Source organism: Aporhodopirellula aestuarii (assembly GCF_023701485.1).
In the GTDB taxonomy this organism is placed as follows: Bacteria; Planctomycetota; Planctomycetia; order Pirellulales; family Pirellulaceae; genus Rhodopirellula; species Rhodopirellula aestuarii.
On sequence record NZ_JAMQBK010000031.1, the window covers coordinates 57,672 to 288,357 of the forward strand.

General features: G+C 57.2%; 193 protein-coding genes and 7 tRNA genes (1 of these 200 running past the window's edge). 105 read left to right on the forward strand and 95 right to left on the reverse strand.

Translation table 11 applies throughout. From position 1 onward, the window contains the following. Positions 1 to 391: 391 nt before the first annotated feature. From NB063_RS11940 to mgtE, 3 genes are read left to right on the forward strand one after another with little or no spacing between them, the layout of a single operon-like run. On the forward strand, positions 392 to 682 hold the full coding sequence (locus NB063_RS11940) for a hypothetical protein (protein ID WP_009095086.1): 291 nt from the start codon (positions 392 to 394) through the stop codon (positions 680 to 682). Continuing rightward, entirely contained in the window at positions 679 to 1,779 is a 1,101-nt protein-coding gene (locus NB063_RS11945; protein WP_250928958.1) for an agmatine deiminase family protein, read from the forward strand. The genes NB063_RS11940 and NB063_RS11945 overlap by 4 nt, the downstream gene beginning before the upstream one ends. A 40-nt stretch (positions 1,780 to 1,819) precedes the next feature. After that, positions 1,820 to 3,169, forward strand: a complete 1,350-nt coding sequence (gene mgtE / locus NB063_RS11950; RefSeq protein ID WP_250928959.1) for a magnesium transporter — start codon at positions 1,820 to 1,822, stop codon at positions 3,167 to 3,169. A gap of 73 nt (positions 3,170 to 3,242) precedes the next feature. Here mgtE and NB063_RS11955 read toward each other — a convergent pair whose 3' ends face one another. After that, a complete protein-coding gene (locus tag NB063_RS11955) occupies positions 3,243 to 3,824 on the reverse strand; it encodes an RDD family protein (RefSeq protein ID WP_250928960.1) in 582 nt (193 codons plus the stop codon). A 257-nt stretch (positions 3,825 to 4,081) separates the two neighbouring features. Between NB063_RS11955 and arfB the strand changes: the two genes are divergently transcribed. From arfB to NB063_RS11975, 4 genes are all read left to right on the forward strand, one after another. Further along, the gene (arfB, locus tag NB063_RS11960; protein ID WP_250928961.1) at positions 4,082 to 4,510 is read left to right on the forward strand and encodes an alternative ribosome rescue aminoacyl-tRNA hydrolase ArfB; all 429 of its coding nucleotides are present in this window, start codon (positions 4,082 to 4,084) and stop codon (positions 4,508 to 4,510) included. A gap of 183 nt (positions 4,511 to 4,693) precedes the next feature. Further along, complete coding sequence (locus tag NB063_RS11965) at positions 4,694 to 5,428, forward strand: UvrB/UvrC motif-containing protein (protein ID WP_250928962.1); 735 nt, start codon at positions 4,694 to 4,696, stop codon at positions 5,426 to 5,428. 1 nt (position 5,429) lies between these two features. Next, on the forward strand, positions 5,430 to 6,848 hold the full coding sequence (locus tag NB063_RS11970; protein WP_250928963.1) for an ATP-binding protein: 1,419 nt from the start codon (positions 5,430 to 5,432) through the stop codon (positions 6,846 to 6,848). Between the two features lie 173 nt (positions 6,849 to 7,021). After that, on the forward strand, positions 7,022 to 7,657 hold the full coding sequence (locus NB063_RS11975) for a response regulator transcription factor (protein WP_322975138.1): 636 nt from the start codon (positions 7,022 to 7,024) through the stop codon (positions 7,655 to 7,657). Positions 7,658 to 7,669: 12 nt separating this feature from the next. On the opposite strand, the gene NB063_RS11980 is transcribed toward NB063_RS11975, so the two are convergent. Both NB063_RS11980 and NB063_RS11985 read right to left on the reverse strand, forming a co-directional pair. Beyond that, positions 7,670 to 10,744 (reverse strand): VWA domain-containing protein, encoded by a 3,075-nt coding sequence (locus tag NB063_RS11980; protein ID WP_250928965.1) that lies wholly within the window; start codon positions 10,742 to 10,744, stop codon positions 7,670 to 7,672. Positions 10,745 to 10,826: 82 nt separating this feature from the next. After that, the gene (locus NB063_RS11985; protein ID WP_250928966.1) at positions 10,827 to 12,368 is read right to left on the reverse strand and encodes a nucleoside permease; all 1,542 of its coding nucleotides are present in this window, start codon (positions 12,366 to 12,368) and stop codon (positions 10,827 to 10,829) included. A 263-nt stretch (positions 12,369 to 12,631) separates the two neighbouring features. On the opposite strand from NB063_RS11985, the gene NB063_RS11990 reads away from it, so the two are divergent. Further along, entirely contained in the window at positions 12,632 to 13,414 is a 783-nt protein-coding gene (locus NB063_RS11990; protein ID WP_250929144.1) for an ATP-binding cassette domain-containing protein, read from the forward strand. Further along, entirely contained in the window at positions 13,411 to 15,783 is a 2,373-nt protein-coding gene (locus NB063_RS11995) for an ABC transporter permease subunit/CPBP intramembrane protease (protein ID WP_250928967.1), read from the forward strand. Before NB063_RS11990 ends, NB063_RS11995 begins: the two co-directional genes overlap by 4 nt. Here NB063_RS11995 and NB063_RS12000 read toward each other — a convergent pair. Then, complete coding sequence (locus NB063_RS12000; protein WP_250928968.1) at positions 15,778 to 16,761, reverse strand: alpha/beta hydrolase; 984 nt, start codon at positions 16,759 to 16,761, stop codon at positions 15,778 to 15,780. The two genes, NB063_RS11995 and NB063_RS12000, sit on opposite strands and share 6 nt — an antisense overlap. Positions 16,762 to 16,892: 131 nt before the next feature. Between NB063_RS12000 and NB063_RS12005 the strand changes: the two genes are divergently transcribed. Then, the gene (locus NB063_RS12005; RefSeq protein WP_250928969.1) at positions 16,893 to 17,378 is read left to right on the forward strand and encodes a hypothetical protein; all 486 of its coding nucleotides are present in this window, start codon (positions 16,893 to 16,895) and stop codon (positions 17,376 to 17,378) included. Here the strand turns inward: NB063_RS12005 and NB063_RS12010 are convergent. The 4 genes from NB063_RS12010 to NB063_RS12025 all read right to left on the reverse strand — a co-directional run bounded on the left by NB063_RS12010 (position 17,363) and on the right by NB063_RS12025 (position 22,015). Next, positions 17,363 to 18,250 carry an alpha/beta hydrolase family protein gene (locus NB063_RS12010; RefSeq protein ID WP_250928970.1) on the reverse strand — a complete coding sequence of 296 codons (888 nt, stop codon included), beginning with the start codon at positions 18,248 to 18,250 and terminating at the stop codon, positions 17,363 to 17,365. The two genes, NB063_RS12005 and NB063_RS12010, sit on opposite strands and share 16 nt — an antisense overlap. Continuing rightward, positions 18,247 to 19,314: a flotillin-like protein FloA gene (floA, locus tag NB063_RS12015; protein WP_250928971.1), complete on the reverse strand. Its 1,068-nt coding sequence runs from the start codon at positions 19,312 to 19,314 to the stop codon at positions 18,247 to 18,249. Before floA ends, NB063_RS12010 begins: the two co-directional genes overlap by 4 nt. 316 nt (positions 19,315 to 19,630) lie before the next feature. Continuing rightward, entirely contained in the window at positions 19,631 to 21,424 is a 1,794-nt protein-coding gene (locus NB063_RS12020; protein ID WP_250928972.1) for a helix-turn-helix domain-containing protein, read from the reverse strand. Positions 21,425 to 21,544: 120 nt separating this feature from the next. Continuing rightward, a complete protein-coding gene (locus NB063_RS12025) occupies positions 21,545 to 22,015 on the reverse strand; it encodes a hypothetical protein (protein WP_250928973.1) in 471 nt (156 codons plus the stop codon). A 270-nt stretch (positions 22,016 to 22,285) separates the two neighbouring features. Between NB063_RS12025 and NB063_RS12030 the strand changes: the two genes are divergently transcribed. From NB063_RS12030 to NB063_RS12040, 3 genes are read left to right on the forward strand one after another with little or no spacing between them, the layout of a single operon-like run. Beyond that, positions 22,286 to 23,815, forward strand: coding sequence for a MotA/TolQ/ExbB proton channel family protein (locus tag NB063_RS12030; protein ID WP_250928974.1), 1,530 nt, complete (start codon positions 22,286 to 22,288; stop codon positions 23,813 to 23,815). Next, on the forward strand, positions 23,812 to 25,980 hold the full coding sequence (locus NB063_RS12035) for a hypothetical protein (protein ID WP_250928975.1): 2,169 nt from the start codon (positions 23,812 to 23,814) through the stop codon (positions 25,978 to 25,980). Before NB063_RS12030 ends, NB063_RS12035 begins: the two co-directional genes overlap by 4 nt. Then, on the forward strand, positions 25,977 to 27,050 hold the full coding sequence (locus tag NB063_RS12040) for a hypothetical protein (protein ID WP_250928976.1): 1,074 nt from the start codon (positions 25,977 to 25,979) through the stop codon (positions 27,048 to 27,050). The genes NB063_RS12035 and NB063_RS12040 overlap by 4 nt, the downstream gene beginning before the upstream one ends. Positions 27,051 to 27,361: 311 nt before the next feature. On the opposite strand, the gene rplK is transcribed toward NB063_RS12040, so the two are convergent. From rplK to NB063_RS12085, 9 genes are all read right to left on the reverse strand, one after another. Further along, on the reverse strand, positions 27,362 to 27,787 hold the full coding sequence (gene rplK, locus NB063_RS12045) for a 50S ribosomal protein L11 (RefSeq protein ID WP_250928977.1): 426 nt from the start codon (positions 27,785 to 27,787) through the stop codon (positions 27,362 to 27,364). Positions 27,788 to 27,925: 138 nt separating this feature from the next. Further along, the gene (gene nusG / locus NB063_RS12050) at positions 27,926 to 28,639 is read right to left on the reverse strand and encodes a transcription termination/antitermination protein NusG (protein WP_250928978.1); all 714 of its coding nucleotides are present in this window, start codon (positions 28,637 to 28,639) and stop codon (positions 27,926 to 27,928) included. Next, a complete protein-coding gene (gene secE / locus NB063_RS12055) occupies positions 28,636 to 29,082 on the reverse strand; it encodes a preprotein translocase subunit SecE (RefSeq protein WP_250928979.1) in 447 nt (148 codons plus the stop codon). Before secE ends, nusG begins: the two co-directional genes overlap by 4 nt. A gap of 126 nt (positions 29,083 to 29,208) precedes the next feature. Then, positions 29,209 to 29,281, reverse strand: a tRNA-Trp gene (locus NB063_RS12060). 178 nt (positions 29,282 to 29,459) lie between these two features. After that, positions 29,460 to 30,656 carry an elongation factor Tu gene (tuf, locus tag NB063_RS12065; protein ID WP_250928980.1) on the reverse strand — a complete coding sequence of 399 codons (1,197 nt, stop codon included), beginning with the start codon at positions 30,654 to 30,656 and terminating at the stop codon, positions 29,460 to 29,462. Positions 30,657 to 30,894: 238 nt separating this feature from the next. Continuing rightward, positions 30,895 to 30,966, reverse strand: a tRNA-Thr gene (locus tag NB063_RS12070). 106 nt (positions 30,967 to 31,072) lie between these two features. Next, positions 31,073 to 31,143 (reverse strand) — tRNA-Gly (locus NB063_RS12075). 112 nt (positions 31,144 to 31,255) lie between these two features. Continuing rightward, a tRNA-Tyr gene (locus tag NB063_RS12080) sits at positions 31,256 to 31,337 on the reverse strand. A gap of 170 nt (positions 31,338 to 31,507) precedes the next feature. Next, positions 31,508 to 31,580, reverse strand: a tRNA-Thr gene (locus tag NB063_RS12085). A gap of 321 nt (positions 31,581 to 31,901) precedes the next feature. Here NB063_RS12085 and rsmG point away from each other — a divergent pair. From rsmG to NB063_RS12105, 4 genes are all read left to right on the forward strand, one after another. Next, positions 31,902 to 32,660, forward strand: a complete 759-nt coding sequence (gene rsmG / locus NB063_RS12090) for a 16S rRNA (guanine(527)-N(7))-methyltransferase RsmG (RefSeq protein WP_250928981.1) — start codon at positions 31,902 to 31,904, stop codon at positions 32,658 to 32,660. 228 nt (positions 32,661 to 32,888) lie between these two features. Continuing rightward, entirely contained in the window at positions 32,889 to 33,800 is a 912-nt protein-coding gene (gene cysD, locus NB063_RS12095) for a sulfate adenylyltransferase subunit CysD (protein WP_250928982.1), read from the forward strand. 135 nt (positions 33,801 to 33,935) lie between these two features. Then, on the forward strand, positions 33,936 to 35,879 hold the full coding sequence (gene cysN / locus NB063_RS12100) for a sulfate adenylyltransferase subunit CysN (RefSeq protein ID WP_250928983.1): 1,944 nt from the start codon (positions 33,936 to 33,938) through the stop codon (positions 35,877 to 35,879). Further along, on the forward strand, positions 35,876 to 38,089 hold the full coding sequence (locus NB063_RS12105; RefSeq protein ID WP_250928984.1) for a M3 family metallopeptidase: 2,214 nt from the start codon (positions 35,876 to 35,878) through the stop codon (positions 38,087 to 38,089). Before cysN ends, NB063_RS12105 begins: the two co-directional genes overlap by 4 nt. A 123-nt stretch (positions 38,090 to 38,212) precedes the next feature. Here the strand turns inward: NB063_RS12105 and NB063_RS12110 are convergent, their stop codons facing one another. From NB063_RS12110 to NB063_RS12130, 5 genes are all read right to left on the reverse strand, one after another. Then, a complete protein-coding gene (locus NB063_RS12110; RefSeq protein WP_250928985.1) occupies positions 38,213 to 40,069 on the reverse strand; it encodes a phospho-sugar mutase in 1,857 nt (618 codons plus the stop codon). Between the two features lie 142 nt (positions 40,070 to 40,211). Next, positions 40,212 to 41,138, reverse strand: coding sequence for an ABC transporter ATP-binding protein (locus NB063_RS12115; protein ID WP_250928986.1), 927 nt, complete (start codon positions 41,136 to 41,138; stop codon positions 40,212 to 40,214). A 167-nt stretch (positions 41,139 to 41,305) separates the two neighbouring features. Further along, on the reverse strand, positions 41,306 to 44,041 hold the full coding sequence (locus NB063_RS12120; protein WP_250928987.1) for a hypothetical protein: 2,736 nt from the start codon (positions 44,039 to 44,041) through the stop codon (positions 41,306 to 41,308). 38 nt (positions 44,042 to 44,079) lie between these two features. Continuing rightward, entirely contained in the window at positions 44,080 to 44,406 is a 327-nt protein-coding gene (locus NB063_RS12125) for a DUF6793 family protein (protein ID WP_250928988.1), read from the reverse strand. A 142-nt stretch (positions 44,407 to 44,548) separates the two neighbouring features. After that, positions 44,549 to 46,237, reverse strand: coding sequence for an RNA polymerase sigma factor RpoD/SigA (locus NB063_RS12130; protein WP_250928989.1), 1,689 nt, complete (start codon positions 46,235 to 46,237; stop codon positions 44,549 to 44,551). Between the two features lie 524 nt (positions 46,238 to 46,761). Between NB063_RS12130 and NB063_RS12135 the strand changes: the two genes are divergently transcribed. Together NB063_RS12135 and NB063_RS12140 are read left to right on the forward strand one after the other, a co-directional pair. Further along, positions 46,762 to 49,992: a [protein-PII] uridylyltransferase family protein gene (locus tag NB063_RS12135; RefSeq protein WP_250928990.1), complete on the forward strand. Its 3,231-nt coding sequence runs from the start codon at positions 46,762 to 46,764 to the stop codon at positions 49,990 to 49,992. Continuing rightward, complete coding sequence (locus NB063_RS12140; protein WP_250928991.1) at positions 49,989 to 51,125, forward strand: ABC transporter ATP-binding protein; 1,137 nt, start codon at positions 49,989 to 49,991, stop codon at positions 51,123 to 51,125. Before NB063_RS12135 ends, NB063_RS12140 begins: the two co-directional genes overlap by 4 nt. Positions 51,126 to 51,138: 13 nt before the next feature. Here the strand turns inward: NB063_RS12140 and NB063_RS12145 are convergent, their stop codons facing one another. The 5 genes from NB063_RS12145 to NB063_RS12165 all read right to left on the reverse strand — a co-directional run bounded on the left by NB063_RS12145 (position 51,139) and on the right by NB063_RS12165 (position 55,441). Continuing rightward, the gene (locus tag NB063_RS12145; RefSeq protein WP_250928992.1) at positions 51,139 to 52,428 is read right to left on the reverse strand and encodes a beta-ketoacyl-[acyl-carrier-protein] synthase family protein; all 1,290 of its coding nucleotides are present in this window, start codon (positions 52,426 to 52,428) and stop codon (positions 51,139 to 51,141) included. Between the two features lie 6 nt (positions 52,429 to 52,434). Next, positions 52,435 to 52,941 carry a 3-hydroxyacyl-ACP dehydratase FabZ family protein gene (locus tag NB063_RS12150; RefSeq protein ID WP_250928993.1) on the reverse strand — a complete coding sequence of 169 codons (507 nt, stop codon included), beginning with the start codon at positions 52,939 to 52,941 and terminating at the stop codon, positions 52,435 to 52,437. Between the two features lie 4 nt (positions 52,942 to 52,945). Further along, positions 52,946 to 53,335: an acyl carrier protein gene (locus NB063_RS12155; protein ID WP_250928994.1), complete on the reverse strand. Its 390-nt coding sequence runs from the start codon at positions 53,333 to 53,335 to the stop codon at positions 52,946 to 52,948. 34 nt (positions 53,336 to 53,369) lie between these two features. Next, the gene (locus tag NB063_RS12160) at positions 53,370 to 53,894 is read right to left on the reverse strand and encodes a 3-hydroxyacyl-ACP dehydratase FabZ family protein (protein WP_250928995.1); all 525 of its coding nucleotides are present in this window, start codon (positions 53,892 to 53,894) and stop codon (positions 53,370 to 53,372) included. 95 nt (positions 53,895 to 53,989) lie between these two features. Then, positions 53,990 to 55,441: a class-III pyridoxal-phosphate-dependent aminotransferase gene (locus tag NB063_RS12165; protein WP_250928996.1), complete on the reverse strand. Its 1,452-nt coding sequence runs from the start codon at positions 55,439 to 55,441 to the stop codon at positions 53,990 to 53,992. Between the two features lie 232 nt (positions 55,442 to 55,673). Here NB063_RS12165 and NB063_RS12170 point away from each other — a divergent pair, with 232 nt between their 5' ends. From NB063_RS12170 to NB063_RS12180, 3 genes are all read left to right on the forward strand, one after another. Next, the gene (locus NB063_RS12170; RefSeq protein ID WP_250928997.1) at positions 55,674 to 56,552 is read left to right on the forward strand and encodes a hypothetical protein; all 879 of its coding nucleotides are present in this window, start codon (positions 55,674 to 55,676) and stop codon (positions 56,550 to 56,552) included. Positions 56,553 to 56,570: 18 nt separating this feature from the next. Continuing rightward, on the forward strand, positions 56,571 to 57,977 hold the full coding sequence (locus NB063_RS12175) for an MBOAT family O-acyltransferase (RefSeq protein ID WP_250928998.1): 1,407 nt from the start codon (positions 56,571 to 56,573) through the stop codon (positions 57,975 to 57,977). Between the two features lie 91 nt (positions 57,978 to 58,068). Further along, complete coding sequence (locus NB063_RS12180) at positions 58,069 to 59,676, forward strand: sugar porter family MFS transporter (protein ID WP_250928999.1); 1,608 nt, start codon at positions 58,069 to 58,071, stop codon at positions 59,674 to 59,676. A 68-nt stretch (positions 59,677 to 59,744) separates the two neighbouring features. Here NB063_RS12180 and NB063_RS12185 read toward each other — a convergent pair whose 3' ends face one another. Then, the gene (locus NB063_RS12185; RefSeq protein ID WP_250929000.1) at positions 59,745 to 60,971 is read right to left on the reverse strand and encodes a DUF1559 family PulG-like putative transporter; all 1,227 of its coding nucleotides are present in this window, start codon (positions 60,969 to 60,971) and stop codon (positions 59,745 to 59,747) included. Positions 60,972 to 61,185: 214 nt separating this feature from the next. Continuing rightward, positions 61,186 to 62,490, reverse strand: a complete 1,305-nt coding sequence (locus NB063_RS12190; RefSeq protein WP_250929001.1) for an MFS transporter — start codon at positions 62,488 to 62,490, stop codon at positions 61,186 to 61,188. Positions 62,491 to 62,741: 251 nt separating this feature from the next. On the opposite strand from NB063_RS12190, the gene NB063_RS12195 reads away from it, so the two are divergent. Beyond that, positions 62,742 to 63,989 carry an MFS transporter gene (locus tag NB063_RS12195; RefSeq protein WP_250929002.1) on the forward strand — a complete coding sequence of 416 codons (1,248 nt, stop codon included), beginning with the start codon at positions 62,742 to 62,744 and terminating at the stop codon, positions 63,987 to 63,989. Positions 63,990 to 64,018: 29 nt separating this feature from the next. On the opposite strand, the gene NB063_RS12200 is transcribed toward NB063_RS12195, so the two are convergent. Then, the gene (locus NB063_RS12200) at positions 64,019 to 65,362 is read right to left on the reverse strand and encodes an MFS transporter (RefSeq protein ID WP_250929003.1); all 1,344 of its coding nucleotides are present in this window, start codon (positions 65,360 to 65,362) and stop codon (positions 64,019 to 64,021) included. 303 nt (positions 65,363 to 65,665) lie between these two features. Beyond that, positions 65,666 to 67,087 carry a PP2C family protein-serine/threonine phosphatase gene (locus tag NB063_RS12205; protein ID WP_250929004.1) on the reverse strand — a complete coding sequence of 474 codons (1,422 nt, stop codon included), beginning with the start codon at positions 67,085 to 67,087 and terminating at the stop codon, positions 65,666 to 65,668. Positions 67,088 to 67,317: 230 nt separating this feature from the next. On the opposite strand from NB063_RS12205, the gene NB063_RS12210 reads away from it, so the two are divergent. Continuing rightward, entirely contained in the window at positions 67,318 to 67,860 is a 543-nt protein-coding gene (locus tag NB063_RS12210; RefSeq protein WP_250929005.1) for a hypothetical protein, read from the forward strand. 122 nt (positions 67,861 to 67,982) lie between these two features. Here NB063_RS12210 and NB063_RS12215 read toward each other — a convergent pair whose 3' ends face one another. Together NB063_RS12215 and truA are read right to left on the reverse strand one after the other, a co-directional pair. Further along, positions 67,983 to 69,551 carry a serine/threonine-protein kinase gene (locus tag NB063_RS12215; protein WP_250929006.1) on the reverse strand — a complete coding sequence of 523 codons (1,569 nt, stop codon included), beginning with the start codon at positions 69,549 to 69,551 and terminating at the stop codon, positions 67,983 to 67,985. A 173-nt stretch (positions 69,552 to 69,724) separates the two neighbouring features. Then, positions 69,725 to 70,711, reverse strand: coding sequence for a tRNA pseudouridine(38-40) synthase TruA (gene truA / locus NB063_RS12220; RefSeq protein WP_250929007.1), 987 nt, complete (start codon positions 70,709 to 70,711; stop codon positions 69,725 to 69,727). Between the two features lie 134 nt (positions 70,712 to 70,845). On the opposite strand from truA, the gene NB063_RS12225 reads away from it, so the two are divergent. After that, positions 70,846 to 72,372 (forward strand): DUF58 domain-containing protein, encoded by a 1,527-nt coding sequence (locus NB063_RS12225; RefSeq protein ID WP_250929008.1) that lies wholly within the window; start codon positions 70,846 to 70,848, stop codon positions 72,370 to 72,372. A 109-nt stretch (positions 72,373 to 72,481) separates the two neighbouring features. Here the strand turns inward: NB063_RS12225 and NB063_RS12230 are convergent, their stop codons facing one another. From NB063_RS12230 to NB063_RS12250, 5 genes are read right to left on the reverse strand one after another with little or no spacing between them, the layout of a single operon-like run. Continuing rightward, complete coding sequence (locus NB063_RS12230) at positions 72,482 to 74,647, reverse strand: VWA domain-containing protein (RefSeq protein ID WP_250929145.1); 2,166 nt, start codon at positions 74,645 to 74,647, stop codon at positions 72,482 to 72,484. 5 nt (positions 74,648 to 74,652) lie between these two features. Further along, the gene (locus NB063_RS12235) at positions 74,653 to 75,735 is read right to left on the reverse strand and encodes a VWA domain-containing protein (protein WP_250929009.1); all 1,083 of its coding nucleotides are present in this window, start codon (positions 75,733 to 75,735) and stop codon (positions 74,653 to 74,655) included. Further along, a complete protein-coding gene (locus NB063_RS12240; protein WP_250929010.1) occupies positions 75,735 to 76,784 on the reverse strand; it encodes a DUF4381 family protein in 1,050 nt (349 codons plus the stop codon). The genes NB063_RS12235 and NB063_RS12240 overlap by 1 nt, the downstream gene beginning before the upstream one ends. Continuing rightward, positions 76,781 to 77,701, reverse strand: a complete 921-nt coding sequence (locus tag NB063_RS12245) for a DUF58 domain-containing protein (RefSeq protein ID WP_250929011.1) — start codon at positions 77,699 to 77,701, stop codon at positions 76,781 to 76,783. The genes NB063_RS12240 and NB063_RS12245 overlap by 4 nt, the downstream gene beginning before the upstream one ends. Next, complete coding sequence (locus NB063_RS12250; RefSeq protein WP_250929012.1) at positions 77,698 to 78,705, reverse strand: AAA family ATPase; 1,008 nt, start codon at positions 78,703 to 78,705, stop codon at positions 77,698 to 77,700. Before NB063_RS12250 ends, NB063_RS12245 begins: the two co-directional genes overlap by 4 nt. A gap of 184 nt (positions 78,706 to 78,889) precedes the next feature. Between NB063_RS12250 and NB063_RS12255 the strand changes: the two genes are divergently transcribed. Together NB063_RS12255 and NB063_RS12260 are read left to right on the forward strand one after the other, a co-directional pair. After that, positions 78,890 to 79,498 carry a peptidylprolyl isomerase gene (locus tag NB063_RS12255; protein WP_250929013.1) on the forward strand — a complete coding sequence of 203 codons (609 nt, stop codon included), beginning with the start codon at positions 78,890 to 78,892 and terminating at the stop codon, positions 79,496 to 79,498. Between the two features lie 81 nt (positions 79,499 to 79,579). Continuing rightward, complete coding sequence (locus tag NB063_RS12260) at positions 79,580 to 80,050, forward strand: hypothetical protein (protein WP_250929014.1); 471 nt, start codon at positions 79,580 to 79,582, stop codon at positions 80,048 to 80,050. A gap of 378 nt (positions 80,051 to 80,428) precedes the next feature. On the opposite strand, the gene thrS is transcribed toward NB063_RS12260, so the two are convergent. Then, positions 80,429 to 82,636, reverse strand: a complete 2,208-nt coding sequence (gene thrS / locus NB063_RS12265; protein WP_250929015.1) for a threonine--tRNA ligase — start codon at positions 82,634 to 82,636, stop codon at positions 80,429 to 80,431. A 326-nt stretch (positions 82,637 to 82,962) separates the two neighbouring features. Between thrS and NB063_RS12270 the strand changes: the two genes are divergently transcribed. After that, positions 82,963 to 84,459 (forward strand): EF-hand domain-containing protein, encoded by a 1,497-nt coding sequence (locus tag NB063_RS12270; RefSeq protein ID WP_250929016.1) that lies wholly within the window; start codon positions 82,963 to 82,965, stop codon positions 84,457 to 84,459. 40 nt (positions 84,460 to 84,499) lie between these two features. Here the strand turns inward: NB063_RS12270 and NB063_RS12275 are convergent, their stop codons facing one another. Then, on the reverse strand, positions 84,500 to 85,168 hold the full coding sequence (locus tag NB063_RS12275; protein WP_250929017.1) for a PilZ domain-containing protein: 669 nt from the start codon (positions 85,166 to 85,168) through the stop codon (positions 84,500 to 84,502). Between the two features lie 247 nt (positions 85,169 to 85,415). Between NB063_RS12275 and NB063_RS12280 the strand changes: the two genes are divergently transcribed. The 3 genes from NB063_RS12280 to trpA all read left to right on the forward strand — a co-directional run bounded on the left by NB063_RS12280 (position 85,416) and on the right by trpA (position 89,557). Beyond that, positions 85,416 to 87,338: a hypothetical protein gene (locus NB063_RS12280; protein ID WP_250929018.1), complete on the forward strand. Its 1,923-nt coding sequence runs from the start codon at positions 85,416 to 85,418 to the stop codon at positions 87,336 to 87,338. Positions 87,339 to 87,396: 58 nt separating this feature from the next. Continuing rightward, positions 87,397 to 88,620, forward strand: a complete 1,224-nt coding sequence (locus NB063_RS12285; protein WP_250929019.1) for a polysaccharide biosynthesis/export family protein — start codon at positions 87,397 to 87,399, stop codon at positions 88,618 to 88,620. Between the two features lie 85 nt (positions 88,621 to 88,705). After that, positions 88,706 to 89,557, forward strand: a complete 852-nt coding sequence (gene trpA, locus NB063_RS12290) for a tryptophan synthase subunit alpha (RefSeq protein WP_250929020.1) — start codon at positions 88,706 to 88,708, stop codon at positions 89,555 to 89,557. Positions 89,558 to 89,611: 54 nt separating this feature from the next. Here trpA and NB063_RS12295 read toward each other — a convergent pair whose 3' ends face one another. After that, positions 89,612 to 90,484, reverse strand: a complete 873-nt coding sequence (locus NB063_RS12295; RefSeq protein WP_250929021.1) for a cysteine peptidase family C39 domain-containing protein — start codon at positions 90,482 to 90,484, stop codon at positions 89,612 to 89,614. Between the two features lie 166 nt (positions 90,485 to 90,650). Further along, entirely contained in the window at positions 90,651 to 91,979 is a 1,329-nt protein-coding gene (locus NB063_RS12300; protein WP_250929022.1) for a S26 family signal peptidase, read from the reverse strand. 350 nt (positions 91,980 to 92,329) lie between these two features. Here NB063_RS12300 and NB063_RS12305 point away from each other — a divergent pair, with 350 nt between their 5' ends. Genes NB063_RS12305 through NB063_RS12325 form a run of 5 tightly spaced genes read left to right on the forward strand, consistent with a single transcriptional unit; the run spans position 92,330 to position 95,765 of the window. Beyond that, complete coding sequence (locus NB063_RS12305; RefSeq protein ID WP_250929023.1) at positions 92,330 to 92,752, forward strand: ATPase; 423 nt, start codon at positions 92,330 to 92,332, stop codon at positions 92,750 to 92,752. A gap of 1 nt (position 92,753) precedes the next feature. Continuing rightward, the gene (locus NB063_RS12310) at positions 92,754 to 93,296 is read left to right on the forward strand and encodes a flagellar basal body rod protein FlgB (protein WP_250929024.1); all 543 of its coding nucleotides are present in this window, start codon (positions 92,754 to 92,756) and stop codon (positions 93,294 to 93,296) included. Between the two features lie 2 nt (positions 93,297 to 93,298). After that, positions 93,299 to 93,718, forward strand: a complete 420-nt coding sequence (gene flgC, locus NB063_RS12315) for a flagellar basal body rod protein FlgC (RefSeq protein WP_250929025.1) — start codon at positions 93,299 to 93,301, stop codon at positions 93,716 to 93,718. 4 nt (positions 93,719 to 93,722) lie between these two features. Beyond that, positions 93,723 to 94,124, forward strand: coding sequence for a flagellar hook-basal body complex protein FliE (gene fliE / locus NB063_RS12320; RefSeq protein WP_250929026.1), 402 nt, complete (start codon positions 93,723 to 93,725; stop codon positions 94,122 to 94,124). Between the two features lie 6 nt (positions 94,125 to 94,130). Further along, positions 94,131 to 95,765, forward strand: a complete 1,635-nt coding sequence (locus NB063_RS12325) for a flagellar M-ring protein FliF C-terminal domain-containing protein (RefSeq protein ID WP_250929027.1) — start codon at positions 94,131 to 94,133, stop codon at positions 95,763 to 95,765. 166 nt (positions 95,766 to 95,931) lie between these two features. Here the strand turns inward: NB063_RS12325 and NB063_RS12330 are convergent, their stop codons facing one another. From NB063_RS12330 to NB063_RS12340, 3 genes are all read right to left on the reverse strand, one after another. Next, a complete protein-coding gene (locus tag NB063_RS12330; RefSeq protein ID WP_250929028.1) occupies positions 95,932 to 97,209 on the reverse strand; it encodes an NAD(P)/FAD-dependent oxidoreductase in 1,278 nt (425 codons plus the stop codon). Between the two features lie 118 nt (positions 97,210 to 97,327). Then, on the reverse strand, positions 97,328 to 98,032 hold the full coding sequence (locus NB063_RS12335) for a ceramidase (protein WP_250929029.1): 705 nt from the start codon (positions 98,030 to 98,032) through the stop codon (positions 97,328 to 97,330). A 555-nt stretch (positions 98,033 to 98,587) separates the two neighbouring features. Further along, a complete protein-coding gene (locus NB063_RS12340; protein WP_250929030.1) occupies positions 98,588 to 98,911 on the reverse strand; it encodes a hypothetical protein in 324 nt (107 codons plus the stop codon). Between the two features lie 327 nt (positions 98,912 to 99,238). Here NB063_RS12340 and NB063_RS12345 point away from each other — a divergent pair, with 327 nt between their 5' ends. The 4 genes from NB063_RS12345 to NB063_RS12360 all read left to right on the forward strand — a co-directional run bounded on the left by NB063_RS12345 (position 99,239) and on the right by NB063_RS12360 (position 102,158). Next, positions 99,239 to 99,976 carry an SDR family NAD(P)-dependent oxidoreductase gene (locus NB063_RS12345; RefSeq protein ID WP_250929031.1) on the forward strand — a complete coding sequence of 246 codons (738 nt, stop codon included), beginning with the start codon at positions 99,239 to 99,241 and terminating at the stop codon, positions 99,974 to 99,976. A 230-nt stretch (positions 99,977 to 100,206) separates the two neighbouring features. Further along, entirely contained in the window at positions 100,207 to 100,677 is a 471-nt protein-coding gene (ribH, locus tag NB063_RS12350) for a 6,7-dimethyl-8-ribityllumazine synthase (RefSeq protein ID WP_250929032.1), read from the forward strand. Positions 100,678 to 100,690: 13 nt separating this feature from the next. Then, positions 100,691 to 101,659, forward strand: coding sequence for a thiamine-phosphate kinase (gene thiL / locus NB063_RS12355; RefSeq protein WP_250929033.1), 969 nt, complete (start codon positions 100,691 to 100,693; stop codon positions 101,657 to 101,659). Further along, positions 101,652 to 102,158 (forward strand): glycine cleavage system protein H, encoded by a 507-nt coding sequence (locus NB063_RS12360; RefSeq protein WP_250929034.1) that lies wholly within the window; start codon positions 101,652 to 101,654, stop codon positions 102,156 to 102,158. Before thiL ends, NB063_RS12360 begins: the two co-directional genes overlap by 8 nt. Here the strand turns inward: NB063_RS12360 and NB063_RS12365 are convergent. Continuing rightward, on the reverse strand, positions 102,155 to 102,895 hold the full coding sequence (locus NB063_RS12365) for an OB-fold-containig protein (RefSeq protein ID WP_250929146.1): 741 nt from the start codon (positions 102,893 to 102,895) through the stop codon (positions 102,155 to 102,157). The two genes, NB063_RS12360 and NB063_RS12365, sit on opposite strands and share 4 nt — an antisense overlap. Positions 102,896 to 103,354: 459 nt before the next feature. Between NB063_RS12365 and NB063_RS12370 the strand changes: the two genes are divergently transcribed. Both NB063_RS12370 and NB063_RS12375 read left to right on the forward strand, forming a co-directional pair. Next, positions 103,355 to 104,059, forward strand: a complete 705-nt coding sequence (locus NB063_RS12370; RefSeq protein WP_250929035.1) for a glycine zipper domain-containing protein — start codon at positions 103,355 to 103,357, stop codon at positions 104,057 to 104,059. A gap of 296 nt (positions 104,060 to 104,355) precedes the next feature. Next, a complete protein-coding gene (locus tag NB063_RS12375; protein WP_250929036.1) occupies positions 104,356 to 106,455 on the forward strand; it encodes a mu-protocadherin in 2,100 nt (699 codons plus the stop codon). Positions 106,456 to 106,528: 73 nt separating this feature from the next. On the opposite strand, the gene NB063_RS12380 is transcribed toward NB063_RS12375, so the two are convergent. The 5 genes from NB063_RS12380 to NB063_RS12400 all read right to left on the reverse strand — a co-directional run bounded on the left by NB063_RS12380 (position 106,529) and on the right by NB063_RS12400 (position 115,469). Next, positions 106,529 to 108,094 (reverse strand): glycerol-3-phosphate dehydrogenase/oxidase, encoded by a 1,566-nt coding sequence (locus NB063_RS12380; protein ID WP_250929037.1) that lies wholly within the window; start codon positions 108,092 to 108,094, stop codon positions 106,529 to 106,531. Continuing rightward, positions 108,084 to 109,580 carry a glycerol kinase GlpK gene (glpK, locus tag NB063_RS12385; RefSeq protein ID WP_250929038.1) on the reverse strand — a complete coding sequence of 499 codons (1,497 nt, stop codon included), beginning with the start codon at positions 109,578 to 109,580 and terminating at the stop codon, positions 108,084 to 108,086. Before glpK ends, NB063_RS12380 begins: the two co-directional genes overlap by 11 nt. Further along, positions 109,577 to 110,536: a glycerophosphodiester phosphodiesterase gene (gene glpQ / locus NB063_RS12390; RefSeq protein WP_250929039.1), complete on the reverse strand. Its 960-nt coding sequence runs from the start codon at positions 110,534 to 110,536 to the stop codon at positions 109,577 to 109,579. The genes glpK and glpQ overlap by 4 nt, the downstream gene beginning before the upstream one ends. Before the next feature lie 296 nt (positions 110,537 to 110,832). Continuing rightward, entirely contained in the window at positions 110,833 to 114,411 is a 3,579-nt protein-coding gene (smc, locus tag NB063_RS12395; protein ID WP_250929040.1) for a chromosome segregation protein SMC, read from the reverse strand. A gap of 404 nt (positions 114,412 to 114,815) precedes the next feature. Further along, the gene (locus tag NB063_RS12400) at positions 114,816 to 115,469 is read right to left on the reverse strand and encodes a DUF456 domain-containing protein (protein ID WP_250929041.1); all 654 of its coding nucleotides are present in this window, start codon (positions 115,467 to 115,469) and stop codon (positions 114,816 to 114,818) included. A gap of 192 nt (positions 115,470 to 115,661) precedes the next feature. Here NB063_RS12400 and NB063_RS12405 point away from each other — a divergent pair, with 192 nt between their 5' ends. Beyond that, positions 115,662 to 116,264, forward strand: coding sequence for an HNH endonuclease (locus NB063_RS12405; RefSeq protein ID WP_250929042.1), 603 nt, complete (start codon positions 115,662 to 115,664; stop codon positions 116,262 to 116,264). A gap of 11 nt (positions 116,265 to 116,275) precedes the next feature. Further along, positions 116,276 to 116,692, forward strand: a complete 417-nt coding sequence (locus NB063_RS12410; RefSeq protein ID WP_250929043.1) for a hypothetical protein — start codon at positions 116,276 to 116,278, stop codon at positions 116,690 to 116,692. Between the two features lie 139 nt (positions 116,693 to 116,831). Here NB063_RS12410 and NB063_RS12415 read toward each other — a convergent pair whose 3' ends face one another. Next, positions 116,832 to 117,779, reverse strand: coding sequence for a hypothetical protein (locus NB063_RS12415; RefSeq protein WP_250929044.1), 948 nt, complete (start codon positions 117,777 to 117,779; stop codon positions 116,832 to 116,834). Between the two features lie 15 nt (positions 117,780 to 117,794). Then, a complete protein-coding gene (locus NB063_RS12420) occupies positions 117,795 to 118,901 on the reverse strand; it encodes a DUF1571 domain-containing protein (RefSeq protein ID WP_250929045.1) in 1,107 nt (368 codons plus the stop codon). A 350-nt stretch (positions 118,902 to 119,251) separates the two neighbouring features. On the opposite strand from NB063_RS12420, the gene NB063_RS12425 reads away from it, so the two are divergent. The 10 genes from NB063_RS12425 (at position 119,252) to NB063_RS12470 (ending at position 127,877) form a co-directional block, all read left to right on the forward strand. Next, a complete protein-coding gene (locus tag NB063_RS12425; protein ID WP_250929046.1) occupies positions 119,252 to 120,211 on the forward strand; it encodes a ThuA domain-containing protein in 960 nt (319 codons plus the stop codon). Positions 120,212 to 120,584: 373 nt separating this feature from the next. Further along, positions 120,585 to 121,064 carry a 3-hydroxyacyl-ACP dehydratase FabZ family protein gene (locus tag NB063_RS12430; RefSeq protein WP_250929047.1) on the forward strand — a complete coding sequence of 160 codons (480 nt, stop codon included), beginning with the start codon at positions 120,585 to 120,587 and terminating at the stop codon, positions 121,062 to 121,064. Between the two features lie 26 nt (positions 121,065 to 121,090). Then, positions 121,091 to 121,900, forward strand: a complete 810-nt coding sequence (locus tag NB063_RS12435) for an SDR family oxidoreductase (protein WP_250929147.1) — start codon at positions 121,091 to 121,093, stop codon at positions 121,898 to 121,900. A gap of 59 nt (positions 121,901 to 121,959) precedes the next feature. Next, complete coding sequence (gene ilvE, locus NB063_RS12440; RefSeq protein ID WP_250929048.1) at positions 121,960 to 122,823, forward strand: branched-chain-amino-acid transaminase; 864 nt, start codon at positions 121,960 to 121,962, stop codon at positions 122,821 to 122,823. Between the two features lie 74 nt (positions 122,824 to 122,897). Then, on the forward strand, positions 122,898 to 123,215 hold the full coding sequence (locus NB063_RS12445; protein ID WP_250929049.1) for a carboxymuconolactone decarboxylase family protein: 318 nt from the start codon (positions 122,898 to 122,900) through the stop codon (positions 123,213 to 123,215). Between the two features lie 420 nt (positions 123,216 to 123,635). Beyond that, positions 123,636 to 123,815, forward strand: a complete 180-nt coding sequence (locus tag NB063_RS12450; RefSeq protein ID WP_250929050.1) for a hypothetical protein — start codon at positions 123,636 to 123,638, stop codon at positions 123,813 to 123,815. 33 nt (positions 123,816 to 123,848) lie between these two features. Then, entirely contained in the window at positions 123,849 to 124,955 is a 1,107-nt protein-coding gene (locus tag NB063_RS12455) for a reverse transcriptase family protein (RefSeq protein WP_250929051.1), read from the forward strand. Next, complete coding sequence (locus NB063_RS12460) at positions 124,952 to 126,055, forward strand: ADP-ribosylglycohydrolase family protein (RefSeq protein WP_250929052.1); 1,104 nt, start codon at positions 124,952 to 124,954, stop codon at positions 126,053 to 126,055. Before NB063_RS12455 ends, NB063_RS12460 begins: the two co-directional genes overlap by 4 nt. 32 nt (positions 126,056 to 126,087) lie before the next feature. Beyond that, positions 126,088 to 126,978, forward strand: coding sequence for a M28 family peptidase (locus NB063_RS12465; protein WP_250929053.1), 891 nt, complete (start codon positions 126,088 to 126,090; stop codon positions 126,976 to 126,978). 176 nt (positions 126,979 to 127,154) lie between these two features. Continuing rightward, positions 127,155 to 127,877, forward strand: coding sequence for a class I SAM-dependent methyltransferase (locus NB063_RS12470; RefSeq protein ID WP_250929054.1), 723 nt, complete (start codon positions 127,155 to 127,157; stop codon positions 127,875 to 127,877). Positions 127,878 to 127,895: 18 nt separating this feature from the next. Here NB063_RS12470 and NB063_RS12475 read toward each other — a convergent pair whose 3' ends face one another. Continuing rightward, entirely contained in the window at positions 127,896 to 128,606 is a 711-nt protein-coding gene (locus NB063_RS12475; RefSeq protein WP_250929055.1) for a DNA alkylation repair protein, read from the reverse strand. Positions 128,607 to 128,667: 61 nt separating this feature from the next. Continuing rightward, on the reverse strand, positions 128,668 to 128,814 hold the full coding sequence (locus NB063_RS12480) for a hypothetical protein (protein ID WP_250929056.1): 147 nt from the start codon (positions 128,812 to 128,814) through the stop codon (positions 128,668 to 128,670). 191 nt (positions 128,815 to 129,005) lie between these two features. Here NB063_RS12480 and NB063_RS12485 point away from each other — a divergent pair, with 191 nt between their 5' ends. The 10 genes from NB063_RS12485 to NB063_RS12525 all read left to right on the forward strand — a co-directional run bounded on the left by NB063_RS12485 (position 129,006) and on the right by NB063_RS12525 (position 136,223). After that, positions 129,006 to 129,794, forward strand: coding sequence for an SDR family oxidoreductase (locus NB063_RS12485; protein ID WP_250929057.1), 789 nt, complete (start codon positions 129,006 to 129,008; stop codon positions 129,792 to 129,794). 216 nt (positions 129,795 to 130,010) lie between these two features. Beyond that, positions 130,011 to 130,415, forward strand: a complete 405-nt coding sequence (locus NB063_RS12490; RefSeq protein WP_250929058.1) for a PEGA domain-containing protein — start codon at positions 130,011 to 130,013, stop codon at positions 130,413 to 130,415. Positions 130,416 to 130,600: 185 nt separating this feature from the next. Further along, positions 130,601 to 131,431: a phytanoyl-CoA dioxygenase family protein gene (locus NB063_RS12495; RefSeq protein WP_250929059.1), complete on the forward strand. Its 831-nt coding sequence runs from the start codon at positions 130,601 to 130,603 to the stop codon at positions 131,429 to 131,431. Positions 131,432 to 131,676: 245 nt separating this feature from the next. Then, complete coding sequence (ychF, locus tag NB063_RS12500; protein ID WP_250929060.1) at positions 131,677 to 132,768, forward strand: redox-regulated ATPase YchF; 1,092 nt, start codon at positions 131,677 to 131,679, stop codon at positions 132,766 to 132,768. A gap of 30 nt (positions 132,769 to 132,798) precedes the next feature. Beyond that, entirely contained in the window at positions 132,799 to 133,389 is a 591-nt protein-coding gene (locus NB063_RS12505) for a hypothetical protein (RefSeq protein WP_250929061.1), read from the forward strand. Positions 133,390 to 133,436: 47 nt separating this feature from the next. Continuing rightward, positions 133,437 to 133,772: an amidohydrolase gene (locus NB063_RS12510; RefSeq protein ID WP_250929148.1), complete on the forward strand. Its 336-nt coding sequence runs from the start codon at positions 133,437 to 133,439 to the stop codon at positions 133,770 to 133,772. A 430-nt stretch (positions 133,773 to 134,202) separates the two neighbouring features. Then, positions 134,203 to 134,658 carry a hypothetical protein gene (locus tag NB063_RS12515; RefSeq protein WP_250929062.1) on the forward strand — a complete coding sequence of 152 codons (456 nt, stop codon included), beginning with the start codon at positions 134,203 to 134,205 and terminating at the stop codon, positions 134,656 to 134,658. Between the two features lie 194 nt (positions 134,659 to 134,852). Then, positions 134,853 to 135,335 carry a pyridoxamine 5'-phosphate oxidase family protein gene (locus NB063_RS12520; RefSeq protein ID WP_250929063.1) on the forward strand — a complete coding sequence of 161 codons (483 nt, stop codon included), beginning with the start codon at positions 134,853 to 134,855 and terminating at the stop codon, positions 135,333 to 135,335. Positions 135,336 to 135,702: 367 nt separating this feature from the next. Continuing rightward, positions 135,703 to 135,882, forward strand: a complete 180-nt coding sequence (locus tag NB063_RS32605; protein ID WP_407652615.1) for a zinc ribbon domain-containing protein — start codon at positions 135,703 to 135,705, stop codon at positions 135,880 to 135,882. 5 nt (positions 135,883 to 135,887) lie between these two features. Further along, complete coding sequence (locus NB063_RS12525; protein WP_250929064.1) at positions 135,888 to 136,223, forward strand: DUF4235 domain-containing protein; 336 nt, start codon at positions 135,888 to 135,890, stop codon at positions 136,221 to 136,223. On the opposite strand, the gene NB063_RS12530 is transcribed toward NB063_RS12525, so the two are convergent. The 5 genes from NB063_RS12530 to NB063_RS12550 form a co-directional block, all read right to left on the reverse strand. Continuing rightward, positions 136,202 to 138,295 (reverse strand): ABC transporter permease subunit/CPBP intramembrane protease, encoded by a 2,094-nt coding sequence (locus tag NB063_RS12530; RefSeq protein ID WP_250929065.1) that lies wholly within the window; start codon positions 138,293 to 138,295, stop codon positions 136,202 to 136,204. The genes NB063_RS12525 and NB063_RS12530 overlap by 22 nt on opposite strands. Then, positions 138,292 to 139,047 carry an ATP-binding cassette domain-containing protein gene (locus NB063_RS12535; RefSeq protein WP_250929066.1) on the reverse strand — a complete coding sequence of 252 codons (756 nt, stop codon included), beginning with the start codon at positions 139,045 to 139,047 and terminating at the stop codon, positions 138,292 to 138,294. Before NB063_RS12535 ends, NB063_RS12530 begins: the two co-directional genes overlap by 4 nt. Before the next feature lie 99 nt (positions 139,048 to 139,146). Then, a complete protein-coding gene (locus tag NB063_RS12540) occupies positions 139,147 to 143,076 on the reverse strand; it encodes a hydantoinase B/oxoprolinase family protein (protein ID WP_250929067.1) in 3,930 nt (1,309 codons plus the stop codon). A 47-nt stretch (positions 143,077 to 143,123) separates the two neighbouring features. Then, entirely contained in the window at positions 143,124 to 144,470 is a 1,347-nt protein-coding gene (gene trkA, locus NB063_RS12545) for a Trk system potassium transporter TrkA (RefSeq protein ID WP_250929068.1), read from the reverse strand. Between the two features lie 4 nt (positions 144,471 to 144,474). Beyond that, on the reverse strand, positions 144,475 to 144,666 hold the full coding sequence (locus NB063_RS12550; RefSeq protein ID WP_250929069.1) for a hypothetical protein: 192 nt from the start codon (positions 144,664 to 144,666) through the stop codon (positions 144,475 to 144,477). Positions 144,667 to 145,170: 504 nt separating this feature from the next. On the opposite strand from NB063_RS12550, the gene NB063_RS12555 reads away from it, so the two are divergent. The 3 genes from NB063_RS12555 (at position 145,171) to NB063_RS12565 (ending at position 147,573) form a co-directional block, all read left to right on the forward strand. Further along, on the forward strand, positions 145,171 to 145,401 hold the full coding sequence (locus NB063_RS12555; RefSeq protein WP_250929070.1) for a hypothetical protein: 231 nt from the start codon (positions 145,171 to 145,173) through the stop codon (positions 145,399 to 145,401). Positions 145,402 to 145,476: 75 nt separating this feature from the next. Then, entirely contained in the window at positions 145,477 to 146,250 is a 774-nt protein-coding gene (locus NB063_RS12560; RefSeq protein ID WP_250929071.1) for a TIGR00266 family protein, read from the forward strand. Between the two features lie 48 nt (positions 146,251 to 146,298). Beyond that, positions 146,299 to 147,573 carry a M48 family metallopeptidase gene (locus tag NB063_RS12565; protein ID WP_250929072.1) on the forward strand — a complete coding sequence of 425 codons (1,275 nt, stop codon included), beginning with the start codon at positions 146,299 to 146,301 and terminating at the stop codon, positions 147,571 to 147,573. Positions 147,574 to 147,600: 27 nt separating this feature from the next. On the opposite strand, the gene NB063_RS12570 is transcribed toward NB063_RS12565, so the two are convergent. Beyond that, positions 147,601 to 148,380: an alpha/beta hydrolase gene (locus NB063_RS12570; RefSeq protein WP_250929073.1), complete on the reverse strand. Its 780-nt coding sequence runs from the start codon at positions 148,378 to 148,380 to the stop codon at positions 147,601 to 147,603. Then, positions 148,377 to 148,862: an alpha/beta fold hydrolase gene (locus tag NB063_RS12575; protein ID WP_250929074.1), complete on the reverse strand. Its 486-nt coding sequence runs from the start codon at positions 148,860 to 148,862 to the stop codon at positions 148,377 to 148,379. Before NB063_RS12575 ends, NB063_RS12570 begins: the two co-directional genes overlap by 4 nt. 97 nt (positions 148,863 to 148,959) lie before the next feature. Here NB063_RS12575 and NB063_RS12580 point away from each other — a divergent pair, with 97 nt between their 5' ends. Both NB063_RS12580 and NB063_RS12585 read left to right on the forward strand, forming a co-directional pair. Then, a complete protein-coding gene (locus NB063_RS12580) occupies positions 148,960 to 149,481 on the forward strand; it encodes a zinc ribbon domain-containing protein (protein ID WP_250929075.1) in 522 nt (173 codons plus the stop codon). A gap of 18 nt (positions 149,482 to 149,499) precedes the next feature. Continuing rightward, positions 149,500 to 149,934 carry a GNAT family N-acetyltransferase gene (locus NB063_RS12585; RefSeq protein WP_250929076.1) on the forward strand — a complete coding sequence of 145 codons (435 nt, stop codon included), beginning with the start codon at positions 149,500 to 149,502 and terminating at the stop codon, positions 149,932 to 149,934. Between the two features lie 150 nt (positions 149,935 to 150,084). On the opposite strand, the gene NB063_RS12590 is transcribed toward NB063_RS12585, so the two are convergent. Beyond that, positions 150,085 to 150,171 (reverse strand) — tRNA-Ser (locus NB063_RS12590). A 252-nt stretch (positions 150,172 to 150,423) separates the two neighbouring features. On the opposite strand from NB063_RS12590, the gene NB063_RS12595 reads away from it, so the two are divergent. The 3 genes from NB063_RS12595 to xerC all read left to right on the forward strand — a co-directional run bounded on the left by NB063_RS12595 (position 150,424) and on the right by xerC (position 153,144). Next, positions 150,424 to 151,662 carry a hypothetical protein gene (locus NB063_RS12595; RefSeq protein ID WP_250929149.1) on the forward strand — a complete coding sequence of 413 codons (1,239 nt, stop codon included), beginning with the start codon at positions 150,424 to 150,426 and terminating at the stop codon, positions 151,660 to 151,662. Positions 151,663 to 151,797: 135 nt separating this feature from the next. Then, the gene (locus NB063_RS12600; protein ID WP_250929077.1) at positions 151,798 to 152,046 is read left to right on the forward strand and encodes a hypothetical protein; all 249 of its coding nucleotides are present in this window, start codon (positions 151,798 to 151,800) and stop codon (positions 152,044 to 152,046) included. Positions 152,047 to 152,241: 195 nt separating this feature from the next. Next, a complete protein-coding gene (gene xerC, locus NB063_RS12605) occupies positions 152,242 to 153,144 on the forward strand; it encodes a tyrosine recombinase XerC (protein WP_250929150.1) in 903 nt (300 codons plus the stop codon). Here xerC and NB063_RS12610 read toward each other — a convergent pair. The 3 genes from NB063_RS12610 to NB063_RS12620 form a co-directional block, all read right to left on the reverse strand. Then, the gene (locus tag NB063_RS12610; protein ID WP_250929078.1) at positions 153,089 to 155,380 is read right to left on the reverse strand and encodes a SulP family inorganic anion transporter; all 2,292 of its coding nucleotides are present in this window, start codon (positions 155,378 to 155,380) and stop codon (positions 153,089 to 153,091) included. The genes xerC and NB063_RS12610 overlap by 56 nt on opposite strands. Positions 155,381 to 155,651: 271 nt before the next feature. After that, positions 155,652 to 155,978: a hypothetical protein gene (locus NB063_RS12615; protein WP_250929079.1), complete on the reverse strand. Its 327-nt coding sequence runs from the start codon at positions 155,976 to 155,978 to the stop codon at positions 155,652 to 155,654. A gap of 252 nt (positions 155,979 to 156,230) precedes the next feature. Next, on the reverse strand, positions 156,231 to 156,941 hold the full coding sequence (locus NB063_RS12620; RefSeq protein WP_250929080.1) for a lysophospholipid acyltransferase family protein: 711 nt from the start codon (positions 156,939 to 156,941) through the stop codon (positions 156,231 to 156,233). 267 nt (positions 156,942 to 157,208) lie between these two features. Here NB063_RS12620 and NB063_RS12625 point away from each other — a divergent pair, with 267 nt between their 5' ends. Beyond that, a complete protein-coding gene (locus NB063_RS12625) occupies positions 157,209 to 158,459 on the forward strand; it encodes an MFS transporter (protein ID WP_250929081.1) in 1,251 nt (416 codons plus the stop codon). A 10-nt stretch (positions 158,460 to 158,469) separates the two neighbouring features. On the opposite strand, the gene NB063_RS12630 is transcribed toward NB063_RS12625, so the two are convergent. The 13 genes from NB063_RS12630 to NB063_RS12690 all read right to left on the reverse strand — a co-directional run bounded on the left by NB063_RS12630 (position 158,470) and on the right by NB063_RS12690 (position 171,801). Beyond that, positions 158,470 to 159,213, reverse strand: coding sequence for an ABC transporter ATP-binding protein (locus NB063_RS12630; protein WP_250929082.1), 744 nt, complete (start codon positions 159,211 to 159,213; stop codon positions 158,470 to 158,472). Continuing rightward, positions 159,210 to 160,421, reverse strand: coding sequence for an ABC transporter permease (locus tag NB063_RS12635; protein ID WP_250929083.1), 1,212 nt, complete (start codon positions 160,419 to 160,421; stop codon positions 159,210 to 159,212). The genes NB063_RS12630 and NB063_RS12635 overlap by 4 nt, the downstream gene beginning before the upstream one ends. Further along, positions 160,418 to 161,578, reverse strand: a complete 1,161-nt coding sequence (locus NB063_RS12640) for an efflux RND transporter periplasmic adaptor subunit (RefSeq protein ID WP_250929084.1) — start codon at positions 161,576 to 161,578, stop codon at positions 160,418 to 160,420. The genes NB063_RS12635 and NB063_RS12640 overlap by 4 nt, the downstream gene beginning before the upstream one ends. Continuing rightward, positions 161,575 to 162,705, reverse strand: a complete 1,131-nt coding sequence (locus NB063_RS12645; protein WP_250929085.1) for an FAD-dependent oxidoreductase — start codon at positions 162,703 to 162,705, stop codon at positions 161,575 to 161,577. The genes NB063_RS12640 and NB063_RS12645 overlap by 4 nt, the downstream gene beginning before the upstream one ends. After that, positions 162,705 to 163,244, reverse strand: coding sequence for a rhodanese-like domain-containing protein (locus tag NB063_RS12650; RefSeq protein WP_250929086.1), 540 nt, complete (start codon positions 163,242 to 163,244; stop codon positions 162,705 to 162,707). The genes NB063_RS12645 and NB063_RS12650 overlap by 1 nt, the downstream gene beginning before the upstream one ends. Before the next feature lie 63 nt (positions 163,245 to 163,307). After that, entirely contained in the window at positions 163,308 to 163,901 is a 594-nt protein-coding gene (locus NB063_RS12655) for a c-type heme family protein (RefSeq protein ID WP_250929087.1), read from the reverse strand. A 92-nt stretch (positions 163,902 to 163,993) separates the two neighbouring features. Continuing rightward, positions 163,994 to 165,100: a DsrE family protein gene (locus tag NB063_RS12660; protein ID WP_250929088.1), complete on the reverse strand. Its 1,107-nt coding sequence runs from the start codon at positions 165,098 to 165,100 to the stop codon at positions 163,994 to 163,996. Positions 165,101 to 165,114: 14 nt separating this feature from the next. Further along, positions 165,115 to 165,594: a bacterioferritin gene (locus tag NB063_RS12665; RefSeq protein WP_250929089.1), complete on the reverse strand. Its 480-nt coding sequence runs from the start codon at positions 165,592 to 165,594 to the stop codon at positions 165,115 to 165,117. Positions 165,595 to 165,672: 78 nt separating this feature from the next. Beyond that, positions 165,673 to 167,103 (reverse strand): MBL fold metallo-hydrolase, encoded by a 1,431-nt coding sequence (locus NB063_RS12670; RefSeq protein ID WP_250929090.1) that lies wholly within the window; start codon positions 167,101 to 167,103, stop codon positions 165,673 to 165,675. 31 nt (positions 167,104 to 167,134) lie between these two features. Then, the gene (locus NB063_RS12675; protein WP_250929091.1) at positions 167,135 to 167,959 is read right to left on the reverse strand and encodes a sulfite exporter TauE/SafE family protein; all 825 of its coding nucleotides are present in this window, start codon (positions 167,957 to 167,959) and stop codon (positions 167,135 to 167,137) included. Beyond that, positions 167,947 to 168,492 carry a rhodanese-like domain-containing protein gene (locus tag NB063_RS12680; protein WP_250929092.1) on the reverse strand — a complete coding sequence of 182 codons (546 nt, stop codon included), beginning with the start codon at positions 168,490 to 168,492 and terminating at the stop codon, positions 167,947 to 167,949. The genes NB063_RS12675 and NB063_RS12680 overlap by 13 nt, the downstream gene beginning before the upstream one ends. Positions 168,493 to 168,933: 441 nt before the next feature. Beyond that, positions 168,934 to 169,719 (reverse strand): YggS family pyridoxal phosphate-dependent enzyme, encoded by a 786-nt coding sequence (locus NB063_RS12685; RefSeq protein ID WP_250929093.1) that lies wholly within the window; start codon positions 169,717 to 169,719, stop codon positions 168,934 to 168,936. An 87-nt stretch (positions 169,720 to 169,806) separates the two neighbouring features. Beyond that, entirely contained in the window at positions 169,807 to 171,801 is a 1,995-nt protein-coding gene (locus tag NB063_RS12690; protein ID WP_250929094.1) for a hypothetical protein, read from the reverse strand. A gap of 135 nt (positions 171,802 to 171,936) precedes the next feature. Here NB063_RS12690 and NB063_RS12695 point away from each other — a divergent pair, with 135 nt between their 5' ends. The 3 genes from NB063_RS12695 to NB063_RS12705 are packed head-to-tail and all read left to right on the forward strand — an operon-like array spanning position 171,937 to position 175,840. Then, positions 171,937 to 173,208, forward strand: a complete 1,272-nt coding sequence (locus NB063_RS12695) for a YdjY domain-containing protein (RefSeq protein WP_250929095.1) — start codon at positions 171,937 to 171,939, stop codon at positions 173,206 to 173,208. Beyond that, the gene (locus NB063_RS12700) at positions 173,205 to 174,458 is read left to right on the forward strand and encodes a 3-hydroxyacyl-CoA dehydrogenase family protein (protein ID WP_250929096.1); all 1,254 of its coding nucleotides are present in this window, start codon (positions 173,205 to 173,207) and stop codon (positions 174,456 to 174,458) included. Before NB063_RS12695 ends, NB063_RS12700 begins: the two co-directional genes overlap by 4 nt. Before the next feature lie 8 nt (positions 174,459 to 174,466). Further along, a complete protein-coding gene (locus NB063_RS12705) occupies positions 174,467 to 175,840 on the forward strand; it encodes an amidohydrolase family protein (protein ID WP_250929097.1) in 1,374 nt (457 codons plus the stop codon). Positions 175,841 to 175,844: 4 nt separating this feature from the next. Here NB063_RS12705 and NB063_RS12710 read toward each other — a convergent pair whose 3' ends face one another. Further along, positions 175,845 to 176,495, reverse strand: a complete 651-nt coding sequence (locus tag NB063_RS12710; protein WP_250929098.1) for a hypothetical protein — start codon at positions 176,493 to 176,495, stop codon at positions 175,845 to 175,847. A 127-nt stretch (positions 176,496 to 176,622) separates the two neighbouring features. On the opposite strand from NB063_RS12710, the gene aroB reads away from it, so the two are divergent. From aroB to NB063_RS12745, 7 genes are all read left to right on the forward strand, one after another. After that, entirely contained in the window at positions 176,623 to 177,774 is a 1,152-nt protein-coding gene (gene aroB / locus NB063_RS12715) for a 3-dehydroquinate synthase (RefSeq protein ID WP_250929099.1), read from the forward strand. 253 nt (positions 177,775 to 178,027) lie between these two features. After that, positions 178,028 to 180,205 carry an SH3 domain-containing protein gene (locus NB063_RS12720; protein ID WP_250929100.1) on the forward strand — a complete coding sequence of 726 codons (2,178 nt, stop codon included), beginning with the start codon at positions 178,028 to 178,030 and terminating at the stop codon, positions 180,203 to 180,205. Positions 180,206 to 180,420: 215 nt separating this feature from the next. Beyond that, positions 180,421 to 181,911, forward strand: a complete 1,491-nt coding sequence (gene nusA, locus NB063_RS12725; protein WP_250929101.1) for a transcription termination factor NusA — start codon at positions 180,421 to 180,423, stop codon at positions 181,909 to 181,911. 313 nt (positions 181,912 to 182,224) lie between these two features. Beyond that, entirely contained in the window at positions 182,225 to 185,194 is a 2,970-nt protein-coding gene (infB, locus tag NB063_RS12730; protein ID WP_250929102.1) for a translation initiation factor IF-2, read from the forward strand. Positions 185,195 to 185,422: 228 nt separating this feature from the next. Further along, a complete protein-coding gene (rbfA, locus tag NB063_RS12735) occupies positions 185,423 to 185,917 on the forward strand; it encodes a 30S ribosome-binding factor RbfA (protein WP_250929103.1) in 495 nt (164 codons plus the stop codon). Positions 185,918 to 185,986: 69 nt separating this feature from the next. Continuing rightward, positions 185,987 to 187,093 carry a hypothetical protein gene (locus tag NB063_RS12740; protein WP_250929104.1) on the forward strand — a complete coding sequence of 369 codons (1,107 nt, stop codon included), beginning with the start codon at positions 185,987 to 185,989 and terminating at the stop codon, positions 187,091 to 187,093. Between the two features lie 27 nt (positions 187,094 to 187,120). Then, positions 187,121 to 187,855 carry a YebC/PmpR family DNA-binding transcriptional regulator gene (locus tag NB063_RS12745; RefSeq protein WP_250929105.1) on the forward strand — a complete coding sequence of 245 codons (735 nt, stop codon included), beginning with the start codon at positions 187,121 to 187,123 and terminating at the stop codon, positions 187,853 to 187,855. An 8-nt stretch (positions 187,856 to 187,863) separates the two neighbouring features. Here NB063_RS12745 and NB063_RS12750 read toward each other — a convergent pair whose 3' ends face one another. Together NB063_RS12750 and NB063_RS12755 are read right to left on the reverse strand one after the other, a co-directional pair. After that, the gene (locus tag NB063_RS12750; RefSeq protein WP_250929106.1) at positions 187,864 to 188,892 is read right to left on the reverse strand and encodes a GNAT family N-acetyltransferase; all 1,029 of its coding nucleotides are present in this window, start codon (positions 188,890 to 188,892) and stop codon (positions 187,864 to 187,866) included. Positions 188,893 to 189,007: 115 nt separating this feature from the next. Beyond that, on the reverse strand, positions 189,008 to 191,056 hold the full coding sequence (locus NB063_RS12755) for a thioredoxin domain-containing protein (RefSeq protein WP_250929107.1): 2,049 nt from the start codon (positions 191,054 to 191,056) through the stop codon (positions 189,008 to 189,010). Between the two features lie 206 nt (positions 191,057 to 191,262). On the opposite strand from NB063_RS12755, the gene NB063_RS12760 reads away from it, so the two are divergent. From NB063_RS12760 to NB063_RS12795, 8 genes are all read left to right on the forward strand, one after another. Continuing rightward, positions 191,263 to 191,679, forward strand: coding sequence for an S-adenosylmethionine decarboxylase family protein (locus NB063_RS12760; protein WP_250929108.1), 417 nt, complete (start codon positions 191,263 to 191,265; stop codon positions 191,677 to 191,679). Further along, a complete protein-coding gene (locus NB063_RS12765) occupies positions 191,676 to 193,292 on the forward strand; it encodes a DUF4178 domain-containing protein (RefSeq protein WP_250929109.1) in 1,617 nt (538 codons plus the stop codon). The genes NB063_RS12760 and NB063_RS12765 overlap by 4 nt, the downstream gene beginning before the upstream one ends. A 1-nt stretch (position 193,293) precedes the next feature. Further along, complete coding sequence (locus NB063_RS12770) at positions 193,294 to 193,461, forward strand: hypothetical protein (RefSeq protein ID WP_250929110.1); 168 nt, start codon at positions 193,294 to 193,296, stop codon at positions 193,459 to 193,461. Positions 193,462 to 193,564: 103 nt separating this feature from the next. Further along, positions 193,565 to 193,858, forward strand: coding sequence for a DUF350 domain-containing protein (locus NB063_RS12775; protein WP_250929111.1), 294 nt, complete (start codon positions 193,565 to 193,567; stop codon positions 193,856 to 193,858). Positions 193,859 to 193,863: 5 nt separating this feature from the next. Next, on the forward strand, positions 193,864 to 195,489 hold the full coding sequence (locus NB063_RS12780; RefSeq protein WP_250929112.1) for a polyamine aminopropyltransferase: 1,626 nt from the start codon (positions 193,864 to 193,866) through the stop codon (positions 195,487 to 195,489). Between the two features lie 110 nt (positions 195,490 to 195,599). Continuing rightward, positions 195,600 to 196,508, forward strand: coding sequence for a UDP-N-acetylmuramate dehydrogenase (locus tag NB063_RS12785; protein WP_250929113.1), 909 nt, complete (start codon positions 195,600 to 195,602; stop codon positions 196,506 to 196,508). 57 nt (positions 196,509 to 196,565) lie between these two features. Next, positions 196,566 to 197,531: a cell division protein FtsQ/DivIB gene (locus tag NB063_RS12790; protein WP_250929114.1), complete on the forward strand. Its 966-nt coding sequence runs from the start codon at positions 196,566 to 196,568 to the stop codon at positions 197,529 to 197,531. A 243-nt stretch (positions 197,532 to 197,774) separates the two neighbouring features. After that, entirely contained in the window at positions 197,775 to 199,334 is a 1,560-nt protein-coding gene (locus NB063_RS12795; protein WP_250929115.1) for a bifunctional GNAT family N-acetyltransferase/carbon-nitrogen hydrolase family protein, read from the forward strand. A 56-nt stretch (positions 199,335 to 199,390) separates the two neighbouring features. Here NB063_RS12795 and queC read toward each other — a convergent pair whose 3' ends face one another. Further along, positions 199,391 to 200,101: a 7-cyano-7-deazaguanine synthase QueC gene (queC, locus tag NB063_RS12800; RefSeq protein ID WP_250929116.1), complete on the reverse strand. Its 711-nt coding sequence runs from the start codon at positions 200,099 to 200,101 to the stop codon at positions 199,391 to 199,393. Beyond that, positions 200,089 to 201,045, reverse strand: coding sequence for a 3'-5' exoribonuclease YhaM family protein (locus NB063_RS12805; protein WP_250929117.1), 957 nt, complete (start codon positions 201,043 to 201,045; stop codon positions 200,089 to 200,091). Before NB063_RS12805 ends, queC begins: the two co-directional genes overlap by 13 nt. Before the next feature lie 267 nt (positions 201,046 to 201,312). Here NB063_RS12805 and NB063_RS12810 point away from each other — a divergent pair, with 267 nt between their 5' ends. The 7 genes from NB063_RS12810 to NB063_RS12840 all read left to right on the forward strand — a co-directional run bounded on the left by NB063_RS12810 (position 201,313) and on the right by NB063_RS12840 (position 210,772). Next, the gene (locus NB063_RS12810; protein WP_250929118.1) at positions 201,313 to 203,175 is read left to right on the forward strand and encodes a serine/threonine-protein kinase; all 1,863 of its coding nucleotides are present in this window, start codon (positions 201,313 to 201,315) and stop codon (positions 203,173 to 203,175) included. A gap of 173 nt (positions 203,176 to 203,348) precedes the next feature. Then, a complete protein-coding gene (locus tag NB063_RS12815) occupies positions 203,349 to 204,251 on the forward strand; it encodes a hypothetical protein (protein WP_250929119.1) in 903 nt (300 codons plus the stop codon). Between the two features lie 294 nt (positions 204,252 to 204,545). Continuing rightward, complete coding sequence (gene flhA / locus NB063_RS12820) at positions 204,546 to 206,597, forward strand: flagellar biosynthesis protein FlhA (RefSeq protein WP_250929151.1); 2,052 nt, start codon at positions 204,546 to 204,548, stop codon at positions 206,595 to 206,597. Beyond that, a complete protein-coding gene (flhF, locus tag NB063_RS12825) occupies positions 206,597 to 207,790 on the forward strand; it encodes a flagellar biosynthesis protein FlhF (RefSeq protein ID WP_250929120.1) in 1,194 nt (397 codons plus the stop codon). Before flhA ends, flhF begins: the two co-directional genes overlap by 1 nt. A 280-nt stretch (positions 207,791 to 208,070) precedes the next feature. Continuing rightward, positions 208,071 to 208,310, forward strand: a complete 240-nt coding sequence (locus NB063_RS12830) for a hypothetical protein (RefSeq protein ID WP_250929121.1) — start codon at positions 208,071 to 208,073, stop codon at positions 208,308 to 208,310. A gap of 132 nt (positions 208,311 to 208,442) precedes the next feature. Then, a complete protein-coding gene (locus tag NB063_RS12835; protein ID WP_322975133.1) occupies positions 208,443 to 209,261 on the forward strand; it encodes a FliA/WhiG family RNA polymerase sigma factor in 819 nt (272 codons plus the stop codon). Positions 209,262 to 209,383: 122 nt separating this feature from the next. After that, entirely contained in the window at positions 209,384 to 210,772 is a 1,389-nt protein-coding gene (locus NB063_RS12840; RefSeq protein WP_250929123.1) for a glycosyltransferase family 4 protein, read from the forward strand. A gap of 139 nt (positions 210,773 to 210,911) precedes the next feature. Here the strand turns inward: NB063_RS12840 and NB063_RS12845 are convergent, their stop codons facing one another. From NB063_RS12845 to NB063_RS12860, 4 genes are all read right to left on the reverse strand, one after another. Beyond that, a complete protein-coding gene (locus NB063_RS12845; RefSeq protein WP_250929124.1) occupies positions 210,912 to 211,157 on the reverse strand; it encodes a hypothetical protein in 246 nt (81 codons plus the stop codon). 59 nt (positions 211,158 to 211,216) lie between these two features. Next, positions 211,217 to 212,905, reverse strand: coding sequence for a TlpA family protein disulfide reductase (locus tag NB063_RS12850; RefSeq protein ID WP_250929125.1), 1,689 nt, complete (start codon positions 212,903 to 212,905; stop codon positions 211,217 to 211,219). Between the two features lie 212 nt (positions 212,906 to 213,117). Beyond that, positions 213,118 to 213,333, reverse strand: coding sequence for a hypothetical protein (locus tag NB063_RS12855; RefSeq protein WP_250929126.1), 216 nt, complete (start codon positions 213,331 to 213,333; stop codon positions 213,118 to 213,120). 284 nt (positions 213,334 to 213,617) lie between these two features. Further along, positions 213,618 to 213,995, reverse strand: coding sequence for a hypothetical protein (locus NB063_RS12860; RefSeq protein WP_250929127.1), 378 nt, complete (start codon positions 213,993 to 213,995; stop codon positions 213,618 to 213,620). Between the two features lie 208 nt (positions 213,996 to 214,203). Between NB063_RS12860 and csrA the strand changes: the two genes are divergently transcribed. Further along, positions 214,204 to 214,407, forward strand: coding sequence for a carbon storage regulator CsrA (csrA, locus tag NB063_RS12865; RefSeq protein ID WP_250929128.1), 204 nt, complete (start codon positions 214,204 to 214,206; stop codon positions 214,405 to 214,407). A gap of 334 nt (positions 214,408 to 214,741) precedes the next feature. Continuing rightward, a tRNA-Glu gene (locus NB063_RS12870) sits at positions 214,742 to 214,814 on the forward strand. A 277-nt stretch (positions 214,815 to 215,091) separates the two neighbouring features. Here the strand turns inward: NB063_RS12870 and NB063_RS12875 are convergent. The 7 genes from NB063_RS12875 to NB063_RS12905 form a co-directional block, all read right to left on the reverse strand. After that, entirely contained in the window at positions 215,092 to 215,832 is a 741-nt protein-coding gene (locus tag NB063_RS12875) for a cysteine hydrolase family protein (protein WP_250929129.1), read from the reverse strand. Positions 215,833 to 215,835: 3 nt separating this feature from the next. Further along, positions 215,836 to 217,074, reverse strand: coding sequence for a Zn-dependent hydrolase (locus NB063_RS12880; protein ID WP_250929130.1), 1,239 nt, complete (start codon positions 217,072 to 217,074; stop codon positions 215,836 to 215,838). 2 nt (positions 217,075 to 217,076) lie between these two features. Beyond that, entirely contained in the window at positions 217,077 to 218,996 is a 1,920-nt protein-coding gene (asnB, locus tag NB063_RS12885) for an asparagine synthase (glutamine-hydrolyzing) (protein WP_250929131.1), read from the reverse strand. 60 nt (positions 218,997 to 219,056) lie between these two features. Beyond that, positions 219,057 to 220,142 carry an aspartate/ornithine carbamoyltransferase family protein gene (locus NB063_RS12890; protein ID WP_250929132.1) on the reverse strand — a complete coding sequence of 362 codons (1,086 nt, stop codon included), beginning with the start codon at positions 220,140 to 220,142 and terminating at the stop codon, positions 219,057 to 219,059. Positions 220,143 to 220,278: 136 nt separating this feature from the next. Then, positions 220,279 to 221,691 carry a sodium:solute symporter family transporter gene (locus NB063_RS12895; protein ID WP_261367356.1) on the reverse strand — a complete coding sequence of 471 codons (1,413 nt, stop codon included), beginning with the start codon at positions 221,689 to 221,691 and terminating at the stop codon, positions 220,279 to 220,281. Between the two features lie 65 nt (positions 221,692 to 221,756). Continuing rightward, complete coding sequence (locus NB063_RS12900; RefSeq protein WP_250929134.1) at positions 221,757 to 222,161, reverse strand: hypothetical protein; 405 nt, start codon at positions 222,159 to 222,161, stop codon at positions 221,757 to 221,759. 935 nt (positions 222,162 to 223,096) lie between these two features. After that, the gene (locus NB063_RS12905) at positions 223,097 to 223,267 is read right to left on the reverse strand and encodes a hypothetical protein (protein WP_250929135.1); all 171 of its coding nucleotides are present in this window, start codon (positions 223,265 to 223,267) and stop codon (positions 223,097 to 223,099) included. A 522-nt stretch (positions 223,268 to 223,789) separates the two neighbouring features. Between NB063_RS12905 and NB063_RS12910 the strand changes: the two genes are divergently transcribed. The 5 genes from NB063_RS12910 to NB063_RS12930 form a co-directional block, all read left to right on the forward strand. Further along, a complete protein-coding gene (locus NB063_RS12910) occupies positions 223,790 to 225,652 on the forward strand; it encodes a sulfatase-like hydrolase/transferase (protein ID WP_250929136.1) in 1,863 nt (620 codons plus the stop codon). Positions 225,653 to 225,789: 137 nt separating this feature from the next. Then, positions 225,790 to 227,103 carry a glycoside hydrolase family 117 protein gene (locus NB063_RS12915; protein ID WP_250929137.1) on the forward strand — a complete coding sequence of 438 codons (1,314 nt, stop codon included), beginning with the start codon at positions 225,790 to 225,792 and terminating at the stop codon, positions 227,101 to 227,103. 24 nt (positions 227,104 to 227,127) lie between these two features. Then, positions 227,128 to 228,954: a sulfatase-like hydrolase/transferase gene (locus NB063_RS12920; RefSeq protein WP_250929138.1), complete on the forward strand. Its 1,827-nt coding sequence runs from the start codon at positions 227,128 to 227,130 to the stop codon at positions 228,952 to 228,954. Positions 228,955 to 228,974: 20 nt separating this feature from the next. Continuing rightward, positions 228,975 to 230,495: a sulfatase family protein gene (locus NB063_RS12925; protein WP_250929139.1), complete on the forward strand. Its 1,521-nt coding sequence runs from the start codon at positions 228,975 to 228,977 to the stop codon at positions 230,493 to 230,495. An 81-nt stretch (positions 230,496 to 230,576) separates the two neighbouring features. Beyond that, on the forward strand, positions 230,577 to 230,686 hold the beginning of the coding sequence (locus tag NB063_RS12930) for a sulfatase-like hydrolase/transferase (protein WP_250929140.1). 1,318 nt of this gene lie beyond the right edge of the window; the window shows 110 of its 1,428 coding nt (coding positions 1-110); the start codon lies at positions 230,577 to 230,579; its stop codon lies off the right edge, out of view.

The following is a 230,686-nucleotide window of genomic DNA, read 5'->3' on the forward strand; positions in this document are numbered from 1 at the left end:
TTCATCTGAAATTGATCACGGATCAATAGTGTGATGACCGCGGGAGGGTAAACTACAGCCTAGCCGAATCCAGGCGTCTCGAATAGCGATACTAGGGGTCATTTTTGCTCACGAGGGGAAATTCTGTCGCAGGTGGATGGTGAGATTGCGAGAAATGGGGCAGTCTTGGCAATATTTCTCAGAACTTTTCTCCGCCGCGTCCCCATGACAAAACGGACTGCAGCGGATAACCTTCGTGATCTATTTCATCCTGGCTCCGTGATCGTTTGATTTCCCCCTCACTCCGCCGCTTCGCCTGTCGGGCAGTGGCTGACTCGTAAGGGGCGAATCCGATCCCGCTTCGGGTGGATTTTCCATGAACCCCATCCACTAACCCCCACAGCTGAGATTTATGGCTCGGAAGGTCGTCAATCGGCAGGCAAAAGCAGCCGAAGCAGATGCTGCTGAAAAGCTGGCAGCCGAGGTCAAACGCAAGAAAGCCTCCAAACGCAAAACCAAAAAGGCTGCCGCTGATGTGCGGCTGCGCCTCTATTGGGGCGTTTTCAGCCAAAATCTGAAGCGGGTCGCCGTTTTTGATTTTGACAAGCAATCCGAGGCCGTTAAGCGAGCCGAAGAATTGAGCAAAGGAGGCAAGTCGCCTCACTTTGTCCAAAAAGTCAAAGAAGAGATCAAGCCGGAGTGAGTCCGGGCGAACCCCATTCTTCTGCGGGAGAAGGCGCGCCTTCCCGGCCACTGCGACGGTTCCCCGCGCAGTGGGAACCCTGCGACGCCGTCTGGCTGGCTTGGCCGCACAACCTCGAAACGTGGCCTGGCCATTTCGAAGGAGTCCCCGAAGCTTTCGCGGTCTTTGCCCACGCGATCGCGGAGTCAACGCCCGTCAAAATTCTCGCGAGTGGGGACCTCGCCGGCCAGTGCCGCGAAATCCTGCGATTGACCGCGGCGGGCCGAAAACCACAGCAATTGCCGCGAGAAATCGAAATCGTGGACATCCCCACGAACGATTGCTGGATCCGTGACTACGGGCCGACGTTCGTCCACGAAGGCGACTCGCTATTGGCAGTGAAATGGCACTTCAATGCCTGGGGTGGGAAATACTTTCCTCACGACCTCGATGCTGCCGCGGGAGCACAGATCGCCCGCGCCGCAGGGCTGAGGCTCTTGCGGGCAGACCTCACGCTGGAAGGCGGTGCCCTCGAAACCGATGGTGCGGGCCGATTGCTTCTGCACGCCGCGTGTGTACTCGACCCCGCCCGGAACCCTGGCTTGACGGCCCAGCAGTGCGCCGAGCGTATGCACCAATATCTCGGTGTGGAAGAAATTCTCTGGATCGATGGTGGACTGATCCCCGGCGATGATACCGATGGGCACATCGATCAGATTGCCCGGTTTGTCGATCGTGAAAATGTCGTTGTCGCGGTTGCCGAAAATAATGAAGTGCCGTTTGCCGAGGCGCTCGAAGCCAATTTTCGTCAGGTCAAGTTATGGGGCACCGAAACGAACCCGGGCGTGACGGCGCATCGCCTGCCGGTCCCGCCGCCGCGAACGATCGACGGGCATAGCGTTCCGCAGAGCTATTGCAATTTCCTTCGGCTCGGGCCAGATCGGATTCTCGTTCCCACGTTTGCGGTGCCGGATAGCGATGACCGGGCACTCGGCATTTTGCGCGATCTCTGCCCCGGGGTAGATATCCAGGGGATTCCATGCGAGAAGATTGCCTGGGGACTGGGTGCGTTGCACTGCGCGAGCTGTCATCAACCCGCCGTGCCCCGCATCGGCTAGAGACGCCCTATCGCATTCATTCCATCTCTGGAACTTTGACTTGGTCAACACACTTTTCCTGCCTGAAATTCGCGAGATGCTCGCTTTTGAGCAGGAGGGCGAACTGCGGGAATTTTGTGTCGCTTTGAATCCGGGGCGGACAGCCGAGTTCATGGAGGGACTCGACGACCATGAGGTCTGGAGGGTGCTGCAATACGCGGAGGCCGACCGGCGAGCGGAGATTTTCAGTTACTTCGACGAAAGCCGTCAACTCGCGATGCTTGCCAACGAGCCCGCGGCCGAAACGGCAATCCTGATTGAAGAGATCCCCGAGGATGATCGAGTCGACTTGATTCAAGGTCTGCCGTCCGAAGCGGTTGATGGGATCTTGAAATTGCTGCCGGCGAGCGAACGCCGGAACATCGAGCGTTTGCGTTCATTCGCCGAAGGCACCGCGGGCGCCCTGATGACGACCGAGGTGGCCAAGTTAGCCGAACGGCTGACGGTCGCTGAAGCTTTCGATGAGCTTGCCAAACAGGCAAGCGACCTGGAAACGATCTATTATCTGTACGTCGTTGACGATAACAATCTGTTGCGCGGAATCGTTTCCACACGGCAATTGGTGTCATCGTTAAAAAACAAATCGATCACGCTCGGCCAGATGATGGAAACCGATGTCGTTGTTGCCCTCGCCGGCGAGGACCAGGAATCGGTTGCTGAGAAAGTCGAGCGGTTCAACCTGCTGGCGATCCCCGTGATCGACTCGGGCCGCCAGATGCTCGGCATTATCACGCACGATGACGTGATCGACGTCGTCCGTGAAGAATTGACCGAAGACGCGCAGCGGATCGCCGCGGTCGCGCCCTTGGAAGGTGATTTTCTGCAGATCGGATTGATGAGCCTTTCTTACAAGCGAGGGCTGTGGTTAACGATCCTATTTTTTGCCGCGTTGCTGACCGCGTTTGCGCTGCGTCACTACGAAGCGGAATTAGCGGTGCATGGTTGGTTGGTTTGGTTTATCCCGCTGATCATCAGTTCGGGCGGTAACTCAGGCAGCCAATCAGCGACACTGGTCATCACAGCGATGACCGGCGGCGAAGTGAAGCTCACTGATCTCCCCAAGGTGCTTTCACGCGAAGTTTGCGTGTCGTTATTGTTGGGTGGGTTTTTGTCGCTGATCGGTTTTATGGTCGCGATCTTTGTCGCGCCAACAGCGCTGGCAGCCACGGTGATTCCGATCACGTTGGTGTCGGTCATCGTTTGCGGGTGCCTTTGCGGGGTGACGCTGCCAATCACCTTTAAGCGACTGGGGCTGGACCCGGCATTGATGAGCAATCCGTTCGTGGCGGGGATCGTCGATATTCTTGGGATTGTGATTTACATCAACGTCGCCCGGATGGTGCTGGGCTAGAAACGTCCCACGGCGTCCTGGCAACCACAGTCTGCACCGGAAAGCGGTCTATTTCGCTTAGCGGTCGGTTCGACTAGGACTCGATCGAGCCTTCCTCAGTTTGATTGCGAGTCATGTCGGGATGCACCGGGCGTGGGTAGGCCAGCGTTAAACCGGCGCCGCAGTAGCGAGTCAGATGCAGAGGCGCAGTCCCGATGGGGCGGGCGTCTTGCCGAATGACGTAGGTGCCGGCCAAGCAATCGCGGATGGTTTGGTGGTCGCGATCAGCGGCGATCCAGACGAGATCCACCAGGAAATTCACGGGACCGAATGCCCATAACAGCATGCGAAACGTCATCTTCAGCAACGACGGACGATCGCCCTTGATGGACGTGATGCGAACGTCCGCCAAGCGATAGCCGATCGTGCGAAGTCGAGAGCGTTTCACGACCGTGAGATACAGCCAACTGATCCCGACTGCGATCAAGATTGCGTATGTCGTCAGGTCCTCGTCCACCCAGAACGTTTCGACCATCGTTTGCGCGACCAACAAGCCGGACGCGAAGAAAAGCAAAACGGTGGAGTCGATCATCATGACGACAACCCGGCGGGTAAATCCCGCGTAATCCTCAGATCGAAAAAAGACGCCGTCGCCTAGCGAGTGATCGACAGCCATGGTTAATGAAGCATCGGTGGGGTGAGTTGATATGCCAAGGGCGATTTCATCGTAGCAAGGACGGCTTTGGTGGAGTATCGTTTCCGCCTCCAGGTTCTCGCGTTTTACGCAAGCGAACATTTTTCCTGTAAAAAGTGTCACTGGCGAAACGGTCCGAACGCTCGCGGAGTGCGAAACACCTGAACGGACGAAGATCTGTTTAACTCCTTCAAAACGTTTCGCCGGAAAAAAAGCTCGATCGCTAACATCAATTCTCCATGTCTGATTTGCACGTCACGAAACGATTCACGATTCCGGAGGCTGAGCTTTCGTGGTCGGCAACGCGGAGCAGCGGTCCTGGCGGCCAGAATGTCAACAAGGTGAATTCCAAGGTGACGCTGCGATGGAAGCCAAAAACGCAAATCGGATTTGACGACGCTTGGCGTCAGCGATTTGAGTCGCGATTCTCAACCCGTATCAACCGCGAAGGTGAACTGGTGCTGCATAGCGACAAGACTCGGGACCAGATTCGCAATCTGGCCGATGCCCGATCGCGACTCGTTGCGATGCTGCTGGAGTGCCGCGTGCCACCTAAAACCCGCACGCCAACGCGTCCGACACTGGGCAGCAAGAAACGTCGCGTGGAAGGAAAAAGACGGCAATCGCAAAAGAAACGCTTGCGTGGGAATCCCGGACGAGACGATTGACGCGACTGAACAAGTGTTTGGGAGCGATGATTGAAGGTTCACCTACGGCCGTACGCTGATATACTGATAAATGGGGCTGGGCGATCTAATTAACAACGTTGCGGTCCCCCCCGGCTGATGACTGCGTTTCGACGCAGGGGCTTTTATTTCAGAAATCACTCCGCACTCTCGAATAATTCATTCATGAAACGCCCACGGCACCTGGACGATCTGTTGAAGCGATGGGCATTTGACCCAACAACTCTCAATGTCCGCATGATCAAAGGCAAAGACGATCGCGACGTTTTGCAGATGCGGGTGGACATGGGGGTGTTGCAGCTTGAGACGACCGGGCGGCCTGATGGGGAGTTGATCGAAGGCTCCGAAAGCTACCTCGAACATTTGAACTTATGCCGCCTCAATGACCCCGACTACCAACTTTCGGAAAAGGACTTCAACGAGATCGACCGCGAGTTCATGCAGTTTTATCACCGGCGTATCTGTTGGCTGCGGCTGCAGTTTTATCATCGCGCGGTGATGGACGCCGATCACACGTTACGATTGATGGATTTGTGCGAAGAACTGTCGGATGATCCGGAATGGTCTTCGACACACGAACAATATAGACCGTTTGTGTTGTTCCATCGCACTCAAGCTGAGGCGCTCGGCGAGTTGGAAGAGAATACTCCCGAGGAAGCGATTCAAGCGATCAACCGCGGGCTAGAAACATTGCGTGCGTTCTTTGTCAAACACGATGCTGAGGAGCACTTCGACGAAGACGAGTTGATCGTCCGGTTGGTCGAACTGCGTGAATCGTTGCGAACCGAGTACTCGGTTGGACAAACTCTGCGTGAACGGCTCGAGCATGCTGTCGAGCAAGAGCACTATGAGTTGGCCGCTAAATTGCGAGATGAACTGACGAGACGAGAAACGCACTGATATGGCGTTGATCTCGCACGCCCCTTTGGGGTCATCGACGTGGTTGTTGCGATTGCGTTCGTTCGCAAGCATCGGGCAATTGATCGCGATCGTTTTAGCCAACCCGGTAACGTCGACATCGCTGCCGCTCGTACCGTTGCTCGCGTTTGTTGCCCTGACTGCGTGCACCAACTTTGTCTATGGATGGTGGCTTTCACGCTACGAGCAGGGCGTGGTCGATGACGCGAACAGCGTAATCCCGTTGCGGGTGGCGTTTGCGTTGATGGCGCTCGACCTCGTCACGTTGACGGGAATGTTGTATTTCAGCGGCGGGGCCGACAACCCGTTTTGCTTCTTTTACTTCGTCAACTTGGCGGTCGGTGGCGTGATGCTGCAGCCTGCAGCGGTGTGGACGTTGACCGGGCTCGCGGTGCTCGGCTATTCAGTGCTGCTGCTCGAATCGTGGCCAGTCCGTGGGTTGAGCGTGCAGACGATCGATCCTTCGACGGTTCAACTCGGTGTGCTGGGGATGCGCGACATCGCATCGCTGATCGCGTTTGTCGCGTGCGGTACGGTGATCACTTACTTTGTGGCGCGGACGTCGCGGCAACTGCGAGACCGCGAGGAGGATTTGCGGCGCAGCCAATCCGAGCGGGCCGATGCCATGCGGCTTGAAGGGCTCACGACCTTGGCGGCCGGCGCCGCCCATGAATTGGCGACGCCTCTTTCGACGATCGACATCGCTTGCCGTGAGCTGACGCGGCATCTCGAATCGATCACCAAGCCTGCTTCGATCGATGAGGACCTGAGGTTGATCGACGGGCAGTTGCAGATGTGTCGTCAGATTCTTTCTCGAATGCGTGCCGCGGCGGGCGATGCGGTTGCTGATCAGTGGAACCAAACAACGCTTGGCGATTTGATCGACACGACACTCGACGGGATCCGTGACCCCCACCGGGTCGAGATTCTCGAACCGGAAGAATTGTGGATTCCCGAGCCGGTGTCAGAGGACGACGCAACCGGTTCCACTGACGAAGATGCTGATTCAGATACACCCGCGTGGGAACGCCAACCGATGTGGCTTCCCGAAGAGGCGGTCGCACAGGCGATACGCAATTTGATCCACAACGCGCTCGACGCGAGCAGCCCGGACGATTCGGTGACGGTTCAGGCTCGACGTCGCGGCAGGGACGTCATTCTGTATGTGGTGGACCAAGGGCACGGGATGTCCAGCGATGTGATCGACCGCGCCGGCGACCCATTCTTTACCACCAAGGAACCGGGCCGAGGCATCGGTTTGGGGCTGTTCTTGACCCGCAACGTGATCACCCGACTCGGGGGCCGGTTGACCTTCGACAGCGTGCCTAGCGAGGGGACAACCGCTACGGTCGTGTTACCGCTCGCCGGAACCTTGAAGTCCCGCTCGCAATATCGCGATTGAATGCACCGTTCTGGTCATTGGGGTGTTGAAAAAGTTGCTCGCGACGACGATGCTAAATGCACGTGCAGTTGCTTCTCTCCACTTATCATGCGGCGTTGCTTGTGAGTTTTTCCCCTGAATACCCAGACCCATCCGATGCATGCACCGCCGAAACGGTGGGCGCAAAGTCGATCATGCTGGTCGACGACACGGAAGTTCTCAGAGAGCGGCTCGCGATGGCGATGCGAAGCCGTGGTTTCGAAGTTCGCACGGCCGGGAATTTCGACGAGGCCGTCAGCGTCTTCACCCACGCCCCGACCGATTTAGCGGTTCTGGATCTGAGGATGCCAGGACGCAGCGGCTTGGATTTGCTGCGAAAGCTTTTGCAGATCAAACCTGATTGCAGGATTATCATGTTGTCCGGGTTTGGAAGCATCCCGGCCTCGATTGATGCCGTCCGAGCCGGCGCGGTCAACTTCCTCAGCAAACCGGCGGACGCGGACGACATTTTGTCGGCGTTCGTGCGAGGTGAAGAACCCTTGGTTCCCGAGGGCGGCCTAGCCTTCCCTGCTCCTTCGCTGGCGCGAAATGAATGGGAACACATCCATCGAGTACTCGCCGATTGCAACAACAACATTTCGGAAGCGGCCCGGCGGTTGGGAATCCACCGTCGGTCGCTCCAACGGAAGCTTCGCAAACGCGCCCCGTTAGATCCGAAGTTGCCGGGTGCCGACGAGTTCTTCGAAGGGGAAGAAGGGTACGACGACCACGACGATGAAATGCTCGACGGCCAAGACGACGACGGTGCTGCCACCGACTCGGACGACTGAAACACCGGGCCGCTATTGTTTGCGTGCCCGCCGTTTGGCTTCGAGCAATCGCTCGGTATAGCTCGCTTCCGGTTGGGCTGTCGCGTCTGATTGAGGCGTGTCCCGTTTGAGATCCGCTTTTCCGGGAGTCACGACTTCGGATAGCCCACCGTCATCCTTCACATCGAGTGTGACGGAGGTGGGTTCGAACCGGGTGTCCGAACGCCTCGCCGCACCGGACGCATTAACCGCGTGCTTTTGTTGCCTCAGCTGATCGAGTCGGGCAACGGTGGCAAGCTCGGGTTGGCCCTTGCCCATCCATTCGTCCCACCACGTCTTCAAGAAGCCGAAGCGGATCGCGACGCGGCGGATCAACACGTCGGTGAAAAATAAACCCGCCGCAATCAGGACAAACCAAGGCCAAGCGTCGCGAATACGTCGTGCCAGCGGGAGTCCGCTGCGGAAGGCATCGCTCTCGAGGACCGCGTCGGATACTTGCTCACCCAACGGTGCCGTGACCTCCCCGGGTTTTCCGCCCTCGGGGCTCAGGGATGCGAGTTGTGCCATCAACGTTTGATTCGATTTTCGATAGCGAAATTCGTCGCTGTACGGGACAGTTACTCCGGTACTCAGTGGTGCGTTGCCCGATCCGGGAAGCACATTAACGAAATAGGTACCCGCTCGATCAATCGGAAAACTTCCGGAGTAGCGTCCCGGGGCGACCTGTTCCATGCGAAGAGGCAACGGTTCGAGCGACGGGTCGAGTACGGACCCGGCCACTTCGAGAAAGTTAAGGAATTGGTCATCGTCCGTCAGCGCTGTCACGATCACTTCGACGCGTCCGTCGTCGACTTTGGTTGCCAACGAAAACTGACCGGTGTCACCCGTTGGGCGCATCAACCATCGGATAAGCTGCGAATGGAGTTTTTCGTATCCCGGCCACTGCACCCACTCGGCCGCCCATCGTTGCCCGGCGTCGGTCGTTAACACGGCGGTGCGCCCGAGTCCGTAGTTCCACGTTGCGAGGATGGTTGCGTTCTCGGGAGTATCTGGTTTGGGAGACCGCAATACGACTTGAGCCAATGGGCTGGACTTAGTTTGCGTCAACACAAATCCGCGGATCGCGGGCAAGGACGTGTCGATACCATCCAAGACCACATGCGGAAACACGACCTCTGGGAACGCACCGCCGTTAGGTTCATAAACAAGCGGACGCGATACCCGGCGGGCTTCACGCTGGAAAATCGCCGGCAATGCCCGCCCCGATTTGACTTCGTAATACTTGCCACCTGTTGATTGAGCGATTCGCCGCAGTTGGGTGCTGCCGGTCGTGCCGTGCGATTCCACAGCCACGGTGCTGACCGTGATGCTGTTGTCTTTGAACGCTTTGATGACGCCCGACGAAGGAGGGCTCGGGTCGCCATCGCTGATGATGATGCAGTGCTTCATGGCGGCGCTTGTGCGGGCGAGTCCGGCAACCGCCATTCGCATTGCCGGGTCGAATTCAGGCATGTCGCCCGGTGTCATCCGTCCGAGCGACGCAAGCATGGCTTTGCGGTTTGGGCCGACTTCAAGCAGCCCTTTCGATCCTCCCCAAAGCCACCGATCACCGCTCGGCGACCAGTGCAAAACACCAGCCAGGTCGGAGCCGCCGAGCTGGGTGATCGACGCCTCCGCGATCTTCTTTTGCCAGTAGTTGCCTTGAGCCATTTCGCTGGCGTGCATGATCAGCGCCAAAGCGCCGACGGCGTTGACCTTGGCGTTGCGAATTTTGAAATCGACCGGCATCGCCTTTTCGATTTCTGTCCCCGTCCATCCACCCGCGCCGAGTGCATCGGGACCACCAATCATTAAGAGGCCGGCGCCGAGTTGTTGCGTATTGCGAACGAGCATTTCGATATGCTCATCGGTAAATGACGAAATTTTATTCGCGCTGTCGCTGTCGACTCGCGGTACACCGGCGAGAATCACAGCATCGTAAGGCTGCAATTCGGCAATTGACCCGAATAGGCGTTCGGTGGTCATCGGCGTGACTTCGATGTTCGCATCACGCAGCGCCGACATCATCGATTCATAATCGCTGAGCTTATCGGGCGAATGGATCAACAGCACACGGCCTTTTCCGCGCACGTAGGTGTATCCCGTTGCGGAGTTGTTTTGCGAGAGGGCGTCGTCGTCTTCGGAATCCGGAATGAATTCGGCTTCGTAGGTGTATGCGGCCGGTTGTTCGATCGTGTGCCGCATCGGAAACACATTTTTGCCCGGTGCCAATTCGATCGTCTGTTCGAGCAGCAAGGACTCTTCGCCGGCGACTTTTTGTTTGACGCGAAGTCGCCCCCGAACGGGAGTGTCTGCGGCCGCGTCGCTGCCGTCGTTGCCCTTGCCGGTGCCGGTGCCACTGCGATCGCCTTGACGGTCGATCACGATTCGGGCTTCGAAAGGCTGTCCTTTGCGGATGTTCGATGGCAAATCGATTTTCTCGACGAGTACTTCTTCACCGGCTGCAGTCATCACGGGAACGATATCGATACCGATACCGGCTGCAGTCAAACGGCTGGCCATGGACCGCGCCTGTCCAATGTTCTCATTGCCATCGGTAACGATGACGATTCGCCGCGAAGTATCTTCGGGCATCGATGCTTGAGCGAGGTTCAACGCAGCCTCGAGGTTGGTCGCGTCGGTTCGTTCGAGCAGACTCTCCAGACGTCGCATTGGCGGGACGTCGTCGTCGTAGGGAGGGATCTCGATCGTCGCGTCTCGGCCAAACACGATCAGCCCGGCGCGGTCGCCGCGGGCATCGTTACGATGTTTTGAAACAGCGGCGATGACAAAATCCAGCATCGCGGACCGTTTGGCCTCGGGGATGCTTTCGCTCTGGTCGAGGACGTACATCACAGTGACCCGGTCGCTCGTCCAAACCAGCTGCACACCTGCAAGCGCCGCGACGATGCCCGTCCAAACCAACGTTCGGGCCAGCAACGCGACCCACCGACGCACCGGTCCCAGGACACCGAGGTGCCGCAATCCCAAGTACCAAATCAATGGCAGCACGGCCAGGAGAACAAGATATCCTGGGGACTCGAACCCGATTCGGAACGGCAGAGACAAGGTGATACCGAATGTGTGAGGCAAGGGAGACGGGCGGGCACCTTCCAGTGTACCGCTTTAGCGTCGCGAATTGGCGTCCAACTTATGCCTCCGTTTTGGTGCGATCCCAGAACGACACGGCAAACAAAACAAAAATAGCGGCGGCCATGATCGCCGGTGACAACCAAAAATCTCGCCACTGAGCCATCGTTTCCGCCAAAATCCCTGGATCAAGGGATTCGGGCAGATCACGCGTGAACATTTTGGAGAAGGTTTGCAGGAACGAGCTCGATGTGGATTCCCCCCTCGCCGCGCCGAGTGCTTCGACGTACTGCGGCGCCGCAGTGACCTGATTGCCGTAGTTGCCAAAGGTCAAGTTCAAAGGGATGAAACCGAACAGATTGCCACCCGCCATGATCCGATACCCAAAGAACATGCCGATCCCTTGTGTTAGGAACACAAGCAAACCTTGCGCCTGGCCGCGAATCGCCTTGGGTGCCTTGGCGTCGGTGTACATGAATCCGGTGACAAAGAAAAAGTCGTAACAGATTCCATGGAGGGCCACCGCGAGCAGCAACATCCAAGTGGTTTGATCCGCGGCGCCGATGGCGAATAACAGGTAACGAACGAACCAACATGCCATCCCGATCAAGATCATTATTTTCACGCCGAGCCGACGGAAGAAAAACGGGATCAGCAACATGAAAAAGATCTCTGACATTTGGCCAATCGTCATCGTCGCGCCCGGCTCAGCAAAACCGGTCTGATTCAAATACGTTGCCGTCATCCCGTAGTAGTATGCGAGCGGAATGCAAATCAACGTGGAGCAAACAGCGAAGACAAAAAAGTTCCAATTGCCGAGCAGTTTAAAAGCATCGACCATCAACAACGAACGAACGTCCATCGGTTGGCCACGCAGCGGGGGCGGTGTGTTGGGCAAGAAAAAACACAGCACACCGAGAGCGAGCGAACTGGCGGCGCCCATCCAAAAAATGTTGTAGGACGCGGACCACCCGAGAATGCCGAGTGTCAGTCCGGCGACGATCCACCCGATGGTTCCCCAAACGCGAATCTTTGGAAATTCATCTTGGCTAGGGATATGAGTGAACGCGATTGTGTTACCGAGCCCCAGTGTTGGCATGTAGCACAACAGGTACGCGAGGATCATCCAAACGAGCGTCTTGCCGGCGGCGTTTTCTTCCGACTGCATCGTTAAGAACGCGGCGGCGTCATAGGTCCCATTCGCCCGCATCTCCGCTGCTGACTCGGCCGCGAATGTGGACGCCGTTTCAGCGAGTCCGGGGATGATCAACATGATCACTCCGCCGATGAGCATCAGTGTTCCCATCACTTTTTCAGATGAGAAAAAACGATCCGCCACCAAACCGAGGAACAACGGTGCAAAGATTGCCGCAATCGGTGCCGACTCATAGGCTCCTCCGATAAACGCGCCGAGCAAGTGCGTGTCCATCGCAGCCGAGAGCGTGGCGAACCAAGATCCCCACGCAAAGAACTGCAGAAACATCATCACTGAGAGCAACCAGATGATGGTCGATGGTGACAACGTTGTCAGTGGTGCAGGGGCGTCGTTGTCGTCCTCAGCAGGCGTTTCGGAAGCGGTTTGTTCGGGCGGAGTATAGGGCATGCGAGGGCCGTATGGGTGGGTATGGAGATGCGAGAGGTGGGCCCGTGAGTATAGCAGTATTTTGAGAAAAGCGGCACGTAGTCTGATCGCTCCTATCCGTCGTAATTCCTACAACCCGATCGCGGCGCAGGATCATCTCGCGGGAGCCTCATTGTCGATGCAACAATTTGTTCACGATCTGTTTTTTCGGCTTACGGTTGCTCAGAGCGACTCTCGTTATGCACTCGCACCAGTCCGCCGCTTCGCTAGTACTGCCGGCTCATATGATTCAAGTTCAACATCTTACGAAAACCTACGAAGACCTCCGTCGAGGCCGATTCCGAGCTGTCGATCAAGTCAGTTTTACTGTCCGGCCGGGGGAGATCTTCGGCCTGCTCGGGGCCAACGGAGCGGGCAAAACGACCGTCTTGCGTATCCTGTCCACCGTACTGCGTCCCACCTCCGGAATCGCGACCATTGACGGTTACGACGTCGCGCACGAGCCCGCCGAAGTCCGGCGTCGCATCGGTTTCGTCAGCAACAACACGGCGATCTATGACCGCATGACGGCGTGGGAAATGGTCGAGTACTTCGGTCAACTCCACGGGATGACCAATGACTCGCTATACCAGCGCTTGGAAAAACTCTTCGATCAATTGCGAATGAACGAGTTTCGTGATGTCCCAGGCGGCAAGATGTCGACCGGCATGCGTCAGAAGGTTTCGATCGCCCGTGCGTTGGTCCATGACCCCCCGGTGCTGATCTTTGATGAAGCCACGTTGGGGTTAGACGTCTTGGTCGCCCGCAACCTGCTCGCGGTTATCCGTGAACTCCGCGAAGCCGGCAAATGCCTGATTTTTTCGACCCACATCATGAGCGAGGTCGAACGACTGTGTGATCGCATCGCGATCATGCACAAGGGGCGTATTCTCGATTCGGGAACGCTCGATGAATTGACCGGACGGCACCAAGAAACTGATTTCGAGGAGTTGTTCTTCTCGTTGCTCAGTTCACATGAGGACGCCACGCACACGATCGACGCGAAGGAAATGGAGGTGGCAAGATGAGCCTGTCGTCCAAGGAAAAACGAAAAGCCGCGATGCGTGCCGGGCGTCCCCGGTTCAGTGCAATCCGTTTGATGTACACGCGTGAGATGCGTGATCAACTGCGCGATCGCCGGACTCTGTTCACGATCGCAGTCCTGCCGATGCTGCTCTATCCGTTGGTCGGCATGCTGTTATTGCAGATCGCTCAGTTCACCCGCCAACACACGATTTCGGTCTGCGTAATCGGTGTCGAGCATGTCACCGACGACGCGGAGCATGCGGAAACAAACACCTTTGTTTCGCCGCTGTTGGTCACCGTAGAGGACGAAGAGGAAGCGAGCCCGTCTCGGTTGCAACCTCTTGGCGTGAGTGAATCGACACCTGTTCGGTTCTCGAAAACACTATGGGATTCCGATTCGAACATTGACGTTTACGCTTATTCGGCGGCCGAATTGTCGCGTTCGGGTGACTTGGAAGAACGTGCTCAAGATTGGGTGCGTGACCAGGTATTCGACTGCGTCGTTTGCGTTCGGCAACCACTCGGCGTTAACGGCCCGGTGATCATGCAGGACAACCAGGAAACCGACGCCGCTGGTGCATCCGTGGGGTTGTATTACAACGTCGCGTCGGATCAATCGATGATTGCGAAAGACCGCATGGTCTCGATCTTAAATCGCTGGCGCGGTAGCTGGGTTCGAACTCGGTTGTCCGATGCGGGTGTCGAATTGTCGGTGCTGGATCCCTTCAAGATTAACGATTGTGACATCGCCCCCGAACGAACCCGCGAAGCGGCGTTCTGGAGCAAGCTGCTGCCGTTTATCATGCTCGTGTGGGCAATGACGGGTGCGTTTTATCCCGCGATTGACCTGGTCGCTGGAGAGAAGGAACGCGGTACGCTCGAAACGTTATTGTGCAGCCCCGCGCTGCGTAGCGAAATCGTGTGGGGCAAACTCGGTGCAGTTATGACGTTCAGCATGATGACGGCGTTACTGAATGCCTCGTCGATGCTTGTCACCAGTTCATTCGTATTCAATCAAATTGGTGTCGGGCCGGCTGGTTCGTCGATGGGCGCACCACCACTGATCCCGATGCTGTGGCTGCTGGTCGCGCTTATTCCACTGTCGGCTCTGTTTAGCGCATTGGCACTCGCTGTTGCCGCCATGGCACGTAGCAGTAAAGAGGGCCAGTATTATCTGATGCCACTGATGATGGTCACCCTGCCACTGGTGCTTTTGCCGATGTTACCGGGCACGACCTTGAATCTCGGCACCAGCCTGATCCCGGTGACAGGCATGTTTTTATTGGTTCGTAGTTTGGTCGAAGGCCAACACATGGAGGCACTCACCTACCTGCCGATGGTGGCGGTGGTGACGTCGGTGTGCCTGAGCCTCGCAACACGTTGGGCGAAGCGACAGTTCGAGTCTGAATCGGTGCTCTTCGGCGACGGTGACCAGTGGGAACTTGGTGCCTGGATGCGACACTTGTGGCGTGACCGGCAACGAGCCGCGACACCGACAATTGCGTTTGGTTGTGGTGCCGTTATTCTGGTGGCGTTATTCTTCGGCAAGCTCGCCGTGACGGAAATGCCAGATACGTTTGGCGGCATCGCCAAATTGATCTTCTTGCCACAGTTCGGCTTGATCCTGGCCCCGACCCTGCTCATGGCAACGATGATGACCACGTCGCTGCGAACGAGCCTTCGTTTGAATACGGTCAATTGGCGGATCTGGTCACTCGTCGCTGTTTTAGCCGTGATGCTGCATCCGCTGTACATGCAACTCGCCGGATTGATCGGTCAGATGTATCCGCTGAGCCCTCAGGCACTCGAGGCGATGCGGCCATTCGGCGAACACATCTCATCTGCCCCATGGTTGTCCGTGATCCTCTTGATGGCGGTTGTGCCTGCGATCTGTGAAGAACTCGCCTTTCGCGGATTCATCTTCGGGGGATTGGTGCGGAACAACAGCCCCGTGCGTGCCGTTCTGGTTACCGCGTTCATGTTTGGAATTTCACACGGTGTTCTGCAACAGTCGATCTCGGCGACCTTCATGGGAATCCTGCTCGGCTGGGTTGCCCTCCGCACCGGGAGTGTTCTGCCGGGGATTCTGATTCACTTTGGCAACAACGCCCTGTCAGTTTCGCTCGGACGGATTGCTGAATTGCAACTGCCGGGGATGCAAAACTTGATTTCGGTCGATGCCGTCAGTCAGGCTCCGCAGTACCATCCGATTTGGACGGGGTGTGCGTTGTTCGTTTCGGTCGCCTGCTTGATCGGGATGTACCGAATCACCGCCGACATGGACGTGATGGAAAATAACGATGTGCTCGCCGACCGAATCATTTCGGATCAACCGGTGCGAGATCCATCACTCAAGCAGTACGCGTCATAACGGACCGGATAGTGCCGATTGGTTCTCAAGCTGTCTGAGACCTTCAAGCTTTCTAAGCTCCTCGAGTGCCCGCTCGAGGGGCTGTTTTGATATCGGATCGTTGTGATACAAGCCTGGAACTTCGACCCAGGCTTTGTAACGCGTTGCCAGCGAATCAAACAACTGTCGCCCATTTTTCATCGGCACGATCCGGTCCGGTGTGCCGTGGATCTGGACAACGCAGCCTTGAAAGTCGCTTAGTCGCGAGGAACTGTCGAATCGATTGCGCATCAACCACTGAACCGGCAGCCACGTGAACCGGTCCGCCCCCACATTAACGGTACTATCAAAGGTGCGATCGAGGACCAACGAGTGTGGCGGCGTGTTTCGCTCTTGCAGCAGCTCGACGAGTCCCGCGGCAATGCCCCCACCGAGCGACCGGCCATAGATCGTAATTTGCTCGGGTGGCACCCTCGTTAACTCGGACAGGGCATCCATTGCGGACAACGCGTCCGATACGCAAGTCGATTCCGTCGGTGTGAAACCTTCGTTCTGGAACCCACGGTACTCGGCCGTGAAGACGCTCGCGTTCATCGCATCAGACAGCAACCGCGTCCAACCATCCATGTCCATCGCGCGGATTCCGTTGCCGTGTAAAAACAGAATGACACGGTCGGCGTCAGAGCGGATGAGTAATCGACCTTTCAGTTCAGCCTCGTCGACCGCCCGATAGGCGAACGTCGTGATCATGTTGGTGATAGGTGCGTCGGGGTCGAACTGCGGCCCATTATCCGAAGATGGCGGCCCCATGTAGGCCCCCGGAAACACCAATCGCGTTTCCAGCAGGACCATCGCGACGCAAAGCACCCCATAGGCCACTGCGATGGACGTGATCGCCCTCCGCGTCCGGTGCCATAGGAAACGGACAGGAGATTTGGCTGATTGCGCGGATGATTCAGGTTTTGCCGAGGTGGCTTCTTCCATGAGGGACGCTTTCATCAAATGAGATCGGCGATTGACCGTTGCTGTCGCTCGCCGGGTGCTAGGTTTGAACGTACAAATGTAGCCGAATTCGCTGGATTTTGGACTGCCCGCTCGATCGAGCGAACCTCCCACCACCGACGACAGTGATGTTTCCCCGTAACCGATTTACCGACATTCAATCGCAGTCAACGTCAATCGCCGCGATCACCCGTGGACGTATCATCATGCGAGCCGGCCGATTGGTCGCGATTGAGCAACATTGGTTGCGCAGCCCGGTTTCGGTGGCTCAGATTTGGTGGGAGTCGAATCATGGGCGGTTGCGAGGTGATGAATGTTTGCTGGATTATCACATTCCGCGTGGTCTGCCATCCTTCATTACCCTCGATTACATCCGCAGCGGCAGCGAAACGCAATACAAAACTTTCATCGGTGCCTGCCACATACTCAACGAGGTCGCACGGCTGCGTCGCGCCGACGCGATCGTCGCTCACGTCACCAACGTACGTATCAGTGACCGATTGCTCCAACGTTTGGGGTGGCAACGTCACTTGGAGCACTGGAAAGGACGTCATTACATCCGTCGATTCTATGACGGCTACCCGACGCTACCGAACAGTTACTGCGGCGCGTAACGTTTCAAAAAATCAGCGGTCACGTTGGCGACATATTCGGCGTCACCCGGATGGTTGACGAGCAGATGGTCGGCGCCGCTGAGCGTGATCAAACTGCAACCGGGTAATCCGTCTTCGTCTTCGACGAGGCTCGCGATTCGCAGCGCGTGATCATAGCCGAGGGTTTGGTCCACCGGCGAATGGAACGCCAACACTCTGCTGCGGATCCGATTCAGGTGATCGGCGAGTTGGTGGGACCGAAAGTCCTCCACCATTTTCCGAGGTATCGTCCAGGTGCGGCCACCGATGACGACATCGCCTCGTCCGCTGTGTTCAATTTCTGGGTTCATGCGGGTGAGCAACTCCGCAAGATGCTGGGTGTCGCTCGGCGCCGCGATGCTCACGATGGCGGCGATTTTTTCGCGAACGGAATCTGCAATCGGTTTGTGTACATGCCCTGGCATTCCCGCCGCTATCGCCAGCGAGGCCGCTCCGCCAAAGCTGTGTCCGATCAGCCCGGTTACGGTACCGATTGATTCCGTTGCGAACGTGATCGCCGCCGACAAGTCGGCGAGGTTGGTCGAGAAATTGGTGTCGGCAAAGTCGCCTTCGCTTCCTCCGAGGCCCGTCATGTCATATCTCAGAACCGCGATGCCGGCTTCTGCCAAGCTTCTTGAAATCCGCGTGATCGCTTTGAGGTCTTTATTGCAGGTGAAACAATGACTGAAGACCACCACGGGGACCGCGGTGGATTCCAAGCTCGGCTTATCAGAGACAGGACGCACGGGCCGATCGATAATGCCGGCCAGTGCAAACCCGCATCCGCCTTCAAAGCGAACCCGATACGATCGGCGTTCGAAACGATCTGCCTGTGACATGGCAGCTTCGCTCACGTCGATTGATCCATGGGGAGATTGGAATCTGTCGAGCCGATGCGTCCGGCTTGAAACGCTTCGGCCATCGCTTTGGGAACTTCCGCTTCGGCAAGAACGAGTCGCGATCGGTTTTCCGAAACGCGGGCCTTCATTTGTTGTTCCTCGGCGATCGCCTCGGCACGTCGACGTTCGGCTTGAGCTCTCGCGACACGCGTGTCCGCTTCCGCTTGATCACTCTGCAACCGGGCGCCGATGTTCTCACCGACGTCGATGTCGGCGATGTCAATCGATACGATCTCGAACGCGGTTTGTGCGTCGAGGGCGCGTGACAGCACGACGCGGGTGATCATGTCTGGATTTTCGAGGACGTCGAAGTGCGATTCGGCTGACCCGATCGAGCTGATGATTGCTTCACCCACCCGGGCGATGATGGTGTCTTCGGTCGCTCCACCGATCAGTTGTTCGATGTTGGTTCTCACCGTTACACGAGCCCGTACCCGCAGTTCGATACCGTTTTTTGTGATGGCGCTGAGGGTTGTTTTGCCACTGCGTTTTGGGTCGGGGCAATCAATGACTTTGGGATACACACTCGTTTGGACGGCATCGAGCACGTCGCGGCCAGCCAAGTCGATCGCGGCGGCTTGATCGAAGTCCAACGGAATGCGAGCACGGTGGGCAGCGATGATCGCATGGATCACGTTCATGACGTTGCCGCCGGCGAGGTAGTGTGCCTCCAGGCGATGGGTGCTGATCCCGTCACCGCGGCTGATGTTCAGTTTCGCTTGTGCTGCCATCACTTTGGCCTGCACGATCACGTTCGGATTGACCTTGGTGAAGTGCATGCGGATCAGATTGGCGAGCTTCACGTCGGCTTCCGACATGAACGCCTGGAACCATAGTTTCCCGTACTGGATCAGGAAGAAACCGAGGATCGCCGCAAACGACAACGCGATCAGGATGCCGACAATAATCGCAACGCTATAAAGGCTGAACGGTGTTTCAGCCTCCGCGAGGAGGCTGGCGGCGAAGGTCGAATGCAAGGTGGCGGCGTGACCAAGGATTGGTTCGAGTGCAGCTAACATGAGAATCGGTCTGCCGGAATGGGATTCGTAAAGCAATATCGCTTGAAACGCGTCTGCTGAGAGATCCCATGGTAGCCGATAACTCAGTGACTTTGCACATGGCAGGAAACGAAATCCGATCGCCCGACCACGGGAGAAAAGATGCGTGTTTGGTCACCAAGACGCGACGGCGGCAGAATCGCACAGGAACGTTTTGCCGCGAAATCGGGTTGAGTGCACTCGCCAACGCGGCACAGGACGCGAGTCGCGGGAGCCGCGCAACCAAACTTTGCTGCTGGCTCTTCACTCGTTCGCAAAGTAGCTCGTCGGGCTCGGCCTATTTGCCCCAGCCCGCGACGTCGATCAACATGTCGGTGAGCGAACTCACCGGGGCCGCCGGTTCGGTGTAGCTCCACATGTTGCGGACCAAATCGGTCATCAACATTCCGCCCAAACTCATCACCATCAAGATCAACATCAAGCCAACGGTTTGCAACAGCGTGAAGGGGATTTCGTATCCCGCGACGCCACCCACCGCGGCTGCGGCCGGTCGTTCGTACGCACTGTCATCCGGGGTAAACGGCTCTTCGGCATGTTCGACGCCTTCGTCGATCCCTTCGACACCCCCAAAAACGTCGCCGCCTTCCTCTCCGAAGACCTCGGCGTCTTGGACCACCGCTTCTTCGACGAATGCCGGCTCGTCAAAGCCGCCACTGCCGAAGGAGTCTGAGTTCTCGACATCGATCTCTTGTGATTCGCTCTCGTCGGACGCTTCGAGCTGGATCCCGGAAGGTGAGAGTTGGAATTCTTCATCTGAGGGGAAGTCCAGGTTCGCGCCGCTGCCGTCCTCGGGAATCAGCCCCGATCCGTAACCGCTGCTGCCCGACCCTGAGCCACTGCCACTGCCCTCAACCAGTTCCGCACCCAGATCGAGTGCCGAGATACTGCTGCCGGCGAGATCCAATGGCTCGCTCTCAAGCGACAAACCACTGTCCGACGGGCTCATGAGATTGATACCGCTGTCACCAGCGATAGAAATATCGCTCCCCGCACTGCTGACGATCAGATCGTCGTCGTCGTCGGAGATGACCAAATCGTCGTCGTCCGCCAAGGCGTCATCAACGCCCGAAGATCCACCTTCGTCGGCGCCGAGCAGTGAGCTGCCCAAGAGGTTTTCGCTATCACCGCTGAGTAAGCCGCTGCCGACCGAATCGCCGGCGAGCAAATCGAGTTCGCTGAGCACGTCACCACTGACTTTGCCGACCCCACCGACACCGCTGGCGCTGTCTTGAAGATCGAGGTCCTCCATCATTTCGAGGCTGCTCGCTTTTTCATCATTGCCGACCATGCCAAAGTCGATATCCGAATCGCTGCCGAGCAACACGTCGCCCGAATCCGGAGCTGCAACATCTACACCGCTAATGTCGTCAGAGCCTGGCCCCGCGCCCTTGCCGACTGAAGAAGACGAGCCGCCCTCAATTTCGAGGGCCGGTGAATCATCATCGCCTTCGAGATCCAGAACACTGCCGAGATTGAACTCGTCACTGTCTTGCGCCGAACCGGCGGTGGGAGCAGGTTTCTTGCCAGCTGCGGCGGCTTCTTTGGCGGCCAAGTTGAGTTCGCCGCTATCGTGCGAAATGGCCGAACCGGCGAGATCGAGTTCGTCCAAATCGATCGGCAAGCTGCTGCCACTGCCGCTGCCGCTACCGATCGACGAACCGCCCTCGCCACCTGGAATGATTAAGACATCGCTGCCACCTGAACCGTCGCCGGCGATCAAGTTGACGTCGCTATCGCTGCCCGAACTCGAACCTTCCATTCCGAGTTCGATGCTGCTGCCTCCGCTGCCATCGGCGTCGAGGTTGATTTCATCGAGTTCGATGCCGCTGCCGTCGCCGCCGATCACCTTACCGACTTTTGAGCCAGGGCCGTCGGCACCGAGAACCCCTGATCCGAACCCAGATAAATTGGGCAGTTCTTCACGCAGGCGGGCAATTTCCGATTCCGGAAATTTCCAACTCGAACCGTCGCGGAATCCGCGAACTTGGCCCTGAGAACGCAAATCGATCAGAGACTGCGTGGGAATGCCGAGCTGTTTTGCGGCTTCTTCGAGCGAGAGATAAGTGGCCATGGCAACGCGAGGTTTCGAAAAGGGGCGTTAAGAAAATTGGCGAATTCGTACACCCCTTTTCCTACGTGCCGTTCTTTCGAATCGATCGCGTATGCGGTCTGACGTCCGAGCGTCGATCGATTAATTCGATCGAGGCGGGAGTCCTTGCATCCGACGGATTTGATCGGCCAGTGGCGGGGTGACGTTCAGTTCTAGGGTGAAGTCGGCGGCAATTTCGCGGCTGCTGACCAGCCGGATTTTGCCTTCAGAACCAACATGATACACCGCCATCCATCGTTTTTCCGCATCTACGATCGTAATTACTTGAGTTCCCGAGTCGTCAACGTGGGAAAATCCGATCAAATCCCCCGAACCGGCAACATCACGCCCGTCGCGAGACTCGATCACCGTCACTTGGCTCCCAGCCACCTCCCCGAATTCGGGAGCGACTGCCCCCAATTGTTGGGGCACCGAGGAATATCCAGGAGTTTGTGCCGTGACCGATGGGGAACTCCCCGAGGCCCAGATCGCGCCGATCAGGATTCCGAGGGCCAAAGGCAGCAGGCTCGGCGCAATTCGTTTGAACCGCGAAGGAAAGAGGGAAGGATTCATAGCGGGGGTCCAAAGAGTTGGAAACGGATTCGCAATCGCGAAATGTGCGGCAGTTCATCCTGCAGCCCCTCCTTTACCTGGGATCGAAACCCGGTCGCAAACCCGAAATCATAGCGATTTGGTCAAGTTTGACGGTTGTGTCGGTCGATCTGGTTGTTCGTACGCACTCCATGATATGGTCGCTCACGTACGCGTCGGAACCTCTGCGCGGGCATACGACAAACCACGCCTCGGCCCAGCGGCCTCCATCTCGATCGGAAAAGGAGTCCCATGACTCAACCTCCCGAACCCGTTTCAGTAAGCCATCAAATGTTCATGCAGGATTCGCCGGCTCGGAAATCACCAGCGATGGCGTTGGTCACCAAGCTCACGCCCCTGGCAATCGGGCTGGCTGGCGGCTGTGCGTTTTATGCAGTCGTGCTGGCCGTCGATTGGGCACCTCTGAACCGATATTTTCTCGGTCACCCCGTCGCCGTCGCCGCGACGATGTTGTTCGCCGTGGCCGTTTCGATTCTCGCGTTCATGACGCTCGACACCGCGTCGCAGCAACGTTCGATGCGTCTGCTCCGCGACGCCGATTTAATGCCGCCGCCGGCTCAGGAAGACAAACCGCTGTCGCCGGCGCAGCGTTGGCGAGACGAAAACGATGCCGGGCACGCGGCTCGAATGTGGCGAGTGGGACTGAGCAAATTACCCGCCGCGACTCGTAGCAGCGCCCTCGTGCGACGTCTCGATGAAGTCCTCACGCGGCAATCGCATCGCACAACGACGGGTGAATTGCCGGAAGATCTGAGAGAGTTGTCGGTTCGCGACGCGGATGCCGCACACGATTCGCTCGGATTGATTCGGATCATCGTGTGGGCGATCCCAATGCTCGGGTTCCTCGGTACCGTGATCGGGATTACGCAAACTCTTGGCGGGCTCGACTTCACCGACGGGACCGCCGCGGTGGACCGGCTCAAAAGCGGTTTGTATGTGGCGTTCGACACCACCGCGTTGGGACTCGTGCTTTCCGTTGTTGCCATCTTCTTGCAGTTCCCGGTCGAACGAGGGTTGCAGAGCTTGCTGGTCGATATCGACGAACGGGTGCGAGATTTGGTGTCGTTGGGATTGCCCAGCGAAAATCCGGCAGATAACCAAACGGCCATGATCACGCATCTGTGCCGAGGGATTGAAACCGCGGTCGCTGAATCGTTGGCCACCCAGGCGAAATTGTGGCGGGAAACGATTGAGGAAGCCCAAGAAGCTTGGCGCAGCCAGCACAACGAGGGCGCCGAGCAGTTCCGTCAATTGCTGCAGTCCGCGATGAAGCCGGCCCTGACACATCACGCCGACCGCATCGACGCCTCGATCGGCCGACTCGATGGGGCCGCCCATTCGGTCGAAAATGCATTGCGGGAACAGACCGCGGTGTGGCGTGGTGCGTTGCAAGAAACCGCATCGGAAGTGCAAACGCATCGCCGAACTCTGTTGACGCACACCGAGGCGATGACGACGCTCGCGACACGCCAAAGCGAACAAGATGCCTCGCTTCGAGACGCGTTGAAACGCGTCGTTTCCGATCGCAATTCAAAGAGCGAACCCAAGTCCGCTCCGGCACTCGATCCCGCGGTAACCCAAGCCATGACGACGCTCGCACGGGCCGTCGATCTGCTTTCGACCCGTTTGCCGCTGCCGCCAGAACGGCCCACGCGAACCTCCGCAGGTCCTGGCCGCGGTGCCAGAGCGGCCGGCAACTCGAATGCCGGTACGAGAGCCAATGGTGCCGCCGATCGTGACTCCCTAGGACGTGCGGCATGAGTCGGCGCCGCGCCGGAATTTCACCGTCGCTTTTCCCGTTCCTGGCGGTGTTGATTTGCACGCTCGGGACGCTGATTTTGCTGCTGGCGTTGGTCGCTCAACAAGCCAACGACGCTGCTGTTGCGCAGGTCGAGCAGGAACGTCGGGAGAAACTCGCGTCGGCGGCTGACAAAGTCAATGCGCCGGTGGCCTCGGCGACGCTCACGTCTCCGGTCGCTGACGAGGATGACGCTCCGCCCGCGATGACAGCATCGGCGGCGCAGCGGTTGATCGCGCAGGAACAATTCCGCGTCAGTCAGCTCGTCTCGTTTCGTAATGAGCAGACCGCGGAACTCGAGCGAAAACGTGACGAGATCACGCAAATCGAGTCGCATATGCGAAAGATCAAGGCACGCCTCGCCGATCTCAACGCCGAAGTCGAAATGGCCATGACGGAGGGTGAAAATCCGGTTGAGGTCGCTCAGACGGACGAAACAACGCTCGTGTTGATGCGCGAGGAAGCCGCCAAATTGCGTGCCGAGATAGATGAACTTGAGTCGAGTGAACGCGGCAGCAAGCCGCGTGTCGTGATTGTTCCACACCGCGGACCGAACGGTACCCAACGACGACCGATCTATGTTCTCTGCACCGCCGATGGTTTGGAAATCCTCCCCGAAGGTGCACGCATCACCAAGGCCCAGGCCCTCGCGGCAACTGAATCCGATAATCCACGCAGCAATCCGCTCGGGGCCGCACTCCGCACCGCACGGATGCACGCCATGCAGCAGTACGGCGACCAACTCCCGCCGTATCCCTTGCTAGTCGTTCGCCCCGATGGCATCTACATGTACCGCGTCGCGAGCGCTTTGATGAAAGATTGGGACGACCAGTACGGCTACGAACTCGTGCCGAGCGAAGTGGACTTGGCTTTCCCAGGCGGCGACAACGTGCTGCGAAGGAACATGGAGCTCGCCATCCACGAGGCCGCCGCACGCAACTTCCACTACGCCTCCGGAAGAGGTGGTGGCGGTCATGGCAACGGAAGTGGCTATGGGTCTTCGTCCGTTCCAGACGCTTATCGGGGATCGCCTGACCAGCAACCGGGATCGTACGCCGCGGGATCGTACGCGGCTGGCCAAGACGGACCAGGACAAACAAGCTCCGGACAACCTTCCGGGGGCCAGCCTCCGAATCCGGGGTTTGCCTCCACGGGACAAGCCCCAAGGGGTGCGGGAACGTCACGAACGCCGGCGCGGGCGCTGCCGACGTTGTCAGCCCGCGATCTGGATCGGCAGGCGCAATCCAACGGTTTTTCGCTCGCTCGCGACCAGCAATTTAGCGCCATGGGCAATGTCTTTGCCGAGCCACCCGGTTCGCATGGAGGATCCTACGGCGCCGCCGGTTCGGTCAAATCGCAATCCGCAGCTCTCAACGATTTCCTAGCAGGCAAAACGCCTCCCGGCCTCGAAGATTCCGCGCAGTCGGACAACCCAGGCGGTGAATCAGGCGGGACGGGAAGCTCAGGAACGGATTCGCCGGGCAGTGGTACGCCGGACAGTGGTACGCCGGGCCAATCCGATCTTGCAGGGACCGGATCTTCGGCCGGGACGTCGTCGCAACCGCCACCTCCTGGTGCACAACCGGGACAGATGAGCTCGTCCGCAATGTCACAGTCTGCAATGTCGCAAAGCCCGAGCCAGATGAGCGGGGTCGCCATGGCGCTCAGCAATCCAGGCCAACCTGGTTCGCCAGAGTCGTCTGCCAATGGATCGTCGTCGGAGTCGGGACAAAGCTCGTCACAGTCGCCACAATCACCGCAGGTCGCGCAAAAGATGGTCCGCCGCGAAGGTAAGGATTGGGCGTTACCGGAAGCGTTTCGCGGAATGGGAGGCACCGAATTTGTGCGTCCGATTTCGATGCGGTGTCACCACGACCGTTTTGAGTTGATCGAACAGGGACAGGTCGTCCAAACCTTCACCTTTGACCAGCAAGACGTTTATGGCCCGACTCTGCAACTCGCTACGGCGATCCGTGACCGCGTGATGGGATGGGGGGCGACGATGCAGGGTGGCTACTGGAGACCGCGTCTGGAGGTCAGTGTGGGCCCACACGCCGAACAACGCTTTCATGAATTGCAAACGCTCATGCAAGGTAGCGGCGTCGATGTGGTTAGGAGATCACCATGAGCGGAAGACGCCGCAGCACACTTGAGCTCGGTCACGATGCCTTCTTGGATATCGTGGCTAACCTCGTCGGTATTCTGATCATCCTCGTGGTCGTTCTGGGGACGCAAACTCAACGGATCACAGAGCTGATGCGTGAAAACGTCGAATCGGAAATGCAACTCGCCGAAGACGACCTACCACAGGTCGATGCGACTCCAGATCAACCGGTCGAAGCCGTCGCGTCACGGGCTCAACTCGATCAACTCGGTGAGATGGCCATGCGGGCCGCCTCGGCCCAACGGGACTCGATGCGGATCGAAGCGAACCTGCGCCGCTACAACCAGCAAATTGAACAACTCTCCGAAGCTCGCGGAAGATTGCTCGACCTGATGAGTATCGCCGAAGCAGCGTGGGAAGAGAAAAAGTCTGAACTCGATCAATCCAAGGTCCTCGCGGCCAAGTATCAACGTGAAATTCGCGAGGTGGAATCTGAAATAGCAACCCTCGCGGGGACCAAAGAGCGGTTGGCCAATGAGGAGGCTCCGCTCGTTGCCGTCGAGCACCTGCCGACGCCGATGGCGAAGACTGTTTTCGGTGACGAAATCGATTTCCGCTTGAAGGGCGGACGATTGTCGCTCGTTCCCGTGGAACCGTTGATGAAGGAAATCAAAGAGGACGCGCAGCGCATGACGCCCAAACCCGGCAAGGACGCTTCGACCGTCGGCCCGATTCGGGACTACATTGCCAACTATGTCGTCGAGCGAGAAATCGGTCGCATCACACAGAACGGCAAGACCGCCATGGCGATGGCCACGCGGCTTGGTGCGGTCGCGTTTGAGCCGCTCGACGAATCCGTCGGCCAACCCGTGGGACAAGTATTGCGAGACCGCAGTTTCTTAGACATCGAACTCGCCGGCCGCGACCCGCACTCCACCACGATCACGGTCTGGGTTTACCCGGATAGTTTTGGTGAATTGCGTCAGCTCAAAGAGCACCTCTATCAGCGAGGTTTTGCAACCGCGGCTCGCCCACTGCTGAACGGTCAAGCGATCATCTTCAGCAGCAGCGGCACGCGTTCGAAGGCGCAGTAGTTCGCCACCGGCTTGATGGAAGGTCGTTCGGCGGCAACCCGCCAAATCGAGCGTTCCGGCGACATTTCTCGCCACCACACAGAGTCACCTAGCCAGCTCGCAACCGGATAGACTCAGGGTAGCTTCCGAGAGGCGACGCTCCCGCGCTTCATCTGGCCCACTCAGCGGGAACGGTGAAGCAACGACCGACTTATCGCGATGTTGCCACTTCCTCGATACGGCGGCAGCGCACGAAAAAGGGAGAGCCGATGCTCTCCCGAAATCGCTTAGATCATCGTGTCGCTCCAGGATAACCCCGTTGCGAGAGGACCTTAGCCTTCGACGACGATGCCCATGCTGCGGGCGGTGCCTTCGATCATCAGCGCCGCTTGGTCGATGCTGCGGGCGTTCAAGTCTTCGAACTTCTTCTGCGCGATCTCTTCGCACTGGGCGCGAGTAACTTTGCCGACTTTGTCCTTGTTAGGCACGCCACTGCCCTTGGCGATGCCAGCGGCGATCTTGAGCATCGAAGCCGCTGGTGGGCTCTTGGTAACAAAGTCAAAGCTGCGATCGTTGTAGACGGTCACGATCACGGGGATAGGCGTACCGTTGTACTCCTTGGTCCGGTCGTTGAACTGCTGAACGAACTGGCCCAGGTTGACGCCGTACTTACCGAGCGACGTACCAACAGGAGGGGCCGGAGTCGCTTGGCCACCGGGAACTTGAAACTTGGCTTGGCCGGTTACTTGTTTTGCCATGGGAAAAAGCTTTTAGCTGTTAACGATTAGCGATGAGCTTAATCGAGGATTGTGAGTGGATATGGTAAAGTAAATTGCGAGGCGGAGATCATACAATCGAAACCGCAGTCGGGCGACCGAATGTTCGCCCGGTGTTGCCTACAGTGGTTCGACTTGCCAGTGATCGAGTTCCATCGGGACGCTGCGACCGAAAATATTGATGATAACGGTGACACGTCCGTTGGCTTCGTCGACCACGTCGACTTCCCCTTCTTGATTCTCGAAATTGCCTTCCTTGACTCGAACTCGATCGCCAACTTTGAACGGGATCGCAGTTTTGATCGGAGTATCGTCTTCGTCATCGACAAGCGGACGGTTAATGAACCGTTCGACGTCGTCCGGTTCCATCGGCATGGGTTTGCCCGCGGCACCGGTGAAGTCACTGATTCCGGCGGTTTCCCGCACTAAGAACCAAGTGTCATCATTGATCGACATGTAGACCATGATGTAGCCGGGAAGCAATTTGCGTTTGGTAACACGTCTTTTGCCGTCGCGGGTGAAGGTGGCGACGTCTTCGGAAGGCACCACAATGTCGCCGAAGTATTCTTCCATGCCTTCCATCTTGACGCGTTTTCGCAGTGCGTCGGCGATGGAGTCTTCGCGGTTAAACGCGACCTTGAGGATATACCAATCCATCGGCGACTCGTCGTTCACCTCAGGCTTGGGCGGAGCGTTCGGATCAACCGGTGCGGCTGGTGGCAACGAGGGAGCAGCGGGCGCGTCGCTCGAGGCAGCTTCAACAGCAGCCTCATCCGTAACGGCGGACTCCTCTTCGCTGGCAGTTTCGTTCTCGGTAATTTCGTTTTCGCTCACGAAGTGACTCTGAGGGTGCTAAAGATGAACTGCCAAACGACGTCAAACGCAAACAGCGTGATGGCGAGGAAGAAAATGGTGAAGATCACAACGACCGCAGCTCGCTTTAGTTCATCCTTGCTGGGCCAAGTCACCTTGTTCATTTCGGCTTCGACGGCGATCAAAAAGTCCGCGAAACGCGGCCAGTTGACGACCCGGAACCCGAACCATAGCCCTGCGGCCAACAACACTCCGGCGATGCTGCGGGCGACGATCACGTTTTCCATCATGGTGGGGAGGAACGTGTATAAACGCCAGCATCCCAAGGCGACGATCACGAAAACCGCCAGCGCAGTCAATTGCCGAACGATACGGCCTTGATTCGGCTTGTAGACGTTTGTGTGGAACAGCTCGCTCGCCAACGGTGGGCCAGCTGCGCCTGATTGAGTTAGATCTTTTGACATCCCTTAGGTCCTTCCCGGCCAATCATTTCGGCAGGATATGAAAACTCGTCCCGTTGGCGTCCTGCGAACGGAATTGCAATGACCTACTCCGTCACTGCGGGCTCGGTCCGGATATTTGATTCAAAGCAGGGGCGGCGAGAGTCGAACTCACAACCGCTGGTTTTGGAAACCAGTGCTCTGCCAATTGAGCTACGCCCCTGTGAGAAACCGGTCGAATACGATGCCAGTGGCAACCTATCCAGGCTAGATTCTCTGAACGACATGTTAACGAATTGCCGAAGCCCTGGATTGCGATCAAATCGCGATCCAAGGCTTTTCAGGCAGATTCTAACGAATGGAGGCTGAAAGCTAAATGCTAAAAGCCAGCCGAGGCCATTCTATTCGATGATCTTGGTCACAACGCCCGAACCGACGGTACGTCCACCTTCGCGGATAGCGAAACGAACACCATCGTCCATTGCGATCGGCTTGTGCAATTCAACGGTAACTTTGACGTTATCGCCAGGCATGCACATGTCGGCATCGACCAAGTTTGCGGTTCCGGTCACGTCGGTCGTGCGGAAGTAGAACTGAGGACGATATCCGCTGAAGAACGGGGTGTGACGGCCACCTTCGTCTTTGCTGAGGCAGTAAACTTCAGCTTCGAACTTGGTGTGCGGGTTGATGCTCTTTGGTTTGGCCAAGCACTGACCGCGTTGGATGTCTTCACGTTTGACACCACGGAGCAAGCAACCGACGTTATCGCCAGCACGACCTTCGGTCATTTCCTTGCGGAACATTTCGACACCGGTGCAAGTCGTTTTGACTGGCGTTTCGGCGAGACCGACGATTTCGACTTCTTCGCCAACCTTGACAACACCGCGTTCGATACGGCCCGTAGCAACGGTACCACGACCTTCGATCGAGAACACGTCTTCGATTGCCATCAAGAATGGCTTGTCGTCTTCGCGGGTTGGTTCAGGAATGTACTCGTCCAACGCGTCCATCAGTTCCGAGATGCCCTTGCTGGCTTCTGGGTCGGATGGGTTGTTGTACGCAGGCAACGAACTGCCCTTGATGACAGGAACGTCATCGCCAGGAAAGTCGTACTTGCTGAGCAATTCGCGAACTTCGAGTTCGACCAATTCGAGCAACTCTTCGTCGTCGACGAGGTCGCACTTGTTCAGATACACGACGATGTAAGGCACACCAACCTGGCGAGCCAACAGCACGTGCTCTTTGGTTTGCGGCATTGGGCCGTCGGCAGCCGACACGACGAGGATTGCACCGTCCATTTGGGCGGCACCCGTGATCATGTTCTTCACGAAGTCAGCGTGACCTGGGCAATCGATGTGGGCGTAGTGCCGGCTTTCCGTTTCATACTCCACGTGGGCAACTGCGATCGTCACCGTCTTCGTCGCGTCACGAACCGTACCGCCCTTAGCGATATCGGAGTAACCCTTCGCCTTAGCTAAGCCCTTAGCCGCTTGAACGGCGAGGATAGCACCTGTCGTGGTCGTTTTACCGTGGTCAATGTGGCCAATCGTCCCAACGTTAACGTGGGGCTTGGTCCGTTCAAATTTGTCCTTAGCCATGCTGATTCACCTACAATCGCGATCTGCACCACTACTCCCGCTGAGATACGCTCTGCGAAAGCCCTCCTCGCCCGCGACCGTGTTCACACCCACGGTGGACCGCTGACGACTCGGCCGTGCCGATCGCATTCGATCTATAAAAATCGAAACGAAACGGAAATGTTTGGACGTCCCGTATCTGAAAAGACCGGCCACGTGTTTTGCACGCTAAAAAAGCCAATCTGCCGGACGTCCCGAAAGCTGCTGATGGGATTTGAACCCATGACCTCATCCTTACCAAGGAGGCGCTCTACCCCTGAGCTACAGCAGCAAAAAAAGCTGCTAGCGATTGGCTTTCGCGGTTAGGTCGGACAGGACGCCGAGGCGTCGCGGTGAACGGCTAATCGCCAAAAGCGGATCGCTAGTAGCTTCTTTAAAGCGGGTGAAGGGAATCGAACCCTCGTATTCAGCTTGGAAGGCTGCTGCTCTACCATTGAGCTACACCCGCAGGAAAACGCTTCGCTGTCGGCTAAAAGCAAATCGCCTACTTCAAAGGGGCAGGGGTCCTGGCCGTTTGCTTGAGCGAATTGCAGCTAGCGGACTGCTAGTCGTTTCTGCAATGGGGGCTACAGGATTCGAACCTGTGTAGGCATAGCCAGCGGATTTACAGTCCGCCCCCTTTAACCACTCGGGCAAACCCCCAAAAAATCGATTCGTTAGTTATTTCGTGGCGACCAGGTCAATGCCATCTGCCGCCGCGTGCATCATAAAGAACTCTGTGTGTCTGTTAAATGTCCGTCTAAATCTCATCCAAATTGTCTTCGGTCGGCACCCGCCAGAAACATCTTGAATGATGTTTGCAATGTTCTAAGAGCCAACGGAGGGATTCGAACCCACGACCGGCTGATTACAAATCAGCTGCTCTGCCAACTGAGCTACGTTGGCCGCTGTTGCCGACCAGGGAAGGCAGAGTGTACCGATCCGCCGGTTGGGAACAAGACGGAATTGAACCAAAATAGCGACTGAAAAACAAAAAAAACGGTTGTAACGGGCTGCCAGCGAGCAACAGACCGGTCCTCGCAACGCGGGGTTCGCTTTTCAGGGCCGCTGCGCCCCCGATACAGGGCCACTGAACACGCTATCCTCGGGGCGTTTGGCGAGTTGGCAAGTTTGATAGCGGCGATTTCGCGATCGCCTGTTAAATTAGCAGGCTCGCACACATCGGCACCTTTTCCACTACCGCACGCCTTGGTATCACCTTCGAGAATGACTGATCCAACCGAAATGAATGACCTCGAAGACACTTTCGAGTCCGCGCTCCTGCGATACGGGATGCAGCTTGACGGGCCCCTCGCAGATTCGCTGAAACGGTATGCGGAGTTGATGTGGCGGTTCAACGAACAGCTGAATCTCACCCGGCATACGACCTGGGACCTCTACGTGGGCCGCGATTTGCGGGATTGCCTGCAACTGGCACACCTGATCCAGCCCGATGAGGCCGTCCTCGATCTGGGCAGCGGCAACGGCGTCCCTGGCATCCCGCTGGCGATTCTTCGCCCGGATGTGGAGGTGTCGCTGGCGGAGTCAGTGGGCAAACGCGCCAAAGTTCTCGACGAACTGGTCACCGAACTCAACCTGAGCGTCCCCGTCTATTCTTCGCGTGGCGAAGATTTACTGGAAGATTTTCGCTTCACCACCATCGTCAGCCGGGCTGTCGGAAGCCTGATGAAATTTTGCCGATGGGTGGAGCCGCACTGGGGCAGTTTTGACCGCCTACTGCTGGTCAAAGGGCCGCGATGGGTCGAAGAGCGGGCCGAAGCGAGACACTACGGGGTGCTGAAGAACTTTGACCTGCGTGTCATCGCGAGCTACCCGCTCGGTCTGCCAAGCGAAGAAGTCGCCGAGGTGGCGACTGCTGCGGCCGCTGAAGGCAGTGAGGGAGAGGTTGGCGACGACACCGATCTCTCCCATCTGGAGGGGCAAGGGGTGATTTTGCAGTTGTCACGCAAGGGACGATTTGCCTAGCCATGTTGCCCGGCTGTTGAATTTTCAGCAGGCAACTATACTTTCACGCCATGCGGGCTCGGGGATTTGCGGCTGCTCGGTGGATTAGGTAAAGGGACACACGGGCGCAGTGTGCTGTTTGGCTCGAGGCCAAAGCCCCACTTCGCTCAAATCCATGCCGCACGAAACCCGGTCCCGACCACACATCGTTTCCAACCCACATTACTCGCCTCCGGCTCAACGGTTCCCATGTCAGACTACAGCCTCACCCACCTGAGACAGCTCGAGGCCGAGAGCATCCATATTTTCCGCGAAGTTGTCGCTGAGTTCGACAAACCGGTCATGTTGTATTCGATCGGCAAAGACTCAGCGGTCCTGCTGCGACTGGCGCTCAAAGCGTTCGCACCCGCGAAGTTGCCCTTCCCGCTGCTGCACGTCGACACGACGTACAAATTCAAGGACATGATCGAGCATCGTGAAAAATACGTTCGCGGTGAACTCGGCCTGGATGTTCTCGTTCACATCAATGAAGAAGGGCTGAAGCTCAATATCCCACCTTGGGAAGACAGTGAGCGGCACACCGAATTGATGAAAACCGACGCATTGAAAGCGGCGCTCAACAAATACCAATTCGACGCCGCCTTTGGTGGTGCTCGTCGCGATGAAGAAAAAAGCCGTGCCAAAGAGCGTGTCTTCAGCTTCCGTGACAAGGCACACCGCTGGGATCCCAAGAACCAGCGACCTGAGTTGTGGAACCTCTACAACGGACGGGTCAACAAAGGCGAATCGATTCGCGTGTTCCCGATGAGCAATTGGACCGAACTGGATGTTTGGCAATACATCCATCTGGAAAACATCCCGATCGTCCCGCTGTATCTCTCGGCACCTCGCAAAGTCGTGCGGCGTGATGGGATTTTGCTGATGCGAGACGACGACCGCATGCCATTGCTGCCCGGCGAAGTCGAAGAGACGAAGATGGTTCGGTTCCGCACCCTCGGTTGCTATCCGCTTTCGGGGGCCGTCGAAAGCGAAGCCACAACGCTTCCGGAAGTCATCCAGGAAATGTTGTTGACGAGAACCAGCGAACGCCAAGGCCGCATCATTGACCAAGACGAAGGCGGCGTCGGCATGCAGAAGAAAAAAGAACGTGGCTATTTCTAGCCACCTAGTGGCAGTCTCTCGCTGACAGCAGTTCGCGACCGCTCGAGAAAGCGGACGAACTCCCCTCGAACCCGTCTACCCTCCACTCCAGCTAGCAGCCAGACGCTAATAGCTGACCGCCAAAAGCTCTCTTCCATGTCGCATCAATCAGATCTGATCGCAACCGATATCGACGCTTACCTGAAACAGCACGAGCAGAAACAACTGCTGCGTTTCATTACCTGTGGCAGTGTTGATGACGGCAAGAGCACGCTCATCGGGCGTCTGCTCTACGACTCCAAACTCGTCTACGAAGACGAACTCGCGAAAGTCCAAAGTGATTCGGTTCGCCAAGGTTCCGTCGCCGGAGGGTTCGATCCGTCGCTATTTATGGACGGCCTCAAAGAGGAACGCGAGCAAGGCATCACGATCGACGTTGCCTACCGCTACTTCAGCACGGCGAAACGCAAGTTCATCATCGCCGACACCCCCGGCCACGAGCAGTACACGCGCAACATGGCGACCGGGGCGAGCACGGCGGACCTAGCGATCATCCTGATCGACGCCCGGCATGGCGTGCTCACCCAAACCCGCCGTCACTCTTTCATCGTCTCGTTGCTCGGCATTCGCCACGTCGTGGTTGCGATCAACAAAATGGACCTCGTTGACTACAGCGAGGACCGCTTCAACGAGATTTGCACCGAGTACCGAGCCTTTGCGGCGCGACTCGATTTGCCGGACCTGAACTTCATCCCGATCAGCGCCCTCAACGGCGACAACGTGGTCGAACGCAGCGAGTCGTTGTCGTGGTACACAGGGACGACGCTGATGAATTTCCTCGAAACCGTTTACATCGGTTCGGATCGCAACCTGCAGGATTTCCGGATGCCGGTGCAGTACGTGAACCGGCCTAACCTGAACTTCCGTGGTTTTTGCGGCACGATCTCCTCAGGCATCATTCGCCCCGGTGACGAGATCATGGTGCTACCGAGCCGCCGGAAATCGAAGGTCAAACAGATCGTCACGTACGAAGGCGAACTCGAAGAGGCGTTCGCTCCTCTGTCGATCACGCTGACGCTCGAAGACGAAATCGATGCCAGCCGTGGTGACATGATTGTCCGTAGCGGCAACCTGCCCCGGAGCGAAGCGAGCGTCGAGGCAATGTTGGTGTGGATGGGTGAAGACGCCATGGTGCCCGGCAAGACCTACCTGATCAAACACACCACGCAAACGCTGCCCGGCAGCATTCAGACATTGAAATACCGTGTCGACGTCAACACGTTGCACCGGACCCCCGCCCCGACTCTCGAACTAAACGAGATCGGACGTGTGGCGATCGAGCTGTCCGCTCCGATTCACATGGACCCGTATCGACGCAACCGATCCACCGGTGCGTTTATCTTGATCGACCGTATCACCAACTCCACCGTTGCGGCGGGGATGGTTCTTGACCGCGGTGCGACCGGCAAGACTCGCTCGGTTTGGGATGACGATATCGAAGCAGCGGCTCAAGACGATAGCGTCGAGGTCTCTGCGGTGTCCGCGGAAGACCGTGTCGCACGGTTTGGCCAGAAACCCGTCACGGTCCTACTCACCGGATTGACCGGAAGCGGCAAGACTTCGATCGCCCGATCAGTCGAACGCAAACTGTTTGATACCGGTCGCGCCGTTGCCGTCATTGATGGCGAGCAACTTCGCCGCGGTTTGAGCCTCGACCTGGGCTTCACCGCCGAAGACCGAAGCGAAAACCTGCGCCGCGGTGGTCACGTCGCTCAAACGCTCAATGACGCTGGTTTGATTTGCCTCGCTTCGATGGTCGCTCCCGCCGAAGACGTGCGGCAGAAGGTTGGCAAACTGATCGGCGGCGAGCGGTACCTCGTCGTCCACGTCGCCACACCTCTGGAAGTCTGCCGTCAACGCGATACGAAGGGACAGTACGCGAAAGCAGACGCGGGCGAATTGCTGAACTTCCCCGGCGTCACCGCCGAATACGAAGCACCGGAATCACCGGACCTCGTCGTTGATGCGTCGTCGTCCTCGATTAGCGAATGTGCGGACGCGATTGTCGAGCTGCTAAAGTCTCGCGAGTTCATTAAATGAAGTCTCTTTTTCGCACCTCGTTTCTGATGTTGTCGGCCGGCGTTTTGGCGGCGGCGGCACCAACCGCTTCATCCGCACCCAATGAGCCTCTCGTGACCGCCTCTTCTGAAACCGTGATGGAATCTCCGCTGCTGGCTCCCTGGACCGGACCGTATGGCGGCGTCCCACCGTTCAAGAGTGTTCGGGTCGACGAGTTCACCGCCGCGTTTGACTTTGCCATCGACGCAGCCAAGCGTGAGATCGAAGCGATCGCCGATAATCCCGAACCACCGACGTTCGAGAACACCCTGCTGGCGCTTGAGACCGCGGGCAAAATGCTCGATCGGCTAGAAACCGTATTCGATGTGCACGCCTCGAACCTGAACGTCGGGCCAATTCCAGATATCGAGCGCTCGGTCAGCCCCAAGCTCTCTGCGTACGCCGACTCGATCACGCAAAACCGAAAGCTGTTTGCACGGATCGAATCGGTTCACAAAGACGTTTTCGAAACGCAAACCGTTGAGCTGGAAGACGATGCGAAGCGTCTGCTCGATGAGACGTACAAAGATTTCATCCGGATGGGAGCTCGTCTTTCGGAAGAAGACAAGGCGAAGCTGTCGCAGATCAACGCCAGACTCGCTCGTCTGTTCACCGATTTCAATCAAAGTGTGCTCGAGGAAGAAAAGCGACACGTCACTTGGATCGATGACCGCAATGACCTCGCTGGATTGTCTGATTCAACAATCGACTCCATGGCGGCGGCCGCGAAGGAAAAGGGCGGGAAGGCAGCTTATGCGGTCACCAACACGCGTTCGTCGATGGACCCCTTTTTGACTTACGCGGAAAACCGCGAACTGCGCGAGATCGTCTGGCGAAACTTCTATTATCGCTGTGACAACGGGGATGAGTACGACAACAAAAACATCATCCGAGAGATATTGCATCTCCGTGACCAGCGTGCCGATTTGCTCGGCTATCCTTCGCACGCACATTGGCGAATGGAATCCACGATGGCCGCCCAGCCCGAAGCGGCGATGGACCTGATGATGAAGGTATGGCGTCCTGCGGTCGCACGAGTTGCCGATGAAGTCGCCGACATGCAGCGGATTGCCGACGCGGAAGCCGAAGCCGCCGGCACCCCCAAGATCAAGATCGAACCGTGGGACTATCGCTTTTATGCGGAGAAGGTTCGTAAAGAAAAATACGATCTCGATATGGCCGAAGTCCGTCCGTATTTGCAACTCGACAAGATGCGTGAGGCGATGATGTACTGCGCCTCTCGGCTGTTCGACTTGCAGTTTGAACGGGTCTCGGGACTGCCGACGTTCCATCCCGACGTCACCGTTTATGAAGTCACGCGTCATGGCGACCACGTCGGTTTGTTCTACCTCGATCCGTTTGCCCGCGAAGGCAAACGAAGCGGAGCGTGGATGACCGATTACCGCGAGCAATCCGGCATCGGGCTCGCCGCTGGCGAGAGTAATATTCCCGTGAGCACGCCGATCGTTTCGAATAACAGCAACTTCATCCCATCCTCCGGAGATGGTCCGATCTTGATCTCGTGGGACGACGCGACGACGCTGTTCCATGAGTTCGGCCACGCCCTCCACGGACTGTCCAGCCGCGTTCGATACCCTTCGCAATCGGGTACCAATGTGGCCCGCGACTTTGTTGAGTTCCCGTCGCAGATTCTGGAACACTGGCTATCGACTCCGGATGTCCTCAGCAAATTCGCGACTCACTACGAAACCGGTGAGCCGATGCCGGCGGACTTGCTAGAGAAGATTCAGCGTTCGTCGAAGTTCAACAGCGGATTCGAAACGACCGAATATCTCGCGTGTGCAATCCTCGACATGAAACTGCACGCGGCGGACGCTAAGGAAGTCGACATCAAGGAGTTCGAACGCGAACAGCTCGATGCGATCGGGATGCCCAGCGAATTGCCGATGCGACACCGACTGCCGCACTTCAGCCACCTGTTCAGCAGCGATGCGTACTCAGCGGGCTATTACAGCTATCTGTGGAGTGACGCGTTGACGGCTGATGCCGCTGAGATGTTCGAACAATCCGAGGGTGGCTATTTCGACGAAGGTGTCGCGAACAAACTGCGAGACCATGTGCTCAGCGTTGGCAACACGATCGATCCGGCGGAAACGTATCGAGCGTTTCGAGGCCGTGACGTTGACACCGCCGCGTTGCTGAGAAAACGCGGTTTTGAGGCGGCTGAATAGGCCGTTGTGGGCAGACGTCGGATCACTCGGCTGAACCGACGCTTTCGAAATCAGACCTCCGCTCACGCGGAGTAATCGGTCGACCATTGATTCAATGGTCGACCCGATCAACGCTCTGGTAGCTTAGGCCACGCTGACTCGGGCGAAGTCGCGGACATCGTCTTCGATCGCTCGGATGCGATCGGCCAGCTTTGTGTTGGCGACTGCTAGGTCCTGCGACTCCGCGGCTTCGAGTCGAGTGAAGATGTAAAACTTCACTTTTGGCTCGGTACCACTTGGCCGGACGGCGACGTAGTTGCCCTCTTCTTCCATGTCCATGATGACCATGTTCCCGACTGGCCCGTCGAGCGGTGAGGTCTCAGGCGTATCGGAAATGGCCGTGACGGTTTGGTTTTGATAATCACGAACTTGCTTGATCGGCATTCCCCCGAGGCTCTTGGGAGGTGCTTCGCGAAACGCTTTCATGAGTGATTTCATTGCGGCCATCCCTTCGCTGCCTTCCATGAAAACGTTGATCAGGTTTTCGCGATGGTATCCGTGGCGTTTGTACAATTCACCGAGGTGATCATGCATCGACTGACCTTTGGCCTTCAGATCAGCCGCCAATTCGCTGGCCAACATGCAGGCGACGGCACCGTCTTTGTCACGCGAGTAGGTGCCGACCAGGTAACCGTGCGATTCTTCACATCCGTAGAGAAAATCCTCAGGGCCTTCGCGGTCCATCGCCTCAGCGATGTATTTGTATCCGACCAGCAGGTCGCCCACGCATCGGACGTCATGTGCGGCGGCAATGCGGCGGACAAGCTCCGTCGTGACCAACGTCTTTACCACGTAGGAACGCTCGCTGATCTTGCCGGCTGCGGCTGACTTATCGAGCACGTAATTGGCCAACAAGGCGGCGATTTGATTCCCGGTAAACGTGCCCCATTCTCCCGCAGTGTCGGTCGACAGAGGAGCGGCGATCCCGAGTCGGTCGCAATCGGGATCCGTCGCTAGAACCAGATCGAATCCCTCGATGCGAGCCTGTTCGATTGGTTTTTCGAAGACGGCGGTGTTCTCAGGGTTGGAAACGTGGCCGGGGACGTTCGGGAAATCGCCGCTGGGCTGTCGATGCGGTTCGTAAACCGTGACGCTTTCGAATCCGTCCCGGACCAACAGCGGCACGACGGCAGCCTCACCGACGCCATGCAGCGGCGAATACAAAACTCGCACTTCGCGTGGCCCGGGAGTTCCGCATGCTGCAGCGGCATCGAGGAAAGCGGCATCGATCTTGTCGGTGACGATTTCGATTTGGCCGTCTTTCAACGCTTGTTCGAAGTTCGCTCGTTTGATTTCTTGGCAACTCATCACGCCGTCGATGATCGCTTTATCGTGCGGGGGCAAAACTTGCGCGCCGCTGGACCAATACACTTTGACGGCGTTGTCGCTTGGCGGATTGTGGCTGGCGGTGACCATGATGCCGCAATCGCACTCCAAGTAGCGAACGGCGAACGACAGTTGAGGCGTGGCGCGATAATCGTCGAGCAAGTAAACCTTGATGCCAGCAGCGACCATCACTTCGGCGCACAACTCGGTGAAATGACGTGAACGATGGCGGGTGTCGTAGGCGATTGCGCACGACAGCGGTTTCTTTCCGCCGTGATATTTGACGACGTAATCAGCGAGACCTTGAGCACTTTCACCGATAGTGCGATCGTTGATCGCGTTGGATCCGATTTCGTACATCCGCCCCCGGCGGCCACCGGTGCCGAACGGGATGATCGTCCAGAAAACGTCATCGAGTTTCTGCCATTGCTCTTCATCGATATGCCGCAGCACGCTCTCCCGATATTCGCGATAACGTTCTTCGGTTAACCAACAGCGGATGTTTTCCGCCGCACCGGCCGTGATTCGTTCCTCCTGTCGAGCCTGCTCGACATGGGCGATGGCGGTTTGGACACGAGGGGAATCGGGGGCAGCGGGCGCGGGCGTCGTTGACATGTGGATTCAGCTTGATTGAGGGTAGAGGAGAAACGTGGGCCTGTGCGTCGGATCGGATTGCGACCGGCCGATGAAGATGAGCCTCACCTGCGCCGGCATTCACCCACTAGCCAGTTTAGGACTTTCCACGCCCCTCGACCAGTTAGCTGACCAGTCCCTGGGTGACGGTCATAAAGACGTCCTCGAGCGTCGGATCACGATCATTAAACGATCGCATCTTGACGCCTTGCTGAATCAGGTACTCAAGCAGCTGAGCCAGTCCCGCATCGTCGGTCTCGAGCTCAGCGATCACTCGGTCAGGACGAATTTCCAAGTCTCGCAGCGCCGGGCTGCTGCGGAGGATCGAAATGCCCGCATCCTCATTTTCGGTAAAAGAAATCTCCACCATGCGGTTTCGGCGGATTTGGCGGTACACCGAATCGATCGGTCCGTGCATCAGCAACTGCCCCCGCTCGATAATCCCGATGGAGGTGCAACAGTCCGCCAGCTCGGTCAGAATGTGGCTGCTGATCAGGATCGTTTTGCCCATCCGCCGAAGTTCCTTGAGCAACGCTTTGACTTCGACACGGGCCCGCGGATCGAGACCGCTGGCGGGTTCATCGAGAATTAACACAGGCGGATCGTGAACGAGCGTTTTCGCCAGACACAACCGCTGTTTCATCCCCCGCGAAAGACCGTTCACAAAATCATCGCGTTTGTGCCCGAGGTCCAACAGTTCGAGCACATTGTCGATGATCGGGCCGCGAGCCGTCCGAGCGATCCCGTAGGCGACGGCAAAGAAATCTAGGAATTCCCAGACCCGCATCCCGTCGTAGACGCCGAAATTGTCGGGCATGTAACCGATCGAACGACGCACCCCCATGGGGTCACCCATCACGTCAAACCCAGCCACCTCCCCGCGTCCGCGGGTGGCTTTGAGCAGCGTGGCAAGGAACCGGATCGTCGTGCTTTTGCCCGCCCCGTTGGGACCGATGAATCCAAACGTCTCTCCCGCTTCGATTTGCAAATGAATGCTATCAACGGCTGTGAATTCGCCGTAGTCTTTGCCGAAACCTTCGAGCGTGATCATGGTGTGTTCTTTGATTCAGCAATAAATGTTGACGTGACCGGCTCGATCGAGATCGGTTTCGGGAGGCCGTTTCCCGCTCCTGTTTAACCCACACACCGGCCGCACGCAACGCACTCGGTGACGGTCGGAAACGCGACGACGCCCCCAAAAGACACTGCGTGCCGCGATCAGGGGGCTGCCGCTTTCGCCCTCGTCGAATTGCCTGATTTGCGAACTAAATCACTGACCATGTTGGCATCCTGGACTGCTTTGGGACGCGGCGTCATGGACAGGTGCACGAGGACGAGGGTTTGCGCACGCACCTGTTTGCAATTCGGTGTAATCGTTAACTCACCGAGAGGTTGTTCTACGCGAGCGACAAGCCTCGCAGATCCTGGCTGAATCATGCCCGGGGTGATCAGACGCTGCATCCAGTCGGTCATCCCCATCGGCAAGTCGCCGGGTACGGTGACGCTGTTTTCCGGCCGCAGGCGGATCGGCTTACGGCTTTCTGAAGACAGCGTCCCCATGCTCGCGATCGAGCTTGATCCGTCGATACTTCTTTCCACCACAAACGCGTCGAGCAATTCGAGCGAGGACTCGTTAACGAGGTAGGCCTGATCAACCGAAGTGAGTGAATCGCTCGACTCCGCTTCCTCCGATGCAGAAACTTGCACTCGTATGGCGCCGTCGATATCAATGATCTGTTCGGTGTGCACGATTCCGTACGAGTTACTACCGACCGAGATGTTGTCGAGCGAGGGGCCGGCCTCGAATCCGAAATCCATTTCCGGCTCAACGTTACCAAATAGATTGGTGTCACCTTCTCCCTGCGATCGTCGTGTGCGGATCACGTCGATCGCGGCATCCGGCGTGGCAAAGTCAACGCGGTAGCGACTCGCCAACGAGTTGTACAAACCGATCACGCGAGTCAGGTGCCCTCGCGAGTAGTCTTTTGGCAATTCGAGCAAGGCGACCTCGTTGCGACTGCGGGCAAAACCGACGTCGAGTTGGGCGGCCCGCGCGACCCACAAAGCACCAAGAATTGCCAGCGGGACGACGGCGAGCCAAGCCCACTCCAATCGCCCCAATAACCGGAATACGAAGTAATTGACGGGGATCAGGACGATCAGATAAATCAGCAGGCTGCGGAAGACCAGCGAGGAGTCGGGGATTGTCACACCGATCTCGTGGCGGAGCGTGTCACGGCCCAACGCAACCATCGGGCTGTCATTCTTCCAACCACCTAAACCACTGACCGGATGCGGCCATGCGTCGTCCCAAATCCACGGTGCCAACGATGAAACGGGCGTCTGTGGCAGGTCGTTTTGCGAAGTGGACTCAGCCACCGCGGAGACATCGTTGACGCGAACTGCCTCATCTTCTTCGTTAGATCGAACCGGTTCCGCGGGCTTTGCAATCGCAGGCATTTTGGCGTCACGCGAAAAAAAACGAACCCCGGTGTTGATCGACGGATGAACCGTTTCGGTTTCGACACCCACGAACGTTTGGTGAACCGGCGGCAAACCCGCCAGCCCCGCCTGCACATCCTCTTTGGGGACCAGCGTCGTTGGATCGAGCGGCATCGACGCCGCGGCGTTGTTTATAAACCTGTCTGGATTTCCCAGGTGAAAAACGCGGGGTGGTCGTGCGAGGATCGCCGAGTTGACGAAGCCGTCGTAGGATCGCCACTCGGTCAGCCACTCGCTCATTAAGTCGACGCGGGACTGGACGATGCGACCGCGTCCGACGCGTTGTTCGACGAGCAGCCCGCCTTCGCCGATCTCCGTGGCGTGAGCACGCTTTTCGCCCGCAACGGAAACTTGAGAGGAGTTCTTCGCGATGTTCTCAGCCACCGATGCGATGGATACATCCGTGTGGATGTTATGCGACCGAACGAATTGCTGCGCCGCCTCGATGTCGAGTTCTTCGACCCCACTCGTTTCGATCGGTAAGAGGTCCTGGAACATTCGATCCGACAGTGAGTCCACACCGGACGGACCGTTGACGATCAGCAGCCCGCCGAAATGTAACCAATCGAGAATGGCGGTCCGCTGCGTTATGGTCAGGGCGGTAACCGGAACATCGTCCCACAACAGGACCGCCGTCGAAGTCCAGTCGAGTGCGGTTTCCGCGATCGGTAGGACGCCCTGCGTGGGCGGAATGACGATGCGGTAGTTGTCGCGACTTTGGGAGAACGATTGTTCGCTGCGAAACGGGGTGACCCAGTTGGACGTTTGCAGTCGGGTGAACCGTTCCGGTCGATCGGTCAGGATGACGAAGAAATACGTCTGAGGAAGCATCGCGGCAAACCGAGACGGATTCAAATCCAAACGACCGGATGAATCGTTGGCAATGAATTCCCCGCCAAAACGGATGGCATCAATGGTCTTAGCCCCACGATTGGGAACGAGCAGTCGCGTGTCGAGCCGGCGACGTTGTCCCTTGGGCAAAACGGCGGGGCGCCGAACGGCGAATGATTTGGCAGAATCCAGTTCGGGGAGTTCGCGTTCCAGCTCGTTTTCAAATGTGACTTCGGTGCGGCCGACTTCGGCACGCGTTTGCACGACACCGCGGCGGTCTTCGCGGTTGCTGCGGATTGAAAGTTCGACGCTCGTCCAGTGTCCCGGTTTGACGGAACCGTCGGGGAATCCACCGTTACCGGCGTCCGGTCGCGAGAGCGGATAGGCTTTTGCTGGAACCGTTGAAAAAGGTGGCTGAAGCTGCTCGAGCTTCTTGGCTTCCTCATCGACGGTTTCGTTCATGCGGCATCCATCGCAGCCCACGATGAGCGGCAATAGGACGATCGCGAGCACCCAAAACCGATGGTCGGTGCCTCGTCCATCGAACAGCGGGCGGTTCGAAAGATTGGGGCGATCGCTCGCCGCGTCGCCGTGGTGGTGCAGCGCTGCAGATGCTCGCACAACGCTTCCGATTAGTGACCACGCTCGGGTGAGCGTGGCTACCATCCCATCACCATGTTCGACTCGATCGCCCGACGGGCTTGGTCGACGTCGCAACCGGTTTCCATTCGGTACAACCGGATCGCGTTGACCTTGTCGCCGGCCGATTTGCTGAGGCAATCACGAGCAATCATGCACGGATCCAGCGTGCGGTCGGTCAATCCCAGGGCACCTTTGCTGATGACCCAGGAATCACGTGGCCGCTTGGTGATTCGCAGCACTTCGTCTTCGGGATACGCGTCGTCGACAACGTCCTGTGCGGAGGATTCGTCGTCGGCCCAGGTGATGATAATGTGAGCGTCGGTTTCGATTTCGAACAAAGGCATGGCGTTATCTCAGGTAGGGGCGAGCACGAGAGGTGGATTCGCGGCGTTGGCCGGGCCCGAACGTGCTCGAAACGCCGACTCCGCCGCATGCCCAGCATAGGCATCACTGCCTGAGTCGGCAAACGGGGAGACCCCGACATTCCTAAATCGCTTCGCTGCTTTCGAAAACCATCAACTCAGCTCCATCGAGGAAACTGACGAGCGATTTTGCTCGATAGGGCTGTTGCAGTTTGCGGACCGCCTTGCTCTCGATTTGACGCACCCGTTCGCGGGTCACTTGGAAAATGCGACCGACTTCCTCGAGCGTGTAGGTGTAACCATCGGCAAGGCCGTAACGCAGGCGAAGGATTTCTCGTTCACGGTAGTTCAGCGTTTCCATCGCCAAATCGATCTGGCGTTTGAGTGCTTCGCGGTTGGTTTCCACCAACGGATCCTGGTCCCGGTGGTCTTGCAAAAACTCGCCAAAGGCGCTGTCCTCGTGATCGCCAACGGGTTGGTCGAGCGACAGCGGCTGACGGCTCATTTTCAAAATCACGCGGGTGTCATCGAGCGACAATCCGCTGCGGGCACAAACCTCTTCCGGGGTGGGCTCGCGTCCATGTTCTTGAACGAGGTCTCGCGTGATTTGGCGGATCTTGTTCATGGTGTCGATCATGTGGACCGGCACACGGATTGTTCGGCTCTGATCTGCGATCGCACGGGTGATCGCTTGGCGAATCCACCACGTCGCATAGGTGCTGAATTTGTATCCGCGGGCATGTTCGAATTTATCCACCGCCCGCATCAAACCCGTGTTGCCTTCTTGGATCAGGTCCAGGAATGAGAGTCCACGGTTGCGGTATTTTTTGGCGATCGAGACAACGAGGCGAAGGTTACCCGCCGAAAGCACGCGTTTGGCGGCATCGTAGTCGTCCCGCAGCGTATCGCAGCGTTCGACGCGGCGTTGCAGCGTGCGGGGCGTCTCGTAGGTCAACCGCATCAGGCAACGCAGTTCGCTACGCAAATCATCGGCCGACGGCATTCCCGCGAGTGCGAGCCGATCAGGTGACGAAAGGATCTCGCGGATCTCAATCATGCGAAGGGCGCTGCGACGAAGTTTTTCAAAGATGGGCTGAAGCTTGTTGGTCCGCAGATTCATCTCTTCAACCAACCGCACCGCTTTGTTGCGGCGGATGACGAGGTTTCGCCATGCGGCACGCCGGCGGCGCATCGGCATCGATTTGTTGATCGCGACGAGAAAATCACCGCGGTTTTGAGCGAGCAGATGGCCGAGTGTTCGCGTGTTCGGGACGATCCGTTTCATGATCGCCTTCTTCTCAGACGCGTTCGTCACGCTGACTTCGATCGTGCGATCCAAACGCAACTGTTTGTCGCGGACCTGTTGCAGCAATTTGAGGGCGGCCTGCAGCATGAAATCGGTTGCCATCATGCAGTGCCGGTAGCGGTCACGCGTGGCTTCAATTTGCACCGCGGCGGAGACTTCTTGGTCGCGGGTGAGCAAGGGGATTTGTCCCATTTGCATCAAATACATGCGAACCGGATCTTCGGTCGGATCGTTGGGCATTTCCTCACGGCGGGCGAGCAAGTCGTCTTCGGAGAGGACGGCAAGGTCGGAATCATCAGAGATCGCGTCTGAGAACTCTTGTCCCATCGTGCGGGAACGTCGGGAAATCGAATCCTCGGCGTCAAACGCGTCGTCCTGTAAACTGCGACTGCTGAATTTTTTGCCCATCATGCTTTCCTCGGTTCCCGGATGATTCTCAGAGCGGTGCGAGGGAACGAACCAAGCACGGTCAGTGCCATCAAGCGATTGGGGCAAAGCGTAAATCATTACAAGTTGTTATCACGAAAGAGGTTAGGCAAGAAAACTTGCCCGCAGGGCGGAGAAGCATGCGGCGAGACATGTGGCGTCCATTCATCATCATGCTGCCTCTACGCAACATCTGATGAATTCTCCCGACTCGTCTCAACGTCCATCATTTGATGCTCATGACGTTCCCCCCGTCCTCGCATGCCAAAAAGTAGGTCAGGTTTCGTGGTGCATCTGAAAAAGCGAGGGTTTCATTGTGAAAATCGACTCGGCTACACCAATCTCTTCTGCCCGTTTAAACTCCGATTCGTGGTGGTTTGTACTCTGGTGATTCGCGATTCTCGAATCGATTTGGAGCTGCGTTTCCCGTCATTTGGGTGTATTGACGGATTTCCGCCGTTGACCCGTTAGACTCCTCCTGAGCGTGGAAAGTTCCCGATAGCGATGACCGGACGAATTTGCTTTCAAATCTCTGTCAGAGAGAGCCTGCGGCGGCACGCGACGGGGCGTATCCTGATGAAGCCGCTTGCCCTCAGGGACCGACAATGGTGAACTCTGTGAATCCTTGGAACGACTATCACCCGCTCGACGATTCGATATTTGTCGATGCACCGGAGTCGCTCCGCGCGTTGAAGGAAATCGCCGCCAGCGGGGCCTCGCAGGACCTGCTCGCCAATCTGTGGCAGGCCCTCCACGACCATCTCGGTTCGATCGATTCGCCCGATGATGGGGTCCGATTACTGTCCCGATTTATCGGCGTGTCCCGGAGCCCGACTTCATTGTTGGCCCTTTTTGAGCGTGACCCGCAAGCACTGCCGTCGCTGCTCCAAGTGCTTTCGACGAGCAACGCGGTCGCCGAACTTCTTATTGGTGACCCCGAGAGCTTCGATCTCCTCCGCGCCAGTGACGGACGCCCGGCTTCTCGGGAGTTGCTCAGTGATGAGTTGGCCAGCGAATTACGGAATATCGCCTCGATCCCGCGTGCGGCGATCGCAATTCGGCGTTACGCGGGCCGCGAAATGTTGCGGATCGCCTACGGTGAGTTTGTCCGCGGGTTGCCACCCGATCGTGCGGCAAGGCAAATCAGCCACCTGACCGATGCGGTGCTCTCGACGGCGCTCGATTTTACGATCGAGCAAACAGCGTCGCGGCTGAAGTACCCGCAGCGGATTGACGGCTCCGAACCGAAATACACGATCATCGCGTTGGGCAATTACGGCGGCGAAGAGATCGGCTACGATTCCCCGCTCGATCTACTGTTGCTATGCGATCAAATCGACCGCAAGAACGAAAGCCATCTCAAATTCAACCGGCAAGTCGCCGCCGGGCTGATCAAATTACTCGGGTCCAATCGCGGTCCCGTCGTATCGATCAACCTGCGTTTTGTCCCTCAACCTGGCGAAGATGTTACGGGACACGATACCCAACGACTAAGCGACCTCACTCGTAGTGGTGACACATCGTCGCGTTTAATTGATTTTCACGATGCGGTTGATGCGGCCGCGTATTTTGAGCGAGAGAATCAAACATTTGATCGGCTCGCATTCGTCAAGGCGCGCGTGGCGGCGGGGGACCGCGATCTCGGCGAAAAGTTCCTGCAACGGATTGAACCTTGGGTCTACCACCGCTTGCTCAGCAGGAGCGAGATTGCCGATATCCGCGTCTTACGCCGCAAGCTCGAAAAACGTGCCCTGTCTGCCGATGCCGAGAACGGCACGCCGATCGCCGACTGCCCTGGTGGACGGCGAGACATCGAGTTGACAATCCAGTTCCTGCAGCTTTTGCACGGCGGAGAACTACCGGAGGTTCGCGTCACCAGCACGCTCGACGCGATCGCGGCGCTGAATCGTCATGGTTGCTTGACTCAGCAAGAAGCCTCGATCCTCTCGGAAAACCACGCTCGATTGTGTCGACTCGAGCATCATCTCGCTGTCTTATTCGATCATCGTGTCACGCACTTACCCGATGACGACGCCGTTCGCACGCGGTTGGCGTGGCGGCTCGGCGTGCGGTTATCGAGTGACTCGGGAACCCGCGGCGGAGCACTGACTCACGGTGACCGCGTACGGTTCGAACAGTTGCTTTCGGAAACATTCGAAGTCAATCGAAAGATCATCAATCACTTGATGGTGCAGGATGTTGCGGCCCAGCCGATCGCGTCCTCAGACGCTTCCGTGGAGACAGCCGAGCCCAGCATCGCTGACAATGACGACGCCGATGTCGTCGAAATCGAAACCGAATTGATTCTTGACCCCGATCCCGATCTCGATACCTACCGGGAAGTGCTACGAGGGCACGGGCTTAAACAGACTGACCGAGCTATCGACAACCTGTCCGCACTGAGCCACGAGACGGTGTCGTTCTTATCGCCCCGTCGATGTCGACACTTTTTTGCGGGAGTGGCTCCCGCGCTGTTGCGAGAGATCGCCATGACGCCGGCGCCGGATCAGACGTTGGCACGACTCGTTGAAGTGACCGATTCGATCGGTGCCAAGGCGACATTGTGGGAACTGCTCGGTACGAATCGGGCAACGTTGTCATTGATGATCCGGTTGTGTTCTTTAGCGCCGTATCTGACTGAAATCTTGATCGGCAACCCCGGCATGATCGATGAACTCGTGGATTCATTGATCATGGATCGATTGCCACGGGCGGAGCGTCTCGATATGCAGACGATTCGGTTGTGCCAGTCGGCCGACGATCTGCAGCCGATCCTGCAGACCTTTAAAGCCGGATGTCACCTGATGATCGGTGTTCGCGATTTTCTAGGTAAAGAATCAGTGGACGCGATCGGGGAGTCGCTCAGTGATACCGCCGATGCTTGCTTGCGCCGGGTGATCGAAAGCGAACACGAGAAGCTGGCCGCGAGATTTGGCGACCCGATTGACAAAAATGGCAAGCCCGTAGAGATGGTTGCCGTGGCGTTGGGCAAATTCGGCGGACGGGAAACCAACTATCACAGCGACCTCGACCTGACCTTCCTTTACACTGCGGAAGGCGAAACCAAGCGGAGAGTGGGCGGCCCACGAACAACGCTTTCGAATCGGCAGTTCTTTAACCAGCTCGCGCGGGCTGTGGTTCAGAAAATCGATTCGCAGACCGAGCGGTTGTACGAAATTGATTTGCCATTCGCGGGCGGAGCCGATGAGACCGTTCTGACGCATTCGATTGAACAGTTCGCGAAACCGTTTCGGCACGGCGGGGCTCCGTTGTGGCAGCGGGTGGCATTGTGCCAAGCGAGACCATGCGCGGGCTCGCGCAAAGCGATCGATCTTGCTGAGATGACGATCCGCAAAGCGATTGAGCAAACCCCGTGGCGAGACAGCCACTTCACTGAAATGAAGGCATTGCGACATCGCAGCGAATCGACCGCCACGCCGGGAAATCTCAAACGCGGGATCGGTGGCACCGTGGATGTTCAGTGCATCGTCGCAGCGGGCGTGTTGAAATCGTCCCACCCGGATTCGCCTAAGATCGCGACCGGTATCGTGGCGGCGCTCAAGGACCTTGCCGAAGCGGGCGTTTACGATCGAGAGGATGCGGACACGCTGATCGAAAACTATCGCTACCTGCGAACGGTCGAAGCAAAGCTGCGGCTCATCGGCACGACTGCAAGACACGAGTTGCCATTGTCGGCCGACGGTGGTGCGGACACCTTGGCGATGAAGCAATTGGCTGACTTGTTAGAGGCAACGGATCCTAGTGAGATCGTTGACCGTTGTGACAAAGCTCGTCAGTCCAATCGGAGTCTGTTTGATCGGTTGATGTCACCGTGACCGATGTCGGCCCGGTACCACCAAACTCGGCGCAACCAGTCCCTGCGTCGTATTTGACATTGCGGGGGATTCGGAAATCCTTTGGCCGCGAGTGCGTTCTCGATGGATTGAACCTGGATGTCAGCGAGGGCGAGTACCTCGTGGTGCTCGGCCCGAGTGGCTGCGGCAAAAGCACGCTGCTGCAGATCATTGCGGGATTGGTTCGTCCCGATTCCGGTGACGTGAAGCTCGCATCGCGATCGCTCGACCGGGTTTCCCCCAAGGATCGTGACGTCTCGATTTTGTTCCAAGACGATCGTCTGTATCCACACTGGAACCTGCGAAAGAACCTCGAATTGGCTTGTGACAGGTCACCGGTGAAGAAGCACCAGAGCGGTGATCCGGTATTGGAATTGGCGCAAAGATTGAACATTGGCGGTTTGCTGCAGCGTCGGCCCGATGAAATCAGTGGTGGGCAGTTGCGGCGGGCGGCGTTGGCGAAGGCGTTGCTGCGACAGCCCGCCGTCTGTCTGCTCGACGAGCCTTTCGCGGCAATCGATACGATGATGAGAGAGGACCTGATTTCGCTGCTGGCGGATTTTCCGCGAGAACGGGGTGGTGGGTGTTCTCAGACTTCGGTCGTGCATGTCACGCACGATGGCGAAGAGGCGATGCGATTGGCCGATCGGATTGTGGTGCTCGGCGGAGGCCGGGTGTTGCAATCAGGAACGCCCGACGACATCTATCGAAAGCCACAATCACTCGATGTCGCCAAAGCCATTGGCACACCACCGGCGAACATGATCGCCGGGAATCAAGTCCGGGCGATGCTAGCAGATCGCTATGATCAGTTAGTTCAAGCACTCCCGGGTTGCCATGATTCATCGACCTTCATCGTACGTCCCGAACACATACGCCTCGCGCTGCAGACGGACGTTTCTGATCGCGATGGAGACATTTGCGACGGTCAATGGCGCTTGGCGGCAACCGTTTTGTCATCTCGCTTTGTCGCCGGCAGATGGCTCGCAAGCATATCCGTTGATGCGGATCGTGAACTCGTCTTAACGGTCTCGTCCCCGCTCGAGATTGGGCCCGCAGGCCGTCACGTGATCGCGCACGTGTCGTTGGCAGACATCGTCTGCGTGCCCGGTTGAAACGGGCGAACGATTAGCCCGCGTACTTGCTAAGGCAGAGCGTGACGTTTTGGCCGCCGAATCCGAAGCTGTTATTGAGGACGTGCTTCAAGTCGGCCTCGCGGGCTTGGTTGGGCACGTAGTCCAAATCGCAATCGGGGTCAGGCGATTCGTAATTAATCGTCGGTGGCAACACGCCATCGCGGAGTGCCATCAGGCACACGATCATTTCGGTGACGCCGGCGGCAGCGATCAGGTGCCCCATCATGCTCTTGGTGCTGCTGACAGGGGTGTTCATCGCGTTTTCGCCGAAGACCTCGCGGCACGCTTTGGTTTCCACGCGGTCGTTGACCTTGGTGCTGGTGCCGTGGGCGTTGACGTAATCGATGTCGGCCGGTGTTAAGCCGGCGTCTGCGATCGACATCCGCATCGCTGCGATCCCGCCGTGGCCGTCCGGCGGGATGTCGGTAATCCGATACGCGTCGGCGGTCGTTCCGTATCCGGCGACTTCACCGTAGATCGTCGCTCCGCGGGCTTTGGCCGATTCGAGCTCTTCCAAGATGACCATGGCGGCACCCTCGCCAAGAACGAAGCCGTTGCGTCCGGCATCGAACGGACGACTTGCCTTGGTCGGTTCGTCGTTGCTCTCGGACAACGCGGTGAGCAGGTTGAACCCGGTCACGCCAAACGGATGGATCATGCTGTGTGTGCCACCGGCCAGCATCGCGTCGGCTTCACCACGGCGAATAATCTCGGTCGCTTCGCCAACGGCTTGGCTGCTGGCAGCACACGCGGTCAGGCAGTTGAAGTTAGGCCCCTGGGCATTGAACCGGGCGGCCAAATGAGCCGCCGGCATGTTTGGTTCCTGTTCGAGCTCTTTGGCCGGGTCGAGCAAGTCGATACCAGCGGCAACGAACCGTTTGGGATCGTATTCGCCAGTTGCAAGTGCCGCCGTCATCATGCGGCTGAACGTTCCGAAGTCTTGATTGCCTTCGCCGCTGCCGAGGTACACGCCCAACCGAACCGGGTCGGAAATCACGTCGAGCACGCCGCTGTCATTGATCGCCTGGGTTGCCGCGGCGATCGCGAATTGGGTGTGTCGTCCTCGGCGAACGTGTTGAGCGCCGTCCTCGACGGCTTTGGTGACATCCCAATTTTTGATTTCGGCACTGATCCGGGTAGGAAAACCGGTAGCATCAAACAGTGTTGTCGGGGCGACACCACTTTGACCCTCTTTCAGACCAGACCAGACCGTCGTGACATCCCAACCCATGGGGTTGATCATTCCGATCCCAGTAACGACGACTCGGCGACGCGACGACATGGACGCTCAAAGATTTTTGTAGTAAGGAATCGGTTTCCCGTCGGCGGTTACCGCGACATGAAAGAAGTTCATCAGTCGCAACATTGCGCGGAGGTCACCGGGATTGAATAGAGGCCCATCAACGAGATGCCCCTCTTCTAAAAATGCAAACATCAAATCGGCTTCGGCCTGCAACTCACCGTTGCAGTGGCTCGTGCCGCTGATCACGGCACCGAGCCCTTGCGTCCGACCGAGCCGGACGTGGTAATTCAGAGTATCACCGGGTCGAGCCGGGGCATGATATTTTACTGTCCCGACCTTGGCCAAGACGACACGTTTGGTGAATTGGAAATGCTCGTGTACGAGGATTCCACCCACCTGGGCGAGTCCCTCAATGATCAACGTCGGCGGCAGCACGGGGTAGCCTAGACTGTATCCGTCTAGAACTTCCTCGTCGAGCGCAACGTTCTTGATGCCGCTGGCATGCGAACCGCTGACGAATTCGGTGAATCGATCGACCCAGAACCAACGCATGAGCTTACGCGTTGATCTTGCTGGCGACGTAGCTGCACAAGTCACCCACGGTGAGCAGGTTGCCGAAGTCTTGAACGCGTGGGTTTTCTTCGAACTTCGAAAGGTCTGCCCATGGCATGCGGGTCTTCAGTTCGGCCATGCCGTCAGCGGTGACCACGCCATCTTGGACGTATTGGCTGTTGGTCAAAATGTCTTCAGGCGACAGTTCTTCGCGAGGAATTTGGATGTCGAAAGACTTTTCGAGCTTGAAAACGATATCGAGAAAGTCGATCGACTCGGCACCGAGGTCACCAACGAGTGTGGCGTCAGGTGTTGCTTCCTCTTCGTCCACACCGAGAGCATCGACCAGGGCGGCCTGCACCTTTTCAAAAATTTCGTCTTGAGACAACGACATCGTGCGTTCCTATTCGTGGTTTAACTAAAAAGTATTAGGGTGTCATGGTTGGTGACATGTTTTCCCCAGGCTGCACCAGAGCAGCGACAGGAGGACAGTCACCGTAAAGTTGAAAAAATTGCTCGCGAGCGAGACGTTTGAGGTCGGTGTCGGTATCAAGATGATCGGGATCGCCACTAGAGCAGCTTTCTAAAATCAGCCGGGCGGCTACCGTCGTGCGATCGCCTTTGCGGGCGACGGCTTTGACCGTCGTCATGACTCCATCGGTCTTGGAGATTTCAGCCTCGATCGTGAGCGTTTCGCCGGGGGAGAGGAAGTCGCCAAACTTGACGTTGCGAACTTCCCGCACCAAAACCAACGCACTGTCGAAACCCGGCGACATGCGGATTAACCACACCGCCGCCTGATGCAATGCCTCGAGCATCATCACACCGGGCATGACCGGAAAGCGTGGAAAGTGATCCTTCAAGTACTCTTCGTCAGCGGCCAACGTGCGTTCGCCGACCAGCCGATGGCCGGGTTCGAGGAAGGTGATGCGATCGAGTTGACTGTATTTCATGTGGGGAATCTTAGTGGTCCGCCCAAAACCCCTCAACCGGAGATTCATCCCAGAAATGCCCGCTTCGCAAAATTTTCGCCGTCGGCGTAGCTCGCCTAACCCAATTTTGCTTTCAATTGGGCCAATCCCTGGTCGAGCAAGTCGACCGCCGCATCAATATGAGCGGTCGACGTAATCACCGGCGGAGGTAGGAATCGCACCCGAACCGGCGACGCGCCGCACAGAAAACCGAGCAAACCGAGGTCGTAGAGGATCCCCATCAGCATTTTGGCTTGGTCGAGCGATCCGTCCCCGGGGGTAAATCCGATCATCATGCCTTCTCCCCATGGCCCCCGAATCAGGCCAGCGTGTTTGGCCGCGAGCTTTTCGAGTTGCCCGGCAAAATACTGATGTCGGGCCACATTCGTCCCCTCGGCGCCGAAGCATCCGTTCGCTTCGAGCAGGTCCAGCGTCGCCAATCCGGTGCGAATCGCGGACGTCGACCCCGTGAACGTCTGGCTCAGGATCGGTGACGTGGGGTGAAATTCTTTGCGATACAGCGTCGCGCACACCTGCGTGATTTTCCCGACCGTGACAATGTCGGCAAACGAGTCCAGCCCGTAATGCTGGAACGCGAAAGGTCGGCTCGTTCGTGAAAACGACTGGATTTCGTCGAAAATGATCGGAATCCCGGCTTCTCGAAGCGGACCGCACAGGGCCGCGAAAAAATCGTGACTGCCCGGATAGTACCCGCCCTCGCCCGCGATCGGCTCGGCCCAGAACGCCGCGTGTTTCTTGGGATATCGAGCGAGCAGCTGCTTCAACTCGTTGACCGCCCACCGGGTCGAACGTTCTGGATTGTGCGGATCCAAGAACGGTAAATAGTCGACCTGGATTGCGAGCGGGATGCCATCACGATAGCTCGGTCGATCTGTCAACGCCGCCAAAGCGATCGAGCGACCGGCAAAAGCATTGTCGAACGCGATGATCCGGTTGGCCGGTTGGGCGTGGTGAAAGGCGAGTTTGAGCGCGTTTTCATTGGCCATCGCGCCGCTGGTCGAAAGCAATCCGTGCTCAAGCGGAGCCCCAGACTCACTCGCCAAAGCCAACAATCGGCTCAGCATCTGAACGCTAGGCACGTTTTGCTGCAGATTCCCCTGCATCACGGTGTCTTCGATCGCGGCATCGATACTTGCCTCGACCATCGCCGGATGCGAGTGGCCGCAACCGTGCACCCCGATCCCGCCGATGAAATCCAACTTGACGCTTCCGTCGGCCAATTCCACGTAGGGGCCGTTGCCCAGCCCCGAAGCGAAATACGGCCACAAGGGCGGGCCACCGCGGGCGCGAATGTAATCCTGCGTAATCGCTTGATAGGATTCGCTCAATTCTGGATTGGCGGCCGCGACGTTGTCGAGCGACGCCGCGTGTTCCTGGACCGCTTCGGCGATCAAGCGTTTGGCCTCGGAAATCCTCGGATCATTCTGCAAGGAACTGGCGTGCAGCGGCGACGCGTTTTTCGATTGGTTTGACGTGTCGGCTGACGAAGAGGCGGCGGAAGAAGTCATGGATTTCGTTTTCGCTGAAAAACGCTGAGAGTTCAGAGGAAGTGAGGGCGAGTCATCATCGTCGTTTGCCGACGCTTTGACAATCGTTGATCTTTCGGGGTTCGGCGCCCTAGGTAATTTGAGTCGCCTTTTTGCTTCCTTCCGATTGTTTTGGTCTTAGCGATCCTGCGTCGTCGATAAACAGTGCGGTAGCGAAGTACTTTCGCGCAATCCGTTTTTAACGAATGTCACCATGAACACGATGATGGAAATCGCGATGAACCGCAAACTGACACGCACCCATTTAGGCCTCCAGCGACTTGCCGCCATGGCAATCGTCGCTGCCGCGTTCTCGGCCGCCGTTTCAACTCAAGCAACCGGCCAAGGGATCTGGGCCGATCCGGCTTGCGGGACCGAGCCAGTATGTGGTGCCGAACCGGTTTGTGGTGCGGAACCTGTCTGCAGTTGCCAGGAACCCGTTTGCGGCTGTGAACCTGCCTGCGGACTTGAACCCTCCTGTGGGCTGGAACCGGCCTGTGGTTGTGAGCCTTCGTGCGGTTTCGAGGGGGCTGATTGCAATGAGCTTCTCGGGCCTGAGAAGGGACTCCTCGCCAAAGCCCGTTTGCTTAACGTGAAGCCGCTATTTTGCATGTTCGATTCCGTCACCAGCGGGATCAAAAAAATCACCAGCCACCGTTGTCTCTTTCAACGAACTTCCAAAACGAGCTGCGAGTGTGCGACTTGTTCACACACCACGGGGCACGCGATGGAGAGTTATCCTGACTACGATCCGATGATCATTTCACCTGCAAACGAGCCGTCGCCAATGGTGCCTCATGTGCAGCCCGCGGCGCCGGTCACTCCGATGCCGAGAACGACGATCCGGCGTGACGCACCGGTGCCACCGACGTTGCCATTGCCCGGCCGAACAAACGATCTCGAATTTGATCGTCCAGGACGCACGTTTGACGAATTGAATGATCCGTTCGAAGACGATTCGGCCAGTCACACGGTGCTTCGGCAGCGTGGTATTCTGCAAGCCACCTTCGCACAAGGTGATTCCAACGAGTCGCTTCGTCGTGAACAAGCGACGCAGGAACACGACGAATATGCGGATTACTTCCGCGAGTAAGGACCGGAAAGCCAACCGTTGAATTTCGCTCAAGCTGAATTTGTCGTCTTCCTATGCGTCGTCCTGGTGGTGACCTGGACGATGGGGGCTTCAAGTCGCCGGCTTCGCAACGGTTTCTTGTTGGCGGCGAGTTATTATTTCTACGCCTACTGGGATTATCGCTTCTGCGGCCTATTGTTGATATCGACGTTGGTCGATTATTACGTCGCTCGCAGAATGTTCTCGTGTGCCTCACCGCGTCGGCGGCGGGCTTGGTTGATCGTTAGTTTGGCGGTCAACCTTGGAATGCTCGGTTTCTTCAAGTATTTCAATTTCTTTCTCGATACCGCTCGACCGCTGATCGAATCGCTCGGTGGTCACGCCGGCAACCTGAACGTGATCTTGCCTGTTGGCATTTCTTTCTTCACGTTTCAAACGCTCAGCTACACGATCGACGTCTATCGCGGGAAACTGCGTCCGACCTCGAGCTTGCTGGACTTTGCCCTTTACGTCGCGTTCTTTCCTCAGTTGGTTGCCGGACCGATCGTTCGCGCCGCGAGTCTCTTGCCGCAGCTCGCGGTGGTGCCACCGTTTCGTTATCGAATGATGTATGGCGGGTTCCAGCAGCTTTTGCGAGGCGCGGTGAAGAAGGTCTTAATCGCCGATCGCCTCGCCGAAACGGTGGATGTCGTTTTTGCGGGAGTCGAAATTTATAGCAGCGTGAGCGTGTGGATCGCGGTGATCGCTTATGCAGGACAAATCTACTACGACTTTTCAGGCTACAGCGACATGGCGATCGGTATCGCCAAGATGCTCGGCTATCGATTCCCGGTCAATTTCCGGCATCCGTATCTCGCAACGTCGATGTCGGATTTTTGGCGTCGATGGCACATCACGCTTTCGACATGGCTGCGGGATTACCTTTACATCTCGTTGGGCGGTTCGCGCGGATCGACTCGATCGACCCAGCGTAATTTGATGATCACGATGACGCTCGGAGGGCTGTGGCATGGTGCCGCAGTGACCTATGTGCTGTGGGGACTCTGGCACGGGCTCGCGTTGGTTTCCGAGCGGTATCGTCGATTCACATCGAGATTTCCTCTCGTCATTCGTTGGTCATTCGTAATGTTGGTCGTGTTGATGGGATGGGTGCTGTTTCGCAGTCCCGATTGGACGACCGCGACGCTGGTGTATCAGCGGTTGTGGATGCCGTGGTATCTCACGCCAACGGGTGAGACCGTGCGGATCTTATGGTTACCACCCCTGACACTGTTGATGATCGCTATCATGGTGATCGAACACGCGGCATGGATGACCCGGCTTCGCCGTTGCATGAGGCTCCCGATCGGAGCGTGGTACAGCGGTGTGGTGACGGCGATCATGATCTGGAGTTTGCTGCTCTACGCGCCGCGTGGTTTCCGGCCATTTGTTTATTTTCAGTTCTAGTTCGACCAGCCCGAGTGTTGTCACGTGTCGCGTCCGATTAAGTTGGCGATGCGAATACTCTGGAGTTGGATCGTTGTTAGGGAAGTTTGATATGCCGAGTCGTTTGTTTCTGTGGGCGTTGACATCAGCATTGGCTGGTTTTTTATTCGGTTTTGATACCGTCGTGATTTCGGGTGCCGAGAAAACCATCCAATCCTTGTGGTCGCTCGGTCACGCCCAGCACGGCCTCGCGATGAGCATGGCGTTATGGGGAACGGTCATCGGTTCGCTCGTTGGTGGCTGGCCGACAGATCGATTCGGACGCAAAACGACGCTGCTGTGGATCGGAATCCTGTATCTTGTTTCGGCGATTTGGTCGGCGTTGGCGACCGATGTCTATTCTTTCATGATCGCGCGTCTGATCGGCGGCATCGGTGTCGGCATCTCGACGGTGGCCGCTCCGCTGTACATTTCGGAAATCTCGCCGCCGGCTCGGCGTGGTCGGCTCGCGGGAATGTTTCAGTTCAATATCGTCTTCGGAATTCTGGTCGCCTTTGCCTCCAATGCGTTACTCGCCGGGATCGGCGACCACGCATGGCGATGGATGCTGGGCGTGGAAGCGATTCCCGCGTTGATCTTTTCGCTGATGTGTCTCGGGTTGCCGGAGAGTCCTCGGTGGTTGATTTCGCGACGCGGTGACGAGGTCGAAGCGATGCGTGTGATCGGCATCGCAAACCCGGAATGGTCAGAAGACGAGGTGCGGCAATTGGCAGAAACGATCAAAGCGTCTTCGGAACAGCACGTTTCTGACGAACCGTTCTGGACGATGCGATTGCGTATCCCAATCTTGCTGGCATTCCTGGTCGCATTTTTTAACCAGCTGTCAGGCATCAACGCGATCCTCTACTTCGCCCCGCGTATTTTCGAGATGACCGGACTGGGACAGCAGGCGGCAATCATTCAATCAGTCGGGATCGGTGTGATCAATTTAGGGTTCACGTTTCTCGGTTTGTACCTGATCGATCGGCTCGGTCGCCGCACGTTGCTGTACATCGGGTCGTTCGGGTACATCGCGTCGCTGGGCTTATGTGCTTGGGTGTTCTTCACGTACGCACCGCAATTTCAAGTCGCAAACTCAGCCATCGCGGTCAAGAGTTCGATCGCGACATATGAGAAAGCCGCCGCCTTACCGGCGCCCAAGGAATCCGACTTGACGAAGTTTCAATCGGACATCGACGCCGCAATAGAAGCCCTCGCCGTCGCTTCGCAATCGCCCGAATTCGATGGCGACGCGATTGAAATTCCAGCGTCGGCAGAATTTGACGACGTTGTCGCGGCAGCCGATCAAGCGATGTCGCAGGCGAGCGTTGAGTCGGGATTCGGCGGGAAGTTGGTGATGTTCTGTATCTTCGCGTTCATCGCAGCCCACGCCGTTGGTCAGGGCGCGGTGATTTGGGTGCTGATTTCAGAGATCTTTCCAAACCGTCATCGTGCCGCGGGTCAATCTCTCGGCAGCTTCACGCACTGGATCTTCGCCGCCCTTTTGACAACGGTGTTTCCTTGGTTCATCGGGAATTTCCCGCCTTCAGTCGTGTTCGGATTCTTCTGCTTCATGATGGTGTTGCAACTGATCTGGGTTGCCACCATGGTTCCCGAAACCAAAGGTGTTCCGTTGGAAGAAATGGAAGCCCAACTCGGCATCCGAGCGATCGAGCGATAATGCCCTTTCGATCGGAGGGTGGAGTTTGTGCGGGCACCGCCGATGGGTGATCCGGGATCGGTTAGCGATCAATTCCCAATTTCATCGGTCACCACGAATTCTTTCCAAGGCACGTCACTCTGCTTGCCGTGCGGAGTTAGCAATGCTTGGTAAACGCGGTAGTCGATGGAATTATTGATGAATTGCACCGCGCCGCTGGCCATCACCGCATTGACACCATCGTGGTGAGCCGACGAGGGGCGAGCCAAATCTCGCGCGTCCCGCATGTTGGAAACCACCTTCACGAACATGTCCTGCGCGGTGCTGTTTGAACCGGTGCCGCCACCGTTGATTCGGTGGAGTGAATGAACTGCCGCGGGAGCTTCTCCAACGTTGGTATTCCATGCTGGGCTCGCAGTCGCAGTCGCGGCCATGTCTTCATAGTGCCAAACGATCCCATGGATGTACCGTGCGGCTTCGATTTTGGGAGTCACTTCCGCGTTGAATGGAACATCGTAAGGAGTCGGCAGGCTGCTCGACTTTAGATCCGAGGCGTGGATCAATCCCGCACGATGCCAAGGGAACGCTTGAACGTTTTCAGTGTAAAGCAGAGTGTGTCCGGCGCCGTCTTTGATCTGATCGAGACGAACCCGTGGGCCTTCGGAAACGGACAGGCCGACTCCAGTGGATGAATTCACGCTAGCGATGTTGTACTTGGAATTTCCGATTCCGTTGGCGCGATTTTGCGAGCTCAGGAAGGTGACACCGGCGATCGTGGAACCATCTGGACGAAGGTGACACATACCGTTGTTGGACACATAGCAGTTCTTGGCTCGAGTGCCGGAGGTAACTGGATTGCTCGCGCATTGAAAGATTGCCAAGTTCGGTGCCGCCTGGGGATGGAAACCGTCTCCTTCAAAGTTTCCGCTCGTCGCATTCGAGCTGTCCGACAGGATCGGGTAACGATCTTCGGTCCAACGTTCGTAGGTGGGCAGACCTTCAAGATAGGGGAGTAACGCGACGGCCCATGTACCGATCTTGCGATGCGACGTCACGCTGGCACCGACTTCGCTCGATGGGTCAACTCCGCCCGCGAAAAATCCGAAATCTTGCACATAACCTGGGAATTGCCCCTTCGATGCCTCGTGTTGCAGTCCTGCCATGCCGAGCTGCCTTAGATTGTTGGCGCACTCTGTTCGCCGGGCTGCCTCTCGTGCGGCCTGGACGCCCGCGGTCGTCAGAGCGACCAATACGCCGATGATCGAGATCACGACTAACAGTTCGACCAACGTGAATGCGAGTCTTTGACGTTTCATTGGAAGGTCCCCAGGGAAGCGAGAAGAGCGGCACGCGTCTGCAAAAGAAACGCATATTCCGTGACTCGATTAGAGCACCGCCTGCATCCCTTCGCAAATTTTTCGTGGTTTCCCGGGTAAAGCTAGATGAATTCCGGTCCTGCCCCCCCACTTGCGAATATGCAAGGTCACGCCGGCAAGCTCGCTTCACTCAACCGGCGTCAACGGAGGCCGCTCAAATCCCCACTTGTTGCCTGCGGTGTGCCATTCGCCAAAAAGACATCGATGCCGCAAGGCCGATGATTGCTGCCAGCGTGAGTACGGCGAAGAAAAATTGATGACCGAGTTCACCCGGCCAACGATCCAACAGAAAACCCATCAGCGGTCCCATGAACACGTCGGGCGTGTATCCCACACCCGAAACAATTCCCACCGCGGTCCCCGTATCGCCCAACGGCACACGACCGTCTTCCATCATTGCGAAATACAACCCTCGTAACGCAAACACGGCTGCGCTCGTGGAAATCAAGGTCGCAAAGAAAAACGTGTTCATGCCCGGGCGAAAACCACCCGATGCGATGACCGCACTGCCAATTCCGAATATCAACAAACTCAACATCGTCATTCGCGCAACACCAAACCGATCGGCGAGCAGACCCGCCGCGACAGCCGCGAAAGGTCGGATCCACATCGAAAGCGTGCCGACTCTCGCCGATTGAACTTCGTTGAAATCCAGCACTTCATGTGCGTACAGCGACACATCGTCTAAGCCTTTGTATCCGACGTAGGCACATACCACGACGATCGCTTGCAGCCACACGGTCGGCATCCTCAGCACGCCTCTGACGCCTTTGGGCGGAAGCGTCGTGTCGTGTGTGATCTCGTCGCGCGAGTCATCGCCCCGATCACTTTGCCGGCCCAGTGCTACCCAGACCAGTACGGCAGCGAAAAAGGTGATCCCTGAAAACATAAGGATCACTTGTTGAAACGCCTTGGATCGCTGGTCGGGCGTGGCACTCTGCACTTCGTCGGGCATGAAGAAAGAAAACAACGCCACCGCTCCGCTCCCGATCCCAGCCGCAACGAGCCCGCGTCCTCCGTCGAGTATTCCGAACGCGCGGCCCGGTAATTTGGCACCACCCCACGCACGTGTCGCTCGAATCAGTGGTGCCCAAAATAGCAAGATCGTCGTAACGCCCCAAAAGCCATACAGAACTTTCACCACGGTGAACGACGGAATCGACATCAGCATCAGGCCGCCGAGCGAAGTCGCGAGCAATGCAAACGCCATCAACTTCCGAGCGGCAAACCGATCCGCCAGCGGTCCGCCGGGGAAGTAAGCCAACATCGCGATCACGCCGTAAACCGAAAAGGCGATCCCGAGTTCAAAGTTGGTCAGTTGAAAGACTTCCAACAACGTCGGTCGAAAGACCCTCGGAAGAACAAACGGCAGAAAGAAGACCGTCTCACCCGCAATCACCAGCGTAATGATCTCGATGGATCGACGAATGGCGGATGATTCACGACCCAAGTCTTGCATCTTCGGTGTCCGTTTGAACGACAAACTTCTGCGAGTGATTCACGATGAAGCGTCGGCAAGAGCCTGTCAATTACGTTGCGAGGGAAATGCGATTGATCGGCAATATTTGGCAAGAAGATTGACGACCTTCAACGAAGATTGACGACCTTCAACCATGAACCACTGCCACTGGTGGGCTGTCCGTCTTGCCGTAAGATTTCCAACCCACCGTCGACCCACCGTGGTCATCGCAAAATAAACCGAGTTGAAGCATGAGTGTTCCCGTCATTGCTACCGATTCCGCTGAATCGCCGCAGTCGAATCCATCGAACCAATCGGTCGAGCAGACCGCGATGATGGTGCTGGCGTCGCTCAGCGTTGCCCACATGCTCAACGACATCATTCAGTCATTGATCCCGGCGACCTATCCGTTGCTGCGGGATTCGTTGCAATTGAGCTATGGCGACATTGGGTTGATCACGTTTGCGTTCCAGCTCACCGCATCGCTGCTGCAACCGGTTGTAGGAATGTACACCGATCGCAAGCCAAAGCCGTTCTCTCTTGCGATCGGTATGGGAATGACGCTGATCGGGTTGATTCTCTTTTCTCAGGCACGATCACTCGTGACGCTGATGGCATCGGCGGCATTGATCGGCACCGGATCGAGCATCTTTCACCCCGAGGCGTCCCGGATGGCGCATCTGGCGGCAGGCGGCCGACACGGGTTTGCTCAGTCGTTGTTCCAAGTCGGTGGTAACTTTGGCACGTCATTGGGACCGTTGTTGGCGGCAGCGATCATCTTTCCATTTGGCCAAGCCTCGATCGCGTGGTTCGCATTGATCGCCTTGGCCGGGATCATCGTCCTGACCAAAGTCGGAGCGTGGTATCGAACGAAACTTGCCGCCCGCGCCGCGATGGGCAAAACATCCAAGCCGCAGCGGCACGCGTTGCTGTCTCGCCGCCAAGTCGGGGGCGCGATCGGAGTATTGGTGGCGCTCGTTTTGTCGAAATACGTTTATCTGGTGAGTTTTACCAGCTACTACGCGTTGTACATGGAAGAGACGTTTGACCTCACCAAACAACAATCGCAGCTCTGTTCGTTTGCGTTCTTATTCGCCGTCGCGGTCGGAACGTTTGCGGGCGGGCCGCTGGGTGATCGCTTTGGTCGCAAAGTCGTGATCTGGTTTTCAATCCTCGGTGTTGCCCCTTTTTCGCTTTCGCTTCCCCACGCGGGTTTGGTGGGAACCATCGTGCTGACGATCTTTATCGGGGCGATCTTGGCATCGGCGTTCTCGGCGATTTTGGTGTTTGCGCAGGAGCTGTTGCCGGGACGCGTTGGCGCGGTGGCGGGACTTTTCTTCGGTTTCGCGTTCGGCGTCAGCGCGATTGCGGCCGCCTTGCTCGGTGAGTTGGCCGATCGAACGAGCCTACAGTACGTCTTTCAGATCTGCGCGTACTTGCCACTGATGGGGATCATCGCCGCGTTCCTTCCGAAGCTGGAACGGCATGTCGGCGTCTGATCGCCCGTCCGCGAAAGAGAGAGAATATTTTAAACGCTGCAGCTTTCGAGTTCACCTGATTGATCCGGTTCGATGCAGGCGACAAGAGCTTCGCCTGCGTCAACAGATGCTTCGGCTGCGGCGGGCAAACTCATGTCGACGGCGGGAACAACCAGTTCTTCAGCCAAACGCAGACGGCCGGCCAACCACAAACTCACCAGCGAAAACGCAGCGGCGATGGTTCCGACGGTCCCAAAGTTCAACAGCCGGTCGTCGGCAGATTGAACAACGATCAGTCCTCCAAGATAGGACGCCGCACCGCCGGCAATATGCTGAATCGATGAGTTGGCACTCAAGAACGCGCCGCGATTCTTAGGCAAGACGCTGCCCGTCACCATCGCCATCGCGGGAATCATGCGACCGACGTTACACACCATCAACGTTCCGAAAACGCAAATCGTCAACAACACGGCGCCGGCGGGTAATTGCGTGATCAATACCAACATCACCGCCGAGATGGGAGCGATCGCGCGAAAGACGAGCAGTTTGCCGAACCGGTCTGCGTAACGTCCGACGGTCGGCGAGGCGACCAACGTGAGCGCCCCACCAGCGATGTAGATTAACGGCAGTTGTTGTTCAGTCATCCCAACGTTGCCGACGAAATACACGCTGAGATAGGGAAAAACGAGAAAACCGCTCATCGTCAACGCAATGATCAACGCAAACGCGTTGAGATGGTTGATGTGCAAAAACGTCGTTCGCAGCGATGTCAAGGTTGATGGACGCAGGTCCACCGCGTGGTCGTTCAAAACCGGCAATGCAAACCAAGCCAGTGCCAAAACGGGAAGTCCCAGAAGTGACAAGGCGATAAAGCTCATCTGCCAACCAAAGTTGGTGCCGATGAACAGTCCCATCGGAACACCGGCGACCGACGCAATGGCAAACCCAGTCATCAAGGCCCCGGTCGCGCGACCTCGACGGCTATCGGGAAAGACGTCTCCGATGATCGCCATCGAGATGCCGCCGACGATGCCACCAAACGCCCCCGCGATGACTCGCGAGATTACCAGTGATGGATAGTTCATCGACAGCCCGCAGAACAGAGTCCCGAGTAGAAAGCCGCTGTACAAAAAGAGGAACGCCGTCCGCCGCGAAAAGCGATCGACCGTGGCGGAAGCGATCAACCCCGCGATTCCGGCTGCAAATGTGTACGAGGATACGATCAATCCAAAAGCAGATGGGCTGATGTCGAGGGTACGCATGAGCTGCGGCCCGAGCGGCATTACGATCATGAAGTCCACGATCGTAATGAATTGAACTGCCGCCAAAATCAGTAATATCAAACGTTCGTTGTGGAGTGTGTTCGCCACGCCTTCGGCTGGTTTTTCCATCATCTTGATCGGTGGACCTCGGTGCAGGTCCCAATTCCTGGTATGCGGTTCGGCTGCTTATCGATTTTGCTTGCCATTGTGTCGGTATTCGACAGTCTAGGAGGCAGAAAAGTTCGCGAAACCCGAACGTGCGATAGACCATCACTAGGGGCCGGTAGCGACCGCTCTGACGCCTTCTTCGGAGTTGATTTCGAAACCGGTCATCGCGACGCACGCCGCCGGCGTAGGCAAGAATGACATTTGCCATTTCCGATAGGTATCAAGACGTCGCGTGTCACGACACCAAGTAGACAGGTGAACCGTTCTTCAGTCACCAACATGGCACTGAATTGCCAATAACGTGATATCGTCTTGAGCCGGTTGGCTGCCGACGTGATCGGTCACTTGTTGGATAAGGTGAGTGACGGTCTCCTCAATCGGTGCCTCTTGATTGTTTCGAATCGCAGCTTCGATGCGTTCGCGGCCAAACATCTCGTCCGAGTCGTTTGCCGCTTCGCTGATCCCATCGGTCAACAGAAACAAACGATCACCTGGTTCGAGCCGGATCGTTTCAGTGGTCCAATCCAAAGATGTGTCAATGCCCAGTGGCAAACCGGTTGCTCCGATGGATTCGAGTGTTTCTCCACGAACCAACAACAATGGTTCATGGCCGGCGCTGGCCACGGTTAGCTGATGAGAATCAACCTGCCAACGCAGCATCACGGCAGTCGCAAAACCGTCTTCGGCTAAGTACCGCGGGATTTTCTCGTTGACCTGCTCTAACAGGACGCCGGGATCGGTGCAGTCGAGCACAGCCGAGTCGATGATCATTTTCAGGATCGAAGCGCTCATCGCCGCGGGCACTCCGTGACCGACCAAGTCGGCGACATAGATCAACCACGAACCGTCTCGCAATTCGAGGACACCATAGATGTCGCCCGCAACTTCTTCGGCCGGTTGATAGTGCGGAACGATTTCCAAACCGGGGACGCTGGTCTCTTTCGGCAACAGGTTCCGTTGGATTTGCTCGGCGCGTTTCATCGCCACGGCACGGTTGGCTTCGACTCGGTGCAGCGATGCGGCCATGTCAGCGATCGCGCTGCTGAGCTCGTTCAGTTCATGGCTGCGAAACGATTCCGCTCGCAAATCAAAACGCTGCGACCCGACCCGATTGACCGATGCCGCGAGCCGTTTCGTAGGTGTCGCGATGAGCCGAACCAGCACCACGTCTAAGATCAGCGCGGCCAAGGACGCAAACGCAAACAACCAGCTCACGTGCATCAGAATTTTTCCGCGGACGCTTCGTTTGATGTCAGCTGCCAATTCAATGATTTGCACGTCGAGCTGATCGGTGGAGAAGCGACCGACAATCGCGTCCTGATTGGGATACTCGGATGGATTACTGGTTCCCGGTGTGGTGTGGGTATGCAATTGACGACCGTTCCAGGTGATGTGGATCCAGCACACCGCGGAGTTAGTTGCAGCCGATGGGGAGCATGTGCTTTGAAGGAATGCAGCAATCGCCGCTTCGTCTTCCGGATCACTTAACTTCAACAGGGCTTCGCCGATCAAGCTCGCTTCATCACTGAGCGTCATTCGCCGCGCATCAGTGGCTTGCCGCATCTCACGTCGATAGTCCGTCACCATTAACAAGCCGACCAGCAGAACCAGCGGAATGTTGACCGCCAACAGCAGGAGATTGAGAGTCGTGTAGGACTTCTTAGGACGGTTCTGGAGGGATTCGGTCATACGCAGCACCCCGCCCGTTTGGGATCCCGCAAGACGTACATGGAACGATGGCCAAAACGGCGTGAGCAATACCGCATCGACGAAACACCGCATTCGCGGTGATGACACACGCGAGCGTTTTGACAGGCGGTCATTTGTGTTTTGCAAGGTTTTGGCCGTGACCCACGGCTTGGTCCGAGCGGTGCGTGAGATCGGCTCAATCCGTCCCTGGACACCAATGGATTATTTGAATGAAACGTCTTGTGATGGTTGCCTTCACCGGTGCCGTTTTCACTTTCCTGGTCCGCTCGGATGAAGCTGTCGCCGCCAGCCAGCCGTTTAGTAGCGATGATTTCCACGCGCATTTCCACGGAGGCCATTGCGGCTTCAATGGTCGTGGCGGTGCGCATGCTTACTTTCAATACGGATATGGCGGTCACGAAACGGCGAGTTTTTTCGACGGGGCGGGTTATAGCGGTTGTGCGTCCGATTGTGATGGCGGGCAAGACGCTCCCGGTGATCGTTTTAATCAACCTGCTGACAGTGGTAACGATCAGCACAGACTTCACTTGGACGTTGGAGACGCTTGCGGATTGGAAACGGCGACACCTCATAAACTCGGCGAGGCCGTCTTCTTAATGATTTCCCCGCGATCGGCTGATCCCAAGGTGGACAAATCCTTAGGAAGTGTAGGTCCACCAAGAGCAGCGAGATCCGTCAAACGCGTAACCCCAGTCGGATTTATTCAAATACCTGTAGGTTCCGTTAGTAAGTGGGGCGCACAACCGATTTAATCGGTTGCACAAATCCAACCGCGACTCCGGAGTCGACGAAAGCGGTTCGCATACCGACAAACTGATTTCTCAGTGGTCTCGCAAATCGGGACAAGCAGAAACCGTCACAGTTGCGTGGTGGACTACTCGACGATGAACACCGTGCCGCCCTTGCCGTCTTCCATCGCTTTCACTTTCGGAGCCGTTTTAGGCAGCGGACGGGAAATCGTGTATGCGGCAATTCCCACAACGAGGACGAGGGCAAGCACGGCGATCGCGAGTCCGATGCCGAGCATCACAAGCTGCGTATCTGCTGAGCGATGCGGCCCGTTGGCTTGTTGGGGTGCGACCTTCTTGGGGACGCCCCCAAGGCCCGCCGTGGCAGGCCGTAGTGCGGGATTGGGCCGGGTTCGCAGACCACTCGACAACGAATCCAATGGCCCCACAGACGAGAAATCAGACGCCGATCCGACTGAGGCATCCAGCGGCGGCAGCGATCCAAAATCGAAGTCATCGATCACTTCGACAACGTCGACCTCCGAGAGCTGCGCTGCGGAACTGTCGTCCATGGACGCCTGATAAAGCTTGTCGTCGATCGCTGAATCACGACGCGTGACCATGGCAGCTAACTGTTCATGCCGCGAATCGAGATCGCCTCGTCCCGATCGCAAACGTTGCAACTGATTGAGCAGGTCGGCGGCCGACGAAGGACGATCGGCAGGCTTTTTCGCCATCATCCGCATCAGCAGCATCGCGAGCGACTCGGGGCAATCTTTGCGAAGCTCACGCACATCCGGTATCGGGGCGGTTTGGTGCTTGGCCAATCGCTGGGCCACGCTGTCACCCCGAAACGGCGAGCTACCCGTCAGCAAAAAATACCAGGTGCAACCGAGTGAGTAGATGTCCGCTCGCGCGTCAACGGTCTTGCTGTTGAGGGCTTGTTCGGGGGCGACAAAATCCGCCGTGCCGAGCAGACGTTTGGTTTCCCGACTGTCGTCGGCTTCACTCCATCCTATCCGGGCCAACCCCATGTCGCTGACCTTGACGACACCATCACTGCGGAGCATCAGGTTAGACGGTTTGATGTCGCGGTGAATCACACCTCGTTCATGTGCGTGCACCAATCCTTCACAGGCTTGAGTGATCGCATCGAGCGACGCGTCATAGGACATGACACCATCACGCATAACGATTTGATGAAGGTCGATACCGTCGACGTACTCCATCACAATGTAAAGTTTGTTGCCGGCTTCGTTGAAGTCATACGCGCGAACAATGTTGATGTGATCGAGCTGCGCCGAAGCACGAGCTTCTTCTTTGAATCGTTCGATCCTTCGCGTGTCTTTGAGCGCATCGGGCGGCAGAACTTTGAGTGCCATCTGCCGTTTCATGACTTGGTGCTCACCGAGATACACCATCCCCATCCCGCCCCGGCCGAGCGGGCGGAGCAGCTTGTACGCTCCTAAAAAGAAGCCGCGGCTTTTTCCCGCGAGCAACTTGCTCGCTTGCCAACGCGTCAGTAAACCAGCATTGCGCAGCCCATCGACCAAACGCTGAGAGTCGACGGAGGTGCTCTCCATCAATAGCGATGCGACGACGGTCTTGATCTCGTCGATTGTCAGAACACGCGACGCGAGAGCTCGCCTGACGAGCGATCGGGTCGCCTCGTCGAGAATCGGGCGCGGAGTCACGAGGGATGACGTAGACGACATTGTGAGCTGGATAGAAGGTTCAGGAGGTGCGGCGGGGTAATTCTCACCATTCATCTTGAACTCGAGGTGGGTGAAAAAACGAACAGCCAATTCGACTTATCGGTTTCGCGAAATGCGATGCGATACGTCGCATGGATTGTCGATCATTTCAACCGATTTTCAGGCTTCAAAGGTTAAGGTTTCGTGAACATTAGCGAGGGAGTCAAAAAAACCTCATTGGGATAATTTACGCAACACAAAAAAAGCCCCTGCGGCGGGGCAGTCGCCCCTGCCAACCGGCGATCTTTGGACTCCAACACCTCATCGATCCATTCGATCGGCCGATAGCCGCGAGCAACGTCGAACATCGTGCCGACGAGGTTGCGAACCATGTTGTAGAGAAACCCATCGCCCTCGACTTCGTAAAACCATCGTTGCCCGGTCAACTCCTCAGCGAGCCCGCCGCATGGATCGCATGGCTCACGCGTCCAAACGCTGTGGGTGATCGTCCGAACGGTACTCAAGCGAACCGCACCGGACGCCTGAAACGCGGCGAAGTCGTGACAGCCAAGAAATTTCTCCGCAGCCTTCGCGAGCAAATCGACATCGATCGGCCAGGGCACTCGGTAGCGAGTACGAACGGCAAACGGATTGCGATGGCCTCCGATTTGAATCTGGTATCGATACCGCTTGCCGATCGCATCCGCAATCGGATGAAACGAGGGGATCGTTTCGCGGACATCCACCACGGTGATGTCTTCGGGCAACCTTGAATTGAGCCCCCGCATCACCGCTTTGGCATCCGCCCGCCAGTTCGGCAACACACAACGAGCGGCCTGCCCCCAGGCGTGAACTCCCGCATCGGTTCTCCCACTACCGAGAACTCGCAGTGCCCGAGGCTCCTGCCGCGTTTGAGGCTCCTCCGTTTCATACCGATCCGCTCCCGCGGCGAGGTCAGCATCGACCTGCACCCCCGGATCGTTCCCGGGCGTCGTCTCGGCGGGCTTTTGTTTTTTGCCGGACTTTCCCAGCAAAGTGGCGACGGCCTGTTCGAGTTCCGCCTGAATCGTCCGTCGCCCGGGTTGGACCTGCCATCCTGAATACTCGGTCCCGTCATACGTGACCGTCAGATGGAAAGTGGGCGACGGCGGTCCTTCGATCGATCGGGAGTTGGAATTCATCGCCAAATCTTATCTGATTCGTGTCTGTTCGGAAGCGTGTGGGGAACGACGAGATTCTGCTAAGATGACGCCTCCCTACGATATCGATGCAGCCGAATACTCTCGGCTCGTACCCGTGACCGCGACGCGTCTCCATGTTTTTCGATCTAGCTCAATCGACCCTCGCAAGCGACGTCGGAAACGAGATCCAGTGGCTCAGCGGGCTGCCGTGGCTGCTGCTCTTGGTGCTCAGCCTGCCGCTGATCATCGCCGCCTATCGAACTCGCGTCTTTCCCACTGGATTATGGGCGAGCCTGCTCGGCGTCTCGATCGTGCTGAGTGTGCTGTTTGTGTTCTCGCCACAATGGCTTGTGGTCCTCGTGATGGTCGACGGGCTCATTTTTGTCGTCACGCTGATCGATTTCTTGTTGCTGTGGTGGGGCAGTGGACGCAGCGCAGCGACAGGAATCAGTGTCACCCGCGAGATTTCGCGAACGGGCTCACTCCGGGTTCCCCTGCAGAGCACGCTGACGCTGCGAAACAAAACCTCGCTGCGGTTGCTCGGTGAATTCTGCGACGATCTCCCCGAGAATTTCACGGCCGAGCCCAACATGCACGAGCTTGACTTGGCTCCGGGAATGGAAACAATCGCCCACAGCCAATTGACGGCGCATCGCCGCGGTGCCTTCGAACTCGAACGTTGCTACTTGCGGATCCACAGCCCGTTGCGATTGTGGCAACGTCAGATCACGCTTGACGTGCATGACCGCGTGAACATTTATCCGGACATGAAACAACTGTCCGATTACGCGATGCTCGCGCGCACGAATCGGCTCAGTCTGATCGGAGTTCGACGCACGCGGCGGATCGGTCAAGACAGCGATTTCGAACGACTGCGTGATTACACGCGTGACGACAACTACCGACACATCGATTGGCGGAGCACGGCGAGACGAAACAAGCTCACCGTTCGACAATTCCAGAGCGATCAAAGCCAGCGATTGATCTTCATGCTCGATTGTGGGCGCATGATGACCAATCAACGCGACGGATATTCGCTGCTCGATCATGCACTCAACGCGTCGCTCATGATGGCGTACGTTGCGCTGCAGCAAGGTGATTCGGTCGGCATGATTTGTTTCAGCAACAAGATTCACGCTTACATCCCGCCACGAGGCGGCGCCAGCCAAATGAACCGTTTGTTGCAAGCGGGATTCGACCAGTTCCCGCGGATGGTCGAATCACGGTACGACCAAGCATTCTTGCATCTGAACTCGCGTTGCAAACGACGTTCACTTGTCACGCTGATCACCAATGTGGTCGACGAAGTGAACTCGGCGGTGGTCGTTGACTATCTATCGAACCTGACCGGCACGCACTTGCCGCTCGGTGTACTGCTACGTGACCGGGAAATGTTTGATGCTGCCGATGCACCGCACAATGCCGCCTTGGCGGCAGCCGCTGCAACGCCCGCCGGCGAACAGCCACGGCCTTATACCGAATCAATCGATGATTTCACGATGTACCGCGCCGCAGCGGCGGCCGATATTCTGCTGTGGCGTGAGCAAGTGTTGACGGGTCTTCGCCACCGTGGCGTGCTTGTGGTGGACGCTTTCCCCGACGAGCTTACCGCTCCGTTGGTTAATCAGTATCTCGAAGTCAAAGCAAAACACCTGCTGTAGGCGTTCGCCAATTCGATTGGGGGATTCGCCCGAGTTCCATCCCCCAAGGATTTCAGCCAAAATCCACTACGCCGTGGCACTTCGTTGGATGCTTGTAAACGCGACGCAACTACCAGTCTTTTTCAACGGGAATTTGACGCCGTTGTTGCATCTGCTGCAGACGAAATCGGCGGATCATGTCTCGATCGCGAATCGCCTGTAGCATCTTCATCGCCTCCTCGGCCGTCATGGGCCGGTCATCTTCCGCCTGCTCACCGGCACCGACCGACGATGCGTTCTGCGTCGACGACCCATCGCCACTATTGTCACTGGATAGCTCACCGCTGACATCGGCGGGATCGGTCGGCTGCTGATTCTCGCCTTCTGTTTCAGATGGCTCGTTGCCTTGCGAGTCGTCATCCATGTCCTGCTGGGGTTCCCCCGACGAAGATTCGGACTGGTCGGAATTCGAAGGTGATTGCTCAGGCGATTCCGGCTGCGACTGTGACTCGGATTCATCACCCTCATCCGATTGAGAGTCTTGCGCTTGCTGCTCTTCGGATGGCTCGTTTTCGGGCTGCCCGGACGAGTCGGATTGCTCGCCGGATCCGGAGTCACCGGAATCCTGCGGTTGCTGCTGGTCGGGTTGCTCCTGCTGTTGCTCTTCACCCTCGCCGGATTGTTCTGAGTTCTGCTGCTCAGATTCTTGTTGATCCGATTTTGGTTGCTCGGAATCTTGCTGCTGATTCTGGTTTTCGTTTTGCTGCTGTTGCTGTTGCTTCTCGATTTCTGCGCGCAGTCGGACGGCCTTTTCGAGGTTCACCCGAGCGTCCGCCCAATCGGGATTGAGACGCAGTGCCGAACGTAACGCTTCGATGCCACGGCCCAGCACTTCTTTTACCTGGTCTGGCCCGGCCACTTCTGTGGATTCAGCAGCTGCATTCGGTTGCGATTCTTCGGCCGACAACATCTGCACAGCTCGGGCGTAACACGTCGTACCGAGGTTGAACCGAGCGGCCGCAGCAACTTCGTCGTCAGGGGAACCGATCGCGCGAGAAAACTCGTCGGCTGCGGTTTCAAGTTCACCCTGTCGATACAGTTCGACGCCGTGGTTATACGCCTGAGTGAATTGCCGCAAATTCGTTTGAGCGTTCGCGATCGCGGGTTGAGCCAATGCAATCAAGAAAGCCAAACCCGCAATGGACGATTTTCGCATCGTCTCAACACTGCTTCGTCGCCAAGACAACCTGCTCGCAAAATCGATCAGCAACAACACAAACGCGGGCAATGCAAACCACTGGAACCTCGCGACATAGGCATCGACCTTGGCCGTTTCAAACTCAGTCGTTTGCAGGCCCGCGATGTAGCGGTCATAGATCTCGCCCATATCGACGTGTTTGGTCTCTGCTGGAATGTAAGCGCCCTCGGTTTCGGTCGCGATCTCTCGCAAAATTTCGCCGTTCATTTTGGACCACACCGGTTCGCCGTTGTATTTCACATAGCTTCCTGTTTGGCGCCGCGACTGCTCCCGATCAACGTCGGGAATACGGGCCCCCGAATTCATGTCACCCAGGCCTACGGTGAAGATGCGGATATTTTCATCGTCATGCAGTCTCTTTGCCATTTTCACCGGTTCACTCTCCTGGTCTTCCCCGTCGGTCAAAACGACGATCACTCGATGAGCGTTAGTTTTGCTGAGAAACGCACGACCAGCCGATGCGATCGCGTCGCCCAGACGTGAACCGCCACGGCGGACCGAACTCGGGTTAACGTCTTCGAGCATTTGGCTGAAGTCTTCGTAATGGTTGGTCAGCGGAATGGTTTGCCGGGTTTCGCCGGCAAAGACGACAAGCCCAACACGGTCTCCCGCCATCCGCTGTAACATGTCGCGCATCATTTGCTTGGCCCGTTCGAGACGATTGGGCGCGACGTCCTCCGCCAACATGCTCCGCGAGACGTCGAGCAAGAACATGATCTCGATTCCTTTTTGCGGTACTTCCTGCTCCGATTTACCCCATCGAATATCCATCAACGCGACCGTCAACAACGACAACACCGAGCACACGACGACCGCCGACAGGATTGCACTGATATATCGATGACGGGCGAAGAACGAAGTCCGATCAAAAAAATCATCAAGACGATCCTCCGTCGCGAACCTGCGTTGGGCTCGGTATCGAAGAGCCACCACGAGGAAACACGTCACCCCTGCCATCATCGCGGCGATGATCCACCACACGGCGGCGGGATTGCCGATCATGCTGTCTTCGGGCAACCAGTCAACCAACTCGTTCATACGATTCACGTTAACTCCCTCAACCACAACGTCTTCAACAGCACGCCAGCAACGATGAGACACAACACGATTGACAGGATCGGCGGAACCGTGCCCCACAAGGTCGGATAGTCTTCCACCGCAAGTTCGCGATATTCAACGAACTGCTTGGACTCCACTTTCGTTTTCTCGAGTTCGTCGATTTCGCGATAAATCGCTTCGAGTGAGTCGGTGTCGGTCGCACGAAAGTACTTCCCGCCGGTTCGCTCAGCAATTTTCGTCAACGTTTCTTCGTCAATGTTGACTTCAATCGGCCGTAGCACTTGTCGACCGCTGAAGGGGTCTCGCACCGGAAAGGGTGCTTCGCCCTTCGTCCCGACGCCAATCGTATAAACCTTGATGCCGAGCGTCTCGGCGAGTTCCGCGGCTTGCAACGGATCGAGCGTCCCCGCATTGCTTTCGCCATCGGTCAACAAGATGATGATCTTGCTTTTAATCTTTTGCTTGCCCCGAGCGTCGAGCGCATTGAGTTTTTCAGTCGCCAGGGCAATCGCGTCACCGATCGCCGTCCCATCTTCGTTTCGTTGATCGACGATCCGGGTCTGATTGAGCATCGCAACGAGGAAGGAGTGATCGAGCGTCGGGGGAGTCACCGCGTCGGCGTACCCGGCAAATGTGGCGAGCCCTACCAGATCGCTGAACCGCCCTTCGAGCCCTTCTCCACCGAGCACGAATTCGGTGACCACGTTCTTGATCGCTTGCAATCGATCGACCCGCTCACCATCGATGCGAAAATCCATCGCTTGCATGCTACCGCTGCGGTCGACGACCAATTCGATTGCAATCCCTTCGCTAGTCGACACGGTCTGTTGTCTCCCATCACGAGGGCGTGCCAACGCCACGATCAATCCGACCAAGGCCAGCAACAGGAGCGCGTCGGGCAACCAAATCAATCGCTGTCGCAGCGTACGAGGCAACCGCATCGTCGTTTCGACGTTGCTAAACGGGATCGCTCCGTTGTCTTGAGCGACAAAGAAGCGACGCCAGGCCAGTACCGGGATCAACAACAGCAGCCACAAATATTCGGGCGAATGGAACAGCGATAACATCAGGCCGCCTCCTTGGAAACAGAACCTGTGTCACGCCGTGAAGAAAGCTGGCGTTCGGCATCATCGATCGCCGTGCGAAGTGCATCGGCCTCTTCTCCTGAAACACCCCGGTCGCTTCGCGAGTCAAACTTCAATCGATCCGCATACCGAAAGGCCGTTCCGAGACGCTCAAGTTCCGCGTCGCCGTATTCCTGTTCGCCTAGCATTTCGATCAAACGTCGGGTCGATGGAGTCGCCGTGGTCAACCGCGAAACCTTCGAACGATCCCGTCCCATTACGCCGAGATGAAGCACCTGCTTCAACAAATCAGAGGCGGCGATGTAGTCCTCCGCATCGCTGATCGGTTGCTGCCTGAGTTCCGCCAGTCGTTTCCGACACCACTTCATCACTCGATCCCGACGACGGTACCAAACTGCGAACGCTCCGACCGCCACTCCCAGTGCGACAGCCGCGATCGGCCACCACTGCAGATCAGTGTCCACGGGCTCAGCCACTTTTTTCAACGTGATTTCGCCTTCGATGTCACGAAACTCATTCAGTGCGGCTTGCTCTTCCGGCTCGAGGACACTCTGCACCTCGATCGTGAGCGGTTCCGATTTGGTGGTTTGTGTCGTGGCGTTTTCGTCACCTGTCTGCACGCTCACCTCGATCGGTGGAATCGTTTGCGTACCGAGGGCCAACGTTTCGAGAACCAAAATCCGAGCCCACAAACGCTGATCGCTGGCCATCCCGGGAGCGGGAACGTCGGGAGTGTCCGCAACACGCAGAACATCAAACGGGCCAAGCGTTTCGTCCACCGGCGCAAAAGCGACGCGACTGCCCGCCGGCGCGATCATTTCAACACGTACGGTAAACGGTTCTGCGATCGCAACTTTCTGCGTCGAAACGACCACGCGGGGCCGTTCGAGCACAAGTGAATCGTCATTCGGAACGATTAGCTGTTCTTCCGACGTTGCCGTATTAGAGGGTGTCTCTTTCGACGCGAGATTATCGACGGGCACCGCGAGAAACACCGCCAACAGGCTGCACGCGAAACATTGAAAGATCATACCGCCCGCCGCTCGCGTTGATGAAAGTAACGCTGGAGCGGCTCGACAATGTCGTCACCGGTTTGCAAATGAAGCGGCGTCCATTTCAAGCGGGCGAACATGGCGTCGCGAGCGATCATCCGCTGTCGCGACATCGCTTCGTATTGGCTCCGGACTCGCCGGCTCCCTGTATCAACAACTTGCATCCGTCCCGTTTCGCAGTCCCGGAGTCGTAGCAAACCGACGCGAGGCAATCGCATTTCTCGTTCGTCACCCACGATGATGGGAATCACGTCATGTCGTCGACTGAGAACACGCATGGCACGTTCAAGCGATTTTTCTTCGTTGGATCGTTGTTCCTCGGAATCATGCATTCCGCCCGTCATGAAATCGCTGATCCAAAACACGACGCTGCGGCGATGCGTGGTGCGGTTGAAGTGATCAAGCGCCGCCATCAAATCCGTTCGTGTGCCGATCGGGTCGCAGTACAACATTTCGCGAATAAGTCGCAAGACATGCCGTGACCCCTTTCGCGGTGGCACGTGTTTTTCGATTTGATCGGTGAACAACGTCAACCCGACCTTGTCGTTGTTCTTGATCGCCGACATCGCCAGCGTGGCACCGAGTTCGGTGACCAGTTCGCGTTTCGTTTGATGCTGGGTTCCGAAACCAATCGACGAGCTCAAGTCGACGAGCAACATCACGGCGAGTTCGCGTTCCTCTCGAAACAGTTTGACGAACGGCATATCACTCCGCGCGGTCACGTTCCAATCGATCGTGCGAACATCGTCGCCGACTTGGTACGGGCGCACTTCCTCGAACTCAATCCCACGTCCCTTGAACGCCGAATGCCAACTGCCGGTGAGCAGTTCGTCGACCCTGTGAGAAGTTCGAAGTTGGATGCGTTTGATTTTCTTCAGCACATCGCTCGGGATCATGGTACCGCCACGTGATCCATTATTTCCTTGACGATCGACTCGCTGGTTCGTTCTTCCGCCTCGGCTTCGTAGGTGATCATGACACGATGACGGAGCACATCGAGGGCGAGATTCTGGACGTCTTCGGGCAGCACATAACCGCGGCCGTCGAGGAACGCGTTCGCTCTCGCCGCCAGCGCCAAGTTGATCGACGCACGTGGCGAAGCACCGAACTGAATCAGCCCGTCAAGTTGAAGCCCGTAGGCGGCCGGCCGACGCGTGGCCATCACGATGTCGACGATATAGCCTTCAATTTTGGGATCGATAAAAACCTGATCGACGTGAGTTCTCGCGATCATGATTTCCTCGGGAGAGGTCACGCCCGCCACCTCGAATTTTGGCGCCGTTTTGCTCATCCGCCGCAGAATCAGGAGTTCTTCATCGCGTCCGGGATAGTCCACGATGACTTTCAGTAAGAATCGATCCATCTGGGCTTCGGGCAGCGGGTAGGTGCCTTCCTGTTCGACCGGGTTTTGCGTCGCCATCACCAGAAACGGTTCCTCGAGCGGGAAGGTTTCGCCGCCGATCGTGACTTGACGTTCCTGCATCGCTTCGAGGAGGGCACTTTGCACTTTTGCCGGAGCCCGGTTGATTTCGTCGGCGAGAATCAAATTCGAAAAGATCGGCCCTTTCTGAACGACGAAACTCTGATCCTGGGGCCGGTAGACTTGCGTCCCGATCAAATCCGCGGGCAATAGGTCGGGGGTGAACTGCAGCCGTTGAAATTGCGTGCGTATGGACTTTGCCAAACTCGCCACCGCGGTCGTCTTGGCGAGCCCCGGAACGCCCTCGATGAGCAGGTGTCCGCCGGTGAGCAGACCAATCAACATCCGGTGGACGAGTGCCTCCTGCCCGACGAGCACGTGTCCAATTTCCACCGCGATGCGACGAAACGGCTCGCTCGCTTGGGAAAAATCGCCGCCGGTAGGGGCTTCTTGCGGCAAAGATGATTGAGATACAGGCATTTTTTATCGTTCGTTTCGAAACAGAATGTCATGGTTTGCGAATAATCTATTCGACCGCAAACCGGGTTCGGTTCGTAGGTTGGGTTGAAACCCGATCGACGGATTTGGTTAAATACACCATCCTCAACGAGTCGACCGCAACGATCGGTCACTCTTCCCACCCCCACTGGAGTCCTTTCCAAAGATGGCTTACCGCACTTTCACGCTCGTCCTCGTCGCTTTGTTCGCCTCGTTGTCGCTATCCACAGCCTCGGCACAAGACGCGACCAAAGCAGAAGTCACCAACAAGGTCTATTTCGACGTCGCCATTGGTGGCGAACCTGCCGGGCGAATCGTGATGGGATTGTTTGGAAAAGACGTCCCCAAAACGGTCGAAAATTTCCGTGCTTTGTGCACCGGCGAAAAGGGCACCGGCAAATCGGGTGTGCCTTTGGATTATGAAGGCAGCGCGTTTCACCGTGTCATCCCGGGTTTCATGTTGCAAGGCGGTGACTTCACCGCAGGTAATGGAACCGGTGGCGAAAGCATTTACGGTCGCGATTTCGCAGATGAAAACTTCAAGTTCCGTCACTCGGTACCAGGTTTGCTCAGTATGGCCAACGCCGGTCCCAACACAAACGGGTCTCAATTCTTCATCACCACCGTACCAACACCGCACCTCAACGGCATGCACGTCATCTTCGGACGCGTTCTCGAAGGCATGGACGTGGTCAAGAAAATTGAGTCGGTCGGTTCGGGCAGCGGTCGCACCCAAACTCTTGTAAAGATCACCGAAGCTGGCGAGCTGAAGTAAGCCCTTGCCTAGTTAATTGGCGATATCGCCCGGTCGCATCCATCTAAAACGTCAGCCACCAACGGCTGACGTATTGTCATCATGAAGCCAGCAACGATCAGCGAACTCAAGAAGGCGCTCGCTCCGTTGCCACGTGATGAATTACTCGACGCGTGCGTGCGATTGGCTCGTTTCAAGGTCGACAACAAAGAGTTGTTGACCTACTTGTTGCTGAAGTCGGACGACGAAGCGGGCTATGTTGACGAGGTTTGTGCCGAGATCAGCGAGCAATTGCCGGCCAGCCGTTCGATCCACAAAAAGACGCTGCGGAAAATCATCCGCACGATGGATAAATGCATCCGCTACTCCGGCGACAAAGAGACGGAGTTACAGGTGCGAATTCATTTCTGTCGCCAGATCGTTGAGCGGAAAATCTACTTCGGTCGCTGCCGCGTGAGCGCCAACATGTATTTGACGCAAATTAAGAAGATCGAAAAAGCACTCGAGAAAGTGCACCCCGACCTTCAATTCGACTTCCGCGAGCAAATGATCGGCCTGGATGAGTATGTCTAACGTCGCCCATTTGCTCTGCAAATGGATGGGGCGAGCAACCGTCGCCTTGGATGCTTGCATCAACCTGGATGTTCATGATGCGAGGCACAAGCCAAGGGGACAAATCGCGGAGCGATTGGGCGACTGTCGCCCATTTGCTCCGCAAATGGACAAGGCATGCAACTTTCGCCTTGCGTGCTCGCATCATCGTGGGTGTGTCTTGATGCGAGGCACAAGCCAAGGGGACCAATCGCGGAGCGATTGGGCGACTGTCGCCCATTTGCTCCGCAAATGGACAAGGCATGCAACTTTCGCCCTGCGTGCTCGCATCAACGTGGGTGTTCATGATGAGAGGCACAAGCCAAGAGGACCAATCGCGGAGCGATTGGGCGACTTTGCTCAATACTCGTGCGACGTGTCGCTGGATTCTGCGATCGACACGGTGGACGAGCGGACCGCTTGGCGTACCGTGCGATTCTTGACTTCGTCGGTGAGTCGGGCGATCGCTTCGGCCACCGGCATTGATCCGAGGTCACCGTCGATCCGGTCACGCAGTGCGAGATGTCCCATCTCGGCTTCCTTGGGTCCGACGACGGCCATGTAATTGACCAAGTCCAACTGGGCGTTGCGAATCTTGGCTTGCACCTTGCCATCACTCGAATCCACGGTGACTTTCAGCCCAGCTTCATCAAGCTGTTTCGCAACCGCCACGGCGTAGTCCAGCGATTTATCGCTCAGCGGTAAGACGCGGACCTGTTCGGGTGCGAGCCACATTGGGAATGCACCAGCAAAGTGTTCGATCAACATCCCCGTGAACCGTTCGAGCGATCCAAACGGAGCTCGGTGAATCATGACCGGTTGATGCGTTGCGTTATCGTTGCCTTTGTATTCGAGCTTGAATCGCTGGGGCAGGTTGTAATCCAACTGCACGGTCCCGAGCTGCCAGGATCGGCCGATACAATCTCGCACCATGAAGTCGGCCTTCGGTCCGTAGAACGCCGCCTCTCCGGGCTCTTCGTTGAATTCCATTCCCGAGTGTTGCAACACGCCGCGGAGTGCTCCCTCGGCGCGGTCCCAGTTCTCTTCGCTGCCGACGTATTTACTGCTGTCCGGATCACGCAACGACAATTGCACACGGTAGTCATTGAGTCCGACCGATTTGAGAACGAACTGAGTCAGCTCGATCGTTGCTCGGAATTCTTCTTCGACTTGATCGGCAGTGCAGAAGATGTGGGCGTCGTCTTGAGTCAAACCGCGGACACGCATCATTCCGTTGAGTTCACCGGTTTGTTCGTGGCGATACACCGTTCCGAACTCGAACAACCGCAACGGCAATTGCCGGTACGAACGAGGCTGGGCGGCGAAGATTTGACAGTGGTGCGGGCAGTTCATCGGTTTGAGCAAGTATCGCTCGTTGACGAGTTGCCAATCGTGCAGCGCCTTCTGCTTCGCTTCGACCGACGCGGAAGGTTTGTAGTCCTTCAGTTTGACGCCAAAAACTTCCGCGGCGGCGATCAGCTTTTCTTCGTCGTCGCTGCTGAGTTTGCCTTCTTGCAATCGCGTGTTCCACGCATCGAGCAATCCACCGACTTCGCTGCCGAACAGCGGTGCGAATTGGCTGTCCCGATAGTACGGAAAGTGGCCACTGGTTTCGTATAGTTCGACGCGTCCGATGTGCGGGCTGTAAACCGGATCGTATCCACGTGAGAGCAACTCTTTGCGAAGAAAATCTTCCAACGCGACACGAACGCGGGCACCTTTGGGGAGCCACAAACAGAGCCCTTGGCCGACCTCAGGATTGATCGCAAACAGGCCGTGCTGTTTTCCGAGCACGCGGTGATCGCGACGGCGGGCTTCTTCGAGTTGCTCAAGGTACGCCGCAAGTTCTTTTTTGTCGAAAAACGCGGTTCCATAAACTCGCTGCAACTGGCGACCTGATGCATCGCCCTTCCAATACGCCCCGGCGACGGACAGCAATTTGATCGCTTTGATCATGCCAGCGTGAGGGATGTGGGGGCCGCGGCACAAGTCGACAAATTCGCCCTGGCGATAAAAACTGACGGTCGCCTGATCGCCCAAACCGGTTTCGATGTGTTCGACCTTCAGATCTTGGTCGAGATCGTCGCAAAGTTTGCGAGCCTCGTCACGATCGAGGATGAACCGTTCGAAGGGTTCCTTGTCTTTGATGATCTTTTTGATTTCGGCTTCGATCTTTGGGAAGTCGTCTTCGCTGATTTTTTCGGGCAAATCAAAATCGTAGTAAAAACCGCCCGACGTGGTCGGTCCAAACGCCAGCGACACGCCTTTGTAGACACGCATGATCGCGCGAGCCATCACGTGAGCCGCCGAGTGACGCAGCACATCGAGAGCGGCGGCATCGCGGGTGGTCAGCAATTTCAAGGGAACCGCACCCTCTTCATTGGCCAATTCGCCTAGCGGACGAAACGAGTCCACGACTTTCCCATCCACCTCGGCCGCCACCACGCTACGAGCCAATCCCTCGCTAATCCCGCGAGCGACATCCATCGGAGTGGTGTCACTGGGATGACTTTGGACGGTGCCATCGGGCAGGCGAACTTCAACGTTTTGGACTGAAGCGGTAGACATGGTTGGGAGGGTGAAGATTGAAGGGAGTTAATGTTGAGAACGGGCACACTGATTTCGTTGTTGAGTTGGCGTGCTCTCGCAGATATCGCAGGATAGCGGTTTTGACAGGGAAAGAGAAACCTCGGTTCGGTGGGAAATCGTGATGCCGAGGCCCCAGCAAAATCGGCGTTTTCCGGGCTTCGTCAAGGATCCGATTAGAATATCGGGGCAGCCGGAGCGAAACTCAGACGCCGGTTCCGGGGTTTCAACCCCCGCACGATCGCACAAACGCGATCCGTTTTCCCGGTCCTCACCGCGACTAATCCCTTTTCACCTCGCTCAATACCATGTCGATGACCCATTTGAACGCGTCACCGCGAATCACGACTTTCATCATGGCCCTCGTCATCCTCGGCATTTCCGCAGGTCAGGCCACCGCCCAACGCGGTGGTGGTGACAGAGGAGGAGACCGTGGGGGTGGAGACCGTGGGGGCGATCGAGGTGGAGACCGCGGAGGTGGAGACCGCGGAGGTGGAGACCGCGGAGGCGACCGGGGCGGAGACCGTGGAGGCGGTCGGGGCGGATTCGGCGGTGGTCCTCCCGGTGGCGGATTTGGCGGCGGACCTCCCGGCGGCGGATTCGGTGGCGATCGAGGAGGACGGGGCGGGGGCGACCCGAGCAGTTTTCTTTCGCGTCTGGACCGCAACGGGAATGGTCAAATCGATCCTGATGAACAAGAAGGTCCTGCTGGCTTTTTGATCCAACGACTGCAGTCGATGGATTCGAGCATTAAACCCGGCCAGCCGATTTCGATCAAAAAAGTCTCCAGCGCATTCGAAAAAATGCGTGGTGGAGGTGAGGGAGACGATCGCGACCGGGGTGATCGCGGACGCTCAAGCGAAAACACTGATCCGACCGCTGTCGAACCACTGGTACCGGGTTTCGGGCAAGAGATGGCCCTGCTGCCATTGCTCGGTTTCGGCCCGACCGCCGACATCATGGCGGTTGCCCCCACCGCCGCGGATCTCGCCGAAGCCCGTGACACGCTACGGCGATACGACCGCGACAAAGACGGCCAACTCGACAAAGAAGAAATCAGCCGAGGACGCTTCTGGGGCACTCCGCTCGACTTCGACCGAAACGGCGATGGCAAATTGTCCGAGTCCGAATTGGCAACTCGTGAAGCTGTCGAACGCGCCGGCAAAGAAGCCGACCGCAATAACGGACGGGATGATCGACGACGCAGCGAGCCGGAAAGTCGTGAACCGATCCTCGAAGATTTCGAAGGCCGGCGTTCCTACCGCGTTTACGCAGCTCCCACCCCCGAAGGAATGCCACGGTTCTACACCGACCGCGATCTTGATGGCGACGGACAAGTCTCCATGAGCGAATACACGTCCGAATGGAACGACAAACTCATCAACGAATTCTATCAGTGGGATCAAAACCAAGACGGAGTGATCACCGCCAACGAAGTCTATTCGGGGGTGAACAAAGGCTACACGGCCAGCGATACCCGCCGGGGAATTTCGCCCAGCTCTGACACCATGGTTTCGGCCACTTCGAACTCCTCATCAAGCTCGTCGACGCCCTCCAGCTCAACTCCGAGCGTTCCGGAGGCCCCCAAACTCGAGATGCCGAGCGAACCACCTAGCGAAAGGATGATGGCGGCGTCCAGTAAGATCGTTTCGAAGTACGACACCAACGGAGACATGGCACTCTCGGCCAGCGAATGGAGCAAGATGTTAATCAGCCCTGCGGGAGCCGATTTCGATGGCGATGGACGTGTCACTGTGCTCGAGTACGCCGGGTATCTGACAGCCAAATCGAACAGACGGAACTAACCCCCAATCAGCAATTCAACCACCGGCTTCGGATCCCGATTTAGCTTCGCGCGGTCAGGGCATCGTTGATAGCGCGTGCCGAATTCAGATTTTGAAAGATGCAACCGCATTCAAACTGATTGCCGAACGGTTTGACCCATTTGACCGACACGCTCCCGCTTGCCCCCGAAGGCGTGGTGAGCAACAACCGTTCGGTGACGCTTAATTCCTGATCGGAATGAATGCGCACACCCGTCGTGGAAAAATCTTCGAGTGTCGCAACCTTGACCGTCGGATGCCCGTGAGCCCGGCGGAGCTGAATTTTGGTCCCCACAGTCGTTCTCGCTTCCTGACGCCGCGTGACCAAACCCTCTGCGACCATCTGATCGATCACCTTGCCGTCCATCAAACGTCGGAACCGAAACCCGAACGTGTTGCTGCCGACAGAGGTTTGCTGGTTCCAGCACAGTCGACCGGCCACCTCCAAATCGATCGCCCCTGACTTGTCTCGAATGCGCAGCACCGCCACCGACATTTCTTCGGGGTGAGCCAGCGAAACTTTGACCGCGCAGCCACCCACGCTGATATCTGCCATTTGACAGGGATGACGAACGACATCGTCCTCCTGCAGCACAAGAAGTTCGGCAATCAGGTTTTCCGTGTTTCTGGCGCGAAAACGATCACAACTACGATTTTGCGCACTGCCGGGCGTGGACGGGTTGGCGGGCATAGAAACGTGTTCCGTATAGGGTGAGCCAAGGGTCTGCTCAAGTGTAGAACACGTTTAGCACCCCCCCGACAGAATTGTGTCAATCTAGCAGCGGTAATTTGTGACGATTCTTCCGGTTGTTCGGCGTGTAGTGGACATTCGGCTGGACCGACTGACAGAATCAGCACACTCCACCACGGCCGTGTTCCGATGAGACGAGAGAACGGGATCACCACCGATGCTCCGCGCCATCATTGAGAGACACGTCATGAAACATTCACCGCTGATTGTCGTCGAATGCCGTCGTGCAAAAAGAATGCTGCTTTCGGCAGCGCTGGTTGGTGCGGCAGGATTTTCAAGCTTCGCCTCGGATGCCGACGCGCAGCAAATCAATCCGTTCGTAACCCAGACGCGTGAAAATAGCATCTCCATCCCTGGGACATCATTGGGTCCGGTCGCGCAGGCGAGATTGCAAATGCCCCAAGTCCATACGGAGGGGCATTCGTCAGGGCCGGCTGCTCCCGCGAACCTCGCCTCGCAGTCGCCATCGACGACCGCGATCAGCCCCACGGGGCCGGTTGCCGTCGGTCCGGATTGGTCTGCGTTCACGCCGCAATCGTTCCACGAAGAACCTTTGCCCGCGTATGCGACATCCTCAAACACCGGCATGCGTCCCTCGCGACTCCCCGTGGCGGACGGAAATCAATTTGCCGGCGGAATGCCCCCGGCAAATCCACCTAACTTAGCGACCACACGCGGCACCCTGGCCAGCGCCGCCCGTCAACGATCGCAATTTGTCGCCTCCACCACCCCGCCGCCGACCTCCGGAACCACCGTTTACCTCACGTCGCAAACGGCTCAATCACAAATCGACGAGGCCGCGAAATTGCTTCGACAAGCCAGTCTGGAATACGACTGCGCCGCCTACGCTTCGGCCGAAACCTCCGCTTGGGACGCGTTGGAAAAAGCCGCCCAAGCGATCGATTTGGCTGCGAGTAACTCGCCTGCACAAAACGCTTTTAATGCACCACAACGCATCAGCGCCCTCGAACAGCTTCATGAAGGACGACGAGCGATCCTGGAAGCCCAAGACTTCGTCGGACCGTTCGCCCATGAGGACCGACAAGCGATCGCTCGTCTAGCGCGTGCGCACCAGACCGATGTCGTTCGCAAAACGTTGCCGCCGATCACCGCGAGGTATTCCGCCGAGGCGCTCGCCCGGTTGGATCGATCAGCATCTGACTCGAACGCCTCCACGGATCTGCCCACGGCGAGTGAAGCGATCGATCGCTACCTGGATTTTGCACGGACCAAACTCAGCGGAATTGCAGCGCAAAGTCTGCTCGCGGCACAAACGATGGACTTGCTCGCCGCGATACGACTCGGGCGTGCCGAATCGACCCAACTGCCAGGCCCGACTGCAATCTGTTTGCGGCGTGCGGCGGTGCAAGGTCAAAGCGACAATGCCGATTTGGTCGCAAAACTGGGCCACCATCTCGCCGACATCGGCCTGCTCGACGAAGCCCGATGGGCACTGGGCCATTCACTGACGCTGCAACCCAACCCGGCCAACGAAGCACGCTTGACGCGTCTGAACACCTCGGCGCATCGCAAAGCTTCGTCATCACCCTACGGCTCTTCGATCTTGGCGGCCACACGCCCTCACGTGCCACAACAAGAACAACCAAATCGTGTACCGGAGATCACCACGATGTCGCCGCAGATGTTCGCGGCGATCTCACACAGTGTGATCCCCGGATCACCTCAGTCCACCAAAGCGGCTCCTCAGCCATCGGCAATGACGCCCGAAGTACAGTATCAAGCCGCCGCTGCCACCACATCGAATGCCAACGCAGCAAACGGCAACACGTCCAACGTGGCCACATCAAGCCCCACGGCGCCGTCACCCAGATCATTCTTCCGAGCCGTCACGGCATCCTTCAGATCACCCACCGGCCACAACGAACCGTCGAATTCGCCGCCCGCTAACGAACTGATCTCTCCGCCGTCCTCGCAATCGTATGCCCCGCAAACGTATGACAGCACCTCTCAATACGGCAATGCAAATCCGTACGGCGGCACTCATTCCACCCAGGCAACACCTGCCAGCTACGCAACGCCTCCTGAACCCGACCAACGCGAAGGACGAGTGAGTTCACGACTGCTACCCGGATTAAAGAAATGGTGGTAGCGGTCCGATCCTGCTCGTCACCCAACCCGCATTTATTCTTTGTCGAGACGTTCCCAGCATGATCCCTCTCTCTCATCGCCAAGTGATTCGACTGACGACGACCATTGTGATCGTTGGCGTGCAAGCATTGTTGGCTTGTCCGTTGTTCGCTCAAACGTATTCGGATCGACCTCACATCGTTGAGCACGGGCCTCCTTTGAGTTCAACGCACAGTGGATGCACGACGTGCGGCACAGCCATGATCATGGGACCGCAAGGTTACGGATGTCCGAGATGCATGATGGGTGTCGACTGCGCGACCGCGTGCGGCAGCGAAGCACGATGGCAAGACATGCGTCCGATGCGATTCGATGCCTACGGGCCAGGTGGATACGCCGGTCCCTCACGTCTGCAACATCTCGCCAAGTACCACGTCCGGCCCGGTGACGAAATCCAGATCGTGTATCTGGTCACGCGCCGCCAAGACAACGGGGAGTATCGCTTGATGCCGGGTGATGAAGTTTCGATCGAATCGATCGCTGACAAAGATCTCGATCGCGGCACGTTAGAACGCGGACTGCTGATCCAACCTGACGGAACGATCACTGTTCGATTGCTCGGCCAAATCCAAGCGGCCGGTTTGACTGTCCAAGGTCTGCGTTCACTTCTCGAACGAGAGTACGAAGCGTTTTACGACGAACCGGCGATCGACGTCACTCCGGTACGCACCAACACGCTCGCCGAAGACATCCGCGCCGCCGTCGGTGGCTTAGGTGGATTCACTGCTCAGGCGATCACGGTCAAAGTGATGCCCGACGGACACATCCGCGTGCCGGGAATCGGAGGCGTCAATGTGCAAGGGCTCACGCTCGAGCAACTCAAACGCGAAATCAATCTGCGCTATGCCGAGGTCGTCGTCGGGCTCGAAGTCGAACCGATCTTGACGCAGCAGGCCCCTCACTTTGTTTACGTGCTCGGTCAAGTCGGCGCGCCCGGTCGCCAAGAATTGAGCACCCCGACAACCGTGATGGGGGCGATCGCGTCCGCCGGCGGCCATTTGCCCGGCGGAAACCTCCGTCAAGTCGTGATCTTCCGCCGCGCCGAAGATTGGCGTTTGGTCTCCACGATGCTCGATCTCAACGGAGCGATCCGCGGGAAACGCCCCACCCCCGCCGACGAAATTTGGCTGCGGGACGGAGACGTCGTGATCATTCCTGAACGCCCGATTAAGATCTTTAACAACTTTGTCACTCAGGTGTTCACCGAAGGTATCTACGGTATCATTCCATTTGACGGCTTTTAGGTCGTCCGGAACGACATCTAACGCGATCGAGCACAGTCATTCGCGTTTGCTGACACAGATACCCCTTCACGCCTGAGCCCATGGCATGTCCGAACTGAAACGTCTTTTCGAAACGCTCGCCACCCAAAATCGCAAAGCGTTGATGCCGTTTGTTACGGCGGGCGATCCAGGAATCGAGACCACTGCCGCCGTCATCCGAGCGGCGCAAGACGCCGGTGCCGATCTCTGCGAAGTCGGAGTCCCCTACAGCGACCCGATCGCGGACGGCCCCGTCATCCAGGCTTCGTACCAACGGGCACTCGACGCGGGGTTCCGATTGCAACATCTGTTTGACCTCGGCCGGGAACTCACCCAACCCAATCCGACCAAAGTCACAATGCCCCGCGTCACCATGGTCAGCTACTCGATCATCTATCGCGTGGGGATGGCTAAGTACGTCGAGCAAGCGATGGCGGCGGGGTACTGCGGCGCGATCGTGCCCGACCTATTGGTCGAAGAAGCCGAACCACTGAGCAAGATTTGCCGCGCCGCCGGTTTTGACCTGATCCAGCTCGTCACCCCCACCACTACCCGTGACCGGCAGCGACGGATCGCAGAACTAACAACCGGATTCTTGTACTACGTGTCCGTGACCGGAATCACTGGTGAACGTTCAGCGTTACCGTCCGACATCGTCGACAGCGTTTCTTGGTTGCGAGAGCAAACCGACCTACCGGTTTGCATCGGATTCGGAATCAGCAGTCCGGAGACAGCCGCACAGCTCGCGCCGATCTCCGACGGCCTGATCGTCGGATCAGCCATCGTGCGTCGGATCGCCGAAGCGACCGATGCGGCCAAACAAGCTGGCGGGAACCCGACCGAAGCGGCAGCCAAAATCGTCGGTTCGTTCTGTGCCGAACTGCGGACCGCGATCGACGGGGCACTCGTCAAAACCTGATCGATGGCATGGTAGGTCGGTCACACTGAGCGATCAAACAACAGACAGCGACGACTATCGCTTTAGATAGATCGCTTCGCCGGTGATCCGTCGACGGAGTTCATCGTCCGACCATGAGATCCTGCCAACGGCTGGATCACCGATCAACCATCGTCCGCCATCCGTTTTGCCCAACACGGTGATGACGTGACCGGAATATCGGCTACCGAGAAATCGATTGCCGATCGGTTGTCCCGGAAACGCTTCAAAACTCACCAACGCTACGTTCGGCAATTGCCCCGCCTGCAACCAGTCGGTCGGATCTTTCGCCGCCACGCAGGTTTGCAAACCGTGTTCATTCGCCACCGTTTTGAGACCGCGGTAAAGACCCAGTGGAGCCGTCCCCAGCGTGCTGCTTAAACAAGCATCCGCCAACACATCCTCACGCGATTCGACACCGTTGAGTTTCAACAACGTCGCCGCCGCAGCCGGGGCGCAACTCGCCGAATGCGATTGCAAGCAGATGCCATTTTTCCACTTCGGTGAAGGATCCAGCGTCAACGGAAACAAAACCGGACGTGCAATCGGCGTCGCCACATACCCGACCGCCAAGATCATCAAACACGCCGTGACGAACGGACGGACAGCACGACGCAAACCGCGGGTGTGCCCCACCAAACCACTCGTGAACCCAAGCGCGATCGGCGTGACGTTGGACCAATACAAGGCCGAACTGGACGTGATCGCTTCGGCCCAAACCAGACGACCGAAGTAACTCCAGGCCAGCAGAAACGCTAGCCCAACGGACACAGCAAGGACCAAGTTTTCGAGTCGCTGAGACTTCAACTTCCAAAGATGTCCGAGACGATAAGCCAGGAGAGTCAAGACCGTCATCGCAATGACTGCGAGAGCCAATTCGATATCGATCGAAGACAATCCTGAGGTCATGATCTGCCCCTCCAGGCGTTTTACATCCGCATTTTTTGCGTTGGAAGCATTGAAACTGGGTTTATGAATTTCACGTTAAGAGCATATTAACAGTGTGAGAAGCCTACGGTAACTCTAATGTTCGGCAATCAGACGGCGTCGACACAAATTAATATGCGACAAACACTCAATCATCAGCGCAAAGAGGGAAATCACTCAACCGACCCACGATTTCGCGCGAACGGACGCTTCCCCAGTGCCTGCTATCGATGGATAGCGGCAGATTGTCGCCGACTACAAACCACTCATCCGCACCGAGATGTAAGTGCGTGAGAGAAAAGGGGGCACCCGTTGTTAACGTGTTCCCAGCCTTCCATCCCGACGCAGTCCGAACGGACTCATCGCGTTGCGAATCGAAACGGTTTGCGGAAACACGTGTTGAAGAAGCACGGTACACAAGGTCTCGATACACCTCCAAATCGCGAATCCGCACCGCAGGTAGCGTTGCAGTGACGTCCGACATTGCCTGCCGATCATCGTGATGCGAGTGATGCAAACGTCGTTCCAAAAACAGCCCGACGGGACGAGTGGCTGACAAACGACGCTCGAACTCTAGCTGAATGCTCGCAAAATCAGCCTTCGCAACCACTTCGTGAGTGGCAGGCCCAAGAGGCTCAACGGTGGAGGCGTGGTTTATCGACGGATCGATTGGCCGAACATGACTCCGCAAAACGTTGCCTGTTTCGGACAAACCATGCTGAACGTGTCGCTGGACATCGATCCCCGCCGGCGTCCAAAATCCGTTCCAGACCACTAGGTCAACGTCGTCGAGAGAGGACTCGCTGGATACGTGCATTTGCAGCGACACGCCATCTGCCGGGAAAAGCTTGCGTTGGATTCCAATGTTTCCTGGATAGTCGTCGAGGATCCGCACCGGGCGAACGGCTCGATAAACCGAACGGTTTTCATAGATCAACCATCCGCCACCGGCAGCCGACTCCCAGCTCCGGTCGTCTTGGCGTATCCAGCCCGGTTCGGACAGATCGTCCTCGTTTTGCACATCCGCTCGCCAACGCGAGACCTGACGGTACCGATCAAAATCCACCGGGATTGCCGGGTCGGACGGCAACGACGGAGGCAATCCATCGACGAGCAGACCACCCGACTCGTCGACCGAAACGACTTGGCCTGGCCTCGCGACGATGCGTTTGACGTGCTCGTTGGAAACATCCTGATACCGTCGTACCAAGACCACGTCACCACGGTGGAGTTCTTCGTCGGAGCACGAAACCACTCCGATGATATCCGGAGGTGTCGCGGGACTTTCGAGCACGCCCCGCAACTGGTTAACGTCGTATCCGGTTCCGCAATGCCAGCAAACAACGTTTGCCCCTCTTCCCGACTCGCCAACGCATTGTTCGACCGCCCTGTGCAAAATCCCTCGATCCACGCGGGTCACCATCTCGCAGTGATCGCAGGTGATAAAATCTGACGCGTCCCATAAGGTCGGGTTCATCGACGGCCCGGCAACGCGGTAGCGGCTCTCTCGATCTGCTCGCGGAGATCTTTTCGAACACCCTGGCAACGCGATCATGCCGCCCGAGACGATCGCCATCCCACGCACGGTCAAGTGAGCCAAATGGCGTCGTAAATATTGACGGGGGGGCTCGGCAAACATCTAAGAATCAACGCAACGATACAAAACCGGACTTGCGGCGACGGCGCGAAAAACGCTAACAGCCAAGATGCAACGTACGGACGCGTTGAAATGTTGGGCTCTGTGAGATCCGAATACGGACTTTCGTGGCCCGCCAGAACCTTCTCCGGCTCAGCCGCCGGGGAACCCAAAGGAAACGGAATCCTACCATGTCACATCGTTTGATCGGCAACGACGCCAACCATCCTTTAGCAATTGTAGTCGAATCGGTCGCTTCTCAGTTGCTGATGAAACATCCCGCCCCGATTCACCTCGAGGTGGACATCGACTTGAGCCTACGCTTGCCCGTCGATTCGTCGTCCCTGAGCCAGCTCATCGATAGCCTCGTTCGCCAAGCGATCTTGGAAATGCCCGAGGGCGGTGAGCTCACGATTACGGCGTGCGAGACCGCAACGGGCGTCGATATCGAAATCGCCGATACGGGATGCGATGTCAAACAACGCGCCTGCAAACTGCCCATGATCGCTGCCGCCATGGCCGCAGAATTGACGTGGCAAAACTGCCCGCAAGGCGGAGGCGCCGTCACCGCACGACTGCCGGTTTACCACCAAGCCCAACGGCGAGCGGCCTAAAATGTTCAACCCGTTGGCTGCCACCACGATCGGTGCCCTCGAACAAACGATCGCTTTCACCGAGCGACGTCACGAGATACTCGCTGGCAACATTGCCAACCTGAGCACACCCGATTACCGCAGCCGCGATCTCGATCTTGACCAATTTCAAACCGAACTCGCCCGCTCGATACGAGAACCAAACCCTTCGGCATCCGAAGTCGAAAACTCCAGCCCCGTCATGCCCGATTGGTCCGGCGTCCTTCCCGGGATGCTCGGTCACCCGATCTTGTCGGCCGAAGCCGCCGCCGCATCCGGTGTCGGTTCCCAGCCGAAAGATCCGCAAATCGAGCACGTCGGACCGACCGAAGCGATCACACGAGACGACCGTTGGAGTGGTCCACGATCGGCGATGGAATCGATCGTCTACCACGACGGCAGTGACGTGTCACTCGAAGAACAAGTCAACAAAATTTCGAAAAACAAACATTTGCACAATCTCGCCATCTCCACGATGCGACATCAGTTCGACCTGCTCCGCACCGCCATCACTGAAAGGGCTTAAGCATGATGAGTTCTCTTGACATCAGTACCTCGGCTCTCGTTGCCCAGCGGACTCGGCTCAACGCGATCTCGGGGAACATCGCCAACATCTCATCGCTCGTCGATGAGAACGGCAACCCAAGCCCCTACCAAGCTCGCCAGGTCATCTTTCAAACCGATGAATCGGCAAGTACCGGGGATGGCGTCGGCGTGAAAGTCGCCGAGGTGCACGTCGATCAATCCGAGCCGCTCTATCGCTACCAACCCGAACACCCACTGGCCATCAAAGAAGGTGAATGGGAAGGCTATGTCGCCTACCCCAACATCGACCTGACCACGCAAATGGTCGATGCGATGGAAACAACACGCGCTTACGAGGCGAACATTGGGGTCATCGAAATCAGCAAAGACATGAGTCGTCAACGTCTTGCCATCCTAGCCTAAGTGAATGTCTAGTCCGCTGCGTTTACCACCGATTGCCCCGCCACCGCTGCCTTCCTTTGCGCGGCCACAGGCGGGGACGATGCCCGGTTCGCGGCGTGATTCGACCTCACCCGGTTTTTCGCTCAACCTTTCACCGGCCAACCTATCCCCTGACTCGACATACGACGCGTCCTCCTCATCGAGTGGCGGCGGACTGACCGGCGCGTTGATGGACCAGGTCAAAGGCGTCAACTCGATGCAGACCGGTGCCGACGCGATGATGAACTCATTGCTCACCGGAGGCGATGTCAACGAAGCCGAAGTGCTCACCGCGGTTCAAAAAGCCGACTTGGCATTTCGAATGTTAATGCAGATCCGCAATAAGTTGATGGACGCGTATCGCGAAGTTCAACAGATCCAAATCTAAGCCCCCATGCTCAAAGACATCCTCCAACAATTCCGCAACGTCTTCTTGTCGATGCCGGTTCCCTCGCGGGTCATCGCGGGGTTACTCATCACGGTCATCGTGATTGCGCTCGGATTCTTAGTTCGCGGATCCGGCTCGCCGCAAACCGAATACCTGCTCGGTGGCAAACTCCTTGACGAGAAAGATCTTGACGCTGCTGAGTTGGCTTTCGGTAGCGCCGGACTCACCGGTTGGAAACGTGACGGTCGACGGATGGAAATCCCGATCGCCCAGCGAAGTGAATTCCTCCGCGCCCTCGAAGCCTCTGCTGCGATGCCGAGCTCTCTGCGGTCGCATATCCAAGCGGCGATCGATTCTTCCACCCCGTTCGAATCCAGCGAACAACGACTCGCCCGCGTGGGACACGCAAAAGAACGCGACCTCAGTGACAACATCAGCAAGTTTCCTGACGTCAAAACAGCCAGCGTCACGTATGACCTCGGCGAACGCATGGGACTCTCTCGTGGCCGCAAACAGTCCGCGAGCGTCGTCGTGCAACCCGAAGGCCTCGATCCGTTGCCGCGGGCCCGGATCCAAATGATCAAAGAAATGATCCGCGCGTCGTTCGCCGGCATGCAGATCGACGACGTCCAAGTCACCGACACCAACGCCACCTCCATGCCCGGTGACGCGGAAAACGATGACCCGATGTCGAAGAAACGTCGTGAGGAAGAGTCCTACTACGAAAATAAAATCCGCTCTCAACTCGCCGGCTACGGACAAATCCATGTCAAAACCTTCGCCGACATCGACCCCACGATGGGGATCGAAAAAGCCAGTCTGAAGTTCGACGCACAACCCACCACTTTGTCCGAGACACGTCGCAAGTTCGAGAACGAATCCTCACGCCCGATGCCCGGCGGCGTCCCCGGAGCCCAGGCCAACGCCCTGAGTAACCGACCGGTGAAGATCGAAGCAACCACGCAAACAACGAAGACAAAAGAAGACCAAACGTCGAGCAATCGCGTCGCCGGTCAAGAGTACGAAACGACACGCACCGCAGCACTCGCGGTCAAACGGATCCGCGTGTCGATCGGTTTGCCGATGAGCTACTACCGCCAAGTCCACCAGCATAACTTTCTGCAAAGCAATCCAGACAAGAAACCCGAAGACATCGAAGCGATGAGCGACGATGAATTACAAAAACTGCGTGACTCGACCAAACTCGCCATCCAATCCGCCGTCACCCCGCTGTTGCCAGAAGTCTCCGCTGGCGAAGACCGCTTTCCACTCGTCGAAGTTTGGGACTATCCCGATCTGCCCGAACGGGCCGTTGCCAGTACGGGCACCGGCCAAGCCGCACTGACGTGGTTGGCCGATTCGTGGCAAACTATCGCAATGTTGCTGCTCGCCGCGACGGCACTATTGGTCGCCCGCGGGGCAATGAAATCAATGGGTGGCGACTCCGATCCTGCAGGATTTTCCGAAGGATTTGGACTCGAACTTCCGGCACCCCCAGTTGTTGTCGAAGAGAAAGAGGGCAAGTACGAACAGATGGAAATCACCGGCGGTTCGCTCAAGGATGAACTCGTCGACCTCGTCGAAGACAACCCCGAAGTCGCCGCCAACGTGATCCGAAGCTGGGTCGGCGAAGCGGCCTAGCATTCATCACCGCGTCACAGACCCAAAGTGAACGAGCGTCATCAGGCTCCTGGCAGCGCACCGCGACTGGCCAACTCCACCTCGCCTGGACGCTTACCCCTCACGGCTCACGACCAGGCCGTTGCCAAGACGACAAGCCTAAGCGCTTCTCGCCTCGCTTAACGACTCATTCGGTCGCGTTGTTCTTCCACTGTTTGGCAACGATCAACCGCGCCCCTCGGGCAAAGGTCACGTAGGACCACGCCCACGAGAGGAACACGAAGAAGCGATTGCGGAACCCATTGAGATAAACGATGTGGATCAGCAACCATCCCAGCCACGCGAGTGTGCCCTTGAGTTGAAACCGGCCGCTCTGCATCACCGCACGACGGCGGCCGATCGTGGCCACTTGTCCCTTGTCCAAATAATGGAATGGACGGCGGTCCGATACCGTGATCTTTGCCGCGGCCTCAGCCCGGATCAGCTTGCCAACATAGTGCCCCTGCTGAATCGCGACCGGGGCGAGTCCCGGGAGTGGATTTCCCGATTTGTCTTTGGCCGCCGCGAGGTCGCCAATCACAAACACCTCGGGATGATCGGCGATCGAGAGATCCGGCCCCACCACCACACGTCCCGCCCGATCCGTTTCGGCACCAAGACCTTTGCCGATCGGATTCGCTTTCACGCCAGCGGCCCAGATGACGGTTCGTGCCGCGATGAACTCGTCACCGACCTGCACACCATCGGCAGTAATATTCGTCACCCGGTTCCCCAACCGGACCTCCACGCCGAGTGTCTCGAGTGCCGCCTTGCTGTATTCGGAAAGCGGGTCAGGAAACTGTTTTAGTATACGGTCACCACTTTGCACCAAGATAACTTTGGCGTGACTCGCATCGATCGTTTTGAAGTCACGCTTGAGCGTGTTGCGTGCCATCTCCGCGATCGCGCCCGCCAACTCGACGCCCGTCGGACCGCCTCCGACTAGCACAAACGTCATGCACCGCTGTTGCTCTTCGAAATCGCTCGTCCGCTCTGCCGATTCAAACGCCATCAAAACGCGGCGGCGGATCTCGGTGGCTTGCGGGATCGTCTTCAGCCCTGGCGCGAAGTCTTCCCACTCGTCATGCCCGAAATAGTCGTGAGTCGCACCGCAAGCGACTATGAGGTAATCGTATTCCAATTCCCCCACATCCGTACCGACCACGTGGCGATCCACATCCACCCATTGCACTTCGCCGAGCAGCGTCGAAATGTTGTCATACCGGTTGAGCATCGAGCGGATCGGCGACGCGATATCGGAAGGATCCAACCCCGCCATCGCAACCTGATACAGGAGCGGTTGGAACAGATGATGATTGCGGCGGTCGATGATCGTTACCGCACAATTCGAATCGCCACCGAGCTTTTTGGCGGCGTTAATCCCAGCGAATCCGCCGCCAACTATCAAAACTTTCTTCGCGGTCATTCGTCGTGTTTTCTGTGGGAAGGTGGATTCCAAAGCGTCCCCCGAAATCCGCGGGTCACTCATGCACGTTCGTCAGCAGCGTATCAGAGCGGCAAATGAGAGCATCCGATCCCGAAATTCAAGATGGCGAATCGCCCTCACCGACCGTCGAATCATCCGTTGCCGGAGTTTCTAATGAGGCCGACTCTGGCTCACGCATCGTCAGTTCGTAGTGTCGATAGGCCAACCAAAACACGAGCCCATTGAGTAAGTGCCACATGCCATGCAAAGTCAAAATATGGTTATTCGGGTTGCACACGATATGAAGGAAATCGAGCCACCAAAATCCCCACGCGATCAAGAACGTGATGACCATCGAATAAGCCCACGCTGTCAGCTTGCGATCATAGATCCCCCGAATCACCACCACGACCACGATCGCGGCAAACATCGGACTGGCAAACGCCGTCGAAATCGACGACAGCACCGTGAGGATCAACGTGCCGAGAACAACGATGCCCATCAACGCGGAACTGCCGGGATGGTTCGGGCGTGCTCGCTGTTGCTGCAACGCCGCGATGCTGAGGATGAACATGAACATGCCGCTCAAATCAAGCGTCTCGCCCAAGATCGTGTTGCTGGCGTGAAAGTACCCCGATGCGATCCCGGTCCACAACGACGCGCCGCCGAGCATTCTCGCTAGCGGACGTTTTGCGTGGAGCAGGATAACGATTCCGGCAATGATGGGACCGATGTTGGTCCACGTGTCGGCGGGATGCTTGATCGCCCCATCCAGCGTCGCCTCACAAAACTGCATGCGTGCGGGTTCGAAGAGCCAGTCCATATTCGTTCAACCGAAGGAGCGTGAATTCGGCGGGCCAGTCCACCGCGTTGAACGAGAATACTCTCTCAGCCTAATTCGCGTAAGCATCGCAGGCGGGTGAACGTCTCGGTCGGGACCGTATTTTCCGCTTCCCAATGGCTCCGCGGGAAACCTTCGCTCCCTCCTCAACGATTTGAAACCGAGAACAATTGTCCCAATGGGCGGGCGTCCTGGACGGGTTTGACCAGCAGAACGATTGAGACAACTGTTCGCGATTCCCGCCTATCGCACCGAGGCCGACACCTCGATGCTCTTGGCGGACGTGTAGTTTTCGATTCTGTCTCCCGTCTCCCGTGCGGAGAGCTGGAGGGCGGGTGATGAGGGAGCGGCACAGCAAGCAGACTTCGAACGTGTCATGTCCTCAAGCCTCTCTCCCCCAACCACTCTCCGCGAAGCGGCGTGATGGAGTCAGTGCGTTCGCGTGAGTCGTGAAGGTTGAAAACAAAATCGCTGACAAACCGAAATGGGCGGCGTCTGACCGACCAGACGCGGCGTCCCTCCGGCATGAACTGCGATTTAGGATGCGGCAACTTCGACTTCCGAATCTGCGACGCTGCGAGCCCGGCGACGACGTTTCTTCGGTTTGGTGATACCCCATTCCTTCGTCAACATCTCGAAGACTTCGGGGGTTTCATAACGCACGACGTTCTTGCCTTCGGGCATCGGGCCGATCAAGCCTCGAAAAACAGGCATCCCACGCAGTGCCAAGTCCGTACTGCAATCATCGATGCCGATTTGCTCGTGGCTGTCCAACAGCGGGTCGATCGAGGGGTAGTCACGGATTTGTAGCGAACCGTCACTGCCACGGGCGACCACGCGGTACGTATCTTTTTTCGACATCTGAATATTCTCTTGGATTTGGGGGGCAGGGGGAGGAGCCTCTCTGTTGATCGACATCGCACGCGCCAACTCGTGAATCACGAGCCGTGCCGCGGCACAACCGTGTGTGCTTGTTGAAAACCGAATAGCCAATCAAACCGGCAGAACCGTGAGAATGCGATCGAGTCTCGATTTGCCCGCCTGCTAAAAAATCAGTGACGTTGGACGGTCGCAATGCGGTTAAAACCTGATTCGAGAGCCCCGCAACCAATATCGGCCAAACCTCTCTTGGCCGACGACGTGATCACATCATTCATCCTTCTACCCTGTTAATGATCGAGCACCCCCATGGCCTATTATCTGATCGTCGGTGCCGCCGGCGGAATCGGCACTGCACTTTGTCGCCGGCTCGTCGGTGACGACCATCGCGTGATGATGATCGGTCGAGACGAAGGTAAACTCGTCGAACTCGCCGATGAATTGAAGCAACCTCACGCGGTTTGCGATGCGACCGATTGGGACCGCCTCGCGGAGGTTACTGACCAAGCGATTGAGGAATTTGGCCCGCTCGATGGAGCAGTGAACTTGGCCGGTTCGATCCTTTTGAAACCCGCACACTTGACCAGTAAATCGGATTTGCAGGATGTCATCGAACAAAACATCGTGACCGCCTTCGGGCTGATCCGCACGGTCGCCCCCAAACTAAAAAAATCTGGCGGTGGTTCGATCGTACTGATGTCCAGCGGCGGGGCGGCAATCGGCCTGTCCAATCACGAGGCCATCGCCGCTGCCAAGGCCGGAGTCGCCGCCATGGCCCGAGCAGCCGCAGCGACCTATGCCTCGGCGGGTGTCCGCATCAACACCGTCGCCCCAGGCCTCGTCAAAACCGAACTCAGCGGACGGGTTTGGCAAAACGAACGTTCCGCCGAAGCCAGCCGCTCGATGCATCCCCTGGGGCGACTCGGTGAACCGGCGGACATCGCCTCGCTAATCGCGTGGTTATTGTCTCCCGAGCAAACCTGGATCACCGGCCAGGACATTGCTGTCGACGGGGGACTGAGCAGCATCAAATCGGCCGGACGCTGATTCTCGCGAACGCTCGCCATGAGTTGACCGTGTCGGGATTCGCGTCGCCGATAGGAGCGTATTTCGCGACCCGACGGATTCGAATCACCCGGTCGCAATCCGTCTCGTCACAGGGGTTCGCCGGGAAGACGGGTGGCGCACATCGAGACAGGGGATAGTTTCGTCGCGGCAATTGCTGTTCAATTGCAGCAAATTCGCCTCCCCCGATTCTTTCCAAGAGATTCTGACCCGTGTCCCCATCCATCGACGGAACTTCCGGTCCGCTCCCTCCCGGCCGCATCGCGGTTGTCGTCAGCCGCTACAACCCCGCCATTTGCGACTCGATGTTGAACGCGGCCGTCGAATCGCTGACCAACGCGGGAATCGCCCCCGAACGCCACTGGATCATCCGCGTTCCCGGCGCTTGGGAATTGTGCTGGGCGATCGAGCAAACCCTGCAACACGCCGACGTCATCGGCGCGATCGCGCTGGGATGCGTGATCCGCGGTGAAACCACCCACGACGAACACATCAACCGCGCCGTTAGCGCATCGCTGATGAACCAGTCGGTATCCAGCGGCCTGCCGATCGGATTCGGATTGCTCACTTGCAACACGCTCGAACAGGCGATTCAGCGAAGTGGGGGCAGCGTCGGCAATAAAGGCCATGAGGCCGCCGACGCGATGCTTGAGATGCTGCGTCTCGCTCCCAAACTCCGCTAAGGCATTGATCAACGTGGAACAATCCTTTCTCGCGTACCTTCGCGGACGCACACGCAGTTTACCGTCGGTCGCTGTCGGCATCGGTGATGATGCCGCCGTGCTCGATTTCCCTATCAACGGTCAACCCACCGCGGTCGCGAATGAGCCCGGTTCGGGCGTCCTGCAACAGGTCGCCTGCACCGATCAAATCATCGACGGCGTTGATTTTTGCAGCGAGTCTCAACCACTCGCCTCGATCGGCTACAAATCCATCGCGATCAACTTGAGTGACATCGCGGCGATGGGCGCCACGCCCACCGCCGCCCTCGTCACGCTCGCCCTCCCCGCCCACAACGCGACAGAGATTGCCGGCGAAGTCTATGAGGGGATCCTCGAAGCGTGCGGGCAGTTCGGCGTCGCCATCGCCGGCGGCGACCTTTCCACCTACGACGGACCGCTTTCGATCAACGTCACGTTGCTGGGGACCGTCACCGATCCCTGGCTCCGCAGCGGCGCCAAAGAGGGTGACGCGATCTTCGTCACCGGATCGCTGGGCGGCAGTCTCGCGGGCCGACACCTTCGCCCAATCCCACGCATCGAACTGGCCACACGGCTGCGTCAAATCGCAACCGTCAATGCCGCAATCGACATCAGTGACGGGTTCAGTTTGGACCTCGACCGGATGCTCGCGGCGAGTCGCGTCGGTGCGGAACTCGACATCGAAAACATTCCGATCTCCGAAGCTGCCCAAGAGATGTCACAAACCAGCGGCCGCACACCCCTGGAACACGCCTGGAGCGACGGAGAGGATTTCGAACTCATCTTCACCGTTGGCGAGTCTGATGCCATCAAACTCGAACAACTCTCCGCCGACGAACTGACCACGGCCATCACCCGGGTCGGCACTGTCGTCGGACGAACCGGTTTATGGAAACGGGTTCCCGGCAGCAAACTGCAACGGGTCTTCCCGCAAGGCTATGTTCACGGCGAAACTGATGAGTGAAACCTTCTCATTCGCGATGGGCGAATTCGACGCAAAGTTCCCCGTCGAATATTTCTACAACAAAAACCACATGTGGGCGTTACCATATGCTGCGCCTGAGCGACATGGCTCCCCCGCATCGGCCGAGAGCTGCCTCCGCTTTCGATTCGGCTTGACCGCCTACGCCGTTCGGCTGTTGCAGGACGTATATTTCCTCGAATGGATCGTCGAGCCATCTGCGACGCTCGCCCAGCGGATGAATATCGGTTCGATCGAGAGCAAGAAAGCGGAGAGCGATTTGTTTTCACCGATCGCCGGCACACTGACCGCGATTAATGAGGACGTCCTCCAAGACCCCTCACTCATCAACGCGGATCCCTACGGCGCCGCGTGGCTGATCGAAATCGAAACCACGCCCCAAGACGCCGCCAGCTTACTGTCATCCAACCAGTACGCCGATCATCTAGTCGAAGCCTGGGAAGTCGCCCAGCGAACCATCAAAGGCCAAGCCAACACCTAAGCGACGGCAGCCGTTTCTTCGGTTTCGACGTGGTAGACCTTTTTTTCTTGGTCGTAACTCATGATTCGCACGGGTGTTCCTTTGGGGATCCGTTCGCCAGAGGTGCGGATGTCGATCAGGAGCGGCGCGGCGTTGGTCGCGTAGCGGGCTCGGCCGAACGTGTCATCGACAGCACTCGTCTCGACGATCGCGATCCCGCCCACCAAAGTGCCCGCATGGTAGTGCGTCGGTGGAACGAGCAAGCGGTGCAGCGGTGTGGTCATGAACCGCGTCAGCACAACCGCCATCACCCCGTTTCGCATCGTTAGCAATGCACTGCTCAGGAACGTTGCCGGATAACGACGGACGTCAAACTCAAACCACAGCACAAAACTCAGCACCCAGAAAAACAGACTGAATACGGTCAACCAAACCATCAGCGGAACACGGTCCAAATGGACGGCTTTCATGGTGGCCGCCGCGATCCCGCCCAACGCGTCGCCGCCGACGTGATGCCCGTCAGCGTCAACACTCGTATCGACGCCCGCGTCGACATCCACTCCCGGATCGATGTCGACGCCCGGGTCCACGTCGAGACCGGGTCCGTCGATCCCAAAATCGAATGAGAACACGCCCAGCAACGAGATGAACACGAGGGCCAAAACGATCGCCGCCAGAATGCTGGCCGGCCAAACCGGTCCGACAAACAGATGCTCCACAATCGCTTGAGGCCATTGAACGCTGTCGGATAACAACATGGAGGTCACGGAACCGTTTCCCTAGAAAAGAGGCACGCGAAAGAGGCACGCGAAGGCAGCTCACCAATCCGGTGAGTATAAGGCATAGGCGGAATCCCGCGCTGAATCGGGCGCGACCTCTTGGAAAACACGCTTGGATCTCCGCTCGCAAAACCACTGGCGACCGATCGGTCAGCCTCCCCTGGCCCTGTCCTCGGCCACCCTGGCCTCCCATTTCGACGCCCAAATACCGGCTTTTCCGGATATCCGCATTGTCGGGGCACCCGTGTGTCTTTGGGCGGGCCTCCCAATAGGAATTTGGACAAACAATTGCGGTTGATTCTCGTCGAAGCGTCGATTTACAAGGAACACTACAGTGACGGCCCAATCCGTCATCGGTTGATGCTGCACTCTCAAGAAATCGGCGTTGACCACCATCCCATCCAACAACGCTCTCACCCTCCCGTGGTAGATCCGAAAATGACTCGCTCCCCTTTGAACTCGTTCATCTCTGATCGCGGTCGCCGTATCGGCTGCGTTATGGCCGTTTTCTCGCTTGCCGCGTTCGGGATGACGACCACGGCTCGGGCCCAAAACAACACCCAACGCGGAGCCACGCTCGGCGGAATCACCGGGGCCATCGCCGGGGCCATCATCGGTGAAAACAATGACGAGGCTGGTGCGGGCGCCGCCATCGGTGGCGCCATCGGCGTCGTCGCCGGAGGTCTGCTGGGCAACGCGAAAGACAAAGATATCGCCTACCAAAACCAGTACTACCGTTCGCAACCGTACCCGACTCAGTACGGCACGACGACGAACGTCTACGCCCAACCCGTTCCCACCGGAGCGGTCAGCTTCAGCGACGTGATCGCGATGAGCCGCAGCGGTGTCGGCGAAAGCGTGATTTTGAACCAAATCGCTACCCGTGGCGTGCAACGTCGTCCCGTCGTATCAGACATCATCTCGCTGCACCAACAAGGCGTCAGCGAACATGTCATCTCGGCGATGCAACAGGCTCCCGTGGGTGCCGGCGAAACGATCGTGGCCCAACCGCCAACGAGGATCGTGGAGACTCCCGTCTACGTGACTCCTCGCCCCTACCCGGTGCCGGTCTACGACCATCACCGGCACCACGGCCCGGTTTACCGAGCCCGCCCAAGCTACCACATTCACTACGGCCACTAAGAGCCGAGTGACGCCGCATCGGCGGCAGATTGCGATTGGCCCGCGTTCACCGATGCCTGTTTTTAGCACGGTATCGACGGTGACCGGGCGTACAGAAGCTTCTCACCAAAAGCTCGTTTTTCCTCTTCGATCGGGCTTTACCTGGATTCACCTTCGGCGATACCCTATGCCGTGAAACCCGTTTCGGCGGGTGATCGGCACTGGTGCTGGCTCATGATGAGAGCGGCCGTGTCGGTCGGAACCGCAAAGATTGTCTCTGCGGTCCCCTAGGAACCAACACAGCAAAGGATTGTGCCATGAGTGGCGCTGTGATGCTTTTGATGGCCGCGACAATCGGGATCACCTATGGGTGGACTCCTGACGGTGGCGATGGCGTGAAATACATCATCCAAATCCCACCGGATAAAGTCGAACAGGTCGTTCGCAGCGGCGAAATCTCTAGCCGCATCCCTGCTGAAGTTCGCTCCCACGTCAGCGAAATCGTCGTTCGTATCGGCCACGGCAGTGTGCCCCGCATCACGCCGAGCAACCTGTCCAGCACTGCGCCCGCTCCGTCACGAGATCCCAACATTCTCGCCGCAGCCGACCGCACCCCGGTGCCAATTCCAGCGATGGGCGATCCCTCCGAATTGCGACCGATCCGCGGTTACGAATCGCCATCGACGGCGATGATGAAACCGGCGCCCCAAAGCGACGGATGGAACCTGCCAGGCGGATTTGGAATGACCCCGGCCGCCAACAGCAATAGCGCGGGCCCAAGCACCAACTTCGGCCAAGTCGCTCGTGAGACGGCCAACAACATGGTCGACCAAGCTCAAAACGCGATCGACGCCTCCCGCCAACAGGTCGGTCAAAACTTCAACGCCACCACCGAGCGGATCAGCGAAGCGGCCAACTCGCAGCTCCAATCGACCGCCAACAACTTGCGTGACTCAGCGAGTCAACTTTTTAGCGGCAATGCTCGGACCACTTCGAGCGAGTCGGACGATCCACGTGCACGTCTGTCGCAAAACAGCTCATCCGCTAACCAACCAGCCAACCGCCCATCCACCGACCCCTACGCCCGCAACACCGAGCCTCGTGCCGGTTACCCCGGTACCGGCTACCCGAACACGACGGGCGGCAATGACGCGGCAACCACTCCGCGATCACGAGCGGGAATGCCGTCGACCACGACCGCGTCCACCTCCTCATCGAACAACTCGCCTTACGCCTCGACCGCCCAATCCACTGGCGGTCAAACCGGAACTGCAGCCGATACTTGGTACGACTTGCGAAACGGATCCCGCCGACGGCCTTCCACCGATCCTGTCGATGCCAACAACGAACCGGTCAGCGGCGGAGGAATTGCCGGCAGCAACTTCGGCCGCCTTCCCGCCGGATTGCAAAACGACACGTCCACGCGAACGGGCGGCTCCACCAACAACACCTCCTCAACGCAATATGCCGGCACGAACTACGGTGATTCATCGTCGCGATCCGGCACCTCATCAACTGGTGTGGATTACGATCCCAATTTGAGCCCGGCACAGGCAGCCCGCTTACCCATCAACGGCTACAGTTTTGACGCGGAAAACTATCCCGTCGACCGACAAGGCTATCGACTCGACAGCTATGGACGGCGCATCGACCGACAAGGTCGGCTGCTCACCGCCGTCGATAACATGGCTGGCCCGAACACACCCGCGTCTTACGGCAACAACCAACGCGACACAACGTCTACGAGCACCTACGCGTCGAACTCGAACCAACCTCCGCAAAACAACAACTCAGGGCCATCCAACGGGGCAACCAATCCCTACGGCAACAACGGAACCTACCCGTACAACTCGTCGCAACTCGTCCAACCACCATTGGCACCACCCAACGGCAACCTAGCCGGAAACACCACGGGTAACCCGGCCACTCAGTATCCGGGACAACAATACCCAACGTCGCCGTATCCGGCGTCGCAGTACCCAATGGGCGGAACCTACCCGACCAACTCCGGACAATCCGGCGTGACGGCACCGGGCTACCCCCAATATCCCGATCCACGAATGGTCAGCCTCACGGGTCAGAACGGGAACACCAATAATTCCGCAGGACCAACCCTACCACCGATCGGCGGAGGATCGGCGCGTGGTGGCGACGATCGTCAATCGCCCTCCGACCGAGGCTCGTCATTAGATCGTCTCGCGAACTCTGGTTCAGCACTCGCGGGTGGACCGTCTGATCCGATGCGAACGACTGAGCAAGTTGCCGCACAACCGATCTTCAACGCGTTGCTACTGTTATCGATCGTCGCCAACGTTTACCTGTTGTTCTGGTTGAAAAACCTGCGACTCCAATTCCGTGACATGGTTGCAACCAAACGAGCCGCCGCAGCCGGCAGCTCACTCGCCACGGGCATCTAACACGCATCACCGCGTTACGTGGTGATGCCGCGTTCGGCACCACCATCGACGGACCGGCTGCAATGCCGTCTTCCTAAGCTGCGGGCATCTCGAAATGCCGGGCGATCGCGGCGAAGTCGGATAGTTGCTGGGTTTGCCACGCGTTGTCTTTTTTGAGTTCGCCCGCCATCAACCGGGCCACTTCTGGAGCACTCTCCTCCGCCGCTCCGCGGTTCAAAAACAGTGCTCGCGTGCGACGGGCCAACACGTCGTCGATCGTTCGGGCCATTTCCGAACGCACCGCCCAAACGACTTCGGCTGCGCGAATCGGCAACGCGGGATGAAGGCGAGCTCCCAGCTCGGGCGATGCATCGATCAGTTTCTGAATCTTCACCGCATCGGTTCCATAAACCGTCGCGTCCTTCGCATCGCTCGCCCCGTGCAGCTTTAACCCAATGGTCGACCGACTGTTAGCACGCAGTTGGGCAAACTCGATCGCTTGATCGACACAATCTTCAGCCATCTTTCGAACCGTTGTCCATTTCCCACCCGTGATCGTGATCAGTCCATTTCTAGAAATCAAAATCGTGTGGTCACGAGACAGCGATTTGGTATCGCCTCCGGAACCGGCGGGTGAATTGACGAGCGGACGGACGCCGACGAAGACGCTCAAACAGTCGTCGCGTTGCGGAGGCTTTGTCAAATAGTCGGCCGCCGTGTCCAACAAAAATTCGATTTCCGCGTTTTGTGCCGTCGGTTCCAACGTCGCCTTCTCGATCGGAGTGTCGGTCGTCCCGACTACCACATGGTCGTGCCAAGGAATCAAAAACAAAACGCGGCCATCGGACGTCTTGGGAACAATCACCGCCGTGTCGCCCGGTAAGAACTCTCGCGGCAAGACGATATGGACACCTTGGCTCGGCGCAATAATCGGCGCCGCGGACTCATCGTCCATCCGGCGAACCGCGTCACAAAACGGTCCCGTTGCGTTGATCACGCTCTTCGCCGCCACGCGGTACGACTGGCCGGTTTCTTGATCAACGAACTCCACACCGCTGACGCCTTGCCCCTCGTTTGTGATCAACCCCGTCACACGACAATAACTCAACAGTTCGGCGCCGTGATCGGCAGCCGACATGGCCATGTGGATCAACAATCGGCTGTCATCGAATTGGCCGTCCGAATAGATCACACCTCCCCATCGAAGACGTTCGGAACGAACGGTCGACACGACCTTTTGAGATGCTTCAGAATTGACTCCGCGTGCCCGAGGAAACTCGCTGCGTCCGGCGAGCAAATCGTAAATCAGGAAACCCGTTCGCATCATGAACCGTTGCCACCACGTTTCACAAGGCACGATGAAGGGAAGCGGGTGAACCAAATGGGGTGCGTTCGACTGCAACCGCGCACGCTCACGAAGCGAATCACGAACCAAGGCGATGTTGCCTTGCTGCAGATACCGAACGCCCCCGTGGATCAATTTGGTGCTGCGACTCGAGGTGCCCTTACCAAAATCACTTTGCTCAAGTAACAGCGTCGACAACCCGCGGACAGACGCATCGAGAGCGATCCCAACGCCGGTTGCTCCGCCGCCGATGACTACGATGTCGAACGGTTCGGGGCGTCCAGATAATTTGCGAAGCAGGTTTTCACGATTCATGTTTTTGCCATCCCATACTGCGTTGCACTGCTTCTTGCCAACGCCCACGACGCTCGCCAACCTCGGCTTGCGACATCACCGGCTCAAACGTCCGTTCGCTTTGCCAGATGCGTTCGACCTCATCGATACCATTCCAAAATCCGACCGCCAACCCCGCTAAGAATGCGGCCCCGAGCGAAGTCGTTTCAACCACCCGTGGTCGGACCACCGGCACCTGCAATAGGTCAGCTTGGAACTGCATCAACAAATCATTGACACTCGCCCCGCCATCGACGCGTAATTCCTTGACCGCCATGCCGCCATCGGTGCACATCGCATCGAGCACATCCGCGACCTGAAACGCAATGCTTTCGAGCGTCGCCCGGGCCACATGCGCTGCGGTGGTGCCACCGGAAATGCCAACGATCACGCCGCGTGCATAGGGATCCCAGTGCGGTGCCCCGAGACCCGCGAAGGCCGGGACCAAGTAACAATCGCCGCTATCGGGAACTGACGCGGCGAGCGATTGCACCTCTCCGGATGCTTCAATGATTCCCAACCCATCGCGCAACCACTGCACGGCCGAACCGGCTGTAAAGATGCTGCCTTCGAGGGCGAACTCAGGCTGATCGCGATTGCTACAAGCGATCGTCGTCAGCAGTTTGCACTTCGACACGATTGGCTCATTTCCAATATTCATCAAGACGAAACAACCGGTTCCATAAGTGTTCTTCGCCATGCCATGCCGTGTGCAGTTCTGGCCGAACAACGCCGCATGTTGGTCTCCGGCACATCCCGCCAAAGGAACCGGGTGCCCAAAAAGATCGCTCGCACTTTCACCGAAAACGAAACTCGACGGGTGCACCTCTGGCAAAACGCTCGCCGGAATATCGAGCAACCCCAACAATTCATCGTCCCACGCCAGCGTTTCCAAATTGAACAGCATCGTGCGTGCGGCATTACTGAAATCGGTGATGTGCAGCCGACCATCGCTCAAGTTCCACAACAACCAACTGTCGATCGTACCGAAGGCCAACTCGCCCCGATCAGCCCGCTTTCGAGCCTCGGGAACGTTGTCGAGCAACCAACGCAGCTTTGTCCCGCTGAAGTACGCGTCGATCACCAATCCGGTCTTTTTAGCAATCAGCCCAGCATGTCCTTGTTGACGCAAGTAGTCGCAGAACCCGGCGGTCCGTCGGTCTTGCCACACGATCGCGTTGTGCAGCGGTTGCCCGGTCTTGCGATCCCACAACACCGTGGTCTCGCGTTGATTGGTAATCCCGATCGCCGCGATATCCGTTGCTTCAATTTGCTTTTCACGCAGTACCTCTCGAGCGACATCAAGTTGCGAATTCCAGATCTCCATTGCATCGTGTTCCACCCAACCTGATTTCGGATAGATCTGGTTGAGTTCCTGCGACGCCATCCCTTGGATTTGTCCCTCGCGATCAAACAGGATCGCGCGGCTGCTCGTGGTTCCTTGATCAAGCGCCAAGATGTATTTCATGAACCCTTCTCCGTACGGGACCGCAGATAGGAAACAACCATGTCGGGTTGATCGGCAAACAACCCGTCGATTCTAGCGGTTTGAAAACACGCGTCGAAAAAGAACTCGTTCGAGGGGACGTTTTTGGGCAAGCCGTCTGACCGGAAAGTCCATGGATGCACTTGCAACCCAAACGAATGGGCCGCATCGGTCAGATCACTCGCCACGACTTCCCCTTCAGCGACACACTGAAAAATATCGTTCAACGAGGGTCCAATCCCATCGGCAATCTCCGCAACACCCGCGAGCCCCTCGCGCGACTTCAAACGGTTGTAATCGGTATCGGATTCTTCGTCATACCCTTCTCCGATCAACTGAATCAAGCGTCCCTGGTAGCCGTATCGGCCGCGAATCGCAACGACCTCGTCGGAGTCAAAACACTGCACATAACACAAGTCGACTTTGCTGGCGTATCCGTACTTCGCGATCACGTCGAGAACGGCTCGTGAAAGATCTTTCCCATGTTCACGGTGCCAGACGGGACGTTTGATCTCGGGATAGATTCCCGCTTCACGGCCAGTCGATCGGTTGAGATTCTGGATAAATCGAATCTCCTCGGCGAGCGTGACGATCCGAAATTCACCTTCACCGGTCGGGTATCGACCGGCGAAGACAGCCTGCCCGCTGCCACGATCAAACCGTTCGTAAACATTGAGAGTTTTCAGTTCGTCAAGCGTCAGATCGATGGCATAAAAACGGCCATCGTCTCGCCGCCGCTCGGGAAATTTCTTGGCGACATCCGTGACCGTGTCGACCTGCACGTCGTGCAGCACGATCGGTATCCCGTCTTTGCTAAGCACCACGTCTTGTTCGATGAAGTCAGCCCCCATCGCATGAGCGATCCCTTTCGCCATCAGCGTGTGTTCGGGGACATACCCACTGGCACCTCGGTGCGCGATCACAATCGGCTGCTTCACGTTATCAGTTCCTGGTGTTTCGGGGCCTGTCAGCAAAGCGAGTTAGTCCGCCAAAACATGGCCTGACAGGCGATCCGTTTTCACTAATTCAAAAAGAGAACGCTCATTCAGATCATCCTAGCACGTCGACGCCGGTGACGAGTTTTTTGCCCCGCCCCCACTCAGATGTCGCCGAACCACAATCCTGACGAGTGAGTCGTGGGCTGCATCGCCTGAACTACGCGTTCCGCCCAGAAGTTTGCGTGTCGCGGCTCACCAAAGCATTCGACGCGTGAACTGCTGCGGAGTGACTCGCGTTAAGCGGCGCTGATTTGGCCGTCTTCGCTGACGTCTTCGAACCGAATCGAGACCTGTTTGCTGACGCCCGACTCCTGCATCGTGACACCATACAACGTTGTCGCCGCGGTCATCGTTTTCTTACTGTGCGTCACCACGACAAACTTAGAGTGATCCAAGAATTCGCTCAACACGGTAACGAACCGCCCGATGTTCGCTTCGTCAAACGGAGCGTCCACTTCGTCGAGCACGCAGAACGGACTCGGTCGATACTGGAAGATCGACATCAACAACGCAACCGCCGTCAACGCTTTCTCACCACCGGATAACAACGAGTTACTGAAACTGGGTTTCCCAGGAGGCGTGGCAACGATTTCCACCCCGGCTTCGAGCGGATCATCCGATTCTTCGAGCACCAAGTCGGCGTGACCACCACCGAACGACTTGCGATAAAGTTTTTGAAAATTCTGGCGAATCGCTTCGAGCGTATCCAAGAACAACCGTCGTGAATCGGAGTTGATCCGCGCGATCACGCGCTGCAACGAATCCTTCGCCGCTGTGAGGTCTTGATATTGACCATGCAGTTCGTCGTAGCGGACTTGCAACTCGGTGAGTTCCTCGAGCGCCTCCATGTTGACCGAACCGACGTTTTGAACTTGAGCACGCAGCTTCGTGATCTCGTCGTCAACAGCGCTGCGATCTTCGATCTCGCTAAGTTCTTCGGGCGGTTCGTCGCCTCGCAAATCGATTCCGTAGTCTTCCGCGATTCGCTCAGCCAAGGTGTTCCGCTTCAATTCCGCGGCATCTCGCGACGCCGTGATCGACGCGACCGCTTCGGCCGCCGCGGCAACCGCTTTGATCGCCGCCTGAGTTTGAGTCTGGACCGCACGAGCATCCGCACGCTGAGCTTCGGCGCGGACGGCGAACGCCCGCAACGCTTCGTCGGCCGCTTCGCTGTCGATCATCAAATCGGCCAAACGGTCGTCCGCCTGAACGATTCTCGCTTCGACCTGTCCGAGTCGTTCACGGGTGTGCGTGATCGCATCGCGGATTTCTTGCTTGGCCGCTTCACGCTGCGTCTGGTCCCGGCGTGCCACTTCGGCTGCGGTCGCGAGCGATTCGACCTGCTGTTCCAACCGTGCCGATTCAACCGAAACACTCATCGCTTCGCTTTGAACCGTTTGCAGATTTTCGATCGCCGCGGTGAGTTCGGCTTCGATCGCGCCGCGTTGTTGCTCAAGCGTCGCAATCTGTTCTTTCCCCGTTCGGATCGCCTGATCTAATTCCGTGTCACGGACTTTGGCATCGGCGAGCAGGCGTTCGTGTTCACCGCCCGCGTCCTTCAATTCATCGACCGATGCTTGTCGCGCGGCTAACCGTTCGGCGATGTGATGGCTGCGTGCTTCGGCGGCGGCGTGGGTCGTGATCCAGCCTCGCTGGGTTTGTTCGTGACGTCCCAATTCGGCAGCGTTCTCATCGAGTTCGCCGGTCAGCCGCTCGATCTCTTTCTCCGCTTCGCTGATTTGGAACGCATAATGTTCCATCTCCGAACGCGCCGACTGCAGTTCGCTGCGACGACTGACCAATCCGGTTTCACCACCGGGCGGTCCCACCACGCTCGAACCGTCGTTGTCGAGCAGATCACCCGACGCGGTCACGAAACGCAATCCGGCACCTGAGAGCTTTCGCAAGCCCAACGCCGTACTCAACGAATCGACCAGCCAAGTGTTGCCTAGCAGGTGGCGAACGAGCGGTTGTAAATGTTCGTCACAATCAACCATCCGGTCCGCACGTCCGATCACCCCCGCGAGCCCATCGAGCCGGATGCGGTCGCCGGGGCGTCTGGCAGGCAATTCATCCAAACGGATGATCCCTACGCGGCTGGCGATTTTGATTTCACCGGCCGCGATCGCGTCACTAATCGCAGGACCACGCACAATCACGTACTGCGTCCGTGGACCGAGGGCGGCATCGATCAGCGGTGCGACTTGACGATCGACGTTAAAACAATCGGCGACCAAACCGACCAACTGATCGCGGAGTGCACCTTCGGGAAGACGCAAGATCTCGCGGACACCGCCGCTGACACCCTCTTGCCGTTTCTCCAATTCACCGAGCACTTTGGCCCGCTCGGTGATGCCTTGGAGCCGAATTTTCAGCGAGCCGATCTCTTCGCGGCGGCGTTCAAACAACCGGCGAGTCTCGGCTAACTTCGCATCCGCGATTTCAACGAGCCGTTGCGAAGCGGCGATTTCTTGTTCGAGTTCTTGCACGCGTTTGTTGGCTTCGTCGTGCTCACCACGAGCAGCCAACAAGTTCGCTTCCGCCGTCGCTAAGTTCCGTTGCGTTTCGGCGATCGCCCGCGATGCTTCCACCATCTGTTGAGCCACACGTTGCCGGTTGGCTTCGTGGTCGGCAACGCGGCGAACCGCAGCGAGGTGTTCGCGCTGAAGCTCATCGCGACGGTTCTGGATCGAGTTGACTTCTTTTTGCAAACGATCACGGTCTTCGGTGATCGTCTTCTTCCGTCGCTCCACATCAGCGGCTTGAGCCTGAGCGATTTCCAAATCGGCGATCGCTTTTTGCAAATCCGCCGTGGCACTTCCGGCGGCGGTACGCGTGACCCGCAGACGTCGGTAGTGACCGGCGAGGGCGCGACGTTGTTCGGCGAGTGTCGTCTGGTCGGATTCGCGGCGTCCCTGCAACCGGGCAACTTCTCCCGACAATTCACCACGTGTCCGCTCGGCGTCGCGGGCCTCTTCGGCGATCCCCTGGAGACGCATCTCGGCGGCTTGGCGTTGTTCTTCGAGCGATTCACGGAGCGTTTCGCTGGCCTCGTGTGAGGCGGTCGCATCGGCCAAACGCTGCTGAGCCGAATCCAACTCGCTACACAACGAAAACCAATCGTTCCACGCCACGACCGTCCGCAATTCCTTCAGACGATCGGACGCTTGGCGAAACCGTTCCGCTTTGCCCGCCTGACTCTTGAGTGTTTTCAACCGCGTGGCGACTTCGTCAACGATATCGCCGAGTCGAGTCAGGTTTTGCTGGACGCGGGCGAGTCGCCGTTCCGCCTCGACCTTTTTGGCTTTAAAGCGACTGATCCCGGCGGCTTCTTCAAAAATCGCACGTCGATCCTTCGCGTTGGCCTGCAGCATCCGATCGACTTTGCCCTGTTCGATCAGACTGTAAGCATCGATCCCGATCCCGGTTCCGCGGATCAGGGCTTTGACGTCTTTGAGCCGCACGGCCTGATTGTTGATCAGGTATTCACCTTCGCCGCTGCGATAAACGCGACGGGTCACATGGACTTCGGGTGCGTCGACAGGCAGTTGGCCGCCCGAATTATCAAAAATGATCGTGGCTTCGGCGGCTCCCGCCGGACCGCGGGTTTGCGACCCTTTGAAGATCACGTCCGACATGTCTTTGCCGCGCAGACTCTTGGCGCTCTGGCTCCCCAGAACCCACTTCATCGCGTCAACAATATTCGATTTCCCAGAACCGTTGGGGCCCACCACCACGGTGATCCCATCAGGAAAATCAAAGCGGGTTCGATCCGCAAAGCTTTTGAATCCGGCCAGCTCGAGTGCTTTGAGCATAGGGGTAGGCTGTGGACCGGAAGTGAAGGGAAAAACAAAAAACGGAATCGGCGAAGGCACCGAAACGGACGACATGGGGGCAGGGCAGGGTGCCCGCTCGACTTACAAGATTAGACAAAACGCCAGTGAAATCCTAGTTGAATCCGTCTCCGACGCCGTCAAAACGGGGTCAAATACAGTAGAACAAGGTAGCCTGGGCATTGTAGGTAGCCCGCCAGCCGTTTCGCCCACTGCATTCGCCATGCCACGCTCTCGCCGACGCCCCTCCGCTGCCGAATTTCAGCCTGCCGCACCACCCGAGCGAACTCGCCTCCCTCGTCTGGACATCACGCTCAGAGTGAGCAAACGGCCCGTTTAGGTCATCGCGACAGCCCCACGCTTCGACAAAAACCTCCGCTGAGCTACTAAAACAGTACCGCTCCGACGCAAATCAGCACGATCACCAGCCCCGCAATCATCTTGCCCACGACGCCCGTCGTTCGGCCCCAAAAAGCCGCCCGGCCGATTCGCCAGTTGTCACGCCAAGATTTCCCGTCGTGCCACTCCGCCAACATCGCCCCCGCCGTCGCCCCCATACCGCCAAACAACAACGCGGCCAAAACGGGCCCAAGCACGGGGATCGGCAGCCCGATGATCCCGCCCACAATCGCGCCGACGACGGACCCGGCAACCGCCATGATCGTCCCCCGGCGACTGGCCCCCGCCCGACTCGCACCGACCGCCCCGGCAGCGAATTCGATTAACTCGCCCACCAGCCCCGCCACAAACGCGGCCCCCACGGCGACGAGTCCCACCTGAGCTCGCCCCGACTCAGGCCCCAGCCAGGCATACAACCCCATCGCCAACACCGCCAACCAGTTCCCAGGCAACGCGACCAAGTTCGTCAACCACGCTGCCGAACAAACGACAACGAGCGAGACAGCGATCAAAACGATCCCCCCGGATAGCAATACGCTCTGCGCTGATTCCTTAAAACCGGCGAACCACCCGGCGTCGTCCGCCAACACGCCCACCCACGCACCATCGAACATCACCAATAACTCCAAAGATTCGATCATGGTTTGATGAAGTCTGGACTCGTTCCCGAACCCAGTTGCTCTCAATTCCGTCTCAAAGGTGTCAAATCATCCATGATGCGGCCGAGAAACACGATGACCGAAGTGGATTGAAACTTTGCGAATCGCTACCATGGTTAGCAGCGACCTGCAACCTGCCCCCCGGCTTCGCCTAGCGAAAGGACTGTAGTATCTATGAACGGAAGGGTTTTAGATACCAACGTATTGGTTTTGAATCGCTTTTACATGCCGATTCGAGTGGTCAACGTGCGTCGTGCTTTAACACTCCTGTATCGTGAGTGTGCGGAAGTGATCGACTGCGATGACGGCCAGTACGTGAGTTACGATTTTGGTTCTTGGTGCGAGCTGAGCCAATTGGCCTCTTCGGATAAACAGCCAGGGGAAGAATATCTGCAAGCGGTCGGTTTTGAAGTCAAGGTGCCTCGGATCGCTCGCCTGACTCGCTTCGACCGCATGCCCGCGCAAACCGTGCGTTTCAACCGACGTAACCTGTTTGCCCGGGACGAGTATCGCTGTCAATACTGCGGCAAAGTCGAGCCGATGACCAAGCTCAGTTTGGATCACGTCGTGCCTCGATCTCATGGCGGCGCAACCACGTGGGAAAACATCGTTTGCAGCTGTCTGCGATGCAACAGCCGCAAGGGCGGTCGGACGCCGCAGCAGGCACGCATGAAGTTGCTGACCAACCCTGCGAAGCCTCGGTTCAATCCTCTGATGACTCATTCCATAGACGACCCACGTTATGAATCTTGGAAGACTTTTCTGCAAACGTCATGACGAGCATCAACGTGTCACATGAGTCAACTCACTCAGATGAGTTCAGCGACGTCGAGTTGCTCGCCTTTCTAGACGAGCAACTCGACGCAGAACTGTCTGCCCGGATCGAAACCGCGATCCGTGATTCCGCTGACTTGCGTGAGCGTCTGACCCGACTGCGAGGTCAAAACCTAGCCGGCCTGCACACCATCGGCGCAATTTGGCGACAAGAACGCTTGAGCTGCCCGGACCGCGAAACGCTTCAGAAATACTTGCGTGGCGAACTCGAACGGGACTCAGCCGATTACATCCGGTTTCATCTATCCGAGATCGGATGCCGTGTTTGCAACGCCAACCACGACGACCTCAATCAAGCGATGCTAGACGAACAAGAGTCCGCGACCAGACGTCGCCGTATGTTCCAAACCAGCGCCGGACACCTTCGTTAGTACCAAACGAAAATAATTGATGTCGTGGGTTTCACCAGAAATCCTCAGGGCGAGGAATTCTGGCGAATTTGAATACCTAATCAAGCTCGATCCGAGATAACCGGCTGCTCGGTCGCCAATGGTCACATCGGTTGTTTGATCACAGCGACGTGGTCGCGGGCGCAGGAAGAATCTCTACCGAACCTTCGGTGTCCTTGTTCGTCAACACCGACTCACCCTCAGGTTGATTGGCATCATCGGACGCGTTCCCCTGTGCCGACTCCACCTCTGGCGCAACCGTTGGTGAACCCGAACGTGGTGACGGGGACGAGGCTCCGCCCATCGGTTGTCGATACACGTCCGTTTCGGGTTCCATTCCCGATCCCGTGATGGCGGTCAATCCGGCCAAAACTTCTTCAAACCCATCGGCACGCCGCACCCAATCCAAATCAGGATTCGCGACAACGCCTTGATAGCGAGCGGCAAGGTTTCGCATTTCGACTTCGCTCGGCAATTGCCCTCGGTTCGCCAACTCGGCAAGTTGATCAGCGTGTAGGTATTCGATCCACACGCTTCCGTTTTCCATTTGCGACAAGGCGTTCGTCAATCTCACGGCGGCGCGGGCGAATGATCCCGCATCGGGAGCGAACTCCATGTGGTAATCCGGTTCCGGATACGCCGCGTCGCCGAGCGGCGCGATCTCGTCTTGTGGCGGGTAGGGATCGACCCGAACGACACCCGGCAAAGCGGGCACTGGGACCACAGGCACGTAGGCTGGTGCGGGCTGGTATCCGAAACGGGCGGCGTATCGTTCCGCCATTTGAGCGTGTCGACGAGCCATGTGATCGGCCATCATCGCAAACGGCGACGGATACCCCGGACCGACATAACCACCTGGCATGGGCATCGCGCCCGGCGCCGGGATCGTAATCGAAACATGGGGACCATATCCGAATCCGTGTCCCCCAAAATAGTACTGAGCGTTCGCTACCGAAGCGCCTCCCACCAGGAAGAGCCCGATGACGACGAGCACTGTGATGCCAGATCTCAATGGGGCAACCTGTCCCAATCGAGCGGCGGGGTAATGACGATGGATCGACAGGAGCATTTGGATTCTCTTTGGCTATTCAGTTTCGTTGTAAAACTTGTATTCAGGATTCGTTCGATCGAAATCGAGGTCGGTTAACTCAGCATTGAGATTAATTTGGGTGATCGCATATTGCTCCTGCAAAATCGGCTTTCCATCCGGCTCTTCAGGCCAGGCATATGACGAAAAGAAGACCGGCAGCTTGAGTTCTTCGTCGATGTAGACCTTCGCGATTTGGTAATTCGAGTCGGGTCGACGCTCCAATTGGCTGATTTCGATATGTTGGCACGGCCTGCCATCAACTTTGGCATCGGCGTAGTAGCGGATCTTCACATTTGTCGGATCAATTTGCGACTCCATCCGATCGAGGATCTGTTCGACCATCGGGCGGATTCCGGTTTGCACGATCGAGAAGTTGCTCTCTTGTTTTGCGAGCCGTCCTTCGGGATCGATCTCCAAGGTGAGGTTGGGCAATCGGGTGCCACCTCGACGGACCAAGACGTCACCATCGCGTTCGTTTTCGACGTACAAGATCTCGCGTCCGGCAACTTCTTTCGGTTTAAGGAACCGGCCGTAGATGCATTGGGGTCTCAGTAATTCTTGTCCATTGTGCCGACGCTCACGGATTTTCAACCGGATGTATTTGGTCGGTTCCAGTTTGCCATCGAGCGTTTCGCGTTTGACTAACAAACACGTGTAGCAATCCACTTCGGTTTCGAATTTCTCTTTCACCTGCCGCGCCAACTCGATCAGCGGCTCCAGCGACGCGGGAGGCTGTTTGCCGGGACCGATCGTGTTCACCGGTTCAACCGCTGCATCTTCGTCCTGTTCCTGTGATGCAATTTCGTCGGCCAACTCCTGTTTCAGATTGACGCTCGACGTGATGTTCGAAACGGTCGTGTCGCTCGAATTTGGTTCCTCAACGTTTCGGTCATCGGCGGCCAGCGCTGAGGACACCCCGAGCAGTGATACCATGACCAGCATCCGCCCCGCAGTTCGCAGACTTCCAAACCCGATCGATCCACAACACTCAAAATATCGGTGGACAGATGAATCCACGCCCCCCGCCGCGTCGGTAACCAACGACACGATTTTGCCGTCAACGGCCACATTACTCTCGCCAGGGTGCTTCGCTGAAATCATTCGCTCGGGATAGGACAGGTGGAGATGGATAGAAAAAGTACGGTGACCAACCTTCCTAGTGTCGTTGATCGGGGGATTCGATCAAGGCGCCGGGTTGATCGGATGGCGGCAAAACCTCGCGAATGATGGGATCTCGCGCCAAAGTGTTGCGTTGGACACATCCAAATCCTGTCCCCGCAATCGGCAGACCACTTTTTGCAAACGCGACCAAAATCACCGGCTACATGGGTTATAATCGTCGACACCTTCCCCACCCCTCCCTTCCGCAGTGGGCTTCCGAGTGTCTTCCGCTCACCGGCGGCGATACCCCACCACCAGCCCCGCCCCCACATTTCCTCGAGATTGAAAACATGTTTCGACGTAGTGCTTACGGTTTGTTCGCGATCCTCTTGACCGCCTTCACAGGCGATTTCGCTTTGGCCGCTGAGGCGAACGTGGATAGCGCGAGTGAAACCAAAAAAATCGTGTTCATCGCCGGTCGCCCAAGCCACGGATATGGAGCCCACGAGCACTATGCCGGTAGCCGATTGCTGGCCGAATCGCTCAAGGAAGCCGTTCCCGGATATGAAGTCACCGTCATCAAAAACGGTTGGCCCGAAGAGGGCATCGAAGCACTCAAGGACGCCGACTCCGTCGTCGTGTACTGTGACGGCGGTCCGCGTCATTTGCTCAATCCACACATCGACGAATTCCAGTCCGTGATGAAGTCCGGTGCGGGGCTGGTCTGCATCCATTACGGCGTCGAAACTCCAGCAGGAAAAACGGGCAACGCGTTCCTCGATTGGATCGGTGGCTACTTCGAAGCCGGTTGGTCAGTCAATCCACACTGGGAAGCCGAATTCACCGCCTTCCCCGACCACCCGATCAGCCGCGGCGTCAAACCGTTCAAGATTAACGACGAGTGGTATTTCCACATGCGGTTCCGCGATCAGATGAAAGGTGTCACCCCGATCCTGTCGGCCCATCCACCCGAAGACACGATGCGACGCCCTGACGGCCCCCACAGCGGTAACCCAGACGTTCGCAAAGCCGTCGCGGCGGGTGAGATCCAACACGTCGCCTGGGCAGCCGAACGTGACGGCGGCGGGCGCGGTTTCGGTTTCACCGGAGGACACTTCCACTGGAATTGGGCCGACGAGAACTTCCGCAAAGTGATGCTCAACGCGATCGTATGGACCGCTCACGGCGAGATTCCCGAAAACGGCATCGCGACCCCAGACCCAACTCAGGAAGAACTCGAAGCGAATCAGGACGAGCCCAAACCCACACCGGGCGACTCTCAGAAAAAACGCGGCGCCAAGAAAAAGTAGTCCCGCTGATCCCACAGGATCCTGCGAATTCGCGGCAATTCTCGCTCAGCCGCCCTCCGATCCGCGGTAAATCCAGCCGCACCGGAGGGCGTTTGGCTGCAAAACTCTGCGGCAACTTCGTCAGAACGTCTGTGGCGAGATTTTCGAGAACCTGATCACCGACAGCCCGCTCTCAGATGGCACCGCGGCCCTGTCGACGCAGCCGGATCAACACTCAGGCAACTCGGCTGGCGCCGCCGACGGGGAAGGCGATTGGCCGGCCACCGCGGCGCCGTTTCGCCCTCGGGCTCCCTTGACGACGATCGAGGGTTTGGCGTCTTATATGCCCGATTCCTGTTTTTTCCGTTGTTCTCCCGATCTCATGCCATCTGACATGTCTCCATCCGACACGCCGGCCTCCGCGTCTCCCCTTATGGGAGCCGAGCAAATTGAGGCGATGATCCCGCACCGATCTCCGATGCGATTGCTAGACGAAGTCGTTGAGATGACCGAGACAACGCTCCACGCCCGGAAGACGTTTTCCGAAGACGAGTTTTTCGTGCAGGGCCATTTCCCCGGCTACCCGCTCGTGCCGGGCGTAATCCAGTGTGAATGCTGCCTGCAAGCCGGAGCGATCCTGCTGCGAGAACACACCCCCGAAGTCGGCGAATTCGTTCCCGTTGCGACTCGCATGGACAGCGTGAAATTCAAAAACATGGTCCGCCCCGGTGATACGGTCGACATCCACGTCACGCTCAAAGAGCGACTGGCAAACGCGTTTTTCTTGACCGGCAAAATGCTGCTCAACGGCAAAACGACCACCCGCCTCGAGTTCGCATGCAGCATCACCTCGCCGAAAGGTGACGCCTCGTGAGTGCCCCGGAAACACCAGACGCCCCAATGGACTTCCTCGGGTTCTCCGGCAAAAAGTATCTGGTCATGGGAGTGGCCAACCGCAAGAGCGTCGCCTGGGCGATCGCGCGGATGATCGAACAATCCGGCGGTGAAGTCATCTACACCGTACGCAGCGAGTCTCGCCGCGAGAGCACCGCGAAATTGCTCGCCGGCCGACGCGTGATCGTGTGCGACGTCGAAGACCAATCCCAAATCGACGCACTCGCCGAAACATTGGCCCAAGACAACATCCAACTCGCCGGTTTGGTTCATGCGATCGCATTCGCCGATTACAGCGAAGGGATTCGACCGTTTCACGAAACGACACGTCGGCAGTTCTTGCAGGCGATCGACATCTCGGCGTTCTCGCTGACGGCGGTTTGTAATGCCCTCCGCGAACGTTTGGCAAACGATGCCTCGGTGGTCACGATCGGTATCAGCACCACGCGAATGGCGAGTGAAAGTTATGGGTTCATGGCACCGATCAAGGCCGCCCTCGAATCATCGCTCGCGTTCCTGACAAAGTCGTTCAGCCGGTTTAGCGAAGTTCGCTTTAATAGCGTCGCCGCAGGCTTACTCAAAACGAGTGCCTCGGCAGGCATTCCGGGATACGTCGATTCGTACCTGTATGCGGAGAAAGTCATCCCGCGCGGTCGAGCGGTCGAAACGGACGAAGTCGCCGCGACGGCGGCATTTCTATTGTCCCATCGCTCCAGCGGCATCACCGCTCAATCCCTCGTCGTCGATGCGGGCATGTCCATCAACTACTTCGATGCCGATGTCGTCGGCGCGGTCACCGCCGCGTCCGTCGATTGACACCCCGCTCGCCTCCATCGTAGCGTTCCATTCCCTCCAACTCCGTCCTCTCTGCTCTCATGCCTCAAGCGATCTATATCAACGGCGAATACTTTACTCGCGAAGACGCCAAAATCAGTGTTTACGACCACGGACTGTTGTACGGTGATGGCGTCTTTGAAGGCATGCGCATCTACAACAGCAAAGTCTTCGCACTCGAAGATCACCTCGTCCGACTCTATGAATCCGCTCGCGCGATCGCATTGACCATCCCGATCGACATTGACGAAATGCGGACCGCGGTTGAAGAAACCGTCAAAAAGAACGGCCTCAAAGAAGCCTACGTGCGATTGGTTTGCACCCGTGGCGGCAACCAACTCGGACTCGATCCGTACCGCTGCGAAGACCCCCAAGTCATCATCATTGTCGATAAGATCTCGTTGTATCCTGAAAAGTTCTACACCGAAGGCTTGGACCTGATCACCGCGTCGACGATCCGTAACCATCCCGCTGCTCTGAGTCCGCGGATCAAGTCGCTGAACTATCTCAACAACATCATGGCCAAAATCGAAGCCATCCGGGCGGGGTGCATCGAAGCCGTGATGCTCAATCACAAAGGCGAAGTCGCCGAGTGCACCGGCGATAACATTTTCATCGTTCGCCGCGGCCGTCTCATCACGCCGCCGATCCACGCCGGAATCCTCGAAGGCATCACCCGTAACACGGTGATGGATCTCGCTCGCGGCGCGGGCATCGAAGTTGCCGAGGAAACACTCACGCGTCACGACTTGTTCATCGCCGACGAGTGCTTCTTAACCGGCAGCGCCGCCGAAGTCATCCCGGCCGTTCGTCTCGATGGGCGTTTGATCGCTGACGGCAAAGTTGGTCCGATCACGCGTCAACTCAACGAGCTGTTCCGTGCACACGTGACGAGCGCCGGCTAAACTGAACGTATCGCCTCACCATCACGACGCATGGGACGAGGACCAATCAACGCCAAACTTTTAGCGAGCACGCAATGATCCCCAAAAGCTACAAGAAGATGCAGGAGAACTATCCTGAGTTCATGCAAGCTTACGAAGCCATGCGGGACGCGGCTCGCGATGCCGGACCGCTCTCGGACCGCGAAGTCGCGTTGGTCAAACTAGCCATCTCGATTACCGCCGGACTTGAGGGTGGTTCCCATTCGCACACGCGAAAAGCTCTCGATGCCGGTTGCAGTGGCGACGACTTGCGGCACGTCGCAATGCTGACCGCTCCCACGATCGGTTTCCCCACCATGATGCGGGCGAAAAGCTGGGTCGAAGACGTGCTCGAGAAGAAATCTGCTCAATAGCAGGCCCTTCCCAACGGCAAGCCAGCCCCAATTGCAAATCTGCCCAACAGGTTGGTTCAACATGATCCCGGCTTGTCCGCCATGATCCGAGCTCGAGGGCCGTCATTGAGCCGGTGAGTTCCGGATCATTTGACGACGATACGTCTGCCCATCATCATGCGATTGCTTCAGGGCGGTGCCGAAGGACCAAGCTTGATGTCATTCGTCCTTTCTCAACTCGTTGAGAAGTCGAACGATGTCCCACGCGAGGCTACCTCGCGGGTTTCTCCTATCAGAGCATTGATAGCGTGAGCGATGATCCGACTACCGTCGGATGAGTGCTCACGCAGCACTCGGACCGGTTGGTGTCGGCCCGCCTTGAGGCATTCACAACTCAACCGACGGCGTTCGCGTCGGCTTCACCTTGCAGCACGTCCAAGCATGGCCAACCCCGCAGACGCCAAACGCGACGTCACGGCAGCGCAGTTGGCAAATCGGATTGCCGGTAATCTCGCCAACCGATGGCTCGGAGACCCCGCTGCGATCACGCGTGAGTTGAAACGCTTGACCGGCAGCCGAGCAGGCTGGATCCCGGCGTTGGCAACCTCGATCACGCAGTAATTCGGACGCCACGGCTACGCCACCCAAGGTGAAATGGCACACTGGCTCAAACGCCAACCACACTTCGTTGCCGCAAAACACAAAAAGAAAACGTTCGCCATCTGGGTGCAACCTGCGAAGGCCGACGACGAATCAGCTTGCCCTCTCATCGCGTCCGACATTCAACTCGTCGACTTCCTGGAATTGCCTTCCTCACGGGTACTCGATTGGCTACTCCTTCCTCATCGCAGACGTCGAACCGAAGTCGATCACTACTCTCGTCGTTGGCTACGTGGACACAACGGTCGCTCACGCTTGATCGAAGAACCACGTCCACTACTCAAACGCGTCCAACGACTAATCAACGCCGAGATTTTGACGCACCTTGTCATTCACGACGTCGCACATGCTTATCAACCGGGTCGTTCGGTGATGACCTGCGCGAGCCCTCATGTCGGCCAACGAGTTGTCCTCAAAATGGACCTGCAGAATTTCTTCGGAACGATCTCGCTTCGCCGTGTTGCCGCGCAATTTCGACGGTGTGGCTACGATCGCCCGATCGCACTGTCTCTCGCACAACTCTGCACCGCTCCAGCAATACCGCCTGGTGATGCAATCGATTGTTCTGATCACTTCACTCGCGAGCATTTACCGCAAGGTGCCCCCACTTCACCCACGCTCGCCAACGCCGTCGCGTTTCAGATGGATCGACGGTTGATCGGACTGTCCAACGCGGTCGGAATCACTTACACACGCTACGCCGACGATCTCTTTTTCAGCGGTGATTCCGACTTCGCCTGCCGCGTCAATCGTTTTTCAACCACAGTTGCCCTGATCGCGATGGAAGAGGGTTTTACGGTGGCTCATCGAAAGACTCGGACGATGTTTGATGGACATCGACAGCGGGTCCTCGGTCTCACCGTCAATCAAAAACTCAATAGCGGCCGCGAGGAATATGAACGCCTCAAAGCAATCCTAACCAACTGCTACCGCCACGGATGGAGGTCACAAAACCGCGACAATCACCCTCACTTCGCCGACCACCTCCGAGGCCGCATCGCCCATGTCTCTCAGTGCAACGCCAACAGAGGCCAAAAGTTGATGCAACTGTTCAATAAGATTCCATGGAATCAAAATTCCCCGACCACCACAATCACATGAAACACGCAATCGTCGGGTGCCTCCTCGGAACCGCGGTGGGCGACGCGTTGGGACTTCCCTACGAAGGTCTCTCTCCGAATCGCGCACACGGACTGCTAGGCCCACCGGACCGATACCGATTCTGTTTCGGTCGCGGCATGATCTCCGATGACACCGAGCACACCTGCATGGTGGCTCAATCACTGATCGAATCCGGAAACGATGTGAATGAGTTCACTCGCCGGTTTGCACGCCGACTTCGTTGGTGGATTCTGGCGTTTCCAGCGGGCGTGGGCAAAGCGACCGCGCTGAGTGGTTTCCGATTGTGGTTGGGAGCAAAGTTGCCCACACCATCTGCGACACACGGTTCCCTCACCGACACATGCGGTGTGTTCTCGGCGGGTAACGGTCCCGCGATGCGGGCTACAATTTTCGGCGCAGCGATTGGTGATCGAGAAGTACTACTTGCGATGGTGCGAGCTTCCACCAGATTGACGCACACGGACCCCAAAGCCGAATTCGGAGCCGTCACGGTCGCCCTAGCCGCACGTGAATCGCGAAAAAGCGGGCCCATCAACGCGAACCTGTGGTTGCAAACCATTGTCGATACGATCGGTGAGCAAGGCGTCGAATTCAGTGAATTGCTCTCTCAAGCCGTGCAAAGTGCAACCTCGGGAGAACCGACACAGCGGTTTGCCGAGTCGCTCGGTCTTGGAAACGGCGTGACGGGGTACACCTATCACACAGTTCCCGTGGCCATTCACGCATGGTTGTCCAACCCAAAGGATTTTCGCCGAGCGGTGACGACGACAATCCGATGTGGAGGCGATGCGGATACCACCGCTGCCATTGTTGGCGGTATCGTAGGTGCCGGTGTCGGACGCGAAGGGCTCCCCAAAGATTGGCTCGATGGACTCCGTGACTGGCCCCGCAGTCTTCGCTGGATTGAGAATCTTGGCATTCAACTCGCGTCATCCCGATCAGCTATCGAATCGAACGAGTGCCAATCCACCCAATCAACGGTCTCACGGGTTAATTTGATCGCCGTCATCATCCGCAACCTCGTCTTCCTTTTCGTCGTTCTCTTCCACGGTTTTCGCCGACTCGCTCCGCCTTACTAACAACCTCATACCCGCGTCCCGCCGACAGACCCATGAGCGACAACCGCGAACAAATCGAGGCCAACCTCCGCATGCATGTCGATCGGATTGCCGGACTCATCGGCCCCCGAACGCTGAGCAAGCCCAAGACGATTGTCGCAACGATCGGGTATATCGAAGGCCAGTGGAAAGAGATGGGCCATGCCGTCGAACGCGAAACCTATGACGCGATCGGTGACGAAGCGACCAACTTGATTGTCGAACAAACTGGCAAGAGCCGTTCGGATGAAATTGTTCTATTAGGAGCCCACTACGACACCGTTTCCTCAACGCCTGGCGCAGACGACAATGCGTCCGCCGTCGCCGTGTTGATCGAAGTCAGCCGTTTGCTGCGTGATCACGCCGGCAAACGAACCGCTCGCTATGTCGCGTTCGCATGCGAAGAACCACCGTACTTCAATGTCGATGCAATGGGCAGTCAACATCATGCACGCCGGTCCCGCGGCCGTGGCGACAAAATCGTCGGCATGTTGTGTTTGGAAATGGTGGGCTACTACCAACTCACGAGAGGCTCGCAAGCCGTTCCCGCAGCGATTCCAAAGGTATTGCGTCGCTTCTTTCCCCAGCGTGGCAATTTCCTCGCCGCGGTTGGAAACTTGCAATCATGGAAACTGTGCTGGAGATTCCGGCGAGGTTTCCGACGAGGCACGCGGCGGTTGCCTCTGTTTTCAATCGTGCTCCCCGAAAAGATCAACGATATCCGACTGAGCGACAACAGCTCGTTTTGGGATCAAGGCTATCCCGCGCTCATGCTCACCGACACCAGCTACCTGCGAAACCCGCACTACCATCGATCGACCGACACCCCTGAAACCCTCGATTATCCCCGCATGACCGAAGTCACCCTCGGTGTTGCCGCCGCGATGAAAAAATTGTTGGGCTGACTCCCCGTACACACGCGTTTTGCATCTGAATCCTCTTTTGACTCGTTCGTCTTTCTGATAGAAGCCGTTCCGCCATTGAGATTTCACTCTCGCTGGCGGCGACATCCACACCGTGCTGCTGCGAACCGACACACCGTTCGCATTTCCGAATATCGAAATTCTTCGCGAAGCCCCCCATGACCAACCTGACCGCCAAATCAACGATCGACGAAATACGCGAACGGTTCGACAACGACGTGGAACGTTTCAGCGTCCTTGAAACTGGACAATCGGCCACGATAGACGCACCGCTGGCGATGGAGCTGATCACACAAGCGGCCGTCGCCGCGACTCCAACGATCGACCGGGTCCTTGACATCGGATGTGGGGCGGGTAACAACACGATCAAGCTTAGACACGTCTACGGCAAGGACTTTGATGCCGATTTGTTGGACCTGAGCGAACCGATGTTGAATCGCGCTGATGAGCGAGTCCGCGAAGCAGGTGCAGGTGAAGTTCGTCTGTGGCACGACGCTTTCCGAAACGCGGAACTGCCCGAGCAATCGTTCGATGTGATTTTGGCCGCCGCAGTCTTGCATCACCTCCGAGACGATTCCGATTGGACGTCCGCGTTTGAAAAGATCCATCGGCTGCTCAAGCCCGGCGGTTCGATTTGGATCACCGACTTGGTGTCGCATGAGATCGCCAGTGTTCAGCAATTGATGTGGACGCGTTACGGCGACTACCTCAACGACTTGAGCGGCGAGGAATACCGAGACAAAGTTTTTGCCTATATCGAAAAAGAAGATTCACCACGCCCGGTCACCTTTCAACTCGACCTGTTCCGTCAGGTCGGATTCACGCAAGTCGACCTATTGCACAAGAATTCCTGCTTTGCCGCCTTCGGTGCGATTAAATAAGAAACACGCGACGGTTGATCATTTCGCGGTACCAAACAGTTTCTTCTGCAAGTAATCCGACCGCAGGTGCTTAAGCACATCGAGCGGTTGGCAATCATTGTCATCGCCATAATCGATATCGACCGGACCGATCGCTTCGGCGGCTTCGATCGCCGCCGCATTGAGTAACGCATTGCGTTTGCCAATTCCCATCAGCGCGGTGTTCATCGACTCACGCACCCATTTTTCTTCGTCGTGGATCGTTTCGCGAATGTGGCGAATGCGTTCGAGCAAATAGTCATCGTCCATTCCTTTGGGGTTCTTTTTCGATAGCTCGTACAACAACGCGTACCCGCATCGGCGACGCATCGCGTCTTTGCTCTGCACCCAATCTTTTGCCAACTCAAAAGCGAACGGTGTTTTGGCAAGCGTGGCGTCGCACGACGCGAACACGTGTGCCAAGTATCCCGAGTTCAGCCCACCATCGACCTGCGATTCCGCTTGCTCGCGAGTGATCTTTTTTGGGTCGTCGACCAACAGTGCGAGGACCTTGGCTTCATAGATGTCACTCTTCCACAACGACTGGGCGAGTGCGTGGTCACGCCCGATCTGTTTGGCATATTTCCTCAACCGGGTTAGACCAATGCCCACGGTCTTGAGAACCTGAGGTCGTTTCTTCCAGTGGTCGATCCCGCGTTGGTCGGCATTCTCCTTCAGCCAGGCAATCACTTCTTTTTTAGTCGTCGGCATGGATACGTTCTCGCAGTGAAGGCATGCAGCATCAATCAAAGGGCAGGGGGATGCTCAGATTCTAGCGGATTTCGCATTCCGCCATCCCCAACCCATCGCCCCAACTCGTTTTCAGAGCGTCGCCAGCCAAAATCAGCATGCGGCTTGCAAAGATCGGCGCGCGATTTGCCTCCGGAAGCTCATTGTCCACCACTGAGAACATTTTCAAGATTGAGATATGGGATGCAGGGCCAGTTCCTGCTGGCCAAATCAAGCCCGTCCGATGGGAAATGACCCCACGTCGTTTCCAAAAGTGCTCTAGGCGTGGACGAGCACTCAAACGCGGCCGAGCATCGATCACCGCGATAACGCCTGATCCGTTGTTGTCTCTCTCTAACCACAACCCCCAACGAACCCAACATGAAAATCGATCTAACAGGGCAAGTGATCCTCGTCACCGGAGGCAGTTCGGGAATTGGCAAAGGGATCGCGATCCATGCCGCCAAGTGCGGCGCTTCGATCTGCGTCGTGAGCCGCGACGAAGAAGACATGCGAGCGGTGGTGAAATCGATCGAGGCCGACGGGGGGACCGCATCGTGGGAACACGCCGATGTTACCAACAGCGAACAGGTTCACGAGGCTGTGGAAAAAACGGTGGCCCGATACGGACGACTCGATGGGGTCGTCGCCAACGCGGGCACCAACGGAACGTGGGCACCGATCGATGAAATGACTCCGGAGCAGTGGCGCAAAACCATCGACGTCAATCTGACGGGAACCTATTTAACGGTTCACCACAGCGTCCCGCATTTGCGACGCCAAGGTCGCGGCAGCATCGTGATCATGTCCTCAATTAACGGCACGCGAACGTTCAGCAACGAAGGTGCGTCGGCGTACGCGTCCAGCAAAGCGGGACAATTCGCGTTGGCCCAAATGCTGGCTCTTGAACTCGCGCCTTCCAAAATTCGTGTCAATGTGATCTGCCCGGGGGCGATTCAATCCGAGATCCACGAGAAAACCAACCGTGAAAACCTGGAAAAGATCGAAACTCCGATCGAGTACCCGGAAGGCGATATCCCTTTAACCGGGGGCGAATTCGGAACCCCCAAACAAGTCGCCGAGCTGACCGCATTTCTGATGAGCGACCTGAGTAGCCATATCACTGGCACCCCCGTTTGGATTGATGGCGGGCAGTCGTTGATCGTTTAACGGCCAACCTGAGCGGGCGTCCGGGGACGACACTGGCCGACAATTTCGACGATCTGGGTAACGACAATTGCTCTAGCCCGAGTGCCGCGAAGATTGCTAAACCGGACAAACTCGGTTCTAAGACGGTGACCTCAATTGGCGCCCATGGTGTTTCACGCTCAAACTCGATCGCAGCAACTTCGCCCAACCGCATTTTTGAATGCCGGTCGATGGAGGATGCCTGCGTCCGCAATCACGTTCGCCGTTGTAATCGGCGTGACGCTAGCGAGCTCGGGCTGCGTCCGCCGACGAATGACGGTGCGGACATCGCCTCCTGGAGCAACCGTTTCCGTTGACAACCAACTGATCGGAACGAGCCCCGCGGCAACGAGTTTCGTCTACTACGGCACGCGTGAGATCCGGATCGAAAAAGACGGGTACCGCACCGAAACGATCCGCAGAAAAATCAAGCCGCCGTGGTACCAGTTGCCGGTTGCCGAATTTGTCAGCGAAACATTGTGGCCGGGTGAAATTCGCGACGAACGGATCATCGACGTTGAGCTCGTCCCGCAGGTCGTCGAACCGTCTGAAAACGTGCTCAACCGAGCCGAACTTCTCCGCAGCCAAGCGACAGGCGGCTGAAACCTCAGCGGGATCGACCGAACCAAGCTCGCGTATCGGTAGCTGTCGATACGTCCCAGACTTCGATGGCTGGTGTCGGATTTTGCTATCTTAAAGCGTGGCGTGCGTGAATCGAAAACCGCTGTTTCCGAGCCCGCCCCGGATCAACCAATCCGGCCACCTCAGGCTGCTCTGACGAGATCCCCATGAACGACGCGACCGATTTTGCCATCATTCCCGACCGGAAATCCATCGCCACGGTCGAACGTGAAATACGTTTCTTCCCGACCGAAAATCCTGCACCAAGCGTGCTTTCGCAAGCACAAATTGAATCGTGGAACCGGGACGGCTATCTCGGCCCGCTCGACGTACTCGATCCGCAAGAAACCGCATCGCTGAGAGCGTATTTTGACGATTTGCTTGCTCAAACGTTTGCCGCAGGCAAAGACAGCTATTCGATCAGCAGCGCTCACCTCAAACACGCTCGCGTCTGGGATCTATTAAGTCACCCAAAAATTGTCGCTTACGTGTCCGATTTGTTGGGTGAAAACGTCATCGGATGGGGTTCGCACTTCTTCTGCAAAATGCCCGGCGATGGCAAACGGGTCGATTGGCACCAGGATTGTAGCTATTGGCCGTTGACGCCGACCAAGGCCGTCACGGTGTGGTTAGCCATCGACGATGCCGACTTGGATAACGGCGGGATGGAGGTGTACACGGGATCTCATCGCCATGGTTTGATCGACTTTGACACAACCGACGAGGACTCGGGCAACGTGCTCGACCAAGTCGTCGTCGATCCTGAAAAGTACGGCGAACATCGGTTCACACCGATTGCGGCTGGCCAAGTCTCGATCCACAGCGACTTGTTGGTCCACGGTTCGGCCCCCAACCAGAGCGATCGGCGGAGATGCGGACTGACGCTCCGCTATTGTCCTGCCGACGTCACCGCGTATTTGAATTGGGAACGAAAAGGCGTCGTCGTCGCCGGAACAGCTCCCCAGGATCGCTGGCCTGGCGCGACGCGCCCGTTTTAGAAAACGCGTCGCGAATACGCGTCGATGATCCGCGGGACGTCCCCATGCTTTCTTTTGGCGGCCGCGGTGATTTGGTTTGACACGGGCCGGGCATTCTTTTCTCGGCCGGCCGCGTCGTGGGTCGACGAATCGGGGCCGAGCGGCGATAACATGCATCTTGCGAGGGTGCCGCCAGAACAGAGAACCTGTTCCAGACCGCGTCCCTGACTCACCTCTCCCGTAGCCCCCACCCATAAAGGTTTTCGATGGAAGCCGGAATCGTCGGCTTGCCGAATGTAGGCAAAAGCACACTGTTCAATGCTCTGACCAGCAGCGTCGCGGCTCAAAGTGCCAATTACCCGTTCTGCACGATCGAACCCAACGAAGGCATCGTCAGCGTGCCGGACCCGAGATTGACCAAAATCACCGAATACATCGTGCCGCAGAAGGTCATTCCTGCCGCGTTGAAACTCGTTGATATCGCCGGCATCGTCAAAGGTGCGTCCGAAGGCGAAGGCTTGGGTAACAAATTCCTCAGCCACATCCGCCAAGTCGATGCGATCATGCAAGTCGTGCGTTGCTTCGATGACCCTGACGTGACGCACGTTGCGGGCAAGGTCGATCCGATCGCGGACATCGACACGATCGAGACCGAACTCGTTCTGGCCGACATGCAGACGCTTGAAAACGCGTTGCCGCGTGCCGAAAAGAGCGCCCGCGGAGGTGACAAAGAAGCGGTCCTGCGGGTGTCGGCGATCAAGAAGTGCAACGCCCACCTCGAAAGCGAACAGCCGCTCCGCACGCTTGAACTGCCCGCTCCCGAAGCCAACGCGATCAGCAGCTACGGCTTAATGACGGCCAAGCCGATCCTGTATGTCGCCAACGTCGACGAAAACGACCTTGCCGGCGAGCATGAATTGGTTCAAAAGGTCCGCGAACACGCGAAAAAAACCGGAGCGGTCGTCGCCTGCGTTTGTGCGAAACTCGAAGCCGAAATCGCTGAACTCGATGAAGGTGATCGGGCTGAAATGCTCGCCGACGTTGGACTCGAGGAACCCTCACTCAACGTGATCGCCCGCGAAACCTACCGCACGCTCGGTTTGCAAAGTTACTTCACCGCTGGCGAAAAGGAAGTTCGTGCATGGCCGGTCCCGATCGGAGCAACCGCTCCGCAAGCCGCCGGCGTGATCCACAGCGATTTCGAACGTGGGTTTATCCGGGCGGAAATCTACAACCTAGCCGACCTGGAACAATACAAATCTGAGAAAGAAATTCGAGCCGCAGGAAAGCTACGCGTCGAAGGCAAATCCTATGTGATGCAAGACGGCGACATCTGCCACTTCCTGTTCAACGTTTAACATCCCCCGCCAGCCTCCCTCGAGAGATACATGAGTAAAATGTTAGTACCAATCCTTTTCGCACTCGGCACCGCGTTCTTTTGGGGATGTTACGGTCCGACGATCGGGAACGCACAAGCTCCCCGTGTCGACGGCGTGCCGTTATGGTCTCCCTTCAAACCATACGTGTTTATCGGAATCGCCTATCTCGTGATCGCGATCCTCGGTGGACTCGTCATGATGGGTCTCAAGGGCGACTCGTTCAATTTCACCGGCGAGCATTTCGCCACCGCGAAATGGGGATTCTTGGCGGGATCACTGGGGGCGTTTGGCGCGTTGTGTTTGACAACCGCAATGATGACAAGCCGCGGCAACGCGTTGCTCGTCATGCCGATCGTTTTCGGGGGCGCGGTTTCCGTCACTGCAATCGTCTCGATGATCAAGCTGCACGCCGGAACCAATGTCAGTCCGTTGCTGTGGGTCGGGATGGGCCTCACCGTGGTAGGCGTCGTCATCGTCGCCATGAACACCCCACACGGACACGCTCCCGCGAAACCAGCTCCCGACACGACGGTCTCCAATAGCGTCGAGCCGGCCGCGCTTGCCTCGGACGTCAATCCCGCAGAAGAACCAGCGACGTGAACACGAGTGACGACGCGATAGCGGAACCATCCGGCGACGATCATTCGATGGCTCGAGTGCGCGAGATCGACGCTCAACTCACGCACGTCTGGATGGTCCGCACGTTTCTCAAACACTGCGATGAAGCCGAAGACGATGAAGACATGCGAGAGATCGTTCGTGATCTCTACGACTTTATCCTCGCGGTCGGACCGGTTGATGACTCTATCGACACGTCCGCTTATTTGAAGATGGCCAAGAAGAAACTGCGGCGACTCGTCGGAGCGACGCAGTTGTACGAGCAGATCCAACCGGAAGTTAGCGCCCACACCAACTTCATCATGGCCGCCCGTTCCCTGCGACTCGCCGTCGACGTGATCTCACGCTGCGTCTCCAACGCCTGATCGCGAGTCCGAGATAAGACAATCCGTTGCACCGGAGATCCTGGTCGATAGGCTGAAAACGCAGAATCCCACCAGAGCTGCCCGAGTAACAGTTCAGGGACGTCGTCAGTAATCGACTCATCACGTCGAACGGGCCCGAAAGCGCCCAAAACGTCAGATTTCCGTCATCGAAATTTGATGAGCACCGATTTTCTCAACGTGCTTCGCACCACACGAATTCGCATGACGGAGACTGAATTCGCGGGGTCGTTCGCGACTCTCGGGGACAACGACGAATGGCCGACTCGGCCTTATCAAAACGCCTCTTGCGCCAACGCATGTATTTCCCGGCACGGCAATTGCTTCCCTTCTAAAGCGAAACTACCTCGCAATCTCGACCTGACGGTTTGTTCCGTCATGCCGATATTCAATATTCGTTTAGGAGCGACCAATGTCTCAAACGCAACAAACGACGGAAGCCTCGTCGGAATGGAATACCGAGCCGTGGAGTCGTCTCAAAGAATCCATCCATTCGCGATGGCCCCACATCAGCGAACAGGATTTACATTCGGTGCCGCGAAACCGCGACGAGATCGAAAAATTCTTGGGGGAGTTCACCCAGGCCTCGGATGAGGAAATTCAATCCGTGGTGCGTGAACACGCCCCAGCACCGACGATTTTGGACCAAGTCGGCCATGTCGGCGAGCAAATCTCTGAACAAGTCACACCTCCCATCCAGTCGGCGGTTGATCGGGTGAGATACGAGGTCGATGAGCACCCTGGCACGATCACCGGACTCGCCTTCGTGAGCGGTTTGGCGTTAGGCGCACTGGTAACGGCCGCCTACATGCGGGCGCGTCCGCAACCACCGGCCTACCGCCAGCTGCTACCTGAACGCTGGCAATAAACCCTGCCGCCGAGCGGATCACGAAGGCATCGCAAACGTGACTCGCAAAAATTTTTGTCGAGTCACATCCTCTGATCCGCCGTTCGCCAGCGCCCGATTATCGACCACATCGTTCGTTATTCGAACAATCGGGTCGCAGTCACGGGTACCACATGGCACGTCCCCACCGCCTTTTTTCAAACGAGAGCTGAATCATGGACCAACACAAAAAACTAATCGAACTGCTCAACGACTTCGACACCGCAATGTTAACCACGCGGTCCAGCGACGGGTCTCTTGAGTCACGCCCGATGGCGATCGCGCAAGTAGAACCCGATGGCGACGTATGGTTCGTAACTGACCGCAATTCGGGCAAAGTCGCTGACCTCATGCTCGATGACGAAGTCGCGGTCACGATGCAGAGTTCAAACAAATTCGCAGCCCTCTCCGGAAACGCCCACGCGGTAGATGATCGCTCGAAACTCGATGAACTCTGGAGCGAAACTTGGAAAGTCTGGTTCCCAGAAGGAAAGACCAGTCAATCGATCGTACTGCTGCGAGTGGAAGCCAAACACGGAGAGTACTGGGACCACTCCGGAACCGAAGGTCTGCGGTACCTGATTAAAGCCGGCAAAGCATACGTACAAGGCAAACGTCCTCAACCTGACGAATCAATCAACGCTTCCGTCTCGTTGTAACGTTCACGTTTTTCCCGGTGGCAAGTCACGTCGCCGGAATGCTTGATTGAATTCGCACCCACAGTTTGGAGTTAGCCCCGGTTGATCGAATGGAGCTTCAAGATTGAACGAGTCACTCATAACCCAAAGCAAGAGCTTTGACGTTGCGTGTCATGACTTCACCCTCCCGCGCGCGGGAGGGTCGGACGCGGTAGCGGCCGGGGAGGGCTCTCTCCATGCATTAGGGCCCGACTCTCTCGGAGGAAGATCAAAGGATCACGAATTATTCCTTACACGAGCTACGAGCTACCGAACCACCACGCCGCCAACGGCGAACCGGCTTGCGTGCTAATCGATTCCCGCGACTTGCTTAAAGAACAGGACACCCATGAACACCAAATCTGACGACGCTCCGCTGAATCAAACACCTTGCCCACATTGTGGTAAGCATGTGGACGACCGCGCGGTCGCGGGCCCGCACTGCGGTGAAAAAATTTACGTTGAACATCCCGGCGGAATCACTCCCACAAGGCATCCACCCGTTACTTACCCACGTCAAGAAAAGTGAGACCCATGCTCGATCGTATCCAAGAAAAAACCAATCAACTCACTGAGAGGGCAGAAAGCTATCTGCCATCTAATTCCAAGGACCGCAACCTCGGCATCACCAAGACCGAAAACGTACTGGCGTTCGGTGCCGCCATCGCGACCACGTTCCTGGTCCGAAACGCTTTACAGGCCGGGTGGAAGACCACGTTTAACCGTGCTCCTCCCAAGAACCCAGCCTCGCTGGAGGTGGACTGGAAGGATGCGTTGCTGTGGGGTGCCGTATCAGGCGCGGTCGTCGGCATGGCCCGGATCGCGTCGCGACGAACCTCTTCGAGTGCCTATCGCGCATATCGGTCTTGAGGTCGCGTCCACCATACGATGGCGATTCCCAAAACCATGCACGTGCCGGTAACCGCGAGCCACATCGGAGGAAGGTGACGACTCGATTCCATGTCCGCTCCCAAGAACGAGAGTTTCTCGTGGTAGCGAGCAACCATTTCGAGCAAACCGTTGTGCAGGAAGTGCAGTAGCATGCCTGGCAACACGCTGCCGCTACGATAGGCGAGCCAACCGAGCAGAATCCCCAACAACGTGGTTGGCAAGAACCGCTCGATCAACAAGGCACTGCCCACAAACACGTGGAAGAGCCCAAACAATACCGCGGTCGTCATGATCGTCTGCCACGGGCGAAGCACGCTCGAAAACGCGGAGAACAGGTAACCGCGGAAGCACAGTTCTTCGACCACGGCGGGGGTGAGCGCCATCGTCGCCAGCAACACCAGCGGGGAGATCGTCTTCCACTTGTCGAGCACACCACGAGTCCGCTCGATCTGGTCTTCGCTCAGCAACGCCCAACCCCACTGGTCGGCGAGCACCAACGCTTCATGTGCGAACGCCCACGCACCAAGCGACATCACCGCGGCGCCCAAGTAAAACCCAAGGCTTGTGCGTTCAAGACGATACGTTGATCGATAACGATGCCGCCCCAGGAACGTCGCGAACCAGGGAATCAAGCCGAATGCAGCAATCAATGCGAAGGCGTTGAGCGTCAACTGGAACGCAACGTCGACGGCCCCTTCCTGACTTCGCACCCACTGCATCAACGCGTTCGATACGACAAACGAGACGGGTAACAACAACGCGATGACCATCCCGGCTTCGCCAATGGTCGGACGCAGTGTCGATTGAGCGGGACGTTTGAACAAAGAACCGATCGACGCGTCACTGGTTCGATTGACGGCATCGTTGCCGAACAATTTTGCCGCGATCGCCAGGGCCGCAACGGCATAGAGCACCGTCGAAGCAATCGCCAGCGTGGCACCAAACACATGCACATTGTCGGCAAGAATCTCTCGCGCCAACAGCACAATATTGAGCAGCGGCGCAACCGCGAGTGCACCATCTAATCCGATTCCAGGCATCAGTGATAGCATCGCCGGGGCGAGCGATAGCAGCATGACCGGGATTAAATACGCCTGTGCCTCTTTAAATGACCGTGCAAAACTGGTCAGCGACAACAGCACCGCCGCAAAAAAAGCACTGAAGAGCACGAGCAGCAAAAAGATCAAACTCATCTCTTTCAATCCGAGCCCGGCGCCTTCACCAGCTAACATTGGCATCAACCCGGTCAGCGAAAGCGTGGTGAACATCGCCCCCAAGTTCGCGACCGCGGTTAACAATGCGACGCTGACCACGGCAACGTACTTCGCGAGTAACAACCACCACCGCGGCACCGGGGAGGCCATCAGCGCCTCCATCGTCCCCCGCTCCCGTTCACCAGCGGTCAAATCGATCGCGGGATAAACCGCGCCCGTGATCGTCATCAGCACCAAGACCAGCGGAATGATCGACGCGAGCACATTGCCGCTGGGACGCTCGCCGATTTCGGTTGTGTTGATCTCAAAGGACGTAAAACTCGGCACAACACGTTTCAGGATTCCGACCGTGTCCTCGAGTTTCAGCCAATGCAAACGTTCGATCAATATCCGCCGCGCCGATTGGCTCGCTTGATCGCCGGCGAACGCCGTGATCGTGATCGCGGATGGTTCGTTGTTGGCGATCTCAACTTTCGCGGCCACGTCGAGCTGATTGTCGAGCAGTGCCTCATTCGGTTCGATAGCGTCGGTAACAACGACTTTGAACTCCGCCAAATTTCCGCCACTAGCGTCTTGGACCGATTGCGGCGGTGCGCTACGAGGATCATTCAACAACGACTGCAACCAATCGCTTTCATCCGCGGTAGCGACTCCGACAACAAATCCCGTTTCGCCGGGACCGCCCGATGAGATCAAAAATCGATTCAACGCCATGCTGAGCAATGGGTAGACCAGCAACGGCATCATCACCAACGTGAGAATCGTACGTCGATCGCGAAGGGTTTCGCGAAGCTCTTTCCGGCTGAGACGAGCCAACCGTGACCAGGACAATTTCACGCGTTGGTCTCATTCAAAGCGGAAGATGGGTTCATTAAGTCGTCAAACATTTCGACAAGGTGTTGGCGTCCCGAAGCTTCACGGAGCGCAGAAAGCGTTCCGTGATAACGGAGTTTGCCACGATGCAGCAAACCAAAATTGTCACACAATCGTTCGGCTTCATCGAGCCGGTGCGTGCACACGACGACGGCCTTTCCGACCTGTCGCAGGTGAGCGATGTAACGAAAAATCGTCTGCACGCCGACAACGTCGAGTCCGCGGGTGGGCTCGTCGAGCAACATCACCGGTGGATCATGAATCAGTCCACGGACGAGTGTCACGCGTTGTCTTTGTCCGGTCGACAATGTCCCCGCACGACGATCGAGCAACGCTTTGATATCCATCACGTCGGCGAGCATCTTCAGTCGTTCCACCGCTTCATCGGGCGAAACGCCGTACAAATCAGCAAAGTACAGCAACATTTCGCGCACGCTCAGCCATGGGTAGACGCCGTCGCTGGCCGACACAAAACCGAGTTTTGATTTAGCCGCAAAAGGGTCCACCGACGTGCGAACCCCGGCGACTTCGGTGTAACCATCGTCGGGGACGACCAATCCGAGCACCATCCGGAGCGTCGTCGTCTTACCGGCACCGTTGGGCCCGAGCAAGCCATACACTTCCCCTGGTTGGACATCCAACGACAAGCCATCGACCGCACAGACGACCTCATTCTCGGCCACAAAACGCTTGGTCAATGCGTGAATATGAAGCATGGTGTCGCGGTCGGTGGCAACGAGAAGAAGAGAAGGATACACCGGAACACGCCCTACGCACGTTCCAATCAAATGGGTCTATGAATTAAAGCTCCGAATTCAGGCTCCAAACCCGCCGCCGCCCGGGGTTTCGAGACACAACCGATCCCCCGCCTCGATCGGAACCGATACACAGCCCGCCAACGGCATCTGCTTTCCGTTCCGAATCAACATTTGCCGCCCCGGTTTACCGGCGCCCCCTCCGCGACAACCATACGGCGACGTTGTTCGTCGCGATGTCATCAACGAAAGCGTCAACGGTCTCAAAAACTCCATTTCACGTATCATACCATCCCCGCCACGGTGACGCCCGGCACCACCGCTTCCACGCCGGATTGCAAATTCCCATAGCCGAACCGGCAATCGCGATTCCAAAATTTCCGGATCAGTGATCCGAGTATTGGTCATGTGCGTGTGCACCGCGTCAGCGCCATCGGCGAACTCCGTCGCCCCCGCTCCTCCGCCGATCGTTTCGTAGTACCCAAACGTGTCGTCACCGAGCAAAAGATTATTCATCGTTCCTTGAGACGCCGCAGCGACACCGAGCGCGCCGAGCAACACGTCGACAACGCGATTGGACGTTTCCACATTCCCCGCGACCACGGCGGGACATCGCCACGCGTCTTCATCGCCGGGCGGGTCGAGTAATCCCGACGGAACGATCAATTCGATCCGCCGTAAAACGCCATCACACAACGGCAGTTCATTGGGGGCCACACATCGTAATACATACAACACAGCCGCGGTGACAATCGACCGCGTCGCGTTGAAGCCGTTCGGGTGAACGTCTCCCGAACCGGAAAAATCGATGGTCAGACGGCGTGCTTCCGAGTCAGGCGTTAATCTGACTTGGATCGGTGTGCCATCATCGAGCTGATCGGCAAAACTTCGAACCTCATTTCCGAGCGATTCGATCCACGTCGCGGTGGCTTCCCCTGCAACGTGCATCAGTCGCTGGAGAAGCGACGCTAACCGGCCCGGTGGCAGTGATTCCGCCAGGCCCATGATCGCTCGCGCGCCTTCCCTCCCCGCTGCTTCGGCCGCTGCGATGTCGGCCATGTTTTCTTCCACACTCCGTGATGGATAGCGGCCCGACGACAACAACTCACGCAATGACGCGTGGTGAGAAACGCCAGCACGAGTCAGCGGCATATTTCGAATCAGCACACCTTCTTCGCCCAAACATGTCGCCGCAGGTGCCATCGACCCCGGAACCATTCCGCCGATTTCCGCGTGGTGGCAACGTGACGCGACGAAGTAATCACAGGGCCATCCGAGCGGACGTTGATCCGCCTGCGATTCGCAAAACACCGGCGTCACAACCGTGACATCGGGCAAGTGAGAACCACCTGTGAACGGATCGTTGCTGATGAAGCAATCACCTTGCTGCATGTCCGGGAACGTTTTCGCCATACTGCGAACGGTATGCCCCATCGCACCGAGGTGCACCGGAACGTGAGGCGCGTTGGCGACGAGGGATCCATCGCCGAGGAAAACCGCGCAACTGTAATCGCGTCGCTCCTTCACATTAACGCTCACGCTCGTGCGCCGGATCACCTCGCCCATCGCTTCGGCGATCCCTTGCACGCGCCGACTGACGACCTCCATTTCGATCGCATCATCAGCGTGCTCACCTTCGGCCGCTTCCGAAGAACCCTGTCGTTGTGAAGCGTCTTCCTCGCCCCGCATCCGCCGCAGTTCGATGATCCCATCGCCCCGCACGTCGGCCGCCCACCCCGACTCAACATTCAGAATTGAGTGGGGTGAGGAGATGATCGCCGGACCGACAATCGATTCTCCACCCGTGAATTGCTCACGGTCAAAAACGGGAACCGCATCTTCGGCCGCTGGTGCAAACGCGACCGTTTCGCTGACGACTTGATTGGCCCGGCCGGTGCTTTCGTCGACTGCCGCATGAGCTTTTTGTTGGATAGTCGCTTCACATCGCATCGACACAATCTCGATCGGCATGTTTGTGCGATCGTACCCGAACGTCGACTCATGTTTGGCATCCATCCGAGCGGCGAGTGTTTCGATCGGTTCCAACGGGATCTCGAGTGTGGACTGTGTTCCTGAATAACGCACGTCGCCCCACAGTGTGACGTGCAAGCGTCCTTTCTGCGGACCGTCATCGGAGAGCGATTCTTCTCGGTAAAGCGTCTCGAGACATTCCTCACAGATCTGCGACGCCACATCACTTAACTGCCTTTGACATCCCGCGGGCATACGTCGTGGCATGGATCCGTCTGCGATCGTTTGTTGCCACGACCGTGTCACGATTCGTCCAACCGCGGCATGACCGATGCCGACTGCGGACAAAATACCGGACTGAGGGTGGTCCACGACATGCGACATTCCGAGCGTCTCGGCGACTCGGCAGAGATGCCCACCAGCAGCTCCACCAAAACCCACCAACGCCATCTTGCGAACATCGTTGCCCGCCGACGTCGTAACGACACGAACCGCCTCGGCCATTTCCGTCACCGCGATCCGCAAGAACCCCTCCGCCAACTGGGTCGGCGACGTCGCAACCTCATCGGGAAGCAATTTGTGAATCGCATTGAGTTCTTTCCATGATGCCGCCGGATCCAAGCGAAATGGAAAGCGTTCGATCGGCAACCGACCCAAAATCACGTTGATGTCTGTGATCGTCAGCGGTCCTCCGCGTCCGTAACAGGCCGGTCCCGGATCAGCGCCCGCACTGTCGGGGCCGACGAATAAACGCCCGTCTCTCACCCCGCAGATTGATCCGCCTCCAGCGGCAACGGTGTGGATATCCATCATCGGTGTCAGCACACGGATACCACCGATCTGACTCTCTTGACGCCGCCCGATTTCACCATCGAAACGGCTGACATCGGTGCTCGTGCCACCCATGTCCAGTCCGACCGCGCCAGGAATCCCGAGCGATTTGGCGATCTCGGCGAGTGCCACCACGCCTCCCGCCGGCCCCGACAAAACGCTTTCCCTACCGCGAAAACCACCGGAGGCGACCAGGTTCCCACCACTCGTCATCCACCGCAGCTTACACTTCTCCGGCCCACCAAATTGTTCTTCCACGCGAGCGACGTAATCTTCGAGCACCGGTTGCAGATACGCGTCGAGCGTCGTCGTTTCGGCCCGCGGCACGATCCGAGGCAACGCTGCCACTAACGTCGAACGCACCACTCGATCAAATCCGACCTCGCGTGCGATTCGCTCAGCAAGTCGTTCCTGAGCGTCATTCTGGTACGAATGCATGAAACAAATCGCCACGACTTCGGGACGATCAACCGAGTCAAAAAGGGTCTGCAACTGTTTTCTCAAAACAGCTTCGTCGATCGCAATCATTTCGTCGCCAGACGCTGCCAATCGGCATCGCACCTCGATAATCTGCTTGGGCAGCGGAGTCGGCTTGACGATTTCGAGCGAGAAGAGATCGGGCCGGTCTTGCGTTCCGATCGCCAACAAATCGCCGAGCCCCTCGTTAATCAGCAGAGCCGTACTCGCACCTCCGCGCGTCAAGAGTGCGTTGGTGCCTCGAGTGGTTCCCAAGCGAACCTGCAGATTGGGCAGCGGATCTCGCAATCCGCGTCCGAGTAACAAACGTGTCGCTAACACGGGAGCTTCCAATCCCGCATCAAGCGTGAGCCGTAGCCCCGCGACTCGCTCCGTGCCGATCCGGTGATCGCGATCGAGTGTCAGTTCAACCGCAACGCCTTCGCTCGGCTCCCCCACGGTACGATCGACATGACACCTCTGCACCACACCGAGCGAGGTTTCATCCACACCGACCAACCGTGCACCGATCCAAAAGTCTTCTCGCACGAGCGATCCCGGCATCCGCACGATCAACTCGCGGGGTGCCACGACGTCGGCCAGGTCCACCGTCACCAACCCACTGCTGAGCACCTTGAACGTGTCCTGCTGCGGAGCCTCGTGAGGGTGATGCCGCGTGACCAAACAATCGGTAAACGTACCGCCGATATCAGCCCAAACTTCGATCATCATCCGTCGCTAATTTGTAATGGACCACCGTTGAAGGTGGCGAGGCTGCATCAATCGGAATGGAACAAGCTGAGGATTTCGTCGGTGTCATCGAGGTCGATCAGCGCCACGATGATGTCCCCCACCTTCAACACGTCTTTTGCGGTGGGTACGCGAACAAAACCGTCTCGCTGAATCGCAGCAATCAAGCATCGCCCGGCCAGCGGCAAGTTTGCCAATGAGGCTTTCGTAATCGGCGAGTCCGGCAACACTTCGAGTTCATAAACCCCGATCGAACCGTTTGGCAATTTCGTCTGGCTGATCACGGCACCTTCGTTGAGGAAACCGAGGATCTGCCGCGCGACAACGTCGCGTTCACTAACCGCCAAGTCGATACCGAGTTTGCCGACGACGTTTGCATAGTCAGGACGCCCGACGACACACATCACCCGAGATGCCCCGAGCTCCCTCGCCTCGACGCCAGCCATGATGTTGCTCTCGTCATTGCCCGTACAACCGACGAAATAGTCGACCGTGCCGCCGCCTTCGTCTTCGAGGACACTGCGACGGTTCGCACTCGCCTGCACGATCGTCGCGTGAGGCAAGAGTTTGGAAAGTTGTTCGCAGCGGTGAGCATCGGTTTCCAACATCACGACGCGGAAATCCTCACGCCCCAACAGGCTGGCCAGGTGATATCCGGTTTCGCCACCGCCAGCGATCATCACCTTGGCTTTCTTGCGTGCACGCTTTTCGCCACCAAACACTTTCCGTGCGACGCTGATCGCATCAGGCATCCCCACGAGGCTGACCCGGTCGCCGACGTGCGTTTCGTCGGAACCACTCGCGATCCACATGCGGCCCTCGCGAGCGAGCGATCCGACCCGCACGCCCTGCGGCAAATCCAGCTCCATCAGTTTCTTGCCCGTCGCCGTCGCTCCCCCTGCGACCTCCATCTCGTAGACCTGTAATTGTCCACGAGCGAAGTGCTCAAGCGGAATCGCATCAGGGTTGCGAATCGCCCGGGCGAGTTCCGACGCCGACAACTGTTCGAGCGATAACAAACTGTCGATACCAAAGTGCTGTTGGTAATCGAATGTCGCCAAGTCGCGAAACGCGGGTGCGTAGACACGAGCGATCGAGCGGCGGGCACCGAGGGCTTTCGCCATGCTGGCGGCGACAATGTTGACTTCGTCGTTGCCTGTGACGGCCAAACAAAGGTCCGCGCTGAGCACGTCCGCCGAAAACAACACGGTACTCTGAGAAGCGTTGCCCTCAATCGCACGAACGTCGAGTTCACTGTTGATCGTGCGCACGATTTCCGGATCGCTGTCGATCAACGTCACGCTGTGTCTTCGTCGACACAACATGTCCGCGATCCAGCGTCCGACTGTCCCGCCGCCGAGCGTTAGAATTCGCATCGACCTATACCATCCAATCCATGATCAACAGGACGACAAACACAATCCCCATGAACCCCGTGATCCAGCGGGCGGTGTGCATCGCGTGCTTCAAGATCAAGGTCATGTCCTCATGCCGGGTCGCGCCGAACACCAGCGAAATTGCGACAATCAGCGGCAGATAATACAGCAGGTAGGTGGGAGAGATTGAAAGCATTTTGGATGGGCTGGAAGAGAAAACCGTGTTCGATACCGCAGCATCCTAGTGGAGCCACGCCCTACGGGGCAATGGACCCGTCACACACCAAAGTGATCGCCTGTACACACATCGATAATTGGGATACGATCTTGCCGTTGTCCTCCCATTCGGTTTGGTCGAATCAGTTGACCGATTCTGGCCCGGAAGCACCGCGTTGAGCCTTCTTTTCGGTAAAGGATTGTCGCTATCTCGACGACAAGCATTGAGATCTCGGACGGCTAATCCGGTGTTCTGATAACCATCCGCATTGTGAAAGAACGGGGACACGGATTTGTCCATGGCGATTCCGCCCCGCCTCCGATTGACGATAGGATGGCTGCAAAAGTCGGGCTGCCAACGGTTTAGGAAATCATCAAGGCTGTGGTAATTCCCGATGAAGCGACCGCAAAAAACTTGACGCCACTGCGTCAAACCCCTATCAAATGCCCTCTCCCCGCCCCCCAGCCTTCACGAGCAACTTTTATGTCGGCACTCACATCGTCAACTTTCCTAGCTCGCCGTGGTATTAGCGGGATCGTCAGCTGGTTCATTCGAATCGTCATTTATGACATCTGCATTACTGGCATTTCGGATGTTTTGGGTGTCTCGCGGATGGTCGCGTTGTTCATCTTCCTGGGCATTCTCGGCGTGATCGCGTTCGTCGGCTACATGATGCGGAACAAGTACGCGACGGATGCGGGCAGCGATTTTTAATTTGAGGCAGGTGGCGTTCGCCCCATTGGGGTAGCGTCTTTTAAATACTGTCAGCTTCCCCGCGACCCCGCGTTTATGCAGTTTCAGGTCCAGCACTCACCCGTTTTTTCGACGTTAGAAATTTCGCTCGCCCAAAACGAGTTCGTCGTCGCACAGCCCAACAGCATGCTGACGATGACCGCCGGCATCGGAATCTCGGCTCACATCGGACGGCAATCGCCAAAAGACAACGTGGCAGTCGATAGCGATACGTCCCGCGATTCGGCACCGAACACTGGGGGAGTAAGGTCTGCAAAACCGAAGCGAAAACACTCGTGGACCGGCGGCTTTAAAAGTCTGCTCGGTGGTGAGAGTTTCTTTACAGCCGAATTCCGAGCCAAATCGGATGGCGAAACCGTCGTGCTCGCACCGGAGAGCTATGGCGATATCGTCGTTCTCAACCTCGGCGGCGAAACCGGTTTCTACCTCACACGGGGTTCCTACCTCGCCAATACCGGCCAAACCGATATCCGCACCATCTACGGCGGTCTCAAAGGGTTGATGAGCAAAAAAGGCCTGTTCCTGATGCACGCCTCCGGCGCAGGACACGTTTTTTGTCAAAGCTACGGATCAGTTGTGCACCGCGAACTCGCCGCCGATGAAACCATCTTCGTCGACAACCGGTTCATGGTGGCTTTCTCCGATACCGTCACCTACAAACTCGTCAAAGCGACCGAGAGCGTCCGCGATTCGTTGATGTCGGGTGAAGGGTTAGTGAACCGTTACACGGGACCGGGGCACGTCTACTACCAAACACGCGGCCGGCCGAGTGGCGGATTCCTCAGCGTCTTGCTCGACGCATTCTTCTAGCGTCGCTTCCTTTAAGCGCCGCTTCGCCCCGCGATGAAGCTTCCTCGCATGCCCTCAAAAATTCCCGATCGAGCCGATTTGCTCGAACAACTTCGCCTCGCAAACCGGTTCGTGGCGTTCTGGGTGGTGTTTCGCCTTATCGCAATCGGATCTCTGGCAGCGATCATCCGCTGGGATGGAGTCCTTCAAGAACCGATCGTTTCGGTGACCGCATGCCTCGTCATCATCGGGCCCTTTGCAATGGAACTGATGATGATTTGGGGACAAAAGAAAAAGCGACTTGAAGAGATTAAAGAAACCACCCGCTTCGGTGATCTCGACAAGTACAAACTGCAGACGCTGTTTCGCGAAACCTTGCAGAAGCTCCGCTTGCCCGATCAACGCATCTCCGTCTTCGTCACCAACGATAAATCACTCAACGCCGGTGCGCTGCGACAGGGACGGTTGTTCGCGTCGCTTGACGGCATTTATCTCAATCGCCAAGTCCTTCACAAACTCGAAGGAGATGAAATTCAAGCGATCATGGGACACGAATTGGGTCACTACTATCGATTCTATCTCGCCGGTGATCGATTCCGCTTGCTCACGCTCGCCCTGGGCATCCTGATCGCGATTTTTGTCGTCCAAGCAGCCATGCTCGACGACATCATTGGGTTCTTCGTTCTTTCGATTACGTCGTTTTTCTTCTGGCGGATCAGCAGCATGGGAATGCTCAAGCATGGCAAAGCGATCGAGCACCTGTGTGATGACCTCGGTGCCCAAGTCAACGGCATCGAACCGTCAATCAGTGGGCTGATGAAAATCGGATTGGACGCCGAACAGCGTCAACTCATCGAACTGGAACTGCTCGCACGAACCGCCAAGCACGAAATCCTTTCACAGAAAGACGTACTCGCTGCTGTCGAGAAGGCAACGCCGTTCGGGCACGTCGCCGACAACGATCTCTACGAGAGCGTCGAGCAAGAATTACGAGCGAAGGCAAAGTCCAAACAACAAGCATCGCTGTCCGGTTTCCTTCAATATCTGTGGGAAGCCGACGATTCCGACGACGAAGACTACCACGACGAACTGCAGCAGCGAGCGCGTGCAGTCAATCAGATGCAGCGACTCGATTGGGAATCACTGCTCGACAATCCGCGAGAAGTTCGATTCACTCAATCGCAGGTCGAAAAACTGGTTGAGATGATTGAGGCGAACCCCACCCATACGCTCTTTCGATTGCTCCACGTCAATGACGGTGTCCACCCGCCACTGGCAAATCGCATCCTCTATCTTTGGAAGAACCGCCACAGCGACGCATCACTGATTGCGAACAATTGGTAAACGCGGCATGTCTCTCGCTTGGTCAGCTCATTCGCGTCTTGCCGAAGCCTGCCGGGCGAGTTGATCGACCGCCGCGAAATACTCACGGGCGTTTTTGCTCAAGATGGTGTTGTGTGTGCCCGTCGGCAAACGAAGCAACCGTTTCTGTCGCGAACCGGCCCATTTGTAATTTCGTTCAGCGTGTGAGATATCAACTAAACCGTCGTTCTCGGTATGCATCACCAACAATGGATTGGTGTACCCAGACAATTTTCGCTTGTGATGAAAATGCAGCTTCGTCGCCGCCACCACCTCGCTTTCCGTCATTCCTTCCGCAGTCAAATCCGCGTAGTTAAGAAAACGCTCGGCGGGGTCGGCAATTCCGCTTTCGAGAATCAGTCCGGCGATCTTCGGTTGCCGAGACACCAGTTCGATCGCGTAGAGCGAACCGATGGAGCGGCCAAAGGCGATCGCCTTTTCTGGCGCAACCCCCGCTGCCGCCATCACAGCCTCGCCGTCTCCCAACATCGCGACCAACTGAGCGCGCCCTGTTGATCCACCGTACTCTCGGTATTCGATGAACAACGAATTCAGCCCCAGCTCGGCAAACCGATCTGAAATCTCAGGGACGTAGTCCGCAACCGCCTCGCCGTTGCCGTGAAAAAAAACGACCGTGAGCTTCTCAGGGTCGATTCGATCGTGATAGCAAGCCAGCTCCGCCCCCTCGACCTCAACGACAAAGGGGTCACCAACGTGGCGAGATTGTGGAAAGAGATATCGTCCACTGATTGCAGGATGGTCAAGGATGCTGTTGTTAGACGAATTCATTCGCGTTCTCCTCTCTCGGTCCGTTGAAAATCCAGACACGCCTCCAGCATTTTGTTGAGCGGTTCAGGATCAGCGAGCCGATGATCCGTCCCCACCTCGACCAACGCCGATGGCGGCATGCCGCTATTGGCAATCAGATCGACACTGTCCTCAAAGGGGATCACGTCATCACGTTTGGAATGCAAAATGGTCGTGTTGGGTTTGACAGTGTTGACCGTGCCCCATTTCTTCCAGGCCGGGCACAGCAAAACGAGCGGAGTACGACCACTATTCATGTTGATCGCGACGGCGCCACCGCGAGACGAGCCAACGATCACATCAGGATGATGCGTCGCCCACGCCGCTTCCGCGATGCGCACCGATTCGGCAAAGTCGTCATCGGGTATCGCCGGGTTGATCACCTCGTGACCCGCGGTGGCCAGATATGCCGGCTTTCGCCCGCCCGGCACACTCGTCCAACCATGTAGAAAGAGTATCTTCATCCAATCGGCGTTCCATGAGAATAAAAGACCGGCGCGCCCGGCACGGGTAATAAACCAGCCTACCAGCTAGCCGCAATCCATCGACCAAGGAACAATCATGTCTGACGAAGAACAGATCAATCCGGGGCATACTCAAGTTCGCAGAATCCTGCCTCGATTGGGGCCCGTGATCCTGGTTATTGGCATTCTGTTCACGATCGTGGGCCTCGGCAGTTTCTTTTCGTCGTTTGGCAGCTTCTCACCACCTCGCTACTTTTGGTGCGGATTTATCGGTTTACCAATGATTTTTGTCGGTGCCGTGATGACCCAAGTCGGCTTCGTCGGTGCGATCGCCCGTTATCATGCCGGTGAGATCGCCCCGGTTGGCAAGGACACCTTCAATTACATGGCCGAAGGAACCAAAGACGGCGTCAAAACCGTCGCCTCGGCATTTGCCGCCGGGCTGAGTGAAGGCGTCACGGGTCCCCAAACCCGCTGTTCCCAGTGTGGCAGCGAAAACGATAACCGGGCAAAATTTTGCGACGAGTGTGGCGCCGCCATTTCCAAAACATGCGTTTCATGCGGGCAAGTGAACGATGGCCAAGCAAAATTCTGCGACGGATGTGGTACCGCGTTTTAGACAAACAGGGGCAGCGAGATGAAGTTGATTGCCATTGAACGCAAGGGGCAAATCGGAGTGCATGACTCTTCCGATGAACACTTGCTAATGCTTATCGAGATGACGATGAAGCACTACTCGCAAACCGGCTATTGCGAACCGTGGATCGGTTATCTGGCGTTGGCAGAGACCGAACCGGTGGGCGTTTGCGGTTTCAAATCCGCACCGACCGACGGACGTGTTGAGATCGCGTACACGACGTTACCCAAACACGAGGGACGCGGCATGGCCACGGCAATGGCCGCAGACCTTGTCCGCATCGCCCGAGCAGAAGACGAAAACCTGATCATCACCGCCCAAACACTCCCCGAGAAAAGTGCCTCAACCTCGATCCTGACCAAGCTAGGATTCAAACTAACAGGTCACGTCGAAACCCCCGACGACGGCACCGTTTGGCACTGGGAGCTGCATTAAACAGGTCGCTCCATCCCAAAGAAATCGGCCCGATCGCCCCGCCACTCGATGCGTCCGAGCGTCAATCACATCGAAAGCAGATCCCGTGTGGACAGCAAAGCGAGGCTGTGCTCGATCCCAGCATTTTTATGACTGCGGGAGAGCAAGAAGCGGATGGGGTGGGATTCGAACCCACGGTAGAGTTACCCCTACGCTAGTTTTCAAGACTAGAGCCTTCGTCCACTCGGCCACCCATCCGGCGAGCTGGCAGATTTTAGCAGGTGAGGTGAGGTTCGCCCACTGGCGGTCGAAATGAATCGGCGAAGGTTTTTTGCGGATTAAGCAAAGTTTGCCGCCCGGCCTGCCGATGAGTCTATTGGGGGTGGAGGCGATGCGCGATCATGCTACTGGCTAAGATCCGTGAAACTCGCATCAAACGTTCGGACGCTCAATCAATCGACCTACCATCAAGCGGACAGCCGCTGGGTGGCTTGGGGAGCCCGCGTTCCGATGCTTCTTGGACTTGCCCTGCTGCTGATTTGTTCAGCCGGTGGATGTTCGCTGATCCCCGAAACCCGGACCCGCGATTCGCTGCACAATCCCTTTCCGCAGCTCAAACGCGTCGCGGTGTTGCCGTTCTTCAATCAGAGCGACCAACCCAACGTCGACGGCAACGAAGTCGCGCGGGCGTACTACGCCGCTTTGCAGGCGATTCCCGGATTTGAGGTGCTGCCGGTCGGTGTGACCGCGATGCAGTGGCGTTCGTACGCGGCACAATACGGTGAACCTCGCACCGGGGCGGAATTCCAACGCCTCGCCCAAATGATGGATGTCGAAGCGATCGTGGTCGGGTCGGTCACCGATTTCAACGCCTATTATCCGCCGCGAATGGCGATGACCGTCCATTGGTACGCTGCCAATGAAGGATTCCACGCGATCCCACCCGGTTACGGCTTGCCTTGGGGCACCGAAAGCGAAGACAAAATCCCCGCTCGGATCGCCAAAGAAGCGGAATTTGAATTGGCACGCAGCCAGCTCAAAACTCAAGAACCGCAGAGCGTTCCGCTCGCACAAACCCCGCCCGCGGCTCCCGACGGAGTCAATCCGAACGGCCTAACACCTTCAACCGCTCCCCCGGCCACCGCCGGACGTCCTGCACCAACCGACCCGTGGGGCGAACCGGTTGTGAAATCGAGCATCTCCCGAACCCAGTTCAACGAAACCACGGCCGGACAGCAAATTGTGGTGCCATCGGTCGGCGCCGCTTCGTCGCCCGCACAGCCTGCAGGACCACGACGCACGGGTAACGAGTCCGGGATCGAATTCGAGTTCGCCGACACGTACTCTCCCGACGGTGCCTGCATCGATGGCGATGGCGCCAGCGATAGTGGCGTTTGGATGGACGGCGAATTCGCCGCAGCATCGCCGTTGCCCGCCAGCTGGCCTGATCCCACGGACCTGATTCCCGATCCGCCGCAGCCGGTGCCGCCGATGATGATCCGGCAACATGAACCGGTTCTGACACATACGCGGCTGTATCGTGGTGACGACCCTTACTTTACGGCAAGACTCGCCGATTATGTCGAAACCGGTGACGATGCCCGGGGGATGTCCTGGCAGGGTTATATCAAACGTAGTGAAGATTTCATTCGTTTCTGTTGTCACCTGCACATTGCGGAAATGTTGGAGTCTCGGGGCGGTCAAGACCCAAGCGACCTCATTCTTCGTTGGCCTGTCAGCCGATACTGAGCAAACGTCGGAAGTGCTGCATCAGGTCGGATCTCCCGAACCGGGCTGCATTTGGCCTGATCTCCCGAACCGGGCCATGAACCGACGCAACACTCCTCCCCCGCTGCGTGACCCAACTCAGGACGAGAACAAAAGATGGAAAAGGAAGTCAACGTATTGGCATTGGTAAAAGGTGAAGAGAAGTTCATCTTTTTGTTTGACGACGAAAACCGCGACGAAACGCTCCGCCAACTCGCCCGCTTTGCCGCCAATCCGGAGCTGGACTTCTCCTGGTACGACGCCGCCATGCTGTCTCGCAAGATTCGCGAAACGGTCATCACCGAGTACGACGAGCTCTCCGCGAGCGAAGAGTTCGACAGCATTTCGATCGACGATTTTGCCTAGGGGACGTTAGGACAAGGTATCGGCCGGTGATCGGAACACGAACGGTTTTCTGAACCGGTGGCGTTCGCCACGGGCCTTTCAGGAACAGCGATTGTTTCCGCACGCCCGCGACCGGGTTTTCCGGTCGGCGGCGTCGGGGAAATGCATCGAAGAATTTGTTTTTTGTGTTAGGAACGGTTCATGGCGCGAGTCCCATTGTCATCGGCAATCACTCGGTTTTTGAGATACATGGCGACCGAACGCAACGCGTCGGAGCTGACGATCAAAGCCTACCGGGAAGATTTGTTCGGGTTTGCGCAGTGGCTCGAAGCTGGCCCGTTTGCGGGCACCACGCTCGATGCCCTCGATCCGTCACACCTGCGTCAGTTTCAAGCGGCGTTGCAGCAAGCTGACTACGCCAAGAGCACGATCTCCCGGAAGCTCGCGTCGCTGCGCAGTTTTTTCAAGTTCGCGATTCGCGAAGGGTCCGCAAAAACCAACCCCGCCAAACCACTCCGCAACCCGCGGCGAAACCGCAAACTACCGCTCGTTCTTTCCAACGAAGAGATCGGGCGTCTGCTGACGACCCCGCCGGCGCATGATCCGGCCGGTTTGCGAGATCGGGCGATTTTGGAAACGATGTACTCGTCGGGTCTCCGGGTCAGTGAGCTGGTTGCCCTCCGAGACGGTGACCTCGACTTTAGCCAAGGCATTGCGCGGGTACGAGGTAAGGGACGCAAAGAACGGCTCAGCCCACTTGGTTCCTACGCGATCGCCGCGATTCGGGCTTATGCGGCCCGCCGCAATCGTTCGGCCGAAGCTGAAAAACTCGGCCAAGCGGCGCCGGTCTTTGTAAACCGATTCGGCAATATTTTGACCACCCGCAGCGTCGGACGAATGCTCGACAAATACATCGCCGACGCGGAACTCGACTCTCGGGTCAGCCCCCACACGCTGCGACACTCCTTCGCCACCCACCTTCTCGATCGGGGCGCCGACATTCGCAGCGTGCAGGAATTGCTCGGTCACAAATCATTGACCACCACTCAGATTTACACCCACGTTAGCGCGGCGAATCTGCGAACGATTTATGAGAAGGCTCACCCTCGGGCTCAATAGTCGACGTTCCGAAGAAATCGACAACTCCCGTTTTGACATCGTATAACGCGCCGATCACTTTGACTCGTCCTTCGCCGACGGCATTGCGGATCACCTGACTGCGGCGCGTGATTGCCTCTGCGGTGTGAATCACATTGAGTCTGGCGACATTGTCCACAAACGTCTCGAGGTCTTCCTCAGCCAAATCATCGAGCGGCCGTGGCGGCAGGTCCTTGACGCTCGGGGCGATCTCGTCCACGATCGATTGCAAGTGTTCACAACCGGTCACGGACATCGCATCCAATTTTCCGGCGACGAGTTTGACCGAGGAAGTCACAGCGCCGCAGCGGGTGTGCCCCATCACCACGACCAACTTCACCCCAGCAACCCCAACGGCATATTCAAGACTGCCGAGCGATTTGGTGCCGATGACGTTGCCAGCAACACGGACGCTGAAGATGTCGCCCACACCGAGGTCAAAAACCAACTCCGTCGGGACCCGCGAATCAATGCAGCTGAGGATCGCGGCTAACGGGTTTTGGCCGATCGCCGTGGCGTTCACTTGCCGGCCCAGATCACGGTTCAATCGTGTTCCAGCGACGAAGCGTTTATTGCCTTCCTCCAAAATCCGAATGACCTGATCGGCGACCACCTGGTCCTGCAACTCTCGCGTGGAGTAGTCGGCAAACTGCACATCATCATTGAGCCGGTACTTCCGTTTGAACCCGATCAGGTTCACCAGCACCTTCCGGGCGGGAGCGACATTGTCCTTGTAGTCTCGAATCAAACTCAGAACATCGGGATCGATGTAGTCCGAGTCACTGGCGTCGATCGTCATCCGGCTGCCCGGTTTCGCTTCATCGAGAATCCGTTCGATCGCCGCCCGATTGAGAAAACTAACTTGATTTGCCAATTCGACATGGGTCACGTCGCCCGCCAAGTGGGTCTCGATAACACGGCGAATCGGACGACGCAGGTTACTGTTAAGAATAAACAGAACCGCCACACCCAACCCGATCAAAATCCCGATCAACAGGTCGGTGAAGACGATCGCCAGCACGGTGATGATGAACGGAATGAACTGATAGCGTCCTTCGTCCCACATCTGTTTGAATAGAGACGGGCTAGCGAGTTTGAATCCGGTCACCAACAGGATCGCCGCCAGAGCCGACAGGGGAATCATGTTCATGTACGTCGGCAAAATCGCGACGCTGAGCAGCAACAACACGCCATGGAAGATCGCTGAGACCTTTGTCTTCGCGCCCGAGTTAACGTTGACACTGCTGCGTACGATGACCGACGTCACGGGCAAACCGCCGATCAAGCCGCAAACCATGTTGCCACAACCCTGAGCAATCAATTCACGACTGGGCGGAGAACTTCGTTTTTCGAGATCGATCTTATCGACCGCTTCCAGGTTCAACAGCGTCTCAAGGGATGCCACGACGGCGATCGTGATCGCGCCGATGTAGATGGCCGGGTTCACCAGCTGCGTGAAGTCCGGCAGACGCAAAAAACCGACGAATTCTGAAACACTGCTGGCGATCGGGATCTGCACGAGATGGCTCTCGCCGATCAACCACTTCGCCCCCATCCGACTAAAAAGGACATTTAGCAGGACGCCCAGCAGGACGACGAGCAACGGCGCCGGAACAATCGACTTCTTTAGCTTCGGTATCCGATCCCAAACCGCAAGAAAAATGATCGATGTGATGCCGATCACCATCGCGCCGATGTGGATGTCGCCGGCGATCATGAGGAACAGCTCTGTAAACGTGTTCTCGCTGTCGGGCTGGATGAACGACATCTCGCCCTCCGGATCCGAGTCGTGACCAAAAACGTGCGGCAGCTGTTTCAAGATCAGAATCACGCCGATCGCGACCAACAAACCTTTGATCACACTCGATGGAAAGAACGCCGAAAGGGCACCCCCTTTGGCAATACCGAACCCGACTTGAATCATGCCCCCGATGAAGACGGCGAGCAAAAACGCTTCGAACGAGCCCAATCCGGCAATTTGAGCGGCGACAATCGCGGTCAAACCGGCGGCGGGTCCACTGACACTGGTGTGAGAGCCACTGATCGCGGCGACCACGATCCCGCCAACGATTCCGGAGACTAATCCCGAAAACAAATTGGCGCCGGAAGCCAACGCGATGCCGAGACAGAGCGGCAACGCGACCAAGAAAACCACCGTCCCGGCGACTAAGTCGGGAAGAAGGGTAGAGGATTTAGGTGAAATAGTTTGGGAAGACATCGGTGCACATCCTGATGATAAAAACTGAACTGATCACAGCAACGCTAGCGTCAGCAGGGGATAAACGCACACATCGCCAAACACAGCGAGAACACTCGCAAGGCGAAGGTAGGTATCCGCAAGAGGGAAAAAGAAACGCAGCCAAAAACCCGCGTGACCAACAGCAGACAACTCAAATGAGCAGCCCATCGCAATGGACCGCACGCGTCTACGGATGATCTCCGCATGGATTGAAACTAACTAATGCAAAACGAAAGAGATTTGCGTTTCGCTAACAGCGGATCGGCGCCAAATTGTCGCTGGAGAGACGATGCCCCACGAGGGCTCGCGGGAAGTCGATGGTACGGACCACTTCCCAATACGGCGTGCCGACGCGGAGTATGCTGAGACCGGAATCTTCCGCAAGATTCGCACGCTGACGACGCTCGACCGAACACGGCACGCGTTCTTCTAACTCTTCGGATTGATTCTGCGTCTCACGGTCGAGCGAAATCCGAGATACCGTGGCGGTAATCCCAAAACTCGGCAACGCAAACAGCAACAGCATGATGCAAGGCATCATCCAATGCGGCTCAACGAATTGCGATTTTTTCGTCATGGAGGGCGAAAATCGGCGTGTGAGTTTGGAATGTGGAGTTAGGTTGTGCGACTATTCTTACGAACTCCGCATTCAGGAGCAAGAGAGATCGGAGTGATCCAACCGTCGCCCACCTACTGTATAGCGTCTCATTGATGCGATGGGTCCAGCAATTCGATATAAATCACCGCAATAACGAGATGACGGGTGCCCTGGAAGCGGCCGATTGTCACCGAAAATTCATCGTTTTGGCGGGCGGATGCGATCCCACGCTCAGGCCGCTCGACAGGATCCAGCCTTCGCTTGCGACTGCTCAAGCTGCGCCGCGGGCAGCCGGGGTTCCGTGTACGGAAATTCTTCTGGGTCAGCGATCGACTCCAGCTCTGCTAACGTTTCTTGAATTCGCCGGCGGTAGGCTTCGAGCGTTTCATCGTCGCCGCATTTGAGTGGTTCAGAAAAATGCAGCTCGATCGTCGTGAACGGTTTGGGAACCTGCATCCGATCCCATGCTTTGCTAACGATCCATCGCCGGCGTGGAACTACGACAGCAGCCAGTACCACGGCACCGGATTGGCGTGACAGATCGCCAATTCCTTTGTGCACACGCCCACGTGGCCCACGTGGCCCATCGACCGTCAAACACGCCGGCCGCCCGTTGCACACGTGCCTGATGAGATTGCGGAGCGCCGTCCGCCCGCCACGATTCGCCACCCCCTGTCCGCTCGATCCACGGACAGCCACGCAACCACTCAGCATCAAAGAGGGGACAATCATTTCGCCGTCGGCGGATCGTGAAACCATCGCGCCGAGCCCACGCTCTGCTACCATCAACGCGGCGAATTGATGGGCATGCAAAACGGCAAAAACATAGGGCGTTTTTGACTGGCGCAGCACCGGACGGATGTCGTTGTAAACCTTGACACGACATGTCCAACGCAAGGCAACTAAAGTGATGGCAACGAGCCACGAAAAGAACGTTCTCATCCTCTTTAACGCTCTGCGGTGTCAGTCGAATCAGTTCGACAAAATCGAAGGGGCATTTTTGTTCACGCACACCACGACTCCATCTAGCCCGGTTGACGGGTCGAAACGCTATTTAGAAAAAATGCTCGCACAGGTAAACCGCAACTTGTGTAAATTTCCAATCTACCGGATGCCGCATTGAGCCTCCCCACGTATCGAGCAATTGGCGCCCTCTTTTGCTTCGCGTTCCTGATTTCCGCCTCATACGTATTGAACAGCTCAATCGGCATGAGTTTGTATCTTGCGCGGGTCGGAACGTCGGCGCTGCCTCTTGTTCTGGTCGCGTCGGCCGTCGTTGTCGTCGTCGTCTCCTCGCTCACGTATGTCTTGATCAACTGGGTCGCCCCGCGGCGATGCATCGTGGCAACGTGGGCTCTACTGGCATCGGCGTCGGCATTTTTGTCGCTGCAACTTGCGGAATCTCATCACTCGGCGATCATCCTTGGATTGATCTACGTGCTGGCCGAGGTGCGTGGATGCGTGAACACCGTTTTTTTAACAACGGTGACGACGGATTGGTTTCGCAATTCCGATTCCAAACGTCCCTACACGCTGGTGGCGGCGGGCGCGCCCATCGCCGGAATCGTGGCTGGTCTGTTTCTGACTTGGGGCGCGATCTCGGTCGGCAATGTGAGAATTTTGCAAATCATCTCGCTGCTCGACGTCGCCGTGGCGGTGCTGGCGTGGTCGCTGCCGAAGCATTCATTGATGTCATCGGCAGCCACATCGAATAGCGACGACGATGGATCCGAACTCGCGTTTGCACACGTCACTGCGAAGGCCTCGAATGATGCCGCGACACCCGAACTCACCCACATCGCTCACCACGACTCTGAATCCGTCACCGACGTTCACCCGGTCACGCGGGTCGCCCCCTCTAAATTGCTGTTGCAGTTTCGTTCGTACATTGTCGTCTTGATGGTGCTCAAAACGGCGGTGCTCACGTTGATCGGCTACCAATGGAAAGTCGCCATCTCTGATTATTGGCACGAAGACGAGGCCGATCTGATTGCGTATTTCGCCGCCTACTACGCAACCGTCGACACTTTGATTTTGTCTTCTCAAATATTCTTTGCCGGTCGATTGCTTGATCGATTCGGCGTGGGAATGGCGCTGCGTGGTTATCCGTTGCTGTTAGCCTCGATGGCCTTGGCCGCCATAGTCTTTGACAGTGCCTTGGGTTTGATGGTCGTCTTCACACTCGCTCGCGCGTTCGATGTGTTTCGACGGTCACTCCATGATCCCGCACTCGCGTCCGCGTTCACGATCTTAAGCAAACGATTTCGCCGCCAATCGATCGTGATGATCAAGGGGATCGCCAAACCGATCGCGGAAGTCGTTACGGCGTTGGCGTTGTTTGTCTATGCGTCCCAAATCACGTCCGATGAGATCACGGTCATCTGGTGGGTGCTTCTGATCCCGTGGATTTTGGCGGCAACAGCAGCAAGCAAGATCCATCACCTAAGCAACGGTCACTAAACTCGCGCTTCTAATCGAGCGGGGTGATCGGTTGATTGGCGTGAACAGATGCCGAGGAGGTTGAGCGTGTCATCAGTCCGTCTTCCATTTCATAAATCGTGTCGAAAACATCAAGGGCACGATGGTCGTGCGTCACGACGATCACGCCGGCTCCCTGTTCATGAGCAACCTTGGCAAACAGTTCCATCACTTGACGTCCACGCTGTCCATCGAGCGCCGCGGTGGGTTCGTCCGCCAAAATCACGCTGGGCCGATTCGCCAACGCCCGCGCAACAGCGACACGTTGTTGTTGCCCGCCTGAAAGCATGGATGGGAAATTGCCGGCGCGATCGGCGACACCGAGGTAGTCCAACAATTCCATCGCACGGTGGCGAGAGGCCCGCGCGGATTCGCCGCTGAGCTGCATCGCGATTTGAACGTTCTCGATCGCTGACAAAAACGGTATCAGGTTGGATTTTTGAAAGATGAATCCAAGATGTTTGCGGCGGAAGGACCGCAGATTCGTGTACGCGGCATCCCCATCTTGAACGAGTTTCCCACCGATGGTGATTCGACCCGACGTGGGCGTATTGATCAGCCCCACGGCGGTGAGGAACGTTGATTTTCCGCTGCCGCTAGGTCCGAGCAACGCGACCACTTCGCCCCGGGCGACTCGCATCGAAGCGTTTTTCATCGCGACGACTTCGGTGTTGCCACTGCCGTATATTTTCGTTAGCCCCTCCGCTTCGATAGCCGCTGGTTCTGCCTGACTCATGCCAGCGCCTCGTTTGGGGAGATCTTCATCGCTTTCCAAATTCCCAGCAGGCTCGACAGCACCGAGATCGCCAACACAATGCCCGCCAACTGCAGTAAGTCGGCATTGGCCAAAATCACTCGACGCGGAAACAGCGGAAACAACTGTTGACCAATCAGATAGGCGATACCGAATCCGACAAAACCGAGGATCAATGCCTGCTGCATGATCATGCCCAACACCACGGTGTTCGGCGCTCCGATCAGTTTCAACAATGCGATCGAGTGGATTTTATCGAGCGTCAATGTGTACAAGATCAAGGCCATGATGATTGCCGCAATCACGGTGAGCAGTACGCGAAACAACCCGATCTGTCGCCGCACTCGTTCGACACTGCCTTTGAGCAACAGTTCACGTTGACCATCGGCGGTGTAGACCGACACGTCACCCCAGCCAGAAATCACGTCCGCGACTCGTTCGGGGTCCGCGCCCGGCGAGAGCGTCAACATCACGGCACTGATCTGCGGTTCGGCGACCGCGGGCAATTCGCTCGCTGGCCGCATCGCGTTCTCGAGCACCGACGGTTGCTGGATCGCCAGCTCAAACTGCTCGCCACGTGATCGGCGAGCGGCCCGTTCCAAACGTGTGGCTTCGCCCGGCGTGTCAAACTGAATCGCCAATGCATCGCTAACGCTAAAAAATGCCAACCCGTCGCCGCTCGCACTGATCATGTTCTCGGTCAGGCCCACGACCGTATACGTTTCTTTGCCGAGTTTGATTCGCTCACCAAGGGCAAGTCCGAGTTGTTTGTCGGCGATCATTTCAAAATGAACTTGACCGAGCGTTCGGCCAGCCGACAACGGCAACCACTCACCCTTATCGGTCGGCCAACTCAATCCCAACACCGCGATGCGAAGCGGTTTCCCGTCACGTTGGCGTTGAATCGTGTGATAGACAAATTCACGTGCCTGACTGACGCCGGGCACCGCCGCGGCACGGTAAACCAGATTCGATGAAACGCGAGACAACTCCGCAAACGGCCCGCGTGTGTTTCGTTGCACGATCCAGAGGTCGGCATCGACACGTTCGATCAACAACGTTGCGTCTTCGACCACACCGCGATAGATGCCTCCCATGCCCATCACGACCATTAACAACATGCCGATGCCCACCGCAGTCAGTGCGAATCGTCCGAAGTTGTGACGGATGTCTTTGGTGGCAAGGTTCATCGCGAAGCGTCCGTACGAATCGCGATCCTGCGTCCTGGCGACAGCCCCGTCGCCGGATTCACAGCCGAGACAATCACGTCACCCTCTTCTACACCTTGCAACACTTCCACGGTGTCGCGACCGCGAACCCCAAGATTCAACTCATGCCATGCGGCGGTCCCGCCGTCGTTCGTGAAAACACCGAAACGCCCGTCTCGATGGACGAGTAATTTTTCTGGCAGGACGAGTGTGTCAGACCGCTGAGCGACGTCGATGAACGTCTCCGCTCGCTGACCCACAGCCCAATTCTCGGGTAGCTCCAACACTCTCACGTCGACAATGAATTCGCGGGTTTCTCGGTCGGCTTCTCTTCCCAGCCGAGCGACCTTGCCGGGATAAGATTGCTCGGGTTCGCTGCGGAAGACGACGCGAGCGGTTTGTTCGGTTTTCAACTTGGACATGGCTGTTTCGTCCACCCACGCGCTGATCCATAATTCATCGAGCGAGATCAACGTCATGATGGAACTGCCGGGCACAACGACGTCGCCGGGTTCACGATTTCGCCGGACGATCAATCCATCGAAGGGGGCGTGGATTTCCGTGTCACGCAGGCGAGTGCTGTGATACTGCGCGGTCTTTTCGGCGGCGATGTATTCCTTTTGTCCTTCGGCGATTCCCGCCTCCGCGCGGGCAATATCCGCCTGAGCGACGGAGAGCGCCTCGGTCGCTTTGTCGGCATCGTCACGACTGGCGGCGTTCTTTTCAACGAGCGACTGAATCCGATCGTAACTCCGACGGGCCTGCTGATAGACGGCCTCGGCACGTTCTTTGTCTATCTTGAGGCGGGTGACCCCTGCGGCCGCCGCATCCACATTCGCCTGGGCGATGGCCACCTGTTGTGTTAACTCTTGATCGTCGAGTCGGACGAGCAATTCGCCCGCCGTCACACGCTCGCCTTGATCGACAAAGACCTCAACGATCCGTCCCGAGATTTTAGGACTGACCGTCGCCTCCACGCGTGCCTCTAACGTCCCCGTCCCCATCACTTCCGCCACGATCGCGTCACGTTCGATCGTGTACGCCGCGACCGGTATCGGCGAGAACTTCAATTGATAAACCACTCCTCCGACGACAACCGCGAAGAGGGCGAGTTTAAGTAGTTGCCATTTGATTTTCATGCGACTTGGTATTCCTCGACAAATCGTTTGTCGATCCATGTTTTTAGGTGCCAACACCAACGTGAGTGAACACTCAAAGGCCCATACTCAAGGAATGCTTTCCCATCGCCGGTATTAAGCAGTTTCAAAAAATCCGACTGAGGCTGGAATGACTCCAGCGGACCGCCCGCGAAGAAAGCTCGTAGGTTGTGCCACAGTACGGGTGACTGACGTACCGCATAGACACCTGCCTTGGGTGACGGGGATTCGATCACGGTTCCTGAATCACCCACCGCAAATACCCGAGGGTCGGTCAGAGATTGCAGGGTAGGGGAGGTCGCGATGAATCCACGGTCATCTGTCTGCAGGCCGAGCTTGCCAAGCACGGGCGGTGCCGCGGCACCGGTGGCCCAGATCACGCAATCGGTTTGATGTGTTTGACCGTCCTCTGTCGTGATGCTGTCCTGACCAACGTCGGTGACCCGTTTTCCAGGTCGAACGCGGATCCCTCTTGAACTCAGTAGCGTTTCGAGACGGCGGATACTGCGGTCGCTCATCCCATCCGCCACGCGGTCACTGCTGGTAAAGATCTCGATTGACAGGTCGGCGGCCTTCTTTTGATCGCGTTTGGCAAATTGTTGAAGCAAACAAAACGCGATCTCAACGCTCGCGACGCCGCCCCCAACAACCGACACTCTCAACGGCGAATTCGGTTGAGCGGCGCCATCCAAGTGCTGCTCTAAACGGGTCAGGAATGTTTGCATTGGTTTGATCGGCACCATCAATGGCGAGTCGGCATGATCTTGCCAACCGGCCGGCATGGAGCCAACACCAACGGACAGCGCATTAAAAGAAATCGGTTCGTGATCTGAAAAGTGAATCATTCCCGATTCCAAATCCAACCGCTCGGTATCGGCCAAAATCAACTTCGCCCCCGCTCGCTCGGCAAGAGACTCCAAATGGATACGCATCTCGTCGTCTTGGAATTGCCGACCCAATGTTCCCGGCAGCATGCCCGAATAAGTTGCCGTGGGAAACCGACTGATACACGTCAACGAGCAATCGGCAATCGGCTCACTCGCCCACTTCTTCACAACGTGAGCGTTCGTGTGTCCGATCCCCAGCAGAATGACGTTTTGAGTAGCCACTACCGAGTGACCTGTTCGTACTTGGGTGGAATCTTGTAGCGGTCGCTATAGGTGTGAACGCGATTGGTGAGTTCCCCGTCGAGAGTCACCACGGGCAACCCGGCACCGACCCATTTCAAAATACTTCCTTGGTAGTTTTTCACCTTCACGCCTTTGGCAACAAGCTCTTTTGCGTACGCGCCGCTACGGCCGCCGACGGTGCAATAGGGGATGACCAATTTTCCTCGATACTTCTCCGCATTCTTTTCAAACTCTGCTTTCGTGACGGCACCGGGGATGACCGACACGTTCACTTCGGCCTCCGAGCGAACGTCAACGACAACGAAGTCAGCTAACGGAACCGGTTTTCCCGCTTCCCTGGCCTTGGCTTCGGACTGCTGCTTCTGCACCAGCATTTTGTGGAGATCGTCAGTGCTGATGGTGTCGATCTTAGGGCCACCAAAAAAGCCACCGAACTGAGCGGGCGCAGGCGAAACACCCAAAAGAACGGGGACGACAAATGCAAACAGGGCTACCAAACGGAGTGTCGGATACTTCATACAATTCGTTCTCAATGGGGTGTTAACTGTCGAACGGGAAACTTATTCGAAAAAGATCGAAAACTACTCGGATTGAACCCAAAACCAACCACGCAGCTCGCCTTCGCTAAAACCGGTTGCTTGGTCGTCTGGGTAAAGCCTCGCGAGTTGGTCCTGGATGATGGGTGCGATTTGGTCGGACGGTCCATGACACATCAGGCACTGCACCTGCAACTTGATGGGCAGGAGTGCGGCCACGTGCTGGTTAGACAGCGTGACGAAGGTCGGTGTCTGCGTCTTCGCATCCGTCAATGGTTTCGCCCAGGCGGGCGGCGTGTTGTTCGGATTGCGAAGCCGGACTCCGACGCGGCCGATCTTCACATCGAATTCCTCTCCGACTTCCGTGGCGATCTTCGGAGCTTCTTGATTACAGACCTGGATCGCCGCAGCGGGACCTTGAGCCATCGCCTCCATCAATCGCCCCGACAATCGCTGCTGTAGTGCATCTTTGGCCGCAATGAGCGTTTGCTGTTGTTCAGCATTGGGCTCACTACCATCGACAATCGTCACCGACACCTGCTCGGTTGCCGCTGGTGTCGGCGTGGATGGCTTGGGCGAGCAACCGGCGAACACGACCGTTGCCAACGACAACGTTGTTACGATGCGAATGCGTTTCATGTCATCGGTCCTGAATGAGAAGACGGGGCGGCTAAAAATTCGATTCGGGAGAGCAGTCAAGAGACGAGCATACCCCCGATGCGTCACAGGCATCACTTCAATAATGGCACGTACGCATATCCGTCGGCCTGCAAATTCACCACGGCGGTGAGCGCCGAAACCGCCGTATCGATGAAAACGGCGGTGTCAGAAGTCTGATATCCGGCGGCGTCCAAGCTCTGACCACAAACATACAGGCCCACCCCCGCTTCATGCAGTTGGTGCAGAAGATCGAGGTTCGGGTTGTCTGTGGTTTGGAATTTTTCCGCATAAGCATCCGAGTTGAGAACCGTAAGAGTCGCTCCCCCGTGAAGGACGACGGCAATCTCGACTTGGGCCGGCTTCGCACCGCCGCCGGAATAGATACTGAAGTACTTCGCGACCTGCTCGATCGCAGGGTTCACTTTGTCAGGATCGCTACCACGAGTGATATCGACTAGAAATTTTGTGCCATCGCGGGGTTGCAGCACCGCATTGGGCAACCGAACCACCGTTCCGTTGCCAATCTTTGCCGGATGTTTGTCCGCCACCTTCGTGGCGGCTTCGGCTCCCGGTACCGCGTGGTTCTTCATCGCCTCGGCGAAACCGCGCTCGACAAACCCCGAGACCGCCTTGGCGTGGGCTTTGATCAATTGGGCCACGTACGGATCGGCCGACGTCTCGGTCACGCGAACGCCTTTTTCCGTATCCTCGTGTACCATCTTGATCTGATCGGTGTGTTGAAAGATTTCCGCGAACAGAGGGTCACGCATGCGAATCGGATTCGTTTCTTCGATTCGATACTCCATCCATTCGACGTGCTCCTTGATCTTGTCCGCTACGTCGGGGTCATCCGATTCCGTCAGCGTCTCGACGCCGTCGGACAACTCCTTGACGCTGCGTTGGATCTTTTCGTGATTGGCGAGGAGGTATTGAAAAACGTCGCGATCTTCATCGTGACGATCATCGTGCGAATGCCCGTCGCCGCTGTCTTGCAACTGACGCCCCATCGCCTGACCGGCCCCCATGCCCCGCCCACCACCGAAGCCGGGACCTCCGCCGAATCCTCGGCCACCACCGAACCCCGGGCCGCCTTGAGCCCGAGCCTCCGGCAACGGCATCGAAACCAAACAGGCTAGAAACAACAGAAATCCGAACACGGGTAAGGTCGAGCGATTCATGGGGGGTCCTTTGTCTAGGCGGATGGTGTGGTTGGCATGTGTTTGGCTATGTAGGCAGGTTCACCCATGCGTTGAAGCAAATCGAGTTGCAACTCGAGCCAACCCATGTGCTGTTCTTCATCCATGGCGATGCGTTCGAAAAGTTGCCGCGAACCGATGTCACTATCGGCAGCGGCTTCTACGGAGGCCTTTGTGTAGAAGGCGAGTGCTTCCTGCTCGTCTGCTAGATCCAGTTCGAACATTTCCTTCAGTGAAGTGGCTTGGATCGGCGTCTTGGCGAGTTTGAGTTCCGGAGTCCCTTTGAGGAAAAGGATTCGCACCATGAACTCTTCGGAATGCCCCAACTCTTCTTGCATTTCTTCACGCATTTGATTTGCCAACAGCCCCATTCCCCAATCGTCCAGAACACCCGCGTGCAATTGATATTGGTGGGTTGCGGACAATTCCATGGACAGCGCGGTTTGCAGATTTTCAATCGTTTTGGTCGAACTCATTGGAGTTTCTCTTTTGGTGAAAGGAAGGTAGGAGACTGAGTTGTGAATTGTACAAACATGTCTCCTGGGGCGATCGGCTTAGACGATTTCGCTCATTTCAGGGACCGCGTTGGCGCTCGGCAAACCTGCCGCCTTCCAAGCCAGATAACCGCCCGACAGGTTGATAACGTCTTTGAAGCCCGCCGCTTGCAGCACGCTCGCCCCGATTGCCGATCGTGCGCCGCTGCGGCATTGCACCACAAGTGTTTGATTGCGAGGTAGATCGGCGAGGTGATCCGGCAGACGTCCCAGGAAACGATGATCCGCCTGCCCGATGTGTCCCTCGTTCCATTCATCGTTCGAGCGAACATCAATCAACTTCACCTCACCTGATTCAATCGCGAAATCCAGTTCGCTCGGATTCACGCTGGCGTAGTCCTCCGTGGCCATCCCCGAGTCGAGAACGTCGCCGACAGAGAACCCTCCGACAATTTCTTCCACGCCAATCTTGTGCAAAACCCGAGCGGCCTCTTCCAATTGTCCCGGTTCGCAAATCAGGTAGGTCGGCCTTTCGTAATCGACCAACCATCCCGCCCAACCGGCCAACATTCCCAGCGGAATATTGATCGTTCCCGGAACATGCTTGGCCGCAAACTGTGACGACGGTCTCAGGTCGATCACCGTTCCCCTTTTCAAAGCGTCACGCAGTTGAAAGCGATCAAGCATTTGATGGTGATGGTCGGCACCGAGAGCGATCGGGCCTTCTTTGTTAACCCGTTTCATTACCGCAAAGTACTTCGGTGCTTCGGGCTGATCGGCCAGAATGTATTTCACGAATTCATCTTCATCGGTGAACTGCAATGCCGGGTTAAAGAGTTTTTCATACCCGACCGTGGACGATGGGATGGCGCCGAGTCCCTTGCCACAGGCGCTGCCGGCGCCGTGGGCGGGCCAGACTTGTAAGTAATCCGGCATCGATTTGAATCGTTCGGCCGAGCGGAACAAATCGCGTGCCCCTGGTTCCGCGGTGCCCTTGATTTGGGCGGCTTCCTCTAACAAATCAGGGCGTCCGATTGAGCCGACAAATACGAAATCGCCCGTAAAGATTCCCATCGGCTTGTCCGCGCCTCCTCCCTGATCGGTGAGCACAAACGAGATGCTCTCGGGCGTGTGTCCGGGTGTGTGCATCACCTCAAATTTGATATTGCCGAGCATGAATTGGTCACCGTCATGCAAACGTTGATGGTCGTAGGCATCCAAATACTGATACTTCCATTCGTTCGGCCCTTCGTCGGAAACATACAATTTGGCGTCCACACGGTCGGCCAACTCACGGGCACCCGAAACGTAGTCCGCGTGAATATGCGTTTCCGCGACCCCGACAATTTTCATGCCCTCACGCTCTGCCATCTCGAGGTATTGGTCGATATCCCGACCGGGATCAACCACCAAGGCAACGTTCGCCCGCTGACAACCGACCAAGTAGGAGGCGTGAGCGAGTTTTTGGTCATAGAAATACTTGAGCAACATGATTCGGTTTTCCTGTTAATGATTCTTTGGCCTACGAGACCGTCGATCGGAAGATTACGAAGATTGCGACCAACACGACCGCGATCGAAAATGTTTTTTGAAGTGTTGGGCCTTTCAAACGTTGGGCCACCATGCCGCCCAACCACATCCCGACAAATCCGCCCAACAGGAATTGCCACGCTATTTCCATCGGCAATACGTTGCCGCCGGCGAGGTGTGATGTCACGCCGCTGATGCTGACTAACACGATCACAAATAGTGATGTCCCGACCGCTTGGTGAATCGCCATCCCGCTGAATAAAACCAATGCCGGCACAATCACAAAACCGCCACCGACGCCGAACATGCCTGACAGCACACCCGTCATCAGACCCACGATCACCAACAACCGGGCACACTTCGACGTCAGCCGCAACTTGCCATCAAGGTCACGCTGACAGACGCTCCTGTCACGTTCGTCGATCGATTCGGTAGGACACACCCCGCTGGCAATCTTCGGGTTCCTCGCTTTCGCCCACATTCGATAGGCCACCACCAACATCAATATCGCGAACAGCATCAATAACGCCTGCTCGGGGATCAATGTTGAGAGATAGGTGCCCAGAGGAGCACCCATCATGCCCGCGATTGCAAACAGCAGCCCGGTCCGCAATTCGACTTCGCCACGCATCAATCGAGGGATCGTTCCGAAGAACGCAGTGCCGCCAACCGAAGCCAAGGAGATTCCGACCGCTTCGCGTGGCGCCACTGACAACCCGTAGACCAACAACGGAACGGCAAACACACCTCCACCGCCACCGGTCAATCCGAGCGCGAACCCGACGATGCAGCCGAAGAGAATTGCTAGACCGAACATGAGCCTCCACCGACGCACTGATTCCACGGCATCTTTGCGATCAACGATGCCATCGGACAAAGCCCGGTGAAACCAGCAAACATCAGACCAGCGCCGACAAATCCGGAAAGCCCGACGAAGTATGGGTGAACGAAGTAGCCCAGTACGACGCCGAGCAAGACCAAGAACCCAGCAGTAATCTGTACTTGCTGCATTAGCGGTAGCGACTTTTTGCCACGCACGACGGGCAAGCCGGCTTGCTCCCACGCCAACGTGCCGCCTTCGACGTTGACGACATTGTCAAAGCCGGCCGCCGCGAATTTCTCACACGCCTGAGCCGAGCGATTCCCGCTGCGACAGATCACATACAACGGCTCGCCGGCCGAACCGTTTCTCGCCGACATGATCGCTTGCGGATCGAGCGACTCCAGCGGAACGGAACGCGCACATTCGGCGTGAATCGCACGGAACTCTGTGGGCATCCGCACATCGATCAAATCGAAGTGTCCATCGGGGTGTTGGTCGCTCAGACGTTTTACTTCAATCGTTTGCATCTTAATTCTCCTCATGCAATCAACGCCCGCCGCACACGCAAAACAGCGTCACATCGCGACTAGACGATATATTTTGGTCAAAAATACGACGGGTCTGAAACAATCCGATTCCGCCGATAGCTGCGTAACGTGGTACCGAGTCCCAAACGGACCGAGTTACCCGCGACGCTGCAATCATCATATCGTAAGGTTACGATATGTCAATACAATTAAAAAGCTGAGATTGTGCAAATGCGTCGAAATCTCACGCCCCAGATCTCAAATTTGCTTGCGCGGGCAGCCGGCGGCGGACGGCATGGGGCAGGACAGGGCGGCTCAAACCTGAAAAGGACAGATCCACCCGGCGAGGCCGCGGGTGCGGGAACGCAGCGTGGGGCAGGGCAGTGTGAGGAAAGAAAGGCTGCGGAGGTGCGCCAGAGTGGCTCGGGGGCAAACAGCAGCTTATTTCATCACGCCCGTGAACAGACTCGAGCCGATACGGACCATCGTCGCACCTTCGGCGATCGCCGCCTCGTAATCGCCACTCATGCCCATCGATAACTCAGGCCATTCAAGCTTCGTCAGCAGTCGCATCTGATCGCGAAGTTCTCGCAATCTCGCGAATTGCGGGCGAGCCTGTTGCGGGTCGGTGCCCCAGCCCGCCATCGCCATCAAACCGATCAGTCGCACGCCGGCATCGGACGCATTCGCGTCTCCCATCCGCAAAACATGTCGCTCCACCGCGCCGGCCAGTTCATCGGGGGGCAATCCCGTCTTGGCGGCCTCACCGCTGACGTTGACCTCGATCAACACGTCGACACCGATCGATTGCCGGACAGCTTCGCGGTGGATTTCTTCGAGCACTCGTTCGCTGTCGACCGAATGAATCGTCGGACAGGTGGACAATAACCGGCGGACTTTATTGCGTTGCAGGTGACCGATTTGATGCCAGCGAATTTCCCCGGCCACATCGCCTCGATTCGTCGCAAACCAATCGGCTTTTTGCATCAACACTTGCGGCCGATTCTCGCCGAGATCACGGCACCCCGCATCGATTAACCAACTCGTGATTTCGGCGTCAACATACTTCGAGACGCCCACCACACGCACTTCGGCAGGATCGCGGTTGGAATGGGAGGCGGCGTCGGCGACGTCTGCGCACACCCGCTTCCAATTGTCCGAAATTCGCAAACGTGCCTCTTCGACCGAACAAGCGATTTGGGTGGAATCGATAGGATCGGCTGCCATGGGGAACCTTTATGAAACTCGATACGACCTGACCTGAGTGCCAGGATACAACGGGAGCGTGGGCCCGCCCATGACACCGCTCGCTCGTCACTCACTGCCGCTCGTATCGTCGACCGTCACCAACTCTTCCATTCCGCCATCGCCCGGATGGAACCGTGCGGCAAAGAAGTCGGCGATCAGGTGTTTGCCCATCACCGAACGTGGCCCACCCGCGGACATCGATCGATACACGACCCAGTGCTCGCTGCCGGTCTGGACGCGAAAACCCGCGGCGACATTGCGAGGAATAATGGAAAGGTTTTCGGCAACCGTGAGTTGCCGCCAAGTCCGTTTTCTGCGAGCACGTCGAGGCTGCAAATCGAGCCAAACGGGTGAATACACCGCACCTTGACCTGACGTGGTCACAACGAGGTGCCGATCCTCCGACACGGTCACCTGACAAGCCGATGGCCCGACCCGCCATTCATTCGCGGCCAGTGGCATCAGCAGCGCTCGTCGTTTATTGCCGCTCATCAACAGCAGTTCGCGTGTCTCGTCATCTTCGACGACCTCGACACCGGGTGCCAACGGAAGCCGGCTGACGCAAACAATCTCCGGTGCAGGTTCCGGTTCTCCGCTTTTTGTTTTTGTCACCGCCGATACCTCATCCGATGCCTTCTTCGTTCTCGGCAACACGGCGTCGGAGACCATCACACAGCAATCATCACGGACCAACATCCATTGACGTTGCAGAACGACGCCGCCGGTAAACGGTTGCTCGATTTCGATCAGGTGGACGTCGTCATCGGTGTATTCGCAAGTGCATTCCCACTCTCCATCGGGTTGCTGGTCGACGCCGTTAACGCGGATCATGGTTTGATGCTCGCCTGTCAATATCGACTGACGCCCCGCCGTCAGCTCGACGCGTACATCTTCGGCCGAATAATCGACAAAGGTGCGTCCCCGCCGCACATCCCATTGGGGCAACATCGCGAGTGTTTTTCCGGCTTCGCTGTGCCACATCGCTTCGGGCAACGACACCTCCCACGCCAATTGCCCGCCGGAGTGACTCTGGCCGAGTGCGGCTGCCAAGGCGGGCGTGAGACTTTCGTTGTCAAAATCAGACGCAGCCTTCATCAAACCGTGCAGTTCGTTCTGGCTCGCCTTGACTCGCGAACTGGTTTTGCGGCGGGTCCTTGTCTTGGACGATGAATCGGCCGCGGAAGAATACGCCATGCAATCGACATCGCACTCATCGGCGTCGGCGTAGGAAAAGACTTGCGTGCCATCGTGCCGAGCGAGCGCCGCCATCCAAGTGGCGAATTCGGCTGCGATCTCACGTGCTCGTTTTTTGAACTTGCGTTTGCTGACCAACGGAAACAATCGCTCGCACCGAACCAGCGAAGCCACGATCAATCGCAACTCGCAAGCTTTGGTCACCGACCGGTCGATGGACTCGCCCTCACCCTCCAGAAAAACCGTGACCGCCTCGACAGCAGGTTCAACGAGTGCTTGGCACGATGGAAGTCCTCCAAGGCCCCACGCAAGCGTCAGTCCGAGTTCACCAGCGAGCAGCAGATGCAAGGGTGACGTGGCGTCGGATCGCAACGCCGCATCGGCGCGAATTTGCATGAGTTGTTCGCCGCAATGCCACCAGACTTCTCGCGGCAGGATCCGGCTGAGACTCGGCATCGCCGCCGCCCACAGGATCGTTTCCGCCGCGTCGATGCCAGACATTTCGTCGTTGAAGACGCGATCGATCAGACGCTGCGACTCCGTGGCGAGCATTTCTTGGTCGGCATCGGACGTTTGGCCGCCCTCGCCATCGACGCGGGTCGCCAATTCCGCGAGTTTCTGCTGGAGAACCGTCGTTGGCCCGTGCATTGCAGTCGCCATCCCCCACAGATAGATGGCTCCTCCCGCCGCATCCTGACCGAAATACTTTGCCGCCGAGCGACTCCGCAGGTCCGTGTTCTCCAGCTCGCTTTGCAGTGTTTCCCATTGGTCAGCCGACACCGGAACGCCGAAATCGGGAGTGATCGCCCGTTTCGCCGACTTATTGGACCGTTTACGTGGTGAGGGGGCGGTGGAAGTCAATGTCATGGACCAATGAGCGAACAACAGAGATACTAAAGCGGTCAGGCAGTTTAACCACCATGCCGGGCCAAGGAAGACGTAACATCGACGCTTCGGCCCAGCCCATGGCCGTGCATTCATTCCCCAAATCGATTTCTCGCCATGAAATCTCCATTAATGTTCCCCCTCTCAGCCGTCTTGGCCCTCGCAATACTGACCGCCGGTTGCAGCCGCGACCGCAGCGGCGAGGCGACGACGAAGGCGGTCACATCCGATTCGCCAACCGAAACCGTAACCGCCCCCATCGCGGAAACACCGGCCTCGGCGAACACGGAAAGCCAGGCCATTACTACCGAACCGGCGGGGCAGACCGCCCCCGCTGCCTCAGCCGCCTCCGACACGGAACCGGGTGAGCCCGTCTCCGATTCCCCCCCGCGAATGTTGCCCACCCCAGGATCGGATTCGCCGGCAACCGATACGATGGCTAACGCAAACGTCTCAACCGGGACCTCACCGGATGGCACAGACGAAATGGCCACCGAGGAGGCTCCAGACGTCGGCGATGACCTCGACGAGGAATACGAGATCGATCCCGAGATCATGGCGCACATCGAAGCTCAACGGGTGGCCCTGCGACGGATTGCGGACACCTACGCGCCGCCCCCTGGTGCCAAACAACTCGGCGAGCAGCCCGATCTTTGGGTCGACCTCAAAGCCAAACGGGTTTACGTCGACGGCTACGTCGCGATGAACCGCGGCCCGCTCGAAATGTTGGCTTGTCCCGTGGGGACGAAAGAGCACGAATCGGTGATCGCGGTGTTCGCCAAGAGCAGCGAAGTCCACGCGGCGTTGCTCGCGATCGGCGCCCAAAGCGGTACGCCGGTGCGTTGGATCCCTGAGTTCTTGCCACCCACCGGACAAACCATTTCGGTCTGGGTCGCGTGGCGAAAACCGCAACCGAGCACTGCACAGGATGTCGCCGATAACACCTCGGATGAAGACGCCCTGGACGAACCCTCGCCGGCGGAGCCTTTCATCCCGAGTGACGAGTTTATGGTCGTCGACGCGCGGAAATGGGTCCGAAGCGTGGAAACGCAAACCGAACTGGCAGAACCCTGGGTATTTGCGGGCAGCACGTTTTGGTCAGATCCGGAAGATGGCATCGAACACTATTCGGCCAACGCGGGCGACATGATTTGTGTTTCCAACTTCAGTACCGCGATGCTCGATGTGCCGTTCAACAGCAGCGCCGAAACCGGCAATCTGATGTTTGAACCCTTTACCGAACGCATCCCTGAACGGGGCACGCCTGTTCGCCTCATCCTGGTTCCCCAACCGATCCCACGCGACGAACCGGCACCGCCGCCAGCGGTTGACCCGACAACTCCGCCTGACGAGTCCATCCTGCCAATCTCTGAACAGGCCAAACCGTGAACGACGTTCATGGCTCTGAAAACCAACACGCCCCGGTTCAAGTGCTGTTAGTCGGCGCCGGTGTCGTCGGACGCGCGATCGCGGTGGATCACTTGCGATCGGGAATCGAGGTCTGGATGTCTGACGTTGACGAAGACGTGCTGCGTAAGAGCTGTGACTTGGTCTTGCGCGAGAGCGATGGGGTAGCCGATTCGGCATCGCCATGGGGCGCCCGCATCCCGATGCCGATCGTCCATTTCTCGCCACCGGAAACGCGTGCCGGTTCACAAGACACGCCGACCACATCTGCCGTTCCCCGTTGGCTTCTCATTGAATCGATCGCCGAACGCCTCGATGTGAAGCAGGCATTCTTTGCCCAAGCGGAACAGTGGTTTGACCGAGCGGCGGTCTTGACCACCAACACGTCAACGCTTCCGATCGGGTCGATCGCGGCCAAGATGCAATCCCCGGAACAACTTTGCGGCCTGCATTTCTTTATGCCGGTGACCGATCGCCCAGCCGCGGAGATCATCCCGCACCAATCTTCTTCCGACCTTCACGATTCAAACGCTTCGACGCATCCGGAAGTGGTCCAAACATGCTGCGAACACGTCAAAACGCTCGGCAAAACCCCGCTGAAGGTTCGCGATGCCCCCGGATTTGTGGTCAACCGATTATTGGCCCCTTATCTAAACTTGGCAACCGATCTGTTATGTGGCGGCATCGAGGCCCAAACGATTCGGACAGCAGCTCTGCGATATGGGATGCCGATTTCGCCGTTTGAACTTGTCGATTTAATCGGAACTCGCACCGCGTTTGACGGTGGCCGAATCGTCTGGAGTGCGTTCCCTGGACGGATGGATCCTTCTCCGCTACTGCCAGCCCTAGTAAAACGGAAATTGGCGGGAGTCGCCGTCGGCGAAGGTTTTTATCGCTATGACGAAAGCGGGAATCGAATGGGCGACGACCTCTCGCCGCTCACCGCGGAACTCGCCGCAAAATATAGACACGACTCTTTTGCAAATTTCCCACACGAAGAAGAGGATCGGATTAACCTTCTGACGGAACTGCTCGCCGCGGCAATCCGTCTGGAAGCGATCGCGATCGAACAGGATGGCGTGGCCGATGCGGCAACCATCAACGCCGCGATGAAAGGTGGACTGGGCTGGAAACCGGACGTGGGCGATAAGGGTCCGATCGACACTCTGTCTCCCGAACGTGCACAAGAACTTGCGAACCGATTCCCGAAACTCAAATCGATCCAACCGTGAATGAGTTCATGACCCCATTCTGTTTCCCCGACGTCAAGAATAGAACGTTGGCGGATAGCAAATCCAACCTCCAAGTGCTTCTGGCTTGGACGCTTGGAGTGTTGCTCTGCACTGCCACCGTCGCTCAAGGAACCACACCCACCAACGTCACGCCCGCGCCTGGTGCATCCACAGCGGACGCGACCAATCCGGATCAATCGAGCCAGGATGCTGCCGCACCCGAATCGGATTTGCCATCGGTTGAAAAGAACGGAGACGCCCAACAGATTCTCGATGGCTGCGACGGACGCGAGCTTTCGGTGCGTAAGTTCAACCCGATCCCTCAGCTGAAAGTTGCCTCGACGCCGCTAACGCACGCCCGCTTTCCAGTCGTCGACGTGCACACACATATTTTTTATCGATTGCGTCACAACGAGGAAGCGCTCGATGACCTCGTCGCGATGATGGACCGCAACCGGATCGCGGTCTGCGCGTCGCTCGACGGGAAACTCGGTAGCCAACTCGACGAACACCTCGAACATCTGTGGTCGCGATACCGCGACCGTTTCGTTGTGTACGCCAACGTGGACTGGCAAGGCGATGGGGCGACGGACGATCCCGCCACGTGGGCCTGCCATCGCAAAGGCTTCGCCGAACGCACCGCCGAAAAACTCCGCATCGCGGTTTCTCGCGGCGTGTCAGGACTCAAGATTTTCAAACGGTTGGGATTGGGATATCGCAATCCTGACGGATCGCTGATCAAAATCGACGATCCACGCTGGGATCCGATCTGGGAGGTGTGCGGCGAGTTAGAGATCCCCGTGATCATTCACACCGCAGATCCGGCCGCTTTCTTTGAACCGATCGACTCTTCCAACGAACGCTGGGAAGAGTTATCCCGCCATCCAGACTGGAGCTTTCACGGCGACGAGTATCCTTCGCGTGATGAACTGCTGCAGGCCCGCAACCGCGTCATTGCCCGACACCCCAACACGCAGTTCATCGGCGCCCACATCGCTAACAATTCCGAAGACCTGCAGACGGTATCAATGTGGATGGAACGATACCCGAATCTATGGCTGGAGCCCGCATCGCGAATCAGCGAACTCGGCCGGCAACCTTACACATCGCGGGACTTCATCATCCGTTATGCCGATCGCATTTTATTTGGCACTGATGGCCCCTGGCCGGAAAAACGCTTAAACCTGTACTGGCGTTTCTTCGAGACCCGCGATGAGTACTTTCCGTACAGCGAAAAATCTCCGCCGCCACAAGGACTGTGGCAGATCTATGGCATCCATCTGCCCGACGAAGTGCTGCGGAAGATCTACTTTGAAAACGCCTCGAGGCTGATCCCCGGGGTGAAGTGGCGGATCGAGAAATTTCGCGAACTGGCTCAGTAGCGATTCAATCGCGTCGGTCATAACGCTTTTGCTTGACTCGCATCAACAACCCGATCTGGTGCTTTAGCGCCGGTTGAACGCGGTCATTGACCTTCACCCGCCGCGACTGGTCGGCGGGACCGACGACACCATGATTCAACTCGATGTCCAACCGCACGGTATCAAACCGCTGGAGTGATGGATCCGAGAACTCCAATCGCACGCACTGCGCGTCTTCTTTGGTCTCGCAAAACGCTTCCACTCCGCCGTCGGTTTCCGTTGACCATTGGTAGTGCCGCTCGTCGAGCAACGCCCGACGCAGATGGCCGAGCCCCGGGAATGCGGTCAATTCCACCGGCTCGAAATCCGAACCCTTCCGCGGCAACAGCATGACGTGATCCCCGAGCTGGATCGCGGTGATCGTCGTGGGGCCCCAAAATCGAGTTGTCGCTTCCAAACGGGTTCGGCGGACGTAGATACTCGACACTGCAAAGATGGCACCGCCGATCAAAATCGCCACCATCGACGCCCAAGCCTTCCATCCGAAGTGGACACGGGGGTCGTTGTACTTATCCGCGTGCGGGTCGCCGGTCGTTGTGGCGCCAGCGGGCAACGGGCGTTCGTCGGCGACAGGACTCTCGGTAGCGGGTGTGTCGGCAGAGGGTGAGTCAGACAAGGTGGGATCCGATAGGGCGGTAGATAGATTCGGTCGTATCGCTTGGAACCCGCGATAACGGTTAAGATAGGGCGCGACCGAGACACGCCTCGCATTCTTCCAATCACTCCGTTTTATCATACCTGCCGTGCCAATCCCTCCCCGCACCGAGTCCGCCGCCACCTCGACCGCCGACGCCTCCGTAATCACCGTTGAATTGGGAGATCGCAGCTACCCAATCGCCATCAACAGCGGCGAAACAGGCCTCGCCGACCAGGCAGGCTTCGCAGGCCACGCGCAAGCGGCATTAGGCGACTGCACTCACGCGATCATCATCCAAGACAAAGCCGTCGCCGATTCGGCCGGCGTGAAGATTGCGAAATCGCTCAAACAAATCGACCTCCGAGTCAGCGTGATCGAAGTGGCCTCGGGCGAAACGAGCAAATCGACCGACCGGATCGCCAAACTGTGGAATGAAATGCTGGACACCGCGGCCGACCGTCGCAGTGTCGTGATTGCCGTCGGTGGCGGAGTGATTGGTGACTTGGCCGGGTTCGCGGCGGCGACATTCACGCGTGGTTTGCGACTCGTTCAAGTTCCTACCACATTGCTAGCAATGGTCGACAGCAGTGTTGGAGGCAAAACGGGGATCAACCTCCCGGGTGGAAAAAACCTCGTCGGCGCATTTTGGCAACCTCATCTGGTTTGGATCGATACTGATTTCCTCAACACATTGCCGGAACGTGAATACATCAGCGGGCTGGCCGAGGTGATCAAGTATGGCGTCATCGAAGACGCCGAATTCTTTGAATACTTAGAAACGGACATGGCGGGAATTCTGCAGCGAGATCCCGTTCCGACTCGTCACGCGATCGCAAAGAGCTGCCAATCCAAGGCCCGCGTGGTGGCCGAGGACGAACGCGAAACAACCGGCCGCCGCGCGATTCTCAACTATGGCCACACGTTTGCCCACGCGATCGAATCCACCGCCGGTTACGGCGTGATGCTGCACGGCGAAGCGGTCGCGATCGGAATGCAAATGGCCGCCAACCTGAGCATCAACCTCGGCCGCTGCGACGAGCAGCTTCTGGAACGGCAAACCGAACTGCTCGCCGCCGCAAAACTGCCACTCACTTGGAAAGATGCCGACCCGAACGACATGATCGCGGTCATGGCTCGCGACAAAAAAGTCGCCCATGGAAAGCTGCGGTTTGTGCTACCGGACCGCATCGGCAACGTCGAACTCGTCGGCGACGTCCCCGCGCCTCAAGTCGTCGCTGCCATCAAAGCGTGTCGATAAAACTCCGGCGGTGTGCCGCGGGATGACGGCACGGGCAAATCAGCAGGGTGAAGAAGCGGGGCAGGGCAGGGCAGGGCAGACAACTCAGCCGCGAGGGTGTGCTGGAGCGTGACGCAAGACTCGTAGTTCGAGAACTGATCTTGCCGTCACGTCGGTTTTCTAGCTATCGCTGACTTCATAGCCTCGGCGTCGCCGCAGCTATCGAACTTGCTCATTGAACCGTTCCTTTACCCGTCACAACGGAAGCCGCACGATGCGTCGGTCCCCGCTGACTTATTTATCGCTCCAATTCCCGGCTCGTTCTGTGTGGACGTCAGGCGTCTGCGTGCTGCTTTTTGCCGCATTCGGACTCGTTTGCCCTGCCGTACCGGCGCAAACAATCGCTGCCCCATCCGGCGAATCCGGCCCCGCGAACACGGTCGTCTCGGAGCCCTATCTCGTGTTTGTTGCCGAAGAAGCGGCACATTTGCGCTGCGGCCCGTCAGGCGAATACTACCGCACCGATCCGCTGCGCCATGGTCAAGAACTCGAGGTTTACGTCGAAACCGAAGACGGCTGGCTAGGCGTTCGCCCGACCGAAGACAGCTTTTGCTGGATCCCAGCCGATGCGACTCAGTTAGTCCAGTCCGATCTGCCAGCGAACGTCAAACCTGACGCCATTGAAGCCGAAATCATCGAAGACAAGACGGTCGCCTGGATCGGCACCAATCTAGGACGGGCGCGTCGTTATCGCTGGCAAGTGCAGCTCGGCGAGGGCGAAATCGTCACGATCCTGGGTCGCAGCGAACGCGACGGCCCCGATGGCCCTCAGACCTGGTACCGAATCGTGCCACCCTCGGGCGAGTTTCGCTGGATCCATCAAGATCAAGTCGCCACGACGGCCGAAGAGTTGATCGCCAGTTTGCGAAACGAAGACTCCGGCGAACCCGTCGAATTCCTTCCCGCCGGCCCATCCTCGATCTCGAATCCAAGCGGCCGCGCCGACCGGATCGCCTCCGCATCACGCTCGGGTGCCGCCGGATCGGGACTACGCCGCGTCTCCGACGACCAGCCTTACCGAGAGAATTCGTCCGACGACGCCGAACGAAAACGGCTGGAATCACTTGCCGAAATCCGTCGACTCGATGAAATCGAACGGAACATCGAAGCCCGTCGCCGCAGCCGGTTTGATCGCGAATCAGACGACTCGAATTCCGGCAGTGCGATCGCCAGTGACTCCTCGTCCGCAAACGCCGAGCACATCGCCGGCCATGAATCTGACGCCCACCACCCGCGCAGTTTCTCGCAACGGGTGACCGATAGCATTTCATCGTTAATCGGTGGTCGCAAAACGGATGCTCAAGAACTCGAACCATCGACCCAGTCGAGCCGCCGGTTGCCGGACCTCGTTCCAATCGGCAGTGGATTGGCGTCTAACTATCACGCCCCTGCCGAAACTTACCCGAGCGAACCGATAGTCGAACCGACCGCCCCTGCCGCGGCAAATACCTTGGCTGAAGCCGCACCCGCGCCGAGCGTGACGTTGCAGACTCCTTCCGCATTGCCCAACGCCGCAACGCCGGCTCCCAAAACGGTCGCCGCGACGGCTCATCCTGAATTCCGTTCCGGAGAGTCTCAGATCGCCATCATGTCAGCACCTCGACTCGTCGCTCGCTCGGAAGCTCCTCTGACGTCGCCGAATTCGTTCGTGACACCTCGAAAACTTCGCACGATCACCGCGGCCCAAATCGAAGAGGTGCAGCAAGCGGTCGCATCCTCCTCGCCCGAGTCGCTGCCGATGATCATGTCCTCCTTGATGGCACGCGGGGCATCGGCCCCCGAAATTCGACTCGTCGCTGACGCCGCCCAGCGGTTCTCAATGCACGACCTCGCACAACGGGCGCGTGATTACGAATCGTTGGCCCGCCGCCGCGATGGTGATACCGTCGTATCGACACAGTATCTCGGCACCCCGAGCATGATCGCCAGCACGCCATCCTACCCGGTCGCGCCATCCTACCCGGTCACCCCCCACAGCTCGGCCGCCCCCGCCTATCCCGCACCGGCCTCTTCGCCGACGACCGGTGGCAACTTTGTCGCACGAACGGGTGGGCTGATTTTCAGTCAATCGACAAACGCGATCGTCCCCACCTCGCACACCGAAATCCAACCGATCGCCGCAGCTCCGACGGCTGGGTCGATCGACTCGCCAACGCCCGCGATGGAACAAAGCGGGACGCTCGTCGAGGTGTATTCCGCCGATCCCAACCGGCCCCCATACGCGATTACTGACCAAGGTGGTCAAACGCTCGCGTACGTCACTCCGGCTCCTGGAGTCGATCTGAAAAAGCACTTGGGCAGCCGAGTTCGCGTGCAGGGTGAAAGCGGATTTTTGCAAGGACTCGACACTCCTCACGTGCTGGCAACCGCCGCCGAGAGGCTTCTCCGCTAGCCGCGATATCGCCGCAGAAGCATTGACACTGAACCGGTCTTTCGATAGGTTCGATAGCACAGACTTCAGGCAAACCTTTGTTGGCCCGGGCCTTTTCGGTCCGGGCTAATTTTTTATCCCCTACTTCATGGTGGATAGACCTATGGTTGTGTTTGCAACGTCTTTTCCCCACAAATTCCAAGCCCTTTTCATCCTCGCCGCCCCTCTTTGTCGCCATGAACCCGCAAGACATTTTGCGTTACGTCGATTCGCTCCATCGCGACAGAAACATCGATCCGGAATTACTATTCCAAGCAATCGAATCTGCACTTCAGAGCGCCGCCAAACGCCAATACGGTGAAGACTCGGACGTCGTCGTTTCGATCAGCCGCGAGAACGGACAGATTTCCGCAACGCTCGAAGGCGAACCGCTCGGCGACGATCAAATCGGTCGTATTGGCGCCCAAACGGCGAAACAAGTCATCATCCAAAAGGTCCGCGAAGCAGAGCGTGACGCGTTGATGATCGAGTACCGCGACCAGATCGGTGAGATCGTCAGCGGCATGATCGGACGCGCCGATGGCGGCGTGGCGACCGTGAATCTCGGTAACGTCGAAGCCATCCTGCCACGCAGCGAACAGATCCCCGGCGAAAGCCTCCACGCCAACGAACGCGTCCGCGCGATCGTTTACGAAGTGCGTCCTCAAGGCGGAAACCGCGTCCGCGTCGTGCTCAGCCGCACCCGCCCGCAGTTCGTCCAACGTCTGTTTGAACAGGAAATCCCGGAACTCAACGACGAAGTCATCGCGATCAAGTCGATTTCCCGCGAACCGGGTTACCGCAGCAAAGTCGCCGTTAGCAGCGACGACGTGAACATCGACCCGATCTCGGTGTGCGTCGGCTACCGCGGCAGTCGCATCAAAGCCGTCCGCGAAGAACTCGCCGGCGAACACATCGACGTCGTCCGCTACGACAGCAACCCGGAAGTCCTGATCCCGAACGCGTTGCAGCCTGCCGAAGTCGACCAGGTCCTGCTCTGCGACATGATCGGCCGCGCAATCGTACTGGTCAAAGAAGACCAATTGTCGCTCGCCATCGGCCGCCGCGGACAAAACGTGCGGCTTGCTAGCAAACTGTGCGGTTGGGACATTGAAATCATGACCGGCTCGGAACTCGAGGAACAAATCGAGCGAGCCGTGGCCGGATTCAGCCAAATCCCTGGTATCAGCGAAGAGATCGCACAATCGCTCGTCGAGCAAGGCTACCTCTCCTACGACGACTTGTCGGTGATCGAGCCTGACCAATTCGCTGAAATGGCGGGCTTGACCGAAGAGCAAGTCGATCAAATCGTTGAAATCGCCGAAGCCAAGGCGGAAGAAGCCGAGCGAGCGGCAGCCGACGAACGCCGCGCCCGCCGCGAAAACGAAAAACTCGATCGCGATCGAGCCGAAATCGAAGCGAAAATGCCGGCATCTGAAAAGACTGCCCCAGACGCTGACGCGACCGAGACGACGGCGGAATCCACCGATGCAGAACCATCGGCGGAATCGCCTGAACCGGCAATTACAAACGCCAATAGCGACGAAACGGCGTCCGAACCCGCTTCGGCTCCGGAAGCGAATGAGGAATCTTTAGCCGCGGCAGAAACGCCTTCGGAAGAGCCCGCAGCGGTCGGAGAATCGACCTCCGAAGGCGAATCCGAGAAAGATTCCGGAGGAAACGCGTAAGACTAACGAGGAAGCCGTTTTCATATTTCCTCGCTTTGCGTTATCCTATCGTCTCCGCGTTCGGGCATCCGTGCCTTTCACGGACAGTCCATTTTTTTGACCGCTATGAAATTCCCCGGCATTGTGACGGATTCCAAACCTCGATTCCACGTTCGGCCACTCACGTGAGCCCTCCCCTGGATGACGCGTTTGGGACCAGACTTAATGTCGATGGAGGTCTTTTTATGCGATTTTGAACAAAACAAAATGAAGCCGAGCAGCCCGAGCGGGGCCGTCGGACTTCATCTATCGAATTTGACAGGATCCCCCCCCAGTGCCAGTACGCATTTACGCGCTTGCCAAAGAACTCGACCTCGACAGCAAAGATCTCGTTGATCTGGTGAAGAAAGCCGGAATCACCGGCAAAGGCTCTGCGCTAGCAAGTCTCACCGACGACGAAGCCCGACAAGTACGCGATTCCATTTCGAGTGCCTCCAAGGCGGCGCCAAAGCCCGCCCCTGCCGCCACGGCAACCAAAGAAGCACCGACGCAACCGGTCGCCCCGGTTCGCGATTTGGACCGCTCCTCCCTCCGGCGTCCTCCCGCCATCCAACTCGGGCGTCCCAAGACGCGCGAAAGCGCCCCACCGGAAAGCTCCGAGCCCAAGCGTCCGGCTCCGGTCCTGCGTGCCCCGGTACTCAAACCAGCTGCGCCGCCCCGCCCTGCCGAACCCGCCGAACCGAGTTCGCCTAAGCCGGAAGTGCGTCTCAAAGACGTCATGCCTGCGGCTCGACAAGACAAACCCGCCTCGCAAGAGCCAGCGGCCGGTGCACCCGCCGCCCAAACTCCCGCGCCCAAACCGCCAGCCAGCGGTAACGAACAGGGTGCGTCTCCTGCAGCACCTGCCGGCGGAATGGCCAGCCGAATCGCCGACCGCATGGCCAGCAATTCGGGCGGACGCGTGGTCCCCAATCGTCCGGGTGAACCGGTACGTCGTGAAATGCACACCGGCGGCGGTAAAATGCGTTCGCTCGATCGCACCTCCGGCCGCTCCGGTGGCGATAAACCCGCCGAAGGTGGCAAGGCTCGCAAACGCGAACCACGTATCAAAGTCAACCTCGCCCAGCTGCCCAGCGCTCCCGCGCCGACAGCACCTGTCTCGAACACAGGGCCTGCCCAAAAGCCTGACATCAAGCTGACCCGCGACGTCATCGAAGGCCACAAACAAGGCATGAAGGCACCTTTGGCGCGGCTCGAAAAAGACGACGCCGAAAAGAAACGCGTCAAGAAAGAAGGCACCGCCGTCGGTGACTTCGCCGGCCGCAAAAAGATTGTCGACGAAGACGAAAAACCACGTGGCAAAAAAGGCCTCGCGGGAATGGCCAGTGCCCGCGCCGAACGTGCCCGCGGAGGCGGTGGCCGACGCGTTATCGGAACAGGCGACAACGACCGCAGCCAAATGCGTCGCAATCGCCCACGGATCCGACGCAAAGGCACTAATACCGCTGCCCCGCGGAAAGAACGCGTGCAGCTCGAACTTCCGTGCACGGTGCGCACGTTCTGCGAAGCCTCCGGTGTGTCGATGTCCGACGTCATGAAAACCCTCATGGGGATGGGCATGATGATCAACATCAACTCCGAAATGGACCTCGAAACAGCCGAACTGATTGCGACCGAACTCGGCGTCGATATCGAGCTCAAAGCCGCCGAATCGCTCGAAGATGAGCTGATCACGGAAATCGAAACCCAAGAGGACACCGCCGAGTCGCTTGTCCCTCGTGCTCCGATCGTGACCTTCCTCGGCCACGTCGACCACGGCAAAACCAGCCTGCTCGACTACCTGATCAACATCAACGTTGCCAGGGGCGAAGCCGGCGGGATCACCCAACACATTCGTGCTTACAACGTCGACAAAGACGGTCGTAGCGTCACGTTTGTCGATACGCCGGGTCACGAAGCGTTTACCGAAATGCGTGCCCGTGGTGCCAACGTCACCGACATCGCGGTGCTCGTCGTCGCCGCTGACGACGGAATCATGCCTCAAACCGAAGAGGCAATCAGCCACGCCAAGGCAGCCGAAGTGCCGATCGTGGTTGCACTCAACAAGATCGATCTCGAAGGCGTCGATGCCAACCGCGTCATGACGCAATTGACCGAACACGGCCTGACCCCGAGTGAGTGGGGCGGTGATGTCGAAGTCGTCAAAACCAGTGCCACGACCGGCGAGGGCATGGACGAGTTGCTCGAAACGCTGCTCACCATCGCCGAATTGAACGAGTTCAGCGCGAACCCCGAACGTTCAGCGTACGGCGTTTGCCTGGAAGCGGAACAACACGGTGACAAGGGTGTCGTCGCGAAGATGGTCGTCCAAAACGGAACACTCCGTGTCGGCGACATCATCGTTTGCGGTCCCGCTCACGGTCGTGTGCGAGCATTGCAAAACCCACTGACGGGCAAGACGATCACCGAGGCCGGACCGAGCATGCCGGTCAGCTTGACCGGACTGGACACACCTCCCGGTGCGGGCGACCGTTTCCACGTGCTTAAAGACATCACGCAGGCACGTGAGATCGCGGGCAGCCGCGAAGACGAGTTCAGCCGTCAGTCACTCTCGGGAATCACCACGAAGGTCTCGTTCGATACGTTCCAAGACATGCTTGCCGGCGGTACGCTCGGCGGCGAAGAACGTGCCAAGTTGAACTTGATCATTCGCGCCGACGCCCGTGGTTCGCTCGAAGCGATCGACAAGGAACTCAGCAAATTCGATCACCCCGAAGTCGAACTGCGTGTCCTCCAACGTGCAGTGGGCGGCATCTCGCTCGCCGACGTTACCTTGGCGAGTGCCTCCGACGCGGTGATCCTCGGATTCAACGTGATCCCGGATGACAAGGCACGCCAACTCGCCGATCAACGTGACATCGAGATCCGTCGCTACAACGTCATCTACAAACTCACCGATGACATCCGCATGATGATCGAAGGCCGCCTCAAACCCGAGGAACGTGTCGTCGAACTCGGGCGAGCGTTGGTCAAACAGGTCTTCTCGATCAGTCGCGTGGGAACCATCGCGGGTTGCTACGTCGCCCAAGGTTCGATCGTCCGTGGTTGCCGCATCCGCGTCAGCCGCGACGGCCGTGTGATCGGGGAATACCCACTCGACACGCTGCGTCGGATCAAAGAAGACGTCAAAGAGGTGCCACGTGGCATGGAGTGCGGCATCCGGCTGTCCGGTTTCAACGACATCAAACAGGACGATGTTCTCGAAGCCTATCGCATCGAAGAGGTCGCACGAAAGCTCGACTGATCGCGTCAGCGTCTCATGACCGAGCCACGTGAACGTTTCGCGAAACTGACGCTTCCCTCACCACCACATTCGTGGTGGTTTCGATTTTTCCGAGCAACAGACGCGTCTTCCGTGGCCGAGCAGATCGCCCCCGTGGCCGTTGCCGCCGTTTTCAGGCTCTGTTCAGGCTCCGGTAGCCGCACCCTATTCTACGCCCACACTCCTCACTCCTCACTCCTCAGCCTTCCTGTGTCCAGTCGTCGCCAACTCAAAGCCGCCGAAGCAATCCGCGAAGTCGTTGCCACTTCTGTTTTGACCGATATCCGAGACCCACGCGTCCGTGACGTCACGATCATCTCCGTCAGCGTCTCCCCCGATATGCGTGAAGCCAAGGTTTCCGTCAGCGTCATGGGGGATGAAGCCCAAAAACAACTTTCGATTCGCGGATTACAGAACTCCGCCGGATTTTTGCAAAGTAAAATTGCAAACCGGCTCGACACGCGGTACACCCCGCGACTGTCCTTCGAGCTCGACAAAGGCCAAGAGAATGCACTCGCAGTCTCGGAAATCTTGGCTCGAATTGCCGCCGAACAAAGCGGGGAAACTCCCGCCGAGACGCCTCCGACACCCACGTCAACGCAATCGCACGCCGAAACGGACGCCTCATCCTCTGAAGACATGTCGACCGAAGACGAGCATCCCCAAGACGAGCCAACCAAAGACGACAGCGGGCTCCAATCCTAACAGCGTTCAATCCATCGCGTGAACGCCCCCGCTGACCTCAGCCACCTGAACACCGAACTCCTATAGTCTATGTCCGCCACCAATCGCTCCAAACTCATCGCCAAGCTGCACGCAGCACTCAAGAAAAACTACAGCGTCCCACCGGCGAGCCCCTCTCGCCCTCTGCTTGAGCATGCACTCTACGCTTGCCTTCTCGAAGATTGCCCCAGTGAATTGGCTGACGAAGGCCTCGCTAAACTCGAGCAAGACTACTTCGATTGGAATGAAGTCCGTGTCACGACCGTCACGGAACTTTCGGACGTCCTTTCGAGCTTGCCCGATCCGACGAAAGCTGCCACCCGGCTGAAGTCGAACCTGCAATCCATTTTTGAAGAGTTTTACTCCTTCGATCTCGACCATCTGAAGAAAGAGAACCTCGGCAAAGCGGTTGCGAAGTTCGAAAAACTTCCGGGCATGACGCCGTTCGTGCTCAGTTACATCATCCAACACGGTCTCGGCGGTCACTCGATCCCGATCGACTATTCCGCGATGGTGATCATGCTCGTCAGCGGAATCGCAAGCCAAGCCGAAGCAGCCGACGGACGCGTTCCCGGCCTCGAACGGGCGATCCCCAAGAGCAAAGGCGTCGAGTTCGCAAACCTCCTGCACCAACCCGCCGTCGCGCTGCTGATGGACCCGTCGGACAAGACCGCTCGGGCGATGCTCGAGTCGGTCGCCAAGGGCAGTTCCGCTGAACTCGACGAGTGGCTCGTCAGCAAGAAAGCCGCCAAGAAACGCGTCGCCAAACGGAAAGCGGAAGAACGAGAGCACGCAAAGCAAGAAGCCGAAGCTGCCGCCGTCGCCGAACCTGTCGCAAAAGCCCCAGCGGGCAAGAAGAAACCGATCCGATCGGCCGCCAAAGCCACTTCGACGACCAACAAACCGAAGGCCGCCAAGAAAGCCGCGACGCCGAAAGCAAGCGAAGTAAAAGCGGAAGCGAAACCCGCCGCCGAAGAAGCCAAACCGAGCAAGCCCAAAAAGAGCGCCAAGAAGTCGGCGAGCAAGAAGACTGCTGAAACCACCACCAAAAAGAAAGGTGATGCCGGCGTCGCAGAGGCAGCAGACACGAAGAAATCCACGACAAGCGGCGGCAAGAAAGCTGCCAATCGTAAACTGACCAAACGAAAACCACGCTAAGTTTTCTAAACCGAAGGAATCACGGAAATGGCAGGGCACTCAAAATGGGCCAACATCCAACACCGCAAAGGTCGTGTTGACGCAGCTCGCGGAAAACAGTGGAGCAAACTCAGCAAAGCGATCATCGTCGCCGCCAAAACAGGTGGCGGTGACCCTGCGGCCAACATCCGTCTTCGCAAAGCGATCGACGACGCCAAAGCCGTCTCGATGCCCAAAGACAACATCGAACGCGCGATCAAACGCGGCACCGGTGAACTCGGTGGTGACGCCGTCGAAGAAGTCCTTTACGAAGGCTACGGCCCCGGCGGTGTGGCCGTGATGTGCTCGGCATTGACCGATAATCGCAATCGCACGACCCCCGAACTACGCACCCTGTTCGGAAAACACGGCGGTGAACTCGGTAAGACCGGCTGCGTTTCGTACCTCTTCGAACGCAAAGGCCTCTTCATTTTCCCCGCCGGTACCGATGAAGAACGCGTTACCGAAATCGCGTTGGAAAACGGCGCCGAAGATGTCGAACCCGACGACGACGGCCAAATCCAGGTCACCTGTGCCCCCGAAAATTTTGACGGCCTCTCCGACGCGTTTGACGCCGCCGAAATCGAAGCTGACGTTCGGGAAGTCACTCAGATCGCGTCGACCAATGTCGATCTGGACAAATCGGTAGCCGGCCAAGTGATGTCATTGCTGGAAGTCCTTGACGACCACGACGACATTCAAACCGTCAGCACCAACGCAAACTTCCCCGAAGACAACGACTGAAGACTCTCTTACGAGAACTTCTTCACCCATTGTTTGCCTTGCTCGATCCGTTCGAATTTCAATTCATCGAGCTGTGTGAGCAGTTTTTGGTCGTCACGATCAATCGCCGTTTCAACCGAAAAGATTTGCCGGTTGGAAAGGGATTGCACTAACGACGCAATCAGAAACTGCTGCTCCGTCGTGAGCTCGATCGCCCCCGATTCCTCTTCCAAATTGGGTTCGATCTGAACCGGCAACCCGTTGTAAGTGTGCGCGTCGAGCAGCGTTAACGAGAGAATCGCTTTTGAACTCTCCATCACTTGGACTTCCGGATCACCCATCCACAATCCGCACATCGCCAGCGTTTGCTGCTGTTGGTAGTCGACCAGCATGTAACGTTCGATGTCAAAGTGACTCATCGCAGAGGCGACACGGGGCGATGATGGCAAGACCGGCACATGATCCAATCGCGTGCTTCGCCGCAACTGCAAAAACGAACGATTCACTGGCGGTCGATATGTCGATGTCTGCACCACCATTCTCTCGATTGTCCGAGAGACTTGGTATCCGTTGCGTGAGAGCAGCGAGCCGGTCCTCGCGTCGGAGACCGGAATCCCGATCCCATGCCCCACCGGGGCCAATCCCGCATACCCGTTAACGTCATCGCGAACCGCTCCGACGAAGATCTGCTGCACTCCATCGGCACGCAAATACTCTTCAGCCGCTTTGAGCATCTGGTCGCAGATCGCCAGTCCCGGCTCGTCGGCAAAACACAACGCCGCGATCGTGGCGGTCGACGACTCACCCTCTTCGGATCCTTCGCCGTTCGCCGAGTCGGACACCGGAGGATCACGAAACACATGTGTCCAAGCAATCACCCGACCGTCGGCGAGCCCGACGATCAGATCCGCTGGCCGGAAAAAACTACGTGACATCAGCGCGCGTTCCAAGATCGAAACGCTTACCGGTGGCGTCTGCCGGGCCGCGAGCCAATGCCGAATCCAAACCTCGAATACCCCCGGCAGATCGGAGTTTTGGAACGGTCGAATTATGGCCATGGGATAATCTCGAGTCGGCTACCGAGCACGCATGCGTGCTGTGCCGCTTCATTGCGGCACATTCCTGCGTCGAAACGCAAAAACAAAAACTAACCTAGCATTCCAGTACGCACAATCACGGATCCACGACCGGCGACTCACAATGATATTCACGGCATCTGTATAACGTGCACGTTTTCCCCAATGAAACCTTGCCATTCAACAATTCAGGGGCAACCGGACACGCATCGCCTCCCCCCTCTACTGAGTCGTCTGCGGGCAACGTCCAAGCCACCGTCAGCCCCGGCTCATACCGCGCGAGAACCTGTCGCGCAACGCGGTTCACACCTCCTCGGTCACTTACCGCGATCACTAATTCGCCCTGATCGAAATGCAGTTCATCGACCACACTGATCAACGCAGCACATGCCCGCGTTTGTTTGCGAATGACAGCTTCGCCACACCGCAACGTTCTGGTTGCCGCGTCGAGCCATCGCGAGTTCCCCGTCAAGCGAGACAATTTCAACAACACCATCGCCGCAGCCGCATTACCGCTGACGAGTGATCCGTCATGCCAGTCCTTGTTACGTGTGATCAGAGCATCGGTATCGCTCGCGGTGTAATAGAACCCACCTTCGTCCGCATCCATAAACCGATCCACTAACGTCTCGGCAAGCGATAACGCTTCGCTCAACCACTTCTCGTCCGCAGTTCCCTGGTAGAGCGATAGGAATGCGTCAGCCAAGATCGCGTAGTCATCAACAAACGCATTTCCGTGTGCCGTGCCATCGCGATAGACGTGCAACAATCGCCCGTCGTCGCGACGCATCGCCTCCAACACGAATCGTGCGGCGCGTATGGCGGTTTCGAGATAGTCCTCTCGATGCATCGCAACACTCGCAATCGCAAACGCTCGGATCGCGAGGGCATTCCACGCGACAACGATCTTGTCGTCTCGTTGCGGTTTCACCCGGCGTTCACGAACGAGTCTCAATCGCTCACGATCGTCCGCCAACTCGCCGCTCAACGACTCCAGCGACATCGAAAACGATTCCGCCCATTGCGCAAGAGGACGGGGTAAGTTCGCGATCGATTTACCCTCAAAATTGCCTGCGGCTGTGATGTCGTAAATCTCGCAGAATCGCTTGCCTCGTTCTTCGCCGAGCACGTCAATCACCTCGGCAGGATCCCACACATAGAACTTGCCCTCGACTCCTTCGCTGTCGGCGTCTTCGCTGCAGTGGATACCACCGGAAGGATCGATCAGGTCTCGCTGGATGTAGTCCAAAATTTCCGCGGCGACGTGCCCATGTCGTGCATTCCCGGTGACCTGCATCGCCCTCGTGTAGACCTCAGCCAACAACGCGTTGTCATAGAGCATTTTTTCGAAGTGCGGCACCAACCAGTGTCCATCAACGCTGTAACGTGAAAACCCTCCCCCGATATGATCGCGAATGCCACCGGCAGCCATTTTATCGAGCGTCAATTCTGCCGCCTCGATCAACCGGGTATCGCCGGTTCTCGCCGCCACGCGCAGCAACAATTCCAAATCGGTCGCGTGAGGAAACTTGGGTGCTTCGCCGAACCCTCCCCATTCCCAATCCACGGTTTTCAATAACAACTCGATCGCGACGCCGACTCGATCGCCGCCCGGTGTTCGATCCGCCGTCTCGCCGGTACCCACGGCGAGCTGCCGCAGACTTTCGGTGATTTCGCCGGCGTGGCTCGTGATTTCTTCACGGCGATTCGCCCACGCATCCACCAACGCGTCGAGCACCTGCGGAAAACTCGGCATCCCGCCCCGTGGCAGCACCGGCCAATACGTTCCCGCATAAAACGGCCGAGCCTCGTGATCGAGAAACACGCTCATCGGCCAACCACCACGGCCGGTCATGAGCTGCACCGCGTTCATGTAAATTTGATCGATGTCCGGGCGTTCTTCCCGATCGACTTTGATGGAAACGAAATGCTCGTTGAGATACGCGCCGACCTCTTCGTTTTCAAAACTTTCATGGGCCATCACGTGGCACCAATGGCACGCGGCATAACCAACCGACAGAAACACGGGAACGTCGCGGGCACGAGCACGCTCAAATGCCTCTTCGCCCCAGGGCATCCAATCGACCGGATTGTTCTGATGCTGTAGCAGATAGGGGCTGAGCGATTGAGCGAGTTGATTGGGCATGGAATGGTAGAAAAAGACGGGTCGGGCAAAAACGATTCACGGGACGAACATCATAAGGGGTTTGATCCCGACGATCACCGAGGCCAAACATTCGATAATCAATCGCAGATTACACCGTTCCCTTTATTCGCGACCTCCGATGGGGTACAACAACGTCCCTACCGGCGCACTCGGCAACAGGGCCCTTTGGTGAAAAAAACTTGGATATGAACGAGAGTATCGTATCGAACGAAATGCCGCCGATCGTTTCCGTCGGGACGCAGTGGGTGGTGGACGCGAGCGGTTGCGATCCTCCAACGTTGCAATCTCTTGAGATCATCGGATCGCTTTGCCAACGCGTCATCGATTCACTTGGGCTCCACGTCATCGGTAGCCCCGCGGCTCATCGATTCGCCGCACCACACGGCGTGACGATGCTGTATCTATTGAGTGAATCACATCTCGCCGTGCACACCTACCCGGAACATGGGTTGGCGACCTTCAATTTTGTTTGCTGTCGCGAACATGCCGATTGGCCTTGGGAAACAGAATTGACGCGGACACTTGGGGCCAGCCACGTTTTCTTGCGAGTGCTTCGTCGCGGCGCATGGTCGATCGAATCGGCCGCGGAGACCGCCCGATGATTGGCGCCAGATCACTTAAGAAGAAAGGCGCGCCGTGCCCCAATTGTGGCGGACCGGTTGAGTTCCGGTTCGGCGGCACGATGGTTACGGTTTGCGAATTCTGCCATAGCGCTATCGCGAGAAAAGACCGAGACATCGAATTGATCGGCAAAGTCTCGGATCTGGTCGAAACCGACAGCGTGCTGCACCTCGGATCGACGGGAAGTTATCGCGGCAAACCCTTTGAATGCGTCGGACGGGTGCAGTACCAACACTCCGCCGGCGGTTTTTGGGACGAATGGTATCTGCGGCTTCCCGGTGACAAGATGGCGTGGCTCGCCGACGCCCAGGGCCAATTGCACATGACCTTCCCGCGTGAAATTCGCAAACGCATGCAAGTGCCTGAGTTTGATCACCTCGAAGTCGGAAAAGCCGTCTCTCTTGGTGACAACCAACTCGTCGTGACGGAAAAAGGAACCGCGAAGGCATACGCCGCCCAAGGCGAAATCCCGTGGGCGTTCCGGCCTGGAGACGATCACGTTTACGCCGACCTGCGAGGTGAAGGCGACTGGTTCGCGACCTTCGAATACGATTCCAAAGACGACGGCGCACACAAACGCCTTTCGGTTGGCAAAACCATTTCTCTGGACGAACTCAACCTCACACCGCCGGCCGTCGAACCACTCGAATCGGATTCGGTGCGGCGCGTCGCCACCGTGAACCTGAATTGCCCGCAATGCGGCGGGCCGTTAGACCTACGCACTCCCGATCAGACAAAGCGCGTCGGGTGCCCGAACTGCGGCGCGTTGCTCGATGCCGATGCCGGCAAACTGCGGATACTCAAGACGCTCGATGACCGCCAACTTCACCCGGTCATTCCGCTCGGCTCCGCGGGTCGTTTCCAATGCCCTGACAAACTCAGCAACCATGAGTTCACCGTCATCGGATGCATGGAGCGGTATGCGTTGTATGAAGGCACCGTGTATCCGTGGTTTGAGTATCTGCTGCACAACCCCGAGATCGGATTTCGATGGTTGGTTCAAAACGACCGTCACTGGTCGTTCGTGGAACCGATCGAATCCAACCCTCCCGTTCGCCTGCCAAGCAAGGTCACTTTCGACGGTCGATCTTATCGCATCTATGATCGTGGAACCGCTTACGTACGGTCCTGCATGGGCGAGTTCTATTGGAAGGTCAACCAGGGCGACAAAGTCACAACGAGCGATTACATCTGTCCGCCGTACATGATTTCTTATGAGCTTTCGAAGACGAAAGATGCCGAGGAACTCAACATCTCGCACGGTGTGTATCTCACCGTCGATGAAATCGAACAAGCGTTCGGATTAAAAAACATCACGCGTCCGTGGGGCGTCGGAGTGATCCAGCCTTCACCACCGATTCACTACGGCGTGTGGTTGTCGTGGCTCCTTTTTATGGGTTTTATCACGATGATCCATGTGCTCGGAGACTCCCTGTTTACTCTACCGACGCAGCTCGGTCCGGACCCGTGGATGTGGTTCTACGCGATGATTTTTGTCTCGATCGTTCCGATTGGAATTCTGGTCTTCAAATACAGCTTCGAAGTGTCGCGTTGGAAAGACAGCGACTACAGCCCGTACCGGTCGGAGAATTGAGATGCGATTGCTTCAGATTTACTTAGTCGTCGGCGTCCTCATTTGCCTTTGGTTCGGCATCGCAACGGCGCGCGGATGGCGGGCGATCGATACCGGGTTCCTCAACTCGGGTGGATCAGGCGTGTACGGCGGCCGTGGTTATGGCGGTTCTTGGGGCGGCGGCAAATAGGCATCCGCGAGATGGAAGAGGTGTGGCAACGGATGAGGCCACACCGCAGCGAACGTAGACACTCAAACGGACAACCAATTTTCTCTAATTCAAACAAACTCTCATGAACTTTCTCGCACAAATTGAACAATCGGTCAGCGAGGGCGCCCAGCACGTGCTCGTTTCTCCCGCTCGAGGCACCGGCATCGATGTGTTACTCGAACACCTCATCGCCGCGTTCGTGTTTTCCGTTGTCGGAATCGTCGTCTTCGTCGTGTGCTTGATCCTGGCCGAGAAGCTGACGCCGTTTTCGATCATTCATGAGATCGGTGAAGAGCACAACATGGCGGTTTCGATCGTCGTCGCCGCGATCGTGTTGGGCATCTCCGTGATCATCGCCGCCGCGATTTTGGGCTAAGCAACTTGATCGACCGCGCCCCGCTCGGACTCCTCTACGTCAACGTCTTGATCATCGCGACGTGTGGGCTGGTCTATGAACTGGTGGCTGGCACGTTGGCGAGCTATCTGCTCGGCGACTCCGTCACGCAGTTCTCGCTCATCATCGGTGTTTATCTATCGGCGCTCGGCGTCGGTGCTTGGTTGTCGCAATACATCGAAGACGGGCTCGCACGAACGTTCATCGAAATCGAACTCGCCCTCGCACTGATCGGAGGATTCTCCACTCCCTTGCTGTTTCTCGCCTTTCCCTTAGTGGATTGGTTCCACGTGCTCTTGTTCGGCAGCGTGGTCTTGATCGGAATACTGGTCGGTTTGGAATTGCCGCTGTTGATGCGGATCCTCAAAGAGCACCTCGACTTCAACGAACTCGTGTCCCGGGTGCTAGCCTTCGACTACCTCGGGGCGTTGTTTGCTTCACTGCTGTTTCCGATCTTTCTCGTGCCTCGGTTGGGACTGACGCGGACCGCGATCCTGTTCGGATTACTCAACGCAGCCGTCGGGCTGTGGGGCACGTACTTGCTGCGTCCCTTATTGCCACAACGAGGCATCGAAGGACTGCGGGGCCGTGCGATCCTGGTGATCGGATTGCTCGTGGTCGGGTTCATCAAAGCCGATTCGTTAACGACTCTTTCGGAAGAAAATACGCTCGGCGGAAAGATCGTTTATGCCGACACATCGCCCTATCAACGCATCACCGTGACACAGGGTAATCGTGGCTTTCAGCTGTTCCTCAACGGTCATTTGCAATTCAACAGTATCGACGAATATCGCTATCACGAGTCACTCGTTCACCCGTTGATGAGCGTTTGCACCGAAGCCCGGCACATTTTGGTACTCGGTGGCGGTGACGGACTCGCGGTGCGGGAACTGCTGAAATACAGCCGCGTCGAATCGATCACTTTAGTGGACCTCGATCCAGCGATGACCCGGTTAGCCACGCGGTTCGAACCCTTGGCCGAGCTCAACAAACGGGCGCTGAACGATCCCAAAGTAACCGTCCTCAACCGAGACGCGTTCGTGTGGGCGACCGAAGACGATTTGACTGCGGACGACATGACTGTGGACGATAAAACCGCAGATGCCGAACCGGTCCTGTACGACGCCGTCGTGATCGATTTCCCCGACCCCGGCAGTTACTCGGTGGGCAAACTGTACACCACCTATTTCTATCGCGCGCTTCGCCGTCATCTGTCCGCTAACGCCGGGATAGCGATTCAGTGCACCTCGCCACTGGTGGCACCGAAGTCGTATTGGTGCATTCTGCACACCTTGCGGCAATCCGGATTCGACGTCACGCCGTACCACGCCAGCGTGCCGACGTTCGGGGTGTGGGGGTTCGCGTTGGCTCGGCCGGTCGGCCTGAGTGAGCGAGTTTCCGAGGGTGAATGGGCCACAAACGCTGATTCGCCATGGCAGCTGCCGCCCGTCCTGAATCCCGAAATCACGCAGTTGCGGTTTCTAAACGACGCTGCAATGCGGGGGCTCTTTGATCTTCCGGAGGACCAGCAATCGCTCGAAATCCCCTCCAATCGCCTCAATGACCAGATTTTGGTGCGTCTCTACGACCAGGAATGGGGCGGTCGGAGCTAGACTCGATTGCGAATTTTGGCACCGCCTGCAAAACTATGCTTTCAGCCGCCTCGCTTCGCGGTTGTCGTTCGATGCCTTTCCCGTTCCCCTGTCCCCAAGTTGGCCACGACGTGTCAGTTCCTTCTACCGTAACGCTAGTCGACGTGTTTCCTGAGGATTTGCAGCATCTCGTCGGCGAGAATCAACCTCTCAATGAATTCCTGTGGCTCGGGATCGGCGGACCGGCACGCTTTTTGGCGGAACCGGTCGAAATCGGTCAAATCGCGGAACTCATCAAAGCGGCCAAATCACACGACCTCGCCGTCCGCATCCTCGGCCACGGCAGCAATATCTTGGTCCGCGAAGCTGGATTTGATGGCTTGGTCATCTCGATGAGCGGCCCAACGACAACGGGTCTGGAGATCAACGGAAACCGATTGAAGGCGGGTGCGGGGGTCAAATTGACCCACGCGGCGATCAAAACGGTCGGTGAGGGCCTCGGTGGGCTCGAGCACTTGGTCGGAATCCCAGGCAGCGTCGGCGGTGCGGTGGTCGGTAACGCGTCAGCCGAAGGACGAGACATCGGGTCGGTCGTCCGATCGATCGAGGTGCTGGATGAAAACGGCGAGGCCAAAACGATCACGGCGGAGGAAGCCGGCTTTTCACACCGAAAATCCACCCTCGACGGGCTCGTCGTGCTGAGTGTCGAATTCGAACTTGAGCCCAAAGACGTGACCGCATTGACCAAGCGGATGCAAAAATTGTGGATCCATCGGGGCCAGCGACGCCCGGCAGATACCTCACGAATCGTCATGCCGTTCATCGATCCGAACTCGATGTCGACCCGGGATCTGATCGTCAGCACAGGCCTTTCCGGCCTGCGTGAGGGCGACGTTTCGTTGGATCTGTCGGCGCCCCAGTACCTCGTCGCTCATGAAAACGCGACCAGCGACCAGTGCTTGCGTTTGATCGAACGGGTTCGCGAACAAGTCTTGCTTCAAACCGGGATCGACTTGCGGCTCAACCTGCAAATCTGGTAATTCGAAGGCTGGAATCCAGCCCGAGTCGCTTTTCCTGCAAGGATGTAGAGCCGCGACGTGACCGAATCGTCTCAATCGAAACGTACCTCGTCGAATCGTCGCCGAGGTTCTGACGCGGAAGCACCACCGTCGAAGATCCGCTGGATCGCTTCGCTCGTCGCTGCGCCGGTGATCCTATCGATTTTGTGGCCCGCCATCCTGCTCGTTGTCGGCTACGCCGCCTGGCAATCTTGGGGCGCCCACTACGTCGCCCACGAATACTATGGCGTCAACGCCGAAGCGATTAACGTCACGCCGCTCCCGGATTACGTCCGGACCGACATCATCAGAACCGTCTACAACGACGCCGCGATGGACAAACTTTCGCTGATGGACAAACAGGCTTGCGCCAAGGTTGCTTCGGCATTTTCATCCAACGCTTGGGTCCGACGTGTCGTCGGCGTTCGTAAATTGGCCGGCGGCCGGCTCGACGTGCGACTCGAATACCGTCAACCGGTTGCCATGGTCCACGTCATCAGCCGTCATCCCGATCGAAACGGTGCCGGTTTTTTCGCAATCGACGGCGAGGGGGTGTTGTTACCCGATACCGATTTCTCGCCCTCCGAAACGCTGCGTTACCTCCACATCATCGTGCCCGGTGCCTACCCGACCGGCGGTGTGGGATCGGAGTTCGGCGACTCGCGTGTTCAGGCCGCCGCGTTGCTTGCCCACCTGCTGCATCCGTACCGAGAACAGCTCGGCATCACGAGTATCGGCGTCTATGGCGACTTGCGGCAAAACCCTATCGTGCAGCTTGAGATTGCCGGCAAAGAAGCGGATGAGCGCTGGTTCTGGGGCAGCCCTCCCGGTGTCGAGGCCCAGTCCGAACCGCCAGCGATGATGAAACTGCAAAGCCTACTCAACGGAGCTCCTCCGGGCAGCGACCTACGGCAAGTCCAGTACACGTCCGCCCCCATCGTGCAAAACCATCCGGTGATGCAGGCCCCTCGAATCGGGACCGCGCCGGTAGGCCAACCGCGATAGCACCTGACCGAAACACCCACCTGTCTCGGCTAGGCCCGTGGAATCGCCGCGTTCTCTTTTCAGGGGCCAAGCACGAAACGCCGCTCCGACTTGCTTGCGTTTTCTCGAAGCTGCCCAAGTCCGCCAAACCAGCGAGAATGACCCACTATTCTCGTGACGAGACCTTGTGTCTATTGAACAAAAGTGAACCGGATCTCATGCCGAGATCGTACACCTCAATCACCTTTCCGAAAGCTCGACTCGATGGAACCGCTGGATCTCGCCAAGTTTGAATGGAAAACAATCGTTCGACCTTTGACGATTGATGATTACGACGCTTTGTTGGCCCTCGCCGAGAAATGCTTTCCAGGGATGGAAGTGTGGGGGCGTGATCAAGTCGAAAGTTTGCTCAAGCATTTCCCGGAAGGACAATTCGTCGTCGAGATTGAAGGCAAACTCGCCGCATCTTGCTCAAGTCTGATCCTCGAATATGACGCGGGCTTGGAATGGCACAATTGGAAAGCCGTCTCGGATTCCGGTTACATCCGTAACCACAAACCCAAGGGCGACACACTCTATGGAATCGAGATCATGGTTGATCCCGAGTTCCGGGGAATGAAGCTCTCCCGACGGCTGTATGATGCGCGCAAAGATTTATGCCGCCGGATGAACCTTGCGCAAATCATCATCGGCGGACGCATCCCAGGCTACCACAAGTACGCCGACAGAATGTCCGCCCGCGAATACATCGATGGCGTTCTCGAGAAAAACATCTATGACCCTGTTCTCACCGCCCAACTGTCCAACGGTTTCGTCGTCCGTGGACTGACGGCAAATTACCTTCCCTCGGACACCGAATCCTGCGGGTACGCAACCCATGCGGTGTGGACGAACTTGGAATATGTCGCCGGTGCCAAACGGCGATTCCATCATGCCATCGAGCCGATCCGTGTCTGTGTGGTTCAGTATCAACTGCGGACGATCAGCGGGTTTGATGAATTTGCGCAGCAGTGCGAATTCTTTCTCGATACCGCCTCGGACTACAAATGCGACTTCGTTCTCTTCCCCGAACTATTTACCACGCAGCTGCTGTCCTGTGTCGATGCCACCCGTCCGGGACAAGCCGCGCGACAGCTCGCCGCCTTCACGCCACAATATCTCGACATGTTTACAGAGATGGCGGTCAAGTATGACATCAATGTCATCGGCGGTTCGCAGTTCGTGATTGAAAACGACACGCTCTACAACATCGCCTACCTATTTCGTCGCGATGGCTCGATCGGCAAACAGTACAAGATTCACATCACACCGAGCGAACGGAAGTGGTGGGGTGTTAACCCCGGCAACAAGGTCGAGGTTTTTGATACCGATTGTGGCCCCATCGCGATCCAGATTTGCTACGACATCGAGTTCCCCGAATTAACTCGCATCGCGACTCAAAAAGGGGCATCCATCATCTTCGTGCCGTTCAACACCGACACGCGGCACGGATACCTGCGTGTGCGTTATTGCGCCCAGGCCCGCTGTGTGGAGAATCACTTATACGTCGCCATCTCCGGTTGCACCGGGAACCTGCCGTTCGTGGAGAATTCAGACATCCACTACGCCCAGTCCGGAATTTTCACGCCCGCCGATGCGGAGTTCGCCCGTGACGCGATCGCCGACGAATGCAATCCGAACGTCGAAACGCTCATCGTCCACGACCTCGACTTCGAACAACTCCGCCGACACCGTGAACAAGGTTCGGTGCAAAACTGGAATGATCGCAAACTGGATCTGTACAAGATCGTCTACACCGAAGACGGCACCAAGTTCGAAGTCTGACGGCGATTTGCGTATGGGAGGTTTGCGAGGAAACACAAACCTCCTCGAAACCAAGGTCAACCGCTGACGGCGGGGTCAACGATCCCGTTTTCGGCAAAACCTTTCGCGCGAAGCAGACACGCGTCACAGTGGCCGCAAGGGCGAACTTCCCCTTCGGCCTGGTCGGTACCAATGGGATCGTAGCACGACAACGTGTGCGAATAGTCAACGCCCAGTCGCAATCCCTCAGCGATGATTTGCCCTTTCGTCAAATCGATCAGTGGCGTGTGAATCCGCAACTTCGGTCCCTCACCGACACCCGCTTTGGTTGCCAGCCGGGCCATCGTTTCGAACGCCGCGATGAACTCGGGACGGCAATCAGGATAGCCGCTGTAGTCGAGCGAATTGACACCAATGAAAATATCGGTCGATCCGCTCGTTTCGGCGACCGCGAGGGCATAGGACAAAAAGATCGTGTTGCGCGCAGGCACATAGGTGACCGGGATCTCATCGCCGATGTCTTCCACACGATCCGATTTGGGAACGTTGATATTCGGATCGATTAACGCCGATCCGCCGAGCTGCGCTAAGTCGATATCGATAATTCGATGCGACGCCGCGCCCATCGACTTGGCCAACCATTTGGCTCGCTCGAGTTCACCCTCATGTCGCTGGCCGTAACGGAAACTGATTGCGTGAACGGCAAACCCCTGTTCCCGCGCGATCGCCAGACACGTTGCGCTGTCCAAACCACCGGAGAGCAGAACAACCGCACTCAACCCTTCCATAACTTCCGTCCAATACTCGGGTTAAAATTAGTCCAATTGCCATCGGCGGCGACGTCCCTTCCGATGATCGCAGTGTAGAAAGCAAGCTTTGCATCGAGGTTATCGATGTGATGCAGCGCGACCGCTTCGAGCGTCACGGGAATCTTGGGACTGCCGAACTCTTGGCTGCCGTGATGACTGACGACGAGGTGCTCGAGCTGGTAACGAAGATTTGTCGGGAACGATTCTCCGCTATCGCGTTCGACTTGTTGAATCTTCTCGCTGAGTTGCTGGATACCAATGACGATATGTCCGATCAATTGACCGCGATCGGTGTAGCTGATCTCGCCGCTCGCCTTCAGTTCATCGATCTTTCCCAAATCATGGAGGAAGGCGCCCATCATCAGCAACTCCGTATCGAGTTCGCTGTAGCGGGGCGAGATCAATCGAACCAACTCCATCATGTTGACGGTGTGGTGCAGCAAACCGCCGGGATACGCATGATGATTCGACACCGCCGCCGCTGCGACGCGGAACCGCTCCATAAAATCATCATCTTCGAGGTACGCAGCCGCCAGCCGTGTGAGGAACGGCTGAGACAACGTCGCGAGCAATTCTCGCAATCGTGCCGTGTGCTGCTCAGCCTGTCCCGAATCGAATCGATCAAAATCATTCGCGTCCACTTCGCTGGCGTCCATCCGCTCGAGCTGCGTGACGATGATTTGCAACACGCCGTTATGAATCTGGGTCCGACCTTGGCAAAAGATATAGTCGCCTCGGTCAAACCGATCAAAGATCGTTTCGTCTGCGTTCCACATCATCGCGGCAATCGTTCCGCTGCGGTCGGACAATTTCAAAAGGATGTATTTGCCGCCTTGGCGGTTAACACGGAGCTGCTTGTCGGCAGCCTGGAACGCTTGAGCCAACGTCATCCCGTCGGCGAGCTCGTTGATAGGTGTACGCAAGTGAGAATAGAGGTCTGAGGGCAAAAACGAAGCGAGAGAGCCATGACATCGGGGCAGGGCGGTGAAGCCGCCCGGTGCCGGCACTCCAAGAGCCTACCAAGGGACCGGTGGTCTGGAAAAGCGGAGGGCGAAAGCCACCCAACCGGTGATCCACGTTTCCTCTCCGAATAATTCGCGACTTCCCGAGCCCGCGAGACTGGATTCGCAGCTCACCCCGATTTACCCTGCACGTGCACGCTCCTGTTCGACTGATCACGCGGGACCCACATGGCCGTTTCGACCGCCGATATCGAATTCCTCGACCCACCCCTGCTCGAAGGTGAACTGGGCCGGCTCGGCCCCTACCGGGTCACCGGTCTTTTGGGCGTTGGAGGCATGGGTCAGGTGTTCCAAGCGGAGGACACCCGCTTGCGACGCACCGTCGCAATCAAGGTGATGAACCCAAAGTTTGCGTCCACCAACCACAGCCGCAAGCGATTCGTCGCCGAAGCCCGATCCATGGCGGCGATCCATCACGACAATGTTGCCGTGATTTTCGAGGTCGGTCAGCATCAGCGAACGCCGTACATGGCAATGGAACTGCTGCACGGACGCACAATCGAACAATGGGTCCAAGAGGGCCGGCATTTCGACCACTTCGAAATCATCGAGATCGCCAAACAAACCGCCCTCGGCCTCGATGCCGCACACCAACGAGGGATCGTGCATCGCGACATCAAACCAGCAAACCTATGGATGCAATCCCCGCAAGATCGGATCAAGATTCTCGACTTCGGACTCGCGCTGATGGGAAACGGCATCGATCGCCTATCCGGCGTCGGCAGCGTCGTCGGCACGCTCGGATACCTGTCGCCCGAACAAGCCAGCAACGATCCGGTCGACGAACGGACCGATTTGTACGGGCTCGGAGTCGTCATGTATCAACTCTGTACCGGGCAACTCCCCTGCGTAGGCGACAAGGTCGCGTCGCAACTGATCGCGATCATCAACCAACCCCCAATCCCGTTCGTCGATCACGGCATCGACGTCCCCGAACTGCTCGGCAAACTGATTCTCCAGCTACTCAGCAAAGACCCCCATCACCGAGTTGCCACCGCCAAACAACTCGTCGATCGACTCGATGCCGTAGCGGACGAGATCCGACACGGCAAACAACGTCTGCTCGACATCAAAGTCGCCCCCGACGATCTCGGCGCGGGCAAATCCCGCAAGCGATCGCGACGGCGGGGATCAAAAAAACAATCGGAGCGAATCGATACACCGCCACCGGAAAATTCCGTCTCCGAGCAAAACGCCGTTCCCCTTCGCGAGCAGCCGAGCGTTGAGAGGCCCGGCGAGTCCAATGACTCGACCCCTCCCAATTCAATCGCTGGCACCCCCGATGTTTCGACTTCATTTCCAGGCGATGTGACGAGCGAGGAATCAGCTGAGTCGCCTCCTATCGGTGCAGATTCGCACGAACTGGATGAATTGGAATTACTCGATGACGAGGAATCGAGATTCGGTAATTGGCCCTGGATCATCGTGTCGATCGTTTCGGCGACGCTGCTCACTTTGGGGCTGGGTAGCTATCTGTGGTTTCGTCCGAACCGGGCGGCTCAGGTCGCCCGCCCGATCGTGTCGGATCAAACCCCGCAAGTGCCGGCTCATTCGAATTCGTCAGGAGAATCACGAACTAACTCGGTCTCATCTGCTGGGACAACGACATCGGCAAACGAATCCCCCGAAGTCACCGTTACGTCGATCGCACCCATCGTTTTGAAAGACGAAATCGAAGGCAGCCGCAGTGTCCTCGCGGGCAACTTCACCCGCTTTAGTCTTCGCCTGGCGAACGAGGCGACCTCTGAAGACGAGGACCCGCGGAGAATTCATCAGAACGCCAAAAAGGTCGTCAGCATCGTGACGTACCTACAGCAGGAGGGCTCCTCCAATGTGACCCAACCCGCGTTCCCACAACACGTATCAGCCAAACGTCTGCCCCCGCCCGGCCAATCATCCGTCCTCCCCGTGCAGTTCCCAACCCAAGGGCTGACGCCTGGAAAATACACTGTCCGCTTTGAACTGCAGATACCGAATGGGAGGAAGGTCATGGAGCAAGAACTCGAATTTACTGTGAAACCACGCAAGTAAACGACCTATCTGGCACAATTGATGCTGCGTTTCTTGCTGAGCATTGATCTGGCCGAAAAAAATTTTTCGTTTCTCTCTACCCAGCCAATAATATTCTGGAAGAATACCGCCTCAAACACCCTTTAAGGCAAACTTCACCACCACAAGCGAGGATTCGGGGTTAGAATACGCGAATGAACGAAGCGTCAGCCTCCTCTGTCGACAAATCCGATGCCGCGGCGGGTAGCAAACGCTCGGGCGTTGTTGATCAATTTGCTAGCAATTCGGGATCAGGCAGCTCTTCCACTGCAACACTTTCGAGCAGCCAATGGATCACGACCTCCAGCAGCGTGCACTTGGCACGGTCGAAACAAACGTGGACAGGTGCCGGGAGTGCCGCGGGGTACGTTCTGCGGTATCTCACCCCGATGCGACGCTTGATGCTGGATGTCGTTGGTGGCGAGAAAGAAGCCGACCGTGCGTTGTCGATCCTCGTCGCTCATTTGGTAAAAGCCGGCTTCAGCGGGCATGACAGAGGACGGCTACGAGACTTTTTGGTTCGCGGGATCCGCTCGGCCGCAAAAGCTCGTTACGACGAAGCCGTCCAGGGTGGTGGCAAAAACGACTCGCTCGAAATCGCCGAGTCTACGAACGCTCCTGTCCCCCCCAAAATGGAACTGGCCCAACTGGAGTCACCCCAATGGCGGGCCTATTGGCGGGATGGAATTTTGCAACGAAGCTGGCGTTCCCTCGAACGATACCAACACGCCCGCCGCTACGATCGCATCACCCATACGCTCCCCGAAGGCGGAGAACCACCTCGTGAGGATCTTATTCACGACGTGCTACGCGTCGCGATGGCTTACCCCAACGAATCATTAGAATCTTGGGCCGGACGCGTCGCCTCCACCACGGGCCGTAAAGTCAAACCAGATGAAGTCAAAAGCCAACTCGAATTGGCGAGAATTCGATTTGCTCAGCAAATCGCCGACGAAGTTGCCCAGACGCTCGAAACCCCCGATCCGGTGATGATTCAGTCGGAAATCAAAGCCCTCGGACTCGGCAAAGCGTTTGCCGGTGTGAAGGTTCAAGCTTAAAACGCGGCAACTCGTTTGCCCCTCGTCGTCCACGCTCGTGCTGACGGCGGATCCGATAGCGGATTCCCCACTTTCGCCAAGAGAGTGAAAGCGTCGAAGCGTTTCTTCGGTCTTCGTTTGGACCGCCGACGAACGATCTGGCCCTCCACGACCGGGTTTTGCTACCGTCGGTTTTCTCGGCCGTTCCCTTCTTGAGGACGACGCCCCGCGAATGGCGGGGCAGGGTAGGGCGACCGCAGATTCCCCAACCATCAACATAAATTTTTCGACGAAGGAACGTCCATGCAGTGGGTGATGCGCTACCGCGATCTGGTGTTGCCGATGGGCATCATCGGTTGCCTCGTAGTCATCCTGGTGCCACTACCACCGCTGTTGATGGACCTTTTGCTCGCTACCAATATCACGGTCGGTGTGATCGTGCTGTTGACAACGGTCTACGTCCAAACGCCACTCGAATTCAGCATTTTCCCGTCGCTCCTGCTGGCCACGACGCTCGCCCGCTTGGTCCTCAACGTCGCCACAACGAGGTTGATTTTAACGAGCACGGAATCCGGAGATAGTTCGGCGGTCGGAGGCGTGATCCAGGGTTTCGGTGAATTCGTCGCTGGGGACCGGATCGAAATCGGAATCATTATCTTCGTGATCATCGTGTTGATTCAGTTCATCGTGATCACCAAAGGTGCAACTCGGATCAGTGAAGTCGCCGCGCGTTTCGCATTGGACGGGATGCCGGGCAAGCAGATGGCGATCGACGCCGACCTCAACGCCGGAACCATCGACGAAAAACAAGCCCAGCAGCGCCGCGAAGAGGTGGCGTCGCAAGCAGATTTTTACGGGGCGATGGACGGTGCGAGTAAGTTTGTCCGCGGGGATGCGGTTGCCGGTATCGTGATCACGCTCGTGAACGTCGCCGGCGGTTTGTACATCGGGGTGATGCGTTACGACATGACCATCGCCGAAGCCGCTGAACTGTTTACCAAACTCACGATCGGTGACGGGTTGGTCAGCCAAGTGCCGGCGCTGTTGATCTCATTGGCCGCCGGTTTGTTGGTGACGCGGAGCGCTCGCAAAGCGAACCTACCTGAACAATTCCTCCAACAACTCTTTAGCAATCCAAAAGCACTCGCGGTCGCAGGCGGATTTCTCTCACTGTTGATCCTGACGAACCTGCCCACGGTTCCAATGGCCACACTCGGTGCCGGCTGCATCGGGCTGGCTGTCGTCCTGCGTCGGCAACGCGCTCAAGATCAGTTTGATGAACAAGCTTCCGAGGATGCTCAAGCGGCGGCTGCGGCAGCGCCTCCGGACAAGCGTGTCGAAGACTTTCTCGCCGTCGATCCGATGGAACTGGCGATCGGCCTCGGCCTTCTTTCACTCGCCGACCCCGCTCGCGGCGGCGATTTGATGCAACGGATCACCGGCGTGCGTAACGCCATGGCAGGGGACATCGGCATTGTGCTGCCCAAGGTTCGTATCCGCGATGATATGAACCTCGATGACAACCAATACGAAATCCGGATTGCCGGAAACCCGATTGCGACCGAACGCGTTTTACCGGACAGCTTGCTCGCGATCGACAGCGGGCATACCACCGGCGTGATTGACGGTGAACCGACGCGTGACCCGACGTTTGGCGAACCCGCCGTCTGGATCGATCCGATCCGCCGCGAACAAGCCGCCATTTATGGCTACACGACAGTCGAACCCGGTGCCGTCTTGGCGACACACTTGCAAGAGATCGCACGTCGTCACGCTGATGAATTACTCACCCGTGACGCCACCAAACATCTCATCGACGAACTCAAACAAGCCGCTCCGGCGGTTGTAGATGAACTGATTCCCGGTGTCTTGAAGGTCAGCGATGTGCAACAGGTGCTGCAGACTTTGCTGCGGGAAGATGTCCCGATCCGACAACTTTCGATCATTCTCGAAACGCTCGGTGACCACGCGTCGAAAACCAAGGACCCGATCTTCCTCAGCGAGTACGTACGTCATCGACTCGCCCGCACAATCAGCACGCGGTACCGCGACGAATACGGCCAACTGCACGTCATCGCGCTCGACCCGGCGATGGAAGACCGCATCGCGGCAGGCATTGAACATACCGACCGTGGGCTTTTTATTCGGATGAGCCCATCGGCTGTCGACTCGACTTGCAAAAAAATCTCCATTGGTGTTAAGAAACTAATCACGTTGGGTCATCACCCGGTCGTTTTGGTCAGTCCGCGGATTCGTCCCGGTCTGCGCCAGATCATTGCCGCATCGATGCCCCGCGTACGTATCCTTTCCTACAACGAAATCACGCAGGATACGCAAATCCAGTCGCACGGCGTGGTGAGTGATTGATGTCCATACGAACTTTCAAAGCAGCGAATCTGCAAGCCGCATTGGCCGACATCCGTGACCAGATGGGTCCGGATGCTTCGGTGCTGCACACACGTCAGATCCGAGACGGTTGGCTCGGTTGGCTCGGCCGCACCCAAGTCGAAGTGATCGCCGGATACCGAAACTCTGGCGAATTTCCATCGCCTTCGTCGGAAAACGATACCGACACGCCACGTCCTCAAGACGTGCGTTCGATCCATGGATACCGTCAACCGGCGACCGATTCCGACATCGTGTCGGCTCCTTCGGCAACCTATCGTGACACCTATCCGATGGCCGCCCAATACTCCGACCGAGCGACCGAAGTGGACCCGCTCTCGGTCGATCCGCTCGTCGGTCCGCTCCGCCAAGCCGGCGTCGCCGAACCGGTGATCCGTCGTTGGCTCGCATCGGCGACGAGCTTTGCCGCCAACGTCGGTGATCCTCACAGCGATCCGCTCGGCAGCACCGAACGTCTCGAACACCTTCAACGAGCCGTTGCCCGTGAACTGAATCTTTGCGGTCCGATCCGGACCCAACCTGGCGAACGCCATGTCGTTGCTTTGGTCGGCCCCACCGGTGTCGGCAAGACGACCACGGTTGCCAAACTCGCTGCAGGATTTCGAATCGAAGCGCGTCGCCGAGTCGGCCTGCTGACGATCGATACGTACCGCATCGCGGCGGTCCAACAACTCAAAGCTTATGCGGAGATCATGGACCTGCCGATGCAGGTCGTTGAATCACCCGATCAAATGCAGTCGGCCATGGACCAGCTCGGCGATGTTGATCTCGTATTGATCGACACGGCCGGCCGCAGCCCACGTAGCGATGCAAGAATCGATCAATTGGCCGACTTCCTTCGCGCCGCCCACCCCGACGAAACACATCTCGTCTTGAGCGCCACCAGCTCGAGCGAAAATATCCTGTCGACACTCAGCGGGTTTGCCCCCGTACGTGCCACCTCGGTCATCCTGACGAAACTCGATGAAACGCCTCACACCGCTGGCGTCCTCTCCGCACTGACGGCGGGCGAACGATACCTGTCAACACCGCTGAGTTACATCACTCATGGACAACAGGTACCCGATGACATCGCCGTCGCAGATGCACCGCACTTGGTCACATCACTGCTGCCAATGACTCCTCAAGCCGTTTCCTTTGGCGAAGCGGCGTAAGGCCCGTTTGTGTTCGCTCGGCGTGTCCGATGGCGAGATACCAGCAACTAAGAACAAATCACTCGTTTTCACCTAAAGAACCCAACACCCTGTAGCCGATAACATGAACTGACGCGGAACGTGAAATGCAAAACTCACTTGAGTCTTTTTTTCATGAGTCCGTTTAACGAATTTGGGAAACAAGACGCATCCGTGTGGAAACGTTCTCACGAACCGACCACTCGATGACCGGAGTTGACTGTTGATACGGACGCTCGCCATTTCACTTGGATCACTCGCGATGGGAATTGTCATCCTACGCGGCGCGCTCCATGGTCAATTGGCAGTCGAAGTAGCTCAAGAAGCGATCGCCACCCTGATCATCTTCTTGGGTATCGGAGCCATCACCGGTGCGATTGCGGACTACCTCGTCCGTGATGCCGTAGAAAACTTGTATCGCAACCGGGTTCAGTGGTATCGAGATGAAGTCGCTAAGCGAGAAGCTGGCGCCGGCATCACGACCAACGAACCCACCCCCTGAAGCAGCAATGAAATCGAGGCAAGGCCGCCTCGCTTCATCGCACCACGCTTCAAACGAATTGTTAAGTAGAAAAATTCCATCGTCAGACAACTCTGTCCAACCGAAGGTTCGGTCGGATACATCTGGCGATCAGTGATCATCATGGAGGATTCGATGCCCGCCGCTGCCCCCGTCGACGAAGAAATCGCCAAAGTCTGGGATTCATTCAAAGCTGTCACGAAAGACCATCCCGACTACGAGAGTTTGCGTAATCAACTCGTCGAGCGTTTCATGCCGTTGGTTCGCTACAACGGTGAACGCATCTGGCAGCGTCTCCCTGATGGCGTCGAACTCGACGACCTGATCAGCGCTGGCATCTTCGGTTTGATGGACGCCATCGACGCTTACGATCGTGATCGTGGCGTTAAATTTGAGACCTACTGTGTCCCGCGTATCCGCGGAGCCATGCTCGACGAACTCCGCACGATGGACTGGGTGCCCCGCCTCGTTCGCAGCAAAGCGAGCAAGCTTAGCGCCGCAACCAAGACGCTCGAAACGCGTTTCGGACGAGCACCAACGGTTGCCGAACTCGCCAACCACATGGAACTCGACATCCAAGAAGTCGAGAAAATGCAAACCGAAGCCAACGCCGTCGGTGTCGTCTCTCTCAACAAGAAGTGGTACGAAACGGACAGCTATAAAGACGTCCGCGAGATCGACATTCTTGAAGACAAAAAGGGTGAAGACCCAACCCGTCGTGTTCAGAAGACCGACCTCATGCGGCTCGTCACCAAGGGCCTCAATCGCAACGAACGCCTGATCATCATCCTCTACTACTACGAAGAGCTGACGATGAAAGAGATTGGTGCCACGCTCGATCTCTCCGAATCTCGTGTCAGCCAGATGCACACCTCCATCGTGACCCGGTTGCAACAACAACTCGGTGTCCGACGACTGGAGTTCGGCGCCTAATAACAAGCAAAGGAACCGGCTTCGGCTCGCGGGCCGATCGTGCCAGGTGGTGACTCTCTTCAGCCGATCACCTATAAAGGCAACTTCCCCCGCACCCGTTACCTGCAGCCGTTGTCCTTTCCATGCGTATCGCTCATGTGATCACCCGAATGATCATCGGCGGCGCCCAAGAAAATACACTGTTCAATTGCCAAGACCTCGTCGCCGATCACGGCGACGAGGTCTTGCTCGTTTGTGGACCGGAAACGGGCCCCGAAGGAGACCTGCTCGGGCGGGGATCTCACGCCAATTCGACCGCCCCAGAGCAGGGCAAAGCAGAGCAGGGCAAAGCAGGGCAGGGCAGGGGAGGGCAGGGCAGGGCGGCTTCTACCGCAACGAAGGCGTCTATGCCGGAGCAATTCGACTATCGCGGCGTCCCCGTTCGTATCGTCGATTCGCTCCGACGTGCAATCCATCCCGGTCATGATTGGCGTGCCGCTAAAACGCTCCGCCGAGTACTGCAAGACTTCCGCCCCGATGTCGTTCACACGCACAGCGCCAAGGGTGGACTCCTCGGACGCCACGTCGGGTGGAGACTTTATCAATCATCCTCCGAACAACGCCCCATTGTCGTCCACACCGTGCACGGTGCACCGTTCCACGACTATCAATCCGCAGCCGCCCGGCGATTCTTTATCGAGTGTGAAAGATGGGCGGCGCGACGATGCCATCATATGATCTCGGTTGCCGATGCAATGACCGATCTGATGGTGAACGCGGGAGTCGCCCCGCGTGAGCAGTTCACCACGATCAGCAGTGGCATGGACGTCGAACCGTTCCTACACGCTAACGATCACCGTGAACAAACTCGCCAAAAATATGGCATCCGTGACGAACATGTCGTCGTCGGTAAAATCGCTCGCCTGTTTCATCTCAAAGGTCATGAAGACCTCGTTCGCGCCGCACGTGTCGTTGCTCAAGCATGCCCGAACGTTCGCTTCCTCCTTGTCGGAGACGGCATCCTCCGCGGGCCACTGCAAGAACAAATCGCTGCCTTGGGCTTAACCGAAAATTTCATCTTCACGGGCCTCGTTCCTCCCAGTGAAGTCCCCGCGATGATCGGAGCGATGGACATGCTCGTGCACACGTCATATCGCGAGGGACTCGCCCGCGCGCTCCCGCAGGCGCTCATCGCGGGCAAACCGACCATCAGCTATGACATCGACGGCGCACGCGAAGTTGTCATCAACGACGAAACCGGTTATCTCATCGCCCCGGGCGACGAAAAAAACCTAGCCGATCGGATCACCCACCTCGCTACCAATCCCGACCTGCGACTGCGTCAGGGAGAAACGGGGCAACGTCGCTTCACCGACCAGTTCCGTCATCAAACGATGACGGACGAGATCCGCAAACTTTACACAACGTTGATCGAGCAAACCGACGCCGCGGCGAAACACGCCTCGCGTTATACACGAGTGACAAGACATCAACGCGATCAAATGACTGCGTTGATCAAAACAAAGAATTAGGCCCTTTCACATCGCACTCCGAAGGCGCTTCGTGGCCTCAATCACAACGTTGCCTTGATTGTTCAGCGATGCTCATCGATGAGACCATTCTTTTACTCACGCACAGGAGAGCAGGTTCTCACCGACTCGAAGACGGCAACTACAACCAATCGAGCTTTGTCAACTTCCTTAACCGCTCTTCGAAGTTGCCTATCAGACCGCCTACCATCACCCATTCGTTGCGGTCGCGCAATTCGATCTCACCGAATCTGTTGATGCGCAAAATAGAATCACCGTTCACGCCCGCCTCACGCAAGGAACGCATATCGATTTCGCCTTCGTTAATGACGTCTAACAACGTCTTTCCGGTAAGCTCGATGAATTGCATGACTGAGGTGGCCGACATGGCAAAACTGATGGTTGATGAAATCAATTCCGTGAAAGGGGCTTTCAGTAAATTTTAGTTCAACGGATCAGCTTTTCGACCTCTGACGTCAAATCTCGACCGGAAAAATCAAGATGCCGTACTTTGCCCTCCTGATCAATCACCGCCACAAAGAGCAGCGTAACGGCGCCGAAACGGTAAGCAACATCGTTAACAATTTCCGCACTGGGGTCGGACTCGCTGCGAAAACTGGGAAAAGTCAGCTTCTCCTGCTCCACGAATCCCATCACGCTCGTTCCAACCACATCCAGATTCATACCGACAATGGCAACGCGATCGGGATAGCGTTCTTGGATTTCTAATAGGTTCGGCAAGACAATTAATGAATCAGGAAACGCCGTCGACCAAAACGGCATCAAGACGACCTTCCCCCGATAGTCCGCCATGTTTAGTGGTCGTCCGTCAACCGATGGCAAGTCGGGATCGATCACCTCACCAATCACGTTCTCACGATTCTCGCGCGCCTTCAATGCCGTTCGTGCGACACGTCCCACCGCATCGGACCGATCAGACAACTCGCGTTTCAAGGCATCATAGGTTGCGGTGGCGATATCCCCCCGCCCGACTGCTTCGGCCTCCAAAGTCGCGCCCGCCAGAAACTCCGCCGTCAACAAATCGGCCGGTTGGGCCAACACCGCATCGACTGCTTTTGTCCACATTTCAACCGTCACGGCCGGCAAGTCTTCCGCGACCACTCCTTCGGCTGGTCTCGCTTTGGCCACAAATTGTTGGCGAAGCTGATCAAGATGCTCGATCGCCGTCTCCGCTTGAGAAAACCCTGAAGAGGCGATCATCGCAGCCATACGCGCGACCTCAGCGTTTTCTGAAGAGCCAAATCGCTCCAAAATCAACCGCCGTACTTCCGCAGCCTCTGCGGAGCGTTCGTACTGCAACAGCGTGTCTTTCGCTTGGCCCAAAACCATCAACGTTGCCACATCGACCGGTCGCTCATCATCCATCAACTCTTCAACCAATTTCAGCACTCGCTCCGCCGCCCCCTCTTTCCCGTGACGCAGCGACTCGATCGCGAAACCGATCAGCACAAGTTGACTATCGGATCTCAACTCGGGACTCGGATCGGCGCGATATTTCTCAGCAAACGCTTGCAGGTCCTCAGCCGCTTTGAGATCGCCCATCGAAGCAAGGTGGGACAACGATTGCAAGAAACCTCGACGTCCGATAACCCGGTCCGACGCACTGGCATCGGCATCGTCCATCAATCGTTCTGACGCAACCTTCTTGAGCGCAACGACGCGTTCGACTTCTGATTCAAACGCCTTCGGGTCGGTGATTCCGGATTGCCCGCTAATCAGCGTTCGCAGTTCGCGATCCACTTCCCCGAGGAAGTCGACAAGCTGGGCGGGACTCAAACTCGATTTCAGTTGCAGACCTGGCGCGGGGGTGACACCGCGAGGCGTCTGCGAACGGCCGCTCTGGATCGGCTCATTCCACGTCCTTTCCTGCTGCGGTTGAGCAACGGTCTCATCGACTCGATCGGCCGAACTATCTCGCGAAGCGGCGTTCGATGGCGAGGGGGAAGTACCCGGTGGGCGTGTGTCGGCGGATGGACCGGAGACGGGTGACTGCGGCTGCTCCGGGGGAGAAACGTCGTTTTGGGTCGTCGATGTGCCTGGCGTGACGGCACCCGAGTCAGATCTCCCGCAACCCACCATACTCAGGGTGGCAAAACTCAGGGCCGCAAGAATCACACTCCTGCCACAGACCTGCAAGCACCACTTGAGATGCGAGCACCCCAACCGTTGACATAAAACAGGCCGTTCAAAAAACACGGACCGTTCGAACAACACGGGGCTTCTTGAGAATTGATTTTGCACGCTGATTTACCCGCTGAGGATACGAAAACCGGCAGTCTAAACCGATCTCGAACCAGCCGGAAACCCGCGTGTCTCAGATTGCTCGATCAGGCCGCGTGATGATCCAACGCCAGTGTTTCCAACAGACTTGCGAAACGACGATTCGCTTCCATCCGGCGATCCATTCGTTCCGACACTGACCAACCGCTTTGGATTCGGCGAACCCGACGGAGGATCTCAACATCGGTAAGCGGAGTCTCATTTTGAGCCGATTCGGCGGCTTGCGAGACGTATTCGGTGGCAGTAGCGGTTGCGGTCAACATGGGAGTTCTTCCTGAAAATTAGATGTTAAGTCGTTCCGAATGCCTGAAAGAATCCGGTTCCGTTTGTAACGATGATTCCACCTAATGCAGACCCCGTGCCAAAACACCTTGATCGCGGCAACAAAATCCACCATTTCTTTTCTGACGCCCCGATCGGTGCGTGATTTTGATCGCAAATCACGCTTAATACCGCAAAAAGATAGGCGGGACTGCTACCTGCCGCAGGCGACCGCCCTGTACCGACGTGGCGAAAAATTGGTCGCTGGTCGACAACCGCCCTCCGATCAACCGTCAGAAACGGACTCTTTTGCAAAGTCTTGTAAATCTTGCCATCGACGATCGGGCAATCGCATCAGCCTGAGGTCCTCCTTGTTTCCCCAAGTCCCAAATAGCTCGTTGAGCCTTTGGTTGAGCACTCGACAGCCGTCCTTGGTCGCCGCCCGGCCGTGCAGATCGACATATTGCACCTGCGTCCCGTCGTCGAAAACGGTCGCATCAATTTGCCACCCGTCGGCCTGATTCGCCCAAGTCAGCGAACCATCCCACTCAAAAAAAAGTCCTGGCAGGGCGGTCATGCTCTCGGCAACCTGCTCGAGGGTGCGTCCGATCGGTTGGCCTTCACCGAGGTAAACGTAGGCTTGGAAGGAAAAATAAGCTGGCATTTCGACAAAATCGCGCGTAGTTTGGATGGAAAGAAGATTTTTATTGGTTTGTCAACCCAGAATTCCTTGACCGCGACCATTTTTGTCCTAGAGTAAAGTTCTCTAGGATCCCCGTCCGCGGATACGTGCTTAACGACCTGTCCTTCCAACTAATGAAATGGAGGGTCGTTTGTGAGAGGTACTGCGGCCTTTGAAAAGGAATTAATCCATGTTGGTTTTGTCAAGAAAAAAGAACGAAAGCATCGTCATCAACAACGATATTAGAATCGTTGTTGTTGAGATTCGCGGCGATAAAGTCCGTTTAGGCGTTGAGGCGCCCCGTGAAGTGCCCGTTCACCGACACGAAGTTTACGAAGCCATTCAGCGTTCCAACGAGGCTTCGGGAGCGACCGACAATTCAGTCGAAGGTTAGTTTCGAGACTTTCGATTCTGCCTGAACCTCCGCGGGGCTCGCGGGGGGTTCCTCGTTGACTTTTCCCAACCGAACGGGGTTGAGAAACCGTTTTGACGAGTTTGGCGTGGTCGATTCATTTCCGCAAGCAATCTCAATGATTGAGCCTCGTAGTTTTCTTAAACTACTCCGCCGTGAACCCTTGACGTACCTAACGTCTCCTTGTTAAAACTCGGCCCACACGGCAATTGAGCCAAAAACGGCGACGCGGCAACGCGACGCTAAACCACACCGGTGGTGCAACACCGCCGTTGTCATTAACTTCGACAACGCGAAATTGCCTACCAAAAAACACGGTCCCTTCGTCTAGCGGTCTAGGACACTGCCCTTTCACGGCGGCAACACGGGTTCGAGTCCCGTAGGGATCACTGATTCAAAATCACCCAGCATTTCAGAGCTTTCCAAAGCTCCGAAACGCTGGGTTTTTTTGTGCCTCTTCGGCAACAATCGCCGGTGACTGCACGAGAATCTCACCACGGCGCCGTCGCGACGCGAGGCCCTGACAAGCCCTGGATTCAGCGACGATCGGACTCCCAGTCAAATTGGAGGCCTCTCCGCCAATTGACGCCGTGCCCTAGGAGACAGGAGCTTCCCCCTACGCGAACCAAAACGTGGGAACGCAATCACTTGGAGGGCCGAAATCAGTCAGTCGAGCATCGGGACTTTTTGATCGACATCGCCTAGCGTTTCATTCAATGTCAAAACGCGTGCGTACCGATCACGCAAAGTCGACAGAGACGCCTCGTGCAATTCCGGTGTCACCGTCGCACAGCAATCCTCCACCACGGTGACGAGATACCCGAGATCACAGGCGTCTCGGATCGTGGTTTCGACGCATTCGTTGGTGTAAACACCAACAACAAACAGCGATTCAATCCCCATATTTTTCAACACGTAATGAATGTTGGTTGACGAAAAAACACCGCTCGCCGTTTTGTTGATGACGATCTCGTCGAAGGCGGGATCGGGCGCAACCTGCTCCAAGAAATCGGCTTCGCGTGAGCCCGGCGGCGCCAACAACCGCAATCGTTTGTGTCCCTTTCCTCGATCTCGGCCGTTTTGGGTTAACGATTGGATCCGAGTGTGGATGACTTCGAGACCGTGCTGGCGAAACGCATCTTGCAATTTTCGAACACCGGGCAGTACGGACTTTTCCAATCGCTCGAAATAATACGCCTGTGCCTCCGGCGTCACACCACTGGCATCGGCATCCGCAAACACCCCGCAGCCTGGCGCCGCGTCGAGATACTGCAGATCGATACACAGCAACGCCGTGTTCCGCTCCGACAAGAACTCCATGTGCTTGGGGTTGTCGATAAACGATTCGTGATAGGCATCGCGGAGCGGATCGACGTGAGGATTGGAGTCTTCGTCGCGGTAGGTCATAGGTCAGTTGGCCAATTGGATTAAGGTGTTGAGCATCACGTTCGCGCCCGCTTCGATGTCCTTCCACGCGGTCCATTCCGATGGCGAATGACTTTGACCGCCTTTGCTGGGAACAAAAATCATTCCGACAGGAACCATCCTGCCCATGATCTGAGCATCGTGAGCGGCGCCACTGGGCATCGTGTTTGATTCTAACCCGAGCAAACGACATTGGTCGGTGAGAGCCTCAACCATCTTGGCACTGCACTGCACTGGAGCAATGTAGCTTTTCAATTCAAACTCAAACATCAGGTGTCGACGACGAGCGATTGCCGACAACGCTTTGCGAAACGCGGTCGACAACTCTTCGAGAACGCCTTCCGACGTATCCCGCACATCCAGCGAAAATTCTACCAATCCGGGTACCGTGTTGGTCGCACCGGGCAAGATTTGAGCTTTCCCAATCGTCGCTCGACTCCGATCGCTACCGTTCTCGTCGAGGATCCGGGGAATTTCGTGCGCGAAATCGGCGAGCCCCATGAAGGCGTCGTTTCGCATGTCCATGGGCGTCGTCCCGGCATGATTGGCCTCACCCTTGAAGCGGACCGCCCACGTAAAGAGCCCGGTGATTTCGTCAACGATCCCAACCGGTTTGCCGATCCGGTCGAGCACCGGGCCTTGCTCGATGTGCAGCTCCAGGTAGCCCTCAATTGACTCCGGATTGCGAGCGGCATCCAACGCCCCCATCGGATCGAGGCCATGTCGCCGCAGTTCCTCTTCGAGACGAACGCCATTCATGTCCGTCATCGTCGCGAGTTTTTCAGGGTTCAGTTGGCCGCACACCGACTGCGAACCGAACATCCCTCCAAAGCGGCCTTCCTCGTCACTGAACGCCACCAACTCAATCGTCCGATTGAGCGAAAGTCCCGCGTCGCGAATACACCGCAAACACTCCAGTCCCGCGATCACGCCTAGCGTGCCATCAAGAGCCCCCGCGCAGGGAACGGTGTCGATATGAGATCCAACCAAGATTTCAGGGGCCTCACTGGAGCCCTCAATCTTCGTCGAAATGTTTGCAGCACCATCGATCGAGTGAGTCAACCCCGCCGCCTCGATCTGGTCGGTCAGCCATCGCTTGCCCTCCATGTCCGCGTCCGTAAACGCCATCCGATAGATGCCATGGTCAGCGGGATCGCGTCCAATTTCGGCGAGCGCGAGGATATCCGATTTGATCCTCTGCAAATCGACCTGAAGTGCTGGCATGATCAATCAACCGCCGGCAGCGGAAGCCCTTCGACGTATTGACCGTGCAACATGTGAAGCTGCAAGGCATGGTTCATAACGATATCGTTGCGACGTGCGATCGTGCCGTCGGTCTCGTTCCACGCATCGGTCAAGAACTTCGACAGACGATCGTGATCAAACAAACCGACCTGCGCAACGCGTTCGGGAGTTAACCAGTGATCGATCATCTCTTGCACGGCCGCGCGTTTGACCGGATCAGTATGAGCGGGCGGGGCCATGAAGGCAAACTTCTTGCGTTCGTACAGTTCTCGCGGCAACACGTTCACCATCGCTTCTCGGAGCACCCATTTCTCCACCCCGTCACGGATACGCACGTCCGGTGGAATCGTCGTCGCGTATTCCGCAACGTGATGATCCAAAAACGCGGGCCGAGCTTCCATCGAATTGGCCATGTCCATCCGATCGCCGCCCCATGTCAGGATCTGCCCCTCGAGCATCGTCTTGCTCCACGTGTACTGGGAGATATCGAGACGGTGTCGGCCACGGACCATGCTCGGATCGATCGCCTCTGCCACCTCGGCAACCGGATCATACGTCTCCAGCATGTCGTGAATCGGCGAACTCAATAACGGCTTGACCCGCGCCAGCACCATCATCCACGGCTGAATCCACGACGGGGTGAACCCGCACAGGTCTTGCCATGCTTGGTGAGTCTGGTCCTCTTCGGCCAAAATCGCACCGGCGAAGATCCCCGCCTCGTTGTCGCGGCCCAACCAGTCTCGTTTGAAGAACGGATAACCACCGAACAGTTCATCGGAACCTTCACCGGTGATCACGGCTTTATAATTGCACGCCCGCACGCGACGACTCATATGCCACTTCGCAACGGCGAGCGTGTTGTAAAACGTCCGCTCGGCGTGCCATGTCGCTCTCTCAAAGGCGGGGCCGTAGAGTTCCTTTTCGGTCAACCTCAACAGCTCTTGCTCCGCCCCTGTGCTTTCGGCCATCCGGCGAGCGATATTCGACTCGTCGTACTCATCACTATCAAAAGCAATCGTGAACGCCTTGATCGGCGATTGTTGCAAATTGGTGGCCAACCCCAGGATCGAGCAACTGTCGATGCCGCCGGACAGATAGCACCCCACCGGGACATCGGCTTCCAAACGGGTCGCCACGGCATCAATCAAACGATCCTGAACACCCTGCACATACTCGCTCGGATCGACACCGGACTCGTGCGAGTCAGGGAATTCAAAATCCCACCAACGTTTGGTTTCGACTTCCAAACGGTCTCCACGAAGACTCGCGACCAGCATGTGTCCCGGCTTAAGCGCGTCGACTCCTTTAAACGAAGTCGAACCGGGTACCATCACCTGCATCATCTGATGCACGGCGGCTTTGGGGCAGAGCTGCGGCTCCACATCGGGGTGTTTGAGGATCGACTTCACTTCCGATCCCCACACCAACCCAGATTCGCCGAAGCGATAGTAAAGCGGCTTCACCCCAAAACGGTCTCGGATCAAGATCAACCGTTTCTCTCGCTGATCGAATAAGACGATCGCAAATTCACCGCGGAGTTTTTCGACGAAAGACAAACCGTGTTTCAAGTACAACGGCAAGGTAATCGCGCTGTCACTCTTGCCGTTGCACGTGTACTGCTGACAGGCAAGCCGTGTGCGAATGTTTTTGTACCCGTAAAGTTCGCCGTTGACGGTAACCGCGTAATCTCCGTCACCGGTTTCGATCGGCTGGTGCCCACAATCGAGCCCGATGATCGATAACCGCGTGTGCCCGAGCGCAACCCCGTGCTCGCGAAAAAAACGACTGCCGCGTTCATCGGGACCACGATGATCGAGCACATCGAGCATCGGATCGAGGGCGAACCGCAAGTCGCGTTCGTTGGTGCGAGACGGATTCCAAAAGCCGGTGATACCACACATAAAGGATGAAAAAGTTCTGAGTTCGAAGGAGAGATTTCAAGACGACCGCGGTGAGAAAAATCAGCTCTCGCCCAATCCTGAGATTCGATCGAGCCGGTCGAGAACGGAGGCGAGCACGGACTGCCGCACGAACACGGCTCCGGCTGCTTGAGCGAAGTACAAATTGTGTTCCGTCTCGTCCAGATTTTCGCTGACTTCGTCGTTACGGGCCAACGGGTGCAAGATCACGGCGCCGGATTTGAGGCGACTGCCGGCATCCAACTTGTATCTCGCGTCCAGCTTTCGGTAACTGTCGCCGAGAAACGCAATCGAGTTGACATAGACGACATCCAGTTCGGGCAACACCTCTTGAACATCATTGATGATTTCCAGCTCAATCGCCGATTCTTCGATCGGTTCGGTCAAATCCAACCCGACGGGATCCGCCAGCTCCGAAATCAACGTGATCTTTTTCACCGCCCCGGGAAACATCAACGCCAAGCGTACAAAACTCTTCACCGCCCGCATCGAACCGGGCGTGCCGATGATCCCCAAGTGAACGCGTTTCTCTGGCGGGCAATCTGAACGACACAGTTCGGGACGCCACTTTAACAACGCATACCAATCGATCAGCGCCTGCGTCGGATGATGCCCCGATCCATTCCCCGCATTGATCAGCGGCCGTTGTAAATTCTTGCTGATCTCGTCCAAACAATTCGTATCGGGATGTCGCATGATGACCACATCACCGTACGTATTAAACATTTCGCCGATATCCGCGAGCGATTCGCCTTTCGCGATTCCGGTAACCTGTCCATCGGGCACCGACAACACCTTGCCGTCTAACCGTAAAACGGCACTTTCAAACGACAAACGCGTCCGCGTGCTGGCTTCGAAAAAGGCCGTGATCGCGATCTTTCCGTCAAGAGGTTTGTCCATCTCGACGTTGCGAGATTCCAGTAACGCCGCAAGCTGGGCGATCGCGACGACGCTCCGTCGGTTGAACTGACGCGGGTGCAAAATCGATTGGCCCGCTAACGTTTTCAACGCTTCGCGATCGATCTTGTGATCGCAATACTCCAACAGCGCCGATGGAGAGAGCCGCTGCCCTTTCGAATTTGTGGCCGCCGACGTCAACGGAGATGCTTCTTGATTGCTGGTATTCATGCTCGTACTACTCACCAGATTTGTCGGTCTCGAGAGTCGATGATTAGGAACGCGATCAGTGCCACCACGCCGACGCACGTTAACGCCAACGCACCAATCACTAACAGTTGTAAAAACCAAAGCGGAAACATCTTGCTCACGTTGCCTCATCAGCAAGAGTCGAAAAATTAAAATCGTCGGGTGCCAACCACGTCGCCAAACCAAACACGACGCCGGATACAGCAGCACCGACCAACGACGCGACAAACCATCCGATGGCGAAGTAGGCCCACAGCCCTGTCGCGGTCCCGACCACCATCGCGGCTCCCGCGGCCAGAGGGCTCGGACGCTTGAAATAAAGCCCACCGACGATCGGCCAAATGCAGCTACCGACCATCGGACCGGCAAAGAACAATACTGTCGCCAGCGTCCCCACATTCGGATACGCCACTCCCCATGACAGCAATCCCAAAAAGATAATCGACAACGTCGATGCACGTCGTTTGGCCGAGTCCGACATCGCTCCTCCGCCGGACTTCAAACCGCTTGGCGACGATTTCGCGATCGGTTCAACGATGTCATTGACGATCAAGTCCGCCGTTGCCGCCAACAGGCTATCAATGCTCGATGCCAACGAGCAGAACACGACGACGAACACCAACAACGCGCCCCCCGTGCCCAATAACGTGGCCGCCACCAAGGGCCCAACCGTATCCGGTTGACTGATCCCAATGCCCAGCGCCGGAGCCGCCAACCCCAGAAACCCGGCCACGATCGGCACCGGCAACCACAACACCCCGCCGAGTGCGTAGGCCTTCGGGCCGACACCCTCTCGCATCGCGAACGCGCGGCTCCACCAGACATTGCTGTGGAAAATTTCACCAAACCCGAACAGCATGTTATTGAACAACGCCATCAACGCCGCCGGAAAGAACACCGACAATAACATCGGTCGGTTGGACTCCAGTTTCGAATGCACATCAGCGATATCGATTTGCGTCAAAACCGCGATCGCGACAACGACCAACCCGATCAGAATGATCAAACTCTGAATAAAGTCGGTTCCGATCACCGCGTACATTCCGCCAAAGAGCGTGTAGGTGACGCACACGGCCACAACCACCGACATGCCAACGGGATACGGTATTCCCGACAAAACTTCCAGCAATTTCCCGCCAGCCATCGACATTGAGATCAACCATGTGATCGCATAGAAGATCGAAATCAGCAGGAACGGCACCGAGCCCAGACTCCCGTATCTCCGCCGCACAAACTCAACCGCGGTGTAGCCTTTGGGCATCAATTGGCGGATTCGGCCGCTCATGGGCGCAAACGCGAATAATCCAAAACTCGCCGTCGAATACGCGACCGCGCCCCACACACCTAACTGCAACGCAAATTGAGGTGCCAGCATCGTGGTGTTGGACGTAATCCAAGTCGCCACCGCCGTGGCTGTCCCCAACGCCAAACCGACGTTTCGCCCCGCAACGGCAAAACCATCGTACGACGTCGCCCGACGCCCCCACCAAACGCCCAGTGAAATCCACAGCACGCTGAAGCATGCCAACATCACATAACCGGCCGTCGGAGACAGCACCGCCGTCGCCACGACCGGAGCACTCAAAATCGCTTGAATCACGAAACCGCCCTCGATGTCTCCGTCACCTTGGACGCTCTCAACGCCCCCACCCCTATCAGACCGATCATCGCGAGAAACACGATCAACCCCACACCGAACGACGCCCACGCCTGAGACATTGGCCAGTGATTGACCACAATCACCGCGGGCTGGCCGGTAACACCGACGAGCACTTCGTCAACGGAAAAAGCCTGAACGACAAAGGTGTGCTCGCCATCAGGCAACCCCGAAATGAACGCTTCGGGCAGCCCACCTTCGTAATAAGAATTGCCATCGGAATCGAGCACTTGATAGCGATTGGCACCCTCGATCTCATTCCACTGCAGCGACTGATAGCCTTCACGAACGTTATCAAACCGCGCTTGCACCAGCACAATTTCCGCCACAGTGGGACCAGGCATCAAAGGCCCCGGCAACAAAGGCTCAGGTGCCGACAAAACAGATCCAGGCGTGGCGTCCGACAGACCTTGAGCGGCACCAGACGCATGGTGACTGGAGAAAGCCACTGCCTGACAAAGAAGTACCATCGTTAGACGAGGGATAAGCAAACGCATCCGAACGATATCGAAATTTCACTCACCAGGGCCAAGTCGCCTCTGTCGGCCGGCGAGAAAAATTGTGGTCTCCTTACTTGCGAATGCGAATTGGCGACTGGAAACAAGATCCAATCAAATTGCGATTGCGGAACGGAAAAGCACGACAAAACGTGTTTTTTCGAAAGCAACCCGAACTCATCGATGCCACTCCACGGTGCGTCTTGGAAGATAACACGTCTCCGCTCGCGTCGAAACCGGTGTCTATCGCACACCCAACCCGATCAAGCAACAAACTGGCGCGGTCCCCACAGGCTCACGAACAACCACACATGAACATTAGCTCACACCGCTTCATCCCTGGATGATTCCAATATCACGCCCAGCCTCCCACGGCCCAGCCCCCACCACCGACCCCCTTTCGAACCCCAAACCATGGTCTGATGTTCAGTTCACTGCATAAGCAACAGGCGGTTCACCACGGCTCAACAAACATCGATTCACTCGGCCGCGTTGATGGGCACTGCCACCGACCACCGCGGAGTATCACCAAACCACCGGCAAACGGTGAGGGCGGCAACAAAGAATCGTCGCCGAACTTGGTGTGGACCAAACGTTTGGAACTTGGGCGAAGCGGCAATGATAAATCGCCTTGCTCGCTTCTCACGCAGCACGACCGTCCATTGGCTAAACGCGGTGAAGAATCAGATTCGTCAGAAGATGGACCAAGCCGCTATTCATGGGCGACATCGACGAGCGTAATAACTTTCGTTCGGCGATCGTTGAAAGTCGATGCGCGTCGGTCACATCACCTTCTCAACCGCTGTGCACTGCCAGAGGCTCTTCCGTCCGCCGATCGCATACAGAAATACGCGTTCCACGATCACACTCGGGCAAACGCACTCCTCGAATCCCGCACAAATCCATCGCTTGTTATCTGCCACTGAATCGACGTCGCGGATCGTGGCAACCATCGATGCCAACCTGTCGTCGTCGCCTCTCAAAGAATGACAATCGATTCAAGTGCTACATGCTTGGGTGTCACCTTTGTTCCACACACTTCGCAGCCGGGTCGACGAATCGGAGTCCGCTCTGCGCCATCAAACAAGAACGGCATGCCATACGATGCCAATTCTACTGCAACCGGTGTTGCCATGGTCATTTGGTTTGCGTCCGTCTCGAACAGTAGATTCTTGCTCTGGTCGCAGACAAAACCAAATTGCAATCCATAGAGCAAGCAACTCCATAGAGCACAACATCTCACATTTCCAACGTGAATTACAGGAGCTTAGAGAGCACGCTCAATCTCAGTCGAGGTATGCTATTCCGGTGCACAATTAGGTGTTCGAACGCCTCAGAAATCCATCATTACATTAAGCCGGCATTGCGTTGCAGCACTCGCGACAAAATCGCTTTCTCTTTCGCCGCGAAACTGCGCAGACCTATAGACCACGTTGGCATATAGAACGCATCGCTCCCAAGCCTTTCTCCGCAAAATGAATACTCGAACCCCCATGAAGCGAGTCCCAATTTTTTTTGTTGGCACTGCGTTGCTGACGGCGTTGGCGCCGATGATCACCGCCGCTGAAAAGCCGAATATCTTATGGATTGTCACCGACGATCAGCGTCCGGATTCGGTCAGGGCATTCAACCGGTTGGTTGATGGAAAAGACGAGAGTCCACTTGGATACGTTGAATCCCCTCACATCGACAAACTTGCAGCTGAAGGGATCCTGTTCACTCGGGCAATGTGTAACTCTCCCGCTTGTGGTCCGTCACGTGGCTCGATGCACTCAGGGCGATATCCGTTTCGCCATGGTCATTACGCATTCGAATTGACGCATCAGAATCCTGATTTCGTACGACCAGTCGTTCCGCAAATAATCCGCGAGCATGGCTATGCCACCGCAGCCTTCGGAAAAGACGATCCGTATATCTACCGATGGGGTCCCGGCCAGGGCTTCCATGACCCAGGATTCTATGACGTGCGTGTTCACGACAAGAACGGCTTACAACGTGGAGGCATCGGCGATGTCGCCACGCTGGAAGCCTTCGGCAAAGGCGGCTATTTAGGCGGCACCGAGGTGGTGTTCTATCCCGACGGAACAAAGCGGACGTATTTCCTCCAACGCAAGGACGGAAAACTGAACGAAGAGGATCTCGCCGCGATCGCGCGAACCAACAAGGAACTCGACATCCTGCGTTCTTACACCAATGGGGGTAACAAATCGCTCATCTTTGGCGGCGTCAACCCGAAACCAGCGGAGGACACCGCTGACGCACACATCGCGACGGAGATGAAAAACTATCTCGCCAACGCCGGACGCACCTACAAGACACTTTGGGGCCAAGAACTGCAGGGCGCCAACACAGCAAAACCTCAGTTCATTCATTTGGGCTTTCACTTCCCCCACACACCGGTACTCCCACCCAAATCTTTCCGCGACCGTTTTCAAACCAAGAAGTATCGCGTGCCGGATTTCGACAAAGAAGAACTCGCCAAGTTCCCGCCGCAATTGCTACGTCTCTACAACAGTTGCAAAGTCGATGGCATGACCGAAGCTGAAAAACAGCAAGCGATTCAGGACTACTATGCGTTCTGCGCACACGGCGACTCACAGCTGGGCGAAGCCGTTGAGGCGTTTAAGGCCTACTGCAAGTCCGCGAACCAGGAGTACTTGATCGTCTTCACCATCGGCGATCACAGTTGGCACCTCGGCGAACAAGGGATCGAAGCGAAGTTTGGTCCATGGGGACAGTCGGTCGCGAATGCCGCGATCCTGGTCTCCTCTGACAAAAACCTGATCCCGGCCGGCGGACACTACGACAAAATGGTCGAATTTGTGGACTTTGCTCCCACACTGCTGGCGGCCGGCGGCGTGGATATCCAAGCCTCTAAGTTTGACTTCCTCGACGGCGTGAGTTTATTCGACGTATTCAACGGCACCGCGCCACCGCGCGAATATACCCTCGGTGAGATCCACCTCGTCGCCGGACCGCGAGCCTACATGTATACGGACAGATTTCGGTTCTCTATGCGCAGCCGACCGTTCCCTGGACAAGTCAATGAACAGAACATGGGTCAGAACATCAGTTGGGCACTCGAGGCTCCGGTCGAAAAGCTGGACCTCGCGTTGTACGACCTGAAACACGATCCTCTCGAACGCAACAACGTCGCGAACGATCCCAACTATCGCGAACTCGCCGGGTGGTTCCGAAACAAACTCGGCAACATCGTTCTCGGCGATGGACGTATCGAGTGCGACTGGTCGCAAGCGAACCGTTACTCGCTGAGTGACTTTGCAAAGGGCGCCGACGACAAGCACGCGGACATCCCTGAAAACCTCATTCCCAACTAACAACGTGCAAAGAAAAAGCGTTCGCGAATGACAAGGCAAAATGGCGGAGTGGAAGTCGCCAAGACATTCCTGCGCTGACGACACGAGACGCAACGAGCGCAGGCCAAATGGAAATCCGATCACACAAGGCGAATTGAATGATGACGAACTTATTAAAACTCTCTTTCAGCTTGGCGGCGTTGCTTGTCGTCTTTGGCCAAAGCGATGCATCCAGTGAAGACGAAAACACCCCCGCACCAGCTTTCCCCTACTTGGTCCCCGACGAGAAACCGGATCGGCCTCTGAGCACCGCGGTGCAGCGTAACTATGACGCTTACTCCTCCATCCGCCCCGAACAAAACGAACTGTTTACCCAGTTCAAATACACCAAGCTCAAGGGCTTTGACTACAACGATGGCGATGGCACGATTACACGCCGCGATCCATCCAAAGTGATCTTTGCCAACGGCAAGTACTACGTGTGGTACACCTGTCGCAAAACGCCGGTCAAACCGGTCGGCATGTCGCGGGCCGCCGAGGCCACCGATGTGATCCCTTCCGCCGACTGGGATTTGGCAGACATCTATTACGCCACCTCCAAAGATGGCTTTACATGGCAAGAACAGGGCGTGGCCGTGCCTCGACCGCCCAAGCCCAACCCTGGTTGGCGTTCGGTTACCACCACGGACATTCTCGTTTGGGAAGGAAAATACTATCTCTATTACCAAGCCTTCATGGAAGCCAGTGGACTGCGAGGTGACTACTGCCCCGTAGCGGTTTCTTATGCAGATTCACCGGACGGACCTTGGACGCCAGCCAACAAAATCGTCATCCCCAATGGTGCCGAAGGCGAGTGGGATCAGCATGCGATCCATGATCCGTATCCACTCGTCCACAACGGAAAAATCTACCTGTACTACAAGTCGGATTTTGACGAACGGCCTGAACTCACCCCCTCCAAAGTCCGCATGCACGGTCTAGCGATCGCCGACAATCCGCTGGGGCCGTTTACCAAACACCCGCTCAATCCGGTGATCAATTCCGGTCACGAGACGACGTTGTTCCCGTTCAAAAAGGGAGTTGCCGCGTTCGTCATCCGTGACGGGATGGAACGCAACACGATCCAGTACGCCGAGGATTGGGTGAGCTTCAAGATCGCCTCGATCGTCGAGTTGATGCCGAATGCCGCGGGCCCATTTGTCCCCGACGCGTTTACCGACACGGAGGACGGCATTGGGATCACCTGGGGCATTTCGCACTTCACCAATGCCGCAAATGACTGGAACCGAAACCATTCAGTCTTGACCCGGTTTGATTGCGACCTAAGCCGCAACGTGGATGACCCGCAGATGAAGGGGCACCACATGAATCTCACTCCCGAGTTCCACTACAAGCAAGGACTCAGCGGCAAGCAACGTGAACGCGTCACACGCGAGACCGCAGAACTGAACAAGCCATCGGCACAAAACTGAAAACGAGCAAACAGAGAATCTAAAATGAGAAACGTCCTATTCGCCGCGATCTGCCTAGCCTTGGGGGCTGTCGCTCACGCCGAGTCGCCGCCCCCACAACCGAACGTGTTGTGGATTTTGACCGACGACCACCGTTACGATTCGATCCGCGCGTTCAACAATATGTTGCACGGCCGCGAAATGAGCGAACTGGGTTACGTCGAATCGCCCAACACGGATCGACTGGCCAAGATGGGAACGACGTTTATCAACACCTATTGCCAAGCACAAGGCTGTGCACCGTCACGTGCGTCCATGCACCTGGGCCGCTACCCATTCCGTTCGGGCGTCTACGAATTTGAGTACCACAACAACAACGCCGAACACTGCCGACCGACGCTGCCCGAATGCATGGCGGAACTAGGCTACCAAACGACACACATCGGAAAGCTGGGCGTTCGCCTAAAGACTATTAAAGGTAAATGGGCCGCATCGCACCCGATGTACCAACAGAGCTTCTACTTCAAAGACCTAGCCAAAGATGGCTTGTGTGCGTGGGGCAAGGATTGGATTTCGGAAATCAACGGCATGAAGTTTGACAAGCCGTTTCAAAGCCTTGAGTTTTTTGTTACCCCGGAAGGCAAGTTCGAATACTGCTCGCTGGAACTCGAAAAAATCATGCCTGAGTTCGCGGGGACCTGCGCCGACACGACCGAAAAGTATGACCTGCTGCGTCATTACAATCCGAAGAAGGGCAAGCACATTGACAACGGCATGATTTTGGCCGGCGTCAGTTCCCGCGAAGCCGGAAAAACGCGTGACGGTTACTACGCATCGATCTTCGTGGACTATCTCAATAACAAGAACCAATCCTTCCAAGTCGGATCCAGAGAATACGACGGCGTCGACACGTCCAAGCCGTTGTTTTGTCACATCGGTTTTGACTTCCCCCATACCCCCGTGCTGCCTCCCGCCGATTTCCGCGAGCGTTTTCAACAACACACCTACAAGGTTCCTGTCTTTGACAAGCAGGAATTGGAAACGATGCCCGCTCAGCTGAAAAAGCAGGTAATGCACGGCTATTCGGATCATTTCACCGATACCGAAAAGCAGGCGATGGTCCAAGACTACTACGCGTTTTGTGCTTACGGTGATGTCCTGGTTGGCCAAGCCGTTGACTCCTTCATCGAGTACAGCGAGTCGCAGCAACAACCTTGGACGATCGTCTATGTCTGTGGCGATCACGGCTGGAAGCTCAACGATCACGGATCGGTTTCCAAATTCACTCCATGGGATGTCGATAGCCACAATCCGATCATCGTCGTTTCATCGGACAAGAAAGCGTTTCCGGCCGACAAGGTCGTTACCGATTTCACCGAGTTTGTGGACATCATGCCGACGATCCTGGCCGCAGGTGGAGCCAACCTGGACGACGCGAAATATGACTACCTCGACGGCAAGGACTTAGCAGGAATCGTTTCAGGCGAGATCCCAGCCCGCGACTATGTGATCGGCGAAAGCCACGCCGTGATCGGGCCTCGTGCGTTCATCCGCACCAAAGACTACGTGTTCTCGATGCAAACACGTCCCGGCAAGAAGCGTGGTGAAGACATGGATTGGGCACGAACCGCCTCGTACCAGGATCTCGATCCGGCGCTCTATCACATGCCGACCGACCCCAAAGAAGTGAACAACCTAGCGTTCAATCCGGAACACCAGCACGTCGCCAAGGCGATGCAGCAGAAGCTGCTCAACATTGTGCTCGGTGACAACCGCGTCGAAGTGGACTGGGGTGACAACAAAGCGTTGGGAACGACGGTCTTCCGCAGCAACTTCGCCCCCGGTGCCCATGACGGCAAACTAAATTTTTAATCTTCTTAGGAAATAGAAACTTGTTCAAAATAATCGTACTCGCACTCGTTGCCGTAGCAGTTTGGGTAACTCCACTGCCTGCCACCGACAAACCGAACATCGTGTTCATTCTTGCCGATGATCTCGGTCTCGGCGACGTCAGCTATTACGCGAAAACCATTCAGAACCAAGAACCGGTCGTGTCCACGCCCAACATTGATTCGTTGGCGGCGCAGGGACTTTGGTTTACCGATGGGCATTCGGCCACGGCGTTATGCGCACCAACCCGCTACGCAGTGATGAGCGGCAACAACAACTATCGTTCGTACGCGCCCGCGGGTGTCTGGAGCACGTTTGCTCCCACGGCATTCAAGGAGGGTGAAGTCACGCTCGGCACCGTGGTTCGCGATGCCGGATACAGCACGGGCTTCATCGGCAAATGGCACCTCGGTGGTGACTTTTACGTTCCTGGTACAAAAGAGATTTATCGCGGAGCAAAGTCTGGTGACCTGATTGAGAAAGTGGACGTGACTCGATGGATCGGCGGCGGCCCAAAGTATTGCGGATTTGATTACGACTTCACCGCACCCTGCGGGATCCAAGGCCCCATCTACCTGTTCTACGAAAACCAGCGATGGTCTCCGTGGGCGGACGATTCTGAAATTGTCTTCTTCAACGAGCAGACGGCCAAAAACCCCAAGGACGTCAGTGACAAGGGTCCGGGTCCAGGAGATTCCAATTGGGACACACGTGAGGTCGGTAAGATTCTATCGTCCAAGGCGGTGGACTTCATTCAATCCGGCGCCCAGAGCGACAAGCCGTTCTTTCTTTATTACTGCAGCCCGATGGTGCACTTGCCGCACTGTCCGACCGACGAATTCGACGGCCGGAAAGTCAGAGGCAGCTCGGTCACCGCACACCTCGACATGCTCGCGGATCTCGATATGCAGGTGAAGCGTATTGTCGATGCATTGAAAGCCAGCGGTGAGTTTGAGAACACGCTCATTGTTTTCTCCGCGGACAACGGCGGGTTGCAGGACGGGAAAGCAACCACGGCAATCGGATACCAGCCCGGCGGTGAATGGAACGGATCCAAAAACTCGCCCCTGGAAGGTGGACACCGCGTTCCAACCTTTGCGGTCTGGCCGGGGCATATCAAGCCCGGCATCACAAACGAGTTGGCAGTTAACCAGGACATGGTCGCTACATTTGCGGCGCTCGTTGGCACCGAAATCCCAAAAGGCCAAGCCCAGGATTCAAACAACCTGCTGCCACTGCTCACCGGGAAGGGCAGTTTTCAACAGCGTGACTTTTTCATCAACCAAGCCGGGTCGAGACAAGAATTGATGTTCCGCAAGATGCCGTGGAAGCTGATCATCCAGAGCAACTTCAAACGCACAAGCTTTGAACCCAAATCGCTCTACAACTTGCAAAACGATCCGCACGAAAAACGCAACCTGATCAACAATCCGGAATTTAAAACCGTGGTCGATCAGATGTTTAGCGAATACATGGACATCGTGAAATCCGGCCGCCCGACAGCCCCCCGTCAATCGCAGTGAGCGGATTCATTCCGTGCAGATCCCGCAATGAATCCGCATCGTTTCACGCCCACATACCAGTGATGAACGAAACTTACCCCCATGAGCAAGATTCAAAGAAAACGCATGACACTTTTGCCCCCTACAGCGTCCCGTTTGTCGAAAGCCATTACGATCTTTCTTATCGGACTTCCTTCACTGCTGCCTGCGGC

What these genes read in the sequence shown, in the direction of transcription:
- NB063_RS12170 (WP_250928997.1), top strand. Translation starts at nt 55,674, where the DNA reads ATGAACACGATGATGGAAATCGCGATGAACCGCAAACTGACACGCACC.
- NB063_RS12240 (WP_250929010.1), bottom strand. Translation starts at nt 76,784, where the DNA reads ATGATCTTTCAATGTTTCGCGTGCAGCCTGTTGGCGGTGTTTCTCGCG.
- cysD (WP_250928982.1), top strand. Translation starts at nt 32,889, where the DNA reads ATGTCAGACTACAGCCTCACCCACCTGAGACAGCTCGAGGCCGAGAGC.
- NB063_RS12365 (WP_250929146.1), bottom strand. Translation starts at nt 102,895, where the DNA reads ATGTTGTTATCCGACAGCGTTCAATGGCCTCAAGCGATTGTGGAGCAT.
- NB063_RS12695 (WP_250929095.1), top strand. Translation starts at nt 171,937, where the DNA reads ATGAAATCTCCATTAATGTTCCCCCTCTCAGCCGTCTTGGCCCTCGCA.
- NB063_RS11995 (WP_250928967.1), top strand. Translation starts at nt 13,411, where the DNA reads ATGAGCCTGTCGTCCAAGGAAAAACGAAAAGCCGCGATGCGTGCCGGG.
- NB063_RS12420 (WP_250929045.1), bottom strand. Translation starts at nt 118,901, where the DNA reads ATGATTTCAGCGAAGCACCCTGGCGAGAGTAATGTGGCCGTTGACGGC.
- flhF (WP_250929120.1), top strand. Translation starts at nt 206,597, where the DNA reads ATGTCCATACGAACTTTCAAAGCAGCGAATCTGCAAGCCGCATTGGCC.
- NB063_RS12670 (WP_250929090.1), bottom strand. Translation starts at nt 167,103, where the DNA reads ATGTTGCTCAAGTATTTCTATGACCAAAAACTCGCTCACGCCTCCTAC.
- NB063_RS12550 (WP_250929069.1), bottom strand. Translation starts at nt 144,666, where the DNA reads ATGCTTTCAATCTCTCCCACCTACCTGCTGTATTATCTGCCGCTGATT.
- NB063_RS12225 (WP_250929008.1), top strand. Translation starts at nt 70,846, where the DNA reads ATGTTTTTCGATCTAGCTCAATCGACCCTCGCAAGCGACGTCGGAAAC.
- NB063_RS12455 (WP_250929051.1), top strand. Translation starts at nt 123,849, where the DNA reads ATGGCACACTGGCTCAAACGCCAACCACACTTCGTTGCCGCAAAACAC.
- NB063_RS12000 (WP_250928968.1), bottom strand. Translation starts at nt 16,761, where the DNA reads ATGAAAGCGTCCCTCATGGAAGAAGCCACCTCGGCAAAACCTGAATCA.
- cysN (WP_250928983.1), top strand. Translation starts at nt 33,936, where the DNA reads ATGTCGCATCAATCAGATCTGATCGCAACCGATATCGACGCTTACCTG.
- NB063_RS12745 (WP_250929105.1), top strand. Translation starts at nt 187,121, where the DNA reads ATGGCAGGGCACTCAAAATGGGCCAACATCCAACACCGCAAAGGTCGT.
- NB063_RS11955 (WP_250928960.1), bottom strand. Translation starts at nt 3,824, where the DNA reads ATGGCTGTCGATCACTCGCTAGGCGACGGCGTCTTTTTTCGATCTGAG.
- smc (WP_250929040.1), bottom strand. Translation starts at nt 114,411, where the DNA reads ATGCTCAAAGCACTCGAGCTGGCCGGATTCAAAAGCTTTGCGGATCGA.
- NB063_RS12660 (WP_250929088.1), bottom strand. Translation starts at nt 165,100, where the DNA reads ATGAATCGCTCGACCTTACCCGTGTTCGGATTTCTGTTGTTTCTAGCC.
- NB063_RS12665 (WP_250929089.1), bottom strand. Translation starts at nt 165,594, where the DNA reads ATGAGTTCGACCAAAACGATTGAAAATCTGCAAACCGCGCTGTCCATG.
- NB063_RS12445 (WP_250929049.1), top strand. Translation starts at nt 122,898, where the DNA reads ATGATCCCCAAAAGCTACAAGAAGATGCAGGAGAACTATCCTGAGTTC.
- NB063_RS12035 (WP_250928975.1), top strand. Translation starts at nt 23,812, where the DNA reads ATGAGTCGGCGCCGCGCCGGAATTTCACCGTCGCTTTTCCCGTTCCTG.
- flgC (WP_250929025.1), top strand. Translation starts at nt 93,299, where the DNA reads ATGATGAGTTCTCTTGACATCAGTACCTCGGCTCTCGTTGCCCAGCGG.
- NB063_RS12270 (WP_250929016.1), top strand. Translation starts at nt 82,963, where the DNA reads ATGTCGATGACCCATTTGAACGCGTCACCGCGAATCACGACTTTCATC.
- truA (WP_250929007.1), bottom strand. Translation starts at nt 70,711, where the DNA reads ATGAATTCCAACTCCCGATCGATCGAAGGACCGCCGTCGCCCACTTTC.
- flhA (WP_250929151.1), top strand. Translation starts at nt 204,546, where the DNA reads ATGCGCTACCGCGATCTGGTGTTGCCGATGGGCATCATCGGTTGCCTC.
- NB063_RS12160 (WP_250928995.1), bottom strand. Translation starts at nt 53,894, where the DNA reads ATGAAATACAGTCAACTCGATCGCATCACCTTCCTCGAACCCGGCCAT.
- NB063_RS12165 (WP_250928996.1), bottom strand. Translation starts at nt 55,441, where the DNA reads ATGACTTCTTCCGCCGCCTCTTCGTCAGCCGACACGTCAAACCAATCG.
- glpK (WP_250929038.1), bottom strand. Translation starts at nt 109,580, where the DNA reads ATGAAATACATCTTGGCGCTTGATCAAGGAACCACGAGCAGCCGCGCG.
- NB063_RS12595 (WP_250929149.1), top strand. Translation starts at nt 150,424, where the DNA reads ATGCTTCTTGGACTTGCCCTGCTGCTGATTTGTTCAGCCGGTGGATGT.
- NB063_RS12180 (WP_250928999.1), top strand. Translation starts at nt 58,069, where the DNA reads ATGCCGAGTCGTTTGTTTCTGTGGGCGTTGACATCAGCATTGGCTGGT.
- NB063_RS12145 (WP_250928992.1), bottom strand. Translation starts at nt 52,428, where the DNA reads ATGTCGTCGCGTCGCCGAGTCGTCGTTACTGGGATCGGAATGATCAAC.
- NB063_RS12675 (WP_250929091.1), bottom strand. Translation starts at nt 167,959, where the DNA reads ATGTTCGGTCTAGCAATTCTCTTCGGCTGCATCGTCGGGTTCGCGCTC.
- NB063_RS12305 (WP_250929023.1), top strand. Translation starts at nt 92,330, where the DNA reads ATGTCACATCGTTTGATCGGCAACGACGCCAACCATCCTTTAGCAATT.
- NB063_RS12525 (WP_250929064.1), top strand. Translation starts at nt 135,888, where the DNA reads ATGCTCGATCGTATCCAAGAAAAAACCAATCAACTCACTGAGAGGGCA.
- NB063_RS32605 (WP_407652615.1), top strand. Translation starts at nt 135,703, where the DNA reads ATGAACACCAAATCTGACGACGCTCCGCTGAATCAAACACCTTGCCCA.
- NB063_RS12580 (WP_250929075.1), top strand. Translation starts at nt 148,960, where the DNA reads ATGTCTGACGAAGAACAGATCAATCCGGGGCATACTCAAGTTCGCAGA.
- NB063_RS12310 (WP_250929024.1), top strand. Translation starts at nt 92,754, where the DNA reads ATGTTCAACCCGTTGGCTGCCACCACGATCGGTGCCCTCGAACAAACG.
- NB063_RS12565 (WP_250929072.1), top strand. Translation starts at nt 146,299, where the DNA reads ATGCCCTCAAAAATTCCCGATCGAGCCGATTTGCTCGAACAACTTCGC.
- NB063_RS12405 (WP_250929042.1), top strand. Translation starts at nt 115,662, where the DNA reads ATGAACGGAAGGGTTTTAGATACCAACGTATTGGTTTTGAATCGCTTT.
- NB063_RS12250 (WP_250929012.1), bottom strand. Translation starts at nt 78,705, where the DNA reads ATGCCTGTATCTCAATCATCTTTGCCGCAAGAAGCCCCTACCGGCGGC.
- NB063_RS12795 (WP_250929115.1), top strand. Translation starts at nt 197,775, where the DNA reads ATGGAACCGCTGGATCTCGCCAAGTTTGAATGGAAAACAATCGTTCGA.
- NB063_RS12475 (WP_250929055.1), bottom strand. Translation starts at nt 128,606, where the DNA reads ATGCCGACGACTAAAAAAGAAGTGATTGCCTGGCTGAAGGAGAATGCC.
- rsmG (WP_250928981.1), top strand. Translation starts at nt 31,902, where the DNA reads ATGACTGATCCAACCGAAATGAATGACCTCGAAGACACTTTCGAGTCC.
- NB063_RS12765 (WP_250929109.1), top strand. Translation starts at nt 191,676, where the DNA reads ATGATTGGCGCCAGATCACTTAAGAAGAAAGGCGCGCCGTGCCCCAAT.
- NB063_RS12215 (WP_250929006.1), bottom strand. Translation starts at nt 69,551, where the DNA reads ATGTCGTCTACGTCATCCCTCGTGACTCCGCGCCCGATTCTCGACGAG.
- NB063_RS11975 (WP_322975138.1), top strand. Translation starts at nt 7,022, where the DNA reads ATGCTGGTCGACGACACGGAAGTTCTCAGAGAGCGGCTCGCGATGGCG.
- NB063_RS12340 (WP_250929030.1), bottom strand. Translation starts at nt 98,911, where the DNA reads ATGTCGAAAAAAGATACGTACCGCGTGGTCGCCCGTGGCAGTGACGGT.
- NB063_RS12505 (WP_250929061.1), top strand. Translation starts at nt 132,799, where the DNA reads ATGAGTAAAATGTTAGTACCAATCCTTTTCGCACTCGGCACCGCGTTC.
- NB063_RS12260 (WP_250929014.1), top strand. Translation starts at nt 79,580, where the DNA reads ATGAAGCCAGCAACGATCAGCGAACTCAAGAAGGCGCTCGCTCCGTTG.
- NB063_RS12895 (WP_261367356.1), bottom strand. Translation starts at nt 221,691, where the DNA reads ATGTTGGCATGCTTCAGCGTGCTGTGGATTTCACTGGGCGTTTGGTGG.
- NB063_RS12650 (WP_250929086.1), bottom strand. Translation starts at nt 163,244, where the DNA reads ATGAAGTATCCGACACTCCGTTTGGTAGCCCTGTTTGCATTTGTCGTC.
- arfB (WP_250928961.1), top strand. Translation starts at nt 4,082, where the DNA reads ATGTCTGATTTGCACGTCACGAAACGATTCACGATTCCGGAGGCTGAG.
- NB063_RS12155 (WP_250928994.1), bottom strand. Translation starts at nt 53,335, where the DNA reads ATGTCGTTGTCTCAAGACGAAATTTTTGAAAAGGTGCAGGCCGCCCTG.
- NB063_RS12295 (WP_250929021.1), bottom strand. Translation starts at nt 90,484, where the DNA reads ATGACCTCAGGATTGTCTTCGATCGATATCGAATTGGCTCTCGCAGTC.
- NB063_RS12490 (WP_250929058.1), top strand. Translation starts at nt 130,011, where the DNA reads ATGCCTGCGTCCGCAATCACGTTCGCCGTTGTAATCGGCGTGACGCTA.
- NB063_RS12285 (WP_250929019.1), top strand. Translation starts at nt 87,397, where the DNA reads ATGATCCCTCTCTCTCATCGCCAAGTGATTCGACTGACGACGACCATT.
- NB063_RS12280 (WP_250929018.1), top strand. Translation starts at nt 85,416, where the DNA reads ATGAAACATTCACCGCTGATTGTCGTCGAATGCCGTCGTGCAAAAAGA.
- NB063_RS12760 (WP_250929108.1), top strand. Translation starts at nt 191,263, where the DNA reads ATGAACGAGAGTATCGTATCGAACGAAATGCCGCCGATCGTTTCCGTC.
- NB063_RS12810 (WP_250929118.1), top strand. Translation starts at nt 201,313, where the DNA reads ATGGCCGTTTCGACCGCCGATATCGAATTCCTCGACCCACCCCTGCTC.
- NB063_RS11965 (WP_250928962.1), top strand. Translation starts at nt 4,694, where the DNA reads ATGAAACGCCCACGGCACCTGGACGATCTGTTGAAGCGATGGGCATTT.
- NB063_RS12615 (WP_250929079.1), bottom strand. Translation starts at nt 155,978, where the DNA reads ATGACGAAAAAATCGCAATTCGTTGAGCCGCATTGGATGATGCCTTGC.
- NB063_RS12775 (WP_250929111.1), top strand. Translation starts at nt 193,565, where the DNA reads ATGAACTTTCTCGCACAAATTGAACAATCGGTCAGCGAGGGCGCCCAG.
- NB063_RS12230 (WP_250929145.1), bottom strand. Translation starts at nt 74,647, where the DNA reads ATGAACGAGTTGGTTGACTGGTTGCCCGAAGACAGCATGATCGGCAAT.
- NB063_RS12300 (WP_250929022.1), bottom strand. Translation starts at nt 91,979, where the DNA reads ATGAACCCGACCTTATGGGACGCGTCAGATTTTATCACCTGCGATCAC.
- NB063_RS12755 (WP_250929107.1), bottom strand. Translation starts at nt 191,056, where the DNA reads ATGCCCAATCAACTCGCTCAATCGCTCAGCCCCTATCTGCTACAGCAT.
- NB063_RS12705 (WP_250929097.1), top strand. Translation starts at nt 174,467, where the DNA reads ATGACCCCATTCTGTTTCCCCGACGTCAAGAATAGAACGTTGGCGGAT.
- trpA (WP_250929020.1), top strand. Translation starts at nt 88,706, where the DNA reads ATGTCCGAACTGAAACGTCTTTTCGAAACGCTCGCCACCCAAAATCGC.
- NB063_RS12360 (WP_250929034.1), top strand. Translation starts at nt 101,652, where the DNA reads ATGAGTGAAACCTTCTCATTCGCGATGGGCGAATTCGACGCAAAGTTC.
- NB063_RS12335 (WP_250929029.1), bottom strand. Translation starts at nt 98,032, where the DNA reads ATGGACTGGCTCTTCGAACCCGCACGCATGCAGTTTTGTGAGGCGACG.
- NB063_RS12025 (WP_250928973.1), bottom strand. Translation starts at nt 22,015, where the DNA reads ATGAATCCTTCCCTCTTTCCTTCGCGGTTCAAACGAATTGCGCCGAGC.
- NB063_RS12540 (WP_250929067.1), bottom strand. Translation starts at nt 143,076, where the DNA reads ATGATGATCGAAGTTTGGGCTGATATCGGCGGTACGTTTACCGATTGT.
- NB063_RS12515 (WP_250929062.1), top strand. Translation starts at nt 134,203, where the DNA reads ATGTCTCAAACGCAACAAACGACGGAAGCCTCGTCGGAATGGAATACC.
- NB063_RS12425 (WP_250929046.1), top strand. Translation starts at nt 119,252, where the DNA reads ATGTTTCGACGTAGTGCTTACGGTTTGTTCGCGATCCTCTTGACCGCC.
- NB063_RS11990 (WP_250929144.1), top strand. Translation starts at nt 12,632, where the DNA reads ATGATTCAAGTTCAACATCTTACGAAAACCTACGAAGACCTCCGTCGA.
- NB063_RS12770 (WP_250929110.1), top strand. Translation starts at nt 193,294, where the DNA reads ATGCGATTGCTTCAGATTTACTTAGTCGTCGGCGTCCTCATTTGCCTT.
- NB063_RS12510 (WP_250929148.1), top strand. Translation starts at nt 133,437, where the DNA reads ATGGCTCGAGTGCGCGAGATCGACGCTCAACTCACGCACGTCTGGATG.
- NB063_RS12465 (WP_250929053.1), top strand. Translation starts at nt 126,088, where the DNA reads ATGAGCGACAACCGCGAACAAATCGAGGCCAACCTCCGCATGCATGTC.
- NB063_RS12125 (WP_250928988.1), bottom strand. Translation starts at nt 44,406, where the DNA reads ATGCCTTTGTTCGAAATCGAAACCGACGCTCACATTATCATCACCTGG.
- csrA (WP_250929128.1), top strand. Translation starts at nt 214,204, where the DNA reads ATGTTGGTTTTGTCAAGAAAAAAGAACGAAAGCATCGTCATCAACAAC.
- trkA (WP_250929068.1), bottom strand. Translation starts at nt 144,470, where the DNA reads ATGCGAATTCTAACGCTCGGCGGCGGGACAGTCGGACGCTGGATCGCG.
- NB063_RS12255 (WP_250929013.1), top strand. Translation starts at nt 78,890, where the DNA reads ATGGCTTACCGCACTTTCACGCTCGTCCTCGTCGCTTTGTTCGCCTCG.
- NB063_RS12370 (WP_250929035.1), top strand. Translation starts at nt 103,355, where the DNA reads ATGACTCGCTCCCCTTTGAACTCGTTCATCTCTGATCGCGGTCGCCGT.
- NB063_RS12195 (WP_250929002.1), top strand. Translation starts at nt 62,742, where the DNA reads ATGAGTGTTCCCGTCATTGCTACCGATTCCGCTGAATCGCCGCAGTCG.
- queC (WP_250929116.1), bottom strand. Translation starts at nt 200,101, where the DNA reads ATGGAAGGGTTGAGTGCGGTTGTTCTGCTCTCCGGTGGTTTGGACAGC.
- NB063_RS12130 (WP_250928989.1), bottom strand. Translation starts at nt 46,237, where the DNA reads ATGATTTACGCTTTGCCCCAATCGCTTGATGGCACTGACCGTGCTTGG.
- NB063_RS12855 (WP_250929126.1), bottom strand. Translation starts at nt 213,333, where the DNA reads ATGTTGACCGCAACCGCTACTGCCACCGAATACGTCTCGCAAGCCGCC.
- NB063_RS12875 (WP_250929129.1), bottom strand. Translation starts at nt 215,832, where the DNA reads ATGACCTACCGCGACGAAGACTCCAATCCTCACGTCGATCCGCTCCGC.
- NB063_RS12740 (WP_250929104.1), top strand. Translation starts at nt 185,987, where the DNA reads ATGTCCGCCACCAATCGCTCCAAACTCATCGCCAAGCTGCACGCAGCA.
- NB063_RS12485 (WP_250929057.1), top strand. Translation starts at nt 129,006, where the DNA reads ATGAAAATCGATCTAACAGGGCAAGTGATCCTCGTCACCGGAGGCAGT.
- NB063_RS12325 (WP_250929027.1), top strand. Translation starts at nt 94,131, where the DNA reads ATGCTCAAAGACATCCTCCAACAATTCCGCAACGTCTTCTTGTCGATG.
- NB063_RS12570 (WP_250929073.1), bottom strand. Translation starts at nt 148,380, where the DNA reads ATGAATTCGTCTAACAACAGCATCCTTGACCATCCTGCAATCAGTGGA.
- NB063_RS12040 (WP_250928976.1), top strand. Translation starts at nt 25,977, where the DNA reads ATGAGCGGAAGACGCCGCAGCACACTTGAGCTCGGTCACGATGCCTTC.
- NB063_RS12750 (WP_250929106.1), bottom strand. Translation starts at nt 188,892, where the DNA reads ATGGCCATAATTCGACCGTTCCAAAACTCCGATCTGCCGGGGGTATTC.
- NB063_RS12685 (WP_250929093.1), bottom strand. Translation starts at nt 169,719, where the DNA reads ATGGCAGCCGATCCTATCGATTCCACCCAAATCGCTTGTTCGGTCGAA.
- NB063_RS12630 (WP_250929082.1), bottom strand. Translation starts at nt 159,213, where the DNA reads ATGAGTCAGGCAGAACCAGCGGCTATCGAAGCGGAGGGGCTAACGAAA.
- NB063_RS12020 (WP_250928972.1), bottom strand. Translation starts at nt 21,424, where the DNA reads ATGGCCACTTATCTCTCGCTCGAAGAAGCCGCAAAACAGCTCGGCATT.
- NB063_RS12655 (WP_250929087.1), bottom strand. Translation starts at nt 163,901, where the DNA reads ATGAAACGCATTCGCATCGTAACAACGTTGTCGTTGGCAACGGTCGTG.
- NB063_RS12640 (WP_250929084.1), bottom strand. Translation starts at nt 161,578, where the DNA reads ATGAAAATCAAATGGCAACTACTTAAACTCGCCCTCTTCGCGGTTGTC.
- NB063_RS12900 (WP_250929134.1), bottom strand. Translation starts at nt 222,161, where the DNA reads ATGCCTGGTCCCACTGTGGCGGAAATTGTGCTGGTGCAAGCGCGGTTT.
- NB063_RS12030 (WP_250928974.1), top strand. Translation starts at nt 22,286, where the DNA reads ATGACTCAACCTCCCGAACCCGTTTCAGTAAGCCATCAAATGTTCATG.
- NB063_RS12205 (WP_250929004.1), bottom strand. Translation starts at nt 67,087, where the DNA reads ATGACCGAATCCCTCCAGAACCGTCCTAAGAAGTCCTACACGACTCTC.
- NB063_RS12185 (WP_250929000.1), bottom strand. Translation starts at nt 60,971, where the DNA reads ATGAAACGTCAAAGACTCGCATTCACGTTGGTCGAACTGTTAGTCGTG.
- NB063_RS12620 (WP_250929080.1), bottom strand. Translation starts at nt 156,941, where the DNA reads ATGAGAACGTTCTTTTCGTGGCTCGTTGCCATCACTTTAGTTGCCTTG.
- NB063_RS12415 (WP_250929044.1), bottom strand. Translation starts at nt 117,779, where the DNA reads ATGCTCCTGTCGATCCATCGTCATTACCCCGCCGCTCGATTGGGACAG.
- NB063_RS12275 (WP_250929017.1), bottom strand. Translation starts at nt 85,168, where the DNA reads ATGCCCGCCAACCCGTCCACGCCCGGCAGTGCGCAAAATCGTAGTTGT.
- tuf (WP_250928980.1), bottom strand. Translation starts at nt 30,656, where the DNA reads ATGGCTAAGGACAAATTTGAACGGACCAAGCCCCACGTTAACGTTGGG.
- thrS (WP_250929015.1), bottom strand. Translation starts at nt 82,636, where the DNA reads ATGTCTACCGCTTCAGTCCAAAACGTTGAAGTTCGCCTGCCCGATGGC.
- NB063_RS12560 (WP_250929071.1), top strand. Translation starts at nt 145,477, where the DNA reads ATGCAGTTTCAGGTCCAGCACTCACCCGTTTTTTCGACGTTAGAAATT.
- NB063_RS12450 (WP_250929050.1), top strand. Translation starts at nt 123,636, where the DNA reads ATGGCCAACCCCGCAGACGCCAAACGCGACGTCACGGCAGCGCAGTTG.
- NB063_RS12460 (WP_250929052.1), top strand. Translation starts at nt 124,952, where the DNA reads ATGAAACACGCAATCGTCGGGTGCCTCCTCGGAACCGCGGTGGGCGAC.
- NB063_RS12915 (WP_250929137.1), top strand. Translation starts at nt 225,790, where the DNA reads ATGATGACGAACTTATTAAAACTCTCTTTCAGCTTGGCGGCGTTGCTT.
- NB063_RS12920 (WP_250929138.1), top strand. Translation starts at nt 227,128, where the DNA reads ATGAGAAACGTCCTATTCGCCGCGATCTGCCTAGCCTTGGGGGCTGTC.
- NB063_RS12815 (WP_250929119.1), top strand. Translation starts at nt 203,349, where the DNA reads ATGAACGAAGCGTCAGCCTCCTCTGTCGACAAATCCGATGCCGCGGCG.
- NB063_RS12245 (WP_250929011.1), bottom strand. Translation starts at nt 77,701, where the DNA reads ATGATCCCGAGCGATGTGCTGAAGAAAATCAAACGCATCCAACTTCGA.
- NB063_RS12625 (WP_250929081.1), top strand. Translation starts at nt 157,209, where the DNA reads ATGAGTTTGTATCTTGCGCGGGTCGGAACGTCGGCGCTGCCTCTTGTT.
- NB063_RS12720 (WP_250929100.1), top strand. Translation starts at nt 178,028, where the DNA reads ATGCGTCGGTCCCCGCTGACTTATTTATCGCTCCAATTCCCGGCTCGT.
- NB063_RS12520 (WP_250929063.1), top strand. Translation starts at nt 134,853, where the DNA reads ATGGACCAACACAAAAAACTAATCGAACTGCTCAACGACTTCGACACC.
- NB063_RS12860 (WP_250929127.1), bottom strand. Translation starts at nt 213,995, where the DNA reads ATGCCAGCTTATTTTTCCTTCCAAGCCTACGTTTACCTCGGTGAAGGC.
- NB063_RS12830 (WP_250929121.1), top strand. Translation starts at nt 208,071, where the DNA reads ATGGGAATTGTCATCCTACGCGGCGCGCTCCATGGTCAATTGGCAGTC.
- NB063_RS12840 (WP_250929123.1), top strand. Translation starts at nt 209,384, where the DNA reads ATGCGTATCGCTCATGTGATCACCCGAATGATCATCGGCGGCGCCCAA.
- NB063_RS12535 (WP_250929066.1), bottom strand. Translation starts at nt 139,047, where the DNA reads ATGCTTCATATTCACGCATTGACCAAGCGTTTTGTGGCCGAGAATGAG.
- floA (WP_250928971.1), bottom strand. Translation starts at nt 19,314, where the DNA reads ATGTTAGCTGCACTCGAACCAATCCTTGGTCACGCCGCCACCTTGCAT.
- NB063_RS12200 (WP_250929003.1), bottom strand. Translation starts at nt 65,362, where the DNA reads ATGATGGAAAAACCAGCCGAAGGCGTGGCGAACACACTCCACAACGAA.
- ychF (WP_250929060.1), top strand. Translation starts at nt 131,677, where the DNA reads ATGGAAGCCGGAATCGTCGGCTTGCCGAATGTAGGCAAAAGCACACTG.
- NB063_RS11940 (WP_009095086.1), top strand. Translation starts at nt 392, where the DNA reads ATGGCTCGGAAGGTCGTCAATCGGCAGGCAAAAGCAGCCGAAGCAGAT.
- NB063_RS12135 (WP_250928990.1), top strand. Translation starts at nt 46,762, where the DNA reads ATGGTGAACTCTGTGAATCCTTGGAACGACTATCACCCGCTCGACGAT.
- NB063_RS12610 (WP_250929078.1), bottom strand. Translation starts at nt 155,380, where the DNA reads ATGTCTTCCCAAACTATTTCACCTAAATCCTCTACCCTTCTTCCCGAC.
- NB063_RS12845 (WP_250929124.1), bottom strand. Translation starts at nt 211,157, where the DNA reads ATGTCGGCCACCTCAGTCATGCAATTCATCGAGCTTACCGGAAAGACG.
- NB063_RS12890 (WP_250929132.1), bottom strand. Translation starts at nt 220,142, where the DNA reads ATGAATACCAGCAATCAAGAAGCATCTCCGTTGACGTCGGCGGCCACA.
- ilvE (WP_250929048.1), top strand. Translation starts at nt 121,960, where the DNA reads ATGCCTCAAGCGATCTATATCAACGGCGAATACTTTACTCGCGAAGAC.
- NB063_RS11970 (WP_250928963.1), top strand. Translation starts at nt 5,430, where the DNA reads ATGGCGTTGATCTCGCACGCCCCTTTGGGGTCATCGACGTGGTTGTTG.
- NB063_RS12470 (WP_250929054.1), top strand. Translation starts at nt 127,155, where the DNA reads ATGACCAACCTGACCGCCAAATCAACGATCGACGAAATACGCGAACGG.
- NB063_RS12005 (WP_250928969.1), top strand. Translation starts at nt 16,893, where the DNA reads ATGTTTCCCCGTAACCGATTTACCGACATTCAATCGCAGTCAACGTCA.
- NB063_RS12105 (WP_250928984.1), top strand. Translation starts at nt 35,876, where the DNA reads ATGAAGTCTCTTTTTCGCACCTCGTTTCTGATGTTGTCGGCCGGCGTT.
- nusA (WP_250929101.1), top strand. Translation starts at nt 180,421, where the DNA reads ATGAACCCGCAAGACATTTTGCGTTACGTCGATTCGCTCCATCGCGAC.
- NB063_RS12575 (WP_250929074.1), bottom strand. Translation starts at nt 148,862, where the DNA reads ATGAAGATACTCTTTCTACATGGTTGGACGAGTGTGCCGGGCGGGCGA.
- NB063_RS12330 (WP_250929028.1), bottom strand. Translation starts at nt 97,209, where the DNA reads ATGACCGCGAAGAAAGTTTTGATAGTTGGCGGCGGATTCGCTGGGATT.
- NB063_RS12210 (WP_250929005.1), top strand. Translation starts at nt 67,318, where the DNA reads ATGAAACGTCTTGTGATGGTTGCCTTCACCGGTGCCGTTTTCACTTTC.
- fliE (WP_250929026.1), top strand. Translation starts at nt 93,723, where the DNA reads ATGTCTAGTCCGCTGCGTTTACCACCGATTGCCCCGCCACCGCTGCCT.
- secE (WP_250928979.1), bottom strand. Translation starts at nt 29,082, where the DNA reads ATGTCAAAAGATCTAACTCAATCAGGCGCAGCTGGCCCACCGTTGGCG.
- NB063_RS12400 (WP_250929041.1), bottom strand. Translation starts at nt 115,469, where the DNA reads ATGATCGAATCTTTGGAGTTATTGGTGATGTTCGATGGTGCGTGGGTG.
- NB063_RS12905 (WP_250929135.1), bottom strand. Translation starts at nt 223,267, where the DNA reads ATGGTTGCCACGATCCGCGACGTCGATTCAGTGGCAGATAACAAGCGA.
- NB063_RS12345 (WP_250929031.1), top strand. Translation starts at nt 99,239, where the DNA reads ATGGCCTATTATCTGATCGTCGGTGCCGCCGGCGGAATCGGCACTGCA.
- NB063_RS12635 (WP_250929083.1), bottom strand. Translation starts at nt 160,421, where the DNA reads ATGAACCTTGCCACCAAAGACATCCGTCACAACTTCGGACGATTCGCA.
- asnB (WP_250929131.1), bottom strand. Translation starts at nt 218,996, where the DNA reads ATGTGTGGTATCACCGGCTTTTGGAATCCGTCTCGCACCAACGAACGC.
- NB063_RS12115 (WP_250928986.1), bottom strand. Translation starts at nt 41,138, where the DNA reads ATGATCACGCTCGAAGGTTTCGGCAAAGACTACGGCGAATTCACAGCC.
- NB063_RS12430 (WP_250929047.1), top strand. Translation starts at nt 120,585, where the DNA reads ATGTCTCCATCCGACACGCCGGCCTCCGCGTCTCCCCTTATGGGAGCC.
- NB063_RS12190 (WP_250929001.1), bottom strand. Translation starts at nt 62,490, where the DNA reads ATGCAAGACTTGGGTCGTGAATCATCCGCCATTCGTCGATCCATCGAG.
- NB063_RS12680 (WP_250929092.1), bottom strand. Translation starts at nt 168,492, where the DNA reads ATGCAAACGATTGAAGTAAAACGTCTGAGCGACCAACACCCCGATGGA.
- NB063_RS12600 (WP_250929077.1), top strand. Translation starts at nt 151,798, where the DNA reads ATGGAAAAGGAAGTCAACGTATTGGCATTGGTAAAAGGTGAAGAGAAG.
- NB063_RS12150 (WP_250928993.1), bottom strand. Translation starts at nt 52,941, where the DNA reads ATGCGTTGGTTCTGGGTCGATCGATTCACCGAATTCGTCAGCGGTTCG.
- NB063_RS12435 (WP_250929147.1), top strand. Translation starts at nt 121,091, where the DNA reads ATGGACTTCCTCGGGTTCTCCGGCAAAAAGTATCTGGTCATGGGAGTG.
- NB063_RS12910 (WP_250929136.1), top strand. Translation starts at nt 223,790, where the DNA reads ATGAATACTCGAACCCCCATGAAGCGAGTCCCAATTTTTTTTGTTGGC.
- NB063_RS12235 (WP_250929009.1), bottom strand. Translation starts at nt 75,735, where the DNA reads ATGTTATCGCTGTTCCATTCGCCCGAATATTTGTGGCTGCTGTTGTTG.
- NB063_RS12380 (WP_250929037.1), bottom strand. Translation starts at nt 108,094, where the DNA reads ATGAATCGTGAAAACCTGCTTCGCAAATTATCTGGACGCCCCGAACCG.
- NB063_RS11985 (WP_250928966.1), bottom strand. Translation starts at nt 12,368, where the DNA reads ATGCCCTATACTCCGCCCGAACAAACCGCTTCCGAAACGCCTGCTGAG.
- NB063_RS12110 (WP_250928985.1), bottom strand. Translation starts at nt 40,069, where the DNA reads ATGTCAACGACGCCCGCGCCCGCTGCCCCCGATTCCCCTCGTGTCCAA.
- NB063_RS12375 (WP_250929036.1), top strand. Translation starts at nt 104,356, where the DNA reads ATGAGTGGCGCTGTGATGCTTTTGATGGCCGCGACAATCGGGATCACC.
- NB063_RS12880 (WP_250929130.1), bottom strand. Translation starts at nt 217,074, where the DNA reads ATGCCAGCACTTCAGGTCGATTTGCAGAGGATCAAATCGGATATCCTC.
- NB063_RS12585 (WP_250929076.1), top strand. Translation starts at nt 149,500, where the DNA reads ATGAAGTTGATTGCCATTGAACGCAAGGGGCAAATCGGAGTGCATGAC.
- NB063_RS12555 (WP_250929070.1), top strand. Translation starts at nt 145,171, where the DNA reads ATGTCGGCACTCACATCGTCAACTTTCCTAGCTCGCCGTGGTATTAGC.
- NB063_RS12690 (WP_250929094.1), bottom strand. Translation starts at nt 171,801, where the DNA reads ATGACATTGACTTCCACCGCCCCCTCACCACGTAAACGGTCCAATAAG.
- rplK (WP_250928977.1), bottom strand. Translation starts at nt 27,787, where the DNA reads ATGGCAAAACAAGTAACCGGCCAAGCCAAGTTTCAAGTTCCCGGTGGC.
- NB063_RS12495 (WP_250929059.1), top strand. Translation starts at nt 130,601, where the DNA reads ATGAACGACGCGACCGATTTTGCCATCATTCCCGACCGGAAATCCATC.